Source organism: Stenotrophomonas sp. AR029 (assembly GCF_047520695.2).
GTDB classification, from domain to species: Bacteria; Pseudomonadota; Gammaproteobacteria; order Xanthomonadales; family Xanthomonadaceae; genus Stenotrophomonas; species Stenotrophomonas sepilia.
The window spans coordinates 754592-978633 of the sequence record NZ_JAXBQQ020000002.1 but is presented as its reverse complement, the minus strand read 5'-3'; the positions used below and the strand labels follow the sequence as shown (position 1 = coordinate 978633).

General features: G+C 66.5%; 208 protein-coding genes, 13 tRNA genes, 1 other RNA gene and 4 pseudogenes (1 of these 226 cut by a window edge). 126 read left to right on the top strand and 100 right to left on the bottom strand.

From position 1 onward, the window contains the following. Positions 1 to 603 carry the 3' portion of a cysteine hydrolase family protein gene (locus ACM0PB_RS11130; protein WP_065179771.1) on the top strand. The gene continues 141 nt to the left of window position 1, outside the view, so only the last 603 of its 744 coding nucleotides appear in the window; its start codon lies off the left edge, out of view; the stop codon is at positions 601 to 603. Between the two features lie 53 nt (positions 604 to 656). Next, the gene (locus ACM0PB_RS11125; RefSeq protein ID WP_414604910.1) at positions 657 to 1565 is read left to right on the top strand and encodes a LysR family transcriptional regulator; all 909 of its coding nucleotides are present in this window, start codon (positions 657 to 659) and stop codon (positions 1563 to 1565) included. A gap of 78 nt (positions 1566 to 1643) precedes the next feature. On the opposite strand, the gene ACM0PB_RS11120 is transcribed toward ACM0PB_RS11125, so the two are convergent. After that, on the bottom strand, positions 1644 to 2402 hold the full coding sequence (locus tag ACM0PB_RS11120) for a Bax inhibitor-1/YccA family protein (protein ID WP_005415466.1): 759 nt from the start codon (positions 2400 to 2402) through the stop codon (positions 1644 to 1646). Between the two features lie 180 nt (positions 2403 to 2582). Here ACM0PB_RS11120 and ACM0PB_RS11115 point away from each other — a divergent pair. The 17 genes from ACM0PB_RS11115 to ACM0PB_RS11035 all read left to right on the top strand — a co-directional run bounded on the left by ACM0PB_RS11115 (position 2583) and on the right by ACM0PB_RS11035 (position 13823). Then, a tRNA-Pro gene (locus ACM0PB_RS11115) sits at positions 2583 to 2659 on the top strand. A 39-nt stretch (positions 2660 to 2698) separates the two neighbouring features. Further along, a tRNA-Arg gene (locus ACM0PB_RS11110) sits at positions 2699 to 2775 on the top strand. Positions 2776 to 2947: 172 nt separating this feature from the next. Beyond that, positions 2948 to 3024, top strand: a tRNA-His gene (locus ACM0PB_RS11105). A gap of 79 nt (positions 3025 to 3103) precedes the next feature. Continuing rightward, positions 3104 to 3179, top strand: a tRNA-Lys gene (locus ACM0PB_RS11100). A 198-nt stretch (positions 3180 to 3377) separates the two neighbouring features. Then, a tRNA-Lys gene (locus tag ACM0PB_RS11095) sits at positions 3378 to 3453 on the top strand. A 417-nt stretch (positions 3454 to 3870) separates the two neighbouring features. Continuing rightward, positions 3871 to 4239 carry a hypothetical protein gene (locus tag ACM0PB_RS11090; RefSeq protein ID WP_053500976.1) on the top strand — a complete coding sequence of 123 codons (369 nt, stop codon included), beginning with the start codon at positions 3871 to 3873 and terminating at the stop codon, positions 4237 to 4239. 136 nt (positions 4240 to 4375) lie between these two features. Further along, positions 4376 to 4460, top strand: a tRNA-Leu gene (locus ACM0PB_RS11085). Between the two features lie 189 nt (positions 4461 to 4649). Continuing rightward, a complete protein-coding gene (gene tig, locus ACM0PB_RS11080; protein ID WP_005415468.1) occupies positions 4650 to 5945 on the top strand; it encodes a trigger factor in 1296 nt (431 codons plus the stop codon). A gap of 76 nt (positions 5946 to 6021) precedes the next feature. Beyond that, positions 6022 to 6648, top strand: coding sequence for an ATP-dependent Clp endopeptidase proteolytic subunit ClpP (clpP, locus tag ACM0PB_RS11075; protein WP_004146318.1), 627 nt, complete (start codon positions 6022 to 6024; stop codon positions 6646 to 6648). A 126-nt stretch (positions 6649 to 6774) separates the two neighbouring features. Beyond that, on the top strand, positions 6775 to 8064 hold the full coding sequence (gene clpX, locus ACM0PB_RS11070) for an ATP-dependent Clp protease ATP-binding subunit ClpX (protein WP_004154600.1): 1290 nt from the start codon (positions 6775 to 6777) through the stop codon (positions 8062 to 8064). A gap of 143 nt (positions 8065 to 8207) precedes the next feature. Then, complete coding sequence (gene lon, locus ACM0PB_RS11065; protein WP_005415470.1) at positions 8208 to 10658, top strand: endopeptidase La; 2451 nt, start codon at positions 8208 to 8210, stop codon at positions 10656 to 10658. A 220-nt stretch (positions 10659 to 10878) separates the two neighbouring features. Then, entirely contained in the window at positions 10879 to 11151 is a 273-nt protein-coding gene (gene hbs, locus ACM0PB_RS11060) for a non-specific DNA-binding protein Hbs (protein ID WP_005408270.1), read from the top strand. An 11-nt stretch (positions 11152 to 11162) separates the two neighbouring features. After that, positions 11163 to 11237 (top strand) — tRNA-Val (locus ACM0PB_RS11055). A gap of 26 nt (positions 11238 to 11263) precedes the next feature. Beyond that, a tRNA-Asp gene (locus tag ACM0PB_RS11050) sits at positions 11264 to 11340 on the top strand. Between the two features lie 86 nt (positions 11341 to 11426). Then, a tRNA-Asp gene (locus tag ACM0PB_RS11045) sits at positions 11427 to 11503 on the top strand. Between the two features lie 106 nt (positions 11504 to 11609). Continuing rightward, positions 11610 to 11686 (top strand) — tRNA-Asp (locus ACM0PB_RS11040). Positions 11687 to 11867: 181 nt separating this feature from the next. After that, positions 11868 to 13823: a peptidyl-prolyl cis-trans isomerase gene (locus ACM0PB_RS11035; protein WP_164093288.1), complete on the top strand. Its 1956-nt coding sequence runs from the start codon at positions 11868 to 11870 to the stop codon at positions 13821 to 13823. Positions 13824 to 14003: 180 nt separating this feature from the next. On the opposite strand, the gene ACM0PB_RS11030 is transcribed toward ACM0PB_RS11035, so the two are convergent. Next, positions 14004 to 15206 (bottom strand): lytic transglycosylase domain-containing protein, encoded by a 1203-nt coding sequence (locus tag ACM0PB_RS11030; RefSeq protein WP_065185795.1) that lies wholly within the window; start codon positions 15204 to 15206, stop codon positions 14004 to 14006. After that, positions 15203 to 15967: a hydroxyacylglutathione hydrolase gene (gene gloB / locus ACM0PB_RS11025; RefSeq protein WP_065177986.1), complete on the bottom strand. Its 765-nt coding sequence runs from the start codon at positions 15965 to 15967 to the stop codon at positions 15203 to 15205. Before gloB ends, ACM0PB_RS11030 begins: the two co-directional genes overlap by 4 nt. An 11-nt stretch (positions 15968 to 15978) precedes the next feature. On the opposite strand from gloB, the gene ACM0PB_RS11020 reads away from it, so the two are divergent. The 3 genes from ACM0PB_RS11020 to dnaQ are packed head-to-tail and all read left to right on the top strand — an operon-like array spanning position 15979 to position 17824. Further along, positions 15979 to 16623 (top strand): methyltransferase domain-containing protein, encoded by a 645-nt coding sequence (locus ACM0PB_RS11020; RefSeq protein ID WP_065185797.1) that lies wholly within the window; start codon positions 15979 to 15981, stop codon positions 16621 to 16623. Positions 16624 to 16635: 12 nt separating this feature from the next. After that, on the top strand, positions 16636 to 17088 hold the full coding sequence (gene rnhA, locus ACM0PB_RS11015; RefSeq protein ID WP_005408275.1) for a ribonuclease HI: 453 nt from the start codon (positions 16636 to 16638) through the stop codon (positions 17086 to 17088). Between the two features lie 4 nt (positions 17089 to 17092). Then, a complete protein-coding gene (dnaQ, locus tag ACM0PB_RS11010; protein WP_005415480.1) occupies positions 17093 to 17824 on the top strand; it encodes a DNA polymerase III subunit epsilon in 732 nt (243 codons plus the stop codon). A gap of 69 nt (positions 17825 to 17893) precedes the next feature. Here the strand turns inward: dnaQ and ACM0PB_RS11005 are convergent, their stop codons facing one another. Next, a complete protein-coding gene (locus tag ACM0PB_RS11005) occupies positions 17894 to 18598 on the bottom strand; it encodes a PP2C family protein-serine/threonine phosphatase (RefSeq protein WP_065185798.1) in 705 nt (234 codons plus the stop codon). 165 nt (positions 18599 to 18763) lie between these two features. On the opposite strand from ACM0PB_RS11005, the gene ACM0PB_RS11000 reads away from it, so the two are divergent. Together ACM0PB_RS11000 and ACM0PB_RS10995 are read left to right on the top strand one after the other, a co-directional pair. Next, positions 18764 to 18854, top strand: a tRNA-Ser gene (locus tag ACM0PB_RS11000). 511 nt (positions 18855 to 19365) lie between these two features. Then, positions 19366 to 19770 (top strand): DUF6165 family protein, encoded by a 405-nt coding sequence (locus ACM0PB_RS10995; RefSeq protein WP_005415482.1) that lies wholly within the window; start codon positions 19366 to 19368, stop codon positions 19768 to 19770. 18 nt (positions 19771 to 19788) lie between these two features. On the opposite strand, the gene ACM0PB_RS10990 is transcribed toward ACM0PB_RS10995, so the two are convergent. Continuing rightward, positions 19789 to 20835 carry a glycosyltransferase family 9 protein gene (locus tag ACM0PB_RS10990; protein ID WP_005415483.1) on the bottom strand — a complete coding sequence of 349 codons (1047 nt, stop codon included), beginning with the start codon at positions 20833 to 20835 and terminating at the stop codon, positions 19789 to 19791. 20 nt (positions 20836 to 20855) lie between these two features. Here ACM0PB_RS10990 and ACM0PB_RS10985 point away from each other — a divergent pair, with 20 nt between their 5' ends. Beyond that, entirely contained in the window at positions 20856 to 21605 is a 750-nt protein-coding gene (locus ACM0PB_RS10985) for a 3-deoxy-D-manno-octulosonic acid kinase (protein ID WP_005415484.1), read from the top strand. Continuing rightward, the gene (locus tag ACM0PB_RS10980) at positions 21605 to 22372 is read left to right on the top strand and encodes an MBL fold metallo-hydrolase (protein ID WP_005415485.1); all 768 of its coding nucleotides are present in this window, start codon (positions 21605 to 21607) and stop codon (positions 22370 to 22372) included. The genes ACM0PB_RS10985 and ACM0PB_RS10980 overlap by 1 nt, the downstream gene beginning before the upstream one ends. Positions 22373 to 22520: 148 nt before the next feature. Here the strand turns inward: ACM0PB_RS10980 and ffs are convergent. Beyond that, positions 22521 to 22617: signal recognition particle sRNA small type (gene ffs / locus ACM0PB_RS10975), an RNA gene on the bottom strand. A 300-nt stretch (positions 22618 to 22917) separates the two neighbouring features. On the opposite strand from ffs, the gene ACM0PB_RS10970 reads away from it, so the two are divergent. Continuing rightward, positions 22918 to 23235 (top strand): DMT family transporter, encoded by a 318-nt coding sequence (locus ACM0PB_RS10970; RefSeq protein WP_005415486.1) that lies wholly within the window; start codon positions 22918 to 22920, stop codon positions 23233 to 23235. A 358-nt stretch (positions 23236 to 23593) separates the two neighbouring features. Next, positions 23594 to 34483, top strand: coding sequence for an autotransporter-associated beta strand repeat-containing protein (locus ACM0PB_RS10965; protein WP_414604491.1), 10890 nt, complete (start codon positions 23594 to 23596; stop codon positions 34481 to 34483). A 57-nt stretch (positions 34484 to 34540) separates the two neighbouring features. On the opposite strand, the gene ACM0PB_RS10960 is transcribed toward ACM0PB_RS10965, so the two are convergent. Then, entirely contained in the window at positions 34541 to 34984 is a 444-nt protein-coding gene (locus ACM0PB_RS10960; protein ID WP_495495119.1) for a GNAT family N-acetyltransferase, read from the bottom strand. A gap of 314 nt (positions 34985 to 35298) precedes the next feature. On the opposite strand from ACM0PB_RS10960, the gene ACM0PB_RS10955 reads away from it, so the two are divergent. Then, positions 35299 to 35709: a DUF3592 domain-containing protein gene (locus ACM0PB_RS10955; protein ID WP_269203014.1), complete on the top strand. Its 411-nt coding sequence runs from the start codon at positions 35299 to 35301 to the stop codon at positions 35707 to 35709. A 332-nt stretch (positions 35710 to 36041) separates the two neighbouring features. Here ACM0PB_RS10955 and ACM0PB_RS10950 read toward each other — a convergent pair. Next, a tRNA-Ser gene (locus tag ACM0PB_RS10950) sits at positions 36042 to 36134 on the bottom strand. A 143-nt stretch (positions 36135 to 36277) separates the two neighbouring features. Here ACM0PB_RS10950 and dnaX point away from each other — a divergent pair. The 4 genes from dnaX (at position 36278) to ACM0PB_RS10930 (ending at position 39762) form a co-directional block, all read left to right on the top strand. Further along, positions 36278 to 38326, top strand: coding sequence for a DNA polymerase III subunit gamma/tau (gene dnaX, locus ACM0PB_RS10945; protein ID WP_065197188.1), 2049 nt, complete (start codon positions 36278 to 36280; stop codon positions 38324 to 38326). A gap of 6 nt (positions 38327 to 38332) precedes the next feature. Next, the gene (locus tag ACM0PB_RS10940; RefSeq protein WP_019659509.1) at positions 38333 to 38653 is read left to right on the top strand and encodes a YbaB/EbfC family nucleoid-associated protein; all 321 of its coding nucleotides are present in this window, start codon (positions 38333 to 38335) and stop codon (positions 38651 to 38653) included. A gap of 82 nt (positions 38654 to 38735) precedes the next feature. Continuing rightward, positions 38736 to 39335 (top strand): recombination mediator RecR, encoded by a 600-nt coding sequence (gene recR, locus ACM0PB_RS10935; RefSeq protein WP_005415496.1) that lies wholly within the window; start codon positions 38736 to 38738, stop codon positions 39333 to 39335. 67 nt (positions 39336 to 39402) lie between these two features. Beyond that, positions 39403 to 39762, top strand: coding sequence for a histidine triad nucleotide-binding protein (locus ACM0PB_RS10930; RefSeq protein ID WP_414604489.1), 360 nt, complete (start codon positions 39403 to 39405; stop codon positions 39760 to 39762). 76 nt (positions 39763 to 39838) lie between these two features. Here ACM0PB_RS10930 and ACM0PB_RS10925 read toward each other — a convergent pair whose 3' ends face one another. The 4 genes from ACM0PB_RS10925 to ACM0PB_RS10910 are packed head-to-tail and all read right to left on the bottom strand — an operon-like array spanning position 39839 to position 44205. Continuing rightward, entirely contained in the window at positions 39839 to 40366 is a 528-nt protein-coding gene (locus ACM0PB_RS10925) for a Slp family lipoprotein (RefSeq protein WP_279946714.1), read from the bottom strand. Continuing rightward, positions 40363 to 42312 carry a transglutaminase TgpA family protein gene (locus ACM0PB_RS10920; RefSeq protein ID WP_065177980.1) on the bottom strand — a complete coding sequence of 650 codons (1950 nt, stop codon included), beginning with the start codon at positions 42310 to 42312 and terminating at the stop codon, positions 40363 to 40365. Before ACM0PB_RS10920 ends, ACM0PB_RS10925 begins: the two co-directional genes overlap by 4 nt. Beyond that, on the bottom strand, positions 42305 to 43228 hold the full coding sequence (locus tag ACM0PB_RS10915; protein ID WP_053499582.1) for a DUF58 domain-containing protein: 924 nt from the start codon (positions 43226 to 43228) through the stop codon (positions 42305 to 42307). Before ACM0PB_RS10915 ends, ACM0PB_RS10920 begins: the two co-directional genes overlap by 8 nt. Positions 43229 to 43251: 23 nt before the next feature. Further along, the gene (locus ACM0PB_RS10910; protein ID WP_049417066.1) at positions 43252 to 44205 is read right to left on the bottom strand and encodes an AAA family ATPase; all 954 of its coding nucleotides are present in this window, start codon (positions 44203 to 44205) and stop codon (positions 43252 to 43254) included. Positions 44206 to 44247: 42 nt separating this feature from the next. Between ACM0PB_RS10910 and ACM0PB_RS10905 the strand changes: the two genes are divergently transcribed. Further along, complete coding sequence (locus tag ACM0PB_RS10905) at positions 44248 to 46083, top strand: glycosyltransferase family 39 protein (protein WP_032953980.1); 1836 nt, start codon at positions 44248 to 44250, stop codon at positions 46081 to 46083. 102 nt (positions 46084 to 46185) lie between these two features. Here ACM0PB_RS10905 and ACM0PB_RS10900 read toward each other — a convergent pair whose 3' ends face one another. Beyond that, on the bottom strand, positions 46186 to 46755 hold the full coding sequence (locus ACM0PB_RS10900) for a Maf family protein (protein WP_414604488.1): 570 nt from the start codon (positions 46753 to 46755) through the stop codon (positions 46186 to 46188). A 113-nt stretch (positions 46756 to 46868) separates the two neighbouring features. On the opposite strand from ACM0PB_RS10900, the gene ACM0PB_RS10895 reads away from it, so the two are divergent. The 16 genes from ACM0PB_RS10895 to ACM0PB_RS10820 all read left to right on the top strand — a co-directional run bounded on the left by ACM0PB_RS10895 (position 46869) and on the right by ACM0PB_RS10820 (position 59849). Next, positions 46869 to 47378 (top strand): YceD family protein, encoded by a 510-nt coding sequence (locus ACM0PB_RS10895; protein WP_005415504.1) that lies wholly within the window; start codon positions 46869 to 46871, stop codon positions 47376 to 47378. Positions 47379 to 47485: 107 nt separating this feature from the next. Continuing rightward, a complete protein-coding gene (gene rpmF / locus ACM0PB_RS10890; protein WP_005408308.1) occupies positions 47486 to 47680 on the top strand; it encodes a 50S ribosomal protein L32 in 195 nt (64 codons plus the stop codon). 91 nt (positions 47681 to 47771) lie between these two features. Continuing rightward, positions 47772 to 48749: a beta-ketoacyl-ACP synthase III gene (locus ACM0PB_RS10885; protein ID WP_014036188.1), complete on the top strand. Its 978-nt coding sequence runs from the start codon at positions 47772 to 47774 to the stop codon at positions 48747 to 48749. 76 nt (positions 48750 to 48825) lie between these two features. After that, the gene (locus ACM0PB_RS10880) at positions 48826 to 49608 is read left to right on the top strand and encodes a BUD32 family EKC/KEOPS complex subunit (RefSeq protein WP_053499577.1); all 783 of its coding nucleotides are present in this window, start codon (positions 48826 to 48828) and stop codon (positions 49606 to 49608) included. A 160-nt stretch (positions 49609 to 49768) separates the two neighbouring features. Next, complete coding sequence (gene fabD, locus ACM0PB_RS10875) at positions 49769 to 50713, top strand: ACP S-malonyltransferase (RefSeq protein ID WP_005415507.1); 945 nt, start codon at positions 49769 to 49771, stop codon at positions 50711 to 50713. An 82-nt stretch (positions 50714 to 50795) separates the two neighbouring features. Next, positions 50796 to 51539, top strand: a complete 744-nt coding sequence (gene fabG / locus ACM0PB_RS10870) for a 3-oxoacyl-ACP reductase FabG (RefSeq protein ID WP_005408312.1) — start codon at positions 50796 to 50798, stop codon at positions 51537 to 51539. Between the two features lie 152 nt (positions 51540 to 51691). After that, entirely contained in the window at positions 51692 to 51931 is a 240-nt protein-coding gene (gene acpP, locus ACM0PB_RS10865; RefSeq protein ID WP_061480516.1) for an acyl carrier protein, read from the top strand. A 140-nt stretch (positions 51932 to 52071) separates the two neighbouring features. Further along, positions 52072 to 53334, top strand: coding sequence for a beta-ketoacyl-ACP synthase II (gene fabF, locus ACM0PB_RS10860; protein ID WP_065177975.1), 1263 nt, complete (start codon positions 52072 to 52074; stop codon positions 53332 to 53334). A 101-nt stretch (positions 53335 to 53435) separates the two neighbouring features. Next, positions 53436 to 54800: an aminodeoxychorismate synthase component I gene (locus ACM0PB_RS10855; protein WP_005415511.1), complete on the top strand. Its 1365-nt coding sequence runs from the start codon at positions 53436 to 53438 to the stop codon at positions 54798 to 54800. A 232-nt stretch (positions 54801 to 55032) separates the two neighbouring features. Further along, a complete protein-coding gene (gene mltG / locus ACM0PB_RS10850; RefSeq protein ID WP_005415512.1) occupies positions 55033 to 56094 on the top strand; it encodes an endolytic transglycosylase MltG in 1062 nt (353 codons plus the stop codon). Then, a complete protein-coding gene (gene tmk, locus ACM0PB_RS10845) occupies positions 56091 to 56756 on the top strand; it encodes a dTMP kinase (RefSeq protein ID WP_005415513.1) in 666 nt (221 codons plus the stop codon). The genes mltG and tmk overlap by 4 nt, the downstream gene beginning before the upstream one ends. Further along, the gene (locus tag ACM0PB_RS10840) at positions 56753 to 57709 is read left to right on the top strand and encodes a DNA polymerase III subunit delta' (RefSeq protein WP_005415514.1); all 957 of its coding nucleotides are present in this window, start codon (positions 56753 to 56755) and stop codon (positions 57707 to 57709) included. Before tmk ends, ACM0PB_RS10840 begins: the two co-directional genes overlap by 4 nt. Then, positions 57706 to 58059 carry a PilZ domain-containing protein gene (locus tag ACM0PB_RS10835; RefSeq protein WP_005412452.1) on the top strand — a complete coding sequence of 118 codons (354 nt, stop codon included), beginning with the start codon at positions 57706 to 57708 and terminating at the stop codon, positions 58057 to 58059. The genes ACM0PB_RS10840 and ACM0PB_RS10835 overlap by 4 nt, the downstream gene beginning before the upstream one ends. A gap of 113 nt (positions 58060 to 58172) precedes the next feature. Further along, a tRNA-Val gene (locus ACM0PB_RS10830) sits at positions 58173 to 58247 on the top strand. Between the two features lie 162 nt (positions 58248 to 58409). Further along, positions 58410 to 58820 (top strand): hypothetical protein, encoded by a 411-nt coding sequence (locus tag ACM0PB_RS10825; protein ID WP_322534806.1) that lies wholly within the window; start codon positions 58410 to 58412, stop codon positions 58818 to 58820. Between the two features lie 117 nt (positions 58821 to 58937). Continuing rightward, positions 58938 to 59849 carry a DUF6414 family protein gene (locus ACM0PB_RS10820; protein WP_425524660.1) on the top strand — a complete coding sequence of 304 codons (912 nt, stop codon included), beginning with the start codon at positions 58938 to 58940 and terminating at the stop codon, positions 59847 to 59849. A 209-nt stretch (positions 59850 to 60058) separates the two neighbouring features. On the opposite strand, the gene ACM0PB_RS10815 is transcribed toward ACM0PB_RS10820, so the two are convergent. Both ACM0PB_RS10815 and ACM0PB_RS10810 read right to left on the bottom strand, forming a co-directional pair. Further along, a complete protein-coding gene (locus tag ACM0PB_RS10815) occupies positions 60059 to 60622 on the bottom strand; it encodes a hypothetical protein (protein ID WP_322534804.1) in 564 nt (187 codons plus the stop codon). Positions 60623 to 60674: 52 nt separating this feature from the next. Beyond that, positions 60675 to 61082: a hypothetical protein gene (locus tag ACM0PB_RS10810; RefSeq protein ID WP_322534803.1), complete on the bottom strand. Its 408-nt coding sequence runs from the start codon at positions 61080 to 61082 to the stop codon at positions 60675 to 60677. 562 nt (positions 61083 to 61644) lie between these two features. On the opposite strand from ACM0PB_RS10810, the gene ACM0PB_RS10805 reads away from it, so the two are divergent. The 4 genes from ACM0PB_RS10805 (at position 61645) to ACM0PB_RS10790 (ending at position 66388) form a co-directional block, all read left to right on the top strand. Further along, on the top strand, positions 61645 to 62025 hold the full coding sequence (locus ACM0PB_RS10805) for a tautomerase family protein (RefSeq protein WP_180866944.1): 381 nt from the start codon (positions 61645 to 61647) through the stop codon (positions 62023 to 62025). Between the two features lie 191 nt (positions 62026 to 62216). Further along, positions 62217 to 62603, top strand: a complete 387-nt coding sequence (locus ACM0PB_RS10800; protein WP_414603995.1) for a DUF2946 family protein — start codon at positions 62217 to 62219, stop codon at positions 62601 to 62603. A 129-nt stretch (positions 62604 to 62732) separates the two neighbouring features. Continuing rightward, complete coding sequence (locus ACM0PB_RS10795) at positions 62733 to 64871, top strand: TonB-dependent receptor (RefSeq protein ID WP_322534800.1); 2139 nt, start codon at positions 62733 to 62735, stop codon at positions 64869 to 64871. Between the two features lie 11 nt (positions 64872 to 64882). Then, positions 64883 to 66388 (top strand): PepSY domain-containing protein, encoded by a 1506-nt coding sequence (locus tag ACM0PB_RS10790; RefSeq protein ID WP_414604487.1) that lies wholly within the window; start codon positions 64883 to 64885, stop codon positions 66386 to 66388. A gap of 9 nt (positions 66389 to 66397) precedes the next feature. Here the strand turns inward: ACM0PB_RS10790 and ACM0PB_RS10785 are convergent, their stop codons facing one another. Both ACM0PB_RS10785 and ACM0PB_RS10780 read right to left on the bottom strand, forming a co-directional pair. Further along, entirely contained in the window at positions 66398 to 67531 is a 1134-nt protein-coding gene (locus ACM0PB_RS10785) for an MFS transporter (RefSeq protein ID WP_111202072.1), read from the bottom strand. Positions 67532 to 67542: 11 nt separating this feature from the next. Further along, the gene (locus ACM0PB_RS10780) at positions 67543 to 68319 is read right to left on the bottom strand and encodes a DeoR/GlpR family DNA-binding transcription regulator (RefSeq protein ID WP_053499766.1); all 777 of its coding nucleotides are present in this window, start codon (positions 68317 to 68319) and stop codon (positions 67543 to 67545) included. Between the two features lie 155 nt (positions 68320 to 68474). Here ACM0PB_RS10780 and smqnr point away from each other — a divergent pair, with 155 nt between their 5' ends. Beyond that, a complete protein-coding gene (gene smqnr / locus ACM0PB_RS10775; RefSeq protein ID WP_414603999.1) occupies positions 68475 to 69125 on the top strand; it encodes a SmQnr family pentapeptide repeat protein in 651 nt (216 codons plus the stop codon). Between the two features lie 3 nt (positions 69126 to 69128). On the opposite strand, the gene ACM0PB_RS10770 is transcribed toward smqnr, so the two are convergent. After that, complete coding sequence (locus ACM0PB_RS10770) at positions 69129 to 69803, bottom strand: class I SAM-dependent methyltransferase (RefSeq protein ID WP_005415525.1); 675 nt, start codon at positions 69801 to 69803, stop codon at positions 69129 to 69131. A gap of 99 nt (positions 69804 to 69902) precedes the next feature. Next, on the bottom strand, positions 69903 to 71282 hold the full coding sequence (locus tag ACM0PB_RS10765) for an aminotransferase-like domain-containing protein (protein ID WP_414604486.1): 1380 nt from the start codon (positions 71280 to 71282) through the stop codon (positions 69903 to 69905). A gap of 132 nt (positions 71283 to 71414) precedes the next feature. Between ACM0PB_RS10765 and ACM0PB_RS10760 the strand changes: the two genes are divergently transcribed. Then, entirely contained in the window at positions 71415 to 72278 is an 864-nt protein-coding gene (locus tag ACM0PB_RS10760) for a DMT family transporter (RefSeq protein ID WP_414604485.1), read from the top strand. Here the strand turns inward: ACM0PB_RS10760 and ACM0PB_RS10755 are convergent. Continuing rightward, positions 72275 to 73253, bottom strand: a pseudogene (locus tag ACM0PB_RS10755) (LysR family transcriptional regulator). The gene ACM0PB_RS10760 and the pseudogene ACM0PB_RS10755 sit on opposite strands and share 4 nt — an antisense overlap. A gap of 107 nt (positions 73254 to 73360) precedes the next feature. Here ACM0PB_RS10755 and ACM0PB_RS10750 point away from each other — a divergent pair. Then, a complete protein-coding gene (locus ACM0PB_RS10750) occupies positions 73361 to 74878 on the top strand; it encodes an MFS transporter (RefSeq protein ID WP_353088637.1) in 1518 nt (505 codons plus the stop codon). Between the two features lie 278 nt (positions 74879 to 75156). Here ACM0PB_RS10750 and ACM0PB_RS10745 read toward each other — a convergent pair whose 3' ends face one another. Next, positions 75157 to 75561: a GFA family protein gene (locus ACM0PB_RS10745; RefSeq protein ID WP_065185816.1), complete on the bottom strand. Its 405-nt coding sequence runs from the start codon at positions 75559 to 75561 to the stop codon at positions 75157 to 75159. 171 nt (positions 75562 to 75732) lie between these two features. Between ACM0PB_RS10745 and ACM0PB_RS10740 the strand changes: the two genes are divergently transcribed. Together ACM0PB_RS10740 and ACM0PB_RS10735 are read left to right on the top strand one after the other, a co-directional pair. Continuing rightward, a complete protein-coding gene (locus ACM0PB_RS10740) occupies positions 75733 to 76707 on the top strand; it encodes an Lnb N-terminal periplasmic domain-containing protein (RefSeq protein WP_065177957.1) in 975 nt (324 codons plus the stop codon). Continuing rightward, a complete protein-coding gene (locus tag ACM0PB_RS10735; protein ID WP_005415532.1) occupies positions 76707 to 78728 on the top strand; it encodes an esterase/lipase family protein in 2022 nt (673 codons plus the stop codon). Before ACM0PB_RS10740 ends, ACM0PB_RS10735 begins: the two co-directional genes overlap by 1 nt. 87 nt (positions 78729 to 78815) lie before the next feature. Here the strand turns inward: ACM0PB_RS10735 and ACM0PB_RS10730 are convergent, their stop codons facing one another. Continuing rightward, positions 78816 to 80186, bottom strand: coding sequence for an MFS transporter (locus tag ACM0PB_RS10730; RefSeq protein WP_414604484.1), 1371 nt, complete (start codon positions 80184 to 80186; stop codon positions 78816 to 78818). Between the two features lie 81 nt (positions 80187 to 80267). On the opposite strand from ACM0PB_RS10730, the gene soxR reads away from it, so the two are divergent. Next, positions 80268 to 80702 carry a redox-sensitive transcriptional activator SoxR gene (gene soxR / locus ACM0PB_RS10725; RefSeq protein WP_005415534.1) on the top strand — a complete coding sequence of 145 codons (435 nt, stop codon included), beginning with the start codon at positions 80268 to 80270 and terminating at the stop codon, positions 80700 to 80702. A gap of 78 nt (positions 80703 to 80780) precedes the next feature. Here soxR and ACM0PB_RS10720 read toward each other — a convergent pair whose 3' ends face one another. Continuing rightward, complete coding sequence (locus ACM0PB_RS10720) at positions 80781 to 81383, bottom strand: short chain dehydrogenase (RefSeq protein ID WP_414604483.1); 603 nt, start codon at positions 81381 to 81383, stop codon at positions 80781 to 80783. Between the two features lie 98 nt (positions 81384 to 81481). Here ACM0PB_RS10720 and ACM0PB_RS10715 point away from each other — a divergent pair, with 98 nt between their 5' ends. Then, complete coding sequence (locus ACM0PB_RS10715) at positions 81482 to 82357, top strand: LysR family transcriptional regulator (RefSeq protein WP_065177954.1); 876 nt, start codon at positions 81482 to 81484, stop codon at positions 82355 to 82357. 60 nt (positions 82358 to 82417) lie between these two features. Here the strand turns inward: ACM0PB_RS10715 and proC are convergent, their stop codons facing one another. Both proC and ACM0PB_RS10705 read right to left on the bottom strand, forming a co-directional pair. After that, the gene (gene proC / locus ACM0PB_RS10710) at positions 82418 to 83239 is read right to left on the bottom strand and encodes a pyrroline-5-carboxylate reductase (protein WP_065185819.1); all 822 of its coding nucleotides are present in this window, start codon (positions 83237 to 83239) and stop codon (positions 82418 to 82420) included. An 18-nt stretch (positions 83240 to 83257) separates the two neighbouring features. Continuing rightward, positions 83258 to 83935, bottom strand: a complete 678-nt coding sequence (locus tag ACM0PB_RS10705; RefSeq protein ID WP_065197107.1) for a YggS family pyridoxal phosphate-dependent enzyme — start codon at positions 83933 to 83935, stop codon at positions 83258 to 83260. Positions 83936 to 84022: 87 nt separating this feature from the next. Here ACM0PB_RS10705 and ACM0PB_RS10700 point away from each other — a divergent pair, with 87 nt between their 5' ends. The 3 genes from ACM0PB_RS10700 (at position 84023) to ACM0PB_RS10690 (ending at position 87406) form a co-directional block, all read left to right on the top strand. Then, positions 84023 to 85060: a type IV pilus twitching motility protein PilT gene (locus tag ACM0PB_RS10700; protein WP_004147099.1), complete on the top strand. Its 1038-nt coding sequence runs from the start codon at positions 84023 to 84025 to the stop codon at positions 85058 to 85060. A 98-nt stretch (positions 85061 to 85158) separates the two neighbouring features. Then, positions 85159 to 86301, top strand: coding sequence for a PilT/PilU family type 4a pilus ATPase (locus ACM0PB_RS10695; protein WP_005415539.1), 1143 nt, complete (start codon positions 85159 to 85161; stop codon positions 86299 to 86301). A gap of 121 nt (positions 86302 to 86422) precedes the next feature. Continuing rightward, positions 86423 to 87406 (top strand): aldo/keto reductase, encoded by a 984-nt coding sequence (locus ACM0PB_RS10690; protein ID WP_065197106.1) that lies wholly within the window; start codon positions 86423 to 86425, stop codon positions 87404 to 87406. Positions 87407 to 87441: 35 nt separating this feature from the next. On the opposite strand, the gene ACM0PB_RS10685 is transcribed toward ACM0PB_RS10690, so the two are convergent. Continuing rightward, complete coding sequence (locus ACM0PB_RS10685; RefSeq protein ID WP_065177951.1) at positions 87442 to 88341, bottom strand: LysR family transcriptional regulator; 900 nt, start codon at positions 88339 to 88341, stop codon at positions 87442 to 87444. Between the two features lie 312 nt (positions 88342 to 88653). Between ACM0PB_RS10685 and ACM0PB_RS10680 the strand changes: the two genes are divergently transcribed. Next, positions 88654 to 88866 (top strand): DUF4287 domain-containing protein, encoded by a 213-nt coding sequence (locus ACM0PB_RS10680; RefSeq protein ID WP_005415542.1) that lies wholly within the window; start codon positions 88654 to 88656, stop codon positions 88864 to 88866. 111 nt (positions 88867 to 88977) lie between these two features. Continuing rightward, positions 88978 to 89685 carry a YitT family protein gene (locus ACM0PB_RS10675; protein ID WP_005415543.1) on the top strand — a complete coding sequence of 236 codons (708 nt, stop codon included), beginning with the start codon at positions 88978 to 88980 and terminating at the stop codon, positions 89683 to 89685. Between the two features lie 82 nt (positions 89686 to 89767). Here ACM0PB_RS10675 and ACM0PB_RS10670 read toward each other — a convergent pair whose 3' ends face one another. Both ACM0PB_RS10670 and ACM0PB_RS10665 read right to left on the bottom strand, forming a co-directional pair. Beyond that, the gene (locus ACM0PB_RS10670; protein WP_005415544.1) at positions 89768 to 90313 is read right to left on the bottom strand and encodes a DNA-3-methyladenine glycosylase I; all 546 of its coding nucleotides are present in this window, start codon (positions 90311 to 90313) and stop codon (positions 89768 to 89770) included. Next, positions 90310 to 92103: a DUF4153 domain-containing protein gene (locus ACM0PB_RS10665; protein WP_065185823.1), complete on the bottom strand. Its 1794-nt coding sequence runs from the start codon at positions 92101 to 92103 to the stop codon at positions 90310 to 90312. Before ACM0PB_RS10665 ends, ACM0PB_RS10670 begins: the two co-directional genes overlap by 4 nt. Before the next feature lie 91 nt (positions 92104 to 92194). Between ACM0PB_RS10665 and ACM0PB_RS10660 the strand changes: the two genes are divergently transcribed. The 4 genes and pseudogenes from ACM0PB_RS10660 (at position 92195) to ACM0PB_RS10645 (ending at position 95001) form a co-directional block, all read left to right on the top strand. Continuing rightward, positions 92195 to 92761 (top strand): YqgE/AlgH family protein, encoded by a 567-nt coding sequence (locus ACM0PB_RS10660; RefSeq protein ID WP_414604482.1) that lies wholly within the window; start codon positions 92195 to 92197, stop codon positions 92759 to 92761. Then, complete coding sequence (gene ruvX, locus ACM0PB_RS10655; protein ID WP_005408378.1) at positions 92754 to 93248, top strand: Holliday junction resolvase RuvX; 495 nt, start codon at positions 92754 to 92756, stop codon at positions 93246 to 93248. The genes ACM0PB_RS10660 and ruvX overlap by 8 nt, the downstream gene beginning before the upstream one ends. A gap of 16 nt (positions 93249 to 93264) precedes the next feature. Continuing rightward, positions 93265 to 94215, top strand: a complete 951-nt coding sequence (locus tag ACM0PB_RS10650) for an aspartate carbamoyltransferase catalytic subunit (protein ID WP_065177948.1) — start codon at positions 93265 to 93267, stop codon at positions 94213 to 94215. Positions 94216 to 94510: 295 nt separating this feature from the next. After that, a pseudogene (locus tag ACM0PB_RS10645) lies at positions 94511 to 95001 on the top strand (REP-associated tyrosine transposase). A gap of 87 nt (positions 95002 to 95088) precedes the next feature. Here ACM0PB_RS10645 and ACM0PB_RS10640 read toward each other — a convergent pair. The 16 genes from ACM0PB_RS10640 to ACM0PB_RS10565 form a co-directional block, all read right to left on the bottom strand. Next, complete coding sequence (locus ACM0PB_RS10640; protein WP_065185824.1) at positions 95089 to 95886, bottom strand: carboxylesterase family protein; 798 nt, start codon at positions 95884 to 95886, stop codon at positions 95089 to 95091. 71 nt (positions 95887 to 95957) lie between these two features. Further along, positions 95958 to 96224 carry a hypothetical protein gene (locus ACM0PB_RS10635; RefSeq protein ID WP_019659457.1) on the bottom strand — a complete coding sequence of 89 codons (267 nt, stop codon included), beginning with the start codon at positions 96222 to 96224 and terminating at the stop codon, positions 95958 to 95960. A gap of 106 nt (positions 96225 to 96330) precedes the next feature. Then, positions 96331 to 97692 (bottom strand): magnesium transporter, encoded by a 1362-nt coding sequence (mgtE, locus tag ACM0PB_RS10630; RefSeq protein WP_049410631.1) that lies wholly within the window; start codon positions 97690 to 97692, stop codon positions 96331 to 96333. A 187-nt stretch (positions 97693 to 97879) separates the two neighbouring features. After that, the gene (gene ptsP / locus ACM0PB_RS10625) at positions 97880 to 99649 is read right to left on the bottom strand and encodes a phosphoenolpyruvate--protein phosphotransferase (protein WP_329845560.1); all 1770 of its coding nucleotides are present in this window, start codon (positions 99647 to 99649) and stop codon (positions 97880 to 97882) included. Positions 99650 to 99651: 2 nt separating this feature from the next. Then, complete coding sequence (locus tag ACM0PB_RS10620; RefSeq protein ID WP_005408385.1) at positions 99652 to 99921, bottom strand: HPr family phosphocarrier protein; 270 nt, start codon at positions 99919 to 99921, stop codon at positions 99652 to 99654. Next, positions 99914 to 100306, bottom strand: a complete 393-nt coding sequence (locus tag ACM0PB_RS10615) for a PTS sugar transporter subunit IIA (RefSeq protein WP_005408386.1) — start codon at positions 100304 to 100306, stop codon at positions 99914 to 99916. The genes ACM0PB_RS10620 and ACM0PB_RS10615 overlap by 8 nt, the downstream gene beginning before the upstream one ends. 448 nt (positions 100307 to 100754) lie before the next feature. Continuing rightward, positions 100755 to 101639, bottom strand: a complete 885-nt coding sequence (gene rapZ, locus ACM0PB_RS10610; RefSeq protein WP_005415554.1) for an RNase adapter RapZ — start codon at positions 101637 to 101639, stop codon at positions 100755 to 100757. Positions 101640 to 101666: 27 nt separating this feature from the next. Further along, on the bottom strand, positions 101667 to 102617 hold the full coding sequence (gene hprK, locus ACM0PB_RS10605; protein WP_005408388.1) for an HPr(Ser) kinase/phosphatase: 951 nt from the start codon (positions 102615 to 102617) through the stop codon (positions 101667 to 101669). Beyond that, positions 102614 to 103066 carry a PTS sugar transporter subunit IIA gene (locus ACM0PB_RS10600; RefSeq protein ID WP_065185825.1) on the bottom strand — a complete coding sequence of 151 codons (453 nt, stop codon included), beginning with the start codon at positions 103064 to 103066 and terminating at the stop codon, positions 102614 to 102616. Before ACM0PB_RS10600 ends, hprK begins: the two co-directional genes overlap by 4 nt. Before the next feature lie 21 nt (positions 103067 to 103087). Further along, positions 103088 to 103405 carry a ribosome hibernation-promoting factor, HPF/YfiA family gene (hpf, locus tag ACM0PB_RS10595; protein ID WP_005415556.1) on the bottom strand — a complete coding sequence of 106 codons (318 nt, stop codon included), beginning with the start codon at positions 103403 to 103405 and terminating at the stop codon, positions 103088 to 103090. 58 nt (positions 103406 to 103463) lie between these two features. Next, positions 103464 to 104885, bottom strand: coding sequence for an RNA polymerase factor sigma-54 (locus ACM0PB_RS10590; RefSeq protein WP_414604481.1), 1422 nt, complete (start codon positions 104883 to 104885; stop codon positions 103464 to 103466). 40 nt (positions 104886 to 104925) lie between these two features. Beyond that, entirely contained in the window at positions 104926 to 105645 is a 720-nt protein-coding gene (lptB, locus tag ACM0PB_RS10585) for an LPS export ABC transporter ATP-binding protein (RefSeq protein ID WP_005415558.1), read from the bottom strand. Continuing rightward, positions 105645 to 106211, bottom strand: a complete 567-nt coding sequence (gene lptA, locus ACM0PB_RS10580) for a lipopolysaccharide transport periplasmic protein LptA (protein WP_353088627.1) — start codon at positions 106209 to 106211, stop codon at positions 105645 to 105647. Before lptA ends, lptB begins: the two co-directional genes overlap by 1 nt. A 101-nt stretch (positions 106212 to 106312) precedes the next feature. After that, entirely contained in the window at positions 106313 to 106888 is a 576-nt protein-coding gene (lptC, locus tag ACM0PB_RS10575; protein WP_005415560.1) for an LPS export ABC transporter periplasmic protein LptC, read from the bottom strand. Beyond that, entirely contained in the window at positions 106885 to 107433 is a 549-nt protein-coding gene (locus tag ACM0PB_RS10570) for a KdsC family phosphatase (RefSeq protein ID WP_065177942.1), read from the bottom strand. Before ACM0PB_RS10570 ends, lptC begins: the two co-directional genes overlap by 4 nt. Positions 107434 to 107499: 66 nt before the next feature. Further along, entirely contained in the window at positions 107500 to 108501 is a 1002-nt protein-coding gene (locus ACM0PB_RS10565; protein ID WP_065185827.1) for a KpsF/GutQ family sugar-phosphate isomerase, read from the bottom strand. Positions 108502 to 108555: 54 nt separating this feature from the next. Between ACM0PB_RS10565 and ACM0PB_RS10560 the strand changes: the two genes are divergently transcribed. From ACM0PB_RS10560 to ACM0PB_RS10550, 3 genes are read left to right on the top strand one after another with little or no spacing between them, the layout of a single operon-like run. Continuing rightward, on the top strand, positions 108556 to 108786 hold the full coding sequence (locus tag ACM0PB_RS10560; protein ID WP_005408396.1) for a BolA family protein: 231 nt from the start codon (positions 108556 to 108558) through the stop codon (positions 108784 to 108786). A gap of 21 nt (positions 108787 to 108807) precedes the next feature. Beyond that, positions 108808 to 110079 carry a UDP-N-acetylglucosamine 1-carboxyvinyltransferase gene (gene murA / locus ACM0PB_RS10555; protein WP_065185828.1) on the top strand — a complete coding sequence of 424 codons (1272 nt, stop codon included), beginning with the start codon at positions 108808 to 108810 and terminating at the stop codon, positions 110077 to 110079. After that, entirely contained in the window at positions 110076 to 110393 is a 318-nt protein-coding gene (locus ACM0PB_RS10550; protein WP_065185829.1) for a hypothetical protein, read from the top strand. Before murA ends, ACM0PB_RS10550 begins: the two co-directional genes overlap by 4 nt. A gap of 122 nt (positions 110394 to 110515) precedes the next feature. Here the strand turns inward: ACM0PB_RS10550 and ACM0PB_RS10545 are convergent, their stop codons facing one another. The 7 genes from ACM0PB_RS10545 to purM form a co-directional block, all read right to left on the bottom strand. Beyond that, positions 110516 to 111199, bottom strand: coding sequence for a DUF3108 domain-containing protein (locus ACM0PB_RS10545; protein WP_065177940.1), 684 nt, complete (start codon positions 111197 to 111199; stop codon positions 110516 to 110518). Between the two features lie 2 nt (positions 111200 to 111201). Then, on the bottom strand, positions 111202 to 112023 hold the full coding sequence (locus ACM0PB_RS10540) for a DUF3108 domain-containing protein (RefSeq protein ID WP_005415566.1): 822 nt from the start codon (positions 112021 to 112023) through the stop codon (positions 111202 to 111204). 68 nt (positions 112024 to 112091) lie between these two features. Continuing rightward, on the bottom strand, positions 112092 to 112751 hold the full coding sequence (gene purN, locus ACM0PB_RS10535) for a phosphoribosylglycinamide formyltransferase (RefSeq protein ID WP_065185831.1): 660 nt from the start codon (positions 112749 to 112751) through the stop codon (positions 112092 to 112094). Then, positions 112748 to 113410 (bottom strand): DUF2238 domain-containing protein, encoded by a 663-nt coding sequence (locus ACM0PB_RS10530; RefSeq protein ID WP_279946232.1) that lies wholly within the window; start codon positions 113408 to 113410, stop codon positions 112748 to 112750. The genes purN and ACM0PB_RS10530 overlap by 4 nt, the downstream gene beginning before the upstream one ends. A gap of 39 nt (positions 113411 to 113449) precedes the next feature. Further along, on the bottom strand, positions 113450 to 113872 hold the full coding sequence (locus ACM0PB_RS10525) for a hypothetical protein (RefSeq protein WP_353088621.1): 423 nt from the start codon (positions 113870 to 113872) through the stop codon (positions 113450 to 113452). After that, complete coding sequence (locus tag ACM0PB_RS10520) at positions 113869 to 114357, bottom strand: hypothetical protein (RefSeq protein ID WP_005415570.1); 489 nt, start codon at positions 114355 to 114357, stop codon at positions 113869 to 113871. The genes ACM0PB_RS10525 and ACM0PB_RS10520 overlap by 4 nt, the downstream gene beginning before the upstream one ends. Positions 114358 to 114378: 21 nt before the next feature. Next, the gene (purM, locus tag ACM0PB_RS10515) at positions 114379 to 115437 is read right to left on the bottom strand and encodes a phosphoribosylformylglycinamidine cyclo-ligase (protein ID WP_053500215.1); all 1059 of its coding nucleotides are present in this window, start codon (positions 115435 to 115437) and stop codon (positions 114379 to 114381) included. Positions 115438 to 115536: 99 nt separating this feature from the next. Here purM and ACM0PB_RS10510 point away from each other — a divergent pair, with 99 nt between their 5' ends. Genes ACM0PB_RS10510 through hda form a run of 3 tightly spaced genes read left to right on the top strand, consistent with a single transcriptional unit; the run spans position 115537 to position 118549 of the window. Next, positions 115537 to 116676: a DUF2066 domain-containing protein gene (locus ACM0PB_RS10510; protein WP_072168183.1), complete on the top strand. Its 1140-nt coding sequence runs from the start codon at positions 115537 to 115539 to the stop codon at positions 116674 to 116676. Further along, positions 116673 to 117842, top strand: coding sequence for an AI-2E family transporter (locus tag ACM0PB_RS10505; protein ID WP_053500214.1), 1170 nt, complete (start codon positions 116673 to 116675; stop codon positions 117840 to 117842). Before ACM0PB_RS10510 ends, ACM0PB_RS10505 begins: the two co-directional genes overlap by 4 nt. Next, positions 117842 to 118549, top strand: coding sequence for a DnaA regulatory inactivator Hda (gene hda, locus ACM0PB_RS10500; RefSeq protein WP_053500213.1), 708 nt, complete (start codon positions 117842 to 117844; stop codon positions 118547 to 118549). The genes ACM0PB_RS10505 and hda overlap by 1 nt, the downstream gene beginning before the upstream one ends. Positions 118550 to 119071: 522 nt before the next feature. Here hda and murU read toward each other — a convergent pair. The 4 genes from murU to ACM0PB_RS10480 form a co-directional block, all read right to left on the bottom strand. Continuing rightward, positions 119072 to 119782, bottom strand: coding sequence for an N-acetylmuramate alpha-1-phosphate uridylyltransferase MurU (gene murU, locus ACM0PB_RS10495; RefSeq protein WP_065185833.1), 711 nt, complete (start codon positions 119780 to 119782; stop codon positions 119072 to 119074). Beyond that, on the bottom strand, positions 119779 to 120804 hold the full coding sequence (locus ACM0PB_RS10490; protein ID WP_065196589.1) for an aminoglycoside phosphotransferase family protein: 1026 nt from the start codon (positions 120802 to 120804) through the stop codon (positions 119779 to 119781). Before ACM0PB_RS10490 ends, murU begins: the two co-directional genes overlap by 4 nt. 63 nt (positions 120805 to 120867) lie before the next feature. Then, on the bottom strand, positions 120868 to 121137 hold the full coding sequence (locus tag ACM0PB_RS10485) for a GlsB/YeaQ/YmgE family stress response membrane protein (RefSeq protein WP_005415577.1): 270 nt from the start codon (positions 121135 to 121137) through the stop codon (positions 120868 to 120870). A gap of 69 nt (positions 121138 to 121206) precedes the next feature. Next, positions 121207 to 122700 carry a M20 family metallopeptidase gene (locus ACM0PB_RS10480; RefSeq protein WP_053496832.1) on the bottom strand — a complete coding sequence of 498 codons (1494 nt, stop codon included), beginning with the start codon at positions 122698 to 122700 and terminating at the stop codon, positions 121207 to 121209. A 199-nt stretch (positions 122701 to 122899) separates the two neighbouring features. Here ACM0PB_RS10480 and ACM0PB_RS10475 point away from each other — a divergent pair, with 199 nt between their 5' ends. The 4 genes from ACM0PB_RS10475 (at position 122900) to ACM0PB_RS10460 (ending at position 126050) form a co-directional block, all read left to right on the top strand. Continuing rightward, complete coding sequence (locus ACM0PB_RS10475) at positions 122900 to 123226, top strand: ComEA family DNA-binding protein (RefSeq protein WP_032953992.1); 327 nt, start codon at positions 122900 to 122902, stop codon at positions 123224 to 123226. A 352-nt stretch (positions 123227 to 123578) separates the two neighbouring features. Continuing rightward, complete coding sequence (locus ACM0PB_RS10470; protein WP_414604480.1) at positions 123579 to 124664, top strand: L,D-transpeptidase; 1086 nt, start codon at positions 123579 to 123581, stop codon at positions 124662 to 124664. A 17-nt stretch (positions 124665 to 124681) separates the two neighbouring features. After that, complete coding sequence (locus ACM0PB_RS10465) at positions 124682 to 125407, top strand: murein L,D-transpeptidase catalytic domain family protein (protein WP_065185834.1); 726 nt, start codon at positions 124682 to 124684, stop codon at positions 125405 to 125407. A 34-nt stretch (positions 125408 to 125441) separates the two neighbouring features. Beyond that, entirely contained in the window at positions 125442 to 126050 is a 609-nt protein-coding gene (locus ACM0PB_RS10460) for a HutD/Ves family protein (RefSeq protein WP_088496716.1), read from the top strand. 116 nt (positions 126051 to 126166) lie between these two features. On the opposite strand, the gene ACM0PB_RS10455 is transcribed toward ACM0PB_RS10460, so the two are convergent. From ACM0PB_RS10455 to ACM0PB_RS10395, 13 genes are all read right to left on the bottom strand, one after another. Then, positions 126167 to 127771 carry a sulfite reductase subunit alpha gene (locus ACM0PB_RS10455; RefSeq protein WP_065185836.1) on the bottom strand — a complete coding sequence of 535 codons (1605 nt, stop codon included), beginning with the start codon at positions 127769 to 127771 and terminating at the stop codon, positions 126167 to 126169. Beyond that, a complete protein-coding gene (locus ACM0PB_RS10450) occupies positions 127768 to 128739 on the bottom strand; it encodes an FAD:protein FMN transferase (protein ID WP_414604479.1) in 972 nt (323 codons plus the stop codon). The genes ACM0PB_RS10455 and ACM0PB_RS10450 overlap by 4 nt, the downstream gene beginning before the upstream one ends. Before the next feature lie 56 nt (positions 128740 to 128795). Next, complete coding sequence (locus ACM0PB_RS10445; RefSeq protein WP_188247969.1) at positions 128796 to 129599, bottom strand: DUF4198 domain-containing protein; 804 nt, start codon at positions 129597 to 129599, stop codon at positions 128796 to 128798. 121 nt (positions 129600 to 129720) lie between these two features. Beyond that, the gene (locus ACM0PB_RS10440; protein ID WP_065177931.1) at positions 129721 to 130239 is read right to left on the bottom strand and encodes a DUF2271 domain-containing protein; all 519 of its coding nucleotides are present in this window, start codon (positions 130237 to 130239) and stop codon (positions 129721 to 129723) included. Positions 130240 to 130279: 40 nt separating this feature from the next. Further along, positions 130280 to 130918 (bottom strand): PepSY-associated TM helix domain-containing protein, encoded by a 639-nt coding sequence (locus ACM0PB_RS10435; protein WP_414604478.1) that lies wholly within the window; start codon positions 130916 to 130918, stop codon positions 130280 to 130282. A 169-nt stretch (positions 130919 to 131087) separates the two neighbouring features. Beyond that, the gene (locus ACM0PB_RS10430) at positions 131088 to 133508 is read right to left on the bottom strand and encodes a TonB-dependent receptor domain-containing protein (RefSeq protein WP_065196584.1); all 2421 of its coding nucleotides are present in this window, start codon (positions 133506 to 133508) and stop codon (positions 131088 to 131090) included. A 145-nt stretch (positions 133509 to 133653) separates the two neighbouring features. Then, positions 133654 to 134055, bottom strand: coding sequence for a hypothetical protein (locus ACM0PB_RS10425; protein WP_053496847.1), 402 nt, complete (start codon positions 134053 to 134055; stop codon positions 133654 to 133656). Positions 134056 to 134219: 164 nt separating this feature from the next. Further along, complete coding sequence (locus ACM0PB_RS10420) at positions 134220 to 134897, bottom strand: Fe2+-dependent dioxygenase (RefSeq protein ID WP_065196583.1); 678 nt, start codon at positions 134895 to 134897, stop codon at positions 134220 to 134222. 10 nt (positions 134898 to 134907) lie between these two features. Then, entirely contained in the window at positions 134908 to 135627 is a 720-nt protein-coding gene (locus ACM0PB_RS10415; RefSeq protein ID WP_005415590.1) for a tetratricopeptide repeat protein, read from the bottom strand. Positions 135628 to 135695: 68 nt separating this feature from the next. Next, positions 135696 to 137987: a TonB-dependent receptor gene (locus ACM0PB_RS10410; protein ID WP_414604477.1), complete on the bottom strand. Its 2292-nt coding sequence runs from the start codon at positions 137985 to 137987 to the stop codon at positions 135696 to 135698. 149 nt (positions 137988 to 138136) lie between these two features. Continuing rightward, positions 138137 to 138541, bottom strand: coding sequence for a hypothetical protein (locus ACM0PB_RS10405; RefSeq protein ID WP_005415592.1), 405 nt, complete (start codon positions 138539 to 138541; stop codon positions 138137 to 138139). A 175-nt stretch (positions 138542 to 138716) separates the two neighbouring features. Beyond that, positions 138717 to 139049: a non-heme iron oxygenase ferredoxin subunit gene (locus ACM0PB_RS10400; protein WP_005415593.1), complete on the bottom strand. Its 333-nt coding sequence runs from the start codon at positions 139047 to 139049 to the stop codon at positions 138717 to 138719. After that, positions 139046 to 139585, bottom strand: a complete 540-nt coding sequence (locus ACM0PB_RS10395; RefSeq protein ID WP_065177925.1) for a GNAT family N-acetyltransferase — start codon at positions 139583 to 139585, stop codon at positions 139046 to 139048. Before ACM0PB_RS10395 ends, ACM0PB_RS10400 begins: the two co-directional genes overlap by 4 nt. 207 nt (positions 139586 to 139792) lie before the next feature. On the opposite strand from ACM0PB_RS10395, the gene ACM0PB_RS10390 reads away from it, so the two are divergent. Next, positions 139793 to 140443 (top strand): transposase, encoded by a 651-nt coding sequence (locus ACM0PB_RS10390; RefSeq protein ID WP_414604476.1) that lies wholly within the window; start codon positions 139793 to 139795, stop codon positions 140441 to 140443. Between the two features lie 15 nt (positions 140444 to 140458). Here the strand turns inward: ACM0PB_RS10390 and ACM0PB_RS10385 are convergent, their stop codons facing one another. The 5 genes from ACM0PB_RS10385 to ACM0PB_RS10365 form a co-directional block, all read right to left on the bottom strand. Next, positions 140459 to 141715: a cysteine desulfurase gene (locus tag ACM0PB_RS10385; protein WP_065196580.1), complete on the bottom strand. Its 1257-nt coding sequence runs from the start codon at positions 141713 to 141715 to the stop codon at positions 140459 to 140461. Beyond that, complete coding sequence (gene sufD, locus ACM0PB_RS10380; protein WP_065177923.1) at positions 141712 to 142974, bottom strand: Fe-S cluster assembly protein SufD; 1263 nt, start codon at positions 142972 to 142974, stop codon at positions 141712 to 141714. The genes ACM0PB_RS10385 and sufD overlap by 4 nt, the downstream gene beginning before the upstream one ends. Continuing rightward, positions 142974 to 143738 carry a Fe-S cluster assembly ATPase SufC gene (sufC, locus tag ACM0PB_RS10375; RefSeq protein WP_019337095.1) on the bottom strand — a complete coding sequence of 255 codons (765 nt, stop codon included), beginning with the start codon at positions 143736 to 143738 and terminating at the stop codon, positions 142974 to 142976. The genes sufD and sufC overlap by 1 nt, the downstream gene beginning before the upstream one ends. Before the next feature lie 73 nt (positions 143739 to 143811). Next, positions 143812 to 145287 carry a Fe-S cluster assembly protein SufB gene (sufB, locus tag ACM0PB_RS10370; RefSeq protein ID WP_005408435.1) on the bottom strand — a complete coding sequence of 492 codons (1476 nt, stop codon included), beginning with the start codon at positions 145285 to 145287 and terminating at the stop codon, positions 143812 to 143814. Between the two features lie 17 nt (positions 145288 to 145304). After that, positions 145305 to 145760 carry an SUF system Fe-S cluster assembly regulator gene (locus ACM0PB_RS10365; protein ID WP_049414161.1) on the bottom strand — a complete coding sequence of 152 codons (456 nt, stop codon included), beginning with the start codon at positions 145758 to 145760 and terminating at the stop codon, positions 145305 to 145307. Between the two features lie 211 nt (positions 145761 to 145971). Between ACM0PB_RS10365 and ACM0PB_RS10360 the strand changes: the two genes are divergently transcribed. Both ACM0PB_RS10360 and ACM0PB_RS10355 read left to right on the top strand, forming a co-directional pair. Continuing rightward, positions 145972 to 146439, top strand: a complete 468-nt coding sequence (locus ACM0PB_RS10360) for an SET domain-containing protein (protein ID WP_005415601.1) — start codon at positions 145972 to 145974, stop codon at positions 146437 to 146439. A 122-nt stretch (positions 146440 to 146561) separates the two neighbouring features. Then, positions 146562 to 147104 (top strand): type 1 glutamine amidotransferase domain-containing protein, encoded by a 543-nt coding sequence (locus ACM0PB_RS10355; protein WP_005415602.1) that lies wholly within the window; start codon positions 146562 to 146564, stop codon positions 147102 to 147104. 38 nt (positions 147105 to 147142) lie between these two features. Here the strand turns inward: ACM0PB_RS10355 and ACM0PB_RS10350 are convergent, their stop codons facing one another. The 4 genes from ACM0PB_RS10350 to ACM0PB_RS10335 form a co-directional block, all read right to left on the bottom strand. After that, positions 147143 to 147739: a YceB family lipoprotein gene (locus ACM0PB_RS10350; RefSeq protein WP_414604475.1), complete on the bottom strand. Its 597-nt coding sequence runs from the start codon at positions 147737 to 147739 to the stop codon at positions 147143 to 147145. Positions 147740 to 147820: 81 nt separating this feature from the next. Then, positions 147821 to 148360 carry a hypothetical protein gene (locus ACM0PB_RS10345; RefSeq protein WP_065177922.1) on the bottom strand — a complete coding sequence of 180 codons (540 nt, stop codon included), beginning with the start codon at positions 148358 to 148360 and terminating at the stop codon, positions 147821 to 147823. Positions 148361 to 148416: 56 nt separating this feature from the next. Next, positions 148417 to 148725: a DUF3861 family protein gene (locus tag ACM0PB_RS10340; RefSeq protein ID WP_065177921.1), complete on the bottom strand. Its 309-nt coding sequence runs from the start codon at positions 148723 to 148725 to the stop codon at positions 148417 to 148419. A gap of 293 nt (positions 148726 to 149018) precedes the next feature. Then, a complete protein-coding gene (locus ACM0PB_RS10335; RefSeq protein WP_005415606.1) occupies positions 149019 to 149417 on the bottom strand; it encodes an HU family DNA-binding protein in 399 nt (132 codons plus the stop codon). Positions 149418 to 149789: 372 nt separating this feature from the next. Here ACM0PB_RS10335 and ACM0PB_RS10330 point away from each other — a divergent pair, with 372 nt between their 5' ends. Further along, positions 149790 to 150221, top strand: coding sequence for an OsmC family protein (locus ACM0PB_RS10330; RefSeq protein WP_005415607.1), 432 nt, complete (start codon positions 149790 to 149792; stop codon positions 150219 to 150221). 99 nt (positions 150222 to 150320) lie between these two features. Here the strand turns inward: ACM0PB_RS10330 and ACM0PB_RS10325 are convergent, their stop codons facing one another. Continuing rightward, the gene (locus ACM0PB_RS10325; protein WP_414604474.1) at positions 150321 to 151199 is read right to left on the bottom strand and encodes a PhzF family phenazine biosynthesis protein; all 879 of its coding nucleotides are present in this window, start codon (positions 151197 to 151199) and stop codon (positions 150321 to 150323) included. A 71-nt stretch (positions 151200 to 151270) separates the two neighbouring features. Continuing rightward, positions 151271 to 152146 (bottom strand): PhzF family phenazine biosynthesis protein, encoded by an 876-nt coding sequence (locus ACM0PB_RS10320; RefSeq protein ID WP_414604473.1) that lies wholly within the window; start codon positions 152144 to 152146, stop codon positions 151271 to 151273. 75 nt (positions 152147 to 152221) lie between these two features. Here ACM0PB_RS10320 and ACM0PB_RS10315 point away from each other — a divergent pair, with 75 nt between their 5' ends. The 4 genes from ACM0PB_RS10315 (at position 152222) to ACM0PB_RS10300 (ending at position 158328) form a co-directional block, all read left to right on the top strand. Next, on the top strand, positions 152222 to 154816 hold the full coding sequence (locus tag ACM0PB_RS10315) for a bifunctional aspartate kinase/diaminopimelate decarboxylase (RefSeq protein ID WP_279946249.1): 2595 nt from the start codon (positions 152222 to 152224) through the stop codon (positions 154814 to 154816). A gap of 76 nt (positions 154817 to 154892) precedes the next feature. Further along, positions 154893 to 156245 (top strand): UDP-N-acetyl-alpha-D-muramoyl-L-alanyl-L-glutamate epimerase, encoded by a 1353-nt coding sequence (gene murL / locus ACM0PB_RS10310; RefSeq protein WP_414604472.1) that lies wholly within the window; start codon positions 154893 to 154895, stop codon positions 156243 to 156245. Beyond that, positions 156226 to 157635 carry a UDP-N-acetylmuramoyl-L-alanine--D-glutamate ligase gene (gene murD, locus ACM0PB_RS10305; protein ID WP_065185851.1) on the top strand — a complete coding sequence of 470 codons (1410 nt, stop codon included), beginning with the start codon at positions 156226 to 156228 and terminating at the stop codon, positions 157633 to 157635. Before murL ends, murD begins: the two co-directional genes overlap by 20 nt. A 96-nt stretch (positions 157636 to 157731) precedes the next feature. Next, complete coding sequence (locus tag ACM0PB_RS10300; protein WP_414604471.1) at positions 157732 to 158328, top strand: hypothetical protein; 597 nt, start codon at positions 157732 to 157734, stop codon at positions 158326 to 158328. A 24-nt stretch (positions 158329 to 158352) separates the two neighbouring features. Here the strand turns inward: ACM0PB_RS10300 and ACM0PB_RS10295 are convergent, their stop codons facing one another. Then, positions 158353 to 158946 (bottom strand): SMI1/KNR4 family protein, encoded by a 594-nt coding sequence (locus ACM0PB_RS10295; RefSeq protein ID WP_065185852.1) that lies wholly within the window; start codon positions 158944 to 158946, stop codon positions 158353 to 158355. A gap of 133 nt (positions 158947 to 159079) precedes the next feature. Here ACM0PB_RS10295 and ACM0PB_RS10290 point away from each other — a divergent pair, with 133 nt between their 5' ends. Further along, a complete protein-coding gene (locus ACM0PB_RS10290) occupies positions 159080 to 159871 on the top strand; it encodes a dienelactone hydrolase family protein (protein WP_414604027.1) in 792 nt (263 codons plus the stop codon). A gap of 137 nt (positions 159872 to 160008) precedes the next feature. On the opposite strand, the gene ACM0PB_RS10285 is transcribed toward ACM0PB_RS10290, so the two are convergent. Further along, positions 160009 to 161007, bottom strand: a complete 999-nt coding sequence (locus ACM0PB_RS10285) for a polyprenyl synthetase family protein (RefSeq protein ID WP_061479203.1) — start codon at positions 161005 to 161007, stop codon at positions 160009 to 160011. A 214-nt stretch (positions 161008 to 161221) separates the two neighbouring features. Here ACM0PB_RS10285 and ACM0PB_RS10280 point away from each other — a divergent pair, with 214 nt between their 5' ends. Next, the gene (locus tag ACM0PB_RS10280) at positions 161222 to 162835 is read left to right on the top strand and encodes an alpha-glucosidase family protein (protein WP_065196576.1); all 1614 of its coding nucleotides are present in this window, start codon (positions 161222 to 161224) and stop codon (positions 162833 to 162835) included. 278 nt (positions 162836 to 163113) lie between these two features. Here ACM0PB_RS10280 and ACM0PB_RS10275 read toward each other — a convergent pair whose 3' ends face one another. Next, the gene (locus tag ACM0PB_RS10275) at positions 163114 to 165870 is read right to left on the bottom strand and encodes a TonB-dependent receptor (protein WP_171955870.1); all 2757 of its coding nucleotides are present in this window, start codon (positions 165868 to 165870) and stop codon (positions 163114 to 163116) included. Between the two features lie 288 nt (positions 165871 to 166158). Continuing rightward, positions 166159 to 168210 (bottom strand): glycoside hydrolase family 97 protein, encoded by a 2052-nt coding sequence (locus tag ACM0PB_RS10270; protein WP_235649499.1) that lies wholly within the window; start codon positions 168208 to 168210, stop codon positions 166159 to 166161. Between the two features lie 237 nt (positions 168211 to 168447). Between ACM0PB_RS10270 and ACM0PB_RS10265 the strand changes: the two genes are divergently transcribed. The 6 genes from ACM0PB_RS10265 (at position 168448) to ACM0PB_RS10240 (ending at position 175239) form a co-directional block, all read left to right on the top strand. Then, complete coding sequence (locus tag ACM0PB_RS10265; protein ID WP_235649500.1) at positions 168448 to 170637, top strand: glucosidase family protein; 2190 nt, start codon at positions 168448 to 168450, stop codon at positions 170635 to 170637. Further along, positions 170634 to 172121, top strand: coding sequence for an MFS transporter (locus ACM0PB_RS10260; RefSeq protein WP_164092705.1), 1488 nt, complete (start codon positions 170634 to 170636; stop codon positions 172119 to 172121). The genes ACM0PB_RS10265 and ACM0PB_RS10260 overlap by 4 nt, the downstream gene beginning before the upstream one ends. Then, complete coding sequence (locus ACM0PB_RS10255; RefSeq protein WP_164092704.1) at positions 172121 to 173836, top strand: alpha-amylase family glycosyl hydrolase; 1716 nt, start codon at positions 172121 to 172123, stop codon at positions 173834 to 173836. Before ACM0PB_RS10260 ends, ACM0PB_RS10255 begins: the two co-directional genes overlap by 1 nt. Before the next feature lie 121 nt (positions 173837 to 173957). Then, positions 173958 to 174344, top strand: a complete 387-nt coding sequence (locus tag ACM0PB_RS10250; RefSeq protein ID WP_005415624.1) for an SseB family protein — start codon at positions 173958 to 173960, stop codon at positions 174342 to 174344. A 140-nt stretch (positions 174345 to 174484) separates the two neighbouring features. Further along, positions 174485 to 174949: a GNAT family N-acetyltransferase gene (locus tag ACM0PB_RS10245; protein ID WP_032954000.1), complete on the top strand. Its 465-nt coding sequence runs from the start codon at positions 174485 to 174487 to the stop codon at positions 174947 to 174949. Then, entirely contained in the window at positions 174946 to 175239 is a 294-nt protein-coding gene (locus ACM0PB_RS10240; protein WP_065177907.1) for a hypothetical protein, read from the top strand. The genes ACM0PB_RS10245 and ACM0PB_RS10240 overlap by 4 nt, the downstream gene beginning before the upstream one ends. 115 nt (positions 175240 to 175354) lie before the next feature. Here the strand turns inward: ACM0PB_RS10240 and ACM0PB_RS10235 are convergent, their stop codons facing one another. The 3 genes from ACM0PB_RS10235 to ACM0PB_RS10225 all read right to left on the bottom strand — a co-directional run bounded on the left by ACM0PB_RS10235 (position 175355) and on the right by ACM0PB_RS10225 (position 181237). Further along, the gene (locus ACM0PB_RS10235; RefSeq protein ID WP_235649501.1) at positions 175355 to 178939 is read right to left on the bottom strand and encodes an ABC transporter permease/M1 family aminopeptidase; all 3585 of its coding nucleotides are present in this window, start codon (positions 178937 to 178939) and stop codon (positions 175355 to 175357) included. A gap of 12 nt (positions 178940 to 178951) precedes the next feature. Next, on the bottom strand, positions 178952 to 179854 hold the full coding sequence (locus ACM0PB_RS10230; RefSeq protein WP_065177906.1) for an ABC transporter ATP-binding protein: 903 nt from the start codon (positions 179852 to 179854) through the stop codon (positions 178952 to 178954). A gap of 351 nt (positions 179855 to 180205) precedes the next feature. Further along, positions 180206 to 181237: a LacI family DNA-binding transcriptional regulator gene (locus ACM0PB_RS10225; protein WP_065177905.1), complete on the bottom strand. Its 1032-nt coding sequence runs from the start codon at positions 181235 to 181237 to the stop codon at positions 180206 to 180208. A gap of 291 nt (positions 181238 to 181528) precedes the next feature. Here ACM0PB_RS10225 and ACM0PB_RS10220 point away from each other — a divergent pair, with 291 nt between their 5' ends. From ACM0PB_RS10220 to ACM0PB_RS10210, 3 genes are all read left to right on the top strand, one after another. Then, positions 181529 to 182101, top strand: a complete 573-nt coding sequence (locus ACM0PB_RS10220; RefSeq protein WP_043034165.1) for a single-stranded DNA-binding protein — start codon at positions 181529 to 181531, stop codon at positions 182099 to 182101. Between the two features lie 491 nt (positions 182102 to 182592). After that, positions 182593 to 187161 (top strand): RHS repeat-associated core domain-containing protein, encoded by a 4569-nt coding sequence (locus tag ACM0PB_RS10215; RefSeq protein ID WP_447907404.1) that lies wholly within the window; start codon positions 182593 to 182595, stop codon positions 187159 to 187161. Next, positions 187145 to 187549: a tetratricopeptide repeat protein gene (locus tag ACM0PB_RS10210; protein ID WP_155760660.1), complete on the top strand. Its 405-nt coding sequence runs from the start codon at positions 187145 to 187147 to the stop codon at positions 187547 to 187549. Before ACM0PB_RS10215 ends, ACM0PB_RS10210 begins: the two co-directional genes overlap by 17 nt. A 72-nt stretch (positions 187550 to 187621) precedes the next feature. On the opposite strand, the pseudogene ACM0PB_RS10205 reads toward ACM0PB_RS10210, so the two are convergent. Beyond that, positions 187622 to 187993 (bottom strand): annotated as a pseudogene (locus ACM0PB_RS10205) (H-NS histone family protein). Between the two features lie 216 nt (positions 187994 to 188209). Between ACM0PB_RS10205 and ACM0PB_RS10200 the strand changes: the two are divergent. From ACM0PB_RS10200 to ACM0PB_RS10150, 11 genes and pseudogenes are all read left to right on the top strand, one after another. Continuing rightward, positions 188210 to 189157, top strand: a pseudogene (locus ACM0PB_RS10200) (IS5 family transposase); the annotation flags it as partial. Continuing rightward, positions 189142 to 189831: an RHS repeat-associated core domain-containing protein gene (locus ACM0PB_RS10195; RefSeq protein ID WP_235649503.1), complete on the top strand. Its 690-nt coding sequence runs from the start codon at positions 189142 to 189144 to the stop codon at positions 189829 to 189831. The pseudogene ACM0PB_RS10200 and the gene ACM0PB_RS10195, both read left to right, overlap by 16 nt. After that, the gene (locus tag ACM0PB_RS10190) at positions 189818 to 190234 is read left to right on the top strand and encodes a tetratricopeptide repeat protein (RefSeq protein WP_049416238.1); all 417 of its coding nucleotides are present in this window, start codon (positions 189818 to 189820) and stop codon (positions 190232 to 190234) included. Before ACM0PB_RS10195 ends, ACM0PB_RS10190 begins: the two co-directional genes overlap by 14 nt. 142 nt (positions 190235 to 190376) lie before the next feature. After that, positions 190377 to 191201, top strand: a complete 825-nt coding sequence (locus ACM0PB_RS10185) for an RHS repeat domain-containing protein (protein WP_065178157.1) — start codon at positions 190377 to 190379, stop codon at positions 191199 to 191201. Continuing rightward, positions 191191 to 191583 (top strand): tetratricopeptide repeat protein, encoded by a 393-nt coding sequence (locus ACM0PB_RS10180; protein ID WP_235649504.1) that lies wholly within the window; start codon positions 191191 to 191193, stop codon positions 191581 to 191583. The genes ACM0PB_RS10185 and ACM0PB_RS10180 overlap by 11 nt, the downstream gene beginning before the upstream one ends. A 201-nt stretch (positions 191584 to 191784) precedes the next feature. After that, entirely contained in the window at positions 191785 to 191955 is a 171-nt protein-coding gene (locus tag ACM0PB_RS10175) for a hypothetical protein (RefSeq protein WP_196769395.1), read from the top strand. 549 nt (positions 191956 to 192504) lie between these two features. Continuing rightward, positions 192505 to 193050, top strand: coding sequence for an Imm57 family immunity protein (locus ACM0PB_RS10170; protein WP_196769394.1), 546 nt, complete (start codon positions 192505 to 192507; stop codon positions 193048 to 193050). A 511-nt stretch (positions 193051 to 193561) separates the two neighbouring features. After that, positions 193562 to 194458 (top strand): hydroxypyruvate isomerase family protein, encoded by an 897-nt coding sequence (locus ACM0PB_RS10165; protein WP_235649505.1) that lies wholly within the window; start codon positions 193562 to 193564, stop codon positions 194456 to 194458. A gap of 27 nt (positions 194459 to 194485) precedes the next feature. Continuing rightward, positions 194486 to 196171, top strand: coding sequence for a GMC oxidoreductase (locus tag ACM0PB_RS10160; protein ID WP_065196569.1), 1686 nt, complete (start codon positions 194486 to 194488; stop codon positions 196169 to 196171). After that, entirely contained in the window at positions 196171 to 196746 is a 576-nt protein-coding gene (locus ACM0PB_RS10155; RefSeq protein WP_005415638.1) for a gluconate 2-dehydrogenase subunit 3 family protein, read from the top strand. Before ACM0PB_RS10160 ends, ACM0PB_RS10155 begins: the two co-directional genes overlap by 1 nt. Further along, positions 196746 to 197504 carry a 3-keto-disaccharide hydrolase gene (locus ACM0PB_RS10150; protein ID WP_065178152.1) on the top strand — a complete coding sequence of 253 codons (759 nt, stop codon included), beginning with the start codon at positions 196746 to 196748 and terminating at the stop codon, positions 197502 to 197504. The genes ACM0PB_RS10155 and ACM0PB_RS10150 overlap by 1 nt, the downstream gene beginning before the upstream one ends. 10 nt (positions 197505 to 197514) lie before the next feature. Here the strand turns inward: ACM0PB_RS10150 and ACM0PB_RS10145 are convergent, their stop codons facing one another. From ACM0PB_RS10145 to ACM0PB_RS10125, 5 genes are read right to left on the bottom strand one after another with little or no spacing between them, the layout of a single operon-like run. Then, on the bottom strand, positions 197515 to 197811 hold the full coding sequence (locus tag ACM0PB_RS10145) for a c-type cytochrome (RefSeq protein WP_005415640.1): 297 nt from the start codon (positions 197809 to 197811) through the stop codon (positions 197515 to 197517). 18 nt (positions 197812 to 197829) lie between these two features. Beyond that, positions 197830 to 198696 (bottom strand): sugar phosphate isomerase/epimerase family protein, encoded by an 867-nt coding sequence (locus tag ACM0PB_RS10140; protein ID WP_065178151.1) that lies wholly within the window; start codon positions 198694 to 198696, stop codon positions 197830 to 197832. A gap of 19 nt (positions 198697 to 198715) precedes the next feature. Continuing rightward, positions 198716 to 199840, bottom strand: coding sequence for a Gfo/Idh/MocA family protein (locus ACM0PB_RS10135; protein ID WP_065186012.1), 1125 nt, complete (start codon positions 199838 to 199840; stop codon positions 198716 to 198718). Between the two features lie 12 nt (positions 199841 to 199852). Continuing rightward, positions 199853 to 201070: a nucleoside permease gene (locus ACM0PB_RS10130; RefSeq protein ID WP_005415643.1), complete on the bottom strand. Its 1218-nt coding sequence runs from the start codon at positions 201068 to 201070 to the stop codon at positions 199853 to 199855. Positions 201071 to 201097: 27 nt separating this feature from the next. Then, positions 201098 to 202150 carry a sugar phosphate isomerase/epimerase family protein gene (locus ACM0PB_RS10125; protein ID WP_065186011.1) on the bottom strand — a complete coding sequence of 351 codons (1053 nt, stop codon included), beginning with the start codon at positions 202148 to 202150 and terminating at the stop codon, positions 201098 to 201100. Positions 202151 to 202245: 95 nt separating this feature from the next. Between ACM0PB_RS10125 and ACM0PB_RS10120 the strand changes: the two genes are divergently transcribed. From ACM0PB_RS10120 to ACM0PB_RS10105, 4 genes are all read left to right on the top strand, one after another. Beyond that, positions 202246 to 203250 (top strand): LacI family DNA-binding transcriptional regulator, encoded by a 1005-nt coding sequence (locus ACM0PB_RS10120; protein WP_065178148.1) that lies wholly within the window; start codon positions 202246 to 202248, stop codon positions 203248 to 203250. Between the two features lie 148 nt (positions 203251 to 203398). Further along, positions 203399 to 204451, top strand: coding sequence for a sensor domain-containing diguanylate cyclase (locus ACM0PB_RS10115; protein WP_065178147.1), 1053 nt, complete (start codon positions 203399 to 203401; stop codon positions 204449 to 204451). 116 nt (positions 204452 to 204567) lie between these two features. After that, positions 204568 to 205593, top strand: coding sequence for an AI-2E family transporter (locus ACM0PB_RS10110; RefSeq protein ID WP_053497611.1), 1026 nt, complete (start codon positions 204568 to 204570; stop codon positions 205591 to 205593). A 162-nt stretch (positions 205594 to 205755) separates the two neighbouring features. Beyond that, positions 205756 to 207498 (top strand): GGDEF domain-containing protein, encoded by a 1743-nt coding sequence (locus ACM0PB_RS10105; RefSeq protein WP_235649507.1) that lies wholly within the window; start codon positions 205756 to 205758, stop codon positions 207496 to 207498. Positions 207499 to 207507: 9 nt separating this feature from the next. Here the strand turns inward: ACM0PB_RS10105 and ACM0PB_RS10100 are convergent, their stop codons facing one another. Continuing rightward, positions 207508 to 208014, bottom strand: coding sequence for a PaaI family thioesterase (locus tag ACM0PB_RS10100; RefSeq protein WP_065178145.1), 507 nt, complete (start codon positions 208012 to 208014; stop codon positions 207508 to 207510). 37 nt (positions 208015 to 208051) lie between these two features. Continuing rightward, positions 208052 to 208489 (bottom strand): hypothetical protein, encoded by a 438-nt coding sequence (locus ACM0PB_RS10095; protein WP_065178144.1) that lies wholly within the window; start codon positions 208487 to 208489, stop codon positions 208052 to 208054. A gap of 285 nt (positions 208490 to 208774) precedes the next feature. On the opposite strand from ACM0PB_RS10095, the gene ACM0PB_RS10090 reads away from it, so the two are divergent. The 6 genes from ACM0PB_RS10090 to ACM0PB_RS10065 all read left to right on the top strand — a co-directional run bounded on the left by ACM0PB_RS10090 (position 208775) and on the right by ACM0PB_RS10065 (position 213602). Then, the gene (locus ACM0PB_RS10090) at positions 208775 to 209206 is read left to right on the top strand and encodes a pyridoxamine 5'-phosphate oxidase family protein (protein ID WP_053497616.1); all 432 of its coding nucleotides are present in this window, start codon (positions 208775 to 208777) and stop codon (positions 209204 to 209206) included. A 94-nt stretch (positions 209207 to 209300) separates the two neighbouring features. After that, complete coding sequence (locus ACM0PB_RS10085; protein WP_065178143.1) at positions 209301 to 209882, top strand: NMCC_0638 family (lipo)protein; 582 nt, start codon at positions 209301 to 209303, stop codon at positions 209880 to 209882. 204 nt (positions 209883 to 210086) lie between these two features. Beyond that, the gene (locus ACM0PB_RS10080; protein WP_032954010.1) at positions 210087 to 210554 is read left to right on the top strand and encodes a DUF2975 domain-containing protein; all 468 of its coding nucleotides are present in this window, start codon (positions 210087 to 210089) and stop codon (positions 210552 to 210554) included. Further along, the gene (locus ACM0PB_RS10075) at positions 210554 to 210778 is read left to right on the top strand and encodes a helix-turn-helix domain-containing protein (RefSeq protein WP_005415654.1); all 225 of its coding nucleotides are present in this window, start codon (positions 210554 to 210556) and stop codon (positions 210776 to 210778) included. The genes ACM0PB_RS10080 and ACM0PB_RS10075 overlap by 1 nt, the downstream gene beginning before the upstream one ends. Before the next feature lie 43 nt (positions 210779 to 210821). Further along, positions 210822 to 212363 carry a TerC family protein gene (locus tag ACM0PB_RS10070; protein ID WP_065186008.1) on the top strand — a complete coding sequence of 514 codons (1542 nt, stop codon included), beginning with the start codon at positions 210822 to 210824 and terminating at the stop codon, positions 212361 to 212363. A 102-nt stretch (positions 212364 to 212465) separates the two neighbouring features. Then, positions 212466 to 213602 (top strand): metallophosphoesterase, encoded by a 1137-nt coding sequence (locus ACM0PB_RS10065; RefSeq protein ID WP_065178141.1) that lies wholly within the window; start codon positions 212466 to 212468, stop codon positions 213600 to 213602. 137 nt (positions 213603 to 213739) lie between these two features. On the opposite strand, the gene ACM0PB_RS10060 is transcribed toward ACM0PB_RS10065, so the two are convergent. The 5 genes from ACM0PB_RS10060 to ACM0PB_RS10040 all read right to left on the bottom strand — a co-directional run bounded on the left by ACM0PB_RS10060 (position 213740) and on the right by ACM0PB_RS10040 (position 217311). Continuing rightward, positions 213740 to 214378 (bottom strand): ferric reductase-like transmembrane domain-containing protein, encoded by a 639-nt coding sequence (locus tag ACM0PB_RS10060; RefSeq protein ID WP_065178140.1) that lies wholly within the window; start codon positions 214376 to 214378, stop codon positions 213740 to 213742. A gap of 82 nt (positions 214379 to 214460) precedes the next feature. Beyond that, complete coding sequence (locus ACM0PB_RS10055; RefSeq protein WP_414604652.1) at positions 214461 to 215195, bottom strand: HvfC family RiPP maturation protein; 735 nt, start codon at positions 215193 to 215195, stop codon at positions 214461 to 214463. Further along, positions 215188 to 216033: an HvfB family MNIO-type RiPP peptide maturase gene (locus tag ACM0PB_RS10050; RefSeq protein WP_065178138.1), complete on the bottom strand. Its 846-nt coding sequence runs from the start codon at positions 216031 to 216033 to the stop codon at positions 215188 to 215190. The genes ACM0PB_RS10055 and ACM0PB_RS10050 overlap by 8 nt, the downstream gene beginning before the upstream one ends. A 56-nt stretch (positions 216034 to 216089) precedes the next feature. Further along, on the bottom strand, positions 216090 to 216566 hold the full coding sequence (locus ACM0PB_RS10045) for an HvfA family oxazolone/thioamide-modified RiPP metallophore (RefSeq protein WP_005415660.1): 477 nt from the start codon (positions 216564 to 216566) through the stop codon (positions 216090 to 216092). Between the two features lie 100 nt (positions 216567 to 216666). After that, positions 216667 to 217311, bottom strand: a complete 645-nt coding sequence (locus tag ACM0PB_RS10040; RefSeq protein ID WP_005415661.1) for an HvfX family Cu-binding RiPP maturation protein — start codon at positions 217309 to 217311, stop codon at positions 216667 to 216669. Between the two features lie 342 nt (positions 217312 to 217653). On the opposite strand from ACM0PB_RS10040, the gene ACM0PB_RS10035 reads away from it, so the two are divergent. From ACM0PB_RS10035 to ACM0PB_RS10015, 5 genes are all read left to right on the top strand, one after another. Further along, a complete protein-coding gene (locus ACM0PB_RS10035) occupies positions 217654 to 218448 on the top strand; it encodes an alpha/beta fold hydrolase (RefSeq protein ID WP_005415662.1) in 795 nt (264 codons plus the stop codon). Positions 218449 to 218451: 3 nt separating this feature from the next. Next, positions 218452 to 218997 carry a redoxin family protein gene (locus tag ACM0PB_RS10030; protein ID WP_414604651.1) on the top strand — a complete coding sequence of 182 codons (546 nt, stop codon included), beginning with the start codon at positions 218452 to 218454 and terminating at the stop codon, positions 218995 to 218997. Between the two features lie 57 nt (positions 218998 to 219054). Further along, positions 219055 to 219795 (top strand): response regulator, encoded by a 741-nt coding sequence (locus ACM0PB_RS10025; protein WP_005415664.1) that lies wholly within the window; start codon positions 219055 to 219057, stop codon positions 219793 to 219795. After that, positions 219792 to 221105: a sensor histidine kinase gene (locus ACM0PB_RS10020; RefSeq protein WP_235649511.1), complete on the top strand. Its 1314-nt coding sequence runs from the start codon at positions 219792 to 219794 to the stop codon at positions 221103 to 221105. The genes ACM0PB_RS10025 and ACM0PB_RS10020 overlap by 4 nt, the downstream gene beginning before the upstream one ends. A 184-nt stretch (positions 221106 to 221289) precedes the next feature. Then, the gene (locus tag ACM0PB_RS10015; protein ID WP_065186004.1) at positions 221290 to 222549 is read left to right on the top strand and encodes an MFS transporter; all 1260 of its coding nucleotides are present in this window, start codon (positions 221290 to 221292) and stop codon (positions 222547 to 222549) included. 4 nt (positions 222550 to 222553) lie between these two features. Here the strand turns inward: ACM0PB_RS10015 and ACM0PB_RS10010 are convergent, their stop codons facing one another. Further along, positions 222554 to 223501: a nucleoside hydrolase gene (locus tag ACM0PB_RS10010; protein WP_005415667.1), complete on the bottom strand. Its 948-nt coding sequence runs from the start codon at positions 223499 to 223501 to the stop codon at positions 222554 to 222556. Between the two features lie 152 nt (positions 223502 to 223653). On the opposite strand from ACM0PB_RS10010, the gene ACM0PB_RS10005 reads away from it, so the two are divergent. Further along, positions 223654 to 223986, top strand: a complete 333-nt coding sequence (locus tag ACM0PB_RS10005; RefSeq protein WP_065196562.1) for a hypothetical protein — start codon at positions 223654 to 223656, stop codon at positions 223984 to 223986. The last annotated feature ends 56 nt before the right edge of the window (positions 223987 to 224042 follow it).

The following is a 224042-nucleotide window of genomic DNA, read 5'->3' as shown; positions in this document are numbered from 1 at the left end:
GCCGTGCTGGTGATCGACTTCCAGAACGAGTACTTCGATGCCAAGGCTGTACCGGGCTTTGCGGGTGGCCGCATGGTCATTCCCGATGGCGAGGCCGCACTGCGCCAGGCCAGGCGGGTAGTCGAATTCGCCGATGCCCACGGCATCCGCGTGATCCATGTCCAGCACGTGCTGCCAGCCGGCGCACCCCTGTTCGCGCAGGGCAGCGTCAATGCCGCCTTCCATCGCGACCTGCAGCCGCGCCAGGGCGAGACCGTGGTGCAGAAGGACAATGTCAGCGTGTTCGCCGGCGCGTCCGCCGCGGTGCTCGACCCGATGCTGAAGAACGCCGGCATCGACACCCTGATCGTCACCGGCCTGCAGACCCACGCCTGCGTGGCCGGTGCTGCGCGCGACGCGGCAGCGGCTCCGCGCGGCTACCGGGTGATCGTCTCGTCCGATGCCAGCGCCAGCCGCGATCTGGATCTGGCCGGCGGCCGTCGCATCGGCCATCGCGCGCTGCATGAGGCCTCGCTGGCGCAGATCGAAGACGCCTTCGGCGATGTCATGAGCACCGACGCGATCCTCGCGCTGCCGGTACGCAAGGCCGGTGACGGCGCTTGATAAGCTGGCGGGGCCCGCATGCCGTGGGCCCCGCCACGTGGAGCTGCCCGCCGATGGATCACTTCGCCGCCCTGCGTGCGCTGCGCGCCATCGTTGACGCGGGCAGTTTCACTGCGGCCGCCGAGCGCCTGGGGACCACCCACTCGGCGATGTCGCGGCAACTGCGGCAGCTGGAAGAGCACCTGCAGGTACGCCTGCTCGATCGCAACAGCCGTCGGCTGTCATTGACCGAGGCCGGGCGCGATTACTACCGCGAGGCGGCAACGCTGCTGGACCGCCTGCAGGAGGCGGATGATCGTGCTCGCGCCGGGCAGGCGCAGCCCAGCGGCAGCGTGCGGATCAGCGTGCCGCAGGTGGTGGCCAGCCAGGAGCTGCCCCACTGGCTGCCCTCGTTCCTGCAGCGTTACCCGCAGGTCACGCTGGACCTGTCGGCGGATGATCAGGTGGTGGATGTGGTCGGTGGTGGTTTCGACCTGGCGCTGCGCATTGCAGCTTCATTGCCGGACAGCCAACTCGTTGCGCGCGAGCTGGCCAGCTGCCCGCGCATCCTGGTCGCCGCACCGGTCTACCTGGCGCGCCATGGCCTGCCACGGCACGCTGTGGATCTGGAGCAGCACACGCTGCTGGGTTTCAGTCCCACGCCGTCAATGCCGCCCTGGCGGTTGCTGGGACCGCGCGGCGCCAGCGTGAGCGTTGAAGCCGGGCAGAGCCTGCGCGTGGATGCCACGCCCGCGCTGTACGCCGCCGCGCTGGCCGGAATGGGCATCAGCCTGTTCACCGCGCTGACCGTGCAGGAGGATCTGCGCGCCGGTCGTCTGATCCGCGTGCTGCCGGCCTGGCATGCCGGCCAGCGGCGCTACTTCGCGTTGTACCCGCATGCACGTGCGCTCGCGCCCAAGGTGCGAGCGCTGGTCGAACACCTTGCGGCGCACTACGCTGCACAGGCTGGCGTGGCTGGCTAGCCGGGAAATGCAGCCACGCGTTACAAAGAGAAAAGGGCGCCCCGAAGGCGCCCTTTGTCGTTCATGGCTCTGCCTGGTTCAGCGCTGCTGGATCTTCGACAGCAGGCGCAGGAACTCCACATACAGCCAGACCAGGGTCACCATCAGGCCGAATGCGCCATACCACTCCATGTACTTGGGCGCGCGCTGGGCCACGCCGGTCTCGATGAAATCGAAGTCCAGCACCAGGTTCAGCGCGGCCACGACCACCACGAAGAGGCTGAAGGCAATGCCCAGCCAGCTGGAGTCGTGGATCACCGGCACGTTGATGTTGAAGAAGCCCAGCACGAACGAGGCCAGGTAGAGCAGGGCGATGCCGCCGGTGGCGGCCACCACGCCCATCTTGAAGTTCTCGGTGGCCTTGATCAGGCCGCTGCGGTATGCGAACAGCAGGGCGGCCAGGGTGCCGAAGGTCAGCAGCACCGCCTGGAACACGATGCCCGGATACTTCATGTTGAACAGGGCCGACACGGCGCCCAGGAACAGGCCTTCGACCAGTGCGTACATCGGCGCGGTGACCGGCGACCATTCCTTCTTGAAGATGGTGATCAATGCCAGCACCAGGCCGCCGATCGCGCCACCGATGGCGTACAGGCTCGCGCTGCCGGAAATCTGGCCGTACTCGTCGACCGCCTGGCTCCAGGCGAACGCCGCGGTCAGCACGGTCAACAGCAGCAGGATGCCGGTCTTGTTGGCGGTGCCGTTGAGGGTCATGGCCTGGTCGGGGCTGGTCACTACCGAGCCACTGGCGAGGTCGAGGAAAGTCGACTCGGAAAGAGCCGGGTTGCCGCTGCGCATGCGTGTTCTCCGTGCGAATGAAGGTCGGGACGGCCATCCGGCCGATGGGCGTCAGCATAGCCGATGACTGCTTTCGGCGTTGTGGCAGGCCCGGGATCTGTGCATCCTTCGTTGACAGTTCCCAACGCGCTTGGCGACAATGACCAACTCCCCGGGCCCAACCCGAGGGGATTGCAAGACCGGGGTATAGCGCAGTCTGGTAGCGCGCCTGCTTTGGGAGCAGGATGTCGGGGGTTCGAATCCCTCTACCCCGACCAATCCCACGCCACGTCGGATTGGACACCGTTCCGGTTCGGGCGCCCGTAGCTCAACTGGATAGAGCACCGGCCTTCTAAGCCGGCGGTTACAGGTTCGATTCCTGTCGGGCGCGCCATTGGCGAGCACCGGGATCGCATCGACGGATGTGAAGAAGTGCTTGCAAAAGCGCAAGGACTCCACCAGAATATCGGACTCGCTTCGGCGGACCGCAGCTTCGGTGACAGTCCCCAGGCAATGTTCAAGGTTCCAGCGTCAGTGATATCGGCGATGGAGCGAAAGTTTCAGTGGTGGCTGTAGCTCAGTTGGTTAGAGTACCGGATTGTGATTCCGGTGGTCGGGGGTTCGAATCCCCTCAGCCACCCCACTGATTCAACCGCATCGGCGCAGCCGAAACGGTATTGCAATAAACAGAAGGCACGCTACAATGTGCGTCTGAGTTTCACGGGCCGTTAGCTCAGTTGGTAGAGCAGTTGACTCTTAATCAATAGGTCCAAGGTTCGAATCCTTGACGGCCCACCAAGACAGAAGCCACCTGGTACGCCAGGTGGCTTTTTTCTTATAGGTGTGACTCCCATCGTTCCGATGGATCACGCGTTGCAGAACCCGTTTGGCGTGGATCTGCAGCAGGAGCGGGCCCCGCAGTGCTGGTTTCAACCGCGTTGAAAAAAGTGCTTGCACCCACCGAGCGGATCGGGTCATAATTCGCGCCCCGATTTCGGGCTGTTAGCTCAGTTGGTAGAGCAGTTGACTCTTAATCAATAGGTCCAAGGTTCGAATCCTTGACAGCCCACCAGACAAAAGCCACTTGGTCCGCCAAGTGGCTTTTTTCTTGCCTGTTCGCTGAGGGGCATCTGCAGATGCCAGCGGTGCTGGCTGGAGTGGAGCCCCCTTGAGTCAAGGGGGCACGGCGAAGCCGCGGGGATGTGGCGGCTGATGAAGTGGGGCCCGCGCTTTGCCGCGCAAAGCGTGGGGCTGCGGCGCGAATGCGCGGCAGCTTCCCACTTGGTCCGCCAAGTGGCTTTTTTCTTGCCTGTTCGCTGGGGGGCATTTCATCCGCGCATGGCGTGGATCGACTGAAGCAATGCTGAAATCAGGGTCATACGCGTCATCAGTGTTATCAATGCTGTGCGCTGCATCTCACCGCATCGCATCCTGCATCGCACCCAATGGATCTTCCGCGCCGACGGCGCATGCACGAAGGACGATGTTGATGGCTCATATCAATCGATTGCACCGCACGCTGTGGGTTTCCTTCGCGTTGCTGGCACTGGCGGCCTGCGCGCCCGCCGACGATCCCGCGCAGACCGTCGAACGCGATGCTGGCACTGAAAGTGCTCCTGCACGCCCGGTCGGTGAGGCCATGCAGATGCAGCCGGCTCAGCCGGCAGAGCGGGAGGCCCTGCCCGATGCGGTGGACGTGCAGCGCAATGCGGATGGTTCGGTGGATGTGCGCAAGGCCACGCCGGAGTCGGCGGCCCTGCGGCGCACCGGCGACGGGGGCGTGGAGATCCGCGAGGTGGATCCTGCAGCCGGGCAGGGTGCCGATACGGCGTCGGCCAAGGCCAGGCCGCAGCAGTGAACCCCGCCACCCCGGATGAGCTTGCGCTCGCCGGGGTGGTTCAACGCGCGGGCTGCGCACAATTGCCATGTTCAGTTTTGTGCAGGCCTTCCGCTTCCCGTCATCGCCTGCGACAATGAACACCTGCGCCGGCCACGCGAAAGTGGCGGAATTGGTAGACGCCCTGGATTTAGGTTCCAGTGCCGCAAGGCGTGGGGGTTCGAGTCCCCCCTTTCGCACCAGTGCCGGCCTGTCCCCGCCCTGATCGGGCCATCTGCGCCCCCTTGACCGGCACGCGCTGGCAGTGCAGGCCGAATTGGGCGAAACTAAAGGGCTGCGGCAAGCAGGCGCGTCCCAGACGTCGCGTCCTTACAACCGTTTCATTCCAATCATCGAGCCGGGGGCCTGGGCCACCGGTGGCAGGAGTCAACATGCAAGCTTCGATCGAATCCACCGGCAACCTGGAACGCCGCCTGAGCTTCTCGCTGCCGGAAGAGCGTCTGCAGAGCCACATCGTCGGCCGCCTCGGCGAAATCGCCCGTACCACCCGCATCAAGGGCTTCCGTCCGGGCAAGGTGCCGGCCAAGGTGATCGAGCAGCGCTTCGGCGCGCAGGTCCGTGGCGAGGCGCTGGACGGCCTGCTGCGCGAAACCTTCGATGCAGCCGTGCGCGAGCACGACCTGCGCATCGTCGGCAGCCCGCGCATCGACAAGGGCGACGAGGGTGAGTTCTCCTTCGTCGCCACCGTGGAAGTGGTGCCGGACTTCGGCGACATCGACGTCAGCAAGCTGACCGTCGTGCGCCATACCGCCGAGATCACCGACGCCGACATCGACCAGATGATCGAGAACCTGCAGAACCAGCGCCGTACCTGGGCCCCGGTCAGCCGTGGCGCGCAGGACGGTGACCTGGTCGCGGTGGAAACCTGGTCGCAGGCCGGCGAAGAGCGCCTGCCGGCCGAGGGCACCGAGAAGGGTTCGATCGTGCTCGGCCAGGGCATGATGTTCGACACCATCGAGAAGGGCCTGGTCGGCCTGGCCAAGGGCGAAGAGAAGACCCTGGACGTCGAGTTCCCGGCTGACTGGCGCGTGCCGGTGCTGGCCGGCAAGACCGTGCAGGTCACCGTCAAGGTCACCGAGGTCTCCGAGCCGGTCGTGCCGGCGGTCGACGAAGCCTTCATCAAGAGCTTCGGCGTGAAGGGCGGCGATGTGGAGCAGTTCCGCAGCGACATCCGCGCCAACCTGGAGCGCGAGCTGAAGGGTGCGTTGATGAACCGCCTGCGCCGCGAAGTGGGCGAGCAGCTGATCGCGGCCTACTCCTCGGTCGAAATGCCGCCGCGCCTGGTCGAAAACGAAGCCCGCGCCATGCTGGCCCAGCAGGTCGAGCAGCTGCGCCGCAACGGCCAGAACGTCGGCGAGATCCCGGCCGATGCCCACGAAGGCTTCAAGGACGCTGCCGCCAAGCGCGTGCTGGTCGGCCTGCTGGTCGGTGAAGTGGCCCGCATCAACGACCTGCGCCTGGAAGCCAAGCGCCTGAATGAAACGATGCGTCTGATCGCTTCGACCTACGAAGAGCCGGAGCAGGTCATTGAGATGTACCGCAACGACCCCCAGTTGATGTCTGGCCTGCAGAACCGTGTGATGGAAGAGCAGGTGATCGACTGGATCGCCGAGCGTGCCCAGCACACCGAAGAGAAGCTGTCGTTCCAGGACGCGATCCGCCAGTAAGCCCGGGCGGATCACCGGATGCCCCGCGCCTTTGCCGGCGCGGGGTTGTTGCCCCCCAAGATAGGTACCTCACGTAATGGACAACCGAACCAAAGCCCTGAACCTGGTTCCGATGGTGGTCGAGCAGACCAGCCGCGGCGAGCGTGCCTACGACATCTATTCGCGCCTGTTGAAGGAGCGCCTGATCTTCCTCGTGGGTCCGATCGACGATCACATGGCCAACGTGGTGGTGGCGCAGCTGCTGTTCCTTGAATCGGAAAACCCGGAAAAGGACATCAACATCTACATCAACTCGCCGGGTGGCGTGGTCACCGCCGGCATGGCGATCTACGACACCATGCAGTACATCAAGCCGAATGTGAGCACCACCTGCATCGGCCAGGCCGCCTCGATGGGCGCCCTGCTGCTGGCCGCGGGCGAAGCCGGCAAGCGCTATGCGCTGCCGAACTCGCGCGTGATGATCCATCAGCCGCTGGGTGGCTACCAGGGCCAGGCCACCGACATCGACATCCACGCGCGCGAGATCCTGACCCTGCGTTCGCGCCTGAACGAGGTGCTGGCCAAGCACACCGGCCAGTCGCTGGAGACGATCGCCCGTGATACCGAGCGCGACAACTTCAAGAGCGCCTTCGAGGCGCAGGCCTACGGTCTGGTCGATCAGGTCCTGGAGCGTCGTCCGGATGAGTCGATCCAGGCCGGCTGACCGGCCTTCACGGGGCCAGGGAGGCCTCGTTCCTGCAGGGTCGGGTGGGACTGGTGTCCCCTCGGCCCTGTGCTATTCTCGAATCGAACCCCCGTTCAGCGGGGGGGGTAACTGGGTAAGCGAAGCATGAGCGAAGACCGCCAAGGTCGTTCCACGGACACCGGCAAGATCCTCTACTGCTCTTTCTGCGGCAAGAGCCAGCATGAAGTGCGCAAGCTGATTGCGGGTCCGAGCGTGTTCATCTGCGATGAGTGCGTGGAGCTGTGCAACGACATCATCCGTGAGGAACTTGAGGAAAAGGCGCAGTCGGCGCGCAGTTCGCTGCCCAAGCCGCGCGAGATCCTCGAGGTCCTCGACCAGTACGTGATCGGCCAGAACCGTGCCAAGCGCACGCTGGCAGTGGCCGTGTACAACCACTACAAGCGCATCGAGAGCCGGCAGAAGAACGACGACGTCGAACTGGCGAAGTCGAACATCCTGCTGGTCGGCCCGACCGGTTCGGGCAAGACGCTGCTGGCCGAGACCCTGGCCCGCCTGCTCAACGTGCCGTTCACCATGGCCGACGCCACCACGCTGACCGAAGCCGGTTACGTGGGCGAGGACGTGGAGAACATCATCCAGAAGCTGCTGCAGAAGTGCGACTACGACGTCGAGAAGGCGCAGCAGGGCATCGTCTACATCGATGAAATCGACAAGATCTCGCGCAAGAGCGAGAACCCGTCGATCACCCGCGACGTGTCCGGCGAAGGCGTGCAGCAGGCCCTGCTGAAGCTGATCGAAGGCACCGTGGCCAGCGTTCCGCCGCAGGGCGGCCGCAAGCACCCGCAGCAGGAATTCCTGCAGGTGGACACCAAGAACATCCTGTTCATCTGCGGCGGCGCGTTTGCCGGGCTGGACAAGGTGATCCAGGCGCGTTCCACCGACGTCGGCAGCATCGGCTTCGGCGCCAAGGTGAAGAGCAGCGAGCGCAAGCAGGAAGTGGGCAAGGTGCTGGCGGAAGTCGAGCCGGAAGACCTGATCAAGTTCGGCCTGATTCCCGAGTTCGTCGGCCGCCTGCCGGTGGTCGCGACCCTGGAGGAGCTGGACGAGCCGGCCCTGATCAAGATCCTGACCGAGCCGAAGAACGCCATCACCAAGCAGTTCAAGAAGCTGTTCGAGATGGAGAACGTCGAGCTGGAGTTCCGTCCGGACGCTTTGTCGGCCATCGCCAGGAAGGCGCTCAAGCGCAAGACCGGCGCCCGTGGCCTGCGCACCATCGTCGAATCGGTCCTGCTGGACACCATGTATGACCTGCCGTCGCAGGAGAACGTCAGCAAGGTGGTCGTGGACGAATCGGTGATCGAGCACAAGTCCGAGCCGTACCTGATCTACCAGACCCCGGCGGCCCCTGAACAGAAGGCCGCAGGCGCCGAGTGATCCTTCCAGGTTGTTGATTGGAAAGGATTTTCAAGGAATGCCTTGCATCTGAAAGCCGATGGCCCCATAACGGGGCCATCGGCTTTTTTTGTCTCCGGAAGATGCCCTCCCGGAGGCGGTTTTCCCCCTTCCCTGGAGCCCCCATGGCCCGTTCCCCAAGTGAAACCCTCGACCTGCCGGTCCTGCCGCTGCGCGACGTAGTGGTGTTCCCGCACATGGTCATCCCGCTGTTCGTCGGCCGTGACAAGTCCATGCACGCGCTCGAACAGGCAATGGAGGCGGACAAGCGCATCCTGCTGCTGGCGCAGAAGTCGGCCGAGACCGACGACCCGCATGCGGCCGACCTCTACCAGGTTGGCACGCTGGCGCAGGTGCTGCAGCTGCTGAAGCTGCCCGACGGCACCATCAAGGTGCTGGTTGAAGGCCTGTCGCGCGTGCAGGTCACCCACGTCGACGAGCGCGACGGCTCGCTGCATGGCCAGGCCGTGGAGATCGACGCCACCGACGAGCGCGAGGCGCGCGAGGTCGAGGCGATTGCCCGCTCGCTGATGTCGCTGTTCGAGCAGTACGTGAAGACCAACCGCAAGCTGCCGCCGGAGCTGCTGCAGACGCTGTCGGGCATCGATGAGCCGGCGCGCCTGGCCGACACCATCGCTGCGCACATCAGCGTGCGCCTGGCCGACAAGCAGCGCCTGCTGGAAACGCTGGCCGTCGGTGACCGCCTGGAGATGCTGGTCGGCCTGGTCGACGGCGAGATCGACGTGCAGCAGATGGAGAAGCGCATCCGCGGCCGCGTGAAGTCGCAGATGGAGAAGAGCCAGCGCGAGTACTACCTCAACGAACAGATGAAGGCCATCCAGAAGGAACTGGGTGACCTGGACGACGCGCCGGGCGAGCTGGAAGAACTGGCCCGCAAGATTGCCGAGGCCGGCATGCCGAAGGCGGTTGAAGCCAAGGCGCGCAATGAACTGAACAAGCTCAAGCAGATGTCGCCGATGTCGGCCGAAGCCGCCGTCGTGCGCAACTACCTGGAGTGGCTGCTGGGCGTGCCGTGGAAGAAGCGCAGCAAGGTGCGCAAGGACCTGAAGGTCGCGCAGGATACGCTCGATGCCGACCACTACGGCCTGGAGAAGGTCAAGGAGCGCATTCTTGAATACCTGGCGGTGCAGTCGCGCGTGAAGCAGATGAAGGGCCCGATCCTGTGCCTGGTCGGGCCGCCGGGCGTGGGCAAGACCTCGCTGGGCCAGTCCATTGCCAAGGCCACCAACCGCAAGTTCGTGCGCATGTCGCTGGGCGGCGTTCGCGACGAGGCCGAAATCCGTGGCCACCGCCGTACCTACGTCGGTTCCATGCCGGGCCGCATCGTGCAGAACCTCAACAAGGTCGGCAGCAAGAACCCGCTGTTCGTGCTCGACGAGATCGACAAGATGTCGATGGACTTCCGTGGCGATCCGTCTTCGGCGCTGCTGGAAGTGCTCGATCCGGAGCAGAACAACGCATTCAACGACCACTACCTGGAAGTGGACCTGGACCTGTCCGAAGTGATGTTCGTGGCGACCTCGAACTCGCTCAACATTCCCGGCCCGCTGCTGGACCGCATGGAAGTGATCCGCATCCCCGGCTACACCGAGGACGAGAAGCTCAACATCGCGACCCGCTACCTGGTGCCGAAGCAGGTCAAGGCCAACGGCCTGCAGCCGGAAGAGCTGGAGATCGGCAGTGATGCCATCCAGGACATCGTGCGCTACTACACGCGTGAATCGGGCGTGCGCAACCTGGAACGCGAGATCGCCAAGATCTGCCGCAAGGTGGTGAAGGAGATCGCGCTGGCTGGCCCGCAGCCGGCAGCGAAGGCGAAGAAGGGCGCGAAGAAGAAGGCGCTGGTGAGCGTGTCCAGCAAGAACCTGGACAAGTACCTGGGCGTGCGTCGCTTCGACTTCGGCCGTGCCGAGGAAGAGAATGAAATCGGCCTGGTCACCGGCCTGGCCTGGACCGAAGTCGGTGGCGACCTGCTGCAGATCGAATCGACCCTGGTGCCGGGCAAGGGCCAGCTGATCCTGACCGGCCAGCTCGGCAACGTGATGAAGGAATCGGCGTCGGCGGCGCTGTCGGTGGTGCGTTCGCGCGCGGTCGGCTTCGGCATCGACAGCGACTTCCTGCAGAAGCACGACGTACACCTGCACGTGCCCGATGGCGCCACGCCGAAGGATGGCCCGAGTGCCGGCGCGGCGATGGTCACCTCGCTGGTGTCGATGCTGACCAGGGTGCCGGTGCGCGCCGATGTGGCGATGACCGGCGAGATCACCCTGCGTGGTCGCGTCACTGCCATCGGTGGCCTGAAGGAGAAGCTGCTGGCTGCACTGCGTGGCGGCATCCGCACGGTCATCATCCCGGAAGAGAACCGCAAGGACCTGGCCGACATCCCGGCCAACGTCACCCGCGATCTGAAGATCGTGCCGGTGAAGTACATCGAAGAAGTCCTGGACCTGGCGCTGGAGCGTCCGTTGGCACCGAAGAAGGCGCGCAAGAGTGCGCAGCGTGTCACGGTGCGCAGCAAGGCCAAACCGAGTGGAAACGCGCGCGTCAAGCATTGACGCGCGCTGTCCAATGGCCCGAAACCCGCGTCGTTGCTGGCTTTCCAGCTTGCGTGGGGGTAGGGCCACTGGTATAAAAGCAGCACTCGCGAATGAGTGGTCGCAGTCTGGTGATCGCTGGAATTCGGCGAACCGTTTCCACATGGCGGCCGCATGCAGATGGCGTGCGGTTGCTTCCCTGTCGAATAAGCGGAACCCACCGCCAAAGGAGTTGTAGAGAATGAACAAGACCGAATTGATCGATGCCGTTGCTGAAGCTGCCGACCTGACCAAGGCAGAGTCCAGCCGCGCTGTCGATGCCGTCGTTGCTGCCATCACCAAGGCGCTGAAGGACGGCGATGCGGTCACCCTGGTTGGCTTCGGTACCTTCCAGGTCCGCGACCGTGCTGCCCGCACCGGCCGCAACCCGAAGACCGGCGACACCATCAAGATCGCTGCTTCGAAGAATCCGTCGTTCAAGGCTGGCAAGGCCCTGAAGGATGCTGTAAACTAAGCGGCTCGCTGGGGTGCTTAGCTCAGCGGTAGAGCGTCTCCTTTACACGGAGAGGGTCGGGGGTTCGAAACCCTCAGCACCCACCACAGCACCGCGGTAAAAGTTTGAGTGTGGAGCGGTAGTTCAGCTGGTTAGAATGCTGGCCTGTCACGCCGGAGGTCGCGGGTTCGAGTCCCGTCCGCTCCGCCAGTACATCGAGGCCCCCGGTTCAAGGCTGGGGGCCTTGTCTTCTCACCGAGAGGTTCGGGAGGAAGGCGAAAAGTCTTTGCAAGAACGGAGCGGTAGTTCAGCTGGTTAGAATGCTGGCCTGTCACGCCGGAGGTCGCGGGTTCGAGTCCCGTCCGCTCCGCCATTGCAGACTTCTTAAGTCCCTGTGAAAAAACTTTGAAAAAAGTGTTCATCGGGCTGGGTTTCCAGCGAGTCTTCGGATATACTGGGCACCTGCAAAGTTCAAGCGCGGAGCGGTAGTTCAGCTGGTTAGAATGCTGGCCTGTCACGCCGGAGGTCGCGGGTTCGAGTCCCGTCCGCTCCGCCAACTCTAAAAGCCCTCGGCGCAAGCCGGGGGCTTTTTCTTTGCGCCAGGATGGAGTTGGCCGATGCACTGATGGTGCGTGCCTGCGCAAGTGGGCGCAGGCCGCGTCGGTGCTGCTTTTGGTCCCTGCGGCGAAGCGGGTTACACTGCCGGGCTCGCCAATCAGGCCTTGTGATTCCTCACCATGCTGCAGAAACTCCGCGACAAGACCTCAGGCTGGATCGTCACCGTGATCCTGGGGCTGCTGATGATTCCGTTCCTGTTCGTGATCGACAACAGCTACCTCGGTGGCGTTGGCGCACAGAACGTGGCCAAGGTTTCCGCGCCGCCCACCTGGTGGCGTTCGGCGCCGTCGTGGTGGCCGGTGCGCATGCTGTGGCAGCACCATGAGATCAGCTCGCAGGATTTCCGCACGCGTTTCGAGCAGGAGCGCATGCGTGAGCGCCAGCAGCAGGGCGACAACTTCGACCCGCGCGCGTTCGAGAGCACCGAGAACAAGATGGCCGTGCTCGATCAGCTGATCGACGAACAGGTCGTGCGCCTGGTCGGTGAACAGGCGGGCGTGGTGATCGGCGACGGCGCTGTGCGCGAATACATCGCGACCATGCCGGCGTTCCTCGATTCGAACGGCAAGTTCAACGAGAACAACTACCGGCTGGCATTGGCCGGTGGCAATCCGCCGCGTACCCCGACCCAGTTCCAGGAACTGGTGCGTGAGAGCCTGCAGCAGTCGGTGATCCCATCGGGCCTGCAGAGCTCCGGCTTCGTCACCCAGGCCGAGACCGAGCGCCTGTTGAAGCTGCTGGGCGAAACCCGCGACGTCGAGCTGGCCGCGTTGCCGCCCGTACCGGCCGATACCGCGCCGGTCACCGATGATCAGATCAAGCAGTGGTACGACAGCCACGGCAAGGATTTCCGCCAGGCCGAGAGCGTGTCGCTGGAGTACGTCGAGATCAACGGTGCGAACCTGCCGGCACCGGTCCCGGCCGATGAAGCGACCCTGCGCAAGCGCTATGAAGAGGAAAAGGCAAAGTTCACCTCGCCGGAGCAGCGCCAGGCCTCGCACATCCTGATCACCGGTGACGGCGCCGAAGCCAAGGCGAACAGGATCGCTGCCGAAGCCAAGGCGGCCGGTGCCGACTTCGCTGCGCTGGCCAAGGCCAATTCGGAAGATCCGGGCTCCAAGGACCAGGGCGGTGAGCTGGGTTGGGTCGAGCGCGGTGCGATGGTCAAGCCGTTCGAGGACGCGCTGTTTGCGGCCAAGGCCGGTGACGTGATCGGCCCGGTCAAGACCGAGTTCGGTTACCACATCATCAAGGTGGCCGCTGTGCGCGGTGGCCAGGGCAAGTCGTTCGAGGAAGTGCGTGACACGCTGGCTGCCGAGCAGCTGAAGGCCGACGGCGAGCGCGGCTTCAACGAACTGGCCGGTCGCCTGGTCGATGCCATCAACAAGAGCCCGAGCGACCTGGCGGCCGCCGCCAAGGAAGTGAACCTGCCGCTGCAGACCCTGGGCCCGATCACCCGCGCGACCGCCAGCGGCATCGCCGCTGACCCGGCCGTGCTGCGTGCCGCCTTCTCCGACGTGCTGGTGCAGGACGGTACCGCCAGTGACCCGATCGCCCTGGGCGGCGCGACCAACCACAGCGTGGTCATCCGTGTGGCTGCACACACCCCGGAACAGGCCCTGCCGCTGGACAAGGCCCGTGACCAGGTGATCGCTGCGATCCGTGCTGATCGCCAGCGCCAGGCCAGCGACAAGGCGGCCGATGCCATCCTGGCCAAGCTGAAGGCGGGCGCCACCCTGCAGTCGCTGGCCGCCAGCGAGAAGCTGCAGCTGAGCCCGATGCCGGGCCTGCCGCGCAGCCAGCCGGTGCCGACCCCGGAAATCAACCGCGCGATCTTCAGTGCGCCGGTGCCGGCTGAAGGCAAGCCGAGCTATGGCAAGGTCGACGTCAATGGCCACGCGCTGCTGTTCGCGGTGAACAAGGTCAATCCGGGCGACATCAAGGAAGTGACTGCAGAGCAGCAGAAGCAGCTGAAGGAACAGCTGAGCCAGATCGACGGCATGGCCGCAGCCAAGGCCTACATCGAAGCGATGCGCAAGAAGTTCATGATCCAGACCACCGAAGCGAACCTGTAAGCCTCGCGGCGGCACCCATGAGAGAGGCCCGGCAATGCCGGGCCTTTTTTGTGCCTGCCGATGCGTAGCGTCGAGCCATGCTCGACTGCGCCTGCTGGGCGCAGGCATGAAAAAAGCCGAGCGTGGGCTCGGCTCTCCAGAACAAAGGGGCGGGCAGGGCGCGGCGGTGCCGCGCCGGACTCAGTCCTCCACGCGCAGCACGGCGCCCGGCTTCAGCACGCTGCTGCCGCTCAGGCCGTTCAGCGACAGTAGCGCCTTGACCGGCATGCCATAGCGGCGGGCGATGGTCCAGGCCGATTCACCATCCCGCACGGTGTGGCGACGACTGCGCGGACGATCGGCGATCGCGGCCACGGTCTTGGCGACCTGTGGCGCTGGCGAGGCGGCGGCAACAGGTACGCTACTGGCCACCAGTGCGGTGGCGGTGTCCGCCACGGTCGCGCTGGCGGCCGAGACCGGCGCCAGCACGCGGGTGGTGCCGGACGAGACGCGCCCACCGCCCGCCAGGGCGGGGTTGAGGCGGACGATCCTGGCCGGGTCCAGGGCACGCTGTGCGGCCCACTGCTGGACGCTGGTGCCGGCGGGCAGGGTGTGGTCCTTCAGTACGGGCACGGTGCGGTCCAGCGAGGCCATGACACCTGGCTGGTCTTCCACATCTTCCAGCACGCAGGCCAGGGCATGCAGCTTCTCGACGTAGGCATGGGTGACCGGCGACAGGCCGGGCAGCGCCGAGGGCTTGGCGTTCTGCGCGTTCATGCCGGCCTTGCGCATCGATTGCAGCACGCGGTACTCGCCGGCGTTGTAGGCCATGGTGGCCAGGCGCCAGTCGCCGCCGAACATGCCGTGCAGGGTCTTCAGGTAGCGCACTGCGGCCTGGGTGGAATCGACCGCCGACAGGCGCCCGTCGTAGCCGTTGGCCATGGGCACGCGGTGATTGCGCGCAGTGGTGGCGATGAACTGCCACAGGCCGGTCGGGCCGCTGCCATTGCGTGCATTGGGCCGGTAACCGCTTTCCACGAACGGAATCAGCGCGAACTCGGTAGGCAGGTTGGCCTTGCGCAGCTCTTCGACCACATAGCCGAACAGCACCAGTGCATCGTCATCCTGGTTGGCCAGGCGCGACGGGGCGTGGGCGAACTGCTTCTGCCAGCGCGGGCTGGTGGCCTCGGCATTGCAGGTGGGCTCGGCCAGGCCGTCGCGGAAGCTGGAGAAGATCTCCTGGCCGTTGCGGACCGACGCGGCCGGCAACGCGGCCGGATCCAGCGGCAGGGCCGCGGCGGCGGTCAGGTTCTGGCCGATGCCAGCGCCCAGCGACTGGGCGCCGGCGGTTCCGGCCAGCCCCAGGACCAGGCCCAGGGCCAGCGGCAGACTTCGGCGCATCATGCGCGGAAGCCGTCTTTCCAGTGCCGGAGACCGGCCATCACGTCGACGTCGTCAACGACGTCACGGCCCAGGTGCGCCGACACCGACGCGCGGATCGGCGCAGTGTGCACACGCAGGAACGGATTGCAGTCGAATTCGCTGGCCAGGGTTACCGGCAGGGTGGAACGGTCATCGCGGCGCATGGCCAAAGCCTCCTCTTGGCGCTGCCGCAAGGCAGCGTTGGCGGGGTCGACATGCCGCGCGAAGACGGCATTTGACACGGTGTACTCATGAGCGCAACAAAGCAGCAGTTGCGCGGGCAAGGTACCCAGCTTGCGCATCGATGCCAGCAGCTGGGACGGCGTACCTTCGAACAGGCGTCCACAGCCCAGGCTGAACAACGAATCTCCGCTGAAAAGATGTTCAGCAGTGTGAAACGCGATGTGGCTGCGGGTATGCCCGGGCACGGATAGTACGTGGAACGCCTGACCCAGTGCCTGAACGCGTTCACCTTCGCCGACCCGTTCGGTTGCCGTGGGGATGCGCTCCTCGACGGGTGCGATCACCCGGACTCCAGGAAAACGTGCCTGCAGCACCGGCACGCCACCGATGTGGTCATCGTGATGATGGGTGAGCAGGATCGTGTCCACGCGCAGGCCCTGATCGGCGAGCGCAAGCACCGGCGCGGCATCGCCGGGATCGACGACCACGGCGTTACCGTCGTCGTCGATCAAGGTCCAGATGTAGTTGTCCGCAAATGCGGGCAGGGCAGTCAGTCGCATAGAATTGGACCATGCCCGCGCTGCAGAGCACCCGTCAAGCGAGCCAGACCCCGTGGTTCGACAGCGAACCGGCGGAAGCCCTGCGCGTTCTGGAGCGGCAACTGCTGCTGCCGCAGTTGTCGTTGCTGCCGGTGCAGCCCTGGCTGTGGATCGCGCCGAGTGCCGCATGGCTGGACGATGCGCAGCTTGGCGGGCGCGGCCTGCGCCTGTACCGGCAGGGGCACGGCTATGCCGGCGACACCCGCTGTGCGTTGCCGCTGCCGCTGGCCAATGAAAGCGTCAATGCGGTCGTGTTGCAGCATGTCACCGCAGCTGACGCTGATCGGTTGCTCGATGAGTGCGAGCGCGTGCTGATGCCGGGCGGCCATCTGTGGCTGAGCAGCCTCAACCCGTTCAGCCCTTACCGCACGCACTGGCGCCAGCACGGGCTGGTGGTGCGCACGCCGCAGCGGATCCGCCTGCTGCTCGGCCGCCACGGGCTGGAGTGCGACGATATGCGTTTCCTCGGCCCGCTCTGGCGCGGCGCCGGCAGCCGTCGCCCGGGCGGTTGGTCGCCACTTCGCGCGGCCTGCCTGTTCCATGCTGAAAAACGAACGCTGGCCCTGCCCGGGCCGAAACCGTTGCCGGTGCGTTGGCACGGCACCGTTGCTACCTGATCTGGAGTTGTATTGAAAACCATTGAAATCCACACCGACGGCTCCTGCCTTGGCAATCCTGGCCCCGGCGGCTGGGCTGCACTGCTGCGCTACAAGGGCCACGAGCGTGAACTGAGCGGCGGCGAAGCGCACACCACCAACAACCGGATGGAGCTGATGGCGGCCATTTCCGGCCTGGAAACGCTGACCGAGCCGTGCAACATCGTGCTCTATACCGATTCGCAGTACGTGCGGCAGGGCCTGACCCAATGGATGCCCGGCTGGATCCGCAAGAACTGGAAGACCGCCGGCGGCGACCCGGTGAAGAACCGCGAGCTGTGGGAGCGCCTGCATGCGGCGACGCTGCGGCACCAGATCGATTGGCGCTGGGTGAAGGGCCACTCCGGTGACCCGGACAACGAGCGGGTGGATACCCTGGCGCGCAACGCGGCCATCCAGATCCGTGACGCCAGCCCGGTAAACTGAGTCCATGCGCCAGATCATCCTCGATACCGAAACCACCGGCCTGGAATGGAAGAAGGGCAACCGCATCGTTGAAATCGGCTGCGTGGAGCTGTTCAAGCGCCGCCCGACCGGCAACAACTACCACCAGTACATCAAGCCGGACTGCGAATTCGAACAGGGCGCGCAGGAAGTCACCGGCCTGACCCTGGAGTTCCTGGCTGACAAGCCGGACTTCGCGCAGATCGCCGATGAGTTCCTGGCTTTCATCGATGGCGCGGAGCTGATCATCCACAACGCGGCGTTCGACCTGGGCTTCCTCGACAACGAGCTGTCGTTGCTGGGCCCGCAGTATGGAAAGATCACCGATCGCTGCACGGTGATCGATACCCTGGTGATGGCGCGCGAGCGCTTCCCGGGCCAGCGTAATTCGCTGGATGCGCTGTGCAAGCGCCTGGGCGTGGACAATTCGCACCGTGCGCTGCATGGCGGCCTGCTCGACGCGCAGATCCTGGGCGACGTCTATATCGCGCTGACCTCGGGCCAGGAAGAGATCGGCTTCGGCATGGGCGACGATGACGGTGGTGGCGCCGGTGCCGCGCTGCAGGCCTTCGATACCAGCAAACTGCTGCCGCGCCCACGCGTGGTGGCCACCCCGTCTGAACTGGAAGCGCACAGCGCGCGTCTGGAACGACTGCGCAAGAAGGCCGGCTACGCCTTGTGGGATGGCCCGAAGGTGGAAGAGCCCGCCAGCGCGTAATGCCTGGCATGGGGTACTGCCGGACGCTGGCCGGCAGTGCCGTATCCACGCATGGCGTGGATCTGCCGCTTAATGGCAGCGCACCAGGATCACGCTGATGTTGTCGCGGCCACCGCCGTCGAGCGCGGCCGCGACCAGCGTGTCCACGCATTCCTGCGCGCTGGCATCGTCGAAGGCGAGGGTGCGGGCGATGCTGCGGTCGTCCACTTCCTCGGTCAGGCCGTCACTGCACAGCAGCAGCTGCATGCCCGGGCGCAGCTCACCGCTGGTGGTGGCCACGTTCAGATGCGCCGGGTCGGTCACGCCCAGCGCCTGGGTGACCACGTTGCGATGTGGATGCGCACGCGCCTGTTCGGCCGTCAGGTTGCCCTGCGCGACCAGTTCCTGCACCACGCTGTGGTCCTGGCTGAGCTGGGCCAGCTGGCCGTCACGCCACAGATAGGCGCGGCTGTCACCGACCCATGCCACTTCATAGCGAGTGCCCTGCACGCGTGCGGCGACCACGGTGGTGCCCATCGGCAGGGTGTCGTTGCGCCGGCGCGAGGCGCGGATGATCTCTTCGTCAGCGGTGCGGATGGCCTGGGCCAGCGGCGCGCCACGGCGGATCTCGCGCACGATGGTTTCGCGCGCCAGCGCGCTGGCCACCTCGCCGCAGGCGTGGCCACCCATGCCATCGGCCACCAGCCACAGGGCCAGCTCGCTGTCACCGTAGTAGGTGTCTTCGTTGAGCTCGCGGCGCAGGCCGGGGTGAGTGAGGTGTCCGAATTCGATCATGGGGTGCGGGGGCGGGGTATTGCTGGGGAGACAGGCATCATCGGGGGGCTGCAGGCATCCGGCAAGGCATGCACTCAGGAAATTTTCACTTCGTTGACCGGAATGACTTGTCGCCGGCCTCACTTCCTCGTATGATGCGCGTCCCCGGTCCGCCGGGGACCACCCGGAGAGGTGGCAGAGTGGTTGAATGTACCTGACTCGAAATCAGGCAGGCGTTTATAGCGCCTCGGGGGTTCGAATCCCCCCCTCTCCGCCAGATAAAGAAAAAGGGCTGCCGAAAGGCGGCCCTTTTTCTTTATCTGGCGCGGGACGCGACGCGCTTTGCGCGTCGCCCCAAACGTTGCCGTGCAACGTTCGGGCCCCTCCCTTTGCCGGCCTCTCCCCGCCCCTGTCGGGGCAGCCCCTCAACAGAGGGGCTTGTTTCTCCAGATGCATCCGTAGATCCACGTCATGCGTGGATGGACAGCGCGAGTTGCGCTGTAGTGACCATGTCCTGATCTGGCGCGGGACGCGACGCGCTTTGCGCGTCTCCCCAAACGTTGCCGTGCAACGTTCGGGCCCCTCCCTTTGCCGGCCTCTCCCCGCCCCTGTCGGGGCAGCCCCTCAACAGAGGGGCTTGTTCCAGCAGATGCATCAGTAAATCCACGCCATGGGTGGATGCACTTGCTGCAGGGCTGGACCATCCACGCGCGGCGTGGCTCTACCTGAACTGTCCCATCGCCAGTCGCGGGTTAAACTGCACACATCACTTGCTGGAGCTTTCCCCGATGACCGCTGAAATCCTCGTCCCCGTTTCTTTCGGCGAGCTGCTGGACAAGATCTCGATCCTGCAGATCAAGTCCGAGCGCATCAGCGACGAGGGCAAGCTGGCCAATGTGCGCAGGGAGCTGTCGGCGCTGGAGCAGACCTGGATGGCACACCCGGCTGCGGTGAAGGACATCGCCAAGCTGCGTGCCGAGCTGAAGGCGGTCAACGAGCAGCTGTGGGACATCGAGGACGACATCCGCCTGAAGGAGAAGGCGCAGGCGTTCGACCAGGGCTTCATCGACCTGGCGCGCAGTGTCTACCTGCGCAACGACGAGCGCGCGCGCATCAAGAAGGCGATCAACCTGGCGCTGGGTTCGGCGTACGTGGAAGAGAAGTCCTATCAGGATTACGCGCAGCGCACGTGATCCCGGGCAGTCCGCCGCTCACCCCAGATGGTCGGCGACGTAGCGTTCGAAGGCGGCGATACCGTCTTCGACGGTAATCAGTTCCATTACATCGTCGAACTCGATCTTGGTGCCCCACTTCAGATCGGTGGCCTGCTTGGCCAGGTACTTGCGCGCTGCGTCGTCGTAGCGGTCCACGCAGTAGCGGCGGTCCGAGTACGGGCCGCTGCGGTCCGGATTGCTGGCCGCATGCAGCCCCAGTACTTTGGTGCCCATTGCGTTGGCGATGTGCATCGGGCCCGAGTCCGGGGTCATCACCAGATTGGCGCGGGCCAGCAGGGCAGGCAGCTGCTTCAACGTGTCCTTGCCGACCAGGTCCAATGCAGGCGTCTGCAGCTGCGCCTGGATCGCATCGGCCATGTGGCGCTCCAGTTCGCTGCGGCCACCGCACAGCACCACCCGCCAGCCGCGCTGGACGGCATGGTTGGCCACCGCGGCGTAGCGGTCGGCGTACCAGTTGCGGCGCACGTGGCTGGAACAGGGCGAGATCATCAGCACCGGGCGGCCATCGTCCTGCCACTGCGCGGCGGCCCACTCGAAGGCGGACGGCGGCACGGCCAGATCCCAGCTGACTTCGGTCTGGCGCAGGCCCAGCGGCTCGCAGAAGCTGCCGATGGCATCCAGCACGTGGATGCCGGGGCGATCGGGAATACGCTCGTTGATGAAGAGCCCGTGCAGGTCCTTGGAGCGGCTGCGGTCGTATCCGATGCGGCGCTCGGCCGGAATGAAGGCCGACAGCAGGTTGGCGCGGAACGCGACCTGCATCTGCAACAGCGCTTCAAAGCGCCCCGGTGGCAGGTGCCTGCGCAGTTCCTTGACCCCGGCCATGCCGCTCTTCTTGTCGTAGGCATGGAAGGTGACGCCGGGCAGCCCGTCGAGCAGCTTGTGGCCGGCTTTGTCGATGATCCAGTGGATCGGCGTGTCCGGGCGTGCGGCCTGCAGGGTGCGCACCAGGGGCACCACGTGGGTGACATCGCCAAGTGCGGACAGGCGCAGGAGGCACAAGGAGGAGGACGCTGATGCCATGTGTTGTTAGACTCAATGAAATGGTCGCATTCGACGCCAATGAAGCGCTGACGCCATGCCGCGAGGGTCGCGGCATCGGGGCCATTCTGTTCGACCGCGAGCGGCTGCGGCAAGCCGATATTGGCCTGTTCTCGCCCCAGCACTGGGGCAGCAAGGCCCGCCCGGTGGGCGAGGGCGGCCGCGGCAGCGCCTGGTTCGTCGATGCGCCGTTCGGTGCCAGCGTGCTGCGCCACTACCTGCGCGGCGGCATGGCGGCCCGGATCAGCCACGACCAGTACCTCTGGCGCGGCTCGGACCGGACCCGCAGCTTCGCCGAATTCCGCCTGATGCGCGCGCTGCGCGAGAAGAAGCTGCCAGTGCCACGGCCGATCGCCGCGTTCTACATGCGTGAAGGCCTGCGCTACCGGGCGGCGATCCTGATGGAACGGATCGAGGACGTGCGCTCGCTGGCCGACCGCGCACTGGTTGCGGGCCGGGGCGCGCCCTGGGAAGAGACCGGGCGGCTGATCGCCCGTTTCCACCGTGCCGGCCTGGACCATGCCGACCTCAACGCGCACAACATCCTGTTCGATGGCAGTGGCCATGGCTGGCTGATCGATTTCGACCGTGGGGTGATCCGCATCCCGGCCACCGGCTGGCGCGAACGCAACCTCAAGCGGTTGCTGCGTTCGCTGGTCAAGCTGCGCGGCGAGCGCAGCGTGGAAGATGTGCAGAAGGACTACGCACGGCTGCGCCGTGCCTATGACATGGCGTGGAACCGGGGCACCTGATGGACTGGTCGTTGCGTTTCCTCGGCGTCGGCAATGCGTCGGCGGTCGAGCTGGGATCGCCGATGTCGGTGATCGAGCGCGGTGGTCGCCCGTGGCTGACCATCGATTGCGGCGGTGAAGGCCTCACCGCGTTCAAGGCGCACTACGGGCACATGCCGCAGGCGCTGTTCGTCACCCATGTGCACCTGGACCATGTGGCCGGCTTCGAGCGCCTGTTCGTGGACACTTTCTTCAATGCGCACCGGCGCGGCAAGGTGCGCCTGTACGTGCCTGCCACGGTGGTGCCGCTGCTGCACAAGCGCATTGCTGACTATCCGAACGTGTTGGCCGAGGGCGGTGCGAACTTCTGGGATGCCTTCCACCTGATCGTGGTGGGCGAGGCGTTCTGGCATGAGGGGATGCGCCTGGAGGTGTTTCCGGTGCGCCATCACTGGCCGGAGACGGCCTATGGCCTGCGCCTGCAGGGCGCGCTGACCTGGAGCGGCGATACCCGGCCGATTCCGGAGATGCTGGCGCGCTACGCCAACGACAACGAGCTGATCGCCCACGACTGCGGCCTGCATGGCAACCCGTCACACACGGGCGTGGACGACCTGGAGCGTGAGTACAGCATCGAACTGCAGGCGCGGATGATGCTCTACCACTACGCCAGCGTGGCCGATGGCCAAGCGCTGGCCGTGCGCGGGCACCGCGTGGCGCAGCCGGGGCAGTGCGTGCCGCTGGCCGACCCGACCGCGCCGCACGTACTGGTGCAGGATCCGCCGTGAGCAGGACCGGCCAGCCCGCTGATACGGCGCGGGCTGCCGAACTGGAGGCGCTGGAGCGAGCGCTGCAGTAGCGATGGGCCATGCCCGGCGAGGGGCGCCAACCAGGGTTGGCAGCTGCCAGGGCCGGGTGTCGCCAGAAAAGGCGATGGCCCCGCCGGCTGACCTCGGCGCCCGCGTCGATCGATACCGTTGCTGCCTTCCGGCCCTGGCGGGGTTTTCGACCTAGCGTCGCGAGGGGCCGACGGGGCCACCATAGAGACGTTGGCCGCCCCGAGGGCGGCCAGTTCACGGATCAGGGGAAGCAGCGCGCGATGCGCCGGAGACCACAGCCGGACCGCACATCGGCTAGCCGATGGCAGGCGCTCATTCTAGCGCAGGCGGGTGCGTCGATGCCAGCTTCACGCACTGAATCGGCTGTAACCCGTTCCCGGCCACGGCGGCCGGGCGTGGCTCCCGTTGCTAGAATGCCGGCCAGGAGGAACGACCTCCCCCACATCGGGAATCAAAGACCAGGACGGCCTGGCCCTACCAAGAGGAGGGCCGTCATGGCCTGGATCTATCTATTGTTTGCCGGCCTGCTGGAAATCGTCTGGGCCGTGTCCATGAAGCAGTCCGAAGGCTTCACCCGTCTCACCCCCACCGTGGTCACCATCATCGGCATGATCGCCAGCTTCTGGCTGTTGGCGGTGGCCATGCGCAGCCTGCCGCTGGGCACCGCCTATACGATCTGGACCGGCATCGGCGCGGTCGGCGCGTTCGTGGTCGGCATCGTGTTCCTGGGGGAGCAGGTCAGCCCGATGCGGATCGGTGCAGCGGTGCTGATTGTTTCCGGCCTGGTGCTGATGAAACTCTCCAGCAGCTGAATTTATTTACTCATGGCGGGGAATGGATTCTCCGCCACATGCAGCGATATGCATTTTCGGCAAAACCATTCTGGCTGCCTCTTTTATTTGACGTGCGTCATGAAAATAACGCGCGCGATTCACATGCCGCTGGCACGGCCGGTCGCACAGTGCCGCCATTCGTCGGGCGAAATCGGGGAGTTTTCGTCCTGGTGGACACGCTGACGTACCTGTCCCGGGGTGCGATCACGTGAAGATGTGAAGATTTTCAGGAGTTAATGCCTTCAGGCCTTGTTCCCGTATCGGGAGCAGGGGTGGACCGCATTGTCTCGAAAAACCTGCCAGCTGTGCCATCCGGTCTTTTCATGGAGATTTGCCGATGAACCGCATTTACCGTCTGGTTTTCAATCGCGCCCTTGGGGTAATGCAGGTTGCTTCGGAGGTCACCCGGAATCCCGGCGGAAGCGCGGTCGGCGCAGGGCGGGTGCCGCGATTGCGGGCGCACCAGCTGGCGGCGGCACTGGCCGCCACACTGGCCAGCGGATCGGCATTCGCGGCGTGTACGGGCACCACGACCGTAAACTGCGACAGCACCACCAACATCAACAACTACTCCAACGCGACCAGCGGCCTCACGCTGAACATTGCCGCGGGTGCGTTGCTGCGTACGCCGCCGTTCGTAGGTGGAGGCAACGCAGCAACGCTGACCGGCGACAACGTGACGGTCAACAACAATGGCACGATCGATCCGAGCTCGATCGTCCTTGCCTCGCCCGGCCTGGTCATCGGCAATGGTTCTGCCAACAACAGCGCGATCGTCGTCAACAACAACGCCAGCGGACAGATCAAGGGTGTCGTCAATATCGCAACGCTGCTGGGCTTCGGTGGACAGGCGCTGGTGGCGCAGAATGTCAACGGCACCACCACCATCAACAACGCCGGCCTGATCAGCACGTCGTTGATCGGCACAGGCAGCGTTTCCGACGCGACCACGGTGGTGGCCTACGGTGGTGCGGCAGCCAATGTGACCAACACCGGCACCATCGACGGGCGTGTTGGCCTGGGCGCTTCTGGCGGTAATACGTTCCTCAATGCGGGGGCGGTCAGTGGCAGCGTTCACCTGGGTGATTCAACCGGCGGCAACACCTTCACCGCAGTGTCGGGTTCCAGCGTTGTGACCGGTGGCGGCAGCGCTGTTGCCGGCGTGATTACCGGTGTTACCGGGGTGAAGGTTGCGGCTGCGGGATCGGTCGACGCCGGTACCGGCAGTGGTGCGGCCAACAACACGCTGGTGTTGCAGAACGTCGTCAGCGGTCCGGGGGCCGGCACCGGCGGAGCGGTGACCACACTGGGCTGGAACCAGTACCTCAACTTCCAGAGGCTCACCGTCAACAGCGGTACCTGGAACCTGCAGGGCGCATGGGGCGGATCCGGCCCGACGACGCTCAATGATGGCCTGGTCAATTTCAACAACGCCGGTTCATTCGGCACAGGGCTGTTCACGGCCAACGGCGGTGCCATCGCCTCCTCCACGGCCGGTCTGAATCTGACCAATGCGTTCAACCTCGGCGGCAATCTGTCCCTGGCCGGGACCAATGCGTTCGGCCTGAATGGCGTGCTTTCAGGCGCAGGCGGGCTGACGGTCAGCAACACCGGCATCGTTACTCTCGGCGGCGCAAACCTGTTCTCCGGTGGCGTCAACCTCAATGCCGGCGGCCTGCTGCTGGGCAATGCCGGTGCACTCGGCAGCGGCAACCTGACCGTCGGTGGCAGCGCCTCGCTGGATACGACGGCGGGCTTCACCCTGGGCAACAACCTGGTGGTCAATGGCGGGGGCTCGCTGAACCTGCTGGGCAGCAATGCGCTGACATTGAGTGGCTCGATATCCGGTGCCGGCAACGTGACCAAGAACGATGCCGGCACGCTGACCTTGAACGGTGCCAATTCGCTGAGCGGCAGCTTCAACCTGGCCGGGGGCGCCTTGGCGCTGGGCGCGGGCGGCAGCCTGTCGCCCACCGGTGCGATCTCGCTGGACATTGGCACCAGCCTGGATCTTTCGGCGGCGGCCAACCAGACCATCGGCTCGCTGGCCGGCCTCGGCGGTTCGGTCAACCTCGGCAGCCACACCCTGACCCTGGGCGGGCTGGGCAATACCAGCTACAGCGGCACGTTCGCCGCAGGCACCGGCGGCCTGATCAAGCTCGGCACCGGTGTGCAGACCCTGTCGGGCGTCAACAGCCTCACGGGCGGTGTTGCGCTCAACGCCGGTGGCTTGTTGCTGGGCAATGCCGCCGCGCTGGGCAGCGGTACGCTCTCTGTCGGCGGCAACACTACCTTCGACGGCACCACGGCGCTGGCGCTGACCAATGCTGTCAGCCTCGGATCGGGTGCCAGCCTGAATCTGCTTGGCGGGCAGGCGCTGACGTTCAACGGGGTGATCAGCGGCGCGGGTGGCCTGATCAAGGATGGTGCATCGTCACTGACCCTCAACGGCGCCAATACATTCGGCGGCGGTCTGGCGCTCAACGCCGGCAGCCTGGTGCTGGGCAACGGCGGTGCACTGGGAACCGGCGCACTGAACGTCGGCGGCGCGGTATCGCTCGACGCCAGCACCGGACTCACCGTGGGCAATGGCATCACACTGGGCGCCGGTGGTTCGCTCAATGTGCTGGGCTCGAACGCGTTGACGCTGGGGGGTGTCATTGGCGGGAGCGGCAGCCTGGTCAAGAACGGCGCTGCCACGCTGACGTTGGGCGGCGCGAACACGTTCACGGGTGGGCTGGCAGTAAATGCCGGAACGGTGGCATTGGCCAGTGGTGGCAGCCTGGCGGCGACCGGCGCGGTCAGCCTGGCCGGCGCTGGCAGCGCACTGGATATCGCGCTGGGTGGCAACCAGACCATCGGTGCATTGTCCGGTGTGGCGGGCAGCACCCTGGCGCTGGGCAGCAGCACGCTCACCTTCGGTGATGCCACCAACCAGACCTTCGCCGGCGTGATCGGCGGCACCGGTGGGCTGATCAAGCAGGGTACCGGCGTGCAGACGCTGACCGGTGCCAATACCTTCAGCGGTGGGGTGAATCTTGCGGCCGGTGGCCTGGTGCTGGGCAACGCCGGTGCGCTGGGAAGCGGTGCGCTGACGGTCAGTGGCAACGGCTCGCTGGACGCCACTGCGGCGCTGAACCTGGGCAATGCGATCAACCTCGGCGCGGCCCTGACCCTGCCGGGCAGCCAGGACCTGACCCTGGGCGGCAACATCACTGGCACCGGCAGCCTGGTCAAGAATGGCGCGTCGACACTGACCTTGAACGGCACCAACACTTTCAGCGGTGGACTGAACGCAGACGCCGGCAGCCTGCTGCTGGGCAACAGCGGCGCGCTCGGTACTGGAGTACTGGGCATCGGCGGCAACGTCACGCTCGATGGCAGCGCCCCGTTGAGCCTGACCAACAATGTTGACCTGGGCGCGGGTGCGGCGCTGTCGTTGCCGGGCTCGCAGGCGATCACGCTGGGTGGCGTGGTGTCCGGTACCGGCAGGCTGGTGAAGAACGGTGCCAGCACGTTGACCCTCAACGGCGCCAACAGCTTCGGTGGTGGGCTCACCGTCAACGGCGGCGGCGTGTTCCTGGGGAACGCCGGCGCACTGGGCACCGGTGCACTGTCGGTGGGCGCCACTGCCACGCTGGACAGTTCAGCAGCGCTGAACCTCGCCAACAACGTCAACCTCGGGGCAGGCGCGGCGCTGGATCTGCTGGGCAGCCAGGACGTGTCACTGGGCGGTCTCATCAGTGGCACTGGCAGCCTGGTCAAGAATGGTACGGCCACGCTGGCGTTGAATGGACCCAACACCTTCAGCGGGGGGGTCGGCCTCAACGCGGGCCTGCTGCAGCTGGGCAATGCGCAGGCCCTGGGTACCGGCCAGCTGGACGTGGGCGGTAACGCTTCGCTGGATGCAACGTCTGCACTCACCGTAGGCAACCTCATCGGCCTGGCCGCCGGTGCGAATCTGTCCGTGCTGGGCGGCAATGACCTGACGCTCACCGGTCCGGTATTCGGTGCCGGTGGGCTGATCAAGGACGGCGCGGCCCGCCTCACCCTGTCCGGCGCCAACCTCTACACCGGTGGCACCACCATCAACGCCGGCACGCTGGCGCTGGGGGCGGGCGGCAGTCTTGCCGCGGCCGGCGCGGTGGATCTTGCGGGTGCCGGTGCGACGCTGGACATCTCCGCAGCCGGTGCGGCGCAGACCATCGGCGCGCTGAACGGCGTGGCAGGCAGCCAGCTGGTGCTGGGCGCGCAGTCGTTGACCTTTGGCGGCGCCAGCAGTGGCAGCTTTGCCGGCGTGATCGATGGTACCGGCGGTCTGATCAAGACAGGCGCGGGCGTACAGACGCTGTCCGGTGCCAATACTTTCAGTGGTGGCCTTGCACTCAACGACGGTGGCCTGATTCTCGGCAACGCCAGCGCACTCGGTACCGGTGCACTGGGCATTGGTGGCACGACCACGCTGGACAGCACCGTGGCGCTGAACCTGGCCAACGCAGTGAACTTCGGTGCCGGTACGCAGCTGACGCTGGGTGGCAGCAACGATCTCACCCTCGGTGGTGTGGTGGCCGGCAATGGCAGCCTGATCAAGAACGGTGCGGGCCTGCTGACCCTCAACAACACCAATACCTTCAGTGGCGGCCTGACCTTGAACGGCGGTGGCCTGGTGGTCGGTGCGAATGATGCGCTCGGTACCGGCGCGCTGGCGGTGAATGCCAGCACCACGCTGGACACGGGCGCGGCAGTGACACTCGGCAATGCGGTCACGCTGGGCTCGGGCGTCGTACTGACGTTGCCGGGCAGCAATGCGCTGACGCTGTCGGGCGTGGTCGGCGGCAATGGCAGCCTGGTCAAGAATGGTGCCACCACGCTGACGCTGTCCGGTGCCAACACCTACAGCGGCGGTACCACCATCAATGCCGGCACGCTGGCGCTGGGCGCGGGCGGCAGCCTTGCTGCAGCGGGTGATGTCACGTTGGGTGCAGGCGCTGGCTTTGATATTTCCGGTGCCGGCAGCAGCCAGACCATCGGCGCGCTCAACGGTGCGGGTGGCAGCACCCTGGCGCTGGGCGGCAATTCGCTCACCTTCGGTACGGCCGGCAACGCCGCGTTCGATGGCGTGATCAGTGGCGGCGGCGGTCTGATCAAGGCAGGCCCGGGCGTACAGACGCTGTCCGGTGCCAACACGTTTGGCGGCGGCGTAACGCTCAACGCGGGCGGACTGGTGCTTGGCAATGATGCAGCGTTGGGCACCGGCGCATTGACTGTTGGTGGTGCCGCCACGCTGGATACCACCGGCCTGGCAACGTTGGCCAACAACATCGCGCTCAACGCCGGGCTGACCGTGCTCGGGACCAATGCACTGACGCTCAACGGCGTCCTGTCCGGGGCCGGCAGCCTCACCAAGAATGGCAGCGCGACGCTGACCTTGAACGGCGCCAACACCTATACCGGTGGCACCAACATCAACGCCGGCACGCTGGCGCTGGGCGCCGGTGCCAGCCTGGCGGCGAGCGGTACCGTGAACCTCGCCACCGGTGCCACGCTGGACCTGTCTGCCGGCAGCGGCACGCAGCAGTTCGGCACCCTGGTCGGCAATGGTACGGTGAACCTCGGCGCCAATTCGATCGAGGTCGGTGGCGCCACCAATGGCACCTTCAGTGGCTCGATCGCAGGCACGGGTGCCCTGACCAAGGTCGGTGCGGGCATCGAGACGCTCACCGGTGCCAACACCTACACCGGCGGCACCTTCATCAATGCCGGCACGCTGGCGATTGGTCCGGGCGGCAGCCTGGCCGCGACCGGCGCGGTGACGCTGAGCGCTGCAGGCACCGGCTTCGATATCTCCACCGCAGGGGCCGGCCAGACCATCGGGTCGTTGAACGGCGTGGCCGGCTCGACGGTGAGCCTGGGGGCACAGACGCTGACACTCGGTGGCGTGGGCAACAGCCTCTTCGATGGCGCGATTTCCGGCACCGGTGGCCTGGTCAAGAATGGCGCCGGCATCCTCACGCTGGGTGGCGCCAATCTGTTCAGTGGTGGCGTTGCACTGAACGGCGGTGGCCTGGTGGTCGGCAACAACGCTGCGCTCGGCAGCGGTGCGTTGACGGTCGGAAGCAACGCGACGCTGGATGCAACGACCGGCGTCAGCCTTGCCAACAACATCGGGCTGGCAGCGGGTGCCAGCCTCGATCTGCTCGGCAGCCAGGCGCTGACACTGGGGGGCGTGATTTCCGGCACGGGCGGGCTGATCAAGGACGGTGCGTCCACCGTAACCCTGAGCGGTGCCAACACCTACACCGGGGGGACCACCATCAACAGCGGCACACTGGCAATCGGTGCCGGTGGCAGCCTCGCCGCAACCGGCGCGGTGAACCTGGCCGGTGCGGGCACGCTCGACATCTCCGCGGGTAACCAGGCCATCGGTTCGCTGGCCGGCGTGGCGGGCAGCACGGTGGCGCTGGGTGGCAGCACGCTGACCCTGGGCGGCACCGTGGACAGCACCTTCAGCGGTGTGATCGGCGGCAGTGGCGGCCTGATCAAGAACGGTGCGGGCGTGCAGACGCTCAATGGTGCCAACACCTTCAGCGGTGGCGTGGCGCTCAACGCCGGTGGCCTGGTGGTCGGCAACAATGCTGCGCTGGGCACCGGTACGGTGACGGTCGGAGGCGCTGCGACGCTCGATTCGAACACTGCGGTCATCCTCGGCAACAACTTCATCCTCAACAACGCGTTGACCGTCCTGGGCAGCAACAACCTCACCCTCAACGGCAACCTGAGTGGTACCGGCAGCCTGACCAAGGAGGGTGCCGCGACGCTGACCTTGAACGGCACCAACACCTACACCGGCGGCACCAACATCAACGCTGGTACGCTGGCACTGGGTGCGGGCGCGAGCCTGCACGCCAGTGGCATCGTCAACCTGGCCTCGGGGGCGACCTTCGATCTGTCGGCAGGCAGCGGCACGCAGCAGTTCGGCACCCTGATCGGCAACGGCACGGTGAATCTGGGCGCCAACACGCTGACGATCGGAGACGCCACCAATGGCACGTTCAGTGGCTCGGTGGCCGGCTCCGGTGGGCTGATCAAGGAAGGCTCCGGTACCCAGACGTTGACCGGCACCAACACCTTCACCGGTGGCACCACCATCAATGCCGGCACGCTGGCGATCGGCGCCGGTGGCAGCCTCGCTGCGACGGGTGCGGTGAACCTGGCCAACGCCGGTACCACCTTCGACATCAGTGCGGGGGGCGCGCAGGCGATCGGTTCGCTGGCAGGCGTGGCAGGCTCTTCAGTGGCGTTGGGTGGCAGCACGCTGACCCTCAATGGCGTGGGCAATACCACTTTCGCCGGCACCATCGGAGGTGCAGGGGGGCTGGTAAAGAACGGCGCAGGCATCCAGGGCTTGACTGGCGTCAACGTCTTCACGGGCGGCGTGACCCTCAATGCCGGTGGCCTGCTACTGGGCAACGACGGTTCGCTGGGAACCGGTGCGCTGACCGTAGGCGGCAACGCCAGCCTGGATGGCACCAGCGTGTTGACGCTGGCCAACACCGTGCAGCTGGCCAGCGGCACGCTGACTCTGGGCGGCAGCAACGCACTGACCTTGAACGGCCCGATCAGCGGCGCTGGCGGCCTGCTGAAGGATGGCGCGGCGACGGTCACCCTCGGCGGTGCGAGTACCTATACCGGTGCCACCACCATCAACAGTGGCACGCTGGCGGTGGCGGCCGGTGGCAGCCTGTCCGGTGCCAGCACGGTCAACCTGGCCGGTGCCGGTACGCTGGATATCAGTGCCGGTGGCAGCCAGAGCATCGGAGGCCTCGCTGGCGTGACCGGTTCCAGCGTGGTGCTGGGCGGTGCAACCCTGACTACCGGCGGCAACAACGCCAGCACCACGTTCGCCGGCGTGCTCAGTGGCACCGGCGGCCTGGTGCAGAGCGGTACCGGCACGCTGACCCTGAGCGGCGACAACACCTATACCGGAGGCACCACCATCAACGGTGGCAGTACGCTGCAGATCGGCAACGGCGGCAGCACCGGTTCGGTGCTGGGCGACATCACCAACAACGGCAGCCTGGTCTACAACCTGGGTACGACGGCCACCGTGGGCGCGGTGGTCAGCGGCAGTGGCAGCCTGACCCAGGCCGGCAGCGGCACGCTGGTGCTGACCGGCAACAACACCTACACCGGCGGTACCACCATCAATGCCGGTGGCACATTGCAGATCGGCAACGGCGGTGCGGCCGGCGCGATCGTCGGCGACATCACCAACAACGGTGCGCTGGTATCCAACGTGGCCGGCAACACCACGCTCGGTGGCACCATCAGCGGCAGTGGCGGCCTGACCCAGGCCGGCAGCGGCACGCTGACCCTGACCGGCAACAACACCTATACCGGCGGCACCACCATCAATGCCGGTGGCACGTTGCAGGTGGGCAATGGCGGTGCGACCGGCGCGATCACCGGCAACGTTGCCAACAACGGCAGCCTGGTGTTCGACGTTGCGGGCAACACCACGGTCGGCGGTGCGATCAGCGGCAGTGGTGGCCTGACCCAGGCCGGTAGCGGTGTGCTGACCCTGGTGGGCAACAATACCTACACCGGCGGGACCACCATCAATACCGGCGGCACGCTGCAGGTGGGCAACGGCGGCGCGACCGGCGCCATCGCTGGCGACATCACCAACAATGGCGCGTTGATTTCCAACGTGGCCGGCAACACCGCGCTGGGCGGCACCATCAGTGGCAGCGGCGGCCTGACCCAGGCGGGCAGCGGTACGCTGCTGCTGACCGGGACCAACACCTATACCGGCGGCACGACCATCAACGCCGGCAGTACGCTGCAGCTGGGCAATGGCGGGGCAACGGGCTCAATCGTCGGTGATGTCACCAACAACGGCACGCTGGTGTCCAACCTGGCGGGCGATACCACGCTGGGCGGCACCATCAGCGGCAGTGGCGGCCTGACCCAGGCCGGCAGCGGTACGCTGACCTTGACCGGCAACAACACCTATACCGGCCCGACCACCATCAACACGGGTGGCACGCTGCAGGTGGGTAATGGCGGCGCCACCGGTGCGATCGGCGGCAGCGTCACCAATAACGGCAGCCTGGTGTTCAACGTGGGCGGCAACACCACCGTCGGCGGCGCCATCAGCGGCAGCGGTGGCCTGACCCAGGCGGGCACCGGTACCGTGATCCTGGCCGGCAACAACACCTACACCGGCGGCACCACCATCAACACCGGCGGCACGCTGCAGGTCGGCGATGGTGGCGCCAGCGGTGCGATCACCGGCAACGTTGCCAACAACGGCAGCCTCGTGTTCAACGTCGGCGGCAACACCACGGTGGGCGGCACCATCAGCGGCAGTGGCGGCCTGACCCAGGCCGGCACCGGCACCCTCACGCTGACCGGCAACAACACCTACACCGGGGGTACCACCATCAATGCCGGCGGCACCGTGCAGGTCGGCAATGGTGGAGCCAGCGGCGCGATCACCGGCAACATCACCAACAACGGTGGCCTGGTCATCAATACCGGTGGCACCACCACGCTTGGCGGCAGCATCACCGGCGGTGGCAGCATCGTGCAGGCCGGCCCGGGCACGCTGAATCTGGGCGGCAACAGTGGTGGCTTCAGCGGCACCGGCCAGGTCACCGGCGGCGGCCTGAATGTCACCGGCAACATCGGCGGACAGTGGACCATCGGCAGCGGCACGACCCTGTCCGGCACCGGCACCATCGGGGGTACCGGCGGTGGCGTGACGGTGTCCAGCGGCGGCGTGCTGTCGCCGGGCAATGGCGCGGGCAATGGCGGTGGTGCAGGCAACGGCACCGGCACGATCACGGTGGGCGGCAATCTGAACCTGTCACCGGGCAGCACGCTGGGCATCGACCTGGGCGCCACCGGCAGCGACACGGTGCAGGTGGGCGGCAGCGCGAATGTGGGCGGCAGCACCGTGCGGGTGAATACCATTTCGCCGAGCACCAGCTACCAGCAGGGCCAGCAGTACACGGTGGTCAATGCGGGCGGTGGCGTGAGTGGGCAGTTCGCCTCGGCAACCTCGCCGTCGGCCTTCCTGACCATCACCCCGGTCTACACCGCCAACACGGCCAACCTGCAGATCGACGTGGCACAGACCGCAGCGTTCACCACCGTGGCCAACACGCGCAACCAGTACAACACCGCCGCGGCGCTGGACAGCCTGCCGCAGAGTGGCGCGGCCCTGGGCCTGTACAACACGGTGCTGATGTATGACGCCGGCACTGCGCGCAGCGCATTCGAACAGCTCTCCGGTGAAGTGCACGCGGCCAGCCGCGCGGTGCTGCTGTACGACAACTACCTGGAAGAAGGCATCCGCCAGCGACTCGGCAGCGAGTTGCCGACCGTGCGTGGCGAGCGCGCTTCGGCCTGGCTGGCCGGCAGTGGCAAGGTGTTCAGGCAGGATGGTGACGGCAATGGCGATGAGATCCGCGCCAATCGCAATGCGCTGATGGCCGGTGTCGACTGGCAGCTGGGCGAGCATGTGGTGCTGGGTGCAGCGGCCGGCAACGAACGGCTGGATACGCGGCTGTATGATCGCAGCTCGCGGGCCCGCCTGCGTGGCAACACGTTCGGCCTGTATGCACAGGGACAGTGGAACAACGGCTTTGCGGTGGGTGGCAGCGTGTCGCGCGGTGACTACCGCACGCGCGCCACGCGTGAAGTGCCGTTGTTGGGCCAGACCCTGTACAGCCGCCAGGATTCCGATGTGACCATCGCCCAGGTGGAAGGCAGCTGGACATGGACCCACGGCAGGACCCAGCTGCAGCCCTATGTGCAGTTCACCAAGCACTGGGTCGACAGCGATCGTGCGGTGGAGCAGGGCGGCAGCGCGGCACTGGTGCTGGAAGGCGGCAAGGACACGCTCAATGTCAGCACCGTGGGCGTGCGTGGGCGCTGGGACGTGGGCAGCGGCGAGCGCTTCCCGGCGCAGCTGACGGTCGGCCTGGGTTGGCAGCATGCGTCGGGGGATACCGATGTGGCCAGCCGCAACCGCTTTGCGGTCGGTGGCGATGCATTCGATGTCTACAGCGCGGTGATGGCACGCAATGCCCTGGTCAGCCAGGTGGGCGTGGCGGTCGGCCTCGGCCGCAACAGCCAGCTGTCGATGTTCGTACAGGGCCAGCATGGCGATGGCCGCCGCGATGTGGGTGGGCAGATCAACCTGCGCGTCGGGTTCTGAGCAGGGGATGCCTGCGGTAGATCCACGCCCTTCGTGGATGGCACCGGGGCGGGAGCGCTAGAGCTCCCGCTCCATCTCAACGGCGTCGATCCCGGCGCCATGCCCATCGGGCACGATGCGCGTCACCTGGAAACCCAGGCCGGCATAGAAGCCCTGGGTGTGCTGGCTGGTGCTGAGCGCGATGCGGTCGATCGACGGATCGCTTTCAGCCTGGTGCAGGCGCGCGAGTGCCAGTTCGCGGCCCAGTCCCTGGCGGTGCAGCACGCGCTGCACCATGCCCCAGCAGAAGCCGGCGCTGCCGTCGCTACGGCGCGAGAGGCCGCCACAGGCGACGACGTTTCCATCGCGCTCGATCACCTGGAATGCACAGTCCGTGGCCTGTTCGCGCAGGAAGCATTCAAAGTCGCTGCGCTCTTCGGGCGCGAAGTAGGTGGGTACGTTGCTGTCGAAAATCGACAGGCAGGCGCTGGCATCGGCGGGGCGGTAGAGGCGGAGATTCATGGGAAATGCCATGGAGTTGCCCGGCTGCATTTCAACCGTCCAGACGTTGGGAGGGGGCGAAACGTTCAAGGGTACATGGAGCGATGCCAATCCCTTTACAGGTGACGTCTCCCCACTCGAATGAGCGTGCGGAATGCAGGCGCCTGTACCAGGCGGGTGCGTCGGTGGCGGGCAATGGCGAGGCGCATCCGGTGGCGATGGCGTGCAGTGGGGCGCAGTGGCTTCTGGGCTATGCTTTCCACACGTGGGACTGACCGCGCGGCAGGATCCGCCGGCCGCATTCGTCTTCCCGCCTGCAACGGAGCTGCCCAGCGATGCCCGACCCTTCTTTTTTCCGGACTGCCCAGCTCATGCGCGGTCTGCTGTTTGGCGTGGTGGGTCTGTTGATCCTTGCTGTGGCCGCCTTCGAGGTGACACATCGTCTTGAGTTCCTGGCGGTCGCGCAGGCCGTTGATGGCCAGGTCGAGCGCCTGAACGCCGGCGGATCGCATCCGCAGGTCGCGTTCACCACCGCGACCGGCCAACGCGTCTCGTATCCGCAGGGCGGCATGATCTTCGGCTATGAGACTGGGCAGCCGGTACGCGTGCTGTACGACCCGGCGCAACCGCGGCTGGATCCGGTCCTGGACACGTTCGGTGCGCTGTGGGGAATGGCGGTCGTGTGGGTGCTGCTGGGGCTGGCGTTCGTCGGCGCCTGCGTGCGGGGACTGCTCCGGCGCAGATGACCTGCGGCGGATCGCGCGCCGTCGGCGGGCGGGCCGTTGGACCGGCCACGACGGCAGGCCCTGTTCAGTCCGGTAGTACCTGCGACGATTCCCGCCAGCCAAACAAAAAAGCCGCCCACTGGGCGGCTTCTTCATTTATCTGGCGGAGAGAGGGGGATTGTCGGGTGCATCCCTGCACCCGATCCCGATGCGCGTTGCGCCCCGGGACCAGCCTGCGGCTGTCCGGTTCTGCTCCTGCAGAACCGTCGAACCCCGGCGGGGCTTCTCACCACCCATCCCATCCGCCAGACAAACGCAAAGGGCCACCCTGTGGGCGGCCCTTTGCGTTTGTCTGGCGGAGAGAGGGGGATTCGAACCCCCGAAGCGCGGTTTAGACGCTTACACACTTTCCAGGCGTGCTCCTTCAACCACTCGGACACCTCTCCGGATCCTGCCATCGGCAAACGCCTCAGCAGGGGCGCAGATTCTAGCGGGCGGCGCGGCCGGACACAAGCACCCCGGCCAGGCAACACATACGGGGTCGATGTTGGCGAAGGGGCTGGACAGGCATGGCACAATGGAACTTCCGATGGAAAACGGTGGCCTGATGTCCTATCTCGTCCTTGCCCGCAAGTGGCGTCCGAAGCGTTTTGCCGAGCTGGTGGGCCAGGAACACGTGGTCCGTGCGCTCAGCAATGCGTTGGACAGCGGCCGTGTCCACCACGCGTTCCTGTTCACCGGTACCCGTGGCGTGGGCAAGACCACCATCGCGCGCATCTTCGCCAAGTCGCTCAACTGCGAGCAGGGCACCAGTGCCGACCCGTGCGGCCAGTGCGCCGCCTGCCTGGACATCGACGCCGGTCGCTACATCGACCTGCTGGAAATCGACGCCGCGTCCAACACCGGCGTGGACGACGTGCGCGAGGTGATCGAGAACGCGCAGTACATGCCTTCGCGCGGCAAATACAAGGTCTACCTGATCGACGAAGTGCACATGCTGTCCAAGGCGGCGTTCAACGCACTGCTGAAGACGCTGGAAGAGCCGCCGGAGCACGTGAAGTTCCTGCTGGCCACCACCGACCCGCAGAAGCTGCCGGTCACCGTGCTCAGCCGCTGCCTGCAGTTCAATCTCAAGCGCCTGGACGAAGACCAGATCCAGGGCCAGATGACCCGCATCCTGGCGGCGGAAGAGATCGAGGCCGACGGCAGCGCCATCGTGCAGTTGGCCAAGGCCGCTGACGGCAGCCTGCGTGACGGCCTGTCACTGCTGGACCAGGCGATCGCCTATGCCGGCGGCGCGCTGCGCGAGGATGTGGTGCGCACCATGCTGGGCACTGTGGATCGCACCCAGGTGGCGGCGATGCTCGATGCGCTGGCCGAGGGCGATGGCCCGCGCCTGCTGCAGGTGGTGGCCGCGTTGGCCGAATTCTCGCCGGACTGGAGTGGCGTGCTGGAAGCGCTCGCCGAAGGCCTGCACCGCATCCAGGTGCAGCAGCTGGTGCCGGGTGCCGCCGTCGCGGAAGGCCTGGATGTCGCATCATTCGCCGAGCGCCTGCGCCCGGAAGTGGTGCAGCTCTGGTACCAGATGGCCCTGAATGGTCGACGCGACCTGCCGTTGGCGCCGAGCCCGCGCGCCGGCTTTGAAATGGCGGTGCTGCGCATGCTGGCGTTCCGCCCGGCCGCAGCGGTACCGCCGGTGCCGAAGGCCGTCGACGGTGCGGTGGGAGGCACGCCGGGTGGCAACGCTGCCGGTGGTGGCGCCCATGCCGGAAGCCATGAAGCGACGCCGGCTGCTGCCGTCGCTTCGGCCAGCCCGGCCGTGGCGGCGCAGGTGGCCGCTCCGGCGGCTGCACCGCGCGAACCTGAACCCGAACCCGAGCCGGCCCCGCAACCGGAGCCGGATCCGACGCCTGAACCCGAGCCGGTTCCGGTGGAAGAGCCCGTGTCACCGCCGCCGGTGAAGGCCGAGGCGCTGGCGCCTGCCATCGCTGCAGAGGCAAGCGATGACCTGCCGCCGTGGGCCACCGACGAAGCCGAGGCGCGGGATGGGGCTCTGGCGGCCGAGATGGCCGGCCCGGATGCCGCCATGGTCGCGCCCTGGCATGAACCGCCGGCTCCCGCCGCGGATCCAGGCGAGCCTGCGCCGCCGGAGCGTTCGTTCCGCGCCGAAGGTATTGCCATTGCGCCGGCCGAACCGGCTCCGGCGCGTGAGGCCGCACCGCAGGAAGGTGTCAGCGAGCTGGCCACTGCCGAAGACTGGCTGGACCTGGTCGCCAACAGCGGTCTCAGCGGCCCCTCGCGGCAGCTGGCTGCCAACGCCGCCTTCATCAGCTGCCAGCACGGGACCTTGAAACTGGGCCTTTCGCCCGGATTTGAGTACCTGCGCTCGGAGCGCGCGCTGGCTGCCCTGGGCGAGATGCTGGAGAAGGCCCTGGGCCAGGCGCCGAAGATCGTGGTCGAGACCGTGGAAACCGAACACGTTCCGGCCGAGACCCTGCATCAGCGTGCCGACCGCCAGCGTGGCGAGCGGCAGCAGGTGGCAGAGGCCGTTTTCATGGACGACCCGGAAGTGCAGGTGCTGATCCAACAGCACGGTGCCCGGGTTGTTTCCGATTCCATCCGTTCTTTTGACGAGTAAGACACTATGCGCGGCAATATCGCCCAACTGATGCAGCAGGCCCAGAAGATGCAGGAAAACCTGCAGAAGGCCCAGGAAGAAATCGCCAGGATCGAAGTGACCGGCAGTGCCGGCGGCGGCATGGTCAGCGTGACCCTGACCGGCGCCAAGGAATGCCGCAAGGTGCGCATCGACCCGTCGCTGACCAGCGACCCGGAGATGCTGGAAGACCTGATCGCCGCCGCCTTCAACGATGCCTCGAACAAGATCGATGCCGAGTCGAAGTCGAAGATGGGTTCGGCCACCGCCGGCATGCAGCTGCCGCCGGGCATGAAGCTGCCGTTCTGATTGCCAGCGTGGCATCCGTGCAAGCGGGTGCCACAGAATCTGTAGCCGTCGAGCTCGCTCGGCGCCATCAAAGCATGCCGCCGTGTCCGCACCCCTGCTTGAACAATTGATCGACGCACTGCGGGTGCTGCCTGGCGTAGGCCAGAAGACGGCGCAGCGCATGGCCTACCACCTGCTCGAGCGCGAGCGCGAAGGCGGCCAGCGCCTGGCCGAAACGCTGGCCTTGGCGGTGGAGCGTATCGGCCACTGCGCGCAGTGCCGCGACTTCAGCGAAACCGAGCTGTGCCCGACCTGTGCCAACAGCAGCCGCGAGCGCAGCCAGCTGTGCGTGGTCGAATCGCCGGCCGATCGTCTCGCGATCGAGAACGCGACGGGTTTTCGCGGTGTCTACTTCGTGCTGCAGGGCCGGCTGTCGCCGCTTGATGGCGTCGGCCCGCGCGAGCTGGGCCTGGAGCAGCTGGAGCAGCGGCTGGCCGAAGGTGAGGTACAGGAGCTGATCATCGCCACCAGTGCCACCGTCGAAGGCGAAGCCACCGCGCATTACCTTGCGCAGCTGGCGCGCGCGCGCAAGGTGCAGCCCAGCCGGCTGGCACAGGGCCTGCCGCTTGGCGGCGAGCTTGAATACGTTGACCGCGGCACGCTGTCGCACGCGTTCGGGACGCGCAGCGAATTCCGTGATTGAGCACCACCCGGGCATCGCCCGGCGCGGCCGGCCTACAATGCGGAAGACACTCCCGCCGAGGCCGACCATGAGCAACGAAACCCTCTTCAGCAAGATCATCCGTCGCGAGATCCCGGCCACCATCGTCTATGAGGACGACGAGGTGCTGGGCTTCAAGGACATCGCACCGCAGGCGCCGGTGCACGTACTGTTCATTCCGAAGAACGAGATCATCCCGACCCTGGACGACCTGCAGCCGTCGCAGGCGCACCTGGTCGGCAAGCTGGCCCTGGCCGCTGCCGAATACGCGCGCCGCGAGGGTTTCGGGCAGGACGGCTACCGCATCGTGATGAACTGCCGCGAGCACGCCGGGCAGACCGTGTTCCACATCCACATGCACCTGCTGGCCGGCGCGCCGCTGGGGCATTTCGGTACGCCGGGGCGTTGAAGCCCTGTCCACGCATGTGTGGATGAAAAAGGCCGCCCGAAGGCGGCCTTTTCCGATCATGCGGGCTGGGTGGCGATCACCACCAGCCCCAACGGCCGTAGCCACCCCAGTACGGGCCCCACGGACCCGGGCCCCACGGGCCATAGGGGTAGGGCACCACATCGACCTGGCGCTGTTCCGGCCACAGGTAGATCACATCGGCCGACAGCTTCGGCAGGCGGTAGTCGTAGTCCCCGATGCGGGTGTTCTGGTAGCCGTAGATCTTGCCGATGAAGGTCACGTCACGCCCGGCTTCAAACACGGCCGGGTCGTAGAAACCGGCGCGGCAGGCAATGAAGCGGCCGTCGCTGGCGTCGGACGAGGTGGTGTTCGGGCGGCCACTGGCGTTGAGCGGGCGCGAGATCATCTGGAAGCAGGTCTCGCCCTGGCCGGGCTTGGTCTCGATGATGCGGCCGCCCCATCGGACCGGCGTACCGACCTGCTGGGTGGCGACCGAGTCGCGCGGGGAAACCAGGCTGAACTGTCCCTGCAGCGGCTTGGGGGCCGTGGCGCAGGCCGACAGGGCCAGCGTGGCCACAGCGGTGAGGAGGAACTTGGTGTTCATGGGGAGGCTCCGGAAGTCGGGCGATGCCTGCGCAGGTCCCGCAATAATGAAGCGAGGTCGGTGCAAGTTCCAGCGTAGCGCGCGTCGGCGAAACGCTGGCTGAGCGCGAGCAGGGTCGGGTCGGGTCGCTGCCGGTGAACCCGCTGTGCCCAGTCCTGTGCGGTTTCGTGCGGTTCGCGGGCCAGGCCAAGGCGCGCATAACGCCGCCCGAGCCGGTGCCAGACACGCAGCAGCGGGTCGCGCTCGCGCTCGCCGCGGGCCAGCAACCAAGCCATCCACGCCAGTGCCAGCAGGGCGGCGACCACGAATCCGGTCACCAGCTGCGCCGGCCCGAGGTCATCCAGCCCGAACGGCTTGAGCAGTTGCTGCTGGCGGCGTGCATCGAAGGACAGCACCAGGTCGTTCCAGCCGCGCCGCAGCCAGTCACCCATCTGCCCCAGCTGCAGCCAGCGCTGTTGCAGCGGGGTATCGGTGCCGGCCCGCAGGCGGTCGTCCAGGGTGTCCAGGATGCGTTCCGGTGCCACGGCCGCGGTCGGGTCGACCCGCACCCAGCCGCGTTGCGGCAGCCAGACTTCGGCCCAGGCGTGGGCATCCATGCGACGCACCACCCAGTAGTCGCCGATGCGGTTGCGGGTACCGCCTGCGAAGCCGGTCACCACCCGGGCCGGAATGCCGGCGTTGCGCATCAGCACTACGAAGGCCGAGCTGAAGTGCTGGCAGAAGCCGGCCTTGTAGTTGAACAGGAAATCGTCGACCGGATCGCGCCCCGCCACCGGTGTATCCAGCGTGTAGGAGAAGTCGCGGGTGATCCATTGCAGCGCACGGCGGACGATGGCCTCGTCATCGCTGCCTGCCTCCTGCCGCCATTGCCGCGCGAGCTGGGCGGTGCGCGGATTGAAGCCGGGCGGAAGCTGCAGCGCCGCGCGGCGCAGGTAGGGCGACAGATCGGTGTCGAACCGTTGCGGCGGCGCCGAATGCAACCGCCAGCGGCTGAGCGCGGACAGCGTGCGGTCGCTGCGCAGGCTCATGTCGGCATCGAAGCTGCTGCCCTCCGGTGCGCGGCTGGGCAGGTCCAGTGCCACCAGCAGGCGACGGTCGGTGGGCTCGTAGTCGATCTGGTAGTCCCAACCCTGTGCGGCGGTTTCGACCACCGGTGCGGGGCGTCCGGCCGTCGCGCGATCGCGGCTCCAGCGGTGGCCGTCGAACGACGTCAGCACCGGGCCGCGCCAATAGCGCTGCGCAGGCTCGGGCACCGCGCCGAAAAACTGCACGCGCAACGCCGGGGTGTCGTCGGCCATCAGGTCCAGCCACTGGTCCGGCGCCATGCTGTCAGCCAGGCCCGGTGTGCCCACCGCTCGCTCGGGTACGCCCCACAGCGGCGTGGACAAGCGCGGGAACAGCCAGAAGCAGGCCAGCGCGAGTGGCAGGCCGATCCCCAGCAGGCGGCCGACACCACGCAGTTGTCCGCGCAGCGGCAGTCGAGGGCTGTGGCCCTCGTCCAGGGCCAGGCGTTGCAGGGCCAGCAGTGCGGCAACTGCGGCCAGCGCTGCCAGCCCGGTGGTCAACGGCCCCTGGTCGAGCAGGAAGGCGGCGAACGGCGAGAACAACGCGAAGCCCAGCAGGCTGCGCGCATCGCGCAGATTGCGCAGTTCGCTGGACTTGATCGCCAGCATCGCCGCCAGCAATGCGCAGCCGGTATCGCGGCCCGGGCGCACCATGCCCATCTGCCAGACGATGGTGGCAAGCATGGCCAGCACCAGCACCAGGCGAACCGGCATCGGCAGCACCCGCCGCCACGAAAGCGCAGCGGTCAGCACCGCAGTGATCGCGATCACGCTGGCCAGCACCGGTGGCAGCTGCAGCAGCAGTGGCAGCAGCGCCAGCGCTGCGCTGGCCAGGGTCCAGCTGCGGGCGTTGCGGTCGAGCAGGACGGCAGGCTCAGTCATGGGGCATCAATGCCAGTGCGCGCAGGCACAGGTGGTGGTGGCTGGCGCCCTGGCCGGGCCCCAACGGCGGATGGGCCGGAAGCAGCAGCGTATAGCGACGGCCTTCGCGCTCGGCCATGTCGACCCAGCGTGCCAGCCGCGCGATGCGCGCTTCATGGCCCAGCGCCGCCAGCGTGCGCCAGTCCAGCACCACTTCGATGCCGATCGGCTTCTCGTATTCGCGTACCAGCAGGCTGTCGCGGCGCGCCGAGTGTTTCCAGGCAATGCTGCGCGGGGCATCGCCGGCACGATAGGGGCGCAACTGGTGCAGCTCATCGCCACTGGCATGGGCGCGGGTGTGCAGTGGGTCGTTGCCACGTTCCGGAAGCGGCGGTGCCAGTGCCTCGGCAAGTGGATAGACCAGCAGCGGCTGCTCCGGCCACACCCACGACCATGCCCGCACCAGTCCCAGCGGCTGCGTGCTCGACAGGCGGATGCGGGGCAGTTCCAGCCAGCCGCGCCGCTCGCTGGGAACATCCAGCTCCACTTCGCCGCGACCGTGTGCAGGCAGTGCAACCCAGGCCTCGCTTGCGCCCAGCTGCAGGTGCAGCCCGTGGCGCGCGCGCGGGTCACGCAACGAAAGGTCCACGCGCAGGCGCAGGGGATGCCCGGCCGGTACCGGTTCGGCGGAGATTGCATCGATCTGTATGCCGGACAGCTGCAGGTGCGCGGCGATGGCGCTGGCGATCGCTGCCGCGGCCAGCAGCAGCGCAAGCAGCAGGGCCGGGTTGTTGTTGTAGTTCAATGCGCCCAGCAGCATCGCCGACAGCAGGGTGGCGACGAACAGGCCGAAGCGGGTTGGTAGTACATAGATGCGATGGCGGTCCAGTCGCTGCGGCAGGGCTTCGGGCCTGCGGGGGCGTGCCAGCAGCTGCATGCGTGCCCAGCGTGTGGCCACCTTCAGTCCACCGCGACGGTCTGCAGGATCGCCCGCGCCAGCGCCGGCCCCGAGCTGGATTCGGCTTCGGCCACCAGGCGATGGCCGGCCACCGCCACGAACAGGGTCTGCACGTCTTCGGGCACCACATGCCCGCGGCCGAGCAGCAGCGCATGTGCCCTGGCGGCACGCAGCAGGGCCAGTCCCGCGCGCGGTGACAGGCCTACGCGCACGCCGGCATGGTGTCGGCTGCGGGTCAGCAGCGCCTGCACATAGTCGATCAGCGCGTCGCTGGCATGCACCTGGCCAACCGCTTCACGCAATGCACGCACCTGGGTGTCGTCCAGCTTTGGCACCGCGCGTGCGATCAGGTCGCGGCGATCACTGCCGCGCAGCAGCTCGCGCTCGGCCTGCGCGCTGGGGTAGCCCATCGCCAGCCGCAGCAGGAAACGATCCAGCTGCGAATCCGGCAACGGGAAGGTGCCGGACAGGTCGACCGGGTTCTGCGTGGCGATGACGAAGAACGGATCGGGCAGTGGATGTGTCTGTCCATCCAGTGTGACCTGTTGCTCGGCCATCGCTTCCAGCAGCGCACTCTGTGTCCGCGGCGGTGCACGATTGATCTCATCGGCCAGCAGCACGTGGGTGAACACCGGGCCGGGATGGAACTGGAACTGGCGGCTGCCGGCCTCGTACACCGAAACGCCAAGTACATCGGCCGGCAGCAGGTCAGAGGTGAACTGCACGCGCTGGAAGCTGAGGCCGAGGCTGCTGGCCAATGCATGCGCCAACGTGGTCTTGCCCAGCCCGGGCAGATCCTCGATGAGCAGGTGGCCGCCAGAAAGCAGGGCGACAAAGGCCAGCCTGACTTCCGGCACCTTGCCCAGCACCAGTGCGTTCACCTGATCCTGTGCCTCCCGCAGGGCCTGGCGCAGTTGATCGGTTAGCATGCTGGGATTGGGGGACGAGGCTGGCATGATCGTCTCAGGTCTGGAATCCACTCGATTATCCATAGAGCAATGCAAGGCGAACAGCGCGCGCGGACAATATTTCTCTGGTTATGGACGCTGATCACAGCGGCCAAGCTGGTGGTGGCTGCGCGCCTGCCGCTGTTCGTCGATGAGGCGTTCTATTGGCAGGAAGGCCAGCACCTGGCCGCTGCCTATTCCGACCTGCCGGGGCTGACCGCCTGGCTTGCACGCCTGGGCGTGGAGATCGGTGGCCATCACGTACTCGCACTGCGCCTGCCGTTCCTGGCCATCGGTGCGCTGCTGCCGTTGCTGGTGGTGCGCATCGCTACGCGCTGGTTCGGCAACGTGGCCGGTTGGCAGGCGGGCAGCCTGACGCTGCTGATGCCGTTGTCGGCCACGCTGGGCCTGCTGGCCGTGCCGGACGTACCGATGGCGCTGGCGGCGGTGATCTGCCTGCACGCAGGTGCACGCCTGCTGCACAGCGTGGACGCGTCCTCGGCGATGAAGCTGGCGCTGGGCCTGCTGATCGGTGCGCTCAGCCACTACCGTTTCATTGGTGTCATCGGTGTCGGCTTCATTGCGTTGCTGGCGTTGCCGCAGGGCCGTCGCATGCTGGCCGACCCGCGCGTATGGGTGGCGCTGGCGGTGGGCGTGCTGGCCTGGCTGCCGTTGCTGGCGTGGAATGCCGACAACCACGACGCCGGCCTGAAGTTCCAGGTGGTCGAGCGCCACCCGTGGACGTTCGAGTGGGAGGGGCTGTGGTTCCTGGTGATCCAGCCGATGCTGGTGACGCCGATCCTGTGCATCGCGATGTGGAAGGTCGCCCTGGCGGGTACCCGCAGTGGCGGTGGGGCGCGGGTGCAGTGGCGCTATTTCGGCCTGGTGGGCGGGGTGTCGACGCTGGGCATCTTCCTGCTGGGCTTCTTCACCGATGTCGAACGGATCAGTTTCCACTGGCCGCTGCCAGGCTACCTGGCGCTGCTGGTGGCCGTGCCGGTGGTCCTCAACGGTTGGCCGCGCTGGCTGCGCCGTACCGGCTGGTGGCTGGCCGCTGCAGGTACCGTGCTGGCGTTCGGCTACTACCTGATGGCGTCCACGCCGGCACTTCGCGAGCAGATGGCCGGCAGCAAGTACTACCCGCGCAACTTTGCCGGCTGGCAGCCACTGGCCGTGGCGGTGCGTGACGAACTGCGGCAGATGCCACCGGGTACGCGTGTCCTGGCGGGCAACTTCAAGGTCGGTGCCGAACTGGGCTTCCAGCTGGGCAATGGCGATATCGAGGTGTTGCCACATCCGCTCAACGACAAGCATGGACGCACCGCACAGCTGGCGCAGTGGGACCTGCTGCACGAAGGCCCGCGCAGTGTGCCGATGCTGCTGGTGCTGTCACCCAGTGACCAGCGCTACCGCGACCTGCTGGCGCGCTATCACACCATCTGCGAGCAGGTGGGGCCGTTGCCGGCGCCACGCGTGGTCAGCAGCGATCATGGCTTCCAGCGGTTCCTGCTGTTCCGGCTGCCGGCCAAGCGTGCACAGGGGGCCTGCGTAACGCCCTCAATGGCTTGGCTGGATGCGCCGTCCAACGGTGAAAAGGTCTCCGGAACGCTCGCCATCAAGGGCTGGGCATTCAAGGATGGGGTCGGGCTGGCGCGGGTTGAAGTGCTGGTTGATGGCCGCTCGATCGGAGACGCGCGTTACGGGCGCGTGTTCGACATTCGCCCCGCCTGGCCGGACAGTACCGATCCGCAGCATCCGGCGGTGGGCTTCGACGCGTCGCTGGACACCACCACGCTGGCGCCGGGCCGGCACTGGCTCGGCCTGCGCCTGCACGGGCGCGATGGCAGCGTGGAGGCGTGGCAGGAGCAACCGTTCGAGGTTCGTTGAGGTCCTCTGGTCCTGTAGAGTCGAGCCGATGCCCGGCTGCTTCCGATTCAGATGGCAGGCATCCTCGAAAAAAGCAGCCGGGCATGGGCTCGGCTCTACCGTTCACGGCACCGCGAATCCGGCGCTGCGCAGCAGGCCGCACAGCGCGATCAGTGGCAGGCCGACCAGCGCGGTCGGGTCGCGGTTGTCGATCGCCTCGAACAGGCTGATGCCCAGGCCCTCGCACTTGAAGCTGCCGGCGCAGTCCAGTGGCTGCTCGGTGGCGACGTAGCGGGCGATCTCCTGCGAGTCCAGCGCGCGGAAGTGCACTTCGGTCAGATCCAGGGCGGCGAGGGATTCTCCATCCCGTCTGAGACTGATTGCCGTGTGAAAGCGTACCGTCTGCCCGGACATCGCCACCAGCTGCGCACAGGCCGCCTCGACCGTGCCAGGCTTGCCCAGCGGCTGGCCGTTCAGGTCGGCCACCTGGTCCGAGCCGATCACCCAGGCACCCGGATGGCGCGCGGCGACATTGGCCGCCTTGGCGGCGGCCAGGCGCGTGGCCAAGGCCAGCGGCCCCTCGCCGTTCAACGGCGTTTCATCCACCTCCGGGCGTGCGCAGTCGAAGGGCAGGCCCAGCCGTTGCAGCAGTTCGCGACGGTAGCGGGAGGTGGAGGCCAGGACCAGTGACATGCGAGAATACCGGGGCAGGGTGCGGCAGTCTGGCCCGCCGGCAACGCCAGCAGCAAGTCCTGTATGGCGGGCATTTGACAGCAGGCGGTGCGATCCTTAGTATTCAGCGGCTTATGTCCGCGAACGTGCCCGAAACGCTGGATGCCTGGCGGATGGTTGTAGCGCGAAGGCGCTTCGACGGTCAGGTCTCCCTGGCTGAATTGACCCGCCTGCAGGGGTTGGTCGCAGATACCGACGGCGAGTGTGTCTACTCGCTTGAATTCGGTCGCGACGACGTCTTGCGGGTATCCTATGTGGAACTGACCATCGACACCGCGTTGCCGCTGACCTGTCAGCGCAGCATGCAGCGATTCCTGTTGCCGGTGAAGGTGACCCAGAGGCTTGGCCTGATCCGCGACGAGGACGAGGAATCGTCCCTGCCGGAGGAATACGAGGCGTTGCTGGTGCCGGAAGACGGCCAGCTGCGTCCGCTGGACCTGGTCGAGGACGAGTTGGTGCTGGCGGTGCCTGTGGTGCCGCTGTCGCCCGACGGTGAGGCAGTCGATCAGGACTGGGCACCGAGCGAAGAAGAAACAAAGAAGGCCAACCCGTTTGCGGCGTTGGCGGCATTGAAGAAACAATAGCAGCCGGTTGTCGTCGGCGGCTGCGGCGAAAGCGAAAAGTGTGCTGGGCGCTGGCGTCCTGTGCGACGAAACGACGAAGCAAAACGAACCGAGTTTGGAGCAATCCCATGGCTGTCCAGAAATCCCGTGTTACCCCGTCCCGCCGCGGCCAGCGCCGTTCGCATGACGCCCTGAGCGCCAAGCAGCTGTCGACCGACCCGACCACCGGCGAAGTGCATCTGCGTCACCACATCACTGCCGATGGTTTCTACCGCGGCAAGAAGGTCATCCAGACCAAGACCTCGGCCGTCGAAGAAGATTGATGTGCCGGGAAGGCCGCTGCCTCCGGGCAGCGGCCTTTGCCTTCTTTCCCGGGCGTGCCGGTGATCGGCGGCCCGCGCAACAGGAAACATGATGAGCAAGCGGATCTATTCGAGGATCGCGGGCACCGGTAGCTATTTGCCGGAGAAAGTCCTGACCAACGCCGACCTGGAAAAAATGGTCGAAACCTCGGATGAGTGGATCCAGTCGCGCACCGGAATTCGTGAACGGCACATCGCGGCCGAAGGCGAAACCACCAGCGACCTTGGCTACAACGCCGCTCTGCGCGCGCTTGAAGCCGCAGGCATCGATGCCTCGCAGCTCGACATGATCGTGGTCGGTACGACCACCCCTGACCTTATTTTCCCGTCCACCGCGTGCCTGATCCAGGCCAAGCTCGGTGTGGCCGGGTGCCCCGCCTTCGACGTCAACGCAGCCTGTTCCGGCTTCGTGTTCGCGCTGGGCGTGGCCGACAAGTTCATCCGCTCCGGCGACTGCAAGCACGTGCTGGTGATCGGCACCGAAACATTGACCCGCATGGTCGACTGGAACGATCGCACCACCTGCGTGCTGTTCGGTGATGGCGCCGGCGCCGTCGTGCTCAAGGCCGACGAAGAAACCGGCATCCTCAGCACCCACCTGCATGCCGATGGCAGCAAGAAGGAACTGCTGTGGAACCCGGTTGGCGTCTCGAGCGGTTTCAAGGACGGCGCCAACGGTGGTGGCACCATCAACATGAAGGGCAACGACGTGTTCAAGTACGCCGTCAAGGCGCTGGACTCGGTCGTGGACGAGACCCTGGCCGCCAACGGCCTGGACAAGTCCGACCTGGATTGGCTGATTCCGCACCAGGCCAACCTGCGCATCATCGAAGCCACCGCCAAGCGCCTGGACATGTCGATGGACCAGGTCGTGGTGACCGTCGACAAGCATGGCAACACCTCTTCCGGTTCAGTGCCGCTGGCGCTCGATGCCGCCGTGCGGTCGGGCAGGGTCGAGCGCGGCCAGCTGCTGTTGCTGGAAGCCTTCGGCGGTGGCTTCACGTGGGGTTCGGCCCTGCTGCGCTATTGATAGTGCAAGTTACGACAATGTGAAGTCTTGTCGTTACGGCCCTCCGGGGCCGTAACGCGTTTAAGGAGGACCTGTCATGGTTGAGCCCATCGTCATCGAAGGGCAACGTGCCTGGCTGAAGCAGTACGGCAAGGGAAGCCGAGCACTGGCCCTGGGCCTGCTCAATTTTGTTGCGCGCCGTTTCCATCTCGATGCCCTGCGCCCGCCGCCGCACCGTGGTGGTGACGCCGCGCGCGAAACCGAGGCCCGCCGCCTTGCAGAGCTGCAGGCGCAAGGCGTGAACGTGCCGGACGTGCTGGGCACCGGCCATGCCGCGCTGGTGATCGGCGACAACGGCAGCTCGTTCAATACCTGCCTGCGTGAAGCGGATGAGGCCGGTCGTGATCGGCTGGTGATGGCGGCGATGCAGGCCATTGCCCAAGCGCATGCGCGCGGCGCCTATTTCGGCCAGCCGTTGCCGCGCAATCTCACCTGGGATGGGCAGCAGGTCGGCTTCATCGATTTCGAGGAAGATCCGCTGGAAGTGATGGACCTGTCCGAAGCGCAGGCCCGCGACTGGCTGATGTTCGGTTATGGCGTGGCCAAGTACTACGCTGATCGCCCCGAACATCTGCAGGCGATGATGGCCGAGGCGATGGGCGAGGTCCAGGCGCCGGTGCGCGAGCACGTGCATGCGGTCAGTGGCCGCCTGCGCAGCCTGGCCAGGGTCTGCATGAAGCTGGGCCGCTCAGCGCGCGCGCTGGCCCATTCGATCTTCATCACCCACGGTGCCAGCACTGCTGGCGTGCTGATGCTGGTGGGCCTGTGCGTGGATTTCCTCGCCGACGGCGATCTGGACGTGCTGCAGCTGTTCTGCTGATGGCTGATCGGGGTCAGATCCCTTTTCCTGCGGAAAAGGGATCTGACCCCATTGCGCTTGCCCGGCCGCCCTCCATACGCCTGCATACGCGCACGTACAGACGACACAGCGGATTCCCCCTTATCATGGCCCGCTTCGATTGCAGCAAGCGGATGACCGCGTGACCGTATCCACCCTCGCTTTTGTCTTCCCCGGCCAGGGCTCGCAGTCTGTGGGCATGGTGGCCGAGCTGGCCGAACTGCACCCGCAGGTGCGTGAAGCCTTCACCGAGGCATCCGATGGTGCTGGCGTCGACCTGTGGGCGCTGTCCCAGGGTGGCCCGGAAGAAATGCTCAACCGTACCGAATACACCCAGCCGGCCCTGTTGGCCGCAAGCATTGGTGTGTGGCGCGCCTGGAACGCCGTGGGCGGTCCGCGCCCGTCGGTGCTGTCCGGCCACAGTCTGGGCGAGTACACCGCCCTGGTTGCCGCCGGCGCGCTGAGCCTGCATGACGGCGCGCACCTGGTGCGCCTGCGTGGCCAGCTGATGCAGGAAGCGGCACCGGCCGGTGTCGGTGCCATGGCCGCCGTGCTCGGTGCCGAAGACCAGCTGGTGCTGGATGTCTGCGCCGAAGCCGCAGGCAGCCAGGTGGTGGTGCCGGCCAACTTCAATTCGCCGGGCCAGATCGTGATCGGTGGCGACGCCGACGCGGTCGACCGTGCGCTGGCGCTGTTGGCCGAGAAGGGCGTGCGCAAGGCGGTCAAGCTGGCCGTCAGCGTACCCTCGCACACCCCGTTGATGCGCGAAGCCGCCAACCGCTTGGCCGAAGTGATGGCTGGCCTGTCCTGGCAGGCGCCGCAGCTGCCGGTGGTGCAGAACGTCGATGCCCAGGTGCACGACGGCGTGGACGCCATCCGCACCGCGCTGGTCCAGCAGCTGTACCAGCCGGTGCAGTGGACCGGTTGCGTGCAGGCGCTGGCCGCCCGTGGCATCACCCAGATCGCCGAGTGCGGCCCAGGCAAGGTGCTGACCGGCCTGGTCAAGCGCATCGACAAGGCCATCGACGGCCGTCCTCTGGCCACGCCGGGCGACTTTGAAGCCGCCCGCGAGGCATGGTCGGCCTGACCTTCCCTGTTTCCTGCCGACCGTACCGGTGGCCGCTGCAAGCGGCACGGTGCGGCGGCCGCTCCCGTCTGAGGAAAACAACATGAGCAAGCCCCTGCAGGGTGAAATCGCACTGGTCACCGGTGCCAGCCGTGGCATTGGTGCCGCCATCGCCGATCTGCTGGCCGCCCAGGGCGCCACCGTCATCGGCACCGCCACCACCGAATCCGGCGCCGCCGCGATCGGTGAGCGCCTGGCCGCCCACGGCGGTCACGGCCGCGCGCTGAACGTCACCGACGCCGCTGCGCTGGACAGCGTGCTCGATGGCATCGCCAAGGAATTCGGCCCGATCTCGATCCTGGTCAACAATGCCGGCATCACCCGCGACAACCTGCTGATGCGCATGAAGGACGAGGACTGGGCGTCGATCATCGACACCAACCTGACCAGCGTGTTCCGCACCAGCAAGGCGGTGATGCGCGGCATGATGAAGGCGCGCAAGGGCCGCATCATCAACATCGCATCGGTGGTGGGCGTGACCGGCAATGCCGGGCAGGCCAACTACGCGGCCGCCAAGGCCGGCATCATCGGCTTCAGCAAGTCGCTGGCCAAGGAAATCGGCTCGCGCGGCGTCACCGTCAATGTTGTCGCACCCGGCTTCATCGACACCGACATGACCAAGGCGTTGCCGGAAGAAGCGCGTACCGCGCTGATCAACGACATCGCCCTCGAACGCCTGGGTTCGCCGGAGGACATCGCCCATGCGGTGGCGTTCCTGGCCAGCCCGGCTGCCGGTTACATCACCGGCGAAACCCTCCATGTGAACGGCGGCATGTACATGCCGTAAGCAAGGGGCGCAGGGATTGCGCCGCAAGTGGTTGATCTGCGGAGGTTTTTGCTGCAATGCAAGGCCGCGCCGGTTTCCACTACACTATCCCACGGCCATCGCCCTTGATGGCGACCACTTTTGAACCACAACTCCATCTGGAGCGAGATCCCATGAGCACCATCGAAGAACGCGTCAAGAAAATCGTCGTCGAACAGCTTGGCGTCAAGGAAGATGAAGTCACCAACAGCGCATCGTTCGTCGATGACCTGGGCGCTGACTCGCTGGACACCGTCGAGTTGGTGATGGCCCTGGAAGAAGAATTCGAGTGCGAGATCCCGGACGAAGAAGCCGAGAAGATCAGCACCGTGCAGGCCGCCATCGACTACATCACGGCCCACGTCAAGGCCTGATGTCAGACGGCAGTGCGCGCGGGTCTCCGCTCGCCGCGCACCGCACCCCATGGGGCCGCAGTTGCGGCCCCGTGTGTTTGAGCATCACACCGAAGCAAACCGTGTTACCCGATTGAACCTTCGGGTCAGGAGAATCAGCAATGAAGCGTCGCGTCGTCGTAACCGGCCTGGGTATCGTCTCGCCGTTGGGCAATGATCTGGCCAGCAGCTGGGAAGGCATCACCCAGGGTCGTTCGGGCATCGGTCCGCTGACCAACGTTTCTGATGCCTACCTGGACCGGTTCACCACCAAGATTGCAGGTGAGGTCAAGGGCTTTGACATCACCGCCGACAACGAACTGTTCGGCAAGTACCGGGTCAGCGGCAAGGATGCCAAGAAGATGGACCCGTTCATCCATTACGGCCTCGGTGCCTCGTTCATGGCCCTGCACGACTCGGGCCTGGAGATCACCGACGCCAATGCCGAGCGCATCGGCGCCATTGTCGGCGCCGGCATCGGCGGCCTGCTCGGCATCGAAGAGCAGACCATCGAGTTCCACGAGGGCAAGAAGATCTCGCCCTTCTACGTGCCCAAGACCATCATCAACATGCTGCCGGGCCAGCTGAGCATCATCACCGGCCTGAAGGGCCCGTCGTTCTCGGCGGTGTCGGCGTGCGCGACCTCGAACCACTCGATCGGCACCGCGATGCGCATGATCCAGTACGGCGACGCCGACGTGATGGTGGTCGGTGGTGCCGAGCGTGGCTCGTCGCCGACCGCCCTGGGTGGCTTCTGCGCGATGAAGGCCATGAGCACCCGCAACGACGCTCCGGAACAGGCCTCGCGCCCGTGGGACAAGGACCGTGACGGCTTCGTGCTGGGCGACGGCGCCGGCATCCTGATCCTGGAAGAGTACGAGCACGCCAAGGCACGCGGCGCGAAGATCTACTGCGAACTGGCCGGTTTCGGTGCCAGCTCCGACGCGTACCACATGACCGCCCCGAGCGAGAACGGCGAAGGCGCCGCCCGCTGCATGGTCATGGCCATGAAGGACGCTGGTGTGACCCCGGAACAGGTCGGCTACCTCAACGCGCACGGCACCTCCACGCCGCTGGGCGACCTGGGCGAGACCATGGCGATGAAGACCGCCTTCGGCGACCACGCCTACAAGATGATGGTCAGCTCCACCAAGTCGATGACCGGCCACCTGCTGGGCGCGGCCGGCGGCGTGGAAGCGATCTTCTCGGTGATGGCGCTGCAGGACAACGTCATTCCGCCGACCATCAACCTGCAGCAGCCGGGCGAAGGCTGCGACCTGGACTACGTGCCCAACGAAGCACGCCAGGCCAAGGTTGACGTGGTGATGTCCAATGGCTTCGGCTTCGGCGGCACCAACGGCACGCTGATCTTCAAGCGCGTCTGACCGGGTTGTAGCGTCGGGCCATGCTCGACTGAACGTGCATTACGCACGAGGAGGCCGCCGCAAGGCGGCTTCCGTGCATCTGAATCCCTGAACTGGCCATCATGACCCACGCACCGCTGATCCACCCGCTGCCGCACCCGATCGATCTGCTGGCCCTGCAGCATCATGACCCGGCACGCTTCCCGCTGCTGATGGAATCCACCGCCTCGGGCACCGCCCAGGGCCGCTGGAGCCTGCTGCTGGCCGCGCAGGGCGACTGCCTGCGGCTGGATGCCGATGGCCAGGTGCGCGACCAGCACGACGCGGTACACGCCGGCAGCTTCCTGCAGGTGCTGGACCGTGCCTGGCAGCACGAACGCCTGCCGCACGACGGCAGCCACAGCCTGCCGTTCCGTGGCGGCTGGGCGTTGATGCTCGATTACGAAGTGGCCAGCCAGATTGAACCGGTGCTGCCGGCGCGCGCGCGCGAGGACGGCCGCCCGACCGCGCTGGCGCTGCGCTGCCCGGCTGCGGTGCTGCACGACCACCAGAACGACGCCAGCTTCGTCATCGCCGAAGCCGGTGAGCAGGCCCTGCTGGAGGCGCTGGTGACCATGGCGTCGCAGGCACTGCCGGAGGCCGGGCAGGGCTGGCAGCCGCCGCAGTCGGTGGGCGAGGATGCGCCACAGCGCTTCACCGACGGCGTGCGCCGGGTGATCGACTACCTGCGTGCCGGCGATGTGTTCCAGGTGAACCTGTCGCGGCGCTGGAGCGCGCAGTTCGCTGCGCCGGTCCAGCCGCAGGCGCTGTACGCGCAGCTGCGTCGTGCCAACCCGGCACCGTTCGCCGGCCTGTTCAGCGCGCACGGTCGCCATGTGGTCAGTTCCTCGCCGGAGCGGCTGGTGTCGGTGCATGCCGGCCACGCGCAGACGCGTCCCATTGCCGGCACGCGTCCGCGCTTCGAGGGGGACGATGATGCCGCGCGCATCCGGGAGCTGGTCGGCCACCCCAAGGAGCGTGCTGAGCACGTGATGCTGATCGACCTGGAACGCAACGACCTGGGCCGCATCTGCCTGCCCGGCACCGTGGTGGTCGATGAGTTGATGACGGTGGAGAGCTACGCCCATGTGCACCACATCGTCAGCAATGTCAGCGGCCACCTGCGCCCGGAGGTCACGCCCGGCGAGGTGATCGCCGCCACGTTCCCGGGTGGCACCATCACCGGCTGCCCCAAGGTGCGATGCATGCAGATCATCAGCGAACTGGAGCAGGTGCCGCGCGGTGCCTACACCGGCGCGTTCGGCTGGCTGAACCGCGATGGCGACCTGGACCTGAACATCCTGATCCGTACCGCCGAAGTGGATGGCCACGAGGTGAGCTTCCGCACCGGCGCCGGCATCGTGGTCGATTCGGACCCGGACAAGGAACTGGACGAGACCCGCGCCAAGGCCCGCGGCCTGCTGCGCGCGCTCTGCCAGCAGGGGTAGTGCCGGGCGCTGGCCGGCAACGCCATTCCCCCACGGTGGGTGCCGACCGTTGGTCGGCACGGAGTCCTCCATGGCCATTCATCCACGCATGGCGTGGATCTACTGATCGCCGCGCCAGGCATGGATTGTGGTGGGTGCCGACCGTTGGTCGGCACGGCGACGCCACCCCGGTCATGACCCCAATCCACCGGCACGGTATCCTGCACGACGGAATCGAGTTCAGAGGTAGTCCATGGCGGGAGCCAAGCGCGGGTGTCTGTTCGTGGTAACGCTGGTGGTGGTGCTGGCCGCTGTCGTGGCCGGCGCGGGCGCGTGGTTCTTCTACCAGCAGACCCGCTTCGCCGATGCCCCGATCACCCCCACCGCCGAAAGCGTGGTCATCGCCAGCGGCGATGGCATGAACAGCGTGCTGCGCAAGCTACGCGATGCCGGCGTGGACGAGGGCCAGGACACCCAGTGGCAACTGCTGGCGCGCCAGCTCGATGCCGCCGGCAAGCTGAAGGTGGGCGAGTACGCGCTCAGCGGCGAGCTGACCCCGCGCGAGCTGCTGTTGCGCATGCGTGCCGGCAAGGTGCTGCAGCACCGCGTCACGATTGTCGAGGGCTGGAACATCCGCCAGCTGCGTGCCGCGCTCAAGCGCGCCGAGCCGCTGCTGCACACCACCGACAATCTTGATGACGCCGCGCTGATGCAGCGCCTCGGCTTCGGTGGCCAGCATCCGGAAGGCCGCTTCCTGCCGGAGACCTACGTCTACCAGCGCGGCGACAGCGATCTGGACGTGCTCAAGCGCGCGCACGCCGCGATGGAAAAGGCGCTGGATGAAGCCTGGGAAAGCCGCGCGCCGGACCTGCCGATCAACACGCCCTACGAACTGCTGACGCTGGCCTCGATCATCGAGAAGGAAACCGCATTGGCCAGCGAGCGCCCGCAGATTGCCGGCGTGTTCATGCGTCGCCTGAAGATCGGCATGCGCCTGCAGACCGACCCGACCGTGATCTACGGCCTCGGTGCCGCGTATGACGGCAACATCCGCCGCCGCGACCTGACCACCGATACGCCCTACAACACCTATACCCGTGCCGGCCTGACCCCGACCCCGATCGCCATGCCCAGCCGTGACGCGCTGATGGCGGCCGCGCAACCCGCGGCGGGCGACGCGCTGTACTTCGTCGCCGTCGGCGATGGCAGCGGCGCGCACGTGTTCTCGCCCAGCCTGGACCAGCACAACGCCGCCGTGGCGCGCTACCTGCAACAGCTGCGCCAGCAACGTACCCAGGAGACCCCGGCGCAATGAGTCCCGCGCTGCTTCGCCACCCGCGTTTCGTCAGCCTGGAAGGCGGCGAGGGCGCGGGCAAGACCACCGCCATCAATGCCATCCGTGAGTGCCTGCGCAGCCACGGCCACGAGGTGGTGCTGACCCGTGAACCGGGCGGCACGCCACTGGCCGAGCGCATCCGCGGCCTGGTGCTGAAACCCGATGCCGAGATCGCTGCCGAGCCACTCAGCGCCGAAGCCGAGTTGCTGCTGGTGTTCGCCGCACGCGCGCAGCATGTGCGCCAGGTGATCCGGCCGGCGCTGCAGCGCGGCGCCTATGTGCTGAGCGATCGCTTCACCGATTCCAGCTACGCCTATCAGGGCGGTGGCCGTGGCCTCGACCCGCAGTGGATTGCCGACCTGGAGCGCCGCGCGGTGGGCCTGCTTCCCGGCCTGACGCTGTTGCTGGACGTGGATGTGGCAGTGGGCCGCGCGCGCGCCAACGGCCGCGACCTGTGGCCGGATCGCATCGAGAGCGAGCAGGACGATTTCTTCCAGCGCGTGCGCGAAGTGTTCCGCAGCCGCGCACAGCAGGACCCGCAGCGCTTCGCGTTGATTGATGCGGGCCAGGAGCAGGCGCGCGTGGCCGCCAACGTGGTTGCGCGTGTCGAGCGCTGGCTGCAGGACGGGGAGGGCGCATGAGCACGTTTTCGCCCTGGCAGCAGCGCGCGTTCGAACAGACGGTGGCCGCGCTCGACGCCGGTCGGCTCGGTCATGGCCTGCTGATCTGCGGTCCGGCCGGGCTGGGCAAGCGCGAGGTCGCGCTGGCGCTGGCCGACCATGTGCTGGCGCAGGGCGATGCAGCCCACGCCACGCGCACGCGCCAGCTGATCGCGGCGGGTACGCATCCGGACCTGCAGCTGGTCAGCTTCATTCCGAACAAGAGCGGCGACAAGCTGCGCACCGAGATCGTCATCGAGCAGGTGCGCGAGATCACCGACAAGCTGGCGCTGACCCCGCAATACGGCGTCGCGCAGGTTGTGATCGTCGACCCGGCCGATGCGATCAACCGCTCGGCCGCCAATGCACTGCTGAAGACCCTGGAAGAGCCGCAGCCCGGCCGTTACCTGTGGCTGATCAGCAGCGACCCGGCGCGCCTGCCGCAGACCATCCGCAGCCGCTGCCAGCGCCTGGAATTCAAGCTGCCGCCGCAGCACGAGGCACTGGCCTGGCTGCAGCAGCAGGGGCACAGCGAGGCGTCGGCGCGTGAAGCGCTGGATGCGGCACGCGGCCATCCCGGGCAGGCCGACAACTGGCTGCGCGAAGATGGCCTGAGCCTGCGCCGCGAAGTTGGCCGTGAGCTGGAGCAGCTGGCCGCCGGCAAGACCGGCGCGGTGGAGCTGGCGCAGAAGTGGTGCGGCGATGACAACGCGGCGCTGCGCCTGCGCTTTGCCGCCGACCTGGCGCTGGCCCAGGCCAGCACCGATGCCTTGACCACGCCGGAGCGATTGCACAAGCTTGCAGCCTGGTTCGATGCGGCCAACCGCACCCGCGACCTGCTGCGTACCACGGTGCGTGCAGACCTTGCGGTGGTCGAGTTGCTGCTGGCCTGGAACAAGGTGAACGAGCGGCCTGCCGCAAGGGGAAATCGATGAGTGCCAGCAACGCCCGCCAGGGCATCCTGTCCCTGGCCGTGAAGGACAAAGCCGCGCTGTACAGCGCGTACATGCCGTTCGTGAAGAATGGCGGCATCTTCGTGCCCACGCCCAAGCGCTACTTCCTGGGCGACGAGGTGTTCCTGCTGCTGACGCTGCCCGATTCCAGCGAGCGCCTGCCGGTGGCCGGCAAGGTGATCTGGGTGACCCCGGCCGGCGCGCAGGGCAACCGCACCGCTGGCATCGGCGTGCAGCTGGCCGACGGTGCCGAAGGCGAGGGCGTGCGCCACAAGATCGAGACTCTGCTGGCCGGCCTGACCGGCTCGGACAAGCCGACCCATACGATGTGAGGTAGCGTCGAGCCATGCCCGGCGGCGGCCCTCGAAACGCCCGTGAACACGAATGTGAAAAACTGTTGACGGCCTCTGAAAAGCCCCTATAATGAGCGGCTCAGCAACACACCGGGCGGTTAGCTCAGCGGTAGAGCATTGCCTTCACACGGCAAGGGTCACAGGTTCGATCCCTGTACCGCCCACCATGTTGCAGAACGAAAGAAGCCTCCAGCGATGGGGGCTTTTTTGTTGCGCGAAAAATTGTGAGCATTTGTACAATCATGCTCAGGAGCTCATGGATTCCTGATTGTTGGATAGCCGTACTCGTTCTAGAGTTCGCTCATCTTGCAATTCCGCGCGGGGGATGAATGAAGGGAAAGAAAGTTAAGTGGCTGATATATACGGTGCTTGTTGGCCTCATTCCGGTATTGTCTAGGTTGATGGTCTGGAGTGTCACCTCTCCGGGAAGTGTTGCTCTCATATCGTCCTCCGATTTTGTGGCATTTGGATTGGTGTTGCATATCTCAAACATAAACGAGATTGAGCATTTTTCAGGAGTGGATAGGGAATGGAAGACCATTCAAAATGGAACTTCAATTGCATTCATAGCTTTGTATAGCGTTCTATTTGCGTTGAATGTAATTGGCGGAGGGCTAATTGATGGCGCTGCCATGAATATGTGCACTTTAATTCTTTCGATGGTCTCATTCTTGATCAGTTATTCCGTCTATGATCGGATTTCTAAGGCCGAGGCTGTCGTGGAGGAGGGGCGTATATGACTTTACTGGTAGTGATTGCGTCCATAGTTTTCTCGATTTCTGGGCTGGTAGTTTCCTTGTGGTCGATCTATACAACTAGAAAAAAATACTACCTTGAATATAAGGGGAGGAAGATGCGTGATTAGAAATTTCATATATCTTGATGAGGATAAGATGTATTCCTTGTCGTCTCAGTTGTTCGAGGGTGTAACTGAGTATGTTTTGAATGAATCATTCTCGGAGAAGAGCGAGTCTGAAGATCAGAAGGGGCCTGTGGGGAGTGGGAGGGTGCTGGGTGATATCCTGAGAAGTGGTGATAGAAGGACTGAGAAAAAGTTTCTTAATGATTATTCTTTTTCGATCTTTGAGAAAAGGTTGATTGACGATTCTGCTGTTTCTATTGTTTCTGCTTCGGCCAGCGATGTTGACTTTGATGGTCGATCCTTCGCTAAGGTTTCATCTCGTGTGGTTTTCAATGACATCAATTCAATCAAGAAAACTCTAGGAAATTTTAATGATGTTGGGCGGGCTATGGCCCACGTAACCAACTTCGAAGAAATTTCTGCTGCAGATAGGCAGCTTGGTGAACTCAGACGGGCGGGTAAGGGTGGGCCTAAGCTGCAAGCCGAGCTAAAGTCGCTGATGAATGTGGATAGAATTGCCAAAAATTCGGGGCTTTATCAGGACAAGAAATTCCTTGATGATTTGGCGTTGCTTCTTGAGTATGGATTTCAAGATCAATTGGAGATTCAGATGAATGTGGGTGAGAATATTTTTTCATCTAATCTAAATAGGTTGTTCTTGCGTGAATCTGAAGATTTATTGGTCCGGAAGTACTCAAGAAGAACGGAGGTTGAGTTCACGCTTTTTGGGATTGTGACGCAGTATAAAGGAGGGGCTGGAGCCTCTGAAGGGGCTGTGGGTGTGGATGGTATCAAGGGGGCGCTAATGAATTTGATTTCGAGTTTGATTGGGGTGGAGTCAACCTTTACTGGGCGGCTTGAAAATGAAATAATTGTAGATCCTATTGCTATTTATGTTGAGCTATAAATTATTGTGAAAATTGAGGGGCTTGTGAATCTTGAGAATTTTGCTGAGCTAGGGGCGTTTGGGGGATTTTCTCGAATGTTGGTGAGTGCTGTTAATGATTCCGGCTGCACAGGAGTCTGTTTTCTGAAGTGGTTTTCCCATCTGACCACGACGCCCGCCGGCATTGACTGCCGTTCGAAGGTCATAATTGAATGCTAGCGTTGCCGATGTCAGTCGTGATTTGCTAAAAGACACTTCGCGATCATCGCCGTGGCATCCAACAGGTCATGGCCGTTGCCCGCCTGCACCACCACCGCCAACAGACTACGGCCCACCTCGGCATTGCCGCTGGTCAGTTCCATCTCGCCTTCAAAGCACAGATCGGCCAACCATTCGTGGGCCTGCTGCAGCCCGCGCTTGCGGACGCGGCGGAACTCGGCGAGCAGCTTCGCCTGGCCGGCCTCCTGCTCACCCTCGGCCAGCAGGCCGATGGCACCGCCGTGCGCCGCGCGCCAGAGGGCCGGCAGTGGGCGACCGTTCGCATCCACCACGTCCGCCGAGAACTGGGCGCAGTACATCTCGTAGCGTTTACCCGCCGTACTGCTGGGCACGATGCCGGCCTCGGCGAGCAGGCGTTCGGCTTCATCCAGTTTGCTGAACTTCAAGCGCAGCAGTGCAGGACGGCTCAGCTGTTGTGCCAGCGCGTGCTGGTTGGCGGCAAACCATACGTTCCAACCCACGGTTGCGCGGCCTTCCAGCGCGGCCTTGAAGTACTCCAGGTGTTCGGCGTCCATTGCGGTCTCCTGCGTTCCCTGCGCGATTGTAGCGGGAGCGTATCCGGGCGGGTCAGGCGTCGCCGCCGGAGAGGCAGTGATGCGCCTCGCGTACCAGTTGTCGCGCGGCCACGATCAGTCCGTCGATATGGAAGGCGCCCAACTGTTCGTCCGGGCCGCCTTCGTTGCGCGCACGGTCGGCGGCTTGCAGCAGATCGAGCAATGCGCTGAGCCCAGATAGCGAGCGGCGCAATGAAGCGTGAATGCTGGCACCGAGGTTGAGGTTGTTGCACGGTTGCCCGTCATCGCCGTCGGCATGGTTGATGGCATTGAGGCAAGTGAAGAACGCAGGCGACTGCACGGGCAGATTCTGTTCGTGCAAGGCGCATTCGATCTCGCGTGCGAGGTCCTCGGGTACGTCGGCGGCGATGTCGCCGATCAGGGCGAACAGGCGGGGATGGACGGCGGTGCGGTTGGTCACGGCGAAACCCTCACTGGCGTGGAGCCACCTTCCAGAGTGAAGGTGGCGGACGGTGCGGGTTGGCGTGCCGGGGCAAACACAACGGAGTGAAAAATCACCCGGCGGATCCAGTGATCCCCACGCACCGCCCGCCATTGAGGGCAGTTGGTGCATTCTTGCGGCTACGCACTGCTGCGCAACCTATCCGTTCGGTTTGCTTTTTCGAGACGCCAATCCCGGCCTAGGCATCTGCCTAGGCCCGGAGATCATCGGATCGCACAATCACAGTGGTCTGTAAGGAAAGTTCTCAACTGAGTGCAGGCGCACCAAGCGTTCACCGTTCTGTGCCCTGCGGCACCCGCCCGCTGTGCAGCCCATCACTGATGGCGCATATCGCCGCCCATGCCGACCGTGCATATGACGACTCCTGTGCGGCGCTACCATGTCAATCACGTCACCCAGCGCGCGCGGGCGGGGATGTGCCACGGGTGAAGGCAGAGGGTTCCACCCCTGCGCTGTCCCATCGCCCCGGGCAGGCGTAGTCTCAGCCCATTGCCGTGCCCATCCACGCTGGAGCCCCGCCATGCCGCTAGCCCGCATCGATCTTCGCAAAGGCAAATCCGCCGACTACCTGCAACGTGTCGGTGAAACCATCTACCAGGCCATGCGCGCGGTGGGGGTACCGGAAAACGACCGCTTCCAGATCTTCCAGGAACACGCGCCCGGCACGCTGATCTACGACCCCGGCTACCTGGGCGTGGACCGTACCGACGATTTCATCTGCATCCAGATCACCTGGAACGAAGGGCGCACGCTGGAGCAGAAGAAGGCGTTGTACCTGGGCATTGCCGAGGGCCTGCATGCGGCAGTGGGCATCCGCCGTGAGGACGTGTTCATCAATCTGGTGGAAGTGAAGAAGGAGAACTGGTCGTTCGGCAATGGCGTGGCGCAGTACGTGAGTTGATGGGCGAAAAACATCCATGCGTGGCGTGGATCTACTGAATGGAGGGCGTGCGCGGGGGAGGGCAGCCCTGCGTCACCGTGTCGCAGGGGGTAAACCCTGAACGGGGTCCAAGGTTGGACACAGGCCCGTAGAATGGCCGGGTGCGTCATTCTGTCCTCCACCGCCGGTTCCAGGCCCTGGCTTGGCTTGCCATGCTGCTGGTGCTGCTCGCCCCGCTGGTGAGCCGCTGGCTGGCGCACGGGCACGTGGCCGCGGCGGTGCCGGTGGCGGCGATGGATCATTCCCAGCACGCGCAGCACGTGATGGAAGGGCACCATGACCATCACGCGATGGCGATGCCGCACGACGAATCGACGCCGAAGCCGGCTGTCGATCCACATGCCGATCATGAGATGGGCGTGGACTGCGATTACTGCCTGATTGCAGCGCGGTTGATCACCCTGTTGGTGGCGGCATTGCTGCTGTTGGCGCCGATGGCACCGGTGTGCCGCGCACTGCGCGGTGCGGTGCAGACGTTGCCGCAACGGATCAGCGGCACATTGGGAGCGCGTGGGCCGCCGGCCTTGATGGCCGTCTGAGCCGCACGCGCGTTGCATTGATCGTTTTCCCATGAGGTTGCCGGCTACGGCCGGTGCCCGCACGCGCGTGCTTGTCCTTTTCTCATTGCTGCCCTGCCATTGCGGGGTGGCCTTGCATGCCGTGGAAAAATGAAAACGAACCCCAACTCCGCACGCCTGCGCCGGGCGGCGCTGTCTGTCGCCTGCGCGCTGCTGCTGCACTCCGTCTCTGCCCTTGCTGCCGACGCGGCACCCCCGACCACGCTGGAGACCGTACGCGTGATCGATACCCGCAGCGGCGAGCTGTCATCCACCGCCAGCGCAGGCTCTGCGCTGGGCCTGAGCGTGCTGCAGACGCCGGCCAGCCTGACGGTGATTTCGCGCGAACAGCTGGAACAGCGCGGCGACAGCAACCTCAACGATGCGATCAGCCGGGCAGGTGCGATCAGTGCGATGCCGCACCCGGGCAACGGCCTGAGTGCGCTGTCCAGCCGTGGCTTCACCGATGGCGCCTCGGTGATGCGGCTGTACGACGGGCTGCGCCAGTACGGCGGCGTGGGCATCACCTTCCCGTTCGATACCTGGTCGATCGAGCGCATCGAAGTACTGCGCGGACCGGCCTCGGTGATCCATGGCGACGGTGCGATCGGCGGGGTGATCAACATCGTGCCGAAGAAGCCCTCGCGCGGTGCCATCGAAAACGAGATCAGTGTGACAGCGGGCAGCGAGGACACCGCGCGGCTGGGCTTCGGCAGTGGTGGCGCGCTGACGCCCGAGCTGGCCTACCGGCTGGATGTGAGCGGCAACTACAGCGGTGGCTGGGTCGATCGGGGACGCAACGGCGATGCCACCTTCTCCGGCGCGCTGCTGTGGCAGCCGCGCACCGACCTGCAGCTGACCTTGACCCACGCGCAGGGCCATCAGAAGCCGATGCGCTACTTCGGCACGCCGCTGGTGGAGGGACGCCAGTTGGAAGCGCTGCGCCATCGCAACTACAACGTGGACGACAGCGAGATCCGTTATCGCGACCGCTGGACCCAGCTTGATGCGCTGTGGACACCGAACGCGAACGTGGAATGGCGCACGCGCCTCTACCAGATCGACAGCCAGCGCGATTGGCGCAATGCCGAGGCCTATGTCTACAACCGCGCTACCGGCTTGATCGATCGATCTGGCAATACCGAGATCACCCACAACCAGGACCAGACCGGACTGACCTCGACGCTGCGCGTGCAGGGTGAAGTGGGCGGTCTGTCCAACAGTGTCGCGGTGGGGATGGATGTCAACCGCGCGCACTTCAAGCACACCAACAACACCTATGCCGGCAGCTCGGGCCCGGTCGATCCGTTCCATCCGGTGCCGGGCCAGTTTGCCAGCGACGCGCCGAACCTGCCGCGCTATCGCAACGCCGCCGAGCAGTACGCGCTGTTCGTGGAAGACCGGTTGGCGCTGAGCGAGCGCTGGTCGGTGCTGGGTGGGCTGCGCCACGACCGCGCGCGCATTGATCGCACCGATCTGATCAGCGGCCAGAATGCGTTCTCGAAAACCTACAGCAGCACCGGCTGGCGCGCCGGCACGGTATTTGCGCTGCAGCCGACGCTGAGCCTGTATGCGCAGTACTCGCAGGCGGCAGATCCGGTCAGTGGACTGCTGATGATCAGCCCCGCCAATGGAGCGTTCGATCTGGCCAATGGGCGGCAGATCGAGGTGGGCCTGAAGCAGGCGTTCGACGGTGGCGAGTGGACGCTGGCGGCGTACCGGATCCGCAAGACCGGCCTGCTCAGCCGCGATCCGCTGTTGCCGGATCGCCGCGTGCAGGTGGGCGCGCAGACCTCGCGCGGTATTGAAGCGTCGTTGACCTGGAATGTCGCGCCGCACTGGACGCTGGATGCCAACGCGACGGTGCTGAAGGCCGAATTCGCGGACTTCCTGGAAACCACGGGTTCGCCGGCGGTGCTGGTATCGCGTGATGGCAACGTGCCGCCGAACGTAGCCGAGCGCCTGGCCAGTGCGTGGCTCAGCTGGCAATTCGCACCGGACTGGAGTGCGGCGGGTGGCGTGCGCTACGTCGGCAAGCGCTACGCCGATAACGCCAACACGCTGGAGCTGCCCGGCTACAGTACCACCGACCTGGCGTTGACCTGGCAGGCGGCACCGCGCACGCGGCTATCCGCCCGGCTGTTCAACGTGTTCGACAAGGCGTACTACGCCACCGCGTACTACACCAGCACCCAGTGGCTGCTGGGGGCGGACCGGCGCGTCGAATTCACCGTCGACCATCGCTTCTGAGGGCGCTGGCGATGACGTTGCGTTCCAACGCCAGGCGCTGGACCTACCTGGTGCATCGCTGGCTGGGCATCGGCGGATGCCTGCTGATGCTGCTGTGGTTCGTCAGCGGCATGGTGATGCTGTTCATTGGTTACCCGAAGCTGACGCCCGGCGAGCGGCTGGCGGCGTTGCCGGTGCTGGGTGAGGCCCGCGACCTGCAGGGGCTGTCTGTACTGCCTGCCGCCGTGCAGGCCGAGCCGGAGGCTGTGGCATTGACCACGCTGCGTGGCGAGCCGGCGTATGTGGTGCGAAGTGGCAGCAACGTGGGCGCCTGGTCTGCCGTGACCGGCCAGGCCCTGCTGCCGGTGTCGGCACAGCGCGCCGAAGCATCCGCTGCACAGTTCGCCGGAGGCCCGGCCTTTGTGGGTGCGATGCGCGTGGAGGAGGACCGCTGGACGCATTCGCGCGCATTGGATGTGCATCGACCGCTCTATCGCGTCGAGGTGGGCGGCGCGCAGCCGGGCGACCTGTACGTGTCCTCGCGTACCGGCGAAGTGGTGCTGGACGCGCCGCATGTGCAGCAGCGCTGGAACTATGTGGGCGCCTGGCTGCACTGGTTGTATTTCCTGCGCATGCAGTCGGTGGACCCGGTGTGGACGTGGGTGGTGATCGTGCTGTCCGCACTGTGCACGCTGGCGGCGGTCAGCGGCATCGTGGTGGGTGTGTGGCGCTGGCGTTTCCGTGGGCACTATCGTTCCGGTGCGAAGACACCGTACGTCGAGCCGTGGATGCGCTGGCACCATCTGATCGGTCTGGTGGCAGCGGCCTTCGTGTTCACCTGGATCTTCAGTGGCCTGATGTCGATGAATCCATTGGGTGTCTTCAGCAGCACGCATGCTGCGATCGACGGTGGGCGCTATCGTGGCGGCGCTGTGGCGGTGGATGGCGCGTTGGGCGATCCGGCGAAGCTTCTGGCGGTGGCCGATGCTGAGTGCTTCCGCCCAGTTGAGATCCAGTGGCGGCGCATCGGTGGTGAGCTGTTCGCGGTGCTGCTGGACGGGCAGGGCGAGACCCGCATCGTGTCCGGCAGCGACGAGCATCTGCAGGTTGCGCACTTGCTGCCGGCCGCGTGGCTGCAGCAGAAGGCGCGTGCGCTGTCCGCTGCGCCGATGCAGGGCTTCGTGGTGCAGCAGACAGCGGATGCCTACTTCTATCCGCGTGCACCGGAAGCCATGAACGGCGCAGCAGTGCGCCGCTTCCCGGTGGCCGTGGTGGACTTCGGTGATGCCGAGGCGACGCGCGTCTATCTCGATCTGGCGACCGGCGATCCGTTGCTGACGATGGGGCATCGCGAGCGGGTGGGGCGCTGGTTGTTCTACTTCCTGCACAGCTGGGACCTGCCGGCGATGCTGCGCCAGGAAGGTACCCGGCTGGCGGTGCTGCTGCTGCTGAGCGCTGCTGGCACCGCACTGTGTGCCACGGCGACGGTGATCGGCTATCGGCGATTGCGGATGAAGCTGCGGCGCAGGCGGCGCTGATGCCCTGGGCTACACCCGCAGCCAGCGCGTGGACACCGCCACCAACAACAAGGCCGTGGCCACGCCGACGAACGCGGCGATCAGGCCGAAATGGTCTGCGGCGAAGCCGATCAGTGCCGGTCCGGCAAGGATGCCGGCAAAGCCGAGCGTGGACACGGCAGTGATCGCCAGCGCGCCGGGCATGCGGGTCTGGTGACCGGCCAGCGAGAACAGCGCGGGCGCGATGTTGGCGCAACCGAGGCCGACCAACACGTAGCCGACCAGCGACGCCTGCCACGGCGTGACCAGGGTCAGCACCAGCACGCCCGCAGTGGCAAGCAGAGCACCGAAGACGATCGCGCGCTGGCGGCCGACGCGCGCCACCAGTGCGTCGCCGAACAGGCGCGCCACGGTCATGGTCAGGGTGAAGGTCACGTAACCGACGCCGGCCAGGCTGGCATCGACGCGCCGCACATCGCTGAGGAACACCGCGCTCCAATCGAGCATCGCGCCTTCACCGAGGAAGGCGACGAACGCCAGCACGCCGATGAACAACACGATGCCGTGCGGCAGGGCCAGCATCGGTGTGTCGTGCGGCATGCGTTCGCTGTGCCAGTGCGCTGCCGACAACAGCATCACCAGCAGCATGGCGCCAACGCCGATCAGCACCGATGCCAAGGGCGGCAGCTGTGCGGACAGCAGCACGGTCATGGTGGCCGCGCCGAGGAAGCCGCCGATGCTGAAGAAGGCATGGAAGCCGGACATCATTACGCGCCGTGCTTCGCGCTCGACGATGACGGCCTGTACGTTCATCGTGCAGTCCATCGCGCCCACGGCGGCGCCGAACACGAACAGCACCAGCCCCAGTTTCCAGGCCGAGCCGGCCAGGGCCAGGCCGGGCACGGTCAGGCAGATCAGCAGGCTGCTGGCCACCATCACCCGCCGGCAACCGAGGCGCGCGGCCAGCACGCCGGACAACGGCATTGCCAGCAGCGAACCGGCACCGAGGCAGAGCAGTACCAGCCCCAGCGTGGCGTCGTTGATCCCGGTGCGTGCCTTGGCGAACGGCACCAGGGTGGCCCACAGCGCGGTGGCGAAGCCGGGAATGAAGAACGCAGCGCGGGTCGCGTGCTGTTCGGCACGCGCGCGGTTGGCAAGGGACATGAGCGATACGGTCAGGGGGGAGTGGGGTGTACCGCGATGCCGGCGGCGCGGAAGCGCGCCGCCAATGCGGGCGGCGCGGTGGTGGTCAGCACCAGGTCGTCGATCTCGTCGAGGCTGGCGATCTGCCAGTGGCCGCGGGCACCGAGCTTTTCAGTAGTGGCGGCGACGATGACGCGGCTGCTGCACGCGACCATCGCGCGCTTCAGCGTGGCCTCTTCTGCATCCATTGCCCATACACCAGTATCGCCGTCCACCGCGCAGGGGCCGGGCAGGTACACGTCGGCGCGCAGGCGCTGCACCTGGGCCAGTGCTTCTGCGCCGACCGCACCGCCACCGCTGGCCAGGCGGCCGCCGATCAGCTGCACCGAGGTGCCATCAAGCATGCTGGCGGCCGTGGCGATCTGTGGCGCATTGGTGATTACCGTCAAGCCGAGGGCGGGCGGCAACTGCTGGGCGATCGCCAGGTTGGTTGAACCGGCATCGAGCAGTACAACCTGATTGGGTTGCAGCAACGCGCAGACGCGGGCGGCCAGCTCGGCCTTGTCGCCGCGGTCGCGGGTCAGGCGCTCGCGCAGCGGGCGTTCCTTGGGCGGTGGCAGCACGGCGCCGCCGTAGACACGCTGGCACAGGCCCTGTGCGGCCAGCTCGCGCAGGTCGCGGCGGATCGAATCTTCGGAGACGGCATAGCGGCGCGCCAGTTCGGCAGCGACCACGCGCCCCTGCTGGCGCAGTTCTTCGAGGATCTGCCGAGTGCGTTGGGCGGGGAGGGGGCTGGGGTCTGAGCTCATGCCATAAGTCTGCACATTCGTGCATAAAGGTGCAACAACGTGCAATTGGCATCGGGGACACAGCGCGGCTGGACTGCCGGTGAATCCTCCCGCGCCCACGTCTATGGATCGCCCTCGCGGCCCGGCATGATGGCGGGACTCCTGGCATGGAATCCCTGATGTCCCACACCGTTCACCGCAAGCTGCGCATCGGCGCGGACCAGTACACCGGCCAGAAAGTGGTCGATCAGCAGTTCCACGAGTGCGATTTTTCCGGCGTGGACCTGACCGGCACCGAGTTCATCAACTGCAGTTTCTACGATGCCGACAGCCGTACCGGCTGCCGCTTCAATGGCGCCACGCTGAAGGAAGCCAGCTTCCGCAGCTGCGACATCAGCATGTGCCACTTCAATTTCGTCAAGGCATTGGGCCTGGAAATCAGCGAGTGCCGCGCGCAAGGCGCGGATTTCAGCAACGCCAGCTTCATGAACCAGATCACCCCGCGCAGCGGGTTCTGCAGTGCCTTCATCAAGAAGTCGAACCTGCGCTATGCCAATTTCTCGCGGGTGACGCTGGAAAAGTGCGAGCTGTGGGAAAACCGCTGGGACGGTGCAAACGTCAGCGGCGCCAGCTTCGCCGGCTCGGACCTGTCCGGTGGCCAGTTCGAGGGCATCGACTGGAGCAGCGCCAACTTCACCGGCTGTGACCTGACCCACTCGGAGCTGGGTGAGCTGGACCTGCGCAGCACCAACCTGCGTGGCGCCACGCTGGATGTGCAGCAGGTGGCGCTGTTGATGCAGCGCATCGGCATCACCGTGGTGCCGTAGGCATCACCCGGCGTACGCCACCCAGCCCCTGAAGCTGAAGCCTGCATAGAACAGCTCCACGCCGTCGAAGCCGGCCTCCTGCAGCAGGGCGACCTCCTGTTCGGGCGCCAGCAGCGGCAGCCGCTCGGCAATGGCCTCGATCGCGCGCTGCGCATCGGCGTGGGCAACACCCGAGGCATGGGCGAACGCGGCGTAGCGCTGCAACCAGCGGAGCTTGCCGGCCGGATCCTGCGGCACGCTGTGGTGCGCCACCACCAGCGGCGCGCCGGGCTGCAGGCGCCTGTGCAGCTCGCGCAGCGTGTGCAGGCGCTGCGCGGCATCGAGGAAGTGCAGGGTGAGCAGGCAGCTGGCACCATCGAAGCGCGCGTCCGGGGCATCGTCGATGTAGCCTTCCAGCAGTTCGACGCGTGCGTTCAACGGGCCCAGTGTCTGCTCGGCCAGCGCGAGCATCGGCGCGGCCGGATCCACGCCCAGCAACTGCCAGCCCGGCTGCGCCTCGGCAAAGGCTTTCAGCTCCAGCCCGCCACCGGCACCGAGTACCAGTACGCGGCCCTGCGCAGGAACACGTTCGGCCAGCAGCAGGCGGCTCATCTGCTGCAACGCGAGGAACCCAGGCACCTGGCGCAGTGGCGCTTCGGCATAGCGGGCCACCGCCTGTGGGTCGGAGAACGTGGACATGCGCGGATTCCTGCAGCAGGGGACATACCACTGTACCGTGGCATGCAAGTGCCTTTGCTGCGGAACACTCCTAGCTGCGTTGACCGGCTTGCATCCAGCTCAGCGCAATGCCCGCGCCAGCACTTGCCAGATCCGTGCGTCCTGGCATTGCGATACGTTGAAGCGCAGATAGTCGGCCGCGCGCTGCGACTGGCTGAACGCGTTGCCCGGTGCCAGCACGATGCCCTCGCGCAGGCACTGCCGCGCCAGCGCGGCGGAATCACGGCAATCGGGCAGCTGGCACCACAGGAACAGGCCCGCTTCCGGTTGCAGCCACGGCGTGATTCCCAGCGTGTGCAGCTTGCGCAGCGTGTGCCGGCGGGCATCGGCCAATCGCGAACGCACCGATTGCATGTGGCGTCGGTAGCCACTGTCGGTCAGCGCGATGTGCATCAGCTGCGCGGCCAGATGGCCACCGCCGAAGCTGGTCGCCAGCTTCAGGTCGGTCAACGCTTCGATCCAGTCATGGCGTGCAGCGATGTAGCCGCAGCGCGAGGCTGCCGACAGCGTCTTGGAGAAACTGCCGACGTGGATCACCCGTGACAGCCCGTCGAGCGCAGCCAGCCGCGGCGCCGGCTGCAGTTCGAAGTCGGCGAAGATGTCGTCCTCGACGATGATCAACTCGCTGCGTTCGGCCAGGCCCAGCAGGCGGTGCGCGGTGCTGGCCGAAAGCACCGCACCGGTCGGGTTGTGCAATCCGGAATTGGTGATGTACAGCCGCGGCGAATGGTCCTGCAATGCACGATCGAACGCTTCAAGGTCCGGGCCGGTGGGCGTGTACGGCACACCCACTGCCTGTACCTGGTGCGCCTTCAGCAGCGCGTGGTAGTTGAAGTAGCTCGGGTCATCGACCAGCACGCAGTCGCCGGGCTTGAGCAGGAAACGGCAGATCAGGTCGACCGCGTGCGTCCCGGATTCGGTCAGCAGGATCTGCTCCATCGGTGCATCGATGCCGAGCGTGGCGCTGCGCCTCTGCAGCAGCTGGCGCAACGCGGGCAGCTCGAGTGGGCCGGCGTAGTCGACCAGATGCACTGCATCGGCACGCGCCAGCCGACGCAGGCCGCGGCGCATGCCATCGTGATACAGCCAGTTACTGGGCATCCAGCCGCACCCTGGCTTGAGATCGCCCGCGGGCGTTTCCAGCGATTGCCGTGACACCCACAGCGGATCCACCTCGCGGTCCAGCCGTGGCTCCATTTCGGCCAGCGCCAGCGGTGCGGCCGGGCCACTGACGTAGAAGCCCGAGCCTGCGCGTGCACTGATCAGGCCTTCGGCCGCCAGGCGCTCGTAGGCCTCGACCACGGTGGAGACCGACACCCCCATCGCTGCCGCCTGCGCGCGCACCGAAGGCAGGCGGGAGCCGGGGCCATCGACCCGCGCGGTGATGCGGTTGCGGACCGCCTGGATGACCGATTCGATGCGGGTAAGCGGACGTGGCATGTCAGCACTGTAGTGGAAGTGTGGGCAATACAGTTCTTTGCGACTGTACTGGATTGTAGCTGGGGCGGTTCCGCCATGGATGCTTCCATACAGGCTCCGCCAGGCGTCGCCTGGCACTTCAGGATCACAGGCGTGGAACGGTCGGCGAGCGGTTGGATCAATGGCTTCATCGGGGTGGTGATTTTCGCGGGCTCGTTGCCGGCCACCCGCCTGGCGGTGCTGCAGCTGGATGCCGGGTTCGTCACCGCCGCACGCGCCACCATCGCCGCCGTGCTTGGCCTGGCGCTGCTGCTTATGCTGCGCCAGCCGTGGCCGCGGCGCGGTGACCTGCCTGGGCTGGTGGTGGTCAGCCTCGGCGTTGTGGTCGGTTTTCCACTGCTGACCGCGCTTGCGCTGCGCCACGCGTCATCGGCACATACCATCGTGTTCCTCGGCCTGTTGCCGCTGAGCACTGCGCTGTTCGGCGTGCTGCGCGGTGGCGAACGGCCGCGCCCGGCGTTCTGGTTGTTCTCGTTGTTGGGCAGCGCCTGCGTGGTGGGCTATGCGGTGCGCAACGGCATCGAGGCGTCCTTGCAGGCTGACCTGCTGATGCTGGCGGCCATCGTGGTGTGCGGGCTGGGCTATGCCGAAGGCGGCCGGCTGACCCGTCATCTGGGCGGCTGGCAGGTGATCAGCTGGGCACTGCTGCTGGCGTTGCCGGTGATGCTGCCGTTGACGGTGCTGATGCGCCCGGCCTCGTTCACTGCGGTCGGTGCCTCGGCGTGGTGGGCGCTGGGCTACGTGGCGGTGTTCAGCATGCTGATCGGCTTCCTGTTCTGGTACCGCGGGCTGGCGCAGGGCGGCATCGCCGCTGTCGGCCAGTTGCAGCTGCTGCAACCGTTCTTCGGCCTCGCCCTGGCTGCGCTGCTGCTGCACGAATCGGTCAGCCTCAGCATGGTGCTGGTGACCGTGGTCGCGGTGATCTGCGTGATAGGCGCCCGCCGCTTCAGTCGCTAGGAAAAAAGGGGAAGGAGGGGATTAAGTCGTAACTGGCCCTGCTGTGCCTGAAACGACTTAATCCCCTCCGTCCCCTTTTTATGAGGCGTCCTGGAACAGGTTGGCAACGGCGTAGTCGATGAACACCCGCAGGCGTGCACTGGGATGGCGCCCACCGGGCCATAGCAACGAGAACTGCCCCTGGTACGTGGGCAGCGCAGGCAGCACCCGTTGCAGGCGGCCATCGTCCAGCGCGTCAGCGGCGAGGAAGTCCGGCATCCAGGCCAGGCCCATGCAACCGATCGCAGCGGCCAGCACGGCTTCCATGTTGTTGCAGGTCATCGCCGTGGGAAGGCGCGCGCCGGCATCGCCTTCGATACCCGGCAGCTGCCACGGATGCAGCCTTCCGGTGGTGGGGTAACGGAAGCGCAGCGCGGTATGCATGCGCAGGTCGCCTACATCGCCGGGTGTGCCGTGCGCCTGCAGGTAGCCCGGCGCCGCACAGAGGATGAAACGAAAGCCACCCAGTCGCCGCGCGGTCAGGCTGGAATCGGCCAGTTCGCCGCTGCGTATCACCGCGTCCAGGCCTTCGCTGACCACATCGACGATGCGGTCGTTGAAGTCCAGTTCCAGCTGCACCTGCGGGTAGCGCTGCTGGAAGCCGGGCAGCACCGGCAGCAGGAAGCGGTAGCCGATGGTGGGCAGGCCGATGCGCAGCAGTCCGCTGGGGGCGTGCTGTCGTTGCGCCAGATCTGCCTGCGCTTCGGAAAGTTCGTCCAGCGCACGCCGGCAGCGTTGCAGCAGCAGTTCGCCTTCGTCGGTGAGGTGCACGCGGCGGGTGGTGCGCTGGAACAGGCGCGCGCCCAGGTCGAGCTCAAGGCGGGCGATGCGCTTGCCGACGGCCGAGGCTGACAGGCCGAGTACGCGGGCCGCACCGACGATGCTGCCTGCCTCCGCGGTGCGGACAAAGGCGAGCAGGGCGGAGATGGAGTCCATGGGGAGCATGATTGCGGAACGGTTGGACGTAATCAACGTCCATCGAGCCTGTTTTTCTGGAATAGCGGCCTGTCCATCATCAATGCCCCTGATGGATGGAGGCCCGCATGGCCCCGGATTCGATGCTCCCTGTACCTGTCCGCGCGCAGCAGCGCTGGGCCCTGCTTGCGGTCTGCCTGGCCGCGCTGGCGTTGCCGTTGTCCTTCACCGCCGGCGCCGTCGCGGTGCCGGTGCTGTCCCGCTCCTCAGTGGCATCGCCCACTGCGCTGGCCTGGGTGACCAACGCCTTCATGCTCACCTTCGGCAGCCTGCTGCTCGCTGCCGGTGGCCTGGCTGATCGCCATGGCCGACGGCGGATGTTCCTGCTGGGCACGGCCGGCTTCACCGTCGCGACGGCCGCTGTATGCCTGTCGCCTACGCTGCTGTGGCTGGATCTGGCGCGCGCTCTGCAGGGCGTTGCCGCTGCCGCAGCGCTGGCCTCGGGCACCGCTGCGCTGGCGCAGGGCTGGCAGGGACCGAGGCGTGCCCGTGTCTTCGCCCTGCTGGGCACGACATTCGGTGCGGGCCTGGCGCTGGGGCCGCTGCTCGCGGGCCTGTTGCTGCAGGCGCTGGGCTGGCGCAGCGTGTTCGCTGCAGGCGGTGTGCTGACGTTGGCGGCGTTCGCACTGGCCGCGCGCGCGTTGCCCGAAAGCCGGGGCGAGCGCGGACGGCTGGACATCGCCGGCATGCTGGGCTTCAGCCTGATGCTGGCGGCATTGACCCTGGCCCTGCTGTGGCTGGGAGAGTACGGCCTGCACGCCGGTCGCGTGCAGCTGGCGCTGTTGGCGACGCTGCTGTTGGGCGGCGCGTTCGTCTGTGCCGAACGGCTGCATCCTTCCCCGTTGCTGGACCTCTCACTGTTCTGGCAACCGGCGTTTCTCGGCGTCCAGCTGCTGCCGGTGGCGACCTGTCTGGGCTACGTGGTGCTGCTGGTCGTGTTGCCTCTGCAACTGCTGGGCGTGCATGGCCAGAGCACGACGCTGGTGGGACTGCAGATGCTGGCGCTGTCCGCGCCGATGCTGGTGCTGCCGATGCTGGCTGCGCGCTGGGCGGAGCGCGTTGGAAGTGCGCGGCTGTGCACGCTGGGACTGCTGGTCTGTGCCTCTGGCCTGTACCTGTTGTCGCGCCACGCATCGCAGCCGTCGCCCTTGCAGTGGGTGCCGTTGCTGATGCTGATCGGCGCAGGAACGGCCTTGCCATGGGGCCTGATGGATGGGCTGTCGGTGAGCGTGGTGCCTGTACAGCGTGCGGGCATGGCCGCCGGCATCTTCGGAACCGTGCGGGTAGCGGGCGAAGGCATCGCCCTGGCCGCAGTGACGGCGCTGCTGGCGCTGCTGGTCGACCAGCAGCTGCATGGGGCATCGCCCGCGTCGTTGGCGCGTGCCGGTGCCTATCTGGCGAGCGGGTCCCGCGACCAGGCGGCGGCACTGCTGCCGGCGATGAGCGGTGAGCAGCTGCAGCAGGTCAGCGCCAAGGCGCTGGCAACACTGCTGCGTGTACTGGCGCTGCTGACGGCTGTGTGTGCTGTGTTGTTGCACCTGTTGCTGCGGAAACGCAAAGGCACGTTGGCCGAGCATACGGCGTAGCAGGCTCATCGCCCCCTCCGCCGTCATCCCGTTGTCGTCTTCCGCTCACGCCGCCCATGCCCACCCAGGTCTAATGTTGATCGTCCCCGTCCCCCACGGAGACCCGCCATGTGGCTGCTCGACCATCTCTGGCCCGGCCGTAGACCGCTTCCTCCCCCGGTCGCGGACGCGCCGCAGGTGCCGCCACGCCGGCCCTGGCTGAAACGCCCTGTGCGGGCCGGGCGCAGCGGCATGGCTCCCTGGCAGAAGGTCGCCACGCCGCTGCGGCGCGCGCGCCACTAGGCGCCGCGGTCGGCCGGGTGGTTGACCCCGTCGTTGACCGGGATCACCCCCAGCGCGAACGGGTCGATGCCCTCCAGACACGCCACGTTGTAACCGTACTGGTCCGGGTTGGAGCGGCGCCGGTGATGGGTGTAGATGCCGCACACGTCGCAGAAGTAGTGCTCGGCCACATGGGTGTTGAACTGGTACAGCTGCAGGTGGTTCTGCCCGCGCACGACCTGCAGGCCCGCGCGGGCAACGCTGGCTGCAATGGCACCCCGGCGCCGGCACATCGAGCAGTCGCAACGGCGCGGGTCGACGATGCCGTCCGGCAGGTCCAGCAGCAGCTCGACCGTGCCGCAGTGGCAGGTTGCGCGGTGCTGGGGTTGGACCGGAACGCCGGCCACGGAAGTGATGCCCATCGTTGCTCCTGTGAAGTGAACCTGGCCGCATGGACCGCCGCAGACGGTGCGCCGGCGTGCCTGAACAGGCCGTAGATGCCACGGTGAACCCGCTTGTGGCTAACTATGCGGCTTCGGGACCGCGACAGGATGCCAGTGAAAGCCGCAGGACGTTGGATGACAGGAAGTGCCATGGCGCTGGCAGCGCTGTGGGTGGCCGGGCTGCTGGCCTATCAGATGCCGGGGCCGGGCTGGCTGGCGAAGGGCATTGCGGTGCTGTGGCTGCTGTTTGCGCTGTGGGCGTCGTGGCGGGTCGCGCGTGGTCGCAGCAACCGCCGCCTCGGCATGGCGTATGGCGCTGCGCTGGTGCTGGCCGGCCTGTGGTGGCTGCTGCTGACCCCACGCCAGGACCGCGTGTGGGCCGATGACGTGGCCCAGCGCCTGCATGTGGTGTCCTTCGACGGGCGCCACGTGGTGTTCGACAACGTGCGCGATTTCACCTGGCGCAGCGAAACCGACTACGACGCGCGCTGGGTGCGCCGCGAATACGACCTGGACCAGTTGCGCTCGGCCGATCTGGTGCTGTCGTACTGGATGGGCCCGGCGATCGCCCACACCCTCATCTCGTTCGGTTTCGAGGACGGTCGCCACGTGGTGTTCTCGCTGGAGATCCGCAAGGAGCGCGGCGAATCGTTTTCGGCACTGGGCGGGTTCTTCCGCAAGTTCGAGATGACCCTGGTGGCCTCGGAAGAGACCGACATCATCCGCACCCGCACCAACGCGCGTGGCGAGGATGTCTATCTGTACCGCCTGCACGGCATGGACCACGCGCAGCTGAAGGAACTGTTTGCCGCGTACATCGCGCAGGCGCGCGAACTGGATGCGAAGCCGGGCTTCTACAACACGCTCACCAGCAACTGCACCACCATCGTCTTCGACCTGGCCCGCCACATCGCGCCGCGCCTGCCGCTGGACTACCGCCTGCTGCTGTCCGGGTATCTGGCCGAGTATGCGCAGGAGGTCGGCGCACTCACCCCAGGCGTGCCTTATGCCGAGCTGCATGACAAGGGCCGCATCACCCAGCGTGCATTGGACCTGGGCAGCGGCGACCACTTCTCCACCGTGATCCGCCAGGGCGTACCTGGCACCGAGCAGGACCCGCAGTAATGACTCGACTCCTCCTGATCCGCTGGCAGCGTGCGCTGCCGGTGTTGTTCGCCGCCTTCCTGCTGCTGGGCAGCAGTGGTTGCGCGATGGTCACCGTCAAGCAGGTCAAATCCAGCGATTCGCTGGTCAACAAGCGTGCCGACGTGCTCAATACCGGCAAGCTCAGCCCCGCTGCGCGCGAGACGCTAAGCGCGGCAGGCCTGGACGAATCGCAGTGCGAGAAGGACTTCCTGGTCTGCCGCAGCACGCTGCTGATGACCGACGATCTCAATGTCGAGCAGCGGCTGTCTGCGCTGTCCGAACTGTGGGTGAAGGCCGCGCTGGCGCTGACGCCGAAGAAGACCGCAGCCGGCGATCCGCCGATGAGCGACGCAGCGCTGGACGCTTGGCTGGAAGCCGCGCGCTACGCCTATGCCTACCTGTTCTACAGCGGCCGCTCACCATCGGATCGCGCCTTCGAAGACCGGCAGACGCAGGTGCGTGACTACTACAACTACGCGGCCGAGAAGGCGGCGGTGGTGCTGTTCGTCCGCGCGCGCGCCGCTGCGTTGGCTGGCGAGGACTACACGAAGCCGATCTCGGTTGGCAGCTGGTCGCTGGCTTCCAACTACCAGCAGCTGAACCTGAAGAGCATTCCCGCGCAGCTGGTGCCGGCCGGCACGGTCAGCTTCGTCGGGCTGCGCAGTACTTATCGCCGTGATGGCTTCGGTGCCGAGCTGGTGATGGTGATGGACCCGCCGAAGCTGGTCGCACCGGTGATCGCGCCTGAGGGCCCGAAGGCGGAGACACCGCAGGATGACGAAGAGGGCGCACGCCGTGGCCGCCGTCATCGGCATGACGATTCGGTGCCCGAGTTCAGCGAGATGTCCTCGATCAACGTCACCGCGTTGCTGCGCTTCGAAGGCAGCAGCCTGGACGATGTGATGCGGACGCGCCGGGTTGAACTGGATGCCTATTCGCCGGAAGCTACCGAGCGCATCACCCTGCACGGCGAACAGGTGCCGCTGGCCGGCAATTTCACCGCGGCCTACGGCCTGTGGCTTGCCCAGAGCGGTTTCGCCCGGCAGTCACTGCGCACCCTGTTCGGCATGAGCGAGGGCATCGGCGAGCCACACATCTACCTGATGCAGCCGTGGGACCCGAACCGCCGCATCATCTTCATGCTGCACGGCCTGGCCAGCAGCCCGGAAGCCTGGGTGAACCTGGCCAACGAGATCATGGGCGACCCCGAGCTGCGCCAGCAGTTCCAGGTGTGGCAGGTCTATTACCCGACCAACGCACCGATCGCGCTGAACCGCTACGAGATCGCCAATGCGTTCAACGACACGCTGAAGCACTTCGATCCCAATGGCAGCACGCGTGCATCGAAGGACATGGTCTACATCGGCCACAGCATGGGCGGCGTGCTCGCGCGGCTGCTGGTGAGCGATTCCGGTGACGTGCTGTGGAACGACCTGCTGGCCAACTATGACCTGAAGGGCGAGCGTCTGAAGCGCGTGCAGAACAAGCTGGGGCCGTTGCTGCATTTCAAGGCACAGCCGAACGTGGAGCGTGCGATCTTCATCGCTGCGCCGCACCAGGGCACCGATATTGCCGGCAACAAGGTCGGGCGCCTGCTGGGCCGGCTGGTGCGCCTGCCACTGACCATCCTCGGCAAGTTCGAGGACGTGTTCATGGCGCTGGCGCAGGCCGAGCAGCAGGTCGATGGCACGGCCAAGCCGAAGATTCCCAACAGCATCGACAACCTCAAGGCCAGCGATCCGTTCGTCAAGGCCGCAGCGCAGCTGCCGATCGAAGCGGGACTGAAGTACCACTCGATCATCGCCCAGCGCAAGCCGGAGCTGCCGGTGGACAAGTCCGATGACGGACTGGTGCCGTACTGGAGTGCGCATCTGCCGGGTGCACAGTCGGAGAAGGTCATCATTTCCGGCCACAGCGTGCAGGAGACCCCGCAAGCGGTGCTGGAAGTGCGGCGCATCCTGCACCGGGATATCGATGACGTGGGGACGGGGACGCGGTAGTGCCAGCCGCTGGCCGGCACTCTCCGCGCACGCGGGAATCCCGTGATGGTGCCGGCCAGCGACCGGCACTGCCGAAACCCGGCGGCGCTACACCCGCCGCGCGATCACCGCAGCCAGCACCGCCAGGCCGAAGGTGATCGCCAGGCACAGCAGGTAGCCGGTGTGCGGCGCGCTTTCCACGAACAGCGCGAACAACGCACCGGAGACCGCCAGCGCGGTGGTCACCGACAGGGCCTCGCTCAGCTGCAGGGCCGACGTGTTGGCACCCTGCTCATGCGCTGCTGACAGCGAAAGCGTGAGTACCGAGAGGCTGGCGTAGATCATGCCCATGCCGAAACCGGTGACCGTCCAGCCCACCAGTGCCACCGGCAATGGCACTGCATTGAACAACACCGCAAGCGTTGCGGCGATGCCGACCGTCATCATCGCCGTGCCGACGCGCAGCAGCTGCTGGCGTGACCAGCCGCGCTGCTGGTGACCCTGCAGCCAGGAGCCAGCGAACCAACCGAGTGCGCCGAGGCTGAGCACCGCGCCGGCCCAGCTGGGCGGGAGCCCGCGTTCGCGCTGAAGCAGCAGCGGCAGGTAGGCTTCGCAGGCGAAGAATGCGGCGGCGGCGATGCCGCGCAGTGCGATCACGCTGGGCAGGCCCCTGCGCAGGATCAGCGTTCCGGCCGGCAGCAGGCGATGCACGCATAGCAGCTGCGCCAGCATCGCCACGCTGATGCAGAGCAGGGCGGTCGGACCGTGCTGCTGGCCGCCGAAGTACAGCAGCAGCGCCGCCAGCGATGCACCACTGGCCCAACGTACGACGTTGCCGCGCCCCTCGTCGTCGTTGCTGTCGGCGGAGGGTTGCATGCGCGCCAGCGCAGGCCGCAGCAACAGGGCAGCAGGGACTGCCAGCAGCGGCACCGCCAGGAACACCCAGCGCCAGCCGAGATGCTGGACGATCAGGCCGCTCAGCGCCGGGCCGACCATCGAGGGCACCACCCAGCCCGCCGAGAATGCCGCGAACACCTTCGGCCGCAGGTGCTCGGGGTAGCTGCGGCCGACCATCACGTACAGCGAGACCGAAATCGCGCCCGCACCCAGGCCCTGCAGCAGGCGCCCGGCCACCAGCATGCCCATGCGCACGGCGAAGCCGGCCAGCAGCAGGCCCAGCACGAAGCAGGCCAGGCCGTACCACAGCGGCCGTGCCGGGCCCTGGCGGTCGGCCCAGCGTCCGGCCAGGGTCATGCCGATCACGCTGGTGGCCAGTGTGCCACCGAAGGCCAGCGCATACAGGCGCAGGCCGCTGAGTGCTTCGGCCACCGTGGGCATCGCGGCCGCGACGGCCAATGCTTCGAAGGCGTGCAGCGCGACCAGCGCGACCATGCCGAGGGTGGTGGCGCGGTAGCGCGCGGACAGGATCGATGTGTCAGCCGGCAGGCGGGTGTCGGCGGGAGAGAGGGGCGGGGTCATACCGGTCTAGGGGCGGGCCGCGCTTGTCAACGGACGGCGAAGATAGCAGCATGCCACCTCAACTATAGTTGAGGTCAAGCAATGGCATCCCAGGAACTCAGCGTTGGCGAGGTCTCGCAGCGCAGTGGCGTGGCCGTTTCCGCACTGCATTTCTACGAGCGCAAGGGGCTGATCAGCAGCCTGCGCACCTCGGGCAACCAACGCCGTTACAGCCGCGACGTGCTGCGCCGGCTGGCGGTGATCCGCGTTGCGCAGCGGGTGGGCATGCCACTGGAAGCGGTCGGCCGCGCCTTCGAGAGCCTGCCTGAAGGCCGTGCACCGACCAAGGCTGACTGGGCCAAGCTGTCCGCGCGCTGGCGCACCGAGCTGGAAGAGCGCATCCACATGCTGCAGCTGCTGCGCGATGAACTGACCGGCTGCATCGGCTGTGGCTGCCTGTCACTGCAGCATTGCCGCCTGGCCAACCCTGGCGACGTTCTCGGCGAACGCGGCGATGGCCCGATGCGCTGGGAATGAAAAAGGGGACGCGCTCCCGGTCGCGCCGGGCCATGCCCGGCGGACGAAAACGACTTGATCCCCTCCGTCCCCTTTTTCTTACCAGACCGTGATCGTCTCGCCGCTCTGGATGCCTTCCACCGCGCGCTGGAAGGCCAGCGCCGCGCGTTGCGCGCTTACCGCTTCGAAGCCCGGGAAGTAGGGGCCGTAGGCCGCCATCGATTCGATCAGTGCGTTCGGGCTGACCACGTTGATGCGCAGGCCGCGCGGCAGCAGCTCCAGTGCGGCAGCGCGCACGAAGCCTTCCAGTGCGGCATTCACTGCGGTGGCGTTGACGCCGTCGCGGATCGGCTGCGCGCTGATGATGCCGCTGGTCAGGGTGATCGAGCCACCGGCATTGAGGTGGTGCTGGGCGGCCAGTGCCAGCCGCACCTGGCCCAGCAGCTTGTCCTGCAGGCCGCTGTTGAACTGTGCCGGCGTCATCTCCTGCAGCGGTCCGAAATGCACCGAGCCGGTGGTGGAGATCACCGCATCGACTGCACCGGTGCGGGCGAACAGTTCGGCGACGCTGGCGTCGTCAGTCAGGTCCACACGCAGTTCGCCACTGCGGCGGCCGGCGGCGAGAATCTGATGCTGTTGGCCGAGCTGACGGGCGACTGCCTGGCCGAGGGTGCCGCTGGCACCGACGAGGAGGATCTTCATGGCCGTTCCTTGCGTGTGGGAGTGAGCGCAGTCTGCGCCGTCACAGCGTGGTTAGGTAAGCGGCGTATGATTTGCAGATTCCTAACTCTGGATTAGCAATGGATACCCTTCGCTGCATGCAGGCCTTCGTCGCCGTGGCCGAACGCGGCAGCTTTGCAGGGGCCGCCGAAGAGCTGCAGGTGTCGGCGGTGATGGTGGGCAAGTACATCCAGCAGTTGGAAGCACATCTGGGCACCGCGTTGCTGCAACGGAACACCCGCCGCCAGCGCTTGACCGAAGCCGGCAGCGCCTACCTGGCCGGGTGCCGGCAGGTGCTGGAGCAGGTGCAGCAGGCCGAGGCCGATGTGGCCGGCCTGCAGGTACAGCCGCGTGGCCTGTTGCGGGTCAGCGCGCCCACCACCTGGGGCAGCTGCGTGCTGGCGCCGCAGCTGGCTGGCCTGCTGCGTGCGCAGCCACAGTTGAATATCGAGCTGGACCTGAGCAACCGCCGCGTGGACCTGATCGAAGATGGCTTCGACGCGGCGATCCGGGTCGGGCCGTTGCCATCGCAGGAGGTGGTGGCGCGGCCGCTGCCGCCGTATGCGATGAGCCTGTGCGCGGCGCCGTCTTACCTGCGCAGGCGCGGCACGCCGCGAACACCGGATGACCTGCAGGGGCACGACTGCCTGAGCCACCTGGCCTGGCGCGGCGGGCATGGCTGGCAGTTGGCCAACGGCGAACAGGTCGACTGGGAGGCACGGCTGAGCAGCAACGATGGCTTCGCGTTGCGCGAAGCCGCCGTGGCCGGGGCCGGGCTGGTACTGCAGCCCACCGCACTGCTGGCGGCGGAGATCGCAGCGGGACGGTTGAAGCCGCTGCTGCGCGACTACCTGCCGGAACCGCGGCCGATGCACCTGATCTACCTGCCCGATCGACGCCCGCGCCCGCGTTTGCAGTGCTTCGTGGATTTCGTCATGGCCACGTTGGGGCAGTGATCATCGGGGTAGATGGGGTCAGATCCCTTTGCCTCGGCAAAGGGATCTGACCCCAGGGGATCAATCATTCGCCGCAGACAATTCCTGTCCACGCACCTGCGCGGCGCGCAGTGCGGTGTCCACCAGTGCCTCGAAGCCGCCAGCCTGGAAGCTCTCGATCGCGGCCTGGGTAGTGCCGTTGGGTGACGTCACGCGTCGGCGCAGCTCTGCGGGGCTCTCACCGGCCTCATCCAGCATGCGCGAGGCGCCCAGCAGGGTCTGCACCACCAGCGTGCGCGCGGCGTCGGCCGGCAGGCCCTGGGCGATACCCGCCGCTTCCATCGCTTCGGCCAGCAGGAACACATAGGCCGGTCCACTGCCGGACACGGCAGTCACCGAATCCATCAGCGCCTCACTATCGATCCACACCGTGCGCCCGGCACTGGCCAGCACCTGTTCGGCCTGCGCGTGCTGCTGCGCATCCACCGATGCAGTGGCATACAGGCCGGTCACGCCGGCGCCGAGCAGAGCGGGGGTATTGGGCATCGCACGCACCACCGGCAGGTTGCCACCCAGCCAGCGTTCCAGCTGCGCGCTGGTGATGCCGGCGGCGATCGACACCACCAGCGGCCGGTTTGCCTGGGCCAGTGCCAGCAGCGACTGACAGACCTCACGCAGCACCTGCGGCTTCACCGCCAGCAGCCAGGTGCCGCCCTGTGCGGCGGCATCGGTGGCGTTGTCGTGGACCTGCACGCCGAAGTCGGCAGCCAGCGACTCGCGCAGCGCTGCAACCGGTTCGGCCACATGGATGTGCGCGGCGGGCACGCCCTGGCGGATCAGGCCGGCGATCAGGCTGCGCGCCATGTTGCCGCCGCCGATGAAGGTGATGGAATCAGCTGCCATGGATGTCTCCTTGGAAAATCAGGCCGGTCGCGCGCGCGCGCCGAACAGGGCGGTGCCGATGCGCACCAGGGTGGCGCCCTCGGCGATGGCTTCGGCGTAGTCGCTGCTCATGCCCATCGACAGCGTGTCGACCTGCGCGCGCTGGGCGGCCAGCGACTGGAAAAGTGTGCGCATGCGCACGAATGCATCGCGGCGACGCTCGGCCTCGGGCCATGGCGCGGGAATCGCCATCAGGCCACGCAGGCACAGCGAGGGCTCGGCGGCAATCGCAGCGGCCAGCCCCTCGACATCCTCCGGTGCACAGCCGTGCTTGCTGGATTCATCGTCGATGTTGACCTGGATCAGCACGTTCAGCGGGCCGCGTGCGGCCGGGCGATGGCGCGCCAGCGCCGTTACCAGCTTGGGCCGGTCCACGCTCTGCACCCAGTCGAAATGGGTGGCCACCGCCTCGGCCTTGTTCGACTGCAGGTGGCCGATCAGATGCCACTCCAGCGCCAGGTGCTGCAGCGCCTGCATCTTGGCCAGCGCTTCCTGCACATAGTTCTCGCCGAAGGCCTGCTGGCCCTGTGCGGCCAGCGCAGCCACGGCCTCGGCCGGTTGGGTCTTGGAAACGGCCAGCAGGCGCGGATCGGGCCGGCCGGCCGCCTCGGCGGCGGCATGCAGGTTGCTCAGGATCTGGGGCAGGGGAGTGGCCACGTAACGCGTTCCGTTGAATCAGGAGGCTATACTGCCGCCCGGGGAAAGATCCTTCCAGTCGAAGCCGTTATTGGGGAGTAGCCGCTCATGGATATCGCCGAACTGCTGGCGTTTTCCGTAAAGAACAAAGCGTCCGACCTGCACCTGTCTGCAGGCCTGCCGCCGATGATCCGCGTGGACGGCGACGTTCGCCGGATCAACATCCCGGCCCTGGACCACAAGCAGGTCCACGCGCTGGTGTACGACATCATGTCCGACAAGCAGCGCCGCGATTACGAGGAATTCCTCGAAGTGGACTTCTCCTTCGAGATCCCGTCGCTGGCGCGCTTCCGTGTGAACGCGTTCAACCAGAACCGCGGCGCCGGTGCGGTGTTCCGTACCATTCCGTCCGAGGTGCTCACCCTCGAGGACCTGGCCTGCCCGCCGCTGTTCCGCGAGGTGATCCAGCAACCGCAGGGCCTGATCCTGGTGACCGGCCCGACCGGCTCGGGCAAGTCGACCACGCTGGCGGCGATGATCGACTACATCAACAAGAACGAATACGGCCACATCCTCACCGTCGAGGATCCGATCGAATTCGTGCACACCTCGCAGAAGTGCCTGATCAACCAGCGCGAAGTGCACCGTGACACGCATGGGTTCAACGAAGCACTGCGCTCGGCACTGCGTGAGGACCCGGACATCATCCTGGTCGGCGAACTTCGCGACCTGGAAACCATCCGCCTGGCACTGACCGCTGCGGAAACCGGCCACCTGGTGTTCGGCACCCTGCACACCAGTTCGGCGGCCAAGACCATCGACCGTATCATCGACGTGTTCCCGGCCGGCGAAAAGCCGATGGTGCGTTCGATGTTGTCCGAGTCGCTGCGTGCGGTGATCTCGCAGGCACTGCTGAAGAAGGTCGGCGGCGGCCGTACCGCGGCGTGGGAAATCATGGTCGGCACCCCGGCCATCCGCAACCTGATCCGCGAGGACAAGGTGGCGCAGATGTACTCGGCCATCCAGACCGGCCAGCAGTACGGCATGATGACCCTGGACCAGCACCTGCAGGACCTGGTCAAGCGCAGCCTGATCACCCGCAACCAGGCCCGCGAGTACGCCAAGGACAAGCGCCTGTTCGAGTAAGGCGGGACAGCGACGGGCGGCGCGCGCAATGGCGCGGCCGCTCCGTGTTGTTTCCTCCACCGACCGTTACCTGGTAAACCGCTTTCCGGGAGCCCGCCGTGAACACCACCGCGACCACCATCGATTTCACTTCGTTCCTCAAGCTGATGGCGCACCAGCGCGCCTCTGACCTGTTCATCACTGCGGGTATGCCACCGGCGATGAAGGTCAACGGCAAGATCTCGCCGATCACGCAGACGCCACTGACGCCGCAGCAGAGCCGCGACCTGGTCCTCAACGTGATGACCCCGGCACAGCGCGAGGAATTCGAGAAGACCCACGAATGCAACTTCGCCATCGGCCTGTCCGGTGTCGGCCGTTTCCGCGTGAGCTGCTTCTACCAGCGCAACCAGGTCGGCATGGTGCTGCGTCGCATCGAGACGCGCATTCCGACCGTGGAAGAGCTGAGCCTGCCGCCGATCATCAAGACGCTGGCGATGACCAAGCGCGGCATCATCCTGTTCGTCGGTGCCACCGGTACCGGTAAATCGACTTCGCTGGCGGCGATGATCGGTTACCGCAACCAGAACTCGACCGGCCACATCATCACCATCGAAGACCCGATCGAATTCGTGCACAAGCACGAGGGCTGCATCATCACCCAGCGCGAAGTCGGCATCGATACCGACAGCTGGGAAGCCGCGCTGAAGAACACCCTGCGCCAGGCGCCGGACGTGATCATGATCGGCGAGGTGCGTACCCGCGAAGGCATGGACCACGCCATCGCGTTCGCCGAAACCGGCCACCTGGTGCTGGCCACGCTGCATGCCAACAATGCCAACCAGGCGATGGACCGCATCGTCAACTTCTTCCCGGAAGACCGCCGCAACCAGCTGTTGATGGACCTGTCGCTGAACCTCAAGGGCGTGGTCGCGCAGCAGCTGGTGCCGTCGCCCGATGGCCGCTCGCGCAAGGTGGCGATGGAGATCCTGCTGGGCACGCCACTGGTACAGGACTACATCCGCGACGGCGAGATCCACAAGTTGAAGGAAGTGATGAAGGACTCGGTCCAGCTGGGCATGAAGACCTTCGACCAGAGCCTGTTCGAGCTGTACCAGGCCGGCGAGATCAGCTACGAGGACGCGCTGCGTTACGCCGATTCGCAGAACGAGGTGCGCCTGCGCATCAAGCTCAGCCAGGGCGGCGACGCGCGCACCCTGTCGCAGGGGCTGGATGGGGTGGAGATCTCCGAAATCCGCTGACCTGGCCGGCAACGGTCATGACCGGATTGATGAATTCCAGTCATGACCGACTGCGGTCCAGCCGGCTCAATCCATCGCCACCGCAGGCGTATCGTCAGCACTCCCCCTCTGGAGTACGACGATGCAGACACGTGAACTCGGCCGCAGCGGCCTGAAGGTTTCCGCCCTGGGCCTGGGTTGCATGGGCCTGACCCATGCCTACGGCCAGCCGGTTGAACCGAGCCAGGGCATCGCCCTGCTGCACGCCGCCGTCGAGCGCGGCGTGACCTTCTTCGACACCGCCGAGGTGTACGGCCCGTACACCAACGAAGACCTGCTCGGCCAGGCCTTGGCGCCCCACCGCGACAGGCTGGTGATCGCCACCAAGTTTGGTTTCAAGGACGCGCGCACCGATGCTGGCCTGGACAGCCGCCCGGAGAACATCCGTGCCGTGGCCGAAGCCAGCCTCAAGCGCCTGCGTACCGACCATATCGATCTGTTCTACCAGCACCGCGTCGACCCGAACGTGCCGATCGAGGATGTGGCCGGCACCGTGCGCGACCTGATCGCCGAGGGCAAGGTCGGCCACTTCGGCCTGTCCGAGGCCAGTGCTGCCACCGTGCGTCGCGCGCATGCCGTGCAGCCGGTCGCCGCCGTGCAGAGTGAGTATTCGCTGTGGTGGCGCGAGCCGGAGCGTGAGCTGCTGCCGACGCTGCAGGAGCTGGGCATCGGCTTCGTGCCGTTCAGCCCGCTGGGCCGCGGCTTCCTGACCGGTGCGATCAACGCCGATACCACCTTCGACGCCAACGACTTCCGCAATACCGTGCCGCGTTTCGAAGTGGAGGCGCGCCGCGCCAACCAGGCGTTGGTGGATCGCATCAGCACGATTGCGGCAGCGCGCGGTGCGACGCCTGCGCAGGTCGCACTGGCCTGGCTGCTCGCGCAGGCACCGTGGATCGTGCCGATTCCGGGCACCACCAAGGTTCATCGCCTGGAAGAAAACCTGGGCGCGGCCGACCTGCAGCTGGCGCCGGAAGAACTGCAACGCATCGCGCAGGCGCTGGACGAAGTGTCGATCGTTGGCGAGCGCTACAACCCGCAGCGTGCGGCACAGGCCAAGGGTTGATCACCAGGTGGGTGCGGACCGTTGGTCCGCACTCCTCAACACCCCATCGGCCCGCGCAGCGCATCAAGCACCGTCCGCATCGCCACGGTCACGTGGCGGCGCGAAGGGTAATACGCGTAGTAACCATCGAAGTGCGGGCACCAGTCGTCCAGCACTGATTGCAGCCGTCCATCGTCCAGCATCGGCTGCACCTGGTCTTGCGGCAGCCAGGCCAATCCGCTGCCGGCCAGCGCAGCGGTGCGGGTCATGCCCATGGTGTTGAACGTCCACTGGCCGCTCACGCGCACGCTCAGTTCATTGCCGTCCTGGCCGAAATCCCACGGCATCAGCCCACCATGCGTAGGCAGCCGCAGGGTCACGCAGTTGTGCCCGGCCAGGTCGTCCGGATGCCGCGGCACCACGTGCTGGCGGAAGTAGCTGGGCGCCCCGACCACGCGCATGCGCAGCGGCGGGCTGATCGGTACGGCGATCATGTCGCGCGCCAGCCGCTCGCCCAGGCGGATGCCGATGTCGTAGCGCTCGGCCACGATGTCGGCCAACCCGTAGTCGGCCGCCAGTTCCACCTTCAAATCCGGATACTGCCGCAGCAACGGCGCCAGCCTGGGCCAGGCGATGTACTCGGCGGCGTGGCCGGTGGCATTGATGCGGATGGTGCCGGCCGGGCGTTCACGGTACTCGGCCAGCGCGGCCAGCCCGTCCTCGATCTCGGCCAGGCGCGGGGCCAGGGTATCGAGCAGGCGGGCACCGGCTTCGGTGGTCGAGACGCTGCGGGTGGTGCGGGTCAGCAGGCGCACGCCCAGGCGCTGCTCCAGTCCGCGCATGGCATGGCTGAGCGCGGACTGGGACACGCCCAGTTGGGCGGCAGCCTTGGTGAAGCTGCCCTCGCGGGCAACGTGGACAAAGGCCTGCAGATCGTTGAGATTTTCGCGGGGCATGCGGGGATGATACGACCGGGCTGCGCCCGGCACCTGCCGAAACAACGTCAACGTCAAAAGCTGGCTTCCTGTGGAAGGCGAGGTGGCTCAGGTCGCGGGGGACGGCGCAAGTACGTCCATGTAGCCTCGGTCGCGCCATCCATGGCGCTCACGCCCCCGCAACCGGACCCACCCCGCCTTCGACAGTTTCCCGCTGCTGTCGGTGGGTGCCGACCGTTGGTCGGCACGGGATCCGGCCCCACTACGTGAGGGTGTGTCGATTGCTGCGTCTGTGGTTCGTCAAATGAATGACTTCAACAACGGGGGCTGCACATGAGCACTGGCACCAAGCCGAAAGGCCCGGCCTCGTACTTCCCCTCCATCGAGAAGACCTACGGGCAGCCGGTGGCGCACTGGTTCGGGCTGCTGGCGGGGAAGAAGGGCCTGAAACACATGGAACTGGTCAGCTTCCTGAAGAGCGAGCACGGCCTGGGCCATGGCCACGCCAACGCGCTGGTGGCATACCACCTGGCCGGCAAGGGGTAACCAGCGGCCGGCGGAGGGCAGGGTGGGACGCATTCAGCTGAACGATTTCATCTGCAACTGTCATGCGGATCGTGTCTAATAGCGCTCCCCACCTGCTGTTCCCCCACCCGCATGTCCCTTCCCTCCCATGGCCCCGCGCCGTGCGACGACGCTGACGGCCACCTGGTCACCGCCGGTCCGCTGACCCCGCCGCCCGACAGCGCCGGCACCACCGCCGACGACAAAGCGCTGCGTCACTCGATCGCCGAGGACGTGCAGGGCATGGTGCTGGCCACGATGGTGGCCTCGCTGGGCCTGGCCATCTTCGCCAAGGGCGGGCTGATGATCGGCGGCATGGCGGGCATGGCCTTCCTGCTGCACTACGCGATGGGCTGGAACTTCGGCCTGGTGTTCGTGCTGGTCAACCTGCCGTTCTACTGGGTGGCGCTGCGGCGCATGGGCTGGGAATTCACCCTGAAGACCTTCGCCGCGGTCACCGCCTGTGGCGTGCTGACCGACCTGCTGCCGCGCTGGATCGACTTCTCGCACATCAACCCGCTGTACTCGGCGATTGTCGGCGGTGCGTTGTCCGGCCTGGGCATCCTGTTCTTCATCCGCCACCGTGCAAGCCTTGGCGGCATCGGCATCCTGGCGGTGTACCTGCAGCGCACCCGTGGCTGGAGCGCGGGCAAGGTGCAGATGTCCTACGACGCGTGCCTGATGGTGGCCGCGTTCTTCGTGTTGTCGCCGTCGAAGGTGCTGTATTCGGCCATCGGCGCGGTGGTGCTCAGCCTGGTGCTGATGTTCAACCACCGCCCCGGCCGCTACATGGGCGTGTGACGTTCAACGGTGTTGCCGGCCAGCGGCCGGCACTACCGGAACCCATGCATGGCAGCGCCGGGCCATGCCCGGCGGATATCCATCAGCGGGCGGCAGCCTTCAACCACGGCGGCGACAGCATCAGCAGCCGCGCATGCACCGGGCAATCCTCGGCGTGCGCACCGGGCAGGTAGCCCAGGCTCATCAGGAATTCGCCGGTGATCTCGCCGCCGGTGAAGCGGAACGTCTTCTTGAACAGCTTCACCCAGTCGGCCTTGCTGCGCGGGTGGTGCGCATCCAGCCACGCCGCGAAGCTGCCATGGCTGGCCCGCAACTGCTGGATCACCTGCGCGTTGTGGATCGCCGCCCGTACCTTCAGCCGGTTGCGGATGATGCCTGCGTCCGACAGCAGGCGCTCGATGTCCTGCTCGGCATACGCCGCCACGCGGTCGACATCGAAGCCGTCGTAGGCCGCGCGGAAGCCCTCGCGCTTCTTCAGGATCGTTTCCCAGCTCAGGCCGGCCTGGTTGATTTCCAGCACCAGCCGCTCGAACAGCTCGCGCTCGTCACGCTGCGGGAAGCCGTACTCGTTGGCGTGGTAATAGTCGTGCACCGGATGGCCCGGGGCGATGAGGCAGTAGCCGCTCATGGGGAAGGCTCGTTGGAATCGGATTCGGATTCGGGATCGATGGCCACCGCAGGGTGCCCGCCGATGGACAGCATCGGCCAGCGCGGTGGAATGAGCGTGAGTCTGCCGTCACGCAGGGCCTGGTTGATCGTCTCGGCCTGGCCGCTGACGGTGCCGAACAGCGCACCGGCCCGGCGCCACTGGGAATCCTTGCCACGTGCGTACAGCACGCAGTCCGGTCCACGGTGGGTGTTCAGCTCGCACAGCAGCACCTCGCCGGTACCATCGCCGTCCAGGTCGCGATGCACGATCAGGCAGTCGCGCTCGCTCTGGGCGCAGGATTCGCCATTGATCGATCGGGTGGCCAGAGCTTTCCACCAGTCGTCCGGTGGAGAACTGGATCCCTTGGCCAGCTTCAGCGCGCGCTGCAGGGCGGCGACGTCCTGCGGCCCCTTGTCGAGGCGGTGGCCGTCGTCCCAGCGTGAGGTGCGTGCCAGTGCAGCAGCGATCACCTGTGGCGCGTTGGCATCGGCGGTGATGGCCGGATCGCGCTGCAGTTCGCGCAGCGCCCGCACGCCACGGCGCCCCAGATCGAAGCGCAGCACGTTGACGTCGCTGCTGGTGATCGCCGGCGGATCCGCACGCAGGCGCGCCAGCTGGCTGGACAGGGTCAGCCGCACCGGATCCAGCAGCGGCGAGTTGCCCAGCAGTGCCAGTGCCAGCACCGCCCAGCACATCCAGCGGTTGACCGGCTCCAGCATCTGCAGCCAGCGGCGCTGCCGGCGCAGCACCGCCAGCGCGTAGCCCACGGCATAGCCGGCCGTGGCCAATGCGACGAGCACCGCCCAGAAGCGATCCAGGGTCCAGCCGTACTGCGCCACGCGCAGGCCCAATGCATACAGTGCCAGCGCGGCGTAAACCGGCAGTGTCAGCAGGCTGGCTTCGACCAGCCTGCGCAGCACCAGAGGGTAGGAGACACTGTCTTCCCCCTGCTGGTAGACCGCATTGGTGAACGTCACCAGCAGCAGCGACACCACCACCAGCAGGCTGGCGGCCGAACGGGTCTTCCACAGCGGTTCCAGCCCGGTAAGCGGCAGGCTCAGCACGAACAATACGGCGATGAACGACAGCAGCGGCAGCAGCCCGCGGCAGATCGCGAACAGCACCTGGCGGGTGATCTGGATCGCACGGTGCTGGGTGCGCCCGATCAGCACGCCGAACCCGGCCAGGCTGCCGGTGGCCAGTGCGATGAAAGCGTCCTGCCGGAACAGGTCGCGGAAGACATTCACGTCCAGCAGTTGGAACAGCGCTGCCCACAGCCACAGCAGCAGCCAGGTCAGCCCGGTGAACAGCGCCGCCAAAGCGAGGGTCAAACCGTTCTGCCAGGCGCGCTCGAACAACTCGGGGTAGCTGGCGCGCCAGTGCCCATGCTGCAGCTGGAACTGCCACCAGGGCAGTGCCACGAACACCGCCACGCCCATGCCCAGGGTCAACGGAAACTGCAGCGCGCCCGACTCCAGTGCGGTCTCGCCATTGAGGTTCCAGCCGATCCAGGCGGCCAGCGCCAGCACCACCGCCGAGCCGAGCACGGCCTGCAGCCACAGTCGGCGCTGGCCCAGCTCGACCAGGCTCAGCGCCACCGCGCTGGGAATGGCCAGCACCCAGGCGTACCAGCAGTAGCGCCAGCCGATATCGCGGAATGGCCAGGCATCGGACAGCTCCTGCGCGGCATACAGCATCAGGCCCTGCAGCAGGGCAAGCAGGACGATGGCGCTGCGTGCCGGCAGGGTCAGGGGCGAAGAAGACGGCATCAATGACCTTCCGTGGCAAAGCACCATCCTAGCCCATCGTGGTTCGGCGCCATCGCGCGACCATCCCGCCCCCAGCAGGTAGAATGGGCCCATGCCTGTAATGCCGACCTCCCTTGCCGATCACCTGCTCGTCGCGCTGCCGTCGCTGCTCGACGCGACCTTTGCCCGCAGCGTCGCGCTGATCTGCCAGCACGACGAGAGCGGGGCGATGGGCGTGCTGGTCAACCAGCCTTCCGAATACACGCTGGGTGAAGTGCTCGCGCAGATGGACATCACCACCGGTGATGGCGACCTGCAGGCGCGCATGGTGCTCAATGGCGGCCCGGTGCATCCCGAGCGCGGCTTCGTCATCCATGACGACGCGCGCGCGTGGGATTCCAGCCTGACCGTGGGCCACGGCCTGTACCTGACCACCTCGCGCGACATCCTCGAAGCGATGGCGCGCGGCGAAGGCCCGGCCAATGCGGTGGTCACCCTCGGCTGTGCCGGTTGGGGCGCAGGGCAGCTGGAAAGCGAGCTGTCCGAGAACAGCTGGCTGACCGTGCCGGCCGATGCCGAGCTGGTGTTCCAGCTGCCGCTGGAGCAGCGCTGGCAGGGTGCGGCTTCGCGTATCGGTGTCGACCTGTTCCGGCTGACTGACTACAGCGGCCATGTCTGAGCCCATCACGCCCGCACCGGATTCTGCTGCCCCGGCCATCCGTCGTGACGGCACGGTCCTGGGTTTTGATGTCGGCTCGCGGCGGATCGGCGTGGCCATCGGCAGTGCCTTTGCCGCGCATGCGCGCGCGGTGGCGGTGGTCGATGTGCACGGCAACGGCCCGGACTGGACCGCGATCGAACGCCTGCTCAAGGAATGGAAGCCCGACGGCCTGGTGGTCGGCGACCCGCTGACCCTGGACGGCCAGGACCAGCCCAACCGCAAGCGTGCGCAGGGCTTTGCCCGCCAGCTGCGGGAGCGCTTCAAGCTGCCGGTGGTGATGATCGACGAGCGTTCCAGCTCGGTCGAGGCTGCCCGCCGTTTCGCCGTCGAGCGCGCCGAAGGGCGCAAGCGTCGCCGTGATGCGGCCGCCCTCGACGCCGTGGCCGCGGCGGTGATCATCGACCGCTGGCTGTCGTCCCCCGACGACGCCACCCCCATTCCCTGACTGCACGACTCCCGCCATGACTGCCCAGCAAATCGATGTCTCCGGACGCCTGCGCCACCTGCTGACCCTGGAGGGCCTGCCGCGCGAAACCCTGCTGCAGTTGCTCGATCGGGCTGGGCAGATCCGCGACGCCGCAGTCGGCCGTGTCGGCAACAAGCGCCACGTGCTGGCTGGTTCGGCGGTGTGCACGCTGTTCTTCGAGCCGTCCACGCGCACCCGCAGCTCGTTCCAGCTGGCCGCGCAGCGCCTCGGGGCCGATGTGCTGAACTTCGATGCCTCGACCTCGTCCACGCGCAAGGGCGAAACCGCCTGCGACACGCTGCGCAACCTGGAAGCGATGGGCGTGCGCGGCTTCGTGGTGCGCCACCCCGATGACGGCGCCGTGGCCGCGCTTGCCGACGCTGCGGGCGAGGGCACCGCGCTGATCAATGCCGGCGACGGCCGCAGTTCGCACCCCACCCAGGGCCTGCTCGACATGCTGACCCTGCGCCAGGCCAAGGGCCCGGATTTCTCGAAGCTGAAAGTGGTGATCGTCGGCGATGTGAAGCACTCGCGGGTGGCCCGCACCGACCTGCACGCGCTGCGCACGCTGGGCGTGGGCGAGATCCGCGTATGCGGCCCGCAGTCGCTGCTGCCGGATGATGAGACCCTGAAGGGCTGCGTGGTCGGCGATGATTTCGACGCGATGCTGGAAGGCGTCGACGCGCTGATGATGCTGCGCCTGCAGCGCGAGCGCATGGAAGAAGGCCTGGTGCCGTCGCTGGAGCAGTACCACGCGCAGTACGGCCTGACCCGCGAGCGCCTGGCGCGTGCCGGCAAGGATGCGGCCGTGTTGCACCCGGGCCCGATCAACCGTGGCGTGGAAGTGACCGATGACGTGGCCGATGGCCCGCAATCGTGGGTGCTGCGCCAGGTCGCCAACGGCGTCGCGGTGCGCATGGCCGTGCTGGAAACCTTGCTGGGCTGAGCACTTTGGTGGGTGCCGACCGTTGGTCGGCACGGCTGATCTGTCCTCATCCGGCCCGGTGGGTACCGACCGTTGGTCGGCACGGCTGATCTGTCCTTATCCGACCCGGTGGGTGCCGACCGTTGGTCGGCACGGCTGATCTGTTCTCAGCCGATCCGGTGGGTGCCGACCGTTGGTCGGCACTGAACCATCAGTGCGGTGAAGTGCGGGCCTGGCCATTGAATGGTTTCGGGCCTACCTGTATTGACGTGTTGCCCGATAGAAGAGAGATACCGGCAGGCGCACGCTTGGGCCCATGAACCGCGCTCGCCTACGCCTTGGCCGCCATTCCCGGATCGGGCAATCCTACATCCTGACCACCGTCACCCAGGAACGTCGACGCTACTTCGATGATGCCACTGCGGCACAGGAGGTGATGGATGTGTTCCGTCGCATTGATGATGATGGCCTGACGCACTCACTTGCCTATGTGGTCATGCCGGACCACATCCATTGGCTTGTGGAGATCCGTGCGTTCTCGCTGGACTACATCATGCAACGCTTCAAATCGAGCAGTGCATTGCGGATCAACCGCATGCTGGGCAAGACAGGACCATTTTGGCAATCGAGCTATCACGATCACGCCATTCGTTCTGAAGAATCACTGTTTCGCCATGCGATGTAATCGTCGCCAACCCGGTCAGGGCGAACTTGGCGAGCTGCGTGGGAGAGTATCCGTATGCCTGGTGCCGATGGGAGATTGATGGGAGGTACCAAGCAATGGATTACCCCGAAGCGGAGAGATAGTGCCGACCAACGGTCGGCACCCACCAATACCCAAGCCGACCAACGGTAGGTATCCACCAACAGATGTTTCCCAGCAGAAGCCGCGGTTCAGCGCTTCTGCGCGAACAGCCATGCCCACATTGCCGGGTCCGCGTACGTGGCGTCCCAGGCATTGTGGTTGCCCTCCGGGTACTCGGTGTAGCGCACGTCGCGTGCAGCGGCGCTTTGGAAGGCGGCGTGCAGCCTGCGGTCGTCGTCCGGCGGCACCACGTCATCCAGCGCACCATGGAAGATCCAGATCGGTGTGTGCCGAAGCCGCTTGGCGATCGCGGCATACGGATCGGATTCCTGGGCCACCTGTTCGACGAACAGCGTCGGACGCACCGCGCGCGGCGCCAGCACCGCGCCGCATACCGGCACGATCGCGGCGAAGCGCCCGGGGTCATCCAGCGCGATGTTCCAGCTGCCATAGCCGCCCATCGACATCCCGGTCAGGTACTGCCGCGAGGGATCGGCACCGAACTCGGCGATGGTGGCGTCCAGGGCGGCCAGCGCAACGCGGTTGTTGCGCCCGCTCCATTCCTGGCGGCCCGGCACCTGCGGGAATACGGCCAACGCGGGGAAGTCGGCCGCGTGCCTGCGCAGGTGCGGCCCCAGCCCCGCATGGGTCTGCTTGACGCCGTCGCCGCCACGCTCGCCGGATCCGTGCAGGAACAGCACCACCGGCAGCGCGCCAGGCGTGCGCGCCGCGGTGGCCGGAATGAACACCTGGTAATAGGCGGTGCGGCCATCCACTTTCACCGCACGCGATTCGAAGCGGCCACGTGCGCTGTCCGGGTGCGAGGCGCAGCCGGCCATCATCAGGATCGCCAGCATTGGCAGCCAGCGCATCATCGTACGGACCATCGACGTTCCAGGAGCGGTGGGTTCAGCCGCATCCTAGTCCGCCGCAGGTCAACGCGGCATCTTGCGCCGCATCACTGCGGGCGCGGGAAGCTGGCAATGATGTCCAGTTGTTCCTGCGCTTCGGCATTGCCTGCCGCCGCCGCAGCCTGCACCTGCGCCATGTCCGGGTGCAGCACCACCAGCAACGGGTTTTCGCAGACCGGGCAGTCGTACTCGGTGGCGTCCTCGTCCAGCTCCATCTCCATGGCACGCGAGCTGCCCTTCCATTCGCAGGCTGGGCAGGTGTGCTGCTGGTCGCGCCAGCCGGGCTGGAAATAGTTTTCGATCGTGGTGGCCATGAGGGTCCAGTTGGAATCGGGTCAGAGCCCCGCGCTGCGGGGATCCGACCCTAGGTCTTGGTGTGGGTCGGAGCTCCGCGTTGCGGGGATCCGGCCCGGCAGGGGATCAGTGCAGCAGCACCAGCGTGGCCAGGCCGAGGAAGGTGAAGAAGCCCATCGAGTCGGTCACGGCAGTCAGGAAGATGCCACTGGCCAGCGCCGGGTCGAAGCCGAAGCGTTTCAGGGTCAGCGGCACCAGTACGCCGGCCAGCGCCGCAAACAGCAGGTTGCAGGTCAGCGCGATGGCGATCACCGCCGACAGCCCGGGCGAGTGGAACCAGACCAGCACGATCAGTCCCAGGATCGAGCCGAGCAGCAGGCCGTTGAGCGCGGCCACCCGCACTTCCTTCCACAGCAGCGTGCGCGCGTTGGAGGCGCCCACTTGGCCCAACGCCAGGCCGCGCACCATCAGCGCCAGCACCTGGGTACCGGCGTTACCGCCGAGGCCGGCGACGATCGGCATCAGCACCGCCAGCGCCACCAGCTTGTCGATGGTGCCTTCGAAATGGCCGACCACGCTGGAGGCCAGGAACGCCGTGCACAGATTGATCGACAGCCACATCAGGCGGCGGCGCATGGCGCGCCAGACCGGGCTGAACAGGTCCTCGTCCTCGTCCAGGCCGGCTGCGCCCAGCGCCTGGTGCTCGGCCTGGCCACGGATGATGTCGACCACGTCATCGATGGTGATGCGGCCAACGAGGATGTTGTTCTCGTCCACTACCGGTGCGGAGATCCAGTCATGGTCGGAGAACTGCCGTGCCACTTCCTGGTCGCTCTCGCCGACGTCGATGGCCGGCTGCTCGTCGTCGATCAGGCGGTTGATCGGGGTGGTGTCCTCGTGGGTCACCAGTGCCGCCAGCGACACCCGGCCGAGATACTGGTGCCGCCGGCTGACCACGAACAGGTGGTCGGTGTGGTCAGGCAATTCGCCGCGCAGGCGCAGGTAGCGCAGCACCACGTCGACGTTGACGTCGGCGCGCACGGTCACCACGTCCGGGTTCATCAGGCGGCCGGCGCTGTCCTCGGGATAGGACAGCACCTGTTCCAGCCGCTCGCGGTTCTCGCGGTCCATCGACTTGAGGACTTCATCGATGACCGTATCCGGCAGGTCTTCGACCAGGTCGGCCAGATCGTCGATGTCCAGGTCTTCGACCGCGGCGATGATCTCGTCCGGGTCCATGTCCGCGAGCAGGCTTTCGCGCACGTCCTCGCCGACGTGGACCAGCACCTCGCCGTCGTCCTCAGGATCGACCAGGCCCCACACCACCTCGCGCTTGCCCGGCGGCAGTGATTCAAGCAGGTTGCCGATCTCGGCCGGGGCCAGGGTGTTGACCAGGCGACGTACCGGGCCCAGCCGGCCGCTGTCCAGTGCATCGGACAGCATCCGCAGTTGGCGCGCAGTCTTGTCGTGGCGTACAGCTTCAGCCATCGCAGCTCCCGCGGGATAAGAAAAGCCGCGATCCCGGCAAGGATGCGGCAACAGGGGTGTTCAGCGCGTCATTATCGCAAGGGGATGTTTCACCGGATACCCCGGCGGCAACGAGACGGGGTCAGATCCCTTTTCCCGCGGGAAAGGGATCTGACCCCAGGCGTGCATGCTCGGCGAGCGGGTGGTGTCAGGCCGTTTCCGCCACCAGCGCCAGCCAGCGTTCGATGGCGCGGCGGTCGCGCGCGGTCAGCAGCTTCGGCGCGCGCGCGCGCAGCACGGACAGGTCGGCTTCGCGTATCGCGCGGCGTACCTCCAGCAACGTACCGGGGTGCAGGCTGAACTCGCTCAGGCCCAGCGCCAGCAGCAGCGGGGTCATCCGGGCATCACCGGCCATCTCGCCGCAGACCGCCACCGGGATGCGGTGACGCGCGCCGGTCTCGATCACCATCTGCAGCAGCCGCAGCACGGCCGGGTGCAACGGTGAATACAACTCGCCCAGCGCCTCGTTGTTGCGGTCGGCAGCCAGCAGGTACTGCACCAGATCGTTGGTGCCGATCGACAGGAAATCGACCAGGTCGATGAAGCTCTCCAGCGCCAGCGCAGCGGCGGGGACTTCGATCATCGCGCCCAGCGGTACGTGGTCGGACACCATGTGCCCTTCGCCGCGCAGCTGTTCGGTCAGTTTGAGCATGCGCCGGCGCACGGCCAGCAGCTCCTCGCGGGTGCTGACCATCGGCACCAGTACGCGCAGTTTGCCGTATGCAGACGCGCGCAGGATCGCGCGCAGCTGGGTGTCGGCCACTTTCGGCCGTGCCAGCGACAGGCGCACCCCGCGCAGGCCGAGTGCAGGGTTCTCTTCGTTGCTCAGGGTCAGGCCGGTACGGTCGGCCTTGTCCGCGCCCAGGTCCAGCGTGCGTATGGTGACCGGCCGCCCGCTCATGCCCAGCGCGGCATCGCGGTAGGTCTGGAACTGCTCTTCTTCGTCCGGCAGCTCATTGCGCTGCAGGAACAGGAATTCGGTGCGGTACAGGCCGAGCCCCTGCGCGCCCAGTGCATGCGCCTGGGTCACGTCTTCCAGCGATTCGGCATTGGCCAGCAGGGCAATGTCGACCTGGTCGCGGGTACGGCTGGGCTTGCTGCGCAGGCGGCCGAGCTCGCGCTGCTCGCGCGCATGTTCCTTCAGCCGGACGCGGTAGTCCCGCAGGTTGTCGGCCTGCGGGTTGACGGTGATGCTGCCGTCGGCGCCATCGATGATCAGCACATCGCCATCGGCGATGCGGCTGAGCAGCTGCGGCACGTTGACGATCAGGGGCAGGTGCAGGCTGCGCGCCAGGATCGCGCTGTGCGACAGCGCGCTGCCGGCGGCCGTGACGATGCCGACTACGCCCTGTGCCTGCAGCTGCGCCAGCTCGGAGGGCGCGATGTTGTCACAGACCAGGATCTCGCCGGCCAGGCCTTTCACTGCCGACGGCCGTTCGGGTTGCAGGAAGGCGTGGATGCGCCCGATCACATGGTCGAGATCGTCCATGCGGCTCTTCAGATAGGCATCGTCCATGCCATCGAAGACCTTGGCCAGGCGGTCGCGCTGCAGGCGCAAGGCATAGCCGGCGCTGTACGGGCCACTGCGGATCAGCTCGTCCAGGCCGTACAGCAGCTCGGGGTCGTCCAGCAGCAGCGCGTGCAGGTCGAGGAACTCGCCCACTTCCTGGTTCAGGGCGCCATGCAGGCGCTGGCGCAGCTCGTGCATTTCCGTACGCGCGGCATCCAGCGCCCGGTGCAGGCGCGCCAGTTCGGCCTCGACCTGGTGGGCGGCCACGCGCTGCTCGGCAACCTCCAGCGCATGCGGCAGCCGCACGCGTGCCCGGCCCATCGCCGTTCCGCGCGCGGCGCCGTGGCCGGCCAGCAGCTGTACCGGCCGTTGGCCGGAAGGGACCTGGCTGGCGCGTGCGCGCGGCACGCTCAGCTGTCCTCGTCGAAGCGGCGTTCGAACAGGCCGACCACCGCTTCCATCGCGGCGGCTTCGTCCTCGCCGTTGATGCGCACGGTGACCGGGGTGCCCTGGCCGGCGGCCAGCAGCATCACGCCCATGATGCTCTTGGCGTTGATCTCACGGCCCTTGGCGGCCATGGTCACGTTGCAGCGGAACGGCGCCAGGGTCTGCACCAGCTTGGCGGTGGCCCGGGCATGCAGGCCCAGGCGGTTGCTGACGGTGAGTTCTCGTTCAAGCATCGTCGACTATCGCTCCATTACGGGTACCCGCCGCGGCTGTGGCAGGCAGTTGATCCAGTCCCTGTTCCGGATAATTCATCACCCGCAGCAACATCGGCAGGCTCAGCGCCGATACCCGGCGAACCGGGGTCCCCAGCCGGGCCAGCTGCCCGGCAAGGTTGGCGGGGCTGGCGCCGTACAGGTCGGTCAGGATCAGCACGCCGTCACCTCCATCGACCCGCCGCAAAGCGGCCGAGGCGAGCGGGAGCAGGGCGTCCAGGTCTGCGTCGAACGGTACTTCGAAAGCTTCGGTTTTCAGCGGCAACTGCCGCAGGAGCCGGGTCGCCACGTCAAGCAGGGCGGTCCCGACCCCGGGATGTGTTACGAGGAGAATGCCACAGGTCATTACTGCACGTTAACAGGTCAAGGTGAATCGGCGATAGCAGCAGATGAGGGGTACTGTGTCCCGTATTCAGTGTTGCTCGGGTCGGGGACCTTTTTCATTGGAAAAGGGATCCGACCCCATGCGTTTTTCGATGCCTGGCAGCGATTCATCCACGCATGGCGTGGATCTACCGTGTCGACCAAGGTCGACACCTACCAACAGCGCACGGAATCTGTCAGAGGCGGGGCGGTGTGGGTAGGCAGGACCGTTGGCGCCATGGATGGCGCCATCGAGCCCCCATGGACGGGTTCACGGCGTGTCCTGGCTACCCACACCGCCCCGCCATCCCACGGAATGCCGCTTTTGCTTTTGCTGTTGCTGTTGCTGTTGCTGTTGCTGTTGCTGTTGCTGTTGCCGGCCAGCGGCCGGCACTACCAACGGGTGCCGGGCGCAGCCCGGCCGACCACCCTCAATCCTGTTCGCGGTGGTAGGTGGCCACGTCCTGCCAGCCCATCTCGCGGGCGTGCCGGGCCATGCGCTCGGCCAGGAACACCGAGCGGTGCTTGCCGCCGGTGCAGCCGAACGCCACGGTCACGTAGCTGCGGGTGCCATCCCCCAGTTTCGGCAGCCAGGTATCCAGGAAATCCATCAGCTGGGCCAGGTAACGCTGCACGTCGGGCTGCGCTTCCAGATAGTCGCGCACGCCCGGCTCGCGGCCGCTCAGCGCGCGCAGGTCCGGGTCCCAGTGTGGATTGGGCAGCACCCGCGCATCGAACACGAAGTCCGCCTCGGCCGGTACGCCGCGCTTGTAGGCGAATGATTCGAACAGCAGCGACAGGCCAGTGGCATGGTCCATCGCGAACTCGGTGATGATCCGCCGCCGAAGCTGGTGCACGTTGAGGGTGCTGGTATCGATCACCGCATCGGCCTCGCGGCGCAACGGTGCGGTCAGCTCGCGCTCGCGGGCGATCGCTTCGGGCAGCGACAGGCCCAGCTGGCTCAGCGGATGGCGACGACGGGTGTCGGCGTAGCGCTTGAGCACCGTTTCGTCGCTGGCCTCGAAGAACAGTACCTTCACTTCCACGCCGGCGTCGGTGGCCAGCTGCCGCCAGTCGCCCAGCTGGCTCAGGTCAGCCTGGCCGCGGACATCGATGCCTACGGCCAAGCGGCGCGGTGCGCTGCCGTCGTGGTTGGCCAGCAGGCTGCGCACGAAGTCCGGCAGCAGGTGGATCGGCAGGTTGTCCGAGCAGTAGTAGTCCTGGTCCTCGAAGGTCTTCAGGGCGACGGATTTACCCGAGCCGGACAGGCCGCTGACGATGATCAGGGTCGGGGCGGTGGGGATTGCGGTGCTCATGGACAGGCTCTTCGAGGGGCAGGAGGATCAGGGTGTTCGCCGTTCCAGCAGGTTGCTGTGGCGGGCGATGAACATGGCCGCCGGGTCAATGCCCTTGGTGCGCAGGATGTGCAGGCGGGTGGCGGCTTCGGTCAGCACGGCCAGGTTGCGGCCGGGCATCACCGGCAGGGTGATCAGCGGAACGTCCAGGTCCAGCACATGGCGGGTGCCCGAGTCGCCGGTCAGACGCTCGTAGCCATGCGGGGTGGGTTCGGTCATCGGCTTGGTCAGGTGGACGATCAGCCGAAGGTACTTGTTCTTCTTTACAGCCGTGTCGCCGAACATCTCGCGCACGTTCAGCACGCCCAGGCCGCGCACTTCCAGCAGGTCCTGCAGCAGTTCGGGGCAGGTGCCGTCGAGCACGTCCGGGGCGATCTGGGTGAACTCGGGGGCGTCGTCGGCGACCAGGCGGTGACCACGGCTGAGCAGTTCCAGTGCCAGCTCGCTCTTGCCCGACCCGGCCTCACCGGTGATCAGCACGCCAATGGAATAGATCTCCATGAACACGCCGTGCAGGATCACCCTCGGCGCGAGCGTGCGCGCCAGGTGGTAGGACAGGTGGTTCAGCAGTTCGTGGCCGCGCTTGGGCGACAACCACAGCGGCGTGCCGGATTCATCGGCGGCGGCGCGCAGGTCTTCGGGGCAGGCCTGGTTGCGGGTCAGCACCAGCGCAAGCGGGTGCGACTGCATGATCTTTTCGATGGTCTCCCAGCGCTGGCGCGGTTCCAGCGCATCCAGCCAGGACAGTTCCTCGGTGCCCAGGATCTGCACCTTGTTGGGATAGATGGCGTTGAGGTAGCCGGCCAGCGAGGGACGCCGCGAGACCGTGTTGCCGGCCTCCAGCTCGCGCTTCTCACCGGATTTGCCGGCGGCCCAGCGCAGCCCCAGCCGCTCGCGCTGCTGTTCGAACAGTTCACGGGCGGTGATGCTGGTATTCATGCGGCGCTCGCAGGTGGGGTCATGTCCAGCGCCTCGCGCAGGGCCCGGGCATCGCCGGCCGCACGCAGGGCCTGGCGGATATCCGGCGCGGAAAACAGCTCGGCCAGCTCGGACAGCAGCATCAGGTGCTGGTGGGTGTAGTGGGCGGGGACGGCCATCGCGAACACCAGGTCCACCGGCTCATCGCCGCCGAAGTCGACCGGGGCCGCCAGACGCAGCAGGGCGCCACGGGGGCGGTCCAGGGTCGGCGCGCGGCCGTGGGGGATGGCGATACCGTGGCCGATCGCGGTGCTGCCCAGGGCTTCGCGCTGGCACAGGTTCAGATAGATCTGTTCGGCATTGGCCTGGCGGCAGGCCAGCAACCCGGCGGCGGCCTGCAGGACGCTGTCACGGTCGGTGGCCGTGCAGAGCTGGGTCTGCACGGCCGCCAGGAGGTCAGTCAGGGGCATGTCTGCGGGGAACGATGGCGATCAGCCACCATTGTCGCCCACCGGCAGCGGTGCGTGCTGCTGTTTTTTCTCCTTGTGCTTGATGACCAGGCGGTCAAGCTTGTCCGCAAGCAGGTCGATCGCGGCATACATGGTCTGGCCGCCGGCCTCGGCGTGCAGGGTCTGCCCCGGGATGTTGAGGCTGGCGTCGACGTGGTGTTCGGTCTTCTGCAGCTTGAGGGTCACCCGCGCTTCGCAGTGCTGGTCGAAGTGTTTTCCGATCCGGGCCAGCTTCTCCTCCACATAGGACTGCAGGGCCGGGGTGACTTCGACGTCTTTGCCAAACGTTTCGATGCGCATCGGGTTTCTCCTGTGTTCGGATGTGCCAATGAACCTCTCCGCCGGGCGCGGCGGCGCGTCAAGCGATTCTGACCCTTTCGTGCGAGGCGGAGATGTTCATGGCTTCACGATACTTCGCCACGGTGCGTCGCGCTACTGGAATTCCCGACGATTTGAGCAGGTCAGCCAGCTTGGCGTCAGAAAGCGGCTTGCGCGGGTTTTCGTCGTCGATCAGGCGCCGGATCATCGCCTGGATGGCGGTGCTGGACGCCTCGCCACCGCCTTCGGTATCGATGCCCGAGGCAAAGAAGGCACGCAGCGGCAGCGTGCCGCGCGGCGTGCGCACATGCTTGCGGGCGATCGCGCGCGACACCGTCGACTCGTGCAGGCCCAGTTCGGCGGCGATCTCGCGCAGGGTCAGCGGACGCAGCGCCTGTTCGCCGAACTCGAGGAAACCGGCCTGCTGGTGGATCAGGCTGCGCACCACCCGCAGCAGGGTTTCACCGCGCTGCTGCAGGCCCTTCAGCAGCCAGCGCGCCTCCTGCAGCTGGCCACGCAGGTAGCCGGCGTCGGCCTCGCCACAGCGGCGGATCAGCTGTTCGTAGCCACGGTGGATCACCACCTTTGGCCCGGCATGGGCGGCCAGCGCCGCGCGCCAGATGCCGTTCTGCCGCCACACCACCACGTCGGGCACCACGTAGGTATCCTGCGAAAGCGGCGCGATCTGAGTCCCTGGACGCGGGTCCAGCGAGCGCAGCAGGGCGACCGCTGCCTCGACCTCGTCCAGCGGCTGTTTCAGTTCATGGGCCAGACCGGCGACGCCACTGCGTGGCAGCCGTTCCAGCGGGCCTGCGGCAATCTGCCGCGCCAGCGCCAGGCCCGCGGTGTCACCAGGCAACACATCCAGCTGCAGCTGCAGGCATTCGCCGAGCGTGCGCGCGGCAACGCCGACCGGGTCGAAGCGCTGGATGCGATGCAGCACGGCGAGGATCTCGTGCTCGTCGGCGTGGATCGCCGGCAACAGGGTTTCAGCGATGGTGGCCAGCGGCTCGCGCAGGTACCCGTCATCGTCCAACGCATCGATCAGCGTAGCGCCGATGCTGCGGTCACGCAGGGAAAGATGCGACAGGTGCAGCTGCCACAGCAGATGGTCGGCCAGTGTTTCGGTTTCGGCTACGCGCTCGGCAGCGCTGCCGTTGTCGTCGTCATCGTCGAAGCTGCCGCCACTGCCAGCGGCGCTCCAGTCGAGCTCGGCCGGTGCCCAGTCGTCGCCATTGTCGGCGCGTTCGGCCGGCGTGTCGGCGTCCGTGTTGTCGCCGCCTTCATTGGCGGCACTGCTGTCGTTGCTGTCGGCCCAGTCCAGCAGCGGATTGCTTTCCACGGCCTGGGCGATTTCAAGCTCCAGCTCGGTCGTGGACATCTGCAGCAGCTTGATCGCCTGCTGCAGCTGGGGGGTGAGCACCAGCTGCTGTCCCAACGATGTCTGCAGCCGAGTCTTCATGCCTGTGCCGAACGGAAGGAAAGGGACCCAGCACCTGCGGTCACAGCTTGAAGGAATCCCCAAGGTAGACGCGACGTACGTCAGCGTTGTCCAGGATCGCCTCCGGCGAGCCCTGGGCCAGCACGGTGCCCTCGGCGAGGATATACGCGCGGTCGCAGATTCCCAAGGTCTCGCGCACGTTGTGGTCGGTGATCAGCACGCCGATGCCACGCTGCTTGAGATGGGTGACGATGCGCTGGATTTCGCCCACCGAGATCGGGTCGACACCGGCAAACGGTTCGTCGAGCAGGATCAGGCGCGGCTGCGCGGCCAGTGCGCGGGCGATCTCGCAGCGACGACGTTCGCCACCGGACAGGCTGGCACCGAGCTGGTCGGCGACATGGCCCAGCTGCAGCTCGTCGAGCAGGCTGTTCAATTCGCGCTCGCGGCCGGCCGAATCCAGGTCTTCGCGCAGTTCAAGCACCAGGCGGAGGTTGTCGGCCACGGTCAGCTTGCGGAACACCGACGGTTCCTGCGGCAGGTAGCCCACGCCCTGCTTGGCACGGGTGTACATCGGGTCGCTGGTGATGTCCTTGCCGTCGAGCACGATGCTGCCTGCATCGGCGGCGACCAGGCCGACGATCATGTAGAAGCAGGTGGTCTTGCCGGCACCGTTGGGGCCGAGCAAACCGACCACTTCACCGGCGTCGAGGGTCAGCCCGAAGTCCTTGACGACTTCGCGCTGCTTGTAGCGCTTGCGCAGGCCCTTGGCGACGAGCATTACTTCTTGCTCCCCGCCGGCCTGGCCGGCGTACTGGCCGGAGCCGCCGCCTTGGGTGCGGCGGCCGGTTGCGCCGCCGCGTTCTTGTTCTTCGGCGGAATGACGGTGCGCACGCGGCTGCCATCGCCACCGGAATTCATCTCGCCACTGCGGGTGTTGTAGACCATGCGCTGGCCGGCATTGGTGCCGCGTGCGCTGGTGACCTTGTAGTTGCCGGTCAGGGTGATGATCTCGGTCTTGATGTCGTAGTCGATGCGATCAGCCACCGCGTCCATCCAGGTGCCGTCGTCAAGCTGCTGCTTCATCGTGGCCTGCTTGCCGGAGAACACCGCACGCACGGCCTCGCCGTCCTTCAGGTAGATCTCCGCTTCGGACGCGCGGATGTCCAGCGTGCCCTGGGTGACGGTCACACCCTGCGAGAGCACGGTCTTGCCATCGCCGGTCAGCACGCCCGACTGGGCGCCGGACTCGATGTTCATGTTCTCGTTGCGATCGGTGGACTTGGCAAAGGCGGCGCTGGGAACCAGGAGACCGAGCGCGAGTACGGCTGCAAAGGGGATCTTCATCGGGGTCCGTTCTACCGGTGGGGCCGTCCGGGAAACCGGCGGCGGGTGGGTGGGCCGCCTTCCTTGCGCCGGTCCGGGGACGTCGCAGGAGGGTGGCGGAATCAGCGTCGGGGCGTGTAACGGCCCTTGGACTGGCTGAGGAAATGATACGTGTTGTTCTTCGAATCCACCTCGAAGCCGACGCCGGACTGTTCCATGCCGGGGCGGGTCATGGTGACCCGCGCATCGGTGCGGGCACGGTTTTCCTTCGGGAACACGTCCAGGTGGTCGGTGCGGAACGTGGTCGGCACCACGCCCGGATCGGCCGGGCTGTCGCCAGCGACATTGCCACGCAGCTTCATTTCGTCGCCCTTGGCGCTGAGCCAGCCGGTCTCGGCGCGCAGGGTCCAGTGCTTGCCATCCTTGTCCGGCATCTCGAACAGTGGGGTGGCGATGTTGATGGTCTGGTCGCCACGCTGGCGTTCCAGCCGCGGTGCGCGCAGGGTGGTCGATTCCTTGCCCTGCTCATCCAGCGCGACGATCTGGAAGTCGTGCAGGATGTAGTCCACGCCGGCGTCCTGGCCGGCAGTGGCCGGGCCCTTGTCACGGTTGCGCAGGGCCGCCCAGCTGCTGAGCAGGGCCGCCAGCAGCAGGCCGATGCCGAGCACGGTGCGCCAGTTCAGGGTGGGCAGGTTCATGCGCCGAACCTCGCCAGCACCGCGTCCACATGGCCCTGGGCGGCCAGCAGGATGTCGCACAGTTCACGGGCGGCGCCACGTCCGCCATCGGCGCGGGTCTGCCAGTGCACGCGCTCGGCGATCCACGGGTGGGCGTTGGCTGGCGCCACCGCCAGGCCGACCGCGCCCAGCGGCGCCAGGTCCGGCAGGTCGTCGCCCATGAAGGCCACCTGCTCCAGGCCGATGCCATGCTGTGCGCACAGCGTCTGCACGCTGGCCAGCTTGTCGCCCACGGCGATCTGGGTGTCGATGCCGAGGTCGGCGCCGCGCTTGAGCGCGGACTGGCTGTTGCGCGCGGTGATCAGCACGGGGTGGATGCCGTGCTGCTGCAGCAGTTTCAGGCCCAGACCGTCCTGCACGAAGTACGCCTTGCTCTCGTTGCCGTCCTTGTCGTAGTACAGCCGACCGTCGGTGAGGGTACCGTCCACGTCGAAGCAGGCCAGGCGGACGCGGGCCGCAGCGGCATGCAGGTGGGCGGGGAACGCGGGCAGCGGGGACCAGGGCATCAGGCGATCAGGCTCGGTGGGGGCGGGTGGGGCATTACAGACTGAATGGGGTCTACGGACTGTCGGTTAAACCACCCGGGCCCGCAACAGGTCATGAATGTTCAGGGCGCCGACCGCACGGCCCTGGCCATCGACCACGATCAGGCCGTTGATTTTCTGGGTCTCCATCTGCCGCGCGGCCTCTACGGCCAGCTGGTCGGCACCGATGGTGCGCGGGTTGCGGGTCATCACATCGGCGATCTTCGCGGTGCGCACGTCCAGCGCGCTGTCCAGCGCCCGGCGCAGGTCGCCGTCGGTGAACAGGCCGATCAGCACGCCATCGGCGTCGACCACGGCGGTCATGCCGAGGCGCTTGCGGCTCATTTCCACCAGCGCCTCGCTGAGGCTGGCATCGGCGCCCACGCTGGGCAGGTCCTCGCCGGTGTGCATGACATCGGTGATGTGCAGCAGCAGGCGACGGCCGAGGCTGCCGGCCGGGTGCGAGCGGGCGAAGTCGTCGGCGGTGAAGCCGCGCGCATCAAGCAGGGCTACGGCCAGCGCATCGCCCATCGCCAGCGAGGCGGTGGTGCTGGAGGTCGGCGCCAGCGCCAGCGGGCAGGCCTCGGCCGGCACGCTCACATCCAGGTGGATGTTGGCGGCCGTGGCCAGGCTCGACTGCGGGCGGCCGGTCATGGAAATCAGCACGTTGCCCTGGCGCTTGAGCACAGGCAGCAGCATCAGCACCTCATCGGACTCGCCCGAATAGGACAGGGCCAGTACCACGTCGGCTTCGGTGATCATGCCCAGGTCGCCGTGGCCGGCTTCGCCGGGATGCACGTAGAACGCCGGTGTGCCGGTGGAGGCCAGGGTGGCGGCGATCTTGCGGGCAATGTGGCCGGATTTGCCCATGCCGGTGGCGACCACCCGGCCGCGGCTGGCCAGGATCGCCTCGCAGGCCTGCTGGAAGGCCTCGCCAAGGCGGTCGGCGACGGCATCCAGCGCCTGCCGCTCGATCTCGAACACGCGGCGGCCACTGGCGACCAGGCCGGCAGGGTCGACGGAACGGGGGGGCAACAGGGATTCGGCCATGCGGACGCCACGCAGCGGAAGTAGAATGGAGGCACATTTTATTAGGAAAGCCCGTTGGACGCCGACACCATCCGCAATCTGATCGAAACCGGCCTGCCTGGCGCCCGCGCCGACGTGCAGGGCGATGATGGCGTGCATTTCGAAGCGACCGTGGTCTGCGAGGCGTTCGCCGGCAAGATGCCGCTGGCCCGCCACCGCATGGTCTATGCCACGCTGGGCGACCTGATGGGCGGCGCGATCCACGCGCTGGCGCTGAAAACCGTGACCCCGGCCGAAGCCGGCTGAACCGCAGAAGATCCCGAATACATGGCCAAGATCGTTGTGACCGGCGGCGCTGCGCTGCACGGTGAAGTGAGCATCTCCGGCGCCAAGAACGCCGTCCTCCCCATCCTCTGCGCGACCCTGCTGGCCGATGAGCCGGTGGAGATCACCAACGTGCCGCACCTGCACGACGTGGTCACCACGGTCAAGCTGCTGGGCGAACTGGGTGCCAAGGTCACCATCGACCAGGGCACGCTGTCGCGTGGCAGTGCGATCGTGGTCGACCCGCGTTCGGTCAACCAGCACGTTGCGCCGTACGAGCTGGTCAAGACCATGCGCGCCTCGATCCTGGTGCTGGGCCCGCTGCTGGCCCGCTTCGGCGCGGCGGAAGTGTCGCTGCCCGGCGGCTGCGCGATCGGTTCGCGTCCGGTCGACCAGCACATCAAGGGCCTGCAGGCGCTGGGTGCCGAGATCGTGGTCGAGAACGGCTTCATCAAGGCCACTGCCAAGCGGCTGAAGGGCGGCCATTTCACCTTCGACATGGTCAGCGTCACCGGCACCGAGAACGTGCTGATGGGCGCGGTGCTGGCCGAAGGCACCACCGTCCTCGACAACTGCGCGATGGAACCGGAAGTGACCGATCTGGCGCATTGCCTGATCGCGCTGGGCGCGAAGATCGAAGGCCTGGGCACTGCCCGCCTGGTCATTGAAGGCGTCGAGCGCCTGTCCGGCGGCCGCCACGAAGTGCTGCCCGACCGCATCGAGACTGGTACCTTCCTGGTCGCTGCGGCGATGACCGGCGGCAAGGTCACGGTCAACCGTGCGCGCCCGAACACCATGGACGCGGTGTTGTCCAAGCTGGTCGAGGCCGGCGCGAAGATCGAGACCACCGAAGACACCATCACCCTGGACATGCAGGGCAAGCGACCGAAGGCGGTCAACCTGACCACCGCGCCGTACCCCGCATTCCCGACCGACATGCAGGCGCAGTTCATGGCGCTCAACTGCGTGGCCGACGGCGTCGGCGTGATCAACGAAACGATCTTCGAGAACCGTTTCATGCACGTCAACGAACTGCTGCGCCTGGGCGCGGACATCCAGGTCGAAGGCCACACCGCCATCGTGCGTGGCAGCGAGACCCTGAGCGGTGCGCCGGTAATGGCCACCGACCTGCGTGCCTCGGCCTCGCTGATCCTGGCCGGCCTGATGGCCAGCGGCGAGACCACCATCGACCGCATCTATCACCTTGATCGTGGCTACGAGAACATCGAAGAGAAGCTGTCTTCGCTCGGCGCCACCATCCGGCGCGTGCCATGATCCTGCGCGGCAAGTTCAGCCCGCGCCGCAAGGCGCTGCTGGCCCTGGTGCTGATCGTGCTGGCGTGGCTGGGCTATGCCTGGTACGCCAACATCGCCATCACCCAGGGCATCGAGCAGAAGGACATGGACTGGAACGGCGACGGCACGGTCTCGCGTGACGAGATCATCGAATCGTTCTACGCGGTCGCGGTGAACGACAGCCAGGACGGCAACCGCCATTGCCGCACCTTCATCTGGCGCAGCACCGGCGAGCAGATCCGCGTGGACTGCCGCACCGAGTTCAAGCCGGCCGCGGCCGAGCAAAAGAAGTAAGAACAACGCCCGCGAAAGCGGGCGTTTTTTTACGGTAGATCCACGCCATGCGTGGATGAAGGCGCCGGGTCGCTGTCGGGGTCAGAGCCCTTCCCGTTGGGAAGGGATCCGACCCCGGGCGCTCAGTTCATCGCCTTGATGGTCAGGTCCAGCGCATCGCGGCCGCTCTCACGCTGCAGCATGCGCGCCGGCACCGGGAATTCCGGCACGATCCACGCGATCAGCTCCTTGTTGCCGTCGGCACGCGAGACCTTGGTGGCCTCGTAGCTCTTGCCGCCCACGGTGATCGATTCCTTGCCGACCACGCGGTAGGTCATGTTCTTGATGCGGCCTTCGTCGACCATGCGATAGGTCAGCGGCTTGCCGGCGGCCAGGTCGCGGGCGATTGCCAGGTTGATCAGCAGCGCGTCCATGTCGCCCGTCTTCAACGCGATGGGGCCCGCACGGTCCGGCTTGATGTCGCCGGTCCAGGTGGCCTGGTTGCTGGTCCAGTTGTAGTTGGCCTGCACATTGCGCTTCTTCACCAGCAGTGCCGAACGGTCCTGGCTGCTGAGCGGGCGCAGCTGGCCGCGCACCTCTTCGAACACGGTGCTCTGGCTCAGGTCGGCCAGCTGGTTCTTCACCTGCAGCGTGTAGCGCCACTTGTTGGCTCCCTCGCTGCTCAGCGTCATGCTGCCATTGGCCTGCATGCCCATGTAGCTGGCCAGGTAATCGGCCTTGAATGGCTGCAGGGCCATGGCCGGCAGGCTGGCCACCGACAGTGCGGCTGCAGCGATCCAGGTGAGGGGGCGGGTCAGGGTGCTCATGCTCAGACTCCTTGGTACTCGATCAGGCGTAGATCGACGCGGTCTTCGCCGTCTTCGCGTTGCAGGATGCGCACCGGGGTGGGGACACCGTTGGCGATCCAGAGGATGGTTTCGTTGTTGCCGCCGTTGGTCCGGTAGACCCGCAGCGCGTTGTAGGACAGGTCGCCGACCTCGACGTTCTCGGTCTGCGGCGCGGCCTGGTAGTCGTGCTGGCGGACCTTGCCCATGTCCACGTAGCGGTAATGCATGGTGGCGCCCGGGCGGGCATCACGCATGATCGCCAGATTGATCAGCAGCGCGCTCTGGTCGCCCGGCTGCAGCGGGATCGGTTGCGCACGTTCCTTCTTGACGTCGCCGCTCCACTGCGCGGTGCCGGCCTGCCAGTTGTACGTGCCGACCGCCTTCTTGCCCAGGAACAGGCCCTTGCGCACCGTGCTCTGGCTGAGCGGCGCATAGACGCCGCTGCGCTCTTCGAACACCGTGCTCTGTTCGATGTTCAGGCCCAGCACGCTTGCAAAGCCGCGGCGGCCAACCACCTGCATGTCCACCCGCCACTGGTTGCCGCCGGTGTGGGTGACCTGCATGCTGGCGTCGCCGGCCTCCTTGCCTTTGTAGAAGGCCTGGTAGGTCGCGGTGAACGGCTGCAGCGGCGGCGGCTCCCAGGCCAGCGCCGGCGGCATCGGCACGGCCGGTTCCGCAGGCGGTTGGACTGCAGGCGCCGGCTGCGCAGGGGCCGCAGGCGCTTGCACCTGGCCCCAACCCACGCCGGGAAGCACGACAAGCGACAGCAGCAATGAAGTGGACAGCAGGGTCGTGGTCTTCATGGAGGACAGGAGCTGCAGGAGGGGGGCAGGATGCCAGCCCCGCAGTCAGCGGGGCGTGTGCGTGGGCGTTACCGGTTCAGGTTCCCGGCGGAATCTAGGGCCAGTGGGCTAAACAGGGGGTGACCGTCCAGGTGCGGCTGCCCCTCCCGTTCAGTCAGGCGGCCGGCGCACAGCAGCTGGAGGGTGGCGATCAGCAGGGGATGCTCCACCGCCAGCACGCGCGCGGCCAGGCTGTCGGCGTCATCGCCGGGCATCACCGGTACCCGTACCTGGGCCAGGACGGCGCCGGCATCCAGTTCGGGAACGACCAGATGCACGCTGGCCCCGTGCTCGGCATCGCCGGCGTCCAAAGCTCGCGCATGCGTATCCAACCCTTTGTGCAGTGGCAGCAGGGAGGGGTGGATGTTGACCAGGCGGCCATTGAAGCGCTGCACGAAGGCGGCGCCGAGAATGCGCATGTAGCCGGCGCAGACGATCCAGTCCGGCGCGGCCGCGGCCAGTGCATCGCCCAAGGCCTGCTCGTAGGCGGCGCGGTCGTCGAATTCCTTCGGCGCATGTGCCCAGCGCAGGCTGGCGCCGACCCGTTGCAGCGCGGCGGCGGCCGGGCGGTCGGAGAACACGCCGACGACCTCGGCGGGCAGGCGCCCGGCCGCGATGGCATCGAGGATGGCCTGCAGGTTGCTGCCGCGCCCAGAGGCGAGCACCGCGATGCGGGTGGGCGCGGTCATTGCGCGGGACTCCGGCGGATCAACGGCCAGCTCAGCAGGCTGCCCACGGTCGCCAGCAGCATGTCGGCATGGGCGTCCCACATGTCGCCCTGCTGCCCGTTGTAGGCCTCGGCGGCGTCCGGCGACAGGGCCAGCGCGATGGCCCACTCGAACCACTCGTAGACCAGGCTGGCGCACATCACTGCCATCACCGCCAGGGTGAAAGCCTGGCGGCGGCGCAGCGCCGGCCAGGCATGGCGTGCCAGCTGCAGCAGCGCAGGCGTGAAGCAGACGCCGAACAGGAAGTGGATAAGCCGGTCGAAATGATTACGCTGCCAGCCAAACGCCGCATTCGGCGACCAGCCGGTCAGCGCCTGCGCCCATGCGTCGTAGGGCACGTTCGAGTACAGCCAGCGCGCAGCCACGCAGTGCAGTGCAATGAAGCCGCAGATCGCGATGAAGGCACCGTTGCCCAGCCAGCTACCCCGGCGGTCGACCCATAGCAGTGCGGCCAGCCCGATCACGGTCAGGGTGCTGTGCAGGGCCTGCTCGGTGGGCCACAGCGGGTGGATCCAGCTGATCGCGAACACCGCCAGCACGGCGGCGAAGGCCAGCTTCTTGGGGCCCGTGAAACGGGAAGCGGCAGGCGAGGCGGTCGTGGAGAGGGCAGGCGCGGACATGGGGAGTCGATCAGGGGAGGGGGGCGTCTGCCGGCAAGCTCAGACGCTGAGATGGTCGCCACGGTCGAACAGTGCGGCCATGTCAGGCTTGGACAGAAACACCCAGGCATAGGCGGTCAGGGCCATGCCCAGCGGGCCAGCCAGTACCGCCAGCCAGGCCGCGCGCTGGCACCAGGCCAGCCCGGTGCGGCGCGACAGCAGGCGTGCGGTGTGCAGCTGCACGACGCCAAGCGCGGCCGCCAACAGCGAAATGACCCCGTACACCGTGGCCAGTACCGCGCCATCGGCCAGCCCGCGTGAGCTGGCGACCAGGCCGATGAAACCGAGGAACGCCAGCGCGGCCATCCAGTGGAAAGCAGCCAGCGCGTAGAACAGCACCTTCAGCGTCTGCAGGTGGCTGGCCAGCTGCAGCTGCGCCAGGGTCTGCTGCGGCAGCGGCGGTGGTGCGCCGGGTGTCGTCATGTCGTTGCACCCCTTGCATCGAAGGCGGCCTTGACCTGCGGGCGCAGCAGCGTAACCAGGGTGAATACCCCCAGAACGGTGCCCAGCGGCGCGCACAGGCAGAGCAGGCCGGCCACGATCAGGCACAGCAGGTGGCGACGACGCTGGGCCAGGCAGCGTCCGGCCTGGATGACGAATGCGGCCATGCCCAGGCCACCGGCGACGAACACGGTCCCCAGCACCGTGAACACCCAGCCGAACAGGCGCTGTTCGGCCGGCGACGAGGGCTGGCCCCCGGAGTTCATCGGCAGATGGCCGCTCAGCGCACTGATGCCGAGCACGATGTACAGAATGAAAAACAGCGAGAGCAGCGCGATCAGGCCGCCGAACACGTAGTGCGCGATGGACAGCGCGCGCAGGTGGTCAGCGTCCTGCCTGCTGAAGACCGGCACGGCCGCCAACGGCGGCGGTACCGGGGTGGGTGCCAGGGGGGGCGTTGCGTCCATGCGGGCTCCTCGGGGTCGGGTTCAGCCGATGCGGACGCGTTCGGCGCCTTCGGCGGTGACCACCTGGCCGATGGTCCAGTGGTCCAGGCCCTGGGCTTGGACCGCCTCGGACACGGCAGCGACCTGCTCCGCTGCCACGATCAGCACGAAGCCGATGCCGCAGTTGAAGGTGCGCCACATCTCGCTGTCGGCGACCGCGCCTTCTTTCTGCAGCCACTGGAACACTGGCGGCAGGGTCCAGGACGAGGCCTGGATGTCCAGGCCGAGGCCATCGGGCACCACGCGGATGATGTTCTCGGTCAGGCCGCCACCGGTGATGTGGGCCATGCCGTGGATGGCATCGCCGTGCGACTTCAGCAGCGACAGGATCGGCTTCACGTACAGGCGGGTCGGTGCCATCAGCGCGTCGACCAGCTTCACGCCACCTTCCAGTTCCAGATCGGCCGGGCGGCCGGCGCGGTCGTAGATGCGGCGCACCAGCGAGTAGCCGTTGGAATGCGGGCCGGACGAGGCGATGCCGATCAGCACGTCGCCGGCGGCCACGCTGGCGCCGTCCTTCAGCTCGCTCTTCTCGACCGCAGCCACCGTGAAGCCGGCCAGATCGTACTCGCCCGGGGCGTACATGTCGGGCATTTCAGCGGTTTCACCGCCGATCAGCGCGCAGCCGGCCTCGGTGCAGCCGTTGGCGATGCCGCCCACCACCGCCGCGGCGGTATCGACGTCCAGCTTGCCGGTGGCGAAGTAGTCCAGGAAGAACAGCGGCTCGGCGCCCTGTACCAGCACGTCGTTCACGCACATCGCGACCAGGTCGATGCCGATCGTATCGTGGCGGTTCAGCTGATGGGCCAGCTTCAGCTTGGTGCCCACGCCGTCGGTACCCGACACCAGCACCGGCTCGCGGTACTTGTTGGACAGGTCGAACAGGGCGCCGAAGCCGCCCAGACCGCCCATCACTTCCGGGCGGAAGCTGCGCTTGACCAGGGGCTTGATCCGCTCGACCAGCGCGTTGCCGGCGTCGATGTCGACACCCGCGTCACGGTAGGTGAGGGGGGAGGGGGCGGAAGACGGGGTGTTGGTCACGGGCGTCGGCGCTGGCAGGGGTTGAACGGGCGATTTTAACAGGCCGCATTGGCGCAAAGGCCGTATTCGGGCAACAATTCCCCCGGATTCGTCGAGCCAATGGATGTCCTGATGCGCCGCAGCCTGATTCTGACCCTGCTCCTTGCACTGAGCCTGCCGGTGGCCACGATGGCCCAGAGCGGCCTGCGCACCGAGGGAGATGTTGCCACCGCCTCGGGTGCGTACGAGGCCGAAGTGCCCGTCAACAGCCAGGCCGAAGCCGATCGCAACGGCGCCCTGGCCCGTGCCCTGAGCGTGGTGCTGGGCAAACTGTCGGGCGACCGCAACGTGATGTCCCGCCCCGGCGTGGTGCAGGCGCTGCGCAACGCCAAGGACTACGTGGCCAGCTACGACTACAAGCAGGACCAGAGCGTGGGCGCCAGCGGCGCGCCGAGCTTCAGGACCCTGCTGGTGGCCCGCTTCCGCGAGGATGACGTTGACTCGCTGGTCTCGGCGCTGGGTCTGCCGCTGTGGCCGCAGCCGCGGCCGAAGCCGGTGGTGTGGTTGGCCGTCGACGACGGCAGTGGCCCGCGCCTGGTCAGCGTGCAGCAGGCCAACGCCGCCCGCCCGCTGCTGAACCGCGCCATCGAGCGGGGTTACAAGCTCGGCCTGCCCAGCGGCGGTGCCGCCGAACAGGCGCTGGCCGGTGCCATCTGGCGCCAGGACAGTGCCGCCGTGGCCCGCGCCTCGTCGCGCTACGCGCCGCCGATGCAGCTGATCGGCAAGCTCTACCGCGCCAACGGCGGCTGGCAGGCGGACTGGGTGTTCGTCGACAACGGCCGTGAGCTGAACAAGTGGACCAGCAAGGACGCCAACGCCATGCGCGCGATGGCCGCCGGTGCCGACGGCGCCGCCGACGCGCTGGTCAGGCGCTATGCCAAGGCGGGTGCCGCCGTCGGCCAGGCCGGGACCTACCGCGTGGTGGTCACCGGCATCAACAGTGCCGACGACTACCTGCGCCTTGCCGCCGGGCTGCGCGAGGTGCCGGTGGTGCGCAATGTCACCCCGCTGCACGCCTCGGCCGGCCAGCTGGAGCTGAGCCTGGAGATGACCACCGGCCTGGCCGGCTTCAACCGCATGCTGGGCGACAACGGCGTGCTGGTGCCCAGCGCGACGCTGCCGGCCCTGCCGACCCCGATCGATGACACCACCGGTGCCCCGGTGGCCGTGCCGGTCAGCAACGAGTACCGTTTGCGATGACCCTGACCCCGGAAGCCGAAATCGCGCAGTTCCTGCGCCGCCTGAAGTACATCCTGTTTGCCGGCCTGGTCGGCTGGGTGGTGTGGCTGCTGGCACCGATCCTGACCCCGTTCGTGCTGGCGCTGGCGCTGGCGTGGCTGGGCGATCCGCTGGTGGACCGCATCGAGGCCACCGGCCGTTCGCGCATGACCGGCGTGGTGCTGGTGTTCGCTGCGATGGTGCTGGTGATCGTGGCGCTGCTGCTGGTGCTGGTGCCGATGATCGAGCGCCAGATCACCACCCTGATTGCGGTCGCGCCGCAGGCACAGGCGTGGCTGATGGAGAAGGGGATCCCCTGGTTCGAGCAGAAGACCGGCCTGGAAGTGATGCAGTGGCTGGATCCGGACCGCCTGATCGAATGGGTGCGCAGCCACTGGCAGCAGGCCGGCGGCTTCGCCACCACATTCATGGGCTACGTCTCGCGTTCGGGCTTTGCGATGGTGACCTGGGTGGTCAACATCCTGCTGCTGCCGATCCTGGCGTTCTACTTCCTGCGCGACTGGGACAAGCTGGTCGAGCGGGTGGCGTCGGTGATTCCGCGCAACCACATCGGCACCATCAGCGCGTTGGCGCGCGAGTCCAACGAGGTGCTGGGGGCGTTCATCCGCGGACAGTTCCTGGTGATGCTGGCGCTGGGCGTGATCTATGCCGGCGGCCTGTCGCTGGTCGGCCTCAAGCTGGGCCTGCTGATCGGCCTGATTGCCGGCCTCATCAGCTTCATCCCATACCTGGGCGCGACCACTGGCGTGCTGATGGCGGTGATCGCGGCACTGGTGCAGGCGCAGGGCTTCGACCTGAAGCTGCTGATCCTGGTGGGCGTGGTGTTCACCGTGGGCCAGCTGCTGGAAAGCTACGTGCTGACCCCGCGTATCGTCGGCGACAAGATCGGCCTGCACCCGGTGGCAGTGATCTTTGCGGTGATGGCCGGCGGCCAGCTGTTCGGCTTCCTCGGCATGCTGCTGGCGCTGCCGGTGGCGGCGGTGACCAACGTGCTGCTGCGCTATGCGCATCAGCGCTACCGCCAGAGCGAGCTGTACGTGGGCGAGAAGCCGGCGATCGTGCTTGATGGCGTAGTGGACGCCCCCCACATCATCGTTCCGAACGACAAGGGCCCCGACCTGAAGTGATGGGTGTGCCGCAACTGCCGCTGGCCCTGCATTACCCGCGGGACCAGCGCCTGGAGACCTTCATCGGCGCGCCGGACGGCGCGCTGGCGCAGCTGCGCGCGATCGCGGTTGGTGCCAGCCACGACTGGGTCTACCTGGAAGGTGCGGCGGGAACCGGCAAGACCCACCAGGCGCTGGCGATGTGCTCCAGCGCCGAGCAGGCCGGGCGCCTGCCGACGTACGTGCCACTGGCCAGCGCAGCAGGCCGCGTCCGTGCAGCGCTGGATGGGCTGGACGCACGCGAACTGGTGGCGCTGGACGGGCTGGACGAGGTTGCCGGCAATCGCGAGGACGAGATCGCGCTGTTTGATTTCCACAACCGCGCGCGCGCTGCAGGTGTAACCGTGCTGTACACGGCGCAGAAGGCGCCGGGCGAGCTGGGCCTGGTGCTGCCGGACCTGCGTTCGCGCCTGGGCCAGTGCGTGCGCGTGCTGCTGCAGCCGCTGGATGAGGAAGGTCGTGCTGCGGTGCTGCGCGAGCGTGCACTGCGACGCGGCCTGGCCATCGACGAAGCGGCCATCGAATGGCTGCTGTCGCACACCGGCCGTGAGCTGGGTGGATTGATCACCCTGCTGGACTGGCTGGACCGCGAATCGCTGGCGGCGAAGCGGCGGATCACCGTGCCGTTCCTGCGCCAGGTGCTGGAAGAAGGCCGGCCTCGTTACTGAGGGTGGGGTTTGTTTGCAGGGCTGCGCCCTGCACCCGCCGAAGCCGAAGCAACGTCAACGTCAAAAGCGGGCTATCCGTGGGATGGCGGGGTGGGTCCGGTTGCGGGGGACGCTGCAAGTACGTCCATGTAAGCTCGGTCGCCGCATCCATGCGGCTCACGCCCCCGCAACCGGACCCACCCCGCCTTCGACAGCTTCCCGCGGTCTGCCGGGACTGCGTACTGCACTGCTGTTGGTGGGTGTCGACCTTGGTCGACACGTGTCTTGCTTGTGGTGGGTGACGACCGTTGGTCGTCACTGGAGCAAGCGCAGCGAAGCGACACGCTTTTGCTCTTCTTTCTTTCTTACGTGGCTGGACGCGCACGGAAACTGTCAGAGGCCGGGCGGGGTGGGTTCGCGGGGGTGTCCGCGGCATGGATGCCGCGGCCAAGCCCCCAGGGACGGGTTCATGGCGTCCCCCGCGAATCCACCCCGCCCGGCCAAGCAAGGCTTCTGCTCTCAAAACATCCAGCCACGAGGGGCTCAGCCGTTCGCTGCCAACTCCACATCCAGCGCGCGCAGGCGATCCACGGTACCCACATCGGTCCAACGCCCGCGATGGTGCTGCCCCGTCATCAACCCCTGCGCCATGAAACGCTTCTGCAGCGGCACCACCGAGAACTTCGGCGGAACACGCTCGCTACCCGGCGCATCGCCGATCACCGTGCGCCAGTCGGCCACGATGGAGGGGCGATACACGCCGATGCCGGCATAGGTCAGGCACGGCCCTGCGTGGTCGTGGTGCAGCAGGCCCTGCGCATCGAGTCGGTAGTCACCGTTGGGGTGTTGCGCCGGATTGTCGACCAGCACCAGGTGTGCCTGGCCCTGCGGCTCGCGCGGCAGCGTGGCGAAATCGAAATCGGTCCAGATATCGCCGTTCACCACCAGGAACGGAGCATCGCCCAGCACCGGCAATGCGTTGAGGATGCCGCCGCCGGTTTCCAGCGGGGTCTGCCCTTCGTAAAGGAAATGCAGACGCAGGCCCCACTGGCTGCCATCACCCAGCGTCGCCGGGAACTGCTCGGCCAGCCACGCGGTGTTGACCACTACCTCGCGCACGCCGAGCGCCGCCAGGCGTTCCAGGTGCCAGACGATCAACGGCTTGCCGGCCACTTCCAGCAGCGGCTTGGGTGTGTGCAGGGTCAGCGGGCGCATGCGCTCGCCGAGCCCGGCGGCAAACACCAGCGCCTTCATCGGGCCACGCGCATTGGTGCGCCGAGGTCGGCCAGCGCCGGCTTGATGCGGTTTTCCAGCAGCTGCTGCAGGGGGGCCAGCTCGCGATAGCGTGGCAGCACTTCATCCAGATAGCCGATGAAGCGCGGTGCGTCGTCCAGGTAATGGCCCTTGTTGTCGCGGTAGCGCAGGCGGCAGAACAGGCCGAGGATCTTCACGTGGCGCTGGATGCCCATCCAGTCGGCATCGCGCAGGAAGGTGGCGCGGTCGGGCACCGGCAGGCCGGCGTCGCGCGCGCGTTCGTGGTACTGCGCCAGCCACTCGTCAACGCGCTGCAGCGGCCAGCTCAGGAAGGCGTCCTTGAACAGGCTCACCGCGTCGTAGGCGATCGGGCCACGCACCAGGTCCTGGAAATCCAGCACCGCGGGGCCGTCGTCGACCGGCATCAGGTTGCGCGGCATGTAATCGCGGTGGGTCATCAGCTGGGCCTGGCCCAGCGCGTTGTCCATCAACCGGCGATGCACCAGCTGCAGCCCCTCGAGCTCACCGCAGTCCAGTTCCAGGTTCAGGTGCCGCTGCAGGAACCATTCGTCGAACAGCCCGGCATCGCGTTGCAGCAGCGCCTCGCCGAACTGGCCGAAGTCGGCTGGCACCGCAATCGCCTGCAGGCGCAGCAGCTGTTCGATCGAGCGGCCAAACCATTCATCGGCATTGCGCGCGTCGAGGATCATGGCCAGGGTCGGACCGCCGAGATCTTCCAGCAGCAGGAAGCCGGCCTCCAGGTCCTGTGCCAACAGCGCGGGCACGCGCAGGCCGTGGTCGTGCAGCAGGCCGCGCATGCGCAGCCACGGCCGCGGATCTTCCAGCCCCGGTGGGGCGTCCATCACGATGTGGCTGCCACGGGTGCTGGTGGTGCGCCAGTAGCTGCGCATGCCGGCATCGACCGAAGCGCGCTCGACCACCGCGCTGGCATCGTCGAGCTGGGTACGGGCCCATTGCAGGCGCCGCGCGCTGCGCTGGGGATCGGAGGCGGGTTCGGTCATGCGGGCATATCCGGGGGCGCTGGGCGCGCCAACGTCGGGAACAGGAAGGGAAGGGGGACGGGGTCAGCGGCGGCCGCTGAACAGGCGCAGGACGGCCAGCACGGCCACCGCGCCCACCACCGCACCGAGGAAGCCGGCCGGTTCGCCGGGGGCGTACCAGCCCATGTACTGGCCGAACCAACCGGCCAGCAGCGCACCGAGGATGCCCAGCACGATGGTCAGCAGGCAGCCCATGCGGTTGTTGCCGGGCATGAAGAAACGCCCGAGCAGGCCGACGAAGAAGCCGACCAGCAGGATGTACAACCAGCTGCTGCTGCCGAACAGACCATTCATGCGCGCGGATTCCGCTTGAGTGTGGACGCAGCCTAGCAAGGCCAGGCTGCGTCCGTCACCGGTGCCGGATCAGCAGCAGCCGTGGTCGCCGTGGCGGGTGCCGCTGTCGGCAGCCACCGGCGAACCGCTGGTCTCGCCACGCAGGCTGGCGGCGTAGTGCTCGCTGATCACCTTGGACACGCAGGCGGTGACCTTCTTGCCCATCGGGATGTGCAGGAACTCATTCGGGCCGTGCGCATTGGAGTGCGGGCCGAGCACGCCGGTGATCATGAACTGCGCACCCGGGAACTTCTCGCCCAGCATGCCCATGAACGGGATCGAGCCGCCTTCGCCCATGTACATCGCCGGCTTGCCGAAGAAGGCCTGGCTGGCGTCGTCGATGGCCTGGGTCAGCCACGGCGCCATCGCCGGGGCGTTCCAGCCGGTAGAGGCCTTTTCCAGGTCCAGGGTGACCTGCGCGCCGTTCGGCGGATCGCGCAGCAGCGCTTCCTTCAGCAGCTCGCCGCAGGTCTTGCCATCGGCGGTTGGTGGCAGGCGCAGCGACAGCTTCACCGAGGTCTGCGGGCGCAGCACGTTGCCGGCCGATTCCAGCGGCGGCATGCCGCCCACGCCGGTGACCGACAGCGCCGGGCGCCAGGTGCGGTTGAGCACCAGCTCGGTCAGGTCCTCGTTCATCGGACGCAGGCCGTCGACCATGGGGAACTTCTCGAAGATCTCGGTATCGACCACTTCGGCAGCGCGCCTGGCCTGTTCCTGGCGCTCGGCGGGGATTTCGACGTTCATGCCGTCGATCAGGATACGGCCGGTGTCCTGGTCCTCGATGCGCGACAGCAGTTGGCGCAGCAGGCGGAAGCTGGACGGCACAACGCCGGAGGCATCGCCGGAATGCACGCCTTCGTTGAGCACCTTCACGGTGAAGTTGCCGCCGGTCAGGCCGCGCAGCGAGGTGGTGCACCACAGCTGGTCGTAGTTGGCGCAGCCCGAATCCAGGCAGACCACCAGCGAGGGCTTGCCGATGCGCTCGGCCAGGTGGTCGACGTAGGCCGGCAGGTCGTAGCTGCCGGACTCTTCGCAGGCCTCGATCAGCACCACGCAGCGGGCGTGCGGCAGGCCCTGGGCCTGCAGCGCCAGCACCGCGGCCAGCGAGCCGAAGATGGCGTAGCCGTCGTCCGCACCGCCGCGGCCATACAGCTTGTCGCCGCGAAGGACCGGCGTCCACGGGCCGAGATCGTCATCCCAGCCAGTCATTTCCGGCTGCTTGTCCAGATGGCCGTAGAGCAGGATGGTGTCGTCGCCGGTTTCGGCGCCGGTCGCTGGAATTTCCAGGAAGATCAGCGGCGTGCGACCTTCCAGGCGCACCACTTCAACCTTCAGGCCGGGCAGCTGCTGGGCCCTGGCCCAGTTCTCCATCAGGGTGACCGCCTGTTCCATATAGCCGTTCTGCACCCAATTGGCGTCGAACATCGGCGACTTGTTGGGAATGCGGATGTAGTCGACCAACTGCGGGACGATTTCGCTGTCCCACTTGTCATTGACGAATTGGCCGAGCTTGGCGCTGTCCATCTGAAACTCCGGTTGCATGGGCTGATCCGGCCATTCTACGCCTGTGCCACGGGTAGGGTTTTTCCTACATCACGTCGGGTATTTGGCTGGCTTACGGAAATCCGGGAAACCGATAGGCTGTGCACATGTGGTGACGGACACTGTTCCTGCCGACGGGATTGCCGGTCGGGGCGGCCAGAATCACAGGGAGATACACGTCGTGCCTTGGAGTGTCGTGTTGAGGGCACTGGTGCTGGTAGTGGGGATCGCTGGGGCGCATGCCGCCGAACCGATCGACATCAACCGCGCCGATGCCCAGGCGCTGCAGCAGGGATTGACGATGGTCGGAGCCGCCAAGGCCGAGGCGATCGTCGAGCACCGGCGCAGACACGGCCCGTTTCATCGCGTCGAGGACCTGGCGCAGGTGAAGGGGATAGGGAAAGCGATCGTCGAACGGAATCGACAGCGGATCACCGTAGGCAACAGGTTGTTGCCGGCGGATCCGGTACCCGGATCGGTACCGGTGCGGACCGTACCCAGGCGCTGACAGCAGGAATCGTCGGAACCGGCAGGAGGCTGGTTCAGCGGTCACGGACAGGACGGCCGTGACCACCGACCGCCGCAGGATGCGGCACCAATCACCAGGATGGTGGCATCACAGACCTGTGGAAGGGGCTGAGATACAAACAGGACAGACGCGGCCGCGTGCAGGACGCAACGCTTCCCCCACAGCGCAGGATGCGAGGGGGCGGCAGCAGGCCGACAAGGACGTAACGATTGCCCGGTACGACACATGGCTGTGTCGCCGGGCAGTTTCATTTCCGGCGCCAGGTTTTGCCGCGGCCACCACGGGCCGATGGTGTACGGTGGCGGCTCCGCATGGAAAGGACCCCCGCTGGATGCTTCTGCACCGTCCAACCACTCTGATGCTCGCTCTTGCACTGGCCCTGCCGCTGCGGGCCCATGCCGCTGCGCCGGCACCGGCTGCCAAGCCCGCAGCTGCCACTGCCGGCACCGCCGAGGTGCGCGGGCCGACCGACCTGAAACCGGGCGAATACCTGTGGCATCCGGAAATCTCGCCGACCGGCCCGATCGTGCTGGTGGTCAGCCTCGATGAGCAGCGTGCCTACGTCTACCGCAACGGTATTGCCATCGGCCTGACCACGATCAGCTCGGGCAAGGCCGGGCACGAGACACCGACCGGTGTGTTCACCATCCTGCAGAAGGACAAGGACCACAAGTCCAACCTCTACAACAGCGCGCCGATGCCGTACATGCAGCGGCTGACCTGGGACGGCATCGCCCTGCATGGCGGCAGCCTGCCCGGGCATCCGGCCTCGCACGGCTGCGTGCGCCTGCCGCAGGCCTTCGCGCAGAAGCTGTTCAGCGAAACCCAGCGCGGCGATACCGTCGTGGTGGCCGATGCCAAGAGCTCGCCGATGACCCTGGCCTATCCGTCGGTGCTGGCACCGGTCAATGCACGCGGCCAGGCCCTGCCGGAGACGGAGGGTGGGGCGCCGGCACAGGCCTGGTGGAACGACAGCGCGGCGCCGGCCGGGCAGGTCGGCATCCTGGTCAGCCTGCACGACCAGCGCCTGTACGTGCTGCGCGATGGCGTGATGATCGGCGAGTCGCCGCTGAAGGCCGACGCGCTGCCGGCCTTCCAGGGCACCACCCTGTTCGTGATGGGGCAGGGTTTCAGCGATACGCCCAGCCCGCTGGACGCGAACCAGCGCCTGCACCAGTGGACGGCCTACCCGTTGCTGGGCCAGGACCGCGCCCAGGCCACGCCGGACCTGCTGGCCACGCCCTCGCTGCCGATGGCGCTGCCGGCCGAGTTCGCCCGCCAGCTGTACCGGGTGCTGGTGCCAGGCACGACGCTGCTGGTGACCTCGCTGCCGGCGGTCCGCCCAAGCCCGGCTGAATCCGGAATGCAGCCGGTCTTGGAATCCGAGCCGCCAGGGTCCACCCTCAAGGGCAACTGAGTCCCTTCGTTGTGCCCATGACTGCATCCCGCCTGTGCCGGCTGGCCGCGTTCGGCCTGCTGGCGACCTCGGCCAGCGCCCCGGCGCTGGCACAGACGCCCGCCCTCGCCACCAGTGCCGAAGATCTGGCTGCCTTGCTGTCGCGCAGTGCGCCCAAGGCCGACCGCCACGTGTTGCAGCTGGCGGCGCGCGCCATGCGCTGTGCGTTGCAGCGGCCGGAGCTTGGCATCAACGGTGACCGACTGAGCGTTATCGATTACTCGCGACCGTCCACCGAGCCGCGCCTGTGGGTGTTCGACCTGGCCCACCAGCGCCTGCTGTTCGAGGAATGGGTGGCGCATGGCCGCAACAGCGGCGAGAACCGCACCGAGCACTTCTCCAACCGCGATGGCAGTTTCATGTCCAGCCTCGGCGCGTTCACCGCGCAGGAGACCTACATGGGCGGCAACGGCTATTCGCTGCGCCTGGCCGGGCTGGAGCCGGGCTTCAATGACCGCGCGCGTGATCGCGCGATCGTCATCCACGGCGCGCCGTATGTGAACCCGGCCACCGCGCAGCTGCAAGGGCGGCTGGGCCGCAGCCTGGGCTGCCCGGCGGTGCGCCTGTCGGTGGCCAAGCCACTGATCGATGCGTTGCGTGGCGGCACGATGGTGTTCGCCTATTACCCCGACCAGGACTGGTTGAAACACTCGCAGCTGCTGGCCGGCGGGTGCGGCGGCCAGGGCACGCTCGCCACGCGGTGATGCACGATGGCGCGCGGCGTGATGCAATGCGCCGATGAACGTCGACTCCCTGCTGCACACTCCGAGCCAGGTCATCTCACGCCTGGACTACCGCCGCGAACGCTGGCGCAACGGCCTGGGCTGGACCCGCGAGATCCTGCGCCTGCCCGCGCAGGGCGACGACTGGGCGCTGCGCCTGTCGGTGGCCGAGATCGAGCTGGACGCCGCGTTCTCCGCGTTTCCCGGCGTGGAGCGCGAGCTGGTGCTGCTGCAGGGCAATGGCGTGCGCCTGCGCTTCGAGGATGGCCGCGTGGCCGAAGTCCTGCCGCCGCATGGGCGCGTGCGCTTTGCGGGCGAGGAAACGCTGCACGGCGAACTGGTCGACGGCACCACCCACGACTTCAACCTGATGTGGAAGCGCGACCTGCTGCAGGCCGAACTCCTGCACCGGCCACTGGTGGGCAGCATGTTCTTCTTCTGCGAACCAGGCGTGGCCTGGGCGCTTTACCTGTTGGCCGGTCATGCCGAATTTGGAGCTGACAGCGGTCTGCCGCCGATGCACGCTGGCGATACCGCGTGGTTGGCGGCCGGTGAACGGCAAAGGCATGCGTTGCAGGGCGGGGGCGAGTTGCTGGCGATCCGGGTCAGTGCGGCGGCGGGATGATTCCTGGGCGCCGGTGGGTACCATCCACGCATGGCGTGGATCTACTTGCACTGCGGTTGCCACCCTGCCTGGACACGCCGTTCAGTAGATCCACGCCATGCGTGGATGGGGCGACCTCAATACACATCGCGCCGGTAACGACCGGCCAGCAGTAGCGCTTCCTTGTCCGCAGTCCCCAGCACCTGCTCGATCACCGCATCCACCGCCGGGGCCATGCCCTGCAGGCTGCCACAGACCAGGATCGTCGCGCCTTCATCCACCCACTGCCGCAGTGTTGCTGCTTCGGCCAGCAGGCGGTCCTGCACATAGCGATGCACACCGCCATCGCGGCTGAACACTGCATCCAGCCGCGCCAGCGTGCCATCGGCCAGCATCGCCTGCAGTTCTTCGCCGAAATGGAAGTCATGCGCGGCGGTGCGCTCGCCGAACAGCAGCCAGGTACGGCGCGCGCCACTGCGTACGCGTTCGTGCAGGTGTGCGCGCAGGCCGGCGATGCCGGTGCCGTTGCCGATCAGCAGCAGCGGTACCTCGGCGGCGACGCCATGGAAATTGTCGTTGCGGCGCAGGCGCAGTTGCACCGGTTCGCCAAGTGCGGCGTGGTCGCACAGCCAGCCGCTGCCGATGCCGGGTGTTCCATCGGCGCGTAGCTGGCGACGCAGCAGCAGCTCCACCGCGCCGTCGGCCATCACTGAGGCGATGGAGTACTCGCGATGCGGCAGCGGCTGCAGGGTCGCCAGCAGCGCGGGCAGATCGCCCGGGGGGACCAATGAAGGCAGGTGCGAGTGCGCGACGCGTGCCAGCAACGTCTGCCCGTCATCCAGCACCCTGTCCGCATCGAAGCGCTGTGCGTCCAGCCAGGCACGCACGGTGTGCGACGCATGCTGCGGGCCGATCTCGGCGATGTCGCCGGCCTGCCACTGCACATCTGCGCCGGCCGGTGGCCGCAGGCGCAACCAGTACACTGGACCGCCGGGGCTGCCCGGGTTCAGATGTTCGCGCTGCAGCAGCGTCCACGGCTGGTATTCGGCCGGGCTCCAGTCGGGCATTTCACTGGCGCCACCACCGAGTTGTCCCAGCAGCTGTTGCCAATGACGCAGCGCTGCCGGATCGGCGTTGTCGACCTCGATCACATCGAACAGCGCATGCGCGCCGTGCTGCCGCAGCCATTGGTCAAGCTGGTGGCCGAATCCGCAGAAGTGGCCGTAGCTGCGGTCGCCCAGCGCGAGCACGCCGTAGTGCAGGTGCTGCAGTGAAGGCGGCGAGACCATGACATCGCGCAGGAACGGCAGCGCGTGGTCAGGCGGATCGCCCTCACCGGTGGTGCTGGCGATGAACAATGCACGCTGGCTGCCGGCCAGCAAGGCGGCGTCGACCTCATGCAGACCGCGCACGCGCACCGGCACGCCGGCACCACGCAATGCCTCGCCACTGCGTTCGGCCAGCTCGCGCGCGAAGCCGGTCTGGCTGGACCAGACCAGCAGGATCGGTGCGGCATCGCCAGAGGCAGCATGGTCGCGCGGTCGCCCACGCCACCACAGTGCGGCGCAGGCCAGCGCATACAACGCCGTAGCGAGCACCGCGATCTGCGACTGCCGCGCCGGTGGCGCGCCCTGCCACCAGGCTTCGCCCAGATGCAGCCGCAGCAGCGCCCAGCCGATCACTGCCAGCAGGAACAGCACCAGAGCGTTGCCGAGCCACGCGCGCGACGGACGGGTGCTCATGCGCCTTGCTCGTCGAGCAGGCGCTGGAAGGCGCTGCTGAGAAATTCGAGTGGGCCATCCGCTGCGCGATGCAGGTAGCGCGCCGCCAGGCCTTCGCGCTCGGCCAGCGCCATGCCCTGGTCGCGACCGAGTACGGTCAGCGCGGTTGCCCAGGCATCGGCGTGCATCGCATCGCCGGCCACCACCGTGACTGCCGCAGCGACCTGGCGCACCGGCCTGCCAGTACCCGGATCGAGGCTGTGGCTGTAAGCCTCGCCATCGGCGTGGTACTGGTGCCAGCGATCGCCGGAGGTGGCCACCGCCCGGCCATCCAGTGCCAGCACGCGAGGCGGGGTGTCGGTCCGCGCATCTTCTTCCGGTGCGGACTCCACCAGCACGCTCCACGGCTGGCCATCCGGTTTGCGGCCGTAGCCGGCCAGCTCGCCGCCGACCTCGATCAGCGCTGCCGCAATGCCTTGCCCTCGCAGCCAGGCAGCCACGTGATCGACGCCGAAGCCCTTGGCGATCGCAGAGAGATCCAGTTCCAGTCCACCCGGTTGTAGCAGCGCATCGCCCTGCCACTGCAGGCGCCGCCAACCGCAGCGCTCGCGCGTGGCCTGTACGGTGGTGGCATCGGGTTGGCGGCGTTCGCCGGCGTGTGCACCGAAGCCCCACAGCGCAACCAGCGGACCGATGGTGGGATCAAAGGCGCCGCCACTGGCGGCAGCGATGGCCTGTGCGCAGGCCAGAACGTGGCGGGTCTCGGCCGGCAGCACGCACCATTGGCCCGCGTTGGCGCGGTTGTAGCGACTCAGGTTCGAGCCGGGCTCCCAGGTGCTCATCTGCGCCACCACCGCATCCAGCCGCGCCTGGATGCCGGCATGCAGTGGATGCAGGTCGCGCTGGCGCGGCGCGACCAGCGACACGCTCCACGTGGTGCCCATGGTGGTGCCGCCGAGGCGGGCGATGTCGAGCTGGGGATCGGTCATGGTGGTCTACCGCAGGCACGATGCCGGGGCCTGCCCGGCATCGCGGTCCACATCTATTACTGCGGCAACACTTCCAGCGTGGCGACGTAGCTCAGGCGGCGCTTGGCGGCCTGCTTCACCGAGGTCTTGTTGTCTTCGGTGCCGGTTTCCAGCCAGTACATGCCGGCTTCCGGCCAGGTCACCTTGATCTCGCCCCTGGCGTCGCTGGTGAGCTTCAGTTCGTCCTGTGCGTTGCGGTAGCGGGTGGCACCCCGCACGATCTCGAACTCCAGGCCGGCGGTCGGCTTGCCATCGACCAGCACGCGGAAGGTGGCTTCTTCGCCGGCGAACAGGTCGTTCGGGTGGCCAACAGCGACCAGCTCGATCCCCCGGTTGGTCGGCTTCAGCGCGGTGTCGTTCGGCGCACCGTTGGTGACGAAGGTCTCCACGCGGCCCACCGACTGGCTCAGTTCCAGCTTCTTCGCGTCCTTGGGCAGTTCGCCAAGGGTCGCCACGCTGCCGCGCCAGCGCTTGCGCTCGCCGTTCTGCTCGTAGGTGGCGAACAGGCCGTCATTGACCGACGCGATGCGGTAGGTGCCCGCCTGCTTCAGTTCGATGTCGAACACGCTGCGGTACTTGCCGGTGGTCGCGTTCTGCGGCTGCACGGTGCTGCCGTCCGGCGCGGTGATCACCAGCGATTCCAGTCGCAGCGGCACGTGGTTGAAGTAGAACAGGTCGTTGGAGACCGCACCGTCGACGGTGATCCACGGTGCGTTGCCGGCGATCACGGTCTGCGAGGGCAGCAGCCAGGCCTTGTGGGCCAGAGCGGAGAAGGGAAGGGCAGCGGCCAGGGCGGCGGCGAGGACGAGCGTGCGCTTCATGCGGAAGACTCCAGTTGGAAGGGGTCGAATCCCTTTCCAACGGAAAGGGCTCTGATCCCGGGGATGTGGCGATGGGGTCAGAGCCCTTCCTGTGGAAGGGATCCGACCCCGGCTCAGACAATTACGGTTTGACGGACAGGGTGACCTGACCCAGTTCGGTGGCGCCCTGCGCCTTGCCGTTCTGCGCGGCGGTGGCCGGCCAGGTGAAGGGGATCTTCAGCAGTTCGCGGCCGCCGACTTCGCGCACCGCCTCCACCACCAGGGTGTAGTTGCCCGGGGCCAGCTGCTTCAGTGCCGGCTGCCTGTCGCTGAACGACAGTGCGTGCCTGCCGGCCGGGCGGGTCGGGCCGGTCACGCCGTCCACCGGCACCTGCAGGGTACGGCCACTCTTGCGCCACCACTGGCGCAGGTCGGGCAGCCACTTGGTGCCGTGGCCCTCGCTGTTGCTGGTCTGCTGGTACCAGACCGACAGGTTGGCCGCGACCTTCTGGTCGGCGCCTTCCAGCCACACCGCCACATACGGGCGGTGGTACTCGGCCACGTTGAGCTTGGGCACTTCGACGTTGATGTCGAGGGTGGTGGCATAGGCCGGCGAGGTGGCCAGCAGGCCGCTGAGGGCGATGGTCAGGGTGACGCGCATGGGGCGGCTCCGGAGGAACGGATGGAATTCACGGTGGAAGTCAGTGGATCAGCAGCAGGGCGATCAACAGCGGGATCATCAGGCCGAGGCCGACCAGCGGCCAGGTCATGCGCCGTTGCCGCGCATGCAGGTGCAGCAGGAACAGGCCGGTGATGCAGAACACCAGGCAGGCCACGGCGAACAGGTCCAGGAACCATCCCCACGCCGGGCCTGCGTTGCGGCCCTTGTGCAGGTCATTGAGGTAGGAGACCACGCCGCGCGAGGTCGATTCGTACTCCACCGCGCCGGTTTCGCGGTCGATGCTCAGCCAGGCGTCGCCACCGGGGCGCGGCAGCGACAGATAGATCTCCTCGGCCGACCACTCGGCCGGGCGCCCACCGATGGCGATGCCCAGCTGCGTGTCCAGCCATTGCCGGGCCGGGCGCGGAATCGGCGCGTTGCCGTCCTCGTGCGTGCCCAGCTGGCCCAGCAGCGCGGCCGGCAGTTCCAGATGCTGGTTCTGCACCTGGGGTTTGGCCTCGATCTTCGCGGCATGGTTAAGAGTCAGGCCGGTCACCGCGAACAGCAGCATGCCGATCAGGCAAACCGCGGAGCTGATCCAGTGCCACTGGTGCAGCGTCCGCAGCCAGAAGCCACGGTTCTGTTGCTGCTGCACGGTGGAAGAGGCAGGACGGCTCACGGCACGGTTCGAAGCGGACGGGGACTGCCCATTACATCATTGATGAGAATAGCTCGCAATTGCGTGTCGTTCTGTATCCCGGAGCAGGCATTCCGGGGTGCCGGCCAGCGGCCGGCACTACCGATCGGTAGATCCACGCCATGCGTGGAGCAGGAGCAGGGCGCGGCGATCAGAACTTCGCGTTCAGCGAAATCCAGTAGCTGCGGCGCTGGTCCTTGGTCGCATAGTCGTCCACGCAGTTGAATTCGCTCTGGCTGATCAACAGGCACGACTGCGAGACGAAATCCTTGTCGAGCAGGTTGTTGACCCGCGCGTTCACCGTCAGCCAGGGCGTGGCCTTCCAGCTGCCACCGAGATGGAAGATCGTGTAGTCCTCGTAGTAGCGGGTGTGGCTGGCGCCGTTGGCATCCAGCAGCGTGTCGCGGTAGCGGTCGTAGCGGCCCTCACCGATCAGCGACAGGCTGACCGCTTCATTGATCTGCCAGTTGAGGCTGGCGTTGGCCATGTGTCTTGCCGGCATGGTGCCGCTGATCGGCAACCCCTTCTGTGCGCCACTGGTCTGCTCACTCTTCGTCCAGGTGTAGTTGCCGCGCAGCTGCAGAGTGTCGAGCAGGTCGACATGCGCGGCCAGTTCGGCACCGCGGGTCTCGGCCTTGTCGATGTTCACGCTCTGGGTGAAGGTGCTGTAGCCCAGTGCCGCCCAACCCGGGCCGATGTCCACGCAGTAGCCGCTGCCGGCGCGCGCCACTTCGCAGTTGGGGAAGGTGCCGCCGCTGGCGATCTTGTCTTCGAACGTGTTGAAGAAGCCGGTGACGTTGAAGCCCCAGCGCTGGCCCTCGTAGTAGGCGGCCAGCTCGTAGTTGGTGCTGGTTTCAGGCTTTAGGTTCGGCGAACCCACCAACGGCAGCACGCCCTGGCCACCGAAGCCGGTGATGCCCGGGAACAGCTGGTCCGGTCGCGGGGTCTTGTAGCCGGTGCTGACGCCGCCCTTGAAGGTCCACGCATCGCTGGCGTTCCACACCAGGTAGCCACGCGGACTAACGTGGCTGCCGAACACGTTGTGGTCGTCGTAGCGCAGGCCGAAGGTGGCGGTGAGGGTGTCGGTCAGCGCCCAGTTGTCCTCGGCGAACAGCGCCCACATGCGGTGTTTCTGCTTGACGTTGCTGCGGTAGCCGGCGCCATCCATGCCGAACACGCCATCGACCATGTCAGTGTTGTTGTACTGGCCACCCACCGTCAGCTTGTGTGCGCCGAAGTCCAGGTCGAGCATCGTGTCGAGCACGTAGCCTTCCAGTTCCATGGTGCGCAGCGGGCGCGGCAGGAACGCCTGCAGGCGCGCCATCTCGCTGGGATGGAGTGCGGCCAGCGCATTGCCACGGCCGGCCGCGCAGTTGTTGGAAGCGCCGGTGCGACGGCAGACGTCATTCCACAGCGTCTGCAGGTTGGCACGCTCGTCCAGGGTCAGCGGCAGAGAACGGCCGAGATTGCTGCTCTTGCTGTGGGTCAGCGAAGTCTGCCAGGTGCCGAAGCTGTAGCGGCCCTGGTGGGTCAACGATAGCTGATCGCGCTCGTAGCGCTGGTAGGCGGTGTAGCCCACGCGCGGCTGCACCACACGGCGGGTGACGGTGCCGCTGCCGTTCGGGTTGGGGATCACCGCATTGCCGACGCGCCACAGGCTGGCCAGGCTGTCGAGGGTGCCGGTCTGGCCTTCGCGGTTGTCGTACTTCTGCCGAGACACGTCGTAGTCCAGCCACAGTTCGTGGTCATCGTTGACATGGAAGTCCAGGCGCACCCCGGTATTCCAGTTGGTGTTGGCGACCGATTTGCCGCCACCGCCGAAGCCGATGCTGCGCTCCCACAGGCTGCCGTCGGGCAGGGACAATGCATCCCATTCCGGGTTGGATGCCTTGGCATCGTAGTAGCTGCCGCGTAGTGCCAGGCTGAGGCGATCCTTCAGCAGTGGGCCGCTGAGGTAGAGGTCGGTGGTGCGCGCATCGCCGAACTGGTCGTCCTGCTGCACGGTGAAGCTCTGGCTGACCGAGCCGTGCCAGCTGTCCTGGTTGCGGCGGGTGATGATGTTGATGACGCCGCCCATCGCGTCCGAGCCGTACAGCGTGGACATCGGCCCGCGCACGACTTCGATGCGTTCGATCGCCTCCAGCGGCGGCAGGTAGGCGAACTGGCCGCCACCGAAGTTGTTCGGATAGATCTGGCCGACATTGCTCTGGCGGCGGCCGTCGATCAGCACCAGGGTGTACTCGGACGGCAGGCCGCGCATCGACACGGTGGCGCGGCCGTTCTTGTCGGTCGCTTCCAGGCCCACGTCGATGCCTTCGACGTCGCGCAGCGCGTCGACCAGGCTGGTATAGGGGCGCTTGCTCAGTTCCTCGCGGCTGACCACGCTGATGCTGGCCGGGGCATCGATCACCTTCTGTTCGAAGCCGGAGGCAGTGACCACCACCTTGTCCAGCGTCTGCGGTGCGCCGGCGGCGTCACCGTGGGCGAAGGCGGGGCTGGCGAAAGCCGCCAGCACGGCGCTGGTCAGCAGGGTACGGGACAGGGACGAACGGACACGATGGCGCTGGGCCATGGCAGTTACCTCGAAGGATGCAGGGTGGCGCGATGCCGTGCGCGAAGGGCGCGGCAGGCACGGAAGGCCCGGTCAGGGGCGGCAGGGATGAAGCAGACAGCGGCGTGCAGGCGCGACCGCGCAGGCGGTCACGCCAGGCCGTGGATCAGGCGAGCGGCGGCGCCTGGCCGCGTTGCTGGCGGCGCCCGGGCGCATCGGCCCAGGGCGTGTCCGGAGCGGCCAGCGGCCAGTCCGGGCGCACGCCGGGCATGGCCGGCGTGGCGGGTACGAGTTCGAGTTCAGTGCGCAGCCAGTGGCTGGCCAGCAGCAACGGCGGGTGTGCCTGCTCGGCCGCTTTCACCGGGGTGGCGGCACAGCGGCGCAGCTTGGCCGGCGCCTCTTCCTGCAGGGGGCTTTCGCCACCGCGCTCTTCCAGCGGCATCTGCATGGCCATTCCGGCCTGGGCCTGTGGCAGCAGTGGCAGGGTGCCCAGCAGCAACGCCAGCATCGCCACCCATGCCAGCAGGCTGGCCAGCGCCGGACGCTGGCCGCGCATGGCGGTGCCCATCTTGCGATGGATGAGTGGGCGAGGGCGAAGCGGACGCAGCAAGCAGGGGTCCCCAGGGGTCTGCCGGCAGCGGCCGGCATCAACGGGGCGTGATTGTAATGAGAGCCGTTAGCTGTTGCAAATGAGAATGATTGCCAAAATGCCGCAGGCCGGCCCGGCAAGGCTCAGACTTCGCTCCAGCGCCGCAAAAGGTTGTGGTACACGCCGGTCAGCTGCAGGATCGCCTCGGCGTCGCCGCCGGTCTGCCGCAGGCGCTCGATCGAGCCATCCATTTCCCACAACAGGCGGCGCTGCACGTCGTCGCGGATCATGCTCTGCACCCAGAAGAAAGAAGCCACGCGTGCGCCACGGGTAACCGGCCGCACCTGGTGCAGGCTGCTGGACGGGTACACGACCAGGTCGCCGGCCGGCAGCTTCACTTCGTGCTCGCCGTAGGTGTCGCTGATGATCAGCTCGCCGCCTTCGTACTCCTCGGGCGCGGACAGGAACAGGGTGCAGGAGATGTCCGAGCGCAGCTGCTCGCCATTGGCCAGGTTCATCACCGCACCATCGACATGGTAGCCATAGGCGCCGCCACCGCTGTAGCGGTTGAAGCGCGGCGGCAGGTACTTCAGCGGCAGCGCGGCGCTGAAGAACAGCGGGTGCCGGGCCAGCGCGACGAGGATGATCTCGCCCAGTTCGCGGCGCAGCGGGGAAGCCTCGGGCAGCTGCTGGTTGTGCTTGGCCTGTGCGCCCAGATGCCCCACGGTTTCGCGGCCATCGGTCCAATCGGTGTCGTCGAGGCGGCGCCGGAAGCCGGCGACCTGGTCGGCGCTGAGAATGTCGGGGATGTGCAGCAGCATGCGGGACTCCTCAGAGGGACGGCGGTGCGATCAGGGCGCGCACCTGGGGATGCGGCGACGCGGCCAGTTCCGGCACGATGTGCGCCATGAACGCCGGACTGCCGTGCGCCAGGGCGAGCCGCAGCCAGTGCACGGCCTGCTCGACCTGGCCGGCCTGCAGCAGGATCGAGGCGTAGTTGGCCTGGCCGCGGAAATCACCGGCCTCGGCCGCGCGCTGGTACCAGGCGAGCGCCGCCTGCGGATCAGCCGCGGTATCCAGCCCGTCTTCGAGATGCCGGGCCAGCAGGTTCATCGATTTGGCATGGCCCAGGTGCGCGGCACGGGTGTACAGGGCCAGTGCCTGCGCGCGGTCCTGGGGCACGCCGCGGCCGGTGGCCAGCAGGTTGGCCAGGTTGTACAGGCCCCAGTCCAGCCCGGTGTCGGCCGCGCGCCGGTACCACACCGCGGCCAGCGTGGGATCGGGCGTGGTGCCCTGGCCCAGCTCATGGCAGCGGCCGAGCATGTTCATCGCCATCGGCGCGCCGTTGTTGGCGGCGGTTTCGTACCAGAGCAGCGCAGCCGAGGCGTCCTGCGCGGTGCCTTTACCTTCCATGTGCATCTGCGCGAGCAGCAGTTGTGCATCGACCTGCCCGGCCTGTGCGGCGTCGCGCACGCGTGCGAACGCAGCCTGTGGATCGTGCTGGAGCAGCTCGGCCAGGGCGTCGCTGTCGATGGGGGTACGGGGTGCCATGGGGTGAGTATCGCCGGAAACAAAAACGGCGGCAGGAGCGCCTGCCGCCGTGGTGGAGCGCGGTTACATCAGAACTTGACGTTCAGTGCCAGAGTGGCCGAGCGACCCGGGGCGATGCTCGCGTAGTGCGAGGCATAGGCCTTGGTGAAGTAGGTCTTGTCGGTCAGGTTCTGCACGTTGAGCTGCAGGCTGATGTTGTCCTGGATCGCGTAGCTGGCCATCGCGTCGAAGCGGGTGTAGCTCGGGATCCACTTGGTGTTGGCGACATCACCGTACTGCTTGTCCGAGTAGAACGCGCCGGCGCCGATGGTCAGGCCGATCGGGAAGCGGTAGGTGGTCCACAGGTTGGCGCTGTGCTTGGTAGTGTTCGGGAACACGTTGCCGTTGTATGGCGACGGCACGTACACGTTGGACGGGCAGGTGCGGCCCACCGGTGCGCCACAGACGAAACCGTTGTCCTTCAGTTCCGAGTCCAGGTAGGTGTAGCCGCCGTACAGGCTCCAGGCGTCGGTCAGCTGGCCGGTGAAGCCCAGTTCGAAGCCGTTGATCTCCTTCTTGCCGGCGTTCTGGCTGGTGCCGTTGTCGACCGTCACGCGTGCGTTGTTCATCACGGTGTGGAAGATCGCTGCGGTCAGGTTCAGGCGCTGGTCGAACAGGTCCCACTTGGTGCCCAGTTCGAGGTTCCTGGTGTCCTGCGGCTTGAGGTCGGCCACGGCGGCGCTCAGGCCGTCCGAACCGTCACCACCGTCCATGCCCGGCGGGGTCGAGGAGGTGCCCCACGACAGGTAGATGCTGCCGTTGGCGGCCGGCTTGAACACCACACCGGCCTGGTAGTTCAGGAAGTCGTTGCTGTTGCGCACGCGGGTCGGTGCCTTGCCGGCCACCGGGGTGGTCAGGGTGGTGCGGAAGTCGTCGTAGCGCAGGCCGAGGTTGATCATCCACTGCTCATTGAGCTCGATGGTGTCGAACACGTAGGCGGAGGTGGTCCTGGTGCGCTGCTCGACGTCCAGTGCCTTGTCGCTGCGGTACACCGAATGGGTGGCTGCCCACGGATCGCGCGGATCCGGATTGGCGAAATCGGTGCAGTTGTAACCGGTGGCCGCGCCGGTGGTCGGGCACTTGCTGTTGCCGGTGAGCGGGTTGCTGGTGCCCGGCGTCATCAGGTAGCTGCCGCGGGTCATCTTCTCGTCGCTGTATTCGACGCCAGCGCTGTAGCTGTGCTTGAGCGCGCCGGTCTGGAAGGCACCGGTCAGGCCCAGCTGGTCGGCGAAGCTCTTGACGTCGACGGCGCGGGCGTTGGTACGGCGCCACAGGGTGCCGTAGTTGTTCGGGTTGCCCTGGCTGTCGTCCGGCTGGGTCCACAGGTAATCGTTGCTGGTGTTGCCCAGGCGCGCGATGTTGCGCAGCTTGTGGCCGCCGAAATCGTAGCTGGCATCCAGGGTGCTGATGTCGGCACGGGTGCGCTGGAAGTCACGGTCGACCAGGCCGTAGTAGTTGTTGCGGTCCGGCACCATCGGGCGGCCGTCGACCCACTTCGAGGCCGGCGCACCGTTCGGGTTGCCGTAGGGGAAACCACCGGCGTCCGGCAGGTCATCGCTCTGCATGTGGTAGTGGCTGGCGATCAGCTGCGCCGGGCCGTTCAGGCCGAACGCGATCGACGGTGCGATGCCCCAGCGGCTGACATTGGCAGCGTCACGGCCGGGGATGTCCGACTCGTGCTTCATCAGGTTCAGGCGGGCGGCGATGCCATCGCCCAGCACGTAGTTGGCATCCATGGTGCCGCGTGCGTAGCTGTCGGTACCGATGCCCATGCTGGCGCTGGTCTCGTTCTTCAGCTTCGGCGTCTTGCTCACCAGATTCAGGCTGCCACCACCGGAGTCACGGCCGCCGTAGGCCGAGCTCGGGCCCTTGACCACTTCCACCTGCTCCAGGTCGAAGATCTCGCGGGTCTGCGAGCCGACGTCGCGCAGGCCGTCGACGAAGACGTTGCTCTGCGAATCGAAGCCACGGATGAAGGGGCGGTCGCCGGTCGGGTTGCCGCCTTCGCCGGCACCGAAGGTGATGCCCGGCACCATGCGCAGCGCATCCTGCAGGTTGGTCGCACCGGTTTCGGCGATCAGCTTCTCCGACACGATCGACACTGACTTGGGGGTGTCCAGCAGTTCGGCGGTGAACTTCGGCGAGGACGGATTGAACCAGCTGCCGCGCACCTGCACCTTGTCCAGGTCGGTGGCCTTGCTGGATGCGGCATCAGCGCTGTCGGCAGCCTGCGCGGCCAGCGGCGCGAAGCCTGCGGCCAGGGTGGCGGTGGCGAGCAGGGAAACGCGCGGGGCGTGCTTGCGGGACGTGATGTGGGTCATGGCTTTGGGTAGTGGCGTGGATCGGGAAACGGCGAAGGCCGAAGCGCAGACAGCGCGACGACAGGGAGGGAGCGTCTTCTGTAGAGCCGAGCTGATGCCCGGCGATGCGGCGAACGACTTCAGGCGCACGGCAACAGCCGCAGGGCGCCTCAGCTGGCGTGCGGTGCGGGCGGTGCGTGGCCGGGGTTCAAGCGCAGTGCGGGATCGTGCAGTTGCCGGCGCAGGGCATCGGAGCGCCATAGCGGGATATGTGCGACCAGGGGCGCGCGCAGGGGTGCCACTCCGGTGCAGGGCGTGTTGCCCTCACCCTCAAGCGGCGGCTCCGGTGCAGGTGCAGCATGTTGCGGGCATTCGTCTGCCGACGGCGCCGGCAATGGCATGACCTGGCGCAACCCTTCGGCATGTGCCTGCCACCCTTGGGTAGTCGGGGCGTTGCTGCGTCCTTCGTGCAGCGCCGACCAGCCCAGCAGCAGCGTCAGCAGCACGGCCACGGCCAGTGGCCACCCCTGGCGGGCGAGCTGGCACAACGTGGCAGTGGGCGCGGGCGATGCCATGGCGCGAGGGCGAAGTCGTTACGAAGATGTTACGTAGAATAACATCAACGATAATGATTCGCATGTACGGGGTGCTGCGGGACGCCGGGGCGGCCGGGGAACGCCCTGCGAAGGCCCTTGCGGGGCCTCCTGCAGATCCAGCCCAGGGAGGGTACCCCCAGGTCGGGGCGCCGCCTCAATCCCGGTCGTCGCGCGTCCAGACGGCGTCGTGTTCGCGCTTCACCGGGAACTTGGGCACCGGGGTATAGGCCGGTGCGCACAGGGCGCGGCCATCGCGTACGTCGAAGCGCGCGCCGTGCAGCACGCACTCCACGCTGCCTTCGGCGGTGTTGAACTCGCCCGAGGACAGCTCGAATTCCTCGTGCGTGCACTGGTCTTCCAGCGCGTACAGCTCGCCGTCGAGGTTGAACACCACGATCGGGGTGCCGGTCACCTCGTCGAACACGCTCTTCATTTCACCGGGCAGCAGCTCGTTGCTGGCGCACACGAAGGTCCAGGTATCGCTCACGCGGCCGCTCCGGCCAGCGGTTTTTCCAGGATCTCGAAGCGCAGGTCGTCACGCTTGGGGATGCCGAAGCGTTCGTCGCCATATGGGAAGGGTTTCTTGATGCCGGTCCGCTGGTAGCCACGACGCTCGTAGAAGGCGATCAGTTCGTCGCGTACGTCGATCACCGTCATCTGCATCACCGGCACGTTCCATTCGCGTGCGGCGTGGGCTTCGGCGGCGTCCATCAGCTGCTTGCCGACGCCGCCGCCCTGCTGTGCGGGGTCGACCGAGAACATGCCGAAGTAGCCCTTGCCCTCAACGTCGGCAACGTGGGCGCAGGCCACAAGAACGCCTTCGCGCTCGGCCAGCAGGATGGTGGAGCGGGGGCGGTCCAGGTCGGCCTGGATGCCTTCGGCGTCGATGCGGGCGCCATCCAGCAGGTCGGCTTCGGTAGTCCAGCCCACGCGGCTGGCGTCGCCACGGTAGGCCGAGGTGACGAGGGCGATCAGGGCGGGGATGTCGGCCGGCGTGGCGGCGCGGAAGGTCAGGGTGCTCATGGGGGCATTCTAGGTGGGCAGTGGGCGGGCGCAAATGGGGGAGTGGGGTCAGATCCCTTTCGCAACGCGAAAGGGATCTGACCCCGGTATCTACTGACTCAACGGCAGGCCATGGACCGACTGGCGCGGGCCCGGAATCGGCAGATGCTCGGGGTCAGATCCCTTGGCGCAGCGAAGGGCTCTGACCCCTGTTCCCAGGAGAAGCCCATGCCAAGGCCACCACGCATCGATGCGCCCGGTCACCCGCAACATGTCGTTCAACGTGGCAACAATCGCCAGCCCGTGTTTTTCACCGATGGCGACCGTGTGGCCTACCTGCGCCTGCTGTGCCAGCACGCGGACCAGCAGCACTGCCGGGTCCACGCGTACGTGCTGATGGACAATCACGTTCATCTGCTGGTGACGCCTGATGTCTCCGGCGGGCTGTCACGGATGATGCAGGCCGTGAGCCGGACCTACGTGCGGCGGGTGAATGATCGGCAGGGCCGCACGGGAACCCTGTGGGAGGGGCGTTTCTACTCGACGCTGGTCGATACGGATCGCTATCTGCTGGCCTGCCAGCGCTACATCGAGCTCAACCCTGTCCGTGCGGGAAGGGTGGCGCGCCCAGGGGACTATCGCTGGTCGAGCTATCGGGCGAATGCGCACGGCAGGCCGAATGCGCTGCTCAAGCCGCATTCGGCATTCGAACTGATTGCCCTGGATCTGGATGAACGGCGCAGGCGCTATGCGGCGTTCATCGAGGAGGGAATTCCTGCCGCGGATGTGGTGGCGATCCGGCGAGCATTGCGGTCGCAGCGACGGTTGGCCGGTTCGCTAGCGGGGTCAGAGCCCTTTCGCGATGCGAAAGGGATCTGACCCCGTCTGCCGGGGTTACCCCAGCAGCTTGCGTACCTTGGTCAGCGCGGTCATGAACCGCTCGATCTCGGCGTGGGTGTTGTAGAACGCCAGCGAGGCACGGCAGGTGGCGGCGACGCCGAAGTACTGCAGCAGCGGGTGTGCGCAGTGCTGGCCCGAGCGCACGGCCACGCCTTCCAGGTCGAGCAGGGTGGCCAGGTCGTGCGCATGCGCACCATCGATCAGGAACGAGACCACGGCCGCCTTCTCCGGTGCCTGGCCGATGATGCGCAGGCCGTCGACACGGCGCAGTTCCTCGGTGAAGTGCGCCAGCAGTTCGGCTTCGCGCGCTTCCACGTTGTCCTGGCCAAGCTGCTGCAGGTAGTCGGCGGCCACGCCCAGGCCGATGAAACCGGCGATGTTCGGGGTGCCGGCTTCGAACTTGTGCGGGGCATCGTTGAACACGGTGCCGTCGAAGCTGACTTCCTTGATCATCTCGCCGCCGCCGAGGAACGGTGGCATCGCGTCCAGGTGCTCGCGGCGGGCCCACAGCGCGCCGGTACCGGTCGGGCCACACATCTTGTGGCCGGTGATGGCGTAGAAGTCGCAGCCGATCGCGGCGACGTCGACCTTGCGGTGTGGCACGGCCTGCGAGCCATCGACCACGGTGATGATGCCGCGCTTGCGCGCTTCGCGGCAGATCTCGCGCACCGGGTTGACCGTGCCCAGCACGTTGGAGACATGGGTGACCGCCAGCAGCTTGACCTCCGGGGTCATCGCCGCGCGCAGCGCATCCAGGTCCAGCGCACCATCGGGAGTGATCTCGGCCACGCGGATGGTGGCACCGGTACGCTGCGCGACCAGCTGCCACGGCACGATGTTGGCATGGTGCTCCATGCGCGACACCAGGATCACGTCGCCGGCCTTCAGCCGCGGCAGCGCCCACGAATACGCCACCAGGTTGATGGCGAAGGTGGTGCCGCTGCACAGCACCAGCTCGCTGGGGCGCACGTTGAGGAAGCGCGCCAGCGTGTTGCGCGCACCTTCGTAGGCATCGGTGGCTTCGCTGCCCAGTGCATGCACCGCGCGGCTGACGTTGGCGTTGTAACGGCGGTAGAACTCGTCCACCGCGCCGATCACCTGCACCGGCTTCTGGCCGGTGTTGGCATTGTCGAAATAGACCAGCGGCTTGCCGTGCACTTCGCGCATCAGCAGCGGGAAGTCGAGGCGGACGCGGTCCCAGTCGGGGGCGCCGGTGCGTTCTTCGATCGGGCGCGGCGTGGACAGGTTCATGCCACACCTGCCTCGGCCAGGGCCTTGTCCAAACGGCGTGCCAGCTGCTCGCGCAGGGCTTCCGGCAGGATCTTCAGCGGCTCATGGCAGAACGCGGCGCTCAGCAGCGCCTGCGCCTGTGCCTGCGGCAGGCCGCGCGAGCGCAGGTAGAACAGCGCGTTGGCATCGAGCTGGCCAACGGTCGCGCCATGCGCGGCCTTCACTTCGTCGGCGTCGATCACCAGCGTCGGCTGGGTGTCGATCTCGGCGTCGGCCGACAGCAGCAGGTTCTTGTTGGACAGGTTCGCGTCGGTGCCGTCGGCGCCTTCGCGGATCTGGATGCCGCCATGGAACACCACGCGGCTGCGGTTGGCGGCAACGCCGCGCCACAGCAGTTCGCAGGCGGTATCGCGCGCGATGTGGTCGATGCCCAGGCGGGTTTCGACGTGGCGGCGGCCATTGCCGAGCAGCACGCCGTTGGCGGTCAGCTGGGCGTTGTCGCCTTCCAGTCGCACGTTCAGTTCATGGCGGCTGAGCGCGGCGCCCAGTTCCAGGTCGACGCGGTGGTACCGCGCGTCGCGGGCCAGCACCGCGTCGGTACGCAGGAAGCTGGTCTGGCGCGCGCTGCCGGCCTGCACGCGGGCGTGCTTGAGCACGGCGTCGCGCGCGACGTGGGCATGCAGCACGGTGTTGTCCAGGTGGGCGGAGTCACCCACGCTGAAGCGGTGCTCGACCACGCCGAGGCTGGCGCCGGCACGCAGTTCGATCAGGTGGCGGTGATGCCAGGCCAGGTCGGTCTCGCCGGCCACACTGGCGAACACCAGCTGCAGCGGCGCTTCGACCTGCACGCCTTCATCCACGCGCAGCACCACGCCTTCATCGGCCAGCGCGGCATTGAGGCGGGCGAAGATCTCTTCGCTGCGCTCGTAGCGGCGGCCGAGGAAACGCACGGCGTCCTCGCCCGCAGCCAGTGCAGCCGACAGCGGCTGCAGCTGCACGCCGGCCGGCAGGGCCTGCACGTCGCTCAGTGCGGCGTCCAGGCGGCCATTGACGAACACCAGGCGCGGTGCCGGAATGTCCTCCAGCAGGGCGGCGTCCAGCGCCGGGCCCTGCAGCGGTGCAGCCGCGAACGCACGGCGTTCCAGCTGGCGCAGCGAGGTGTACTTCCAGGCTTCGTTGCGGGCGGCCGGCAGGCCGTCACGCAGGGCCGCATCCAGCACTTCGCGGCGCGCATCGCTGCCGCAGAAGGCCTGGGCCATCGAATCAAGCAGGGCGCTCATCAGACCGCCGCCTCGGGCACGACCCGGTCCTTCAGGAAATCATAGCCGTGCGCTTCCAGCTCCAGTGCCAGCTCCGGGCCGCCACTCTTGACGATGCGGCCATCGGCCAGCACGTGCACCACGTCCGGCTTGATGTAGTCCAGCAGGCGCTGGTAGTGGGTGATGACCAGGAACGAGCGATCAGCAGCGCGCAGTGCGTTGACACCATCGGCCACGCTCTTCAGTGCATCGATGTCCAGGCCCGAGTCGGTTTCGTCCAGGATCGCCAGCTTCGGTTCCAGCACGGCCAGCTGGAAGATCTCGTTGCGCTTCTTTTCGCCGCCGGAGAAGCCTTCGTTGACGCCACGGTGCAGCAGTTCGTCCTTCAGGTGCAGCACGGCCAGCTTCTGGCGCACCAGCTTGAGGAACTGCATGGAATCGAGTTCCTCCTCACCGCGTGCCTTGCGCTGGGCGTTCAGTGCCGCGCGCAGGAAGTAGGTGTTGTTCACGCCCGGGATCTCCACCGGGTACTGGAACGCCAGGAACAGGCCGGCAGCGGCACGCGCTTCCGGGTCCTGCTCCAGCAGGTCGACGCCGTCGAACTGCACGCTGCCTTCGGTCACTTCGTAGCCGTCGCGGCCGGCCAGGACATTGCCCAGGGTGGACTTGCCGGCGCCGTTGGGGCCCATGATGGCGTGCACCTGGCCCGGCTGGACGTCCAGCGACAGGCCCTTGAGGATTTCCTTGTCGCCGATGCGGGCGTGGAGGTTTTCGATCTTCAGCATGGTGGGGTTTCCGTGGGGCGGGCCGCGGCCCGCCGGTAAAGAGAATGCGTTTGCGAGGGGCAGGGGCGGGCGGTCAGCCCACCGAACCTTCCAGCGAGACTTCCAGCAGCTTCTTGGCTTCCACCGCGAACTCCATCGGCAGTTCGCGGAACACCTGCTTGCAGAAGCCGTCGACGATCATCGACACCGCGTCTTCCTGGCTGATGCCACGGGCGCGGCAGTAGAACAGCTGGTCGTCGGAGATCTTCGAGGTGGTGGCCTCGTGCTCGACGGTGGCACCCGGGTTCTTCACCTCGATGTAGGGGAAGGTGTGCGCGCCGCACTGCTTGCCGATCAGCAGCGAATCGCACTGGGTGTAGTTGCGCGCGCCATCGGCATTGCGGTCCACCCGCACCAGGCCGCGGTAGGTGTTCTGGCCGCGGCCGGCGCTGATGCCCTTGCTGACGATCTTGCTCTTGGTGCGCTTGCCGACGTGGATCATCTTGGTGCCGGTGTCGGCCTGCTGCCGGTGATGGGTCAGCGCGACCGAGTGGAACTCACCGACCGAATCGTCGCCCAGCAGCACGCACGAGGGGTACTTCCAGGTGATCGCCGAGCCGGTCTCGACCTGGGTCCAGGTGACCTTGCTGCGCGCGCCACGGCATTCGGCACGCTTGGTGACGAAGTTGTAGATGCCGCCGACGCCGTTCTCGTCGCCCGGGTACCAGTTCTGCACGGTGGAGTACTTGATCTCCGCATCTTCCAGCGCGACCAGCTCGACCACTGCGGCGTGCAGCTGGTTCTCGTCGCGCATCGGCGCGGTGCAGCCTTCCAGGTAGGACACGTAGGCCTTGTCCTCGCACACGATCAGGGTGCGCTCGAACTGGCCGGTGTGGCCGGCGTTGATGCGGAAGTAGGTGCTCAGTTCCATCGGGCAGCGCACGCCCTTGGGAATGAACACGAAGCTGCCATCGGAGAACACCGCCGAGTTGAGCGCGGCGAAGTAGTTGTCACCCACCGGCACCACGGTGCCCAGGTACTGGCGCACCAGCTCCGGGTGTTCCTTGATAGCCTCGGACATCGAGCAGAAGATGATGCCCTTCTCGGCCAGTTCCTTGCGGAAGGTGGTACCGACCGACACCGAGTCGAACACCGCATCCACCGCCACGCCGGCCAGCTTGGCGCGCTCGTGCAGCGGCACGCCCAGCTTGTCGTAGGTGTCCAGAAGCTCCTTGGGCACGTCATCCAGCGAGGCGTACTTCGGGCCCTTCGGCGCGGAGTAGTAGCTGAGCGCCTGCAGGTCGATCGGGGCGATCTCCAGCTTGGCCCAGTCCGGCATCGGCATGGTCAGGAAGTGGCGGTAGGCGTCCAGGCGCCACTGCGTCATCCACTCCGGCTCGTCCTTCTTGGCCGACAGGGCACGGATGGTGTCCTCGTCCAGGCCCGGCGGCAGGGAGTCCGACTCGATCTCGGTGATGAAGCCAGCCGAATACTTGCGGCCGAGCTGCTCGTGGATCTCGCGGTTGGGGGTGTCGTCGTGGGCGACGTTTTCGATGGTTTCGGTGGCCATGGGGGGCTGCCTGTGGATCAGGAGACGACGTCAACAGCGATGGTGCGGCGCTGTTCGTCATCGGCAAGGGGAAGGGGGGGCAGGATCTGCGCAAGACTGACGTCGCGCAGGGCCTCGGAGACCACGTCGTTGATCAGCCGCCAGCTGCTGCGCGCGCCGCACTTGGGCGCCATGCCGCACTGGTGGTGGTCGTGGCTGCATTCGGTCAGGGCCAGCGGCCCTTCCATCGCTTCGACCACTTCGAACAGCGAGATCTCGATGGCCGGGCGGGTCAGCCGGTAGCCGCCACGGACGCCGCGCAGGCCTTCGACCAGGCCGGCCTGGGCCAGCGGCTTGAGTACCTTGCTGACGGTGGGCGGCTCCAGGCCGGTGAATTCGGCCAGTTCGGTGGCACTGAGCACCTCGCCCGGACGGGCGGCGAGCACGGTCAGCACGACGGTGGCGTAATCGGTGAGCTTGGTGACGCGCAACATGGGGATGCGAGTGGTTCTTAAAGCGGACTGAAATTGTACGCTTTTATTCGCCACCATCCAACCCGGGCATTCAGCCGGCGCTGGGGCCGGGCCGGGAGGCTTTGCCAGCGGGCGCTGCCGGGGGCGCCATGCTGCGCCAACCGGGTGATTTTCGCAATCACCCGGAATGGGCGAGAATCCCTGTTCCATCCGCTGCAAACAGCCCGTGCCGATGCCGAAGAAGATCCAAGCCCGCAAGTCCGCCATCCATGGCAACGGCGTGTTCGCCGTCGCCCCGATCAAGCTGGGCGAGCGCGTGATCCAGTACAAGGGCCTGCTGCGCAGCCATGGCGACGTTGATGCCGATGACAGCGGCGACGTCGAAAGCGGCCATACCTTCCTGTTCACCCTCAATGACGACTGGGTGATCGATGCCAACTACAAGGGCAACGATGCGCGCTGGATCAACCACAGCTGCGACCCGAACTGCGAGGCGGTGATCGAGGAGGATGAGGACGGCGACAGCCGTGGCGACAAGGTGTTCATCGAGGCGCTGCGCGATATCAAGGCTGGCGAAGAGCTGACCTACAACTACGGCATCACGCTGGCCGAGCGCCACACCGCCAAGCTGAAGAAGATCTGGGAATGCCGCTGCGGCTCGCCCAAGTGCACCGGCACCATGCTGCAGCCCAAGCGTTGATCCTTCCGGTAGTGCCGGCCGCTGGCCGGCACGGGTCCTCTCCACCTGCCGTGCACAGCAGGGTCACCGCCGTGCAAGGGCCGTTCGTCCACGCTGTGCACTCCCCCAACTGGAGTGCACCCATGGCAGAGCGATTGAAGGGCAAACAGATCGCAATCCTCGCGACCCACGGCTTTGAACAGTCCGAATTGACCGAGCCCAAACGGCTGCTGGAAGCGGAAGGTGCGCGGGTCAGCGTGGTGTCGCCCGCAAAGGAGGCGACCATCAAGGGCTGGAAAGAGAAGAACTGGGGCGACGCCGTCGCGGTCGACATTCCGCTGGACGAGGCGGATCCGGCGGGCTTTGATGCCCTGGTGCTGCCAGGGGGCGTCATCAATCCGGACACACTGCGCACCGACGACGCGGTGCTCAGCTTCATCCGCTCAGTGGATGAAGCCGGCAAGCCCGTCGCGGCGATCTGCCATGGTCCGTGGCTGCTGATCAACAGCGGGCTGGCAGATGGCCGCGAGCTGACCTCCTGGCCCTCCCTTCAGCAGGACCTGGCCAACGCGGGCGCGAACTGGCGCGATGCCGAGGTCGTGGTCGACGGCAACGTGATCACCAGCCGCAAGCCGGATGACATTCCTGCTTTCAGCGAGGCGGTGGTCAAGGCACTCGCCGCGTGATGCCTTGCCGGTAGTGCCGGCCGCCGGCCGGCACTACCTTATTTGCCCAGCAGGCCTGCCGGCACCAGGTTGCCCAGGTTCTGGTTGAAGGTGACCACCAGCTTGCCGTTCTTGACCTGTGCCGCCTGCACCTGCAGCGCGCCGAGCACCCAGGCCACGGCCGGGTCCAGCTTGTAGATCGGTTCGCGCTGGGCGTAGTCGCTCAGCCAGGCATTGAGCAGACCGCGGGTGCGTGAGTCGAGGCGGCCGCCCTGGTTGGCCGGGGTGAAGTCATCCACGCTGGGCTGCTGCAGGTGGAAGCCCTGGGTCTGCGCGTCGTAGCGCAGGCCGCTGCTGAGCTTTACCGTACCCAGTTTGGCCGGGTTGCCGCCGGCGGTGGCCAGTGCCACGTCCATGCCAAGGTTCAAGCGCTCGCCGGCCGGAAGGCTCAGCTGAGGATGGCTCATGGTCAGGGAGATCAGGCCGCCAAGGGCGTCCTGGGTGCGCGGGAAGCTGCCATCGAGGTACTGCTGCACGTCGCTGGCACCCACCGACAGTTCGCGGCCGGAAATGGAGGGAGCCGCCTGCGCGCCGATCGCAGCGGCGATCAGTACGGTGGAGGCAGCGAGGCGGGTCATCAGGGAACGCAGGCGCATGGCGGTGACCGATGGCAGGGAATGGATGGATCAAAGAGTAGCCGTGCAGGCTGAATCGCGCGTGCATGCGGCTGTAACGGTTCAGTCCAGCATCGGACGCAGTTGCGCCGATTGGATCTGCCAGGCGCTGCCATCGCTGCTGGGTTGCACGCGGTACCAGCCACCGAAGCGGAACGTACCGTTGGCGGTGACCGCGCGGATCTGCACCGGCACTTCAAGCAGCTGCGGTGGCTGCCGATCGTCGCGGGCGAGCGGGGGATCGCTGTGCAGGCGCAGGGTGCGCAGGTCCTGCAGCTGCCGCAGCGCGGCGTCGTCCGCATGCCGCGGGTCGCTGGGCGGGATCGTCCAGGCGGCATCGCTGGCGGCGCGGTCGCGGTTGAGCAACGCCGCTACGTAGCGGTTGAGCATCGTCGATGGCGGCTCGGCACCGTCGGCGACAGCAGACAGCACCGGCATTTCACTTGCCTGCACTGCTGCGGGATCGGGGCCGGTGCGAGTGTCCGCAGCTGCGGTGGCAGCGACGGGAGCGGACGCTGCCGCGATGTCGCCGGTCGTCTGTGCTGCCGGGCGTGAACAGCCCAGCAGCACCAACGGTGCGATCAGCAACAGGTTCCTGCGCATGTCTGCCTCCTCCGCGAGGCAACCTGGAGGGCGGCAGTGTAGCGATTGCGCCGGGATCAGCGGGAGGAGGGCAGCTGATCCAGAGCGTCCAGCGCTGGCAGGACCTGGTCGGCGATGGCCGCCAGTGCGTGGCCGCCGGTCTCGGCATGGCGCTGCACGATATCGCGCAGCAGCTGGGTGGCGATCACCAGGGTCGCACGCTCGTCGCCGCTGATACCGGCGGTACGCGGGGCCGCCTCCAGCAGGCGCATCAGGTCGCGGCTGGCGCGATGCTCCAGTTCGATGGTGCAGCGCCCTGTGCACTGCAGCCCGTCCTTTTCGATGGGGGTCACCGAGATCCGGTAGCGGGTGGAGGGGCTGGCCATGAGGGTGTGCTCGCCGTAGCTGTGGAGGATGTGCCCACCATAGGCAAGGCCACGGCCTGAGGCGACGGCCGGCGCTGCACGCAGTGTTCCACCCGGTACGTTCCAGCACCTGCCCAAGCCGCGCTCGGCCAGTGGCGACGGGCCTGTACGGGCATTGCCGGGGAGGCGGCAACGCTGTGTTGCGGATTGCCGCAGCGCGACGCATCCACGCATGGCGTGGATCTACCGCCGGGCACGCAAAAAAAACGGGACGACCAGAGCCGTCCCGTCGGAATCCACGTTGGGGCGCGCGCTTACAGCGCGGCGTCCTTCAGCTTCTTCAGCGGACGCACCTTCAGCTTGGTGGTGGCCGGCTTGGCGGCGAACCACTGCTCTTCCTTGGTGAACGGGTTGATGCCCTTGCGCTTCGGCTTGGCCGGCACATTGACGGTGGTGATCTTCAGCAGGCCCGGCAGGGTGAAGGAGCCAGCGCCCTTCTTGTGCACCGAGGAGGCGACGGCGCTTTCCAGCGAGGCCAGCACAGCGCGGACGTCCTTGGCGATGACGCCGGAGGCTTCAGCGATGTGTGCAACCAGGCCGGACTTGGTCAGCACTTCCTTGATCGGCTTCGGAGCGGCCGGCTTGGCGGCTGCCTTCGTCGCGACTTTCTTCGCTGCCTTCTTCGGGGCAGCCTTCTTAGCGGTCTTTGCCATGGTTTCCTGTTCCGTGAACGGTTGGTTGTTTGGTCGGCGCCGAACCCCGTCGGCAAGCGCAATGTAGGGCAACTCTTGGGCGCCGCCAATAGCCCGAAGCGCGGAAAGTGCATGTTTTTTCATATCCAGGCCGATTCAGTACATGGTCGGCGGTGGGGGATGGGGGCACGCCAGCGTGTTCGATCGCCGGCGCCCGCCGATCGGTGGGGTGCGCGAAACCACTGAAAACAAGAGGAAAATGCGTTCCGGGCTGGCGAGGAAGTGTCCACGCGCCGGGCTCGGGGACGACGTCCGGCGTGCGGCGGAGCGACGCAGGGCTAACGCGTGGCGTGCGAGGGTAGCCGTTCATCACCGCCACGCAGGAGCAGCACAATGGGAATCTCGCGACACGCCACCGCGCACTGGGAAGGCGATCTGAAGACGGGCAAGGGCCAGTTGAGCACGCCGCAGAGTGGGCTGCTGGAGAAGACCCGCTACGGTTTCAACAGCCGCTTCGGCGACGAAAAGGGCACCAATCCGGAAGAGCTGATCGCCGCCGCGCACGCGGGTTGTTTCACCATGGCGCTGTCGGCCAAGCTCGGCGAAGCAGGCTTCACCCCGACCTCGCTGGACACCGAAGCCAAGGTCGACCTGTCGCTGGAAGGCGGTCCGCAGCTGTCGCAGATCCGCCTGAAGGTCAGGGCGGTGGTGCCCGGCATCGATGCGACGCAGTTCCGTGCCATTGCCGATGACGCCAAGCAGAACTGCCCGGTATCCAAGGCGCTGAGCGCGGTGCCGATCAGCCTGGAAGCCGAACTGGGCTGAGCCGGCGCATCTGTAGAGCCGAGCCCATGCTCGGCTTCTGCAGGTCCCGTGATCTGGCCGAGGAGCAGCCGAGCGTGGGCTCGGCTCTACAGTATCCCTTTACCAATCAAGGGTGCCGGTGATCACCGTCTGCACCTGGCCGCCCGACCAGACCTCGCCGTCCTCGTCGACCCGCAGGGTCAGGCGCGCATCGTGGCCGACTTCGCGGCCTTGGCTGACTTCGAACGGCGCACGGCCACGTGGCAGCGCGTCGCGCAGGTCCAGCCACGCGGCCAGCACTGCATTGGCGGCCCCCGAGGCGGCGTCCTCGAAGCGCCGACCATTGCCGACGAAAGCGCGCACGGCCAGATCGAATCCCTCACTGCCATCGCTGAAGGCATAGGCGAACACGCCCATGCTGTCGGTGGACTCGGCCAGCGCAGCCACCGCGTCCCAGTCCGGATGCAGGGCGCGCAATGCGGCTTCATCGGCCACCTGCACCACCCACCAGCTGCGTCCGCCCTGCATGCGCGCCGGCGGCAGCGAGCCCAGTGGCCAGTCCCTCAGTGCTGCCCGCAGGCGCGGATCGGTGGCTTCAGCGGTCTCCGCCAACTGCGCGCGCGGGGTGCGGATGGCGATGCGCTGCTGCGCGCCCTCACCGCTGACGCGCAGCGGCAGGGCGCCGGCAATGCCGTCCTGCACCAGCACGCCATCGATCGGTGTGGCCAGGCCTGCCTGCAGTACTGCATGCGCCGTGCCGACGCTGGGGTGGCCGGCGAACGGCACTTCCTTCTGCGGGCTGAACATGCGCAGCCGGTAGCTGGCACCGGCGGCCTGGGGCGGGAACACGAAGGTGGTCTCGGGCAGGCGCGTCCAGCGTGCGATGGCCTGCATGCTGGCGTCGTCCAGGCCTTCGGCATCGAGTACCACGGCCAGCGGGTTGCCAGCGCCGGCGCGCGGGGAGAACACATCCAGCTGCAGGAAACGGCGGGTGGTCATCGGGGCGAAACTCCAGGATCGGGTGGCGCGCAGCTTAACGCGCCGCTGCAGCGCCGAGCCTACGCTCGGCTTTACAGCCAACGGATCTGGCCGTCGATGACCGGCTGCACCTGGCCGCCGATCCACACCGTGCCCTGCGCATCGACCTGTACCTGCACGCGACCATCGCGACCGACTTCGCGGCCCTGGCTGGCCACGTAGCGGCCCTCGCGGCCGGGCAGGGCATTGCGCTGCCGCAGCCAGGCGCCGATCAGTGCATTGGCACTGCCGGTCACGGGATCCTCGGGCACGGCGGGCGCATCAGCGGGGCAGAAGGCACGCACCACGCGGGTGTGGCCGGTGCCGGCTACATCGGCGAAGACGGCCAGGCCTGTAGCGTCGGTGGCGAGGCTCCAGTCGGCCAGCGCGGCCATGTCCGGTGCCAGCTCGCGAACGGCGGCGGCATCGCGCAGTGGCAGCAGCCACCAGCGTGCGCCGTTGTCCCAGAGTTCGGGCACCTGCCCGTCGGCAGCGAGCGCCAACAGCGCGGCGGGCGCTCCGTCTGCCTCCGTGTCCAGTTGCCGTGCCGGCGGGCTGGCCAGCTGGATCTCCAGTGCCTCGGCCGGGCCGCTCACCCGTACTGGCAGCACCCCTGCCGCGCATTGCTGCAGCAGGGCGCCGTCGCGCGGTTGGACCAGGCCGCAGGTCACCGCCGCCCAGGCGGCGCCGACGCTGGGGTGGCCGGCGAAGGCCAACTCACGGGTCGGGGTGAAGATGCGGATGTGGTAGTCGGCGCCGGGCGCGGTGGGGCGCAGGAAGAACACCGTCTCGGACAGGTTCAGCCAGGCGGCCAGGGCCTGCATCTGGCTGCTGGAGAGCGCGTCGGCGTCCAGGATGGCGCCCAGTGGATTGCCGGTTCCGGGGCGGGGGGCGAAGACGTCGAGCTGCAGGTAACGGAGGACGGCCATCTACGGGGATATTGCGCTTAGAATCAAAGGTTCCGCCCCCGAGGGCGGCTTCCCCACATTCTACATAGCCAATCCATGTCAGCTTCCCCCCTTGTCGATCGTTGGATCGTACTGAAGTTCGGCGGCACTTCGGTGTCGCGTCGTCACCGCTGGGACACGATCGGGAAGCTGGCGAAAAAACGCGCGGAAGAGACCGGATCGCGCGTGCTGGTGGTGGTATCGGCGCTGTCCGGGGTCACCAACGAACTGACCGCGATTGCCGACGGCGCGCCGGACAGCGGTGATCGCGTGGCAGCGCTTGTCGAGCGCCATGAGGGCTTCCTGGCCGAACTCGGCCTGGGCCGCGAGGTGTTGGCCGAACGGCTGGCGGCGCTGCAGGGCCTGCTCGACGATGCGCGGGCGGCTACCCGTCCGCTGGATTGGCAGGCCGAAGTGCTGGGCCAGGGCGAGCTGCTGTCCTCCACCCTGGGCGCGGCCTATCTGCGCGCCTCGGGCCTGGACATGGGCTGGATGGACGCCCGCCAGTGGCTGGACGCGATGCCGCCGCAGCCGAACCAGAGCGACTGGTCGCAGCGGCTGTCGGTGAACTGCCAGTGGCGCGCCGACGCGGAGTGGATGCAGCGCTTCCGCGCGCAGCCGACCCGCCTGCTGATCACCCAGGGCTTCATTGCGCGGCATGCCGATGGCGGTACCGCCATCCTCGGCCGTGGTGGCTCGGATACCTCGGCGGCGTACTTCGGTGCGCTGCTCGGCGCCAGCCGGGTGGAGATCTGGACCGATGTGCCGGGCATGTTCAGCGCCAATCCGAAGGACGTGCCCGACGCACGCCTGCTGACCCGCCTGGACTATTACGAAGCGCAGGAAATCGCCACCACCGGCGCCAAGGTGCTGCACCCGCGCTCGATCAAGCCGTGCCGCGATGCCGGCGTGCCGATGGCCATCCTCGATACCGAGCGCCCGGAACTGCCGGGCACCAGCATCGATGGCAGCGCCGCACCGGTGCCGGGCGTGAAGGCGATCAGCCGCCGCAATGGCATCGTGCTGGTGTCGATGGAAGGCATCGGCATGTGGCAGCAGGTCGGCTTCCTGGCCGATGTGTTCAACCTGTTCAAGAAGCACGGCCTGTCGGTGGACCTGATCGGTTCGGCCGAGACCAACGTCACCGTGTCGCTGGACCCGTCCGAGAACCTGGTCAACACCGATGTGCTGGCCGCGCTGTCGGCCGACCTGTCGCAGATCTGCAAGGTGAAGGTGATCGTGCCGTGCGCGGCGATCACCCTGGTGGGCCGCGGCATGCGGTCGCTGCTGCACAAGCTGTCGGACGTGTGGGCGACCTTCGGCCGCGAGCGCGTACACATGATCTCGCAGTCGTCCAACGACCTGAACCTGACCTTCGTCATCGACGAGGCCGATGCCGATGGCCTGCTGCCGATCCTGCACGCAGAGCTGATCGACAGCGGCGCGATGCCGGTGGAAGAGTCCGAAGTGTTCGGCCCGCGCTGGCGCGAGATTGCCGGCACCGTGCGCCCGCGCGGCACGCCGTGGTGGCGTGGCCAGCGTGCGCACCTGCTGCAGCTGGCCGATGCTGGTACGCCGCGCTACGTCTACCACCTGCCGACGGTGCGTGCCCGCGCCCGTGCGCTGGCCGCGATCAAGCCGATCGACCAGCGTTACTACGCGATCAAGGCCAACAGCCACCCGGCCATCCTGCAACTGCTGGAAGCGGAGGGCTTCGGCCTGGAGTGCGTGTCGCACGGTGAGCTGAAGCATGTGTTCCAGCACCTGCCGGAACTGTCGCCCAAGCGCGTGCTGTTCACCCCCAGCTTCTGCCCGCGCAGCGAGTACGAGGCGGCGTTCGCGCTGGGCGTGACCGTGACCGTCGACAACGTGGAAGCGCTGCAGCGCTGGCCGGACCTGTTCCGCAACCGCGAGCTGTGGCTGCGCGTCGATCTGGGCCGGGGCGAGGGCCACCACGCCAAGGTCCGTACCGGTGGCAAGGAGTCCAAGTTCGGCCTGCCGATCGCTCGCGTCGACGAGTTCGTGCGCGCGGCCACCGAACTGGGCAGCCGCGTGGTGGGCCTGCATGCGCACCTGGGCAGCGGCGTGGAAACCGCGCAGCACTGGCGGCTGATGTGCGATGAGCTGGCCGGTTTCGCTCGCCGCATCGGCAGCGTACAGACCATCGATATCGGTGGTGGCCTGCCGATTCCGTACAGCGACGAAGACGAACCCTTCGACCTGGACGCCTGGGCCGAGGGCCTGGCCGAGGTCAAGGCACTGCACCCGGCATTCCGCCTGGCGATCGAGCCGGGCCGCTACCTGGTGGCCGAATCGGGCGTGCTGCTGACCCATGCCACCCAGGTGGTGGAAAAGGACGGCGTGCGCCGTGTCGGCCTGGACGCCGGCATGAACGCACTGATGCGCCCGGCGCTGTACGACGCCTGGCATGACATCGAGAATCTCAGCCGCCAGGGCGGTTATGCCGAAGCGGCGTTCGATGTGGTCGGGCCGATCTGCGAATCCAGCGATGTGTTCGGCAAGCGCCGCAAGCTGCCGGTGTCGACCGCGCCGGACGACGTGATGCTGATCGCCGATGCCGGTGCCTACGGCTATGTGATGGCCAACACCTACAACCAGCGGATGCTGCCGCGCGAAGACGTGATCGAATGACCACCGCCCGCGCCCTGCACCCGCCCACCGACACGCCCCGCGCCCTCGCGCGGGCCCGTGCCTGACCGGATACACCATGACTGCTTTCGACAAACACCAGGTTTCCCGCTTCCGCTTCGTCCGCTGCGACTTCGCAGCGGATGCCGGCGTGGCCCGGCTGGTCTACGCCTTCGACGACGGCCCGGAGATGGTGGAGACCATCACCGTGCCGGGTGCCCCGTTCGTGCTGGACGAGGCGCGCGCCGCTGCCGTGCAGCGTGCGCTGCAGCTGCTGCACCTGATCGCCGGCGTCAGCTACTACAAGGCCGGCGTACCGGATACGGTCAGCATCGACAGTTACAGCATCGATGCCGATACCGCCGCACTGGTGGAGACCATTTACCTCAATGGCCTGGGCGAATTCGCCTACCGTAACGGCCTGAACCTGCGCGGCCGCTTCCGGTTGCCGGTGCAGGGCGAGGCCGTGCAGGCGCCGGCGCTGGGCCTGCAGTCGCACGCACTGGTGGCCATCGGCGGCGGCAAGGATTCGCTGGTCAGCATCGAAGCGCTGCGCCGTGCCGGCGTGGACGAAACGGTGACCTGGATCGGTGGCTCGCAGCTGATCCGCGCCTGTGCCGAGCGCACCGGCCTGCCGACACTGAACCTGGGCCGTGCGCTGGCGCCGGAACTGTTCGAGCTCAACCGCCAGGGCGCCTGGAACGGCCACATCCCGGTCACTGCGGTGAACTCGGCAATCATGGTGCTGGCCGCGTTGCTGCAGGGCGTGGACCAGGTGGTGTTCTCCAACGAGCGTTCGGCCAGCTACGGCAGCCAGATTCCAGGCACCGGCGAAGTGAACCACCAGTGGTCCAAGGGCTGGGTGTTTGAACAGGCCTTCGGCAGCCATGTACAGGCGCACGTTGCGGCGGACCTGCAGTACTACTCGCTGCTGCGCCCGTTGTCCGAGCTGGCGGTGGCCCGCCAGTTCGCCAAGACCGATTTCTACGACGCGCACTTCTCCAGCTGCAACCGCAATTTCCACATTCTTGGCGAGCGCCCGGTGAACCGCTGGTGCGGCGTCTGCCCGAAGTGCCATTTCGTGTTCCTGGCGCTGGCTCCGTTCATGCCCAAGACGCGCCTGGTGCGCATCTTCGGCCGCAACCTGCTGGACGATGCCGAGCAGGCCGCTGGCTTCGACGCGCTGCTGGAGTTCCAGGACCACAAGCCGTTCGAGTGCGTGGGCGAAGGCCGCGAATCTCGTGCGGCGATGGCGACCCTGGCCCAGCGCCCGGAATGGAAGGAAGACGTGTTGGTGAAGCGCTTCTGCAATGAAATCCAGCCGCAGCTGGATGCCGCCGAACTGGAACTGGCGCCGCTGCTGCAGCTGCAGGGCGAGCACCGCGTTCCGGCTGCGCTGTGGGACCGGGTGCGTGAAGATTTCGAAGCTTGAAGGAAAGCGCGTCGCGCTGTGGGGCTGGGGCCGCGAGGGCCGCGCCGCGTTTGCGGTACTTCGTGAGCGCCTGCCCACGCTGCCGCTGAGCCTGTTCTGCCCGGCGGCCGAAGTCGGGGCCGCACGCGTGGAAACACAGGGCGCCCTGGACGTGCGTGGCGAGCCTTCCGCTGAAGCGCTGGCCGCGTTCGACGTGGTGATCAAATCGCCCGGCATCAGTCCCTATCAGCCGATCGCGCTGGCGGCGGCAGCGCAGGGCACCACCTTCATCGGCGGCACTGCGCTGTGGTTCGCCGAGCATGCGGCTGACGATGGCATCGTGCACGACACCGTGTGCGTGACCGGCACCAAGGGCAAGAGCACCACCACCGCGCTGGTCGCGCACCTGTTGCGCGCGGCCGGCCACCGCACCGGACTGGTCGGCAACATCGGCCTGCCGCTGCTGGAGGTGCTGGACCCGCAGCCGGCGCCCGAGTACTGGGCCGTCGAGCTGTCCAGCTACCAGACCGGTGAAGTGGCGCGCAGTGGCGCCCACCCGCAGGTGGCAGTGGTGCTGAACCTGTTCCCGGAACACCTGGACTGGCACGGCAGCGAACGGCGTTACATCGAAGACAAGCTGCGGCTGGTGACGGAAGCCGCGCCGCGCATTGCCGTGCTCAATGCGGCCGATCCGCACCTGGCGGCACTGTCGCTGCCCGATAGTGAGGTGGTCTGGTTCAACCAGCCGCAGGGCTGGCATATGCGGGGCGACATCGTGCATCGCGGCGAACAGGCGGTGTTCGATACCCGCAACACGCCGCTGCCGGGACGCCACAACCGCGGCAATCTGTGCGCGGTGCTGGCTGCACTGGAAGCGCTGGGCCTGGATGCCGTGGCGCTGGCACCGTCAGTGCAGGATTTCCGCCCGCTGCCGAACCGCCTGCAGCGCATCGGCGTGGCCGATGGCCTGACCTACGTCAATGATTCGATCAGCACCACGCCGCATGCCAGCCTGGCCGCGCTGGAGTGCTTTGCTGGGCAGCGCATCGCGCTGCTGGTGGGCGGGCACGACCGTGGCCTGGATTGGACCGACTTCATGCAGCACATGGCGCACGATGTGCCGCCGGTGGAGATCGTGACCATGGGCAGCAACGGCCCGCGCATCCACGCGATGCTGCAGCCGCTGGCCGATGCCGGCCGCTTTGGCCTGCACGCTGCGGGCGATCTCGCCGAGGCGATGGCGTTGGCGCGCACGGCGCTGGGCGCACAGGGCGGGGTGGTGCTGCTGTCGCCGGGTGCGCCGAGCTTCGGGGCCTACCGCGATTACGTGGCGCGCGGACGCCATTTCGCCGAACTGGCGGGGTTCGATCCGGACAGCATCAGCGCGATTCCGGGGTTGGGCATCGCCTGATCCGCCGGATCGGGGTCGGATCCCTTTCCTCAGGAAAGGGCTCTGACCCCGGCGAGTTACCATGGGGCGCATCCCCGGACGGACCCGGATAGCCGCATGTGCACCTTCATTACCCTGTTCCTGCCCGCATCCTTATCGCACGTTGAAGCCGCCGCGATCATGCAGCGCAGTGGCCGGCGCCTGTTTGCGCAGGATTCGCCCAGCCTGCAGTCAGTGGTGGGCCCGGATTGGCAGCCGTGGCTGAGTGCCGCGCACTGCGATTGCGGCACGTCGCTGGCCTCGGCGCAGGCGGTTCGTGAGTGGAACGGCGATGCCGAACGCTGGCGCAGGAAGGGCTGGAGCGAAGCGAAGATCGCGCGCGCGTTGGCGGCGCAGTTGGCGCGGCATGAACAGGATCAGCAGGCACGCCGCGATGAAGCCCTGGACGATGCCGGCCAGTGGTTGCAGCGTATCGACGCGCTGTTGCAGGCTGGGGCCGCGCGCATCGGCCTGCTGGTGCGCGACTATGACGGTTCGGTGGGTGCCCGGCAGCCGAAGCCGCCGGAACGGCGCTGGTCGCGCGCGCATCTGGCGGCGTCGGATCTGCTGGCATTCGAGCCGGGCACGTTGCACTGGATCGAACGCGGGCAGTGCCGGCCGCTGGCCGGCAACCTGCGGGGAAATTCATCCACGCATGGCGTGGCTCTACTGTAGAGCCACGCCCATGCTCGGCTGCCTTCATTCGTCTTCGTCGATGAACGCGTAATCGCCATCGATCAGCTGCTGCAGGTACGCATCGAAGCTTGGCGCAATGACTGCATAGCTGTCCGGATCGTGCAGGTAGCGCACCACCTGGCCGACCGTACCACCCGGTGCCGGATCGAAATCCAGGTACAGCATCGAGGTGCCGCCGTTGTTCATGCAGTGCGAGAAGCACAGGCGCCTGCTCATCGGCAGATCACCGTCGATGCCTTCACCCAGGATCTCCGGCTCCTCATCCAGCCACTCTTCGTAGATGGAACGGATGCTGTCGTCCCACTGCTGCTGGTCCTCGAAGATCTGCGCGACCGAGCGCAGGTAGTACGGGTAGCCACCGTCCTCCACGTCCGAGCCCAGCATCAGTACGCAGACCCTGCCGCCGGGGTACTCCCGGTAGTGGGTGCCATCCACGCGCGATAGGAGTTCCACCAGGCTGTCCGGCACCTGCGGCCACTGCGCTCGCAGGCGCTGCAGGTCCTCGGCGCTGGCGCCCTGGACATGTGCCCACTGCGGGGCATCCTCGGCAGGCAAACGCGGGATCAGGCCAGACAGAAAGCGATCAACAAGATTCATGCGAAAAAAGGGGACGGAGGGGATTAAGTCGTATCCAACCACACCTGCGTCACGCCGCCAATGCAGAATGCGACGCGGGAGGGGCGAATACGGCTTAATCCCCTCCGTCCCCTTTTTCTTGCGGAGCAGGCGCATGAATCGTTGGCGATGCGGTGTGGCGATGATGCTGGGGCTGGCGGCGATGCCGGCCTGGGCGGCGATGAAGACGCAGCCGGTGGAGTGGAAGCACCAGGGCACGACCTTCAGTGGCGTGCTGGTCTATGACGATGGTGGGCACGACAAGAGCCCCGGCCTGGTGATGGTGCCGAACTGGAAGGGTGTGAACGAGTCGGCCATCGAGAAGGCCAAGCAGCTGGCCGGTGATGACTACGTGGTGCTGGTGGCCGATGTCTATGGCAAGGACGTGCGGCCGAAGAGTGATGCGGAGGCGGGGCCGGTGGCCAGCAAGCTGCGCAATGACCGGCCGCTGCTTCGTGCGCGTGCACTGGAAGCGGTGAACGTGCTCAAGGCGCAGGCCGGCAAGGTGCCGCTGGATGCCAGCCGGATCGGTGCGGTCGGTTTCTGTTTCGGTGGCACCACGGTGCTGGAGCTGGCCCGCGCCGGTGCGCCGCTGGCCGCTGTGGTCAGCCTGCACGGTGGGTTGGGCTCGCCACTGCCGGCGCAGGCCGGTGGCAGCCATCCTTCGGTGCTGGTGCTCAATGGCGCCGACGACAAGAGCGTGACCGCCGAGGACATCGCCGGTTTCCAGAAGGAAATGGACGCGGCCAAGGTCGACTGGGAGTTCACCAACTACAGCGGCGCGGTGCACTGTTTCGCCGAGCGCGATGCCAACAGCCCGCCGGGCTGCCAGTACAACGAACGGGCGGCCAAGCGCGCGTTGAAGGCGCTGGATGAGTTCTTCGAGGAACGGTTCGAGAAGCGTTGAGCCGTGCAGTGGTAGTGCCGGCCGCTGGCCGGCATTCCCGTGACACCCGCAGCATCATGAGGTTGCCGGCCAGCGGCCGGCACCCACCGGAATGCCGGTGGGTGGGTGCCGACCGTTGGTCGGCACACCTCAACCCATCAATGCGAGCGCTGCACCGCGTAGCGGGCCAGGCCGCGCAGGGCCGCCACGGCATCATTGTCGCCCAGGCCATCGAGCGCACGCTCGGCGGCTTCGGCATATTCCTCGGCACGGCGGCGGCTGTACTCCAGGCCGCCGGTGGCGCGGATCGCGGCCAGCACTTCCGGCATTGCCGAGGCGTCGCCGTCCTGCACGATGGTGCGCAGGCGCTCGCGGGTGGCGTCATCGGAGTGGGCCATCGCGTGGATCAGCGGCAGCGTGGCCTTGCCCTCGGCGAGGTCGTCGCCCAGGTTCTTGCCCAGCTCCTCGGCGTTGGCCGAGTAGTCCAGCACGTCGTCGGCGATCTGGAATGCGTAGCCCAGGTGCATGCCGTAGTCGAACAGGGCCTGCTGGGTGGCTTCATCCACGCCGCTGGCCAGCGCGCCCAGGCGGGTGCCGGCGGCGAACAGCACTGCGGTCTTGCGCTCGATCACGCGCAGGTAGGCGGCTTCGTCGGTATCCGGGTTGTGCACGTGCAGCAGCTGCAGCACTTCACCCTCGGCGATGCGGTTGGTGGCATCGGCCAGGATCTGCATCACCGGCATGCGCTCCAGCTCGACCATCAGCTGGAAACTGCGCGAGTACAGGAAGTCGCCCACCAGCACGCTGGGCGCGTTGCCCCACAGCGCGTTGGCGGTGCTGCGGCCACGCCGCAGGCTGGACTCGTCCACCACGTCGTCGTGCAGCAGGGTAGAGGTGTGGATGAACTCGATGATCGCCGCCAGCTGGTGGTGCTCCGGGCCGGCCTGGCCGACCGCGTGGCCGGCCAGCATCACCAGCATCGGGCGCAGGCGCTTGCCGCCGGCGGAAATGATGTGGTCGGCGATCTGGTTGATCAGCACGACGTCCGAGGACAGCCGGCGCCGGATCAGGGCGTCGACGGCGGCCATGTCGGCCGCGGCAAGCGACTGGATCTGGGGCAGGCCCAGGGCGGGACGGGTGTCTTCGGTGATGGTCATGCGATCAGGCTTTCAGGCTCACCATCGATTATAGGCGCTGGCCGTGAATTCGGGCGCAAACCGGCCCGAGCGGCAATTCCAGCCCGGCCTGCGCGGCCCTTCGCGTGAATACGTATGCAGGTTGCGCCATGCCCGCGAGGCCACCGCTAAGCTTGCCGGATCAGGATTTCGGCCCGCTGCCGGCGGGTCCCGCATGCCCGGAGGGGGGCTGTCGATGTCGCACTATCCATGGTGGCGCGGAGCCGTCATCTACCAGATCTACCCGCGCAGTTTCCTCGATGCCAACGGCGATGGGGTGGGCGACCTGCCGGGCATCATCGAGCGCCTGGACCACATTGCCGCGCTGGGCGTGGATGCGATCTGGATCTCGCCGTTCTTCAAGTCCCCCATGGCCGACTTCGGCTACGACATCGCCGACTACCGCGACGTCGACCCGCTGTTCGGCAGCCTGGACGACTTCGACCGCCTGCTGGCCAAGGCCCACGGCCTGGGCCTGAAGGTGATGATCGACCAGGTGCTGAGCCATACCTCGATCGAGCATGCCTGGTTCCGCGAGAGCCGCCAGGACCGCAGCAATCCGAAGGCGGACTGGTACGTCTGGGCCGACCCGCGCGAGGACGGCACCCCGCCCAACAACTGGCTGTCACTGTTCGGCGGCTGTGCCTGGCAATGGGAGCCGCGCCGCGAGCAGTACTACCTGCACAACTTCCTGGTCGACCAGCCGGACCTGAACTTCCACCACCCGGACGTGCAGCAGGCCACCCTGGACAATGTACGTTTCTGGCTCGATCGCGGCGTGGATGGCTTCCGCCTGGATGCGATCAACTTCTGCTTCCACGACGCGCAGCTGCGTGACAACCCGCCCAAGCCGGCGGAGAAGCGGGTGGGGCGCGGCTTCAGCCCGGACAACCCGTACGCCTACCAGTACCACTACTACAACAACACCCAGCCGGAGAACCTGCCGTTCCTGGAGCGCCTGCGCGCGCTGCTGGATCAGTATCCGGGCGCGGTCAGCCTGGGCGAGATCTCCTCGGAGGACTCGCTGGCGACCACCGCCGAGTACACCCGCGAAGGCCGCCTGCACATGGGCTACAGCTTCGAGCTGCTGGTGGATGACTACAGCGCGGCCTACATCCGCGACACGGTCTCGCGGCTGGAAGCGGCGATGACCGAAGGCTGGCCGTGCTGGGCGGTTTCCAATCACGACGTGGAGCGGGCGGTCAGCCGCTGGGGCGGCCACCCGGCTGACCCGCGCCTGGCGCGGATGCTGGTGGCGATGCTGTGCTCGCTGCGCGGTTCGGTCTGCCTGTACCAGGGCGAGGAGCTCGGCCTGGCCGAGGCCGAGGTGCCATTCGAGGCCCTGCAGGACCCCTACGGCATCACCTTCTGGCCGAACTTCAAGGGCCGTGATGGCTGCCGCACCCCGCTGCCGTGGACCGATGCGCCGTTAGCAGGTTTCACCAGCGGCCAGCCCTGGCTGCCGATTCCGGCCGAGCACCGGGCGGCGGCGGTGGCTGTGCAGGAACGCGACCCGCACTCGGTGCTGGCGGCGTTCCGGGCGTTCCTGGCCTGGCGGCATACCCAGCCGGCGCTTCTGCATGGCAGCATCAGATTCCTTGAAAGCGCCGAGCCAGTGCTGCTGTTCGAGCGTATGCTTGCAGATGAAACCCTCCTGCTGGCCTTCAACCTGTCGGCCGAGGCAGTGACCCATCCGCTGCCGCCGGGCAACTGGCAGCAGGTGGCGGTACCGGGCCCGGATGCGGGCACGGTGCAGGGCAACGAACTCCAGCTGCCGCCGCGCGCGGTGTATTGCGCCCGACGCAGCTGACCGTTTTCTCCGGTGGCGGTACTTGCGGGGACGGGGCCGAAGCGCCCCGTCCCTTTTTTGTGGGTGGAGTTCCAGAGAACGGCATCCACGCATGGCGTGGATCTACGGGTTGGAGCGTCGCTGCATGGGCCTTGCCGATCCGCTGCCGGCATTCGCGCAGAAGAAAACCCGCTGCCTGCGCAGCGGGTTTCCGGTCCTGCTCCCTTTGTGTTGCCGGCCAGCGGCCGACGCTACCGGGTTCGGGGTGCCAGCCAGCGGCCGGCACGACCCGGCCGTGATCAGAACTTGTAGTTCACGCCCAGCATGTAGGTGCGGCCCCACTCGATGTACTCCAGCGGGCGGTCCTTGCTGCCGGCGTAGGTGCGGTACGGCTCGTTGGTCAGGTTGCTGCCCTGCAGAAGCAGGGTCAGGCCACGCAGGGCACTGCTGTCGCTGAAGGTGTAGCTGACCTGCGCATCGGTCACGTTCTCGCCGACAACGTAGCGCAGGCTGCGGTTGCCGTTGAAGTTGCCGATCTCGCCGATGAAGTCCGAACGCCGGCGCTGGCTGACGCGTGCTTCGAAGCCGCTGCGCTCGTAGTAGGCGGTGAAGTTGTACACGCGCTTGGACAGGCCCGGCAGGCTGATCGGATCACTGCCCACGCTGGAGGCGCTCTCCGGGTCCAGGATGGTGATGTCGCTCTTGTTGAAGGTCGCGCTGGCCTGCACGCCGAAGCCACGCAGGCTGTCGGTCAGCATCTCCAGCGGGAACGATGCGGTCAGTTCCAGGCCCTTCAGCGTGCCGCCCTTGCCGTTCTGCGGGGCGGAGAAGGTGCCGGTGGTCAGCACCGGTGCCGTCATGCCCGGCGGCGGCACGTAGCTGCCCAGCAGCGCGGTGAAGTCGTAGTTGTCGACCGACTGGGTGTAGACGTAGCTCTTCAGGTCCTTGTAGAAGATCGCGGCAGCCACGTAGGCCTTCTCGCCGAAGTACTTCTCGTAGGACAGGTCCAGCGCGGTGGCACGCCACGGGTCCAGCAGCGGATTGCCGCCGCTGCCGCCGGGGCGGCCGGTGCCGGTGTCCACGCCGAACTCCAGGCCGGCGCGCATCTGGTCCACACGCGGGCGTGCGACCTGCTTTGCAGCGGCGAAGCGCAGCGTCTGCTGGTGCGGGAACAGGAAGGCCAGGTTCAGGCTCGGCAGCCAATCGTTGTAGGTGCGGCCGTTCGAGTACGGCTGCACGTTGTTGCCGGCCGACTGCGAGCTGTCCCAGTAGCGCGAATCCGAACTCTGGTCGGTGTGCTGCATCTGCACGCCGATGTTGCCGCGTACGCCGACTTCACCGATGTCGGCGTTGATGTTCAGGCGCGCCCAGGCGGTGGTGATCTTCTCCTGTACCGTCCACGACTTGGGAATCAGGTAGTCCAGGTTGTCGACCGGGTTGAAGGTCATGTAGCGGCCCACCGCAGCGGGCACGTTCCAGGCCGGGATGGTGCCGAGGCCGGCGAAGCCCAGGTTGACCGGGCGGTACTGCAGGTCCGAGGCGATGTTGGCGTCGCCCTGCGCACCCAGCAGGATGTTGCCTTCGGACTGGGTCTTCACCTTGCGGCGGTCGGCGTAGTTCACGCCGATGTCGATGTCCGGCGCCCACGACGCGAGGGCATCGGGCAGGGCAATGGTGGCGGCCAGCTTGCCACCCTTCAGGCGGTCTTCCACCTTCGGCACCTTGCCGTAGCCGGAACCGTAGATGGTGTTGGTCAGGAACAGGGCGTCGGGGTTGGAATAGTTCAGCTGTGGGCTGATCTGCGAGAACCCGTCCTGGCGGATCGTCACGCCGACCGTATCCAGTTGCGGCATCGGGGTCAGCTGCAGGTTGTTTTCCAGGTTCAGCTCGTCGCGCGTGGCCTTGGAGTAGTTCAGGTCGGCGACCAGCTTGACGCCACTGAAGTTGAACTCGTTGTTCCAGCCGAACGCATCGATCTTGTCCTTGCGCTTGTTGTACATGCCGCGAACCAGCGGATACACGCCACTGGCAGTGCCACCGGTGAACGAGCCATTGGCGTTGACCTGCGGGTTGCTGACCAGCAGGCCCGGGGTGTAGTTGCCGTTGTAGTTGCTGAGGTTCAGCTCGAACTGGTTGGCGGTGTCGATCTGCTCGGCTTCGGTGTGGAATGCATCGAAGGTGCTGGTCCAGCTGTTGTTCGGCCGGAACTGGATCGTGGCCATCACGCCGTCGCGCTTGTTGTTGCCGGTGCGGCGCAGCGCCTTGATGCCATCGGAGAAGTAGGTGCCGGCACCCACGCCCGGACGGTCGCCCTTGTCGGTGTGCTCGGTGGTCCACGGTTCGTACAGGCCGACCTGGTTCTCCTGGATCGGCATGTCGCTGTGCGCATAGCCGATGGCGATGCCCAGGGTCTTGTCCAGGAACTGGTCGATGTAGCTGGCGCTGAAGCGGTTGCCGTACGGATCGGTGTTGGCGGCGCGGCCCAGCGAGCTCTTCTGGTAGCGGCCACTGACCGCGATCACGCGCTCGCCGAAGCTGAGCGGGCGAGCGGTCTGCATGTCGATGGTGCCCGACAGGCCCTGTCCGACCAGCGCCGCGTCCGGGGTCTTGTACACGGTCACGCCGTTGACCAGTTCGGACGGATACTGGTCGAACTCGACGCCACGGTTGTCGCCAGTGCTGACCACTTCGCGGCCATTGAGCAGGGTGGTGGCGAAGTCCGGCGACAGGCCGCGCACGCTGATCACCTGCGCACGGCCGGCAACGCGCTGGGCGGCCAGGCCGGGCAGGCGCGAAATGGACTCGGCGATGCTGACGTCGGGCAGCTTGCCGATGTCTTCGGCGGAGATCGCTTCGACCACCGAGGTGGCGTCCTGCTTGACCGCGATCGCGCTCTCGATGCCGCGGCGGATGCCGGTGACCTGCACCGTATCGAGGTTGGTGGCGGCGGTGCCGGCCGGCGTGGTGGTGCTCTGCGTGGACTGTGCCGACGCCAGCGTCGGCGCCAGGACAACGGCCAGCGCGATGCTGAGCGCGCTGCGCTTGTGGTTCAACATTTTCCCCTCCCAGGCAATGTTGCAGATCGATTTGTGAGCGTTCCGGCGGGGCCGTGAACGTGCGACGCGGTGGCCGCTGTCGTCGCCGCTATGGTAGGCAGCGCGTTCTTCGCGGGAATCACCCTGCATACGTATTCAATGGCGTCTGCAGGGATGTAATCGCTTTCAGGTGCTGCTTGCGGTAGTGCGGGCCGCTGGCCGGCAATCGCGTTCACCGGGTAGTGCCGGCCGCTGGCCGGCAACCCGGTGAACGCGATTGCCGGCCAGCGGCCGGCACTACCCGGGCATTCACAGCGGCGTGAAGCGAATGGCCTGGCCACCGCCTGGTGCCAGCACCAGCGTCAGTGCATCGGCGCTGGTCACTTCGCGGGTTTCACGCATGAACGCGAATGGATTGCTGCGGAAATCCGCTCCCTCGCCATCGCGGTAGATTTCGGCGCGGTAGCGTACGCCCGATTCCAGGAAGCCCAGCGATACCGGCAGCACGCGGCCGTGCTCGTCGGTGATGCTGCCGAGGAACCAGTCGCGGCTGTTGCGGTCGCGGCGCACGATCGTCACGTAGTCACCCACTTCGCCATCGAGCACGCGGCTCTGCTCCCAGTCCACCGCCACGTCCTCGATGAAACGGAACGCCTCGCGATGCTGCAGGTAGTGTTCGGGCAGGTCGGCGGCCATCTGGATCGGGCTGTACAGCACCACGTACAGCGCCAGTTGGCGGGCCAACGTACTGGGGATGGCCTGGCCGTGGCGGCCCTTCAGGCTGAGGATGCCGGGGGTGTAATCCATCGGCCCGGCCAGCATGCGGGTGAACACCAGGTTGACCTCGTGCTCCGGCGGGTTCGGTGGCTGGCCCCAGGCGTTGTACTCCATGCCGCGTGCGCCTTCGCGCGAGATCCAGTTGGGATAGGTGCGGCGCAGGCCGGTATCCTTGATCGGCTCATGCGGGTTCACCGACAGATGGCGGCGCGCCGCTTCCTGCACCACCTTCAGATGGTGGCGGGCCATGAACTGCCCGTCATGCCACTCGCGCCACAGTGGGCCCCCCGTGGGATTGCGGCGGTCGACCTGGCCGTCGTCGCAGACGTAGCCGGTCTTGAACTGGTCCACGCCCAGTCGTGCGTAGAGGTCCAGCGCGGCGCCCAGCTGGGCCTCGTAATGTTCGATGGCGCAGCCGGTTTCATGGTGACCGATCAGGTGCACGCCCTTGTTCAGGCCATACGCCGACAGCGCTTCGATGTCGAAATCGGGCGTGGCACGGGTGAAATCGAAGTCGTAGCCATTGCCGACCCAGTTGCCGTCCCAGCCCGGATTCCAGCCTTCCACCAGCACGCCGCGGAAGCCGTGTGCAGCGGCGAAATCGATCACCTTCTTCGTCTTGGCGGTGGTGGCCGCGTGCTTCGGCCCGGTCGCCCAGCTCTCGTTGTCCAGGTGCATCGACCACCACACGCCCAGGTATTTGGCCGGTTTCACCCAGCTCACATCGCCCAGCGCATTGGGTTCGTTGAGGTTGAGGATCAGGTCCGATTCGACCAGGCCGCCGGCACGGTCGGCGATCTGCAGCGTGCGCCACGGCGTGGCGAAGGGCAGGGTGCGGCGCACCTTCCAGCCTTCGGCCGAGGGCGACAGCTGCGCGCGCAGGCGCTGCCCCTCGCTGCGGCGCAGCCACATGCCGGCGTAGTCCACCAGCGCGGCCTCGTGAATGGCCACATGCAGGCCATCGCGGCTGCGCAGGGTCATCGGCGTATGCACCAGTGGTACTTCGCGCAGCGGGGTGCGCTGGTACAGGTACTCGTAGTGGATCGGCTCGCCGGCGGGGATCCACCAGGCGGTGGAGTCCTGTGCGATGGCGAACTCGGTCAGCTCGTCATCGATGATCGCCTCGCGCAGATTCGGCTGCTCGGGGAATATGTAGCGGAAGCCGAGGCCATCGTCGTAGACGCGGAACACTACATCCAGCCGGCGCTTGCTGCCGGTGGTTTCGGCCAGCTGGACGGTCAGCTCGTTGAAATGGTTGCGGGTGAGCCGGCGCTCGCCCCACGGCTGCTCCCAGGTGTCATCGACGCTGCGCCGCTGCTGGCCCAGCAGGGTGAAATCGCGGTCCAGACGACCGTCGCGCAGGGTGAAGCCGAGCTTCGAATCCTCCACAACAGTGTCGCCCAGGCGCTCGACCCGGTAGCGGGCCGTGCCGCCGTCCAGCACCAGGCTGACATTCAACACCTTGCCCGGAGAGTCGACGCTGACCACCTGCGGCGCGGCCTGCGCCAGCGTGGCTATTCCCAGCAGCGCCAGACCGAACAGATGCGCGAGCGCGGTACGTACAGCAGTGAGTGACATCGGCATTTCCCCTCCCAAGGCGCCGTTGGCAGACCCGGACCATAAGCCAGCGCGGCGGGTGCGCTATCGCGCGACGCCATGAATACGTATGCAACTGGACGCAGCCGACAGCCCCGCGTCTACCATGGCGCCAGGGCACCTTGAGGGAGGGGCCGCGCCCGCCCGCCGGCAACGACGGTGCGGACCTACAACGCGTGCAGAGAGGGAGGGAGGCCGACGGGCGCGAGCCGGTCCGCCGCTTCGATGCTGAAGATCATTTGCCTGACCGCTGCCCTGGGGGCAGCGCTGGGGACGACCGCGCAGGCGGCCGACCTGCAATTCGACGGCCGCCATGCGCGCGCCGAAGCCGCTGCCAACGGCAGCTTCGTGCTGCATGCGCCGAAGGGCGATGTGCGTATCGCGCCGATGCCGATGCGCAGCCAGACCGGCAGCGTGATGTTCGATGCCCTGTTCGCGCTGGCCCAGCAGGAGATGGACCAGGACCGCGTGGACGCGATTCGCGATCCCGCGTTCGACGAAGGCCGACCGGTGCCGTGCGAGTGCTTCCAGACCGGCGCGCGCTGGCCCTATGTGTGGACGCGCGATGTCAGCTTTGCCGCCGATCTGGCGCTCGCACGCCTGGACCCGAAGCGCACCCGGCAGTCGCTGCAGTTCAAACTGTCGGCGGCGCGCGACGGGCACACGCCCGGCCTGTTTGTGGCGCAGGACACCGGTTCCGGTGGCAGCTGGCCGATCAGCAGCGACCGCGTGGTGTGGTTCCTGGCGGCTCGCCAGCTGCTGGAGGATCGCGCATTTGCCGACCAGGTCTGGCAGGCGCTGCAGGGCACGCTGGCGCAGGACCGCGCAATGGTGTTCGACGCGCAGATGGGCCTGTACCGTGGCGAGACTTCGTTCCTGGACTGGCGCGAGCAGACCTATCCGGACTGGACCCGCGAGGACGTGCGCTTCATCGGTGATTCCTATGCACTGTCCACCAACGTGCTGCACTACCAGGCACTGCGCCTGGCCGAACGCCTGGCCGGGCAGCACGGCGATGCCCGCGCGGCCGATTACAAGGCCTGGGCCGACGCATTGGCGCAGCAGATCGATGCGCGCTTCTGGCGCGAGGATATCGGCCAGTACATGAGCTACATCGGCGAAGCGGCGCACCCGGTGCCGTACGCCAAGGTCGATCTGCTCGGCCTCTCGCTGGGCATTCTCGCCCAGGTGCTGCCGCCCGAGCGCACGCGGCGTGCGCTGGCGGCGTATCCGATGGGGCCAGCCGGCAGCCCGGTGGTCTGGCCGCAGGAAGCACAACAGCCGATCTATCACAACCGGGCGATCTGGCCGTTCGTCAGTGCCTACTCGCTGCGTGCGGCGCGGCAGCTGGACGATGCGCCGCGCATCGCCGCCGAGATCCGCTCGCTGATGCAGGGTGCCGCGCTGGCCGGTTCCAACATGGAGAATTACGAGCTGGTCAGCCAGGCCGTGCATGTCGATGAAGGCGCGCTCAGCGGGCCGGTGGTCAATTCGGAGCGCCAGCTGTGGTCGGTGGCCGGGTATCTGTCGATGGTGCTCGAAGGCGTATTCGGCGTACAGGCTGACGGCCGCGTGCAGCCCAAGCTGCCAGCCGCGCTGGTCCCCGAACTGTTCGGCAAGCAGCGCCGCATCTCCCTGGAGGCCGATGGCAAGCGCTATGTGCTGGAGCGGCCGAAGCAGGTGGGTGATGGCCTGCTGGTGGCGGGCCAGGTAAAGACGCGTGGTGCCACCACCACCGTGCAGCTGGTGGCCACCGCAGCGGCACCGCGCAGCGTGGCGACGACGGCCGACGCCAATGCGCGCGCACCGGCCACGCCGGCCGCACCGCAGGCGCGACGCAAGGGCAGGGGCTGGAACATCGAGGTCGCTGCCGGCCAGGTGCTGTGGCAGGACGGCCGGGCGCTCACCGCCAGCAATGGCCTGGCACGCATCGGTGACGATGGCCTGCAGCATTGTCTGAGCCTGACCCGGCGCGACGGCGCATTGGAATCGCTGCACAGTCCGATGGTCTGCGTCGGTCCGCAGCAGCGATTGAAGGGTGCCGAGCGCTGGCAGTTCACCTCGGCCAAGGCGGGGCAGGTGCGCCTGCGCCTGCAATACAGCAACGCGAATGGGCCGATCAACACGGGCGTGACCGCCGCGGTGAAGCAGCTGGTGCTGCAGTGCCCGGGCCAGCCGTTGCAGCGGCACACCGTCACCCTGCCGCACAGCGTGGCCGTGCAGGACTCGACCTCGGCGACGTTCCCGGTGCCGAAGGGCCGATGCACGGTCACGCTTGAAGAGGGCTTCAACATGAGCACACTGCAGCATTTCGCGCACTACACCGGGGGCAAGGGCGGGCGCGACGGCGTGCTCAACCAGGCGCAGGTGCAGGCGCTGACGGTGGCGCCCGTGGCTGTAGAGGGCGCACGATGAATCGCCCCGCCAAACCCCAGCTGTCGTTCTGGCAGATCTGGAACATGTGTTTCGGTTTTCTCGGCATCCAGTTCGGCTTCGCCCTGCAGAATGCCAACGCCAGCCGCATTTTCGAGACGCTGGGCGCGGACATCGACGCGGTACCGGGGCTGTGGATCGCCGCGCCGCTGACCGGCCTGCTGGTGCAGCCGGTGATCGGTTACCTGTCCGATCGCACCTGGACGCGCTGGGGGCGGCGCCGTCCGTTCTTCATGATCGGTGCGGTGCTGACCACGCTGGCCCTGCTGGTGATGCCGAATTCACCGACGCTGTGGATCGCGGCCGGCACGCTGTGGGTGCTCGATGCCTCGATCAACGTATCGATGGAGCCGTTCCGAGCCTTCGTCGGCGACCAGCTGGCGCCACGCCAGCGTCCGGCCGGCTATGCGATGCAGAGCTTCTTCATCGGCGTGGGCGCCATCGTCGCCAGCTTCCTGCCGTTCATCCTGGCCCACTTCGGCGTTGCCAATACGGCCGCCGCCGGTGAGGTGCCGGACACCGTGCGCTATGCGTTCTACTTCGGCGCGGCGGTGCTGCTGGCGGCGATCACCTGGACGGTGGTCAGCACCCGCGAATATTCACCAGCAGAACTGGCTGCCTTCGATGATGCCGAGCCGCCGGCGCATCATGCGGGAGCGGTGATCAACGGCCCGGCGCCATGGACGCGGGTGGCCCTGTGGCTAGGGCTGGGTGTGCTGTTGGCGCTGCTGATCACCTGGCGGCAAGGCGACAGGATGCTGTACGTGCTGGCAGGCCTGTGCGCCGGCTACGGCCTGCTGCTGGCGGCCGCGCGCGCGTTGCCGGCCACGCATATGCTGGCCGCCATCGTCGGCGACCTGCGCGCGATGCCGGTGACCATGCGCCGCCTGGCGTGGGTGCAGTTCTTCTCATGGTTCGCGCTTTTCGCCATGTGGATCTACACCACTGCTGCGGTGGCCGGTACCCACTTCGGTTCGACCGATCCACAGTCGGCGGCCTACAACGAAGGTGCCAACTGGGTGGGCGTGCTGTTTGGCGCCTACAACGGCTTCGCTGCGCTGGCGGCGGTGCTGATTCCGCCGATGGTGCGTGCGATCGGCCTGCGCTGGAGCCACCTGGTCAACCTGTGGCTGGGCGCTGCCGGCCTGGTCTCGCTGATGTTCATCCGCGACCCGCACTGGCTGCTGCTGTCGATGGTGGGTGTGGGTTTTGCCTGGGCATCGATCCTGTCGTTGCCGTATGCACTGCTGTCCGACAGCGTGCCGGCGTCGAAGATGGGTGTGTACATGGGCATCTTCAATTTCTTCATCGTGATCCCGCAGCTGGTGGCGGCCAGTGCGCTCGGCTTTGCCCTGCGCGCATGGCTGGGTGGCCAGCCGATGCATGTGCTGGTGCTGGGCGGCTGCAGCCTGTTCGTCGCCGGCCTGTGCGTGCTGCGGGTTCCGTCCCGTCCGGAGGTGGTGTGATGCGTGGTGTCCTGGCTGTTGCTGTTTCCCTTGCCCTGTTCGCCGGCCAGGCCGTGGCCACGCCGCGCCCGGACTACGTCGGCACCACCGAACCGTTCGCCAGCGATGCGGTGTACTTCGTGGTCACTGACCGCTTCGTCAACGGTGATCCATCCAACGATCATCGCGACCAGGGTGGCGCGCACCGCACCTTCGACATCCCGGTGCCATGCCCGGACAAGGTGGACGGCAACATCGGCTACCTCGGCGGCGACTTCCGTGGCGTGCTCGACAATGCGCAGTACATCCGCAACCTGGGTTTCGGCGCGGTGTGGATCACGCCGATCGTCGACAACCCTGACCAAGCTTTCACCGGCAGCAAGCCGATCAGCTGCACCAGCACGCTGACCGACCGCGGCAAGACCGGCTACCACGGCTACTGGGGCATCAACTTCTACAGACTCGATGAGCACCTGCCCAGCAGGGACCTGGACTTCGCCGGACTGACCAGGGGCCTGCACGGTGCCGGCTTGAAGGTGGTGTTGGACATCGTAGGCAACCACGGTTCGCCGGCCTGGACCATGCCGATACGGCAGCCGCAGTTTGGCCAGATCTTCGACAAGGACGGAACGCTGATTGCCGACCACCAGAACCTGCCACCGCAGAAGCTGGACCCGAAGCACAACCCGCTGCACGCGTTCTACAACAACATCGGCCCGGTCGACAGCAAGGACGGCTCGATCTTCGACGGCAACCTCGCCGAACTGTCCGACTTCAACCAGGACAATCCGGCGGTGATGGATTACCTGGTCGGCGCTTACCTGCAGTGGACCGCGCAGGGCGTGGACGCGCTGCGCATCGATACCATCGGCTGGCTGCCGCACCCGTGGTGGCATGAATTCGTCAAGCGTATCCGCGCCGAGCACCCGGGCATGTTCATGTTCGGCGAAGCCTTCGACTACAACGCGACGACCATTGCCGAGCACACCTGGCCGGCCAATGCCAATGTCAGCGTGCTCGATTTCCCGCTGCGCGGCGCACTGGAACAGACCTTCGGCACCGCCGGCAAGGGCTTCGAGACCCTGGCCGAGCCGCTTCACCTGAGCGGTGGCCCGTATGCCAATCCGTACGAGCTGATGAGCTTCTACGACAACCACGACATGCCGCGCCTGCAGGCCAGCGACAATGGCTTCATCGACGCGCACAACTGGCTGTTCACCGCGCGCGGCATTCCGGTGGTCTATTACGGCTCGGAGACCGGCTTCATGCGTGGCCGCGCCGAGCACGCAGGCAACCGTGCCTACTTCGGCCAGCCGCGTGTGGACGCTGCGCCGCAGAGCCCGATCTTCGCGCCGCTGCAGCGTATCGCCAAACTGCGTGAAGCGACCCCGGCACTGCAGCGTGGCTTGCAGGTGAACGAGCGGCTGCAGGGCGATGAGGCCGTGTTCTTCCGCGTGCTGCAGCACGGTGACGTGACGCAGACCGCGCTGGTGCTGCTGAACAAGGGTGATGCGGCGCGCACCTTCGAGGTGGACCGCTACCTGCAGGCTGGCACGTGGCGTGATGCGCTGGATGGCGGCACGGTGAAGGTCGAGCAGCAGCTGAAGACTGACGTGCCGGCGCATGGGGTAAAGGTCTATGTGCTGGACGCCACCGTGCAGCAGCCGGCACTGCAGGCCGAACTGGACAAGGCGATGGCCGACCAGAAGGCGCGGGACCAGCGCCTGGGGCGGTAGTGCCGGTCGCTGGCCGGCAACTCATGAATCCATGGTCCCTTCAGGTGCCGGCCAGCGGCCGGCACTACCGGGGGGACCACATCCGGCACAATAGGCACCCCTCACGCCCTGCCGTACCGCCATGACCGACCTCGTCCCGCAGACCCCGATCGAAACCCTGCTGAAGGCGGCGATGGACGGGGCGGTGCCGATCCGCGCCTTCATGGAAGCCTTCGTCGCCTCCGAGGTGGTGCTGCAGACCGGCAGCCTGGTGACCCCCGATGGCAGCGGTTTCGACCCGCTGCTGTTCGACAAGCAGGGCACGCTGCACGTGGCCGTGTTCACCGATCCATCGCGGGTGGGCATCTACAGCCAGCAGGCCGAACACCAGATCCGCTGGCTGATGCTGGACGTGCTGCGCCGCGTGCCGGGTGGCTACGGCGTGGTGATCAATCCGGGCACCCCGCTGGGCTTCGAGATCTCGCCCAGCGGCATCGGCGAGATCCTGAAGGACTTCGCCCAGGGCTGATTGTCCTGTACAGCCGAGCCCATGCTCGGCTGCCGTTCGCGCAATGCCCGCTCAGTCGTGCAAGGCTCGACGCTACAGAAGGCTTCCCTTCGAACGCCGTCCGTGATCCCCTTGGGCGACATCGGGATCGAGGCCTGGTCATGGAGTTCAGGGTATTGCCTGCAGACGCAGCGGAACGACAGCAATTGGCGCAGTGGTACCACGCGCAATGGGGCCGGGACGCCGGCCTGACGCTGGAACAGGAACTGCAACGGCTCGACCCGCCGCAGGATGCTGAAGGTTTCCCGCACCTGATCGCCGCTTTCGAAGATGGGCAGGTGGTCGGTGCAGTCCAGCTCAAGCGCCGCGAGATGCAGGCCTTTCCACAGTACGAGTACTGGTTGGGCAGCGTATTCGTGGCCGACAGCCATCGCGGCCGCGGATTGGCCAGTGGTCTGGTCGAACAGGCTGCGGCACAGGCCGCGCGGATGGGCGTTTCCGACCTGTACCTGCAGACCGAGGCCCTGGATGGTGGTCTGTATGCGCGGCTGGGCTGGAAGCCGGTGCAGGAAGCCGACAACCGCAGCTATCGCGTGCTGGTGATGGTGCGCAGGTTGGCCGCATGAGCGCATCCACGGTACGCCATTCCCGCTCGGCCCTGATCTTCCTGATCGTGGCCATCGTTGCGGCGCTGGTGGCCATGCCCCTGCTGCGCGCGGTAGGCATGGTGCAGTGGCCGGTGTTTGTCATCGCCTGGCTGATCAACCTGGGCGCGGCTTGGCATCTGGCCCAGTGGGCGCGCCAGCAGGGGCGCTCGGGCTGGGCGTTCGGGGTACCGGCAGCGCTAGGTACGGTCGCCTCGATCGTGGTCTATGTGCTGTTGGCGTTGCTGGGGCCGAAGTCCCCGGTGCGCTGAACCTTCGCCGGCTGTCCTGGACAAGGTGCCGAGCAGGGCTCGGCACCACAGCAAGGCCGAGCCAAGCCCGCACGCGTTGCGTGGAGCGCCGGCGCACAGGCCGGCGCCCCCTCCCTCACATCGTCACCTTGCGCCGGTTGTCATCGCTCACCCGGTCGATCAGCTTGTTGTAGGGATCGAAGCCCGCTTCATCCGGCTTCTCGTCCACCGTCACCGTGATCTTCGGCTCGGCGCTGGTGATGTGGTGGCGCTGCAGGTACAGCACCTTCTGGTCGCGCTCCTTGCCCGACGGGCCGTTGGCGAACACGCCGATCTCGACCCAGTCATCCATCTTCGCGTCGCTCTCCTTGCCCTTGCCATCGGCGTACTGCTTGGCGGCGTGCAGGTCCAGGGTCACGTCGTAGCGCCCGTCATCGCGCTTGCGGGCGCTGGCGGCCATCACCCGGTTGTCGTAGAAGCTGATCTTCTCGAACAGATCGGTGACCAGCTGCTGGCGGTCAGCCGGGGTCTCGGCGCGGATGTAGCCCAGCAGCTCGCGTGAGGTGGTGTACGGCGGCTGCTGGTAGCCCTTGTCCTGCAGGAAGCGCTTCAACGCCCGGTTCAGGGCCTGCTCGCCGATTTCCTCGCGCAGCCGATAGAACACCAGCGAACCCTTCTGGTAGTGGATGTACTGCTGGTTCTCCACGCGCTCCAGCGGCTGTTCCTCGATGGCCTCGCCGCCGCGGCCGGACAGGTAACCGTCCAGCTCGCGCTTGAGGAACTGGCGCATATGCTGGCGGCCGTACTCCTGCTCCATCACCATCAGCGCCGAGTACTGCGACAACGATTCGGACAGCACCGTTGCGCCCTGCACGTTGGCACCAATCACCTGGTGCGCCCACCACTGGTGTGCGATCTCGTGCGCGGTCACGTAGAACACGTAGTCCACCTTGTCCGGGTCACGCAGGTCAGCGATGAAACCGATGGCCTCGGAGTAGGGGATGGTGTTGGCGAACGACTGCGCGAAGCGGGCATAGCCCGGGAACTCGATGATGCGTACCTGGCGGTGCTGGTACGGCGTGAAGTTCGCCTCGTAGTAGGCCAGTGATTTCTGCACCGCCTCGATCATCCGGTCCACGTTGTAGCCGTGCGCCGGGTCGAAGTAGACCTCGATCGGGATGTCCTTGTACTTCGCCTTGCGCACCTCCCAGCGTGCCGACAGATACGCGTAGAAGTTCAGCATGGGCCGGTCCATGGCATAGCTGAAGCAGCGCCGGCCATTCACCGTGGTCTCGTGCCGCAGGTAGCCCGGCGCCAGCGCGACCTGGTCCGGCGCGGTGCACACCGTGGTGCGGAAATCGAGCCAGTCGGCATCATTGGAGATATAGGTGTTGGCCCGCGCTGCCTCGTCTTCCAGCCTGGGCATGCGCCGCGGTTCACCGAGATCGCGCTTGCGGCGTTCGTTGCGGTCGCTGATCTCGGCGCCCTCGTTATAGCCGAAGGACGGCAGTACGCGGCTGTTGAAGAAGGTGCCGTTGTCGACGATGTTGCTCGGTGCCTGGCCAGCGGTGATGCCGTTGGGCTTCTGCACCACCCGGAAATGCACGCTGCGGGTTTCACCGGGTTGCAGCGGCCTGTCCAGCCGGTAGATGCGGTAGCCGAGATCCTTGTCGTGGAAGGTCAACTTCTGCCCGCCGAGGTCGGCGGCCAGCAGCTGCTTGTCGTCGCCCATTGAGACATGCAGGTCCTGGATGGGCTGCGCGTGCAGGTTGCGGATGGTCCAGTTCGCATCGATCACCATTGACTGCGATTCCGGGAACAGGTCCACGCGGTTGTCCACGGCGACAATGCGCGGCTGCGGCAGGTTGCGGTACTTCGACAGCTCGCGCTCGTAGCGGGCCTGCAGGTCCAGCTGCTGGTCGGGCGGGATGAACTCGTTGCGGATGTTGGTGCTCCAGTACAGCCAGCCGCCCACGCCGACGAACGCCACTGCTGCCAGCGCCGCAAAGGCGCCGGTAGGGCCGCGCAGGCGACGGCCAGCCAGCGCCAGGCGCTGGCGCAGGCCCTGGCTGACACCGCGTACCCAGAAGGCTGACGCCAGACACATCAGCGTCAGCAGGAACAGCGCCCAGTAGCCCTGGAAGGCCAGCTGCCCCGGCAGGAAGTGGCCGTAGCCGTTCATGTCCGAATAGGGCGCGTTGGGCCAGCTGCCGAAGTTGTACAGGTGCTGCGTGTAGTCGAGCAGGCCGAGCACGCCCTGGCCGATCATCACCACGATCAGCAGCGCGTAACCGACGAACTTGTTGTTGGTGAGTACCTGCAGCACCAGCGCCAGGCCCCCCATCAGGATGTAGACCACCGAATCCAGCGCCAGGCTGCGCAGGTACAGCAGCGGCTCCAGATGGGTGTAGCCCTTGGCCAGCTGCACGCCCATCGCGGCCAGCGCACCGGCGGCCTGGAAGCAGACGATCACCGCCAGCAGCGCAGTGAACTTGGCCAGCAGTGGCACCCAGTTCGGCACCGGCATGGCATCGGTCACTTCGTTGATACGCGCGCTGCGTTCCTTCCAGACCAGTTCACCGGCGAAGAACAGCACGATGATCACCAGCAGCCAGCTGAAGGCGCCCTGCAGGGCCATGATCATCTGCGAGGTGACCGGCCAGATCGAGGTGCCGTACAGGGTCTGCCGGAACAGCGCGCTGGGCAGGAAGTTGGCCAGGCCCAGCACCAGCAGCACGATGAACGGCACGCTGCGCAGCACGCCGCGTGTATCGAAGCGCACCTGGCGCAGGAACTGCCGCCACGCCGTGGTGGCGGTGAACGCCGGCACCACGCGCGGCAGTGCTGCGCGGGTGGGGCGGACACTGGCGGCATCGGCAACCGGTTGCGCCTGCCTGCGGCCCCAGCGCCGACGACCACTGCCGCTGCGTTCGGTACGGAACAGCGCGAAGGTGGCGGCGAACAGCGCGGCAGCCACACCCAACCACAGAGCACGGTTGGCCAGCAGGTAACCGGCCAGCTCGGGAATCCCGTTGTTGCGTTCGGCGGTGGACCAGTAGCGGATCGTGCGGCCGAGGGCGCGCATGCCCAGCGGTTCGCTCAGCACCGCGATCCACGTATTGTCGATGTCACGCAGCAGGGCCGCGCTGGCACCGTACAGCACCAGGTAGGCCACCAGGCCGATGTAGACCCACAGGATCGAGCGGGTCAGTGCCGCCAGCAGCGACAGCAGTGCGGTGGTGAACAACAGGTTCGGAATGACGATGACCGCGAACGTCCACGCATAGCCCTGCCAGCTGATCGGGCCCATGCGCTCGGGATCGACCCACGGCATGAACGGTGCCAGCCACAGCCCGAACGCGATCACCACGTAAACCAGCAGCCCGGCGGCGAGGGCAGCGGCGATGCGCCCCGCCAGGTAGTCGCGGCGTTTCACCGGGCTGGCGAAGATCAGTTCGGCGGTGCCCAGTTCGAAGTCACGCAGCAGCGCATTGCTGACGAACAGTGCAGTGACCAGCATGCCGAGCAGGGTGAAGATGCCCAGCATCTGCGCGATCACGGTGGGCGCGTTGCTGTGCACGTTGCCGCTACCGCCACCGATCTGCACCGCATCGCTGGAGGCGGCGGCGAAGGCGAGCAGGGCGAACAGCCCGGCCAGCAGCCACAGCAGCGGGGAGCGCAGCTGCTCGCGCAGCTCGAAACGGAAGAAATCGAGGATCATGGTGTGCTCCGCTCAGGCTGCCGCGCGGGCACGGGCCTGCAGGCGCAGGCGCTGGAAGTACACGTCCTCAAGGTCGGGAGCCACGGCCGCGAAGCCATCGCCGGGGTCGTTGGCGCTGTGCACGTGGATCACTGGGCGGCCCCCGACCAGGCGGGTCGAGAGCACCACGTAGCGTGCTTCATGGTCGGCCAGTTCCGAAGGATCGACCTGCTTGCGCCAGACCTGCTGCTGCAGGGCATCGATGGCATCGGCCGGTCGCCCGGTCAGCAGTACCTGGCCCTTGTTCATGATCGCCATCGTCGGGCACAGGTCGGTCACGTCCTCGACGATGTGGGTGGACAGGATCACCGCCACGTTCTCGCCAATCGCCGCCAGCAGGTTGAGGAAGCGGTTGCGTTCCTCCGGATCGAGGCCGGCGGTGGGTTCGTCGACGATTACCAAGCGTGGGTCACCCAACAGCGCCTGAGCGATGCCGAAGCGCTGGCGCATGCCGCCGGAGTAGGTGCCCAGCTTGCGCTTGCGCGCGTCCCAGAGGTTCACCTGCTGCAGCAGTCCATCGACCACCTCGCGACGCTGGGCGCGCTGGGTCAGGCCCTTCAGCACCGCGAAATGTTCCAGCAGGTCCAGCGCGCTGACTTTCGGGTACACGCCGAAATCCTGCGGCAGGTAGCCCAGCCGGCGGCGCACCGCCTCCTTGTCGCGCAGTACGTCGATCGGCGCCTCGCCCGGAATGCTGAGCGTCGCCGTGCCGCTGTCGGCCTCCTGCAGGGTGGACAGCGTGCGCATCAGCGACGACTTGCCAGCGCCGTTCGGGCCGAGCAGGCCGAACATGCCGCGCGGGATGTCCAGGGTGACGTTGTTGAGGGCATGCACGCCGTTGGCGTACGTCTTGGACAGCGAATCGATCTTCAGCACTTGGCAGCTCCAGGAGAAGAGGCGGACCGAGGTGGAATCGACCGGGCGACCTGAAATCGGGTTGCCGGCCTTGAAGGCTGAAACTCTGGGACGTGCAGCTGCAACGTCCTATAGGACATGTCCCAGAGATCACCGATCTTCGCGGATGTCCTGCAGGCGCAGGGCTGCAACACCGGATCGCATGCGATGGGCTCCCGTTCGACCACCAGCTGGCAGTTCAGGAGGGGTGCCACCGATATGCCACACGTGCGTCGTGTTTATCGCTTACGAGCAGGCAGGCGTCATCCGCCGTTGGTCATGGGGGGAGAATCCCGCCATCGTGCGTTGGCCGGAGCGCCGGCCCAGCGGCGCCTACCCGCGCAGGGATGATTCGCGCACGACCAGCTTCACCGGGATGCTCTGGCTGTCCACCGGCTGCCGGCCGATCAGCGTCAGCAGGCGCTCCACCAGCAGCTGCCCGGCCTGCTTGGTGTCCTGCTGCACGGTGGTCAGCGCCGGGGATACCGAAGCGGCCAGCGGGATGTCGTCGAAGCCGGTCACCGCCACGTCCTGCGGTACCCGCAGCCCGGCCTCGCGCAGGGCGCGCATCGCACCGATGGCGATCAGGTCGCTGGCCGCGCAGATCGCGTCGATCGGCTCGCCGCGCGCCAGCAGCGCCTGGCAGGCCTCCTGGCCGGAGGCCTCGGTGGTGATCGCATCGTGCTGCAGCGCCGGTTCGGCAGCCAGGCCGTGGTCCTGCAGCGCCGCGACATGGCCGCGGTAGCGCTCCTGGAATTCGGGGTAGTGGCTGGAGGCATGGCCAAGGAAGGCGATGCGGCGGCAGCCCTGCAGCAACAGGTGGGTGGTGATGTCATGCCCGCCCTGGAAGTTGTCGCTGCCGATCGAGACACCGGGCTGGCCGGGCAGGGCGGCGCCCCAGCGCACGAAGTGCGTGCCCTGTTCAACCAGCCGCTGCAGGCGGTCGCGCGATTCGTGGTAGTCGCCATAACCGAGCAGGATGATGCCGTCGGCCTTGTTGCTGTCTTCGTAATCGGCCTGCCAGTCGGTGGACAGCTGCTGGAACGACACCAGCAGGTCCTGCCCGTGCAGGGCGCAGGCGCGGGTGATCGAGCCCAGCATCGAATGGAAGAACGGGTTGATCAGCGAATCGTCGTTGGTCGGATCCTCGAAGAACAGCAGGGCCAGCGTGCCGGCATTGCGCAGGCGCAGGCTGGAGGCGTTCTTGTCGACCTTGTAATTCAGCTCGCGGGCGATGCGCAGGATGCGCTCGCGGGTCTCGGCGTTGACCATCGGGCTGCCACGCAGGGCCCGCGACACGGTCGGCTGGGAGACCCCGGCCAGGTGGGCGATGTCCAGGGAGGTGGCTTTGCCTTTGATCGTCATGGGCGGGCGGAGCGGGCAGGTGGAAGGTGCCCGGGCATGATGCCATGCGCAGACGCGAATGCCTCTCTGGACGTCGGTCGGGGCGAAGGTAAGTCATTGCCGGACAAGGAAATCAGCCTGATCCTTCGGTGCGGTCGGGGTCTCCTGACCGGGCGGACGGCGGCGGCAATGGTAAGATGCGTCGTTCTCGCATTCCCCCAAATTTCACCAGGGGCGGCCCAGCGTACTGCACCCCGCCCGGGGCTGTGCTATCACTGGCGGTCTGCCCCTGGACAACGGACGAAGGTACCTATGGCGCGCGGCATCAACAAAGTCATCCTGGTCGGCAATCTCGGCAACGACCCGGACGTGAAGTACACCCAGGGCGGCATGGCGATCACCCGCATCAGCCTGGCCACCACCAGCGTCCGCAAGGACAAGGACGGCAACCAGCAGGAGCGCACCGAATGGCACCGCGTGGTGTTCTTCGGCAAGCTCGGCGAGATCGCCGGCGAGTACCTGCGCAAGGGCAGCTCGGTCTACGTCGAAGGCAGCCTGCGTTACGACAAGTACACCGGCCAGGACGGCGTGGAGAAGTACTCCACCGACATCATCGCCGATGAAATGCAGATGCTGGGCGGCCGCGGTGAAGGCGGCGGCGGTGGTGGCGGCAACTACGGCGGCGATCGTCCGCAGCGCCAGCAGGCGCCGCGCCAGGAGTATGGCGGCGGTGGCGGCGGCCAGCGTGGTGGCCAGGGCGGTGGCTATGGCAACCAGGGCGGCAACCAGGGCGGCGGCTACGGCAACCAGGGTGGCAACCAGCGTCCGCAGCCGCAGCAGGCGCCGCCGATGGACGACTTCGCTGACGACGATATTCCGTTCTGATTCCTACTTGACGGTTTTAGTGTTGATAGAGGCCCTCATCGTTGTGGATGGGGGCCTTTTTTTCGTTAGGCAGAATCCGGCCGTGATCTAACCATCTACTTGCGGCAGGGTGTTGATGGATGACTGGCGACACACCATAGCGAATCAGAATGGAGAGCGACACGGGAAAGCCGTCTGCTCGAGCCCATCGCTGGTGCATGGCTTCGGCGGGTCTTGATACGGCGTGCGAAGGACAGGCATAAGCCTAACGAGCTGGCGCGGGGCTGTCGCATACTCTGTGGACACGGTTACCGCGGGCCTATGCTCAATTGCGGTGTGCTTCTCCAAAGCTTGTTTTGGCGCACAAAATCTGTCATTAGCTTGCTCTAGGATTTGCCCATCCCCAGCAAGGTTGGGGGAGAGAAGATGTTCGTTCCGCGCATTAAGGATTGATGTCGGATGGAGTCCTTTGGCCGGACTTGCCAGCTGTATTTCACATGGAGCGTGTACCAATGGCATTTGCAATGCCCCTGCGCAGTCACAAGGCTGCCGCGATTCTCTCCTTCTGCCTGGCATTAGGCGGCACATCGACGGCAAGTGCAGCCACCTACTACGGTCCTCCCTACAAGGTCCAGTCGTTTCGCGGGGTTGGCTCGTTTGAGAGCATCGGTGCTGCGGTCAATTTCCTGGTTGGGAAGATCCAAGCCCCTTGCCAACAGGACCCCAAGTGCACCAAGCCGCCCGTTGTCACGGTGCGATACGGCACCGACGGCTGGGCTGCGACGATCTACGTCAATGGAAGTGTTAGTGACAACGTTTTTGCTTCCGAGATACTGATTGGACAGCCCCAGAAGAACTTCGGCGGGTGCCAGAAGCGTTGTTCGGCCGGGCTTGGCTCCGCTACCGATGGAACTGGTGCTCGAGGTGCTGCTGACAGTGCTTCAAAGGCTAACGCCCGTGATCCAGGAAGCCCGTTTGAGGGTGATCCGATCAATACCTCCACTGGCAACTTCTATCGGCAGGAAACGGACTTCGAGTCTCCGTCAGGCCTGATGTTCCGGCGGTTCTACAACAGTTCTGCTCGTGCCCCGGGTTCTTCTTTGGGTCGTCAGTGGCGCCATCTTTTTGATCGGCGACTCGAAGTGCTTGCACCCACCACGGGAGCGGCCGGAGACCGCACGTTCATCCGTGCCATTCGGCCGGATGGCAGTTCAGAGCTGTTCACTCGAACCCCGAGCGGCTGGATCGTCGATGCTGATGTCGCAGACGTGCTCGTCGATCGAGAGGCGGGCACTGGCTATGCATTGCAGTTAGCGGCCAACCGCCAGACCGAAATCTACGATGCAACAGGCTTGCTGAAGGAGGTCTATGACTCTGCAGGCAGGAAGCTTCTGTCCTTGCAGTATTCAGACGCAACCACGCCGGCAGACGTAGCGCCAGTCGCTGGGCTCCTGTTGACTGTTGGCGACGTCAGCGGGCGCACCTTGAACTTTAAGTATGATGCATCATCGCGTTTGACCACGATGATGTTGCCAGACGGTGCATCGCAAACGTTTGGCTACAACCCCGCAGGACAGCTTGCCTCGGTGACCTATCCGGATACCACAAGCAAGGGCTACATCTACAACGAAACAGCAAACAGTCCCACTGTCGCAGGCACGTCCTTCCTCACAGGAATTGTGGATGAGAAAGGCGTCCGTTACGAGACCATAAAGTTCGACTACAACCATCGCGCCTATCACGCAGAGTTCGCTGGCGGAGTTGATACCACAACCTTGGACTACGCCGCTTCCACCTGGAAGGGAACGCTGCCAGTAACCGTCAAGGGGCCGCTCGGAGCCACTTCCAAGTTGGGCTTCGTGGATACAGGAAAGGGGCGTTTGATGCCCGCGGGCGGTTCGGCCCCCTGTGGCGACCAGTGCAACCAACCCTACAAAGCCATGACCTATGACACGAACGGCTACCCGGCGTCGGTCACGGACTTCAAGGGAATCACCACAAGGACCACGTACACGGCAGACGGGCTACTGGCCGAACAGGTTGACGCCGCCGACACCCCACAGCAGCGCACCACGACGACCACGTGGGATAGCGCACTCCGTTTGCCCCTGAGTCGGGTGGTAAAGAACTCTGCGGGCGTGGCCGTTTCCAGCAGTTCATGGAAGTACAACGCGTTGGGCCTGGAGGTCGCGCGGTGCGAGGTGGATCCTGCCAATTCGGCTGCGGTCGGGTATGCGTGCGGAGCTGCGACCAATGCGCCCGCTGGGGTTCGCCAATGGACCACCGCCTACTGCTCGGCGGTGGATGCCACCCAATGCCCGCAAGTGGGTCTTGTCCTTGCCGAAGACGGGCCGCGGTCCGATGTTCAGGACGTTACCAGGTACACCTACTACCTGACCGCGGATGAGTCGGGTTGCGGCGTTCTCGGGGGCTCCTGCCACCGCGCTAGTGACCTTCAGTCCGAGATCAATGCTCTCGGTCAAGTGACGACACGGCTGGCCTACGACCGAAATGGACGTGTCAGCCGCCTTCGAGACGCGACCGGCACGATCCATGATTTTGGCTATTCCACTCGAGGCAAGCTCACCTCGATAACTGAGCGGAACAGCGTGGACGGAGCTGCGTCTACCAACGATCGAGTGACCTCCCTTTCCTATGATGCGACAGGTAATGTCGCATCGCTTGTTGACCCCGATGGAGTATCCCTCAGCTACACCTACGATGATGCGCACCGTCTCGTCCAGATCAATGACGGGGCCGGGAACAACATTCGCTACACCCTCGATGTGGCAGGCAATCGCACCAAAGAGGAGGTGTTCGACGCAGGTGGTGGACTGAAGCGTTCGCTCTCTCGCGTTTACAACAAGCTGGGGCAACTGGTGTCCCAGAAGACGGCAGCGGGGAATTCAACCGACTTTACGTATGACCTGGCGAACAACGTCCAGCTCATCACCGATGCCCTGAAGCGCAAGACGCAGTTTGACTACGATCCCTATGGAAGGCCCAGCAGGGTGCTTCAGGACGTTTCCGGAATGGCGGTCGAGACGCGATACGAGTATGACGTCGAAGGCCGGACCACCAAGGTGGTCGATCCCAAAGGCCTGGCGACCATTTACGGCTATTCAGGGCTGGGCGACTTGTTGAGCCGCCAGAGTCCTGACACGGGCGCAACCACTGCCAGTTACAACGGTGCAGGGCAGCCGGCGAAGCAGGTTGACGCCAACGGCACGGCTAGCAGCTACACATACGATGCCCTGGGACGCGTGGTGCGCAAGGTTTATGGGGACCAAGCGATTGTTGCGTCATACGTGTATGACCAAGTCGAGGACATCTGCTCAGCTGGTGAGTCGTTTGCAAGCGGGCGGCTCTCATCCATGCAGGATGACGGCGCTAAAACCCAGTATTGCTACGATCGCGCCGGCAATGTGACGCGCAAGGTGCAGACGTCATCGGGGCAGAGCGTAGGCGTCAGCTATGCCTATACCAATGCTGGCCGACTTCGTTCTGTCACCTATCCTGACGGAATGGTGGCGGACTACAAGCGAGATGCAGCCGGCATGGTCACCGAGATCGGCGTGACGCGACCGGGTGCTGCTCGTGTCGTGTTGCTTTCCAGTGCAAAGCGCCATCCCTTCGGCCCCACTGCAGGCTGGGCCTACGGCAACGGGCGTACGCTGGCGCGAGACGTTGACCAGGATTACCGTCCGTCAGCGTTGATCGGCAGTGGCTCGGGAGCACTGAATGCAGCCTTCTCGTTCAGTGCCGTGGGCGAGTTGACCGGCCTCACCTCCGGAGGGACCGGGGCAACGTCCGTATCGATGACCTATGACGCATTGAGCCGACTGACTGCCTTCAAGGATGCGGCGACTGGCTCGATCATCGACAGCTACGCCTACGACGCCACGGGCAATCGCACGTCCGCGAAGGTCAATGGAGTTGATCAAGCCTACGTCTATCCGTCAGACAGTCATCGCCTGCAAAGCGTCGGGGGCGTGTCGCGTGCCTACGATGCGGCTGGCAACACGCTTTCGATCCAAGGCGTAGAACGCGAGTTTGCTTACAACGCAATGGGGCGCCTGAGTGCGGTGAAGCGAAACGGCGCGGTTGCTGCGGAATACCATTACAACGATCTTGGCCAGCAGATCGCCCGTAAGGCCGGAGATGCCTCAGCGCTGAGTCTCTACGATGAGCGCGGGCAATGGCTGGGGGAATACGACCAGGCGGGTATTGCGCGTCAGCAGGTGATCTGGTTGGACAACCTGCCTGTCGGATTGCTGAAGGGTAGCGCGCTCTACTACGTTCAGCCGGATCATCTGGGCACCCCTCGCGTTGTCGTTGATCCAGCCCGTGACGTCGCAGTTTGGAGTTGGGATCTGAAGGGGGAAGCGTTCGGTGCGACGGCACCAAACGAGGATCCGGACCAGGACGGCACGCTGTTTGAGTTCGCGATGCGCTTCCCTGGGCAGCGATACGACGCTGAGAGCGGCCTTCACTACAACGTTCAGCGTGACTACGATCCCGCCAGTGGCCGCTTCGTGACGTCAGACCCGCTCGGATTGCATGGGGGAATCAGCACCTACGGCTACGTGAAGGGCAACCCGCTTACCTCGATTGACCCCGATGGGATGCAGGCAATTCCTTTGCTGCCCCCGCCCCCCGTGGTCACGGGCGCCCCGGGTGCCGTTGGGGCGTACAATGGGGGCGACCTCAGCAATCCGAACGGCAATTGGGATTTTGGTCCAAAGATCAACAGCGATAGCCTTAGTAATGCCCTTAAGGCGGGTGAGATGCTGGGGGTTGGGCCAAACGGTCTTCTTGGACCGAATGGTATCCTGAACCCGCAGAGTTCCGCGTCCAAGATGGCGGTTGCGTTGATTCGGTCGGCATGTGCGGATGGGGAGGATGATCTTGAGGCAGACTGCCAAGAGCACATTCAAGCCTGCAAAGTGACATGCACGCGCGCAGGCGGTGACTTCAGACAGCCTGGTGTGTGGGGGGGAAGCTTCGTTCGTTGCATGACCGGCTGCGTCCCGCACCGCTGTCAAGACTTGATCAAGGAGAGCGATGTCAATGGATATTAGGAGTGCCAAGTTGCTGCTGGAGTCGGGCGACTTGGATGGTGCTCGTAAGCAACTGTTGGAGATCGTTGAGCGTGATCCCTCTTCCGAGCGCGCTTGGCTATTGTTGGTCGGCCTCGGTTTTCGAACAAATGACGCGAATCTATCGCTGCAAGCGTTGCGCCAGCTTGAAAAAACCCGACCGCGTGATGCGTTCGTTGTTTCTGGGTTGGTGGACTGTTTGATTCAGCTGGAGCGCTATGGCGAGGCGAAGGAGGTCATTCGCGCCTTTTCGGATGCAGCCGTTCCTGGAATTCCTGCTCACGATACCGTGCTGCAAGAACATCGCAGAGCACTTCAGTTCATCAACGATAGACTTGAGGCTATAGACAGGAGCTCAGGCTCACCCTGACAGCTGGTCCTGCGTCATTCATCGGCCGGCTGCATGCAATGCAGTAGCCGGCCGCCTTGGTTGGTGGCAGGATTAACTAATCAGGAAATCTTGAGGCGATGCTCCCTTAGCAACCAGCAGGGCCATCCACTTAGGCTGCCTTCCGCGCCCAGTCCAGGTCTCTTCAGGATTCGCCGGATTGCGATACTTCGGAGCCACCTTGCCCAACTTACGGCTTTGGGTGATTTTCCGACCTTTTGCATTCTTTGGCTTGTCTGCCGTCGCTGCTGAGGGGAGGGCATACAACTCCTCTATCGTGTAAGCATGATCCTTGACTTATTTGTTGATCTTAGCTCGCATGGCTGCGGCTTTGGGCCGAGTCAGCACTTTGGTTTGCTGTTTTTCTGCCTGAGTGATGAGGGCTTTGAGTTCTTTGGCCGACAGGCCGCTGACATCAATGGTCATCTGTTTGATCCGAGCGGTGAGGGCTTTAGGGTAATTCCAAATGGAATCCGATGCGAACGCTCGCAGGGGCGCCCAAGCCCTCCTTCAGAATTCGGTAAGGCCCAGGCAACAGTTGCAGATCTACGGGTAGAACTTGCCTGGGTCGCTTAGGGAAAGTCTGCAAAACCTCCCCTGGCAGATCTGTAATTAACGTCAAGCATCCATGACAATTGCTCTATGGATCAAATCACCCTGAGCTTGGACCCACTGCCCAAGAAGACCCGCAAGCAAGTCTTTCTCGACGAAATGAACCGGGTTGTGCCCTGGGCAGCACTGGTGGCCCTCATTGCCCCGTTCGCTCGCGGTGCGCACCGAGTCTTGGGCGGGCGCCCGCCGTTTCCCATTGAGCCCATGTTGCGCATTCACTGCCTGCAACTGTGGTGGAACCTGAGTGATCCTGCGATGGGGGAAGAACTGCACGAGCGGCCGCTGTATCGGCGCTTTGCCGGCCTTGATGGCGCAGCACGCATGCCTGATGAAACCACCATCTTGCGTTTTCGCCATCTGCTGGAAAAACACCAGCTGGCCCCGCAGATACTGGCTGCAATCAACACCGGCCTGGCTCAGCAAGGCTTGATGCTCAAGACCGGCACCATTGTCGATGCCACCCTCATTGCCGCGCCCAGCTCGACCAAGAACAAGGATGGGCAGTGCGATCCGCAAATGCACCAGACCAAGAAGGGCAATCAGTGGTACTTCGGCATGAAGGCGCACATTGGCGTGGATGCCGACACAGGCCTGGTGCATACCGTCATTGGCACGGCGGCCAACGTCAACGACGTGACGCAGGCAGTGGGCTTGCTGCACGGTAAGGAAAAGCATGCGTGGGGCGATGCGGGCTACCAAGGCGTGGACAAGCGCCAGGAACTGTAGGGCAGCAAGGCGAAATAGCACGCGGCCATGCGCCCAGGCAAGCGCAAGGCACTGGACCTCAAGCAGACACAGCACCAGCTGCTGGATGAGGCCGAGAAGATCGAAGCCAGCGTGCGGACGGAAGTGGAACATCCGTTTCGAGTGATCAAACAGCAGTTTGGCTACGCCAAAGTGCGCTACCGGGGCCTGCAGAAGAACACCGATCGCCTGATGATGCTGTTTGCACTGGGCAATCTGTGGATGGCCAGGAAGCGTTCGGTGCGACGGCACCAAACGAGGATCCGGACCAGGATGGCACGCTGTTTGAGTTCGCGATGTGCTTCCCTGGGCAGCGATACGACGCTGAGAGCGGCCTTCACTACAACGTTCAGCGTGACTACGATCCCGCCAGTGGCCGCTTCGTGACGTCAGACCCGCTCGGATTGCAGGGGGGAATCAGCACCTATGGCTACGTGAAGGGCAACCCTCTCACCTCGGTTGACCCGGATGGGATGCTGGCAATTCCTTTAATGCCCCCGCCCCCCGTGGTCACGGGCGCCCCGGGTGCCGTTGGGGCGTACAATGAGACAAACCTCAGCAATCCGAACGGCAATTGGGATTTTGGTCCGAAAATCAACTTGGACTCCCTCAAGAATGTCTTGATGCTCCAAGAAATGATGGGGATCGGTCCCAACGGTTTGCTCAATCCCAATAGCGCTACGTCGCAGATGTCATTGGCAGTGCTGAAGCAAGCCTGCTCGGACAGAGACAAGGATGAGGACTGCAGGAAGGAGATTGAGCACTGCGTGTCAATCTGCAGTCGCGCCCGCAGGGATCCCGACCTTAAGGGAGTATGGGGTGGAAGCAGGGCCCGTTGCCTTACTGGATGCGTATCTTGGCGTTGCCAAGACAAAATAACTGAAGATGACCTCAATGGAATTCGATGAAGTAAAAAGCTGGCTTGAAGCGGGAGACGTTCCTAGAGCGCGCGCTTGGCTGATTGATTTCGTTGACCAAGGTCATGAAACGGAAGGGGCTTGGCTACTTCTCGCAGCCATCGGCATGCGCGCGAATGACGCAGAATTGTCCCTTCGCGCGTTTCGGGCACTCGAAAAGACCCGCCCTCACGATGCCTATGTGGCGTCTGGGTTGGTCGATGCACTTATGAGTATCGAGCGCTACCAGGAGGCCCGCGAGGTAATCCTCTCCTTCCGTAAGGTGGCCAAAAGAGGCGCTCCCTTCCACGATGCAGTCTTGGAAGAACACGAGGACGCACTGAGTTTGATTGAAGAGCGAATGCGTGCGGAGCAGCCGTCGTTGGGTGACGGCCGAACTGGGAGCGGTGATTGAAGATGTCAGGAGAGGGGCATTCCCTCTCCTGGTTGAGGTCCAGTCATCTGATTGTCAATAGGAGGCGCTTCAGCTTGAGCAATCAAGACGCCTCCAGGGCCGCGTCGGTGGCTTTCGGCGACCGGGTATTGCACTTCAGCAGGTGATCTGGTCGGACAACCTGCCCGTCGGATTGTTGAAGGGCAGCGCCCTCTACTACGTTCAGCCGGATCATCTGGGCACCCCTCGCGTTGTCGTTGACCCAACCCGTGACGTCGCAGTTTGGAGTTGGGATCTGAAGGGGGAAGCGTTCGGTGCGACGGCACCAAACGAGGATCCGGACCAGGACGACACGCTTTTTGAGTTCGCAATGCGCTTCCCTGGGCAGCGATACGACGCTGAAAGCGGCCTTCACTACAACCTTCAGCGTGACTACGATCCCGCCAGTGGCCGCTTCGTGACGTCAGACCCGCTCGGATTGCAGGGGGGAATCAGCACCTATGGCTACGTGAAGGGCAACCCGCTTACCTCGATTGACCCCGATGGGATGCAGGCAATTCCTTTGCTGCCCCCGCCCCCCGCGGTCACGGGCGGCCCGGGTGCCGTTGGGGCGTACAATGGGACAGACCTCAGCAACCCGAACGGTAACTGGGGTTTTGGCCCAAAGATCAACAGCGATAGCCTCAGAAATGCCGTTAAGGTGGGTGAGATGTTGGGGGCAGGTCCGAACGGCATTCTGAATCCGAATAGCCCAGCGTCGCGGATGGCTGTTGCATTGATCAGATCTGCGTGTGCCGACGGGGATGACGATGACTTCATTGCTGACTGCCAAAGCCATATTCAGGGCTGTAAGACTACCTGCACGCGCGCTAAGGTTGATTTCGATCAGCCGGGCGTCTGGGGTGGGAACTTGGCACGCTGCATGCTTGGGTGCGTTCCCTATCGGTGTCAGAAGTTAATGAAGCAGAGCGACCTTGATGGATATTAATGAAATTACCAAGATGCTTGAGGCGGGTGACGACAATGGCGCGCGTCACCACCTTTTGGATCTTGTAAGGCGCGATCCCGCTAGTGCGGTCGCGTGGTTGTTTCTTGTTGGGATTGGTTTTCGGAGCGATGATGCGGAGTTGTCCCTCTGGGCGCTTCGTGCGCTTGAGAAGCTTCGTCCTCGCGATGTGTTGGTCGCGTCTGGACTCGTGGACTGCCTGCTTCGGCTGGAACGATATGAGGAAGCTAAGGAGGTCATTCATGCCTTCTCCAAGATTGCTTGTCCTGGTGTACCCGCCCATGACGCAGTCCTCGAAGAGCATCGCAGGGCCCTTCAGTTCATCAACGATATCGTTGAGGCTGCAGGTGACGAAGACGAATAGCTGACGCGTTCGCTAATCGCGAAGCCTTGGCTTGATCGATTACTTTCGCTCGACGTCACGAGCTCTACGCCTTGATGAGGTTGCTCTCCCAGCCGTGCGTGGCTGGCAGCGTTGTCTTCGATGAATTTCTCAAGCTTTTGCGCGAGTACATTATTTTTGATTCGTCCCAAGGCAGGCGTTGCCTTGGTTTGGATGATGAGGATGGCGAAGTTCTTGGGCCTGGATGAAGTAAAGGAATGGCTAGAAGGCGGGGATATCCCTGGCGCGCGCCTGCCGGGCTGTGTCGATGCTCTTGACTGGCGGGTGCACCTGACGAGTGCAGATGACTACGTTCGAACAGGCTCAATCGAACAGAACGCCTGTCTTGCTTGACCAGCGAGGATTTGTTTACACGTTTGGTAGTCACAACCGTTCTGATTCCTACTGGACACTTTTAGTGTTGATAGAGGTCCCCATCTTTATGAAAGGGGGCTTTTTTCGTTTGGCAGTATCCGGTCGTGCCCCAGCCTTCTACCTACGGCGAGATGTTGATGGATGAGGGACGAAACATCTGAGCTAATCAGATTTGAGAACGGAGAGCAGTACGGGAAGAAGTCTGCTCGAGTCCATCGCTGGCCGGGGAGGCAATCATCAGCATCGGCCCGTTTCGACTATGGATCTGTGCAGGGTCTCGGCGGGTCTTGATGACGGCGTGCGAAGGACGGCCATAAGCCTGGCGAACTGGCGCGGGACTGTCGCAGATCCTGCGGACACGGTCACCGCGGGCCTATGCCCAATTGCGCTGTTCTTCACCAAAGCAAGCCCAATGGCCGAGCCTTGGAGCCCGCTCAAGGAACCAATACATTTGGCAGATCCCTGATAAGGTCACACAGCTGTGCAAACGCCTTTTGGTCCGTCTTCCCCCACGTTTCTGGTGAGCCGATGAATACCACTGCGCAAATTTCGTGCCTCATCCTTTGCGTTCTGCTTGGGTCTTCCGTGTCCGCGCGGCCGCTTGCAGAGAGACTCGCGGCGGACATTGAGATGGCCGAACACTCTATTCTTGCCTCGCTGGTGGTGCACAAAAGTTCCGAGAGCAAGTCACTGTGCTCTCAGACGCCATATGCTTGTGTAGGAGCAGACGGTGCTGAGCTTGGTCTCGCCTTGATAGGGGGCAGCAGGAGTGCTGCCGCTCCTCGGCACTTGGTTGAGCTGTCGCGATTTCGTATGGATGGAGCGCTTTCCGAGGACTACAAGTGCTACCTCGCCGCGCATGGCAATTCAACGGTTCAGGCCGCGTCGAAGCTGGATGCCAAAAAGCTGGCAGGGCAATGCATGTCCGAACTTGCTGCTTTCAAACGTCGGGCCGGCGCTGCAAAGTTCGACGTGGCGCCCGAGAATATTTGCAGCTCAGTGGCGGACATCCAGCGATCCCTGCGTGAAGCTGTCCGGCTAGCCAATGCAGGCGGTGAATGTGACGGCTTCTGAGTCGGTCGTCGGAAAAAGCTGATGCGTACGTGATTCGCGAAGCCTTGGCTTGGTTGACTAATGTCGCTCGACGTCGCGAGCTATACAGTTCTGCAATCCGCCGGCTCCGAGGCAGGGCTGGGCCCTGGCGGTGGGGTGCACCCGGATGCAGAACGAAGACATCCAGGAACTGGCTGATATGGTTCGTGAGGCTACGAACGCCCGGTGATCATTCAATGCCTCTGAGAATAGGGCCAATGCCTTGGCTCGGGGCATCGAAGTTCTACTGACTTTGCTCGCTCGCTTGAGAAAAAAGCCAGTAGATTTCATCTCAGGCGACTGATCTGGTTAGAAAAGAAAGCCCCGCCAATGCGGGGCTTTTCTTTCTGCGCGATGTCGTTGGCATTGTGCTTCGCAGCATCAATTTTCGTGCACCGCAACTTGCAAGCATCCAATTTCATCCCCTATGGTGCAATCGATTGCATTGCTGTGAATCGTTGCGTTTGATACCGGTTGGGAGGCCGGCAGGTGGATGTCCATCCATTCGATCAGACCGGCTCCGGCGACGGGCCTCACGCGGCGTGATGCGTTGCGCATGGCGGTTGCTGGAGGCGTAGCCCTGGGTACTGCGGGAGCGTTGCCTGCATTCGCCGCCACCGCAGCGCTCAAGGGCAACCTGAAGCACTCCGTGGCGCGTTGGACCTTCCCGCAGCTGTCGGTCGCCCAGCTCTGCACGACGGTGAAGGACATCGGCTTCGCCGCCATCGACCTGGTCGGCCCGGAAGACTGGCCCACGCTGAAGGCGAACGGCGTCTACAGCTCGATGTGCAATGGCGCGGAGCTGGGCCTGACCAAGGGCTTTGCCGGCCGCGAATTCCACGACCCGCTGGTGGAGCGCTACACGCGGCACATCGACCTGGTCGCCGATGCCGGCTACCGCAACCTCATCTGCTTCTCCGGCAACCGCAACGGTATGGACCCGCAGGACGGCATGGCCAATGCCGAGGCCGGCCTCAAGCGCATCCTCGGGCATGCCGAGAAGCGCGGTGTGGTGCTGGTGATGGAACTGCTGAACTCCAGGGTCGATCATCGCGACTACCTGTGCGACCACTCTGCCTGGGGCGTGGAGCTGTGCCAGCGGCTCGGCTCGGACAACTTCGGCCTGCTCTACGACATCTACCACATGCAGATCATGGAAGGCGACATCATCGCCACCATCGGGAAACACCACGCCTGCTTCAAGCATTACCACACCGCAGGCGTGCCCGGCCGGAACGAGATCGGGGACCGGCAGGAGCTGAACTATCCGGCCATCTGTCGCGCGATCCGCGACACCGGTTTCAAGGGGTATCTGGCGCAGGAGTTCACGCCTGCCGCGCCCGATGCCGTTGCCTCATTGCGCGAGGCGATCCGCCTCTGCGACGTCTGAAACGATATCCACCCAGGTGAGAAACCCATGGCAGATAATCACTACGACGCCATTGTTGTTGGCTCGGGAATCAGTGGCGGTTGGGCGGCGAAGGAGCTGACCGAAAAGGGCCTGAAGGTCCTGATGCTGGAACGTGGCCGTAACATCGAGCACGTCAAGGACTACGTCAACGCGATGAAGGAGGCGTGGGACTTCCCGCACCGCAATCGGCCAACGCAGGCGATGAAGGCCGCTTTTCCGGTGCTGATGCGCGACTACGGCCTCGCCGAGAACCTGGAAGGAATGTGGGCCAACGAGCAGGACTCACCCTACATCGAAACCAAGCGTTTCGACTGGTTCCGTGGCTACCACGTGGGTGGGCGCTCGCTGATGTGGGGCCGGCAGAGCTATCGGTTTTCCGACCTGGACTTCGAAGCCAACCTCAAGGATGGCATTGCCACCGACTGGCCGATCCGCTATGCCGACATCGCGCCGTGGTACGACCATGTGGAAAAGTTCGCCGGCATCGCCGGCACGCGCGAGGGACTGGACGTGCTGCCGGATGGTGAGTTCCTGCCGCCGATCCCGTTGAACATCGTCGAGAAGGACGTGGCCGCGCGGATCAAGAAGGCCTTTGGTGGCACGCGGCACATGATCCACTCGCGCACTGCCAACATCACCCAGCCGATGCCCGAGCAGGGGCGCGTGAACTGCCAGTATCGCAACAAGTGCATTCTGGGCTGTCCCTTTGGTGCCTACTTCTCCACCCAGTCGGCGACGCTGCCGGCGGCGATGAAGACCGGCAACCTGACCCTGCGGCCGTTCTCGATCGTCAAGGAAGTGCTCTACGACAAGGATCGCAAGCGCGCGCGTGGCGTGGAGGTGATCGACGCCGAGACCGGGCAGACCTATCAGTACACGGCCAAGGTCATCTTCCTCAACGCATCGTCCTTCAACTCGACCTGGCTGCTGATGAACTCGGCCACCGATGTCTGGGAGGGGGGGCTGGGTTCTTCGTCGGGCGAGCTGGGGCACAACGTGATGGACCATCATTTCGGTGCGGGCGCCTCGGGCCGGGTCGAGGGCTACGAAGACAAGTACTACTTCGGCCGCCGTCCGTGCGGCTTCTACATTCCGCGGTTCCGCAATGTCGCCGCCGACAAGCGTGGCTACCTGCGCGGATTCGGCTACCAGGGCGGTGCCAGCCGCACCGGCTGGTCGCGCGAGATCGCCGAGCTGAACATCGGTGCCGACCTGAAGGAGGCGCTGACCGTGCCGGGTGACTGGCGCATCGGCATGACCGGGTTCGGTGAAATGCTGCCGCACCACGACAATACGATCCGCCTGGACCGCGACCGCAAGGACAAGTGGGGGCTGCCGGTGCTGGCGATGGACGTTGCCATGCGTGCCAACGAACTGGCGATGCGCAAGGACATGGCCGCTGACGCCGCCGAGATGCTGGAGGCGGCCGGGGTCAAGGACGTGAAGATGCACGACAACGACTACGCCCCGGGCAAGGGCATCCATGAGATGGGGACTGCGCGTATGGGACGTGACCGGAAGAGCTCGGTGTTGAACGCGCACAACCAGGTGTGGGATGCGCCCAATGTGTACGTCACCGACGGTGCCTGCATGACCTCCAGCGCCTGCGTGAATCCGTCGCTGACCTACATGGCGCTGACCGCGCGCGCGGCCGACCACGCGGTACGCGAACTGAAAGCGGGGAACCTGTGATGGATCGCCGCGAACTGCTGAAGATGATCGTCGCCGCCACCGGTGCGGCGATGGTTGGCCTGCCAGCGCTGGTACATGGCAAAGCACCAGCGGCCGGGATGATGGCCGCGTTCTCCGATGCCGAAATCGGCACGCTGGACGAGATTGCCGAAACCATCCTGCCGCGGACCCGGACACCCGGGGCGAAGGACGCGGGCGCCGGTGCGTTCATGGCGACGTTCGTCAGCGACTGCTACACCGCCAGGCAGCAGGCGGTGTTCCGCGCCGGGCTGGCGGACATCGACAAGCGCGCCGGTGGCCGCTTCGTGTCGCTCACGCCGGAGGCGCGCACCGGGTTGCTGCGTACACTGGATGCCGAAGCCAAGGCGCGCAACGCAGACGTGACCGAGACCGGAACGCCCGAAGAGGGCGAAGCCATGCCGCATTACTTCACGATGATCAAGCAGCTGGCCATCTTCGGCTTCTTCACCTCCAAGGTCGGTGCGACCGGGGTGCTGCAGTACGTCGCCGTGCCGGGGCGCTACGACGGTGACCTCGCCTATGTCCCCGGCACACCTGCCTGGGGGACCAGCTGATGGACACCAACCTGATGATCCGCCCTGCGTTGATCACCGCCGGCCTGCTGGCCGCTGCATCTGCGTTCGCACAGGATAATGCCGACGCTGTGCGTGACCCGAAGAAGACGGAAGTGTGGACCCCTGTGCCCGCGACCGTGGCAACGCCACCTGGCAAGGCACCGTCCGATGCGATCGTGCTGTTCGATGGCAAGGATGTCTCCGCGTGGGAGGCGGAGCAGGGTGGCCGCGTGCCCTGGGAGGTGGCCGATGGCGCCATGACGGTTGTTCCGGGCAGCAAGGGCATCCGCACCCGGCAACGCTTCTGCGATGTCCAGCTGCATGTCGAGTGGCGCACGCCCACCGAAACGAAGGGCTTCGACGGCCAGAACCGGGGCAACAGCGGGATCTTCCTGCAGGAACTGTATGAACTGCAGGTGCTCGACAGTTACCACAACCCGACCTATGCCAATGGCCAGGCGGGTTCCATCTACAAGCAGGCCATGCCACGGGTGAACGCCTCGCGCGCACCGGGCCAGTGGCAGGTCTACGACATCATCTGGAAGGCCCCGCGCTTCTCGCCGGGCGGCGGCCTGACGTCGCCCGCACGGATCACCGTGCTGCACAACGGCGTGCTGGTACAGGACGACACCGTGCTGGCGGGCAGGACCGAATACATCGGTGCGCCTTCGTACGCACCGCATGGGTGCGCGCCGCTGTATCTGCAGGAACATGACTCCAAGGTCAGCTACCGCAACATCTGGGTGCGCGAGCTGTAGCGCTCACCGGCTACTTCGCCAGGTAGCTGGCGATGTCATCGATCTCCTGCTGTGACAGCTGCGGGAAGGGTGGCATCAGGCCGCCGCCCTTCCTGATCCTGTCCTTGACCTGGGCGGGCTGCAGCCGCTTGCCGACATCGGTGAGCGCCGGGAACGTCGGTGGTACACCGGTGCGTTCAGCACCGTGGCAGGCAGTGCAGTGCTGGGCGTAGAGTTTCGCACCCGCGGCCGGGTCGTCCTTGGCCCACGCTGCCGTCGCAACGTTCATGCCGCCCAGAGCCACGGCCACTGCCAGGATCATTTTCATGTGGGGCTCCTTGATGCGTCAGCGGTCGGCGCGGGTGGGCGGGTTGGTAGTCAGGTGTTCACGCAGGTAGTCCGCGCCGGCCTGGATGACCTTGGCGGGGTCGCGTGGCTGGTCGTGTTCGACGATGTACCACTGCACGCCAGCGTTGGCGGCGGCTGGCAGGATCGCGTTCCAGTCCAGCACGCCCTGGCCGACCGCAGCGAATCCACCTTCGTCTTCGGCCTGGCCCTTGGGCGCATTGTCCTTGGCGTGTACCGCAAATACGTGGCCGCGGAACTTGCCAAGCATCACGGCCGGGTCCAGGCCCGCGCGCGCGACCCAGGCCAGGTCCAGTTCGGTCTGCAGCTCGGGGCCGGCGGCGTCGAACAGCAGCTCCAGTCCGGTTCTGCCATTGAAGTCGACCAGCTCGAAGTCGTGGTTGTGGTAGGCCAGCTGCATCCCCCTGCCGCGCACCTGCCTGGCAATCCGGCCCAGCTCCCGTCCCAATGCGGTCCAGCCGGCGGCATCGCGCGGGCGGTCCTTCTGGTCCAGGTAGGGCACCACCAGCGTGCTGTTGCCAATCGAGCGGTTGAAGGCCACCACGGCATCCAGGTTGTCGCGCAGCTCGGCCAGCTGAACGTGCGACGAAACCGCTTTGATCGAGTAACGGTCCAGCAACTGTTTCAGTTCCGCAGCGCTTGCATTCTGCGTACCGACGGTTTCCACCGCACGCACGCCCGCGTCGTGGACGATCTTCAGCTGTTGGTCAAGCGGGCCGGCGTTGCGCAGCGTGTACATCTGCACGGCGATGGGCTTCTGCGCACCGGCTGTGTTCCCTGCGAAGGCGGGCAGGACTGCGAGCAGCAGCAGGACGAGGGTTGCAGTTCTACGGACAGGGATGTTCATCAACAGATCCTCCCGGGATTCAACCGATGGTGGTCCAGGTGCGTGACCTGGCCGATGCAATGACACGATCAACGATCCGCGCCGAGCGCAGGCCGTCTTCGAAGGTGGGCAGGCCCTGCGGCCGCTCGCCTTCAATGGCGCGATAGGTATCGGCCACGAACGCTTCGAAGCACTGCCCGTAGCCCTGCGCGTGCCCCGCTGGCAGCGGCGACAACCGGCGTTGTTCGGCGCTGCCGGCGCCCGGGCCGCGCACGAAGATTTCCTCGCGCTGTTCGGGCAGGCCGATCCACAGCCGCTCGGCATCCTCCTGGTTGAACGCCACGCTGGCGTTGGCGCCGTCGATCTCGAACCAGAGCCGGTTGTGGCGTCCGGCCGAGACCTGGCTGACCGTCAATGACGCCAGCGTGCCCGCGCCGGTCCTGAACATCGCTGCGGCCACGTCCTCGCTCTCGACCGCTTGCTTTGCGCCGTCTGTCGCCGGCGTGCTGAAGCTCTGGGAGGTGGTTGCGCTGCGTTCGGCGATCACCGTGGCAAACGCCGCGTTCACTTCGGCGAAGCACTCGCCGCTGACCCATTCAACCAGGTCGCACCAATGCGACCCGATGTCAGCGAACACGCGCGATGTACCACCCAGTGCCGGGTCAACCCGCCAGTTGTTGCTGGCCGGGTCCAGCAGCCAGTCCTGCAGGTAGCTGCCATGGATCAGGTGCAGTGGCCCCAGATCGCCCTGCGCGATGCGTGCACGTGCCTCGCGGACCACCGGGTGGTAGCGGTAGACGAAGGGGACGGTGGCGATCAATCCGGTCGAGGCGGCCAGCGCCGCCAGCGCCTGCGCATCGTCCAGCGTCGTCGCCAACGGTTTCTCGCAGATCACGTGCTTGCCGGCTTCCAGTGCGGCCTGCGCCATCGTGCGGTGCAGATGATTGGGCGTGCAGATGTGCACGACCTGTACCTGGGGATCAGCGACGACGTCCTCGATATCGCGATAGGCGCGCGGGACATTCCACGCGTGCGCCACCTCGCGCGCGCGCTGCGGCGACGAGGCGGCCACGCCGCGCACCTCGGCGCCAGCCAGCAGTGCCGCGCGGCGATGCACCGCACCGATCATGCCGGTACCAATGATGGCGATTCCAAGCGGGGGCATCGGCTGGTCTCCTCAGGGGGTGGACGACGCGGCCGCAGCTACCGGGCGGTCGCGGAACAGCAGCAGGAAGGCGATCAACACCACCAGTGCGACGCCGGCCGGGAACAACCAGATCTGCTGCCAGTCCGGGCCCGCTGCAGTGGTGAAGTGCTCCACTACCGCGCCGGACAGGAAGGTGCCGATCAGCATGCCCACGCCATAGGTGGCCAGGGTGATGAAGCCCTGCGCGCTGCTGCGCGCGGCGGGGCCGGCGTGGGCATCGGTGTAGATCTGGCCGGTGACGAAGAAGAAGTCGTAGCAGATGCCATGCAGTACGATGCCGATCACAAGCAGGGAGAAGCCACTGCCCGCATCGCCGAAGGCGAACAGCGCGTAGCGCACGACCCAGGCCGCCATGCCGACCGCCAGCATGGTCTTCACCCCCAGCCGCACGAACAGGAACGGCATGGCCAGCATCAGCAGCACTTCGGAGACCTGGCCCAGCGACTGCAGTCCGGCGGCGCCGTGCACACCGAGGTCGTTGAGATACGGATTGGTGAAGTTGTAGTAGAACGACAGCGGGATGCAGATGGCGATGGAAGCCAGGAAGAACACCAGGTAGGCGCGCGACTTCAGCAACCGCAATGAATCCAGCCCCAGGATCTGTCCCAGCCCGGCATCGCGCTGCTGCGCCAGCGGCGGCGTGTGCGGCAGGGTGAACGCATACAGGCCCAGCACCAGCGATGCCAATGCGGCCATGCGGAAGGTCAGTTCAAGCCGGTGCGCCTGTTCCCAGCCCAGCCAGCCGATCAGCACCCCGGCGATGATCCAGCCGATGCTGCCGGCCACGCGTACCAGCGGGAACTGCTTCTCCGGCGATTGCATGTGCCGCATGGCGACGCTGTTGGCCAGTGCCAGCGTCGGCATGAACAGCAGCATGTAGCCCATCACGCAGGCGGAGAACATGCTGAAGCTGGTGGCGGTGGACGCCAGCCACATCAGCACCGCGCCTGCCAGGTGCAGTATCGCCAGGATGCGCTGCGCCGCGAAGTAGCGGTCTGCGATCAGGCCGACCAGGAACGGCGCCACGATGGCGCCGATGGACTGGCTGAGGAACGCCGTTGCCACCTGGCTTGCGCTGGCCTGCAGCGGGCCCTGTACCAGGTAGGTACCCAGGGTGACGAACCACGCCCCCCAGATGAAGAACTGCAGAAACATCATCGCGCCCAGGCGCGACATGGCGTGCGTCATGGCTTGCCCTCCCGGGGCGGTCGTGGCTCAGATTCCCAGCATGCGGCGCAGTGATCCAGCGTCCGTGTCGCTCCCGGCAAAGTCGTCGAAGGCGCGTTCGGTCACATGGATGATGTGATCGCGGATGAAGGCGGCACCCTCGCGCGCGCCGTCCTCCGGGTGTTTCAGGCAGCACTCCCATTCCAGCACCGCCCAGCCGGGGAAGTCGTACTGGGCGAACTTCGAGAAGATCGCCTTGAAGTCGATCTGGCCGTCACCGGGTGAGCGGAACCGGCCCGGACGATCGATCCAGTCCTGGTAGCCGCCATACACGCCGCTGCGCGCGCTGGGGCGATACTCCGCGTCCTTGACGTGGAAGATGCCGATGCGGGCGTGGTAGCGGTCGATGAAGCCGAGGTAGTCCATCTGCTGTAGCAGCAGGTGGCTGGGGTCGTACAGGATCTTCGCGCGGGGATGATGGTCGACCTCATCGAGGAAGCGCTCGAAGGTCGCGCCGTCGTGCAGGTCCTCGCCGGGATGGAGTTCGAAGCACAGGTCCACGCCGCAGGCGTCGAACACATCCAGGATCGGGCGCCAGCGACGGCCCAGTTCGGCGAAGGCTTCTTCCACCAGGCCCGGCGGGCGCTGCGGCCACGGATAGAAGTAGGGCCAGGCCAGCGCACCGGAGAAGGTGGCGTGCGCGGTCAGCCCCAGGCGCTGGCTGGCCTGCGCGGCGAGCCGCAGCTGCTCCACGGCCCAGGCCTGGCGCGCGGGCGGGTTGCCGCGCACGTCGGCGGGTGCGAATCCGTCGAACAGGCTGTCGTAGGCGGGATGGACCGCGACCAGCTGCCCCTGCAGGTGGGTCGACAGTTCGGTGATCTGCAGGCCGTGCCCGGCCAGCATGCCGGCAACATCGTCGCAGTACGCCTGGCTGCGTGCCGCCGCGGCCAGATCGAACAGGTAGGGCGCGGAGGTGGGAACTTGTACGCCAGAATAGCCCAGACCCGCGGCCCATCCGGCCAGCGTGTCCAGCCGATCAAAAGGAGCTGTGTCGCCGATGAACTGCGCCAGGAACAGCGCTGGACCCTTGAGCGTCTTCAACGTGATTCGCCCTCGATGCAATCGATTGCATTATCCTAGCAGGGGCGCACGCAGGACCTGTTGTGCACTGCACAGCGGACAGGAGAACTAACGCCATGGCCACCATCTACGACATCGCCAGGCACGTCGGCGTCTCCGCAGGCACGGTGTCACGGGCGCTTTCCCGGCCGGACAAGGTGCTGCCGGCTACCCGTGCGCGCATCGAGCAGGCCGCCGTCGCATTGGGCTATGTGCCCAACACGGTGGCCCGCACGCTCAAGACCCAGCGCAGCGGCAAGATCCTGGTCACCGTCCCGGACATCGCCAATCCGTTCTTCGCACAGATCCTGCAGGGTGCGGAGGAGGCCGCGCAGGCGGTCGGCTACGCGGTTCTGCTGGGCGATACCCAGCATCAACCCGATCGTGAGGAGCGCTACGCGCAGATGCTCCGGCGCAACGAGGCAGACGGCATGATCGTGCTGGGCCATCGCCTGCCACCGACCGCGCGCGAGATCGTCGAGCAGCGCGGCGCAGCTGCGCCGGTGGTCAATGGATGCGAGTTCGACCCCGCACTGGGCATCCCCAGCGTCCATATCGACAACGCGGCCGCCGCACGCGCGGTGATGGAGCACCTGTACGGCCTGGGGCACGAACGGATCGCCGTGGTCGGCGGGCCACCTGACAACCCCCTGCACCAGCAGCGGCTGGAAGGGGTCCGGGCCGCCGGCAAGGCGCGGGGTCGCCTGCGCCAGCTGAGCATCGTGCCCGGGGACTTTTCCGTTGAGTCCGGGCATGCGGCGGTGATGGCGCTGCTGGACGGCACGCCCGTGCCGACCGCGGTGTTCTGCTTCAGCGACCAGATGGCACTGGGGGCACTGGCGGCCTGTCGCGACCGGGGCATCCGCGTTCCGGAAGCGCTCTCCATCGTCGGCTTCGACGACCTGGCCTCGTCGCGTTACCTCACCCCGCCGCTGACGACCATCCAGCAGCCGATGCGTGAAATCGGCGAGCGCGCGGTCAACCTGCTGCTCGCCATCATTGAACAGGTCGATGTACCGCTTCAGCAGACGCTGGAGTTCAGCTTCATGCTGCGCGGTTCGACAGCGGCGCCTCGGCGGTAGCGGAGGCGAGGCAGGGCAGCCGGAGCGGGGCGGCCGGCCCGCGCGTCGTCCCGCGACCTTGATCCCGAATTGACGCAAAGCTGTCAGACTCATCGCAGGCAGCCCGGCAAGGGCCGTAGCAGCGGGTGCGATCGCGCAGGGGGGGGCAATGCCATTCTTTACCGATTCGGCGGAAGGCGCGGTCGAAGGCATTGGCGCGGCACGTCGCATCGGCTGGATGCGTTTCGTCGGCAATGGGCTGGGGGCGATCCCCATCGCTTCGATCATCCTCGAGCGCCACGATGGGCCGCTGGCATGGGTCCTGCTGCTGCTCAACGCGCTGGCGTGGCCTGCGCTGGCATTGAAGCTGACCCAGCGCTCCGGCCAGCCCGCGCTCGTCCAGTTCCGCTGCATGGTGGCCGACTCCTTGTTCGGCGGTGGCTGGATCGCCTTCATGGCATTGAGCGCGGTGCCCAGTGCACTGTTCGCCGCACTGCTGGTGGCCGACAAGATCGCTGCCGGTGGCGTTCGCCTGGCGATGCGCGCCACGCTGGCCCTGCTGGTGGGCTTTGCGCTCACCTGGTGGGCGCTCGGCTTCCCTTACCAGCCGGTCACCTCGCAGCGCACGATCATGCTGAGTGTCCCGTTCCTGTTCGTGTATGGCATCGGCCTGAGCATTCTCAGCTGGCAGCTGGCGCGCCGGGTCAAATCGCAGAACCGCCAGCTGCAGCGTCTCAGCCGGATGGACCCGCTGGTCGAGCTGGCCAACCGCGGTTTCCTGATCCTGCGTGCGCAGCAGGCGCTGGACCGGGCACAGGGCCAGGGCGGCTTTGCCTGCCTGCTGATGCTCGATGTGGACGACTTCAAGCGCATCAATGACTCGCACGGCCACCGCGCCGGTGACGAGGTGCTGCGGCATATCGCGGCGACATTGCGCACCGTTGCCCGCCCGGGTGATACGCCCGCGCGGCTGGGGGGCGATGAGTTCGTCGTGCTGCTGCGCGACTGCGCGCCCGTCGATGCAATGCAGGTGGCCGAGCGGGTGCGCCTGCACCTGCTCGAGGCCGCGCGGCAGGCCACGCCGGGGGTGGAATTCAGCGTCAGTATCGGCATTGCGGCCACGCCGCGTGGCGGCAGTGTCGAGGACTGGTTGGCACTGGCCGACCGCGCGCTGTACCACGCCAAGCGCCAGGGCAAGAACACCGCCAGCTACGGCGAGTGAGCGCGCGTGGGGACGGCACGGCTGCCGCCGAACGCGGATGAAATGCCCATTCATCCTGCACGCGGAATCAGCACGCCAATCCTCTACCATGGGCCACCCCGCCCGGACGCGCTCCCATGCAAGACGCTCTCGTTGCCCAGCCCAAGCCCCCCATCCCAAGGATCGCGGCATGGCTGATGATGCTGCTGGGCATGTGGCTGGCGCTGAAACTGGGCTTGGTGGTCACCCTGCTGTCCGGCCTGCTGGTGTTCCAGCTGACCCACCTGCTGGCCTCCACCGTGGAAGGCAGGCTGCCGCCGGGACGCGCACGGGCGATCGCAGTGATCGTGCTGTCGGCGATCATCATCAGCGCGCTGGTGCTGGCCGGGATCGGCGTGGCCTCGTTCTTCCGCAACGAGACCGGTGGCCCGGACGCTTTGCTGGCGCGCCTGATGGAGATCCTCAACACCTCGCGGCACCAGGTGCCGGCGCTGCTGCAACCCTACATTCCCGAAGACATGCCAGCGCTGCGCGCGGCGCTGAACGACTGGGCCGCCGAGCATCAGCGCCAGCTGGGCGTGGCCGGTACCTCGGTGGTCCAGGTGGGTGTGCGCGTACTGATCGGCATGGTGCTGGGTGCGATGATCGCACTGTATGACGAACTGCCGCTGCCGAAGATGGGTCCGCTGGCGCAGGAGCTGGTCGGGCGCACCAGCCGCCTGGCCACCGCGTTCCGTCAGGTGGTGTTCGCGCAGGTGAAGATCTCGCTGCTCAACACCGTGTTCACCGCGATCTTCCTGCTGGGCGTGCTGCCGTTGTTCGGCGTGCACCTGCCGCTGTCCAAGACCCTGGTGCTGATCACCTTCCTGGCCGGCCTGCTGCCGGTGGTGGGCAACATCATCTCCAACACGATCATCACCATCGTCGCACTGTCGGTCTCGTTCTATGTGGCGGTGGCGGCGCTGCTGTACCTGATCGTGATCCACAAGCTGGAGTACTTCCTCAACGCGCGCATTGTGGGTGGCGAAATCCAGGCGCGGGCCTGGGAGCTGCTGCTGGCCATGCTGGTGATGGAGGCGGCCTTCGGCCTGCCGGGCCTGGTCGCCGCGCCGGTGTTCTATGCCTACGTGAAGCGCGAACTGGTCGACCAGCGCTGGATCTGACGCGGCGGGGCATGACGTATTTGTCCCGATTCGAGCGTCCGCGCGGCCTTGTCGGTGCGTTCGCGGCGCGCACGGTGTACCCACGGCCACGGTTGGCCCGTCAGCGGCTTGGCGCCTGTGCCGGCGGCCGCTACAGTGTTCCGCACGACAGGGGAAATGTGCATGGCCCGCAAGGCGTCGCCCATCGGATTGCGGACCTGGGTCTGGATCCTGGCCGGGCTGTTCGTAGTCTGTACGCTGCCGCTGATGGCCATCGCACTGGTGCAGGGCACGCTGCGCTTCACCGCCGCCGAGGACAACCTGGTCAGCCTGCGCCGGCTGCAGCAGACCTTCGACCTGGCCAACCAGGTGTCGGCCGAGCGCGGCCCCGCCAACAGCCTGCTGGGAGCCAATACGGCCGATGCGGCCGAACAGGCCCGGCTGACCGCGCAGCTGGCGTTTGCGCGCAAGCGGGTCGACACCGCCCTGCTGCAACTGGACACCGTGTTCAAGGCCGATCCCGGCGTGGTCGGCGAACATGGGCTGTTGGCCGACGTGCAACGTCGCCTGCAGTCGGCGCGGGCCGCAGTGGACCAGGTGGCGGCACAGTCGCACGACGCGCGCCGGGTGGAAGACGTGGAGCGCGCGATCAGCAGCATGTTCGCCGTGGTCGATCGCCTGCACGTGTTGACCTCGACGCAGATCGGCGTGCTGGTCAGTGCCGACCGCGAAGCGGCGATCCCGGCAATGCAGGGCCAGGTGCTGATCGACCTGCGCGAGCATGGTGGCCGCCTGGCCTCGAACGTGATGGCGCCGGTCGCGGTGCCGGGGGCCTGGCGTGACGAACAGGTGCGGGCTGCATTGCAGACCGAAGGCCGCCTGCTGGAGCTGTGGCGGCTGGCAGGCAGCCATGAAGCGGTGTTCCGCAGTGATCCGGCGCTGTCCTGGCATTGGGATATGGCGCGCCGCCAGTTCTTCGGCGAATCGCTGCCAATGATCGAACAGCTGATCGAGGATGGCCGGCGTGGCGTGCCGCCGCCGTGGACCGCCGCCGAGTTCACCACGCGCTACGTGCCGACCCTGCAGTCGCTGGAGGCGCTGCGCGACGGTTACCTGAGCGTGTCCATCGCCCGCTTCGAGCGCACCCGTAACCGCGAAGCGACGCGCCTGGTGGTGCTGGTGGCGACGGTGCTGGGCACGCTGGTGGTGCTTGGCGTGGCGCTGCGCATTGCTCACCTGCAGATCCTGCGGCCACTGCTGCAGGCGCAGAAGCAGGTCATCCAGATCGCCTCGGAAGCGCCCGGCCCGGAGCAGCATGTGACCCACCCGCTGGCCGAGATGCAGCGCCTGTTCGATGCCATTGAAGTGCTGCGCGAGAAGTCGCGCGAGCGCTCGGCGTTGACCAGCGAGCTGCGCCAGTTGGCCGGCACCGATGAGCTGACCGGGTTGTTGAACCGGCGCGCGCTGGAAGAAAGGGTACAGCAGCGGCATGCCGACGGCGGCAACAGTGCGGTGGTGATCCTGCTGGATGTCGATCGCTTCAAGGCCATCAACGACGGCCATGGGCATGATGCGGGCGACCAGGTGCTGGTGCAGGTGGCGCAGCTGCTGCAGCGCCACCTGCGCCGCAGCGACAGCATCGCCCGCTACGGTGGCGAGGAGTTCCTGGTGCTGCTGGCCGACGGCGACCTGGCCGGCGGACGCCAATTGGCCGAGTCGCTGCGCATGGCACTGCGGCAGCTGGACATCGCACTGGCCGGTGGCAACGTGCTGCGGGTCACCGCCAGCTTCGGCGTGGCCGCGGGTGGCACCGATGCGCTGGGCTGGCGCACCCTGTTGCGTGCCGCCGATGCGGCCATGTACCAGGCCAAGGCACAGGGGCGCGACCGCGTGCGCGTGGCCGGTGGCGGCCGCAAGGCACGTTGACGGCACCCATCAGCCGATCCGCGCATGCACGCGGCGCAGCGTGCGCGCGATCATCCGGCGCGCGATGGGACGCGGCACCGAGAGCCCACGCCAGCGCAGTGCACCCACCCGGAACGTGGCGCTGGCGGTGGCCAGCACCTTGCCGGCCGGGTCGGTCAGCCAGCCGCGGGTGAAGGCGATGCTGCCCTTGCTGTGCTCGACCTCGCCCCACCCGATGATCCGCCCGGGCCGCGCCGGGCTGACGAAACTGGTCTTGGATTCCACCGTGACCGCGATGCGGTTGGCGGGCAGGGTGGCGTAGATCGCCGGCCCCATGCAGTCGTCCAGCATCGCTGACAGGAAACCGCCCTGCACATTGCCCATTGGGTTGGTGAGCACGGCGCCGGCTTCGAATTCGACCTGGATGCGGCGCAATGCATCGTCGTAGCCAACGAAGCGCCAGCCGAGCAGGGTGCCGGCCTGGGAGGGGGGCAGATCACCGTTGACCACGCTGTAGAAGATCGATTCGGGATTCATTGTGGGGCCTCGTGGGGGGAGGGGAGAGAAAGGGGACTCACTGCGGTAGCGACAACAGGGCCAGCACGAATCCGATGACCGACAGCAGCACCACCGCGGCGCCAGCGGGCACCGGTGTACGTGCGCCGGTACGCCGCCGCACACCGGAGGCGACCAGCACCGGCGGCAGCGTGGCGACCAGGCAGAACAGCTGGAACGCCAGCAGCTGCGGCAGTGCGAAGTGACCGCCGAAGAAGATCAGGCAGGCCAGCATCACGCCGGCACCGGCCAGTGCGATCCACCCGGCGCCGACCACGCGGATGAGCGCCATCAGCAGCACCTGCATGCGCGGTTCGATCTCCGCCCACGGCACGCCCACGGCTTGCCCGTGGTAGGGCATGAAGTCGGAGCGCTTCAGATAGGCTGCAGCAAACAGCGAGACAATGAAGAACGCCAACAGGTAGCAGCCGAACGCGAGCCAGGCGAACAGATCCATGTGGAGGCCATGCGGTTGCGAAGGAGTCGCCGCGCGGATGCCGGCTGCCACGCCGGTCGTGCCACGGGGTTGCGCGATTCTCCGGCAGCCCCCTGTTAGCCGGCTGTGGTGCTTCGCAGGGGCGTTCCTCCATCTGCTTTTAACGTGGGTATGGTGGTGTGGAGTGCGTCACGCACGGACCATGCGCCGTATCTCGTTTCCCGTGAAGAGGCCGCAAGTGCTCCTCCACTTTCCGGTCACCGCTCTGCGCAGACGCTGGGCGTCCCTCCGATCAAGGACCACGCCGTGACCCAGCTCACCCTCCCAGAACTTGCCAAGAAAATGGCCGGCATCGATTTCACGATGCTGCAGACCCACGCCGGTGGAGAAATTGCCGGTCGCCCCATGAGCAACAACGGTGACGTGGACTATGACGGTGACAGCTGGTTCTTCACCATGGAAGACACCGACATGGTGCGCGAGATCGAGGCTGACCCTGCCGTCGCACTGGGTTTCTCCGGCAGCAAGTCGCTGCTGGGCAAGCCGCCGCTGTTCGTGCACGTGCAGGGAAGGGCAGCGCTGGTGCGCGATCGGGCCACGATGCGCGAGCACTGGGTGAAGGACCTGGAGCGGTGGTTCGAACAGGGAGTGGATACACCAGGACTGGTACTGATCCATGTGCGCGCCAGCCGCATCCACTACTGGGATGGCGAGGACGAGGGCGAAATCACAGCCTGATCCCGGTGCGGGGAGGCCGGCGGCAACGCGGCCGTTGCACGCCACGCCCGGGCTTTGCCATCCTCCCCGCTGCGTTCCGTACATTGGAGTTCCAATGCGCCCTGCCTCCTGGCTGATCCTGGCCCTGCTGCCTGCCCTGGTGGCGGCGCAGCCTGCGCGTGCACCCAAGGCCAGCGCACAGGCGCAGGACCCTTTCAGTGAGTTGTTCGATACCGCTTGCATGCAGCACATCGGCGCGCCAGCGCGGTTGCAGTCGTTGATGGAATCCAACGGGCTGTCACCGCTGCAGCCTGCCGAGGCGGCAACGTTGCTGCAGGGGCAGTCGGGCGTGGCCTGGATGGTGCCGCTGGCCAGCGGCCGCTATGCAGTCAGCTGGGCTGACGATGGCACGTGCACGGTCTACGCCGAAAAGGCCGACGCGGCGGTCGTGCAGAAGGGCTTTGCCCGGTTGGTGCAGGCGGCGCCGACGCCGTTGCAGGCGCGCTCGCTGCCAGGCCGTGGGCCGTTGTCGGCGGACCAGGTGGCGATCCAGTACGGCTGGGCCACGCCCGGGCAGGCCAAGCTGCAGGTGCGTTTCCGGCTGGTCACGCGGCAGGCCGCCGAGGCCGGCGTGCAGGCGATGGCCTCGGTGACGCCGGGCGAAGCGATGCTGGAACAGGCTGCACCCAGTCGGTAACGCTGGCCCCGCGCCGCGCAGGCTGCCCATGCCCGCGATTCAGCCTTTCACGCTGGTTGTGATATATCGTTTATCGATAAATACACCCCGGGGCGGCGAGGCCGCCCCAATGCCGGAGGCCGCTTGACCGCTCGTCCCGCCCGCGCCAGATCCGCGCGAGGCTTGTTCACCCTGGCCCAGGCCGCCGTCCAGGCCGTCCGGGCGATGTGCTGGCTGGGCATCCTGGCCGCACTGCTGGCCGTGCCGCTGGTCGCGCACGACCGTCGCTGGCTGCTCGACAGCGTCCACGATGCCGCTGCCGCTGCTGCGCACGGCAACGCCCTGTTCCTGCACTTCTGCCTGGGGCTGGCTGTGATCGTCGCGCTGCTGGTGCTGTGCCTGCTGTTCCTGCGCCATCTGCTGCGGCTGCTGAAATCGGCGGCGCGCGAAAGGCCGTTCACCCACGCCAATGCGCAGCGACTGCAACGCATGGCGTGGCTGATGCTGGCGATGGAGCTGCTGTCGATCCTGATCGGCGCCTACGCGGCCTGGATGGGCCCGGACTTCAGCTGGATGGAGGTGGGCGGCGGCATGTCGATCACCGGGCTGGTGGCGGTGCTGATGCTGTTCGTGCTGGCACGCGTCTTCGCCGTGGGCGCGGCGATGCGCGATGACCTCGACGGTGTCATCTGATGGCAATCGTCATCACCCTGGACCGCGTGCTGCAGGAACGGGGCATGACCCTGTCCGAGCTGGCCGGTCGCATCGACATCACCCTGGCGAACCTGTCGATCCTGAAGACCGGCAAGGCGCGCGCCATCCGCTTTTCCACGCTGGATGCGATCTGCCGGGAGCTGCAATGCACGCCTGGCGACCTGCTCGGGTACGACCCGGCGCGGGCGCAGGAAGCAGACTGAGTGTTTCTTCTTCTCCCTTGCCCACTGACGAAACGGACCTGAAATGGAATGGTTGACTGACCCCTCGATTTGGATGGGCCTTGCAACCCTGGTCGTGCTTGAGATCGTGCTCGGCATCGACAACCTGGTGTTCATCGCGATCCTTGCCGACAAGCTTCCGCCCCACCAGCGCGACCGCGCGCGGGTGATCGGCCTGGCACTGGCCCTGCTGATGCGGCTGGTGCTGCTGGCGGCGCTGGCCTGGATCATGAAACTGACCGCGCCGCTGCTTACGCTGTTCGAGCACAGCTTCTCCGGGCGTGACCTGATCCTGCTGGGCGGTGGCCTGTTCCTGCTGTTCAAGGGCACCATGGAGCTGCACGAACGGCTGGAAGGCCGCGCGCACCACGAAGACGGCAAGAAGGTCTACGCCAGCTTCGCAATGGTGGTGGCGCAGATCGTGGTGCTCGATGCGGTGTTCTCGCTGGACTCGGTGATCACCGCGGTCGGCATGGTCGACAACCTGGGCGTGATGTATGCCGCCGTCACCATCGCGATGGCGCTGATGCTGCTGGCGAGCAAGCCGTTGACCCGCTTCGTCAACAAGCATCCCACCGTGGTGGTGCTGTGCCTGGGCTTCCTGCTGATGATCGGTTTCAGCCTGGTGGCCGAGGGCCTGGGCTACAAGATCCCGAAGGGCTACCTGTACGCCGCGATCGCCTTCTCGATCCTGGTCGAGGCGTTCAACCAGTGGGTGCGTTTCAATCGTGAGCGCAACGAGCGCCGCCAGCCGTTCCGCCAGCGCACCGCTGATGCGGTGCTGCGCATGCTCGGGGCGCGCCCGGCCAACGGCCATTCCGATGACGGCGTGGACGAGCCGGTAGATGCCGAAGAGCGCCTGCAGCCGGCCGAGCACGAGATGATCCGTAGCGTGCTCGGCCTGGCTGACCGTCCGGTGTCGAGCGTAATGACCGTGCGCGCCGATGTGCAGTGGATCGACCTGGCGCGGGGCCAGGAGGATGTGGTGGCCCGCCTGGTGGCATCGCCACACACCCGGCTGCTGGTGGGCGATGGTGACCTGGACAGCCTGCGTGGCGTGGTGCAGAGCCGCGACCTGCTGGCTGACCTGCTGCAGGGCAGGCCGCTGCAGCTGGAAGGCAACCTGCGCGAGCCGCAGTACGTGCTGTCCAGCGCCAGTGCGCTGCAGGCGCTGGAACTGATCCGCCAGCATCCGGTACCGCTGGCGGTGGCGGTGGATGAGTACGGCAGCGTGGAAGGCCTGGTGACCGCCAACGATCTGCTGGCGGCGATTGCCGGCGATCTGGTCGATACCCAGGACGAGCGCTATGGCGTGGTCGCGCAGGGCGAGGACCAGTGGGAGGCCGACGGTGCGCTGACCCTGGACGACCTGCAGCGGCTGACCGGCGTATCGCTGCCACGCAGTGCCGACTACATGACCATCTCCGGGCTGGTGCTGGAGCAGCTGGGCCGGCTGCCGGACACCGGCGATGCGGTGGAGGTGGCGGGTGTGCGCATCACCGTGCTGGCGATGGAGAAGCGCCGCATTGCCCGCCTGCGGGTGGAACACCTCGACCAGCCGTTGTAGAGCCGAGCCCATGCTGGGCTTCGGGGATGCAGCCCAGCATGGCTCGGCTCTACACAACATGGCCCGCAGCCGTCACCATGGCGGGCCCGCTTTCTGTCATGGATGGTTGCAGTGCTGAGTACGATCGGTTTGTTGATGGGCCTGTATGTGGCCTGGCGCCTGTTCTGGCCGCTGCGCATGCCCATCGGGTTGAAGGTCGTGCTGTCGCTGCTGATGGTGGCTGTGGCCGTGCAGCTGCGCATCGTGGCGACCTTTTGGGGCACGATGGCGTCGCCGGAAATTCCGAAACTGGCCATCGCCACGCTGGCCACCGGCTCCACGGCGGTGCTGCTGCTGGCATTGGTGATGCTGGTACTGGACGCCGGCCTGCTGGTTTCGCGCCTGCTGCGTTGGCCGCGCATGGTATCGGCCCTGCGTGCACCGCAGCTGCGGCCGGCGGCCGGCGTGCTGGCCCTGCTGGTCAGTGGTTATGGTGTCAGCCAGGGCATGGCAGTGCCCCAGCCGCGGCAGATCGAGGTGAGCATTGCCGGGCTGCCAGCGGCGTTCGACGGCTATCGCGTGCTGCAGCTGACCGACATCCATGCCAGCCGCCTGCTTACAGGTGACTGGGTGCGCAGGGTGGTGGACCAGGGCAACGCGCTGAAGCCGGACCTGATCGTGATCACCGGTGATCTGATCGACGGCAGCGTCGAGGCCCGTCGCGACGACGCGCGACCCCTGGCCGATCTGCGGGCGCCGGACGGTGTCGTTGCCATTACCGGCAACCACGAGTATTACGCGCAGTACCAGGCATGGATGCAGGCGTTCCGCGCGCTGCACATGCAGGTGCTGGAGAACAGTCATTTGCAGGTACGACGCGGCGATGCGGCGCTCACCATCGCCGGTGTCACCGACCCGGTGGCGGCACGCTACGGCCTGCCGCTGCCGGATCTCCAGGCTGCACTGGAGGGTGCCGATCCGTCCGCGCCGGTGATCCTGCTCGATCATCGCCCGCGCAATGCACGCGAGGCGGCGGCGCGTGGGGTGAAGCTGCAGCTGTCCGGGCACACTCACGGTGGGCAGATCATCGGCATGGACCAGCTGGTGAAGCGCGCCAATGGTGGTTTTGTCTCCGGCCGCTATGACGTGGATGGGATGACGCTGTACGTGGGCAACGGTGCGGGCCTCTGGGCCGGTTTCCCGGCGCGCATCGGCGTGCCGTCGGAGATCACCCTGGTGACATTGCGCCGCGCGCCGTGACCTGAAGTGGGGCAGGTCCCTTTGCGCAGGGAGTTCGCTGCCTATCGCGCTGGGATCCCTCTGTAGAGCCGAGCCCATGCTCGGCTGAACCAGAAAGGCAGCCGAGCATGGGCTCGGCTCCACAAGTAACCGCCTCCTCAAGAACTCCGCAGCGGTGGCCGCGCATGCGCATTGCGCCGCAGTGACTGCGCCCGCTTGGCTATCCAGCGCACCACGAAGGCGGTGAACAGCAGGGCCGACGGCACCGCATACCAGAAGTTGCCTGGCACGCGCTTGAAGTACGAGTAGGTGAACACCGCCGCGATGATCCACATGCCGGTCAGGTGCAGGCGACGCCAAGCGGTGGGGCCCATGCGGCGGGCGATCCCCCGATGCGAGGTGATGGCCAGCGCCACGATGGCGATGTAGCCCACCGTGCCCGGGAGGTTGGCCAGCGCGGATCGTGCTGGCCAGAACGCCGGGTTGAGGATGCCGAAACTGGTGATGGCGATGGCATGCAGCAGGTGCGAAAACGCGAAGGACAAACCGACGGTGCGCCGTTCGCGCAGCAGGAACCGGGTGAATGGGCCGGGCAGAAGACTGGCGAACGACGATGCGGTGAACGCCGCCAGGAACAACAGGAACGATGTACGTGCAGTGACCCGTATCGCCGCACGGCTGCCTTCGGCTGCATCGGGATACAGGGCGAAGGCCGCCAGCGCGAATGCGATCAGGACCACGGCCATGGCCACAAACAGGCGCCAGCCGTGCAGGAAGGAAGTGTTGGAAGCAGGCATGGTGAGACCTCGAAGCAGGAATGGGGAGCACCGACCGCTGGCCGGGCGATGAGTGGGTAGCGCCGGCCGCTGGCCGGCACCCTCAACAGTCGTTCGGCACAACCAGCACGCTCGCCGCACACAGCTCGTCCAGTACGGGCGCGCAGGCCGCGCGCAATGCGTCCGTTGCCACGCCATGTGCCTCGGACAGCGCCCGGAGTGCTGCTTCCACAGCTGCGCCGTCGTCACCAAAGATCGATAGCAGCGCGTAGGCCAGCGGCGACAGTTGCTCGACCTGCAGGCTGAAATCGGCGAGGCGCCGGATCAGCAGCAGCGTGGGCGCAGCGCTCGGCACCGGCTCCAGGGCCTCGTCCTCATGCACCGGCCATCGGTAGCCCAGCACCCGCACCAGCGGCGAAACCGCCAGCACATCGCTGCCCTCGGGAACGCTGTGCAGCGACTGCCCGGCGTCACGCGCTTCAATGCGCAGCGACTGCAGCGTGCTCTCGTAGTGCGCAAGTTCCGCTGCCCAGGCCGGGAGTGCCAGCGCGTCCTGCACTGCCAGCCAGGCCGTGAACTCGCCGGCGATCTGTGGGAACAACGGGGTCTGGCAGGCGTGGTGGGCGTAGTAGTGCTCCACTGTGTCGCGCCAGTGTGGCGTGCCCAACTGCTGTTGCAGGCGCGGCAGGCTGCCGGCCAGCAGGGCGTCCAGGCTGTCGATGCACAGGCGGCGGTATACCGCCAGCCTGCCCGCCTCGACGCTGTCGGGTGCGGCCATTGCTGGGTCGCGCACATGATCGGCCCAGCGCCGTTGCAGGGTAGCCAGCGACTCAGCCATGGGCCACCTCGGGCCAGCGTGCCTCGGCTTGCGCCTGGCGGATCTGCGCGACCTCGGCCAGCAACTCCGCCAGCGGCGGAAAGTTGAAGTCGCGTTCGAGCAGCGTGGGGCGCACGCCGACCCGCGCATAGGCCTCGCGCAACAGCGCCCAGACCACGCCTTTCACCGGGGCACCGTGGGTGTCGATCTTGAAGCCATCACCTTCATCGAAATGGCCGGCCACATGCAGCGAGGCAACACGGTGGGACGGCACGCGGGCCAGGAATTCGAAAGCGTCGTAATCGTTGTTGCAGGCGTTGACGAAGACGTTGTTGACGTCCAGCAGCAGGTCGCAGTCGGCTTCGGCGAGCACGGCGTTGATGAAGTCGATCTCGCTCATGTCCGCGCCGGCAACGGCGTAGTAGGAGATGTTCTCCACGGCGATGCGCCGGCCCAGCATGTCCTGCACCTGGGCGATGCGACTGGCGACATGCTGTACGGCTTCGGCGGTGAACGGCAGCGGCAGCAGGTCGTAGACATGTCCGCCGGCGGCGCAGTAGCTCAGGTGTTCGCTGTACAGCTGCACCTGGTGCAGGTCGAGGAAGGCACGGGTCTGTGCCAGCAGGGTGCGGTCCAGCGGATCAGGACCTCCCAGCGACAGCGACAGGCCGTGGCAGGTCAGGGGGTGGCGCTCGCTGAGCTGGCGCAGCGCGGCGCCGTGTGCACCGCCGACGCCGATCCAGTTGTCAGGGGACACTTCGAGGAAGTCGATGGCGCCGGCCGGCATTGCCAGCAGTTCGTCGATCAGGCCACGGCGCAGGCCAAGACCGGCGGCATTGGAGGGCAGGGGCAGGGACATGGCGGATGCTCCAGAGAGAGGGCGCCGCCTTGAAGGCAGCGCCGGTTGGACGTCGATCAATCGGCAACGCGGGAGAACAGGCCCTTCGGCATCGGCTTGCCGTTGGCGGTGTAGACGCTGCGCAGGTAGTCGTGCGCTTCCTGTTCGCTGATGTAACCGTCGTGGTCGGTGTCGATGCGGTCGAACTCGGCGGCACGCTTGGCGGCCACCGCGTTGAACTCGGCACGCGAGACCTTGCCGTCGTGGTCACGGTCGGTGCGGGCAAACGAGGCATCGCCGCACTTGCCTTCGCCACACTGGCCTTCGGCCACCTTGGCCTTGCCGGCGGGCTTGCCGGTGGTGGCCTTGTTGGCCCCGCACTTGCCTTCGCCGCACTTGCCTTCGGCGGCGGCGCCCATGGCGACGGCGCTGATCGCCAGCGGTTGGATCGCTGCGGCCTGGCCGGCCAGCAGCAGGCCACCGGCCAGGGCGATGCCGATGGCACCAATGCGCGGCAGGCGGGAGGAGGGGGTGTTCTTGGTCGAGACGGACATGGTGGTGACTCCTTGGGGATGGCACGCCAGGCGTGCGGGATGGACGCCGCCTGAAGGCGACGGAAACGAAAGGAAGAAGCGCGGGAAGGGGCGAAGCAGGTCAGACGGTGCGACGACGGCGCAGCGCGTAGCCCAGCAGCAGCACGCCACCGAGCAGGGCGCCGCCGAAGCCGACGCCGGGCAACAGCGCGGCAACCGGCAGCAACAGGGCGATCAGGCTGACGCCCCAGCCCAGGCCGTCATTGCCGACGGGGGCATGCTGTGGGCCGGCCAGCAGCCGGTCCACGCTGAGCGCGCCACCGCCGTTGAGGATCAATGGCAGCAGCATGGCCAGGAACAGCAGCGGCAGCTTGAAGTTGCCGTAGCCCTGGTCTGTGATCGCGTAGCCCTGCCAGAGTTCACCCAGGCCGTTCCACTGGTCGGGCCAGTGCACGGCGGCGATGGCGACCACCGTCAACACCCAGAAGACGTAGGCTACCGAGCGCGTGGCCAGGCCGAGCAGCAGCATCACCGCACCCACCAGTTCCAGCCAGGTGGCCAGTTGCCAGTTCAACGATGCGGGCAGGGTGGAGAACGGGAACGGGAAGCGACCTTCCAGGTCGGCGAACCAGTTCTGGCCGCCCAGCTTCTCGCGGCCGGACTCAAAGAACTCCCAGGCCAGCAGGGTGCGCAGCGCCAATGGCGACAGCCAGCGGCCGACGGCGTCCAGGCGGGGGGTATACACGGAAGAGGCGGTGCTGATCATGGTGGTGTCCTGCGGGCCAGTGGTCGATGGAGGCCATTCCAGGCGGTGCAGGTATCGGCAACGTGTGCCGTTGCCCGGGGTTTTGTCAGCGACTGTGGCCGCGACCGGGGTTTCGTACAGTCCGATACAAAGACGATGCGTGGATGCACATCGGGGCGTTGTGCGCACGCGGGCGGGGAACGATGTCCGGCCGGTAGTAGCCGGCCTGGCCCGTCGCGCAAATGTATCCCAGTGTAGAAACCCGCCTGCGCCCTACAGTCCGGTACAACTCCGCGCCACGGAGAAACAGCGCCGATACACCGGCAGGCGGAAATGGCCACTCCCGACACCGGAGTGACACCCATGATCCGTACCTCCTTGCTTGCCGCCGCTCTCGCCCTGGCCGGCGCTGCCGCCCCCGCCTTCGCTACCCAGGCCGATACCGCTGCACCGCCCACCGTCATCCTGGTGCACGGCGCCTTCGCCGATGGCTCCAGCTGGAGCAAGGTCCTCACCACGCTGCACGACTGGAAGGTGCCGGCGGTGGCGGTGCAGAACCCGCTCACCTCACTGGCCGACGATGTGGCGGCCACCCGCCGCGCGATTGCCGCCGCGCCTGGCAAGGTGGTGCTGGTCGGCCACAGCTGGGGTGGCACGGTCATCACCGAAGCGGGCAATGACCCGAAGGTGCAGGCGCTGGTGTACGTGGCGGCCTTCGCACCGGATGCAGGGCAGTCTTCGGCGCAACAGGGCGAAGGCTTCCCGGTCGGGCCGGGCCTGGCCCGGCTGCAGGAGAGGGATGGCTACCTGACCTTGCCGGCCGATGCCATCGCCCAGGACTTCGCCCCGGACGTGATGAAAAAGTCGGCCGCACTGCTGTACAGCACGCAGGTCCCGTTGAAGGCCAGCGCGCTGGGCGAGGTGGTGAACGTGGCGGCCTGGCGCAGCAAGCCGAGCTGGTACGTGCTCAGCCGTGATGACCGCATGCTGTCGCCACAGCTGCAGGCCGCGACCGCACGTCGCATCGGTGCTCAGCTGCAATCGATCGGCAGCAGCCATGTGTCGCTGCTTTCGCATCCGGCGCAGGTGGCCGACAGCATCCTGGAAGCGGCGGGGGTGAAGCCGGTGGAGCTGCCGCTGGCCGAGCAGGGGGGCTGAGCGATGGCCGCACTGCGAGGGTACGCACGGCCGCTGCTGCTGGGCCTGCTGGGCGGAGCGGTGTTGTTGCTGGCATGGCCCAGCCCGGAGGCCGATGCGCGGCCGGCACAGGCCGTTCCCGCCACCGGGTTCGACGGTGGCGGACCCTGGCACAACAGCCCACCGCTCACACTGAAGCAGTTGCGGGGACAGGTGGTGCTGGTCGAGTTCTGGACCTACACCTGCAGCAACTGCCTCAACGTGGCGCCGTATGTCCACCAGTGGCATGCACGCTACGCACCGCAGGGCCTGAAGGTGATCGGCGTGCATACGCCGGAATTCGCCCATGAAGGGTTGCCCGGCAACGTGCGCAAGGCCATCGCGCGGTTGGATATCACCTGGCCGGTGGTGCAGGACAACCAGTACCGGATCTGGAACGCCTGGGGCAACCGCTTCTGGCCCGCGCTGTACCTGCTCGACCGGCAGGGGCGGGTGGTCTACCGCCATTACGGCGAGGGCGACTACGCACGTACCCAAAGCGAGATCCAGCGCCTGCTGGCCAGCCCTTGAGCCGCGCTACCATGGCCGCGCAGCGCGGCCCTGACCTCCGTCTTCATCGAGAACGCAATGAACCATGTACCGCACATCCTGGTCGTCGACGATGACAGCGAGATCCGCCAGATGCTGGCCGACTACCTGCAGCGCAACGGCCTGCGCGTGAGCCAGGCCGACGGTGGCCGGGCCATGCGCGCGCTGATGGATACCCATGCGGTGGATCTGGTAGTGCTGGACGTGATGATGCCGGGCGAGGACGGCCTGAGCCTGTGCCGCAACCTGCGCGCCGGCAAGCATCGTGCGGTGCCGGTGGTGCTGCTGACCGCCCGCGATGACGAAACCGATCGCATCATCGGCCTGGAAATGGGCGCTGACGACTACGTGACCAAGCCCTTTTCCTCGCGCGAACTGCTGGCGCGCATCAACGCCGTGATCCGCCGCACGCAGATGCTGCCGCCGAACCTGCAGGTGAGCGAGGCCGGGCGCCAGCTCGCCTTCGGCGAGTGGCGCCTGGACACCACCGCGCGCCATCTGCTGGATGCGCAGGACACTGCGTATCCGCTCAGTGGCGCCGAGTTCCGCCTGTTGCGCGTGTTCCTCGACCACGCCAATCGGGTGCTTAGCCGTGACCAGCTGCTCAGCCTCACCCAGGGCCGCGATGCCGAACTGTTTGATCGCTCGATCGACCTGCTGGTCAGCCGCGTGCGCCAGCGACTGGGTGACGACGCGCGCGAGCCGACCTACATCAAGACCGTGCGCAGCGAAGGCTATGTGTTCAGCGTGCCGGTGCAGTTGCTGGGGCCAGACGAATGAACACCTGCGCACGCCGTCCACGCTGGCCGCGCACGCTGTCGGCGCGGCTGCTGCTGGTCCTGCTGGGCGGACTCACCCTGGCCCACGCGCTGTCCTTCGGCCTGCTGTTCTTCGAACGCTACCAGTCCACCCGTAGCATGATGCTGCGCAACCTCGACGAGGATGTGGCGGTGAGTGTCGCGCTGCTGGAGCACCTGCCTGTGGCGCAGCGTGAGGCCTGGGTGCCGCGGCTGGAGCGGCGCACCTACCGTTACCTGCTGCGCCCGGCCGCGGCCGGACCAGGGCTGCAGACCGATCGTGCACGCCAGGTCACGGCGATCATCGACGACAGCCTGCAGCACCGCTATCCGTTGCAGGCGCGCCAGGTGGCTCGCCTGCCGGAGCGGTTCGAGGTGGAACTGCGCCTGCACGACGGCACACCCTTGACCATTGAAGTCACTCCGTCGGGCCTGCCGCTGGCACGTTGGCTGCCCGCCGTGCTGCTGGTGCAGCTGGCGCTGCTGCTGGTGTGCGCGTGGTTGGCGGTGCGCCTGGCCCTGCGCCCGCTGCAGCAGCTGTCGCATGCGGTGGAGCATCTGCAGCCGGGCAAGGACGGGCCTGTACTGCCTGAAGATGGCCCTGCGGAAGTGGGCGGCGCGGCGGCTGCACTCAATGCACTGCAGGCACGCATTCGTGGCCATGTCAGTGAGCGCCTGCAGATCCTGGCCGCGATCTCGCATGACCTGCAGACCCCCATCACGCGCATGAAGCTGCGGGTGGAGACCCTGCCTGAAGACAGCACCCAGCAGCGCCTGCTGGCCGACCTCGATCACCTTGGGCAGCTGGTGCGTGAGGGCGTGGCCTATGCGCGCAGCAGCCACGTTGCCGCTGGCGCGCCGGTGTCGATGGACCTGGGCGCGTTCCTCGCCAGTGTGGTCGGCGACTACGAGGACATGGGCAAGCCGGTCACTGGCGGTGCGCCCGCTGGACTGGTCGTGCAGACCTGGCCGCAGCCGCTGCGCCGCGTGGTCGGCAATCTGGTCGACAACGCATTGCGCTACGCCGGCGCCGCCGAGATCGAGGCGGGCCGCGATAAGGCCGGAAGGGTCTGGATCAGCATTTCCGACCGTGGCCCCGGTATTCCCGAGGGCCAGCTGCAGGCAGTGCTGGCGCCGTTCCACCGGCTGGAAAGCTCGCGCAATCGCGATACCGGCGGGACCGGCCTGGGCCTGGCCATCGCGGTGCAGCTGGCGCAGTCGCTGGGCGGCTCGCTGCGGTTGCACAACCGCGAGGGTGGCGGCCTGCGGGCGGAACTGCAGCTGCCGGGCTGAGTTGCCCGGCCTTGTGTTCCAGCAAGGATGCTTCTGCTTCGGCCTTGGCGGTGAGCGCTTCACCGGTCATGAAACTCAGTGCATGCACGCAGCCGACAGCCGATGACCGGCATTTCACCCCGTCCATGCCACGCTGCGCGGAACCTGCCCAACCGGGACCGAGGCTGTTGAAGGCGAACACGCAATGACGGCGGCGCGGCAGCGCTCGATGTGGGTGGCGGGCCTGTCCACGGTGGTGGAGTGGTACGACTTCACCCTGTACCTGTACTTCGCCACGGTGCTGTCGCGGGTGTTCTTCGGCGGTGGCGAGCAGGCGTTGCTGGTGACCTTGGCTGGCTTCGCGGTGTCCTACCTGATGCGTCCGCTGGGCGCGCTGTGCTTTGGTCACCTGGGTGACCGGCTCGGCCGACGCTGGATGTTGCTCGCGTCGATGGCGTTGATGGCAGCGGCAATGCTGGCCACTGCGCTGCTGCCGACCGCGGCCACCGCAGGCGCCACGGCCGGCGTGCTGCTGCTGGTGCTGCGCTGCGTGATGGCGTTCTCGGTGGGCGGCGAATATACCGGCGTGGTGGCGTACCTGCTGGAAAGCGCACCGGCGCGCCGACGCGGCCTGGTTACGTCATTGGCTTCGGCGGCCAGCGAAGTGGGCGCACTGCTGGCGGTGGCGATCTCTGCACTTACCGTCGCGCTGCTGCCCACCGCGCAGCTGGACCGTTGGGGCTGGCGGATTCCGTTCCTCGTCGGCGCCGCGCTTGCGCTGGTGATCCTGATTGCGCGTTCGGGCATGCACGAGTCGCCGGAGTTCGAGCGCCAGCGCCGCGAAGGCAGCATTCCCGCCACACCACTGCGGCATGTGCTGCAGCATCATCCGTTGGCGGTGGCGCGCACGTTCGCGATTTCGGCGCTGGGATCGATCACTTACTACGTGGGCATCACCTATGTGCCTGCATTCCTGCACGCGCAGGGCCACGATGAGGGTGACGCACTGTGGCTGTCGACGATCGCGGCGGTGGCAGTGATCGCGATCACGCCCCTGTGTGGCGCATTGTCGGACCGCATCGGACGACGTCCGGTGTTGTTGGGCCTGACCGTGCTGGCAGCGCTGCTGCCGCTGTCCCTGTTTGCGTGGATGGCACAGGCGACGGCGCTGGGCATCGTGCTGGCGGCGGTGCTGCTGGCCTGCGTGGCCGGCGGTGTAAGCGCGGTGGCGGCCCCGGCCACGGCTGAGCAGTTCCCAGGCGAAGGCCGGGTCAGCGGCCTGGCACTGGGAGTAACAATGGCCACTGCCTTCTTCGGCGGGGCAACGCCATGGCTGGCGCAATGGTGGGTGGAGCGCAGCGGCTGGGCGGCGGCGCCGGGCGCGATGATCGCGCTGGTGGCGGTGCTGGTGCTGCCGGTGCTGTGGACCCTGCCCGAGACGGTCCCGGGCAGGGCCAGGCGCTAGCCGGTCAGACCTTCAGGGTCTGCTCGATGTCGGCCAGTACCGCGGCCGCATCCACACCGATGGCGATCGACTGCACCACGTGGCCGTCCCACACGCTGGGGCCGAATGCCAGGCCTTCCGGCTTGGGAATGGTCATGCCGCGGGCGACGCCGTCGGTGGCCACGCGCACGCTGGCGCGCTCGAACTGGAACAGTTCCGGGCGGGTCAGCGCGATGCACGCGCAGCAGTCATGCACGACCATGCCCTTGTGGCCGGCCTGCAGGTAGAAGTCCACGTAATCCTGCGACAGCGCACGGACCAGCTCGGCGTCGGCACCGCCGATGGTGGCCAGCTTATCCAGGCCGTCACGGTCCATTTCCACGCGGGTGGTCACGTCCAGGCCGATCGCGGTGACTGGCCAGCTGGCGGTGAACACCACGTCGGCGGCTTCGGCATCGCCCCAGATATTGGCCTCGGCGGCCGGGGTGATGTTGCCGTTGACGTGGAAGGCGCCGCCCATGATCACCACGCCGCGTACCAGGCCGGCGATGTCCGGGGCCTGCTGCAGGGCCAGGGCCAGGTTGGTCATGCGGCCGACCGCGACCAGGGTCACTTCGCCCGGATGGGCGCGGACCAGATCGATGATCAGCTGATGGGCCGGGCGGGCATCGGCGGCCACGTCCAGGCTGGCCGGCACCGGGTGGTTGCCCAGGCCGTTGTGGCCGTGGATGTGCACCGGCCACGCTTCCGGGGTGGCTTCCGGCTGCAGCGGGCCATCGGCACCGCGCGCGACCGGGGCGGCGAAGCCCCAGGCCTGCTTCAGGTACAGCGCGTTGTGCGTGGTCGACTCCACCGAGGCATTGCCGAAGGTGGTGGTGACACCGATCAGGTCGATCTGGGCGTGCTTGTGCAGGTAAAGCAGGGCCAGGGCGTCGTCGACGCCCGGGTCGGTATCGAAAATGACTTTCAGCATGTTGTTGTTCTTCTTCTTCCGTGTGGTGCGAGGGGCGCCGGCGGCCACGGGGCAGGCCGGCGCGCCCCCACATTGTCCCATCTTCATGACAGGCAGGGCCATTGCCGGGGTGGCAGGCCATAATGCCTCCAGTCCAGGCATGGAGTCGCCGAATGCTGATCGTTGCCCTTCTGCTGGTCCTGCTGGTGCTGGGCCTGAACGTGGTGGCCACCGTGGTGATCGTCAGGCGTGATGGGCTGTCGGCGGGTGGCCGGACGGTGCAGCTGCTGCTGGTCTGGCTGCTGCCGCTGGTCGGCGCCATCCTGTGCATGGCGGTGGCTACGGCCGATGGCTCCGGGATCCGGGGCGACAACAGTTTCGGCGATGGCTACGATCATCCGGGCGGCCAATCCGGCGACAGCTACAGCCATCAAAGTCACAGCAGCTCCGACTGCAGCAGCGACGGTGGCAGCGGTGACGGCGGCAGCTGCGGTGGTGGCGATTGACGAGATGTTCCAGGATGCCGGCCAGCGGCCGGCACTACCCCGCTGAGGTCACGCCC

Coding starts and splice junctions, on each gene's coding strand:
- ACM0PB_RS10445 (WP_188247969.1), bottom strand. CDS start 129,599: ATGAAGCGCACGCTCGTCCTCGCCGCCGCCCTGGCCGCTGCCCTTCCC.
- ACM0PB_RS10010 (WP_005415667.1), bottom strand. CDS start 223,501: ATGCTGAAAGTCATTTTCGATACCGACCCGGGCGTCGACGACGCCCTG.
- proC (WP_065185819.1), bottom strand. CDS start 83,239: ATGGCAGCTGATTCCATCACCTTCATCGGCGGCGGCAACATGGCGCGC.
- ACM0PB_RS10550 (WP_065185829.1), top strand. CDS start 110,076: ATGATCCTGCGCGGCAAGTTCAGCCCGCGCCGCAAGGCGCTGCTGGCC.
- ACM0PB_RS10345 (WP_065177922.1), bottom strand. CDS start 148,360: ATGCGCAGGAACCTGTTGCTGATCGCACCGTTGGTGCTGCTGGGCTGT.
- ACM0PB_RS10600 (WP_065185825.1), bottom strand. CDS start 103,066: ATGCCCCTGACTGACCTCCTGGCGGCCGTGCAGACCCAGCTCTGCACG.
- ACM0PB_RS10970 (WP_005415486.1), top strand. CDS start 22,918: ATGGCCTGGATCTATCTATTGTTTGCCGGCCTGCTGGAAATCGTCTGG.
- ACM0PB_RS10030 (WP_414604651.1), top strand. CDS start 218,452: ATGGCCGCACTGCGAGGGTACGCACGGCCGCTGCTGCTGGGCCTGCTG.
- ACM0PB_RS11090 (WP_053500976.1), top strand. CDS start 3,871: ATGGCTCATATCAATCGATTGCACCGCACGCTGTGGGTTTCCTTCGCG.
- ACM0PB_RS10160 (WP_065196569.1), top strand. CDS start 194,486: ATGGCAGATAATCACTACGACGCCATTGTTGTTGGCTCGGGAATCAGT.
- ACM0PB_RS10995 (WP_005415482.1), top strand. CDS start 19,366: ATGACCGCTGAAATCCTCGTCCCCGTTTCTTTCGGCGAGCTGCTGGAC.
- ACM0PB_RS10040 (WP_005415661.1), bottom strand. CDS start 217,311: ATGATCAGCACCGCCTCTTCCGTGTATACCCCCCGCCTGGACGCCGTC.
- ACM0PB_RS10460 (WP_088496716.1), top strand. CDS start 125,442: ATGAACGTCGACTCCCTGCTGCACACTCCGAGCCAGGTCATCTCACGC.
- ACM0PB_RS10900 (WP_414604488.1), bottom strand. CDS start 46,755: ATGTCACTGGTCCTGGCCTCCACCTCCCGCTACCGTCGCGAACTGCTG.
- ACM0PB_RS10930 (WP_414604489.1), top strand. CDS start 39,403: ATGAGCAACGAAACCCTCTTCAGCAAGATCATCCGTCGCGAGATCCCG.
- ACM0PB_RS10145 (WP_005415640.1), bottom strand. CDS start 197,811: ATGAAAATGATCCTGGCAGTGGCCGTGGCTCTGGGCGGCATGAACGTT.
- lptA (WP_353088627.1), bottom strand. CDS start 106,211: ATGAAGATCCCCTTTGCAGCCGTACTCGCGCTCGGTCTCCTGGTTCCC.
- ACM0PB_RS10785 (WP_111202072.1), bottom strand. CDS start 67,531: ATGTCCCTTGCCAACCGCGCGCGTGCCGAACAGCACGCGACCCGCGCT.
- ACM0PB_RS10190 (WP_049416238.1), top strand. CDS start 189,818: ATGGAATTCGATGAAGTAAAAAGCTGGCTTGAAGCGGGAGACGTTCCT.
- gloB (WP_065177986.1), bottom strand. CDS start 15,967: ATGCGACTGACTGCCCTGCCCGCATTTGCGGACAACTACATCTGGACC.
- ACM0PB_RS10120 (WP_065178148.1), top strand. CDS start 202,246: ATGGCCACCATCTACGACATCGCCAGGCACGTCGGCGTCTCCGCAGGC.
- ACM0PB_RS10250 (WP_005415624.1), top strand. CDS start 173,958: ATGACCGACCTCGTCCCGCAGACCCCGATCGAAACCCTGCTGAAGGCG.
- ACM0PB_RS10455 (WP_065185836.1), bottom strand. CDS start 127,771: ATGAGCACCCGTCCGTCGCGCGCGTGGCTCGGCAACGCTCTGGTGCTG.
- murU (WP_065185833.1), bottom strand. CDS start 119,782: ATGAAGGCGCTGGTGTTTGCCGCCGGGCTCGGCGAGCGCATGCGCCCG.
- ACM0PB_RS10060 (WP_065178140.1), bottom strand. CDS start 214,378: ATGCCTGCTTCCAACACTTCCTTCCTGCACGGCTGGCGCCTGTTTGTG.
- ACM0PB_RS10295 (WP_065185852.1), bottom strand. CDS start 158,946: ATGAATCTTGTTGATCGCTTTCTGTCTGGCCTGATCCCGCGTTTGCCT.
- ACM0PB_RS11005 (WP_065185798.1), bottom strand. CDS start 18,598: ATGATCGAATTCGGACACCTCACTCACCCCGGCCTGCGCCGCGAGCTC.
- ACM0PB_RS10790 (WP_414604487.1), top strand. CDS start 64,883: ATGACGTTGCGTTCCAACGCCAGGCGCTGGACCTACCTGGTGCATCGC.
- sufD (WP_065177923.1), bottom strand. CDS start 142,974: ATGAGCGCCCTGCTTGATTCGATGGCCCAGGCCTTCTGCGGCAGCGAT.
- ACM0PB_RS10075 (WP_005415654.1), top strand. CDS start 210,554: ATGGCAATCGTCATCACCCTGGACCGCGTGCTGCAGGAACGGGGCATG.
- ACM0PB_RS10665 (WP_065185823.1), bottom strand. CDS start 92,103: ATGCCGTCTTCTTCGCCCCTGACCCTGCCGGCACGCAGCGCCATCGTC.
- ACM0PB_RS10315 (WP_279946249.1), top strand. CDS start 152,222: ATGTCAGCTTCCCCCCTTGTCGATCGTTGGATCGTACTGAAGTTCGGC.
- ACM0PB_RS10155 (WP_005415638.1), top strand. CDS start 196,171: ATGGATCGCCGCGAACTGCTGAAGATGATCGTCGCCGCCACCGGTGCG.
- ACM0PB_RS10340 (WP_065177921.1), bottom strand. CDS start 148,725: ATGGCCAGCCCCTCCACCCGCTACCGGATCTCGGTGACCCCCATCGAA.
- ACM0PB_RS10730 (WP_414604484.1), bottom strand. CDS start 80,186: ATGACCCCGCCCCTCTCTCCCGCCGACACCCGCCTGCCGGCTGACACA.
- rpmF (WP_005408308.1), top strand. CDS start 47,486: ATGGCTGTCCAGAAATCCCGTGTTACCCCGTCCCGCCGCGGCCAGCGC.
- ACM0PB_RS10150 (WP_065178152.1), top strand. CDS start 196,746: ATGGACACCAACCTGATGATCCGCCCTGCGTTGATCACCGCCGGCCTG.
- ACM0PB_RS10385 (WP_065196580.1), bottom strand. CDS start 141,715: ATGAACCTGTCCACGCCGCGCCCGATCGAAGAACGCACCGGCGCCCCC.
- dnaX (WP_065197188.1), top strand. CDS start 36,278: ATGGAAAACGGTGGCCTGATGTCCTATCTCGTCCTTGCCCGCAAGTGG.
- ACM0PB_RS10210 (WP_155760660.1), top strand. CDS start 187,145: ATGTCAATGGATATTAGGAGTGCCAAGTTGCTGCTGGAGTCGGGCGAC.
- ACM0PB_RS10290 (WP_414604027.1), top strand. CDS start 159,080: ATGAATCGTTGGCGATGCGGTGTGGCGATGATGCTGGGGCTGGCGGCG.
- ACM0PB_RS10965 (WP_414604491.1), top strand. CDS start 23,594: ATGAACCGCATTTACCGTCTGGTTTTCAATCGCGCCCTTGGGGTAATG.
- ACM0PB_RS10420 (WP_065196583.1), bottom strand. CDS start 134,897: ATGCTGCTGCACATCCCCGACATTCTCAGCGCCGACCAGGTCGCCGGC.
- ACM0PB_RS10245 (WP_032954000.1), top strand. CDS start 174,485: ATGGAGTTCAGGGTATTGCCTGCAGACGCAGCGGAACGACAGCAATTG.
- ACM0PB_RS11035 (WP_164093288.1), top strand. CDS start 11,868: ATGCTGCAGAAACTCCGCGACAAGACCTCAGGCTGGATCGTCACCGTG.
- ACM0PB_RS10640 (WP_065185824.1), bottom strand. CDS start 95,886: ATGGTCCGTACGATGATGCGCTGGCTGCCAATGCTGGCGATCCTGATG.
- ACM0PB_RS10880 (WP_053499577.1), top strand. CDS start 48,826: ATGGTTGAGCCCATCGTCATCGAAGGGCAACGTGCCTGGCTGAAGCAG.
- ACM0PB_RS10105 (WP_235649507.1), top strand. CDS start 205,756: ATGGCCCGCAAGGCGTCGCCCATCGGATTGCGGACCTGGGTCTGGATC.
- ACM0PB_RS10510 (WP_072168183.1), top strand. CDS start 115,537: ATGGATGTCCTGATGCGCCGCAGCCTGATTCTGACCCTGCTCCTTGCA.
- ACM0PB_RS10905 (WP_032953980.1), top strand. CDS start 44,248: ATGCAAGGCGAACAGCGCGCGCGGACAATATTTCTCTGGTTATGGACG.
- ACM0PB_RS10215 (WP_447907404.1), top strand. CDS start 182,593: ATGGCATTTGCAATGCCCCTGCGCAGTCACAAGGCTGCCGCGATTCTC.
- ACM0PB_RS10165 (WP_235649505.1), top strand. CDS start 193,562: ATGTCCATCCATTCGATCAGACCGGCTCCGGCGACGGGCCTCACGCGG.
- ACM0PB_RS10360 (WP_005415601.1), top strand. CDS start 145,972: ATGCCGAAGAAGATCCAAGCCCGCAAGTCCGCCATCCATGGCAACGGC.
- ACM0PB_RS10740 (WP_065177957.1), top strand. CDS start 75,733: ATGGCGCTGGCAGCGCTGTGGGTGGCCGGGCTGCTGGCCTATCAGATG.
- ACM0PB_RS10275 (WP_171955870.1), bottom strand. CDS start 165,870: ATGTTGAACCACAAGCGCAGCGCGCTCAGCATCGCGCTGGCCGTTGTC.
- ACM0PB_RS10025 (WP_005415664.1), top strand. CDS start 219,055: ATGAACCATGTACCGCACATCCTGGTCGTCGACGATGACAGCGAGATC.
- ACM0PB_RS10840 (WP_005415514.1), top strand. CDS start 56,753: ATGAGCACGTTTTCGCCCTGGCAGCAGCGCGCGTTCGAACAGACGGTG.
- ACM0PB_RS10590 (WP_414604481.1), bottom strand. CDS start 104,885: ATGAAGACTCGGCTGCAGACATCGTTGGGACAGCAGCTGGTGCTCACC.
- ACM0PB_RS10170 (WP_196769394.1), top strand. CDS start 192,505: ATGAATACCACTGCGCAAATTTCGTGCCTCATCCTTTGCGTTCTGCTT.
- ACM0PB_RS10280 (WP_065196576.1), top strand. CDS start 161,222: ATGTCGCACTATCCATGGTGGCGCGGAGCCGTCATCTACCAGATCTAC.
- ACM0PB_RS10035 (WP_005415662.1), top strand. CDS start 217,654: ATGATCCGTACCTCCTTGCTTGCCGCCGCTCTCGCCCTGGCCGGCGCT.
- ACM0PB_RS10285 (WP_061479203.1), bottom strand. CDS start 161,007: ATGACCATCACCGAAGACACCCGTCCCGCCCTGGGCCTGCCCCAGATC.
- ACM0PB_RS10660 (WP_414604482.1), top strand. CDS start 92,195: ATGCCTGTAATGCCGACCTCCCTTGCCGATCACCTGCTCGTCGCGCTG.
- ACM0PB_RS10080 (WP_032954010.1), top strand. CDS start 210,087: ATGTGCTGGCTGGGCATCCTGGCCGCACTGCTGGCCGTGCCGCTGGTC.
- ACM0PB_RS10395 (WP_065177925.1), bottom strand. CDS start 139,585: ATGAGCACCCTGACCTTCCGCGCCGCCACGCCGGCCGACATCCCCGCC.
- ACM0PB_RS10270 (WP_235649499.1), bottom strand. CDS start 168,210: ATGCCGATGTCACTCACTGCTGTACGTACCGCGCTCGCGCATCTGTTC.
- ACM0PB_RS10800 (WP_414603995.1), top strand. CDS start 62,217: ATGCTGCTGGTGCTGCTCGCCCCGCTGGTGAGCCGCTGGCTGGCGCAC.
- ACM0PB_RS10925 (WP_279946714.1), bottom strand. CDS start 40,366: ATGAACACCAAGTTCCTCCTCACCGCTGTGGCCACGCTGGCCCTGTCG.
- ACM0PB_RS10815 (WP_322534804.1), bottom strand. CDS start 60,622: ATGGACGCCGAACACCTGGAGTACTTCAAGGCCGCGCTGGAAGGCCGC.
- ACM0PB_RS10465 (WP_065185834.1), top strand. CDS start 124,682: ATGACTGCATCCCGCCTGTGCCGGCTGGCCGCGTTCGGCCTGCTGGCG.
- ACM0PB_RS10565 (WP_065185827.1), bottom strand. CDS start 108,501: ATGGCCGAATCCCTGTTGCCCCCCCGTTCCGTCGACCCTGCCGGCCTG.
- murL (WP_414604472.1), top strand. CDS start 154,893: ATGACTGCTTTCGACAAACACCAGGTTTCCCGCTTCCGCTTCGTCCGC.
- ACM0PB_RS10430 (WP_065196584.1), bottom strand. CDS start 133,508: ATGGCCCAGCGCCATCGTGTCCGTTCGTCCCTGTCCCGTACCCTGCTG.
- ACM0PB_RS10635 (WP_019659457.1), bottom strand. CDS start 96,224: ATGGCCACCACGATCGAAAACTATTTCCAGCCCGGCTGGCGCGACCAG.
- ACM0PB_RS10735 (WP_005415532.1), top strand. CDS start 76,707: ATGACTCGACTCCTCCTGATCCGCTGGCAGCGTGCGCTGCCGGTGTTG.
- ACM0PB_RS10045 (WP_005415660.1), bottom strand. CDS start 216,566: ATGTCCGTCTCGACCAAGAACACCCCCTCCTCCCGCCTGCCGCGCATT.
- ACM0PB_RS10960 (WP_495495119.1), bottom strand. CDS start 34,984: ATGAATCTCCGCCTCTACCGCCCCGCCGATGCCAGCGCCTGCCTGTCG.
- ACM0PB_RS10115 (WP_065178147.1), top strand. CDS start 203,399: ATGCCATTCTTTACCGATTCGGCGGAAGGCGCGGTCGAAGGCATTGGC.
- ACM0PB_RS10855 (WP_005415511.1), top strand. CDS start 53,436: ATGACCCACGCACCGCTGATCCACCCGCTGCCGCACCCGATCGATCTG.
- ACM0PB_RS10260 (WP_164092705.1), top strand. CDS start 170,634: ATGAATCGCCCCGCCAAACCCCAGCTGTCGTTCTGGCAGATCTGGAAC.
- ACM0PB_RS10910 (WP_049417066.1), bottom strand. CDS start 44,205: ATGCCAGCCTCGTCCCCCAATCCCAGCATGCTAACCGATCAACTGCGC.
- ACM0PB_RS10335 (WP_005415606.1), bottom strand. CDS start 149,417: ATGGCAAAGACCGCTAAGAAGGCTGCCCCGAAGAAGGCAGCGAAGAAA.
- ACM0PB_RS10715 (WP_065177954.1), top strand. CDS start 81,482: ATGGATACCCTTCGCTGCATGCAGGCCTTCGTCGCCGTGGCCGAACGC.
- ACM0PB_RS10325 (WP_414604474.1), bottom strand. CDS start 151,199: ATGACCACCCGCCGTTTCCTGCAGCTGGATGTGTTCTCCCCGCGCGCC.
- ACM0PB_RS10485 (WP_005415577.1), bottom strand. CDS start 121,137: ATGAATGGTCTGTTCGGCAGCAGCAGCTGGTTGTACATCCTGCTGGTC.
- ACM0PB_RS10095 (WP_065178144.1), bottom strand. CDS start 208,489: ATGGATCTGTTCGCCTGGCTCGCGTTCGGCTGCTACCTGTTGGCGTTC.
- ACM0PB_RS10825 (WP_322534806.1), top strand. CDS start 58,410: ATGAAGGGAAAGAAAGTTAAGTGGCTGATATATACGGTGCTTGTTGGC.
- ACM0PB_RS10070 (WP_065186008.1), top strand. CDS start 210,822: ATGGAATGGTTGACTGACCCCTCGATTTGGATGGGCCTTGCAACCCTG.
- ACM0PB_RS10685 (WP_065177951.1), bottom strand. CDS start 88,341: ATGCCCCGCGAAAATCTCAACGATCTGCAGGCCTTTGTCCACGTTGCC.
- ACM0PB_RS10505 (WP_053500214.1), top strand. CDS start 116,673: ATGACCCTGACCCCGGAAGCCGAAATCGCGCAGTTCCTGCGCCGCCTG.
- soxR (WP_005415534.1), top strand. CDS start 80,268: ATGGCATCCCAGGAACTCAGCGTTGGCGAGGTCTCGCAGCGCAGTGGC.
- mgtE (WP_049410631.1), bottom strand. CDS start 97,692: ATGGCTGAAGCTGTACGCCACGACAAGACTGCGCGCCAACTGCGGATG.
- ACM0PB_RS10795 (WP_322534800.1), top strand. CDS start 62,733: ATGAAAACGAACCCCAACTCCGCACGCCTGCGCCGGGCGGCGCTGTCT.
- ACM0PB_RS10225 (WP_065177905.1), bottom strand. CDS start 181,237: ATGACGATCAAAGGCAAAGCCACCTCCCTGGACATCGCCCACCTGGCC.
- ACM0PB_RS10915 (WP_053499582.1), bottom strand. CDS start 43,228: ATGCAGCTGCTGGCACGCCCCCGCAGGCCCGAAGCCCTGCCGCAGCGA.
- ACM0PB_RS10985 (WP_005415484.1), top strand. CDS start 20,856: ATGGTCGCATTCGACGCCAATGAAGCGCTGACGCCATGCCGCGAGGGT.
- ACM0PB_RS10300 (WP_414604471.1), top strand. CDS start 157,732: ATGTGCACCTTCATTACCCTGTTCCTGCCCGCATCCTTATCGCACGTT.
- ACM0PB_RS10140 (WP_065178151.1), bottom strand. CDS start 198,696: ATGAACATCCCTGTCCGTAGAACTGCAACCCTCGTCCTGCTGCTGCTC.
- ACM0PB_RS10235 (WP_235649501.1), bottom strand. CDS start 178,939: ATGATCCTCGATTTCTTCCGTTTCGAGCTGCGCGAGCAGCTGCGCTCC.
- ruvX (WP_005408378.1), top strand. CDS start 92,754: ATGTCTGAGCCCATCACGCCCGCACCGGATTCTGCTGCCCCGGCCATC.
- ACM0PB_RS10405 (WP_005415592.1), bottom strand. CDS start 138,541: ATGGCATCGCCCGCGCCCACTGCCACGTTGTGCCAGCTCGCCCGCCAG.
- ACM0PB_RS10255 (WP_164092704.1), top strand. CDS start 172,121: ATGCGTGGTGTCCTGGCTGTTGCTGTTTCCCTTGCCCTGTTCGCCGGC.
- fabF (WP_065177975.1), top strand. CDS start 52,072: ATGAAGCGTCGCGTCGTCGTAACCGGCCTGGGTATCGTCTCGCCGTTG.
- ACM0PB_RS11020 (WP_065185797.1), top strand. CDS start 15,979: ATGCCCGCGCTGCAGAGCACCCGTCAAGCGAGCCAGACCCCGTGGTTC.
- ACM0PB_RS10415 (WP_005415590.1), bottom strand. CDS start 135,627: ATGGCACCCCGTACCCCCATCGACAGCGACGCCCTGGCCGAGCTGCTC.
- ACM0PB_RS10670 (WP_005415544.1), bottom strand. CDS start 90,313: ATGAGCGGCTACTGCCTCATCGCCCCGGGCCATCCGGTGCACGACTAT.
- ACM0PB_RS10100 (WP_065178145.1), bottom strand. CDS start 208,014: ATGAATCCCGAATCGATCTTCTACAGCGTGGTCAACGGTGATCTGCCC.
- ACM0PB_RS10525 (WP_353088621.1), bottom strand. CDS start 113,872: ATGACGACACCCGGCGCACCACCGCCGCTGCCGCAGCAGACCCTGGCG.
- lon (WP_005415470.1), top strand. CDS start 8,208: ATGGCCCGTTCCCCAAGTGAAACCCTCGACCTGCCGGTCCTGCCGCTG.
- ACM0PB_RS10180 (WP_235649504.1), top strand. CDS start 191,191: ATGGATATTAATGAAATTACCAAGATGCTTGAGGCGGGTGACGACAAT.
- ACM0PB_RS11125 (WP_414604910.1), top strand. CDS start 657: ATGGATCACTTCGCCGCCCTGCGTGCGCTGCGCGCCATCGTTGACGCG.
- ACM0PB_RS10350 (WP_414604475.1), bottom strand. CDS start 147,739: ATGCGCCTGCGTTCCCTGATGACCCGCCTCGCTGCCTCCACCGTACTG.
- ACM0PB_RS10015 (WP_065186004.1), top strand. CDS start 221,290: ATGACGGCGGCGCGGCAGCGCTCGATGTGGGTGGCGGGCCTGTCCACG.
- ACM0PB_RS10780 (WP_053499766.1), bottom strand. CDS start 68,319: ATGAGCTCAGACCCCAGCCCCCTCCCCGCCCAACGCACTCGGCAGATC.
- ACM0PB_RS10745 (WP_065185816.1), bottom strand. CDS start 75,561: ATGGGCATCACTTCCGTGGCCGGCGTTCCGGTCCAACCCCAGCACCGC.
- murA (WP_065185828.1), top strand. CDS start 108,808: ATGGCCAAGATCGTTGTGACCGGCGGCGCTGCGCTGCACGGTGAAGTG.
- sufB (WP_005408435.1), bottom strand. CDS start 145,287: ATGGCCACCGAAACCATCGAAAACGTCGCCCACGACGACACCCCCAAC.
- ACM0PB_RS10425 (WP_053496847.1), bottom strand. CDS start 134,055: ATGGGCACCGCCATGCGCGGCCAGCGTCCGGCGCTGGCCAGCCTGCTG.
- ACM0PB_RS10980 (WP_005415485.1), top strand. CDS start 21,605: ATGGACTGGTCGTTGCGTTTCCTCGGCGTCGGCAATGCGTCGGCGGTC.
- ACM0PB_RS10615 (WP_005408386.1), bottom strand. CDS start 100,306: ATGACCTGTGGCATTCTCCTCGTAACACATCCCGGGGTCGGGACCGCC.
- mltG (WP_005415512.1), top strand. CDS start 55,033: ATGGCGGGAGCCAAGCGCGGGTGTCTGTTCGTGGTAACGCTGGTGGTG.
- ACM0PB_RS10055 (WP_414604652.1), bottom strand. CDS start 215,195: ATGGCTGAGTCGCTGGCTACCCTGCAACGGCGCTGGGCCGATCATGTG.
- tig (WP_005415468.1), top strand. CDS start 4,650: ATGCAAGCTTCGATCGAATCCACCGGCAACCTGGAACGCCGCCTGAGC.
- ACM0PB_RS10320 (WP_414604473.1), bottom strand. CDS start 152,146: ATGGCCGTCCTCCGTTACCTGCAGCTCGACGTCTTCGCCCCCCGCCCC.
- ACM0PB_RS10955 (WP_269203014.1), top strand. CDS start 35,299: ATGCCCGACCCTTCTTTTTTCCGGACTGCCCAGCTCATGCGCGGTCTG.
- tmk (WP_005415513.1), top strand. CDS start 56,091: ATGAGTCCCGCGCTGCTTCGCCACCCGCGTTTCGTCAGCCTGGAAGGC.
- hpf (WP_005415556.1), bottom strand. CDS start 103,405: ATGCGCATCGAAACGTTTGGCAAAGACGTCGAAGTCACCCCGGCCCTG.
- ACM0PB_RS10220 (WP_043034165.1), top strand. CDS start 181,529: ATGGCGCGCGGCATCAACAAAGTCATCCTGGTCGGCAATCTCGGCAAC.
- ACM0PB_RS10620 (WP_005408385.1), bottom strand. CDS start 99,921: ATGCTTGAACGAGAACTCACCGTCAGCAACCGCCTGGGCCTGCATGCC.
- ACM0PB_RS10390 (WP_414604476.1), top strand. CDS start 139,793: ATGCCAAGGCCACCACGCATCGATGCGCCCGGTCACCCGCAACATGTC.
- ACM0PB_RS10240 (WP_065177907.1), top strand. CDS start 174,946: ATGAGCGCATCCACGGTACGCCATTCCCGCTCGGCCCTGATCTTCCTG.
- ACM0PB_RS10940 (WP_019659509.1), top strand. CDS start 38,333: ATGCGCGGCAATATCGCCCAACTGATGCAGCAGGCCCAGAAGATGCAG.
- ACM0PB_RS10570 (WP_065177942.1), bottom strand. CDS start 107,433: ATGCCCTGGTCCCCGCTGCCCGCGTTCCCCGCCCACCTGCATGCCGCT.
- purN (WP_065185831.1), bottom strand. CDS start 112,751: ATGACCGCGCCCACCCGCATCGCGGTGCTCGCCTCTGGGCGCGGCAGC.
- ACM0PB_RS10020 (WP_235649511.1), top strand. CDS start 219,792: ATGAACACCTGCGCACGCCGTCCACGCTGGCCGCGCACGCTGTCGGCG.
- ACM0PB_RS10175 (WP_196769395.1), top strand. CDS start 191,785: ATGGCGAAGTTCTTGGGCCTGGATGAAGTAAAGGAATGGCTAGAAGGC.
- ACM0PB_RS10135 (WP_065186012.1), bottom strand. CDS start 199,840: ATGCCCCCGCTTGGAATCGCCATCATTGGTACCGGCATGATCGGTGCG.
- ACM0PB_RS10520 (WP_005415570.1), bottom strand. CDS start 114,357: ATGGACGCAACGCCCCCCCTGGCACCCACCCCGGTACCGCCGCCGTTG.
- lptB (WP_005415558.1), bottom strand. CDS start 105,645: ATGCTCGTCGCCAAGGGCCTGCGCAAGCGCTACAAGCAGCGCGAAGTC.
- ACM0PB_RS10920 (WP_065177980.1), bottom strand. CDS start 42,312: ATGACTGAGCCTGCCGTCCTGCTCGACCGCAACGCCCGCAGCTGGACC.
- fabG (WP_005408312.1), top strand. CDS start 50,796: ATGAGCAAGCCCCTGCAGGGTGAAATCGCACTGGTCACCGGTGCCAGC.
- ACM0PB_RS10410 (WP_414604477.1), bottom strand. CDS start 137,987: ATGACCCACATCACGTCCCGCAAGCACGCCCCGCGCGTTTCCCTGCTC.
- ACM0PB_RS10700 (WP_004147099.1), top strand. CDS start 84,023: ATGGATATCGCCGAACTGCTGGCGTTTTCCGTAAAGAACAAAGCGTCC.
- rapZ (WP_005415554.1), bottom strand. CDS start 101,639: ATGAGCACCGCAATCCCCACCGCCCCGACCCTGATCATCGTCAGCGGC.
- dnaQ (WP_005415480.1), top strand. CDS start 17,093: ATGCGCCAGATCATCCTCGATACCGAAACCACCGGCCTGGAATGGAAG.
- ACM0PB_RS10540 (WP_005415566.1), bottom strand. CDS start 112,023: ATGAAGACCACGACCCTGCTGTCCACTTCATTGCTGCTGTCGCTTGTC.
- ACM0PB_RS10085 (WP_065178143.1), top strand. CDS start 209,301: ATGCGCCCTGCCTCCTGGCTGATCCTGGCCCTGCTGCCTGCCCTGGTG.
- ACM0PB_RS10440 (WP_065177931.1), bottom strand. CDS start 130,239: ATGCGCGTCACCCTGACCATCGCCCTCAGCGGCCTGCTGGCCACCTCG.
- sufC (WP_019337095.1), bottom strand. CDS start 143,738: ATGCTGAAGATCGAAAACCTCCACGCCCGCATCGGCGACAAGGAAATC.
- ACM0PB_RS10480 (WP_053496832.1), bottom strand. CDS start 122,700: ATGGACAGCGCCAAGCTCGGCCAATTCGTCAATGACAAGTGGGACAGC.
- ACM0PB_RS11120 (WP_005415466.1), bottom strand. CDS start 2,402: ATGCGCAGCGGCAACCCGGCTCTTTCCGAGTCGACTTTCCTCGACCTC.
- lptC (WP_005415560.1), bottom strand. CDS start 106,888: ATGAACCTGCCCACCCTGAACTGGCGCACCGTGCTCGGCATCGGCCTG.
- ACM0PB_RS10770 (WP_005415525.1), bottom strand. CDS start 69,803: ATGTCCACGTTCTCCGACCCACAGGCGGTGGCCCGCTATGCCGAAGCG.
- ACM0PB_RS10675 (WP_005415543.1), top strand. CDS start 88,978: ATGTCCCTTCCCTCCCATGGCCCCGCGCCGTGCGACGACGCTGACGGC.
- ACM0PB_RS10690 (WP_065197106.1), top strand. CDS start 86,423: ATGCAGACACGTGAACTCGGCCGCAGCGGCCTGAAGGTTTCCGCCCTG.
- ACM0PB_RS10805 (WP_180866944.1), top strand. CDS start 61,645: ATGCCGCTAGCCCGCATCGATCTTCGCAAAGGCAAATCCGCCGACTAC.
- ACM0PB_RS10330 (WP_005415607.1), top strand. CDS start 149,790: ATGGGAATCTCGCGACACGCCACCGCGCACTGGGAAGGCGATCTGAAG.
- ACM0PB_RS10130 (WP_005415643.1), bottom strand. CDS start 201,070: ATGACGCACGCCATGTCGCGCCTGGGCGCGATGATGTTTCTGCAGTTC.
- acpP (WP_061480516.1), top strand. CDS start 51,692: ATGAGCACCATCGAAGAACGCGTCAAGAAAATCGTCGTCGAACAGCTT.
- ACM0PB_RS10545 (WP_065177940.1), bottom strand. CDS start 111,199: ATGAGCACCCTGACCCGCCCCCTCACCTGGATCGCTGCAGCCGCACTG.
- ACM0PB_RS10450 (WP_414604479.1), bottom strand. CDS start 128,739: ATGACCGATCCCCAGCTCGACATCGCCCGCCTCGGCGGCACCACCATG.
- ACM0PB_RS10530 (WP_279946232.1), bottom strand. CDS start 113,410: ATGTCCGCGCCTGCCCTCTCCACGACCGCCTCGCCTGCCGCTTCCCGT.
- clpX (WP_004154600.1), top strand. CDS start 6,775: ATGAGCGAAGACCGCCAAGGTCGTTCCACGGACACCGGCAAGATCCTC.
- clpP (WP_004146318.1), top strand. CDS start 6,022: ATGGACAACCGAACCAAAGCCCTGAACCTGGTTCCGATGGTGGTCGAG.
- ACM0PB_RS10490 (WP_065196589.1), bottom strand. CDS start 120,804: ATGACCGAACCCGCCTCCGATCCCCAGCGCAGCGCGCGGCGCCTGCAA.
- ACM0PB_RS10065 (WP_065178141.1), top strand. CDS start 212,466: ATGGTTGCAGTGCTGAGTACGATCGGTTTGTTGATGGGCCTGTATGTG.
- hprK (WP_005408388.1), bottom strand. CDS start 102,617: ATGAATACCAGCATCACCGCCCGTGAACTGTTCGAACAGCAGCGCGAG.
- ACM0PB_RS10765 (WP_414604486.1), bottom strand. CDS start 71,282: ATGCCACGTCCGCTTACCCGCATCGAATCGGTCATCCAGGCGGTCCGC.
- ACM0PB_RS10110 (WP_053497611.1), top strand. CDS start 204,568: ATGCAAGACGCTCTCGTTGCCCAGCCCAAGCCCCCCATCCCAAGGATC.
- ACM0PB_RS10835 (WP_005412452.1), top strand. CDS start 57,706: ATGAGTGCCAGCAACGCCCGCCAGGGCATCCTGTCCCTGGCCGTGAAG.
- ACM0PB_RS10005 (WP_065196562.1), top strand. CDS start 223,654: ATGCTGATCGTTGCCCTTCTGCTGGTCCTGCTGGTGCTGGGCCTGAAC.
- ACM0PB_RS10680 (WP_005415542.1), top strand. CDS start 88,654: ATGAGCACTGGCACCAAGCCGAAAGGCCCGGCCTCGTACTTCCCCTCC.
- ACM0PB_RS10355 (WP_005415602.1), top strand. CDS start 146,562: ATGGCAGAGCGATTGAAGGGCAAACAGATCGCAATCCTCGCGACCCAC.
- ACM0PB_RS10990 (WP_005415483.1), bottom strand. CDS start 20,835: ATGGCATCAGCGTCCTCCTCCTTGTGCCTCCTGCGCCTGTCCGCACTT.
- ACM0PB_RS10365 (WP_049414161.1), bottom strand. CDS start 145,760: ATGTTGCGCGTCACCAAGCTCACCGATTACGCCACCGTCGTGCTGACC.
- ACM0PB_RS11030 (WP_065185795.1), bottom strand. CDS start 15,206: ATGATGCGCCGAAGTCTGCCGCTGGCCCTGGGCCTGGTCCTGGGGCTG.
- ACM0PB_RS10750 (WP_353088637.1), top strand. CDS start 73,361: ATGGCCCCGGATTCGATGCTCCCTGTACCTGTCCGCGCGCAGCAGCGC.
- hda (WP_053500213.1), top strand. CDS start 117,842: ATGGGTGTGCCGCAACTGCCGCTGGCCCTGCATTACCCGCGGGACCAG.
- hbs (WP_005408270.1), top strand. CDS start 10,879: ATGAACAAGACCGAATTGATCGATGCCGTTGCTGAAGCTGCCGACCTG.
- ACM0PB_RS10720 (WP_414604483.1), bottom strand. CDS start 81,383: ATGAAGATCCTCCTCGTCGGTGCCAGCGGCACCCTCGGCCAGGCAGTC.
- ACM0PB_RS10265 (WP_235649500.1), top strand. CDS start 168,448: ATGCTGAAGATCATTTGCCTGACCGCTGCCCTGGGGGCAGCGCTGGGG.
- ACM0PB_RS10050 (WP_065178138.1), bottom strand. CDS start 216,033: ATGTCCCTGCCCCTGCCCTCCAATGCCGCCGGTCTTGGCCTGCGCCGT.
- ACM0PB_RS10650 (WP_065177948.1), top strand. CDS start 93,265: ATGACTGCCCAGCAAATCGATGTCTCCGGACGCCTGCGCCACCTGCTG.
- ACM0PB_RS10470 (WP_414604480.1), top strand. CDS start 123,579: ATGCTTCTGCACCGTCCAACCACTCTGATGCTCGCTCTTGCACTGGCC.
- ACM0PB_RS10885 (WP_014036188.1), top strand. CDS start 47,772: ATGAGCAAGCGGATCTATTCGAGGATCGCGGGCACCGGTAGCTATTTG.
- ACM0PB_RS10895 (WP_005415504.1), top strand. CDS start 46,869: ATGTCCGCGAACGTGCCCGAAACGCTGGATGCCTGGCGGATGGTTGTA.